This is a genomic window from Pseudomonas sp. 20P_3.2_Bac5, from assembly GCF_025466035.1.
GTDB lineage: Bacteria > Pseudomonadota > Gammaproteobacteria > Pseudomonadales > Pseudomonadaceae > Aquipseudomonas.
The window spans coordinates 55,966-245,151 of sequence record NZ_JANLOA010000130.1 but is presented as its reverse complement, the minus strand read 5'-3'; the positions used below and the strand labels follow the sequence as shown (position 1 = coordinate 245,151).

Genomic DNA, 189,186 nt, shown 5'->3' with positions numbered 1-189,186 from the left:
ATCATCCTGATGGTTGGGCGTATCGAATCCAAGAGCCGGCATTACGATCGGCACTTCATCAGGATGAGGTAGATCTTCTTGCCACCCGGAGCAGGGAGGAACGAGTTGCGGTCGGTTCATACGACTCACCACTTTGCTCCCCCAGAAATCTTGTCTTCCTTCACGATCAGCCGGGCTACGCCGGACTCATCGTGTCTGTCCAGCCAATAAGGCACTTCGAACTTGATAGTTTGAGTATCGAGAGCCTCGAGTTCCATCGACCTATCGATCATGGCGCCGTCCTCGATTCCCGGTCCATATCCGTGGGCCACTTGACCTTGGGCGCCAATAGCAGCGCGATGTTGAAGCCCACATCGTTGTGGTCTTTCGGTGGGCCAGGTGGCGGGAGTGCGTCGGGGCCTTGCTGCATGTAGGTGCAGATGTAAGCCCAGGCGTGGGCGTCGGCGCCCATGGTGGTGAGAGGGAAGCGGTCGATGACCTCGTTGGTACCCGGCCTGACGATGGAGAGCACCACGCCACCCTTGATGACGACCCCATGCGAAGTCGCGCCGCGCTTTAGCCAGCGCTCGGCGCGGACCTGTGACCAGTCGTAGGCCACCGGCTCGACCCGCCAGCGTTCGAAGGGGTTCCACCAGCGGTAGTTGAAGTTGTAGGCGTAGAGGCGTTGTCGGGCGCGGTTGAAGCGCAGGGGCTGATCCCTGGGTGGGGCCAATTCAAATTTCATGCAGAACAGGAACGACCAAACGCCAACGAAACCACTAGAGAGGAACATGAACCACTCTTCGAATCCCGGCGTGCGATCAGTTGATAAATGGCTCCAAAACGAGTCTATCGTCAGAAAGCCTTGAGCCATTCCGAGCCAGATTAGCCATCCTCTTACTAGCGCCGACGCACGCGGCAGCTCAAGAAAGACATCATTCCGATGGTTGGGTGTATCGAATCCAAGAGCCGGCATTACGATCGGCACTTCATCAGGATGAGGCAGATCTTCTTGCCACCCGGAGCAGGGAGGAACGAGTTGCGGCCTGTTCATAAGACTCACTTCTTCGCTCCCCCAGAAATCTCATCTTCCTTCACGATTAGCCGGGCTACGCCGGACTCATCGGGCCTGTCCGGCCAATAAGGCACTTCGAACTTGATAGTTTGAGTATCGAGAACCTCGAGTTCCATCGACCTATCGATCATGGCGCCGTCCTCGATTCCCGATCCATATCCGTGGGCCACTTGACCTTGGGCGCCAACAGCAGCGCGATGTTGAAGTCCACATCGTTGTGGTCTCTCGGCAGGCCTGGGGGTGGCAGTGCGTCGGGGCCTTGCTGCATGTAGGTGCAGATGTAAGCCCAGGCATGGGCGTCGGCGCCCATGGTGGTGAGGGGAAAACGGTCGATGACCTCGTTGGTACCCGGCCTGACGATGGAGAGCACCACACCGCCCTTGATGACGACCCCATGCGGGGTTGCACCGCGCTTCAGCCAGCGCTCGGCCCGGACCTGTGACCAGTCATAGGCCACCGGCTCAACCCGACAGTGTTCGAAGGGGTTCCACCAGCGATAGTTGAAGTTGTAGGCGTAGAGGCGTTGGCGGACGCGGTTGAAGCGAAGGGGCTGATCTCTAGGAGGTGCCACATCGAACTTCCAGAAGATAAAGGTAGACCAGACTCCAATGAACAAAGTGGAAAGAAATATTATCCACTCCTCAAAACTCAGCGCTTGCCAGTCTGATAAAAAAAGCCAAAACAAAATTCCCAGGCCCACAGTGCAAACAGCGACGAACCAGATCATCAAACCTCTGATCAACGCAGATGCACGCGGTAGTTCCAGAAAGACATCATCTTGATGATTGGGTGTGTCGAACCCAAGCCCCGGAACTACGAGCGATGGCTCGTCAGGGGCTGGTAAATCCTCTTGCCAACCAGAACAGGGTGGAACGAGCTTAGGACTTTTCATACGAATCCTCACCACCGCCATCCAGCAATCTTGTCTTCCTTCACGATCAGCCGGGCTATACCCGATTCATCGCTCTTGTCGGGCCAGTAGGACACCTCAAGCGCCAAGGCGTGAAAATCAAGAACGCCCCGAAAGGCAATAGAGCCCATGATCTCGAGCATTTTTGACTCTGCATCGTAATTAATGGCTGGAGCCGTGGTATCGGGCTCGTAACCCGGCTGTTTCCAGAAAGCGGGAGCCGGCAAAGGATCATTCGTCCCTCCGGTGCGCCCGCCAGCGATCATTCCTCCTGATGTTTCCCCTGGCCGGTATGCCCACAACGCCCATTCGTAAGACGATGCGTCAGGGTCATACCCTGGCAAGGCGAACTTGTACTCAATGGCTCCAGCGGTCCCTACTACCTTGCTGCCCTGGCTGTCGGCGCGGTGAGTCACGTCAAGGTCTGCAGCCAGGCCCAGCAGTGCAGCGTTCAAGGCGCCAATCGACGTATCCATGTCATGCGAATTCTTCCAGCGACGGTGCTCTCTCGGCACCCCCCAAAGGCAATATCTCGCCCACAATTCCAGCGGCTTTGATTCTTGCCCTTTCGCCCATACCGCAAATCCATACGCAACAAAACCTAGTAGTACAGCGATCGCGAGCGGAACGAGCAGTACGCTTGCAGCCCCAATCGAACCCACGCCCCCAGCGATTGCTGAACTTATCGAGGCGACAGCTGCTATTGCATAAGCCTTTGTCGCCGCTTTATCGCCAACCGCATGCGTCCGCCCCGCCGCCAACGCGTACTGCAACCCCTCCATCACACTCGCCACCGACACAATCGCCCCGCCGAACTGCAGAATCCGCGATCCCAATCCAACCGGCTGCACCCTCCCCGCGGAGGTAACCAAGACCTCCAAATCAGGCCGCAATAGCTGGAGGATTCCACCGACAATTTCGACACTCGCCCCCATCACCCCAACCGACGCCGACATGACCGCAGCCACCGCCTCGTCATGCTCGTCGCCTATCGTCTTGAGCATGTTCTGGTAGCTTCTGCGCAGGGCATCCTGCTGGAAATACAGGCTGCCCAGGGCAAGCCCCAGATTGACGCCCCCGGTCCCGTCGAGTGTCACGGTGTTGCGCATGTTGCGCATGGCGTCTCCGGCCAGCAGGCGGGCAGCCTCGGCATTGACGCTCAGGTGGCGGGCGAAGTCCTGCATGCCGCCCTTCAGGGCGGAGCTATCGATGCTGACGCTACGCAGGGCATTGTCAACGCCATCGCCGAGACCCACCCGCAGCTTCTCCAGCCGGGCCTTGAGGTCCTCCGTGTTTTCCTTCGTCCATACGACGATATCGATCAGCTTGGCGTGATTGCTGGCCAGTGCCGGTGCAAAGTAGTTGCTCAGCAGCATGGCGCGCACCTTGCGCTCGGCCGGTTTGCGAAATTGCTTGTCGAGCTGCGCGATATAGCGCTCGGTGCCTTCGTAAAGCGCCTCGTTGAGCAGCGTCAGGTACTCGCCCACCTTGAGGGACACGGTGATCCGGGTAAGTTCGACACCGTGGTAGTGCAGCCAGGCTTCCTGGTGCAGATGAGTCAACAGCGCCCTGGCCTGCCCTGATAACTGCTCCCCCAGGGCATTGCTGGCAGTGGCGGCAGCCCCGAGCAGTAGGCTGACAGCGGCCTTCGTCGACACGCCCAAGGCCTTGTCGCCTTCCATGGCGCCAATCAAGGTCTTGCCACCATGGAAGACCCGGGTCTGCTCGTCCCCGGCCAGGTCGTGGGCGAATTGTTGCAAAGGTTTCCTGTCTTCGGTCAGCAGGGCCCTGTAAAGCAAGCTGCCTGGATTCTCCAGTTGTTGCTTCCACAGGCTCTGGGTGGCCCCTGACACTCCGTCAGCAATGCGCTCGGTGGGACCGCCGGCCTGACACATCGCCAACATGCGGATAAAGGCCTCGGTCGAGTCACTGCTCGTGATGCTGTAGTCGTGACGGGCCGCCAACTGGAACGCCGCACCGCCGTGCTGGCTCGCATAGGGTTCGGCGACGTCGTCGACGATTCTTTGCCAGGCCGCCAGTGTCTTGTTGTAGCGGTCCTCGAAGTCCTGGCGGGCTTTTTCGTCGTAGCGTTCGGCGAGCCGTTCGCGGGCATCGGTCATTGCTTCGGCGGTCCTGCGCGCTTTCTCCTTCTCCAGATCAAGAACCGGCAGCGGCGCCATGTAGAACTGGGGCCGGGAGTGATAGGCGAGGTTCTCCTCAACGGCCTCCCTGGCTTCCTTGATCGCCCTGGCCTCGGCCCTGCTGACGTTCAACTGGCGGATGCCGAGCAGGGCCAGGGAGGTGAAGTGCTCGAAACGCCGCTGCGATTCGGAGCACCATTCCTGCATGGCCTGGTAGCGGAACAGGCGCTGGGCGTTGAGTTCCTGCACCACGCCAACAGGGTCGGGCAGGACCAGGGCCAGCACCCCCTTGGCCAACTTGTATTCCTGAGTAACCGTGCGGACATGGCCTGCCAGGGCACGCAGTCGGTTATTGCGTGGGTAGAAACCGTGCACGCTGTGAAAATCACCCGCCATGGGCTGGGCGTATTCGAGCACCTGATGCATCTGCAGGTCGGCTTCGGTCATGGCGATCCCGACGCTGGCGGGGTCGTTGCGGGCGGTCTTGAGGTCAAGCTTGTAGAAGCGGTCCTCCAGCGCCATCCCATCGACCACGCCGCCGCGCAGGTAGCCATTCAGCACACTCTCGGGCCAGGGATCGTTGGCAATGGCGAGCCAGGCAGTGGAGTACTTGTTGGTGTCGATATTGAGGAAGGACCCCGGAATATCATGGTCCGCCGTGATGCAGGACTCGGGCAGGGGCCGAGGCTCTTCGCGGGGCATCTGGTACGGCGGGAACTGGCGCAACATGCCTTCGGGCGTGATCTTGTAGGCCTGCCACTCCCTGCCGTCGAGCATCACGTAGAGAAAGCCCTGGCGCAGAATGCGCGGCTGCTCCAGCCGCATGCGCACGGCCTTGACCTCAGAACCGCGGTTCAGCGGCAGCGCCTGGGTGTACCAGGGCTCCGGAGCATAGGCAGCGCGCAGGGGCAAGATCGGCAGGCCGCTGCGCTGGCAGACCCGGCAGATGCCAGGGTCCAGCGGGTTGGCTTCGTTGCAGGCAATGTCGATGCAGAGGCCGAAATCAAAACGGTTATCGGAATTCATGAGTAGTCCTTCGCGCGGGGCAAATCGGCAACGATGCGTCTCCAATGGGCTTCGCTGTAGCTGCTTGAAAAATGACTTTGCAAATCAAGCTTGCCGGCGCTCGCCTGGGCGATGAGGTGCTTGATATCCGGGTGCTGCGGCAGATGGGGATGCATGAGCACGCGGTACAGGCTGAGGGCGATCAGGTCGCGACTGTTGCGAAGCCCAAGCCTGTGGGCATCACGAATCAGCTGGAAAGCGTGCGCGGCGGCATAGGTCGGCAGGCCGGAAGAGCCCGTCCAGCGCCACGGGGCGAAGCGAGGAGGTTGTCGCAGGGCCTGGCGCCAAACGGCCAGGAACCGGTTGATCACAGGCGCCAGTTGCTGGCTTTCCCGGGCATCCTGGGGAAGCTCGGGAGCGCCAGGACTGTTGGTGCTGCGCACGATGGTATAGCCCTCCCAACTGAGCGGAAGAAGCCATAACCGGACCGGGCCCAGCAATTGGCCTGCCTGCACGCGCATCGTGGCAAACAACAGCTCCAGCCTCAGCGGCTCGAACCAGGGCGAGATTTGCCCGTCCTTGGCGGAGGCGGTACTGCATCGGGCCGCGATGTGGGTGGCGATGACATCAAGCGGCTGCGGGCTGAACAACCAGCCACAGATATATCGCTCGTTGTAGGCAAGATCCCGTGCGGCATAGTCGGCACTGAGCGTCAGATAGAGTTCTGGCACCGCCTCGCCCGGCATCGCCAGTTGAATCAGCGCGGGGCATCGATCCGGAGCATGGGCCAGGTCCGGCCGCAGCACGCGTGTAACGGCAGCGTCGCCCAGCGACTGGATCAGGGACGGCACGCTGAGCGGATGATCAAAGGCGCATTCGGCCAGCCCGTTCACCAGCAGATAGACATGGTCGTTCGGTGCGCGGTGCTGCTCGATAACCCCCATGACGGTTTCGCCTGTCATCAGCTTTGCTCCTCGCACTGCGTGCCCCGTGTTTGCGCGACCTCGCTTGCCAGCGTCAGGCTGTTACCGCCCCCTCCGCCTGTCTTGGTCGCCGGCCCGTTGAGCGTGAGCGCGATGCCATCCAGCGTGATACCCGCGCCATCGATACGCAGCGTGCCGCCGGGGCCCTTGATGACAAACGCGTCGGCAGCGTGGATTTCATACACCTTGGTGTGGTGCGTAATGCTCTGGCCGGCCTTCACCGTGACATCCCCTTGCACCTGCTGGTCCAGATGCCCGCCAATCTCCACCCGCTGATTCGCCGCGGTCTTGTCCAGGCGGTTATTGCCGACCTGTTCGGTACGGTCCTGGGCCGTGGTGATGGTGTGATGGCGGCCGATGCTCAGCTCGTCGTCCTGGCCGATCTGATGCCGCCGGTTCACGCCGATGACCACCTGTTCGTGATTGCCCACCGTGTCCTTGCGGTCGTGGGCGATGGTCAGGGTTTCGTCGTTTTCCACCTGCTCGCTGCGGTCATGCCCGACAAAAGTGGTTTCGTCGTTCTTGACGATGTTGTTCTGGTCCTTCTGCGCATGGATGAATACCTCTTCCTGCCCCGCCTCATCCTCGAAACGCAGCTCGTTGAAACCGTCGCCCTTGTGGGTCTGGCTCTTGAGGGTCATGCGCGTTTTGTGTGCCGGCAATTCGTAGGGCGGACGCTGCAGGGCATTGAAGCCCCGGCCGGTGATAACCGGTTGGTCCGGGTCACCGTCGAAGTTGCTGACGATCACTTCCTGGCCAATACGCGGTATCGCCATATGGCCCCAAAGCGCGCCGGCGATGTTCTGCGATACGCGGATCCAGCAGGAGCTGTGCTCGTCCTCGTTACCCTCGCGGTCCCACGGGAACTGCACCTTCACCCGGCCGAATTCGTCGCAGTAGATTTCCTCGCCCGGTGGACCGACTACTTTCGCCGGCTGCGGGCCGTCAATACGTGGTTTGGGCAATGCCTCTGCACGCCATTCCGCATCGTCCGGCACCAGGGTGGCGGTGCAGGTGTAATGGGTGCCCTCGGCAGCATCAGCGCTGTCTTCACCCTGGCTGACGTACTGCTTGCCGCGATGCTCCAGGCGTATCGGGCGCCAGCCGCGATTGAGGTCTTCGCGCGGGTGGCCAACGAGGTCGAAGTAGATGCCCGGCACCAGCCGCGCATCGTCGCCCTCGGCGATGACCTGGCAGGCATCGCCACGCAATCCACGCAGACGGTCGCGGGTGAAGGCTTCGCCCGATTCTCCCTTGTAACGGCCGGGATAGTCGTAACGCTCGTAGCTTTTGGCCTGGTGCGCCAGGTCGGTGGCTTCGCGCCGGGTTTGCTGGTTGTACAACGGGTTCTTGAAGCTGTAGTCGCGCTGGGTCTGGCGGGCGCTGCGCACGTTTTCAGTGTAGGTAAAGTTGTGCAGCGCCGGGCCCGGCCGGTCGCCGCCGGGTTTGGGGTTGTATTCGACCGGCGGGCCGGGCTGTTTGCCGAAGATCCACAGGCGGTCGCAATGGACCAGGCGGTGGCCTTCGGCGCTGTGCAGGAAACCGTAGAAAAAGCCTTCCTCGCGCATGATGCGTTCGACGAAGTGGTAGTCGGTGTCGCCGGCCTGCACGCAGTATTCCCGCGTTTCATGAGCGTTGGTGATGCGCTGTTCGTAGTCCAGATTGAGGGCGTGTTTCTTGAGCATCGCGGTGGCGATGTCGGGCACGGTGAGGGTCTGGAAAATGCGCCAGTCCGAGGCCAGTCGCAGGCGGGCCAGACGCGGCTCAACGATGGCGCGATAGCGGGTGCGGCGAAAGCCTGTCGCGCCTTGCTGGAACGAACTGACCGAGCCGTGCACATAGCGCACGGGCTGGCCGCCTTGCCAGAGGGTGAGCAGGGCCGGACGGTCGAGGACCTGGCCGAAGTCGACGGCGGGGTTGGCGCAGCTCAGGTCGACTTCGAGGCGGAAGGTTTCGGAGAGGCCTTCAGTGAGGTGGAATTCGACGACCTCGAAGTCGTCGGGGCCGGTGGTGAAGGTGAAGCGCAGGTCGGATTGGGCGGGCATGCAGTGCTCCCTGTAACTACGCGCCCAACGCCAGATTCAGCGCCGGATCACATGTGGACAGGTTCCACCATGAGCAGGACCACACAGGTGGTGGCCGCTGGGCATGGGATCCTTGAGGAAGAAATTCCGCGAGGATCCTGAATGCTGGTCAGCGGCGGGTATATAGGAAAATTCCCGATTGAATGGATGAAATGGCTGCGCTTTGGAAAAGCGAGCTGTGTTGCGGGTCAGTCGGGGATGGCTGCCGGCTCGAACGCATTGGGGCGACGCGCCAACAGCACCAGGCCCAACGCGCCGATGGCCATGAACCACGGCAACGCATGACCGCTGACCCACTGGCTGCCCGCCCCCGCGGCCAGCGGCCCGATCAGGCAACCGATGCCCCAGAGTTGCGCCACATGGGCGTTGGCGCGCACCAGCGCGTCGTCGCGGAAGCGCTCTCCGATCAGGATCAGCGACAGGGTGAACAAGCCGCCGGCGCTGGCGCCGAACAACACCCACACCGGCCAGATCAGCGGCGTCTGCAACAGCAGCGGAATGGCGATGCTGGACAACGCCAGGGTCAACGCGCAGCCACTGAACAGGGTGCGCCGGGAGATGCGGTCGGCCAGCGCGCCGATCGGCAGTTGCAGCACGGCGTCGCCCACCACCACGGTGCTGACCATGAACAGCGCGACCTCGGCGGTGAAACCCTGTTGCAGGCAGTACACCGGCAACAGCGTCAGAATCATCGCCTCGAACGCGGCGAACAGGGCGATGGCCCAGGCGATCACCGGCAGGTTGCGGCAGAAGCCGAACAGGTCGCGGAACGTTACCGCGCCGGCCTCGGTACTCGGCGCGCCACTACGCCCGAACAGCAACAGCGGCGACACCAGCAGCAGGCCGACGCCGATCCAGAAGCCCAGGTCATTCTCAGAGCCGACCACGCCAAGCAGCAGCGGCCCGGCGAGCTGGCTCAAGGCATAACTGCTGCCGTACAGCGCCACCAGGCGCCCGCGCCATTGCTCCACCACCAACTGGTTGATCCAGCTTTCGCCGAGAATGAACACGATGGTCAGCACCACGCCGATCAGCAGGCGCAGCACCAGCCACACCGGATAGCTGGGCAACAGCCCCAGCGCACCGATCGACAGCGCGCCGGCCCACAGGCACAAGCGCATCAGCCCCGGCGTGCCGAAGTAGGCCGCCAACCGGCTGGACAGGCTGGCACCCAGCAGCACACCAATGGCCGGCATCGCCGCCATCACGCCGATGGCGAAGCTGCCGTAGCCCCAGCTTTCCAGGCGCAAGGACACCAGCGGCATGCTGACGCCCAGCGCCAGGCCGACGCTGAGCACCGCCGCCAACACGGCGAAGTAAGTCCCCCAACGCATTTCACCCTCCTCGTAGATTTTCAGACGGCACAGACGACACAGCCGGGCCTGCTTTGCGGCAGGCCCGGCTGTGCGACCGGATCGGACGGGCGCGGCTCAAGGCCGCGCCTGTGCTGTTACAGCTTGATCCAGGTGGCTTTCAGCTCGGTGTACTTTTCCAGCGCGTGCAGCGACTTGTCGCGGCCGTTGCCCGACTGCTTGAAGCCACCGAACGGCGCGGTCATGTCGCCACCGTCGTACTGGTTGACCCAGACGCTGCCGGCGCGCAGCGCCTTGGCGGTCTGGTGGGCCTTGGTGATGTTCGCGGTCCACACACCGGCGGCAAGGCCGTACTGGGTGTCGTTGGCGATGGCGATGGCTTCCTCGACGGTGTCGAAGGTGATGACCGACAGCACTGGGCCGAAGATCTCTTCCTTGGCGATACGCATGGCGTTGTTCACGCCATCGAAGATGGTCGGCTCGACATAAGTGCCGCCGGTTTCTTCAAGGATGCGCTTGCCGCCCGCCACCAGCTTGGCGCCGTCGGCGTGGGCCGATTCGATGTAGCCGAGCACGGTGTTCATCTGCTGGGTGTCCACCAGCGCGCCGACGGTAGTCGCCGGGTCCAGTGGGTTGCCCGGTTTCCAGGCCTTCAGCGCTTCCAGCACCATCGGCAGGAACTGGTCCTTGATCGAACGCTCCACCAGCAGGCGCGAGCCGGCGGTGCAGACTTCGCCCTGGTTGAATGCGATGGCGCTGGCGGCAGCTTCAGCAGCAGCTTTCAGGTCCGGGGCGTCAGCGAAGACGATGTTCGGGCTCTTGCCGCCGGCTTCCATCCAGACGCGCTTCATGTTCGATTCGCCAGCGTAAATCATCAGTTGCTTGGCGATCTTGGTCGAACCGGTGAACACCAGGGTATCGACGTCCATGTGCAGGGCCAGGGCCTTGCCGACGGTGTGACCGAAGCCTGGCAGCACGTTCAGCACGCCAGCCGGGATACCGGCATCTACCGCCAGTTGTGCGATGCGGATGGCAGTCAGCGGGGATTTTTCGGACGGCTTGAGGATCACCGAGTTACCGGTGGCCAGGGCCGGGCCGAGTTTCCAGCAGGCCATCAGCAGCGGGAAGTTCCACGGCACGATGGCGGCGACAACGCCCACGGGCTCACGGGTCACCAGGCCAAGCTGGTCATGCGCGGTCGGCGCGACTTCGTCGTATACCTTGTCGATGGCTTCGCCGTTCCAGGCCAGCGCGTTGGCGGCGGCCGGGATGTCGATGGTCGACGAATCGCCGATCGGCTTGCCCATGTCCAGGGTTTCCAGCAGCGCCAGCTCTTCCACGTTCTGCTTGAGCAGGTTGGCGAAGCGGATCAGGGTGGCCTTGCGCTTGGCCGGCGCCATGCGCGACCAGGCACCGGAGTTGAAGGTGGCGCGGGCGTTTTCCACGGCGCGCTGGGCATCGGCTTCATCGCAGCTGGCGATGTGCGCCAGGAGGCGTCCGTCGACCGGGCTGGAGCACTCGAACGTCGCGTTCGAGACAGCGGCGGTGTATTCACCATTGATGAAAGCACGGCCTTCGATCTTCAGTTGCTGGGCACGTTGTTCCCAGTCCGCACGCGTCAGGGTGGTCATACCAAACTCCTCCTGTTGTAGAGATGCAGCGCGGCACGTGAGGTCGGCGACGCTGTCAGAAAATTCTGCTGGAGCGGTCATCGCTCTACAGCATTCGACACCCTAAACTACTGACACACGAATTATCAATATATTTGACACTTTGCCGATAAATGCTTAGTGATGTTCAATTTATTTAACAATAAGGCGAGCCGCTTCATGAATATCCAGCAGATTGTCGATTTTTCCCACGCACTGACCGAAGTCGAACGCTACCGCCCCGCCGCCGAAAAGGTGCTCAAGGGCGATCCCGAGCAGGCGGTCTACAACCATTACGCCAGCCCGTGTGGCCAATTTGCTGCTGGCGTGTGGGAAGGTGCGGAGGGGCAATGGACCGTCAACTACACCGAACACGAATACTGCGAAATCGTTTATGGCGTCTCGGTCCTGCGCGACGAACAGGGCCAGGCCAAGACGCTGCGGGCCGGTGATCGCTTCGTGATTCCCGCCGGCTTCAAAGGCACCTGGGAAGTGCTCGAGCCGTGCCGCAAGATCTACGTGATGTTCGAGCAGAAATAGATAACTACCGCCGGGCGCAACCGGGACGGGAGGAGCATGGCGCGGTCCATTTCGGACATTGACCCTACAAGGAAGACGCGCCATGACCAATGAAGAAGTGCTGGTAGTGCTCAACGATCTGATCGGCACCGCCTACGCCAAGAGCACCAAGGCACAGATCGGCGAACTGACCGGCCGCACTCGCATCGTTGCCCCGGGAGAAGCGACCACCCTGGACTACGATCTCGGCCGTATCCATATCATCACCGGTGGCAACGGCCTGATCGAAGGTTTCAATTTCGGTTGAGCGCCCTGAAATGAAAAACGCCCGGCACTGCGCCGGGCGTTTTTTTGCTGACCATAAAAAAAGCCCGTATCCGGGGATACGGGCTTTTTCTGAAAACCAGACCAATTACTTGATCTTGGCTTCCTTGTACGTCACGTGCTTACGGACGACCGGATCGTATTTCTTGATCTCGATCTTGTCCGGAGTAGTGCGTTTGTTCTTGTCGGTGGTGTAGAAGTGGCCAGTACCAGCGCTCGACACCAAACGGATCAATTCACGCATGACTTTCTCCCTTAAACCTTGATGCCGTTACGGCGAATTTCGACCAGAACGACGTCAATGCCGCGCTTGTCGATGATACGCATGCCCTTGGCGGAAACGCGCAGACGCACGAAACGCTTCTCGGACTCGACCCAGAAGCGATGATGCTGCAGGTTCGGCAGGAAACGACGACGGGTTTTGTTGTTTGCGTGGGAAATATTGTTCCCGGTTACTGGACCCTTACCAGTAACTTGACAGACTCTCGACATGCCTCAGCCCTCTAAAACCACATGCCCAACCCGGCATGGGTTGGCCGCTTAATCTCTCAGTCTTTGGCGCCAGGCGCCGTGATTCTTCGGGGTCTTACCGGCTACACCCGAGGATGCTACACACCGGGCCCCTAGAAAAGAGCGCTGCTTTATACCAGAAACACCAGAGCACAACAACACAAGATGTGAATTGCCCTCCCCGCTCCCGGGCCCGTCCTGCAAGGTACAGGGCCTGCGGGGCAGACAACCGCTCGTCGCGAAACTGCTGAAAAATCAGTTGGCGTTTGTAATCCAGCGCACTAGGGTAGGACTTTTCCAAACTGCACAGGCAGATGGGCCATCGTTCAGCCTGAGGAATTCCTATGCGTCCCGCCGTTCTACCCCTGTTGTTCGCCGCCCTGCTCGGCCCCGCCGCGGCACAGGCCGCCGCCCTCAGCGTGTGCACCGAGGCCAGTCCGGAAGGATTCGATGTGGTCCAGTACAACGCGCTGACCACCACCAACGCCTCCGCCGACGTGCTGATGAACCGCCTGGTGGAGTTCGATGCGGCCGCCGGCAAGGTCGTGCCGAGCCTGGCCGAAAGCTGGACCGTCTCCCCCGATGGCCTGGTCTACGAGTTCAAGCTGCGCCCGGAAGTGAAATTCCACACCACCGCGTACTTCAAGCCCAGCCGCAGCCTGAACGCCGACGACGTGCTGTTCAGCTTCCAGCGCATGCTCTACCCCGCGCACTCGTGGCACAAGATCGCCCAGAGTGGTTTTCCTCACGCCCAGTCCCTGCAACTGCCTGACCTGATCAAGCAGGTCGAGGCACCGGACCCGCTGAGCGTGCGCTTCACCCTGAGCCACCCGGACGCGACCTTCCTCGCCACCCTGAGCATGGGCTTCGCCTCGATCTACCCGGCCGAATACGCCGATCAGCTGCTCAAGGCCGGTACCCCGGAGAAGCTCAACAGCCAGCCGATCGGCACCGGGCCCTTCGTCTTCACCCGTTTCCAGAAAGACGCCAGCATCCGCTACAAGGCCAACCCGGACTATTTCGCCGGCAAGCCCACCGTCGACCCGCTGATCTTCGCTATCACCCCGGACGCCAACGTGCGCCTGCAAAAACTGCGGCGCAACGAATGCCAGATCGCCCTCTCGCCCAAGCCGCTGGACATCGCCGCGGCGGCTGGCGATGCGACCCTGAAGGTCGAAAAAACCGAAGCCTTCATGACCGCCTTCGTCGCCATCAACAGCCAGCATCCGCCGCTGGACAAGCCCGAAGTACGCCAGGCAATCAACCTCGCCTTCGACAAGGACAGCTACCTCAAGGCCGTGTTCGAAGGCACCGCCGTGGCCGCCAACGGGCCCTTCCCGCCCAATACCTGGAGCTACGATAAAACGCTGCCCGGCTACCCGACGGACCTCGCCAAAGCCCAGGAGCTGTTGAAGAAAGCCGGCCTGCCCGACGGCTTCAGCACCACCATCTGGACCCGCCCGTCGGGCAGCCTGCTCAACCCCAACCCGAGCCTGGGCGCGCAATTGCTGCAGGCGGACCTGGCGAAGATCGGCATCAAGGCCGAGATCCGCGTGATCGAGTGGGGCGAGCTGATTCGGCGGGCCAAGGCCGGCGAACATGATTTGCTGTTCATGGGCTGGGCCGGTGACAACGGCGACCCGGACAACTTCCTCAGCCCGCAATTCTCCTGCGCGGCAGTCACGTCCGGGACCAACTTTGCCCGCTATTGCGACCCGCGCCTGGATCAGTTGATCAGTGCCGGCAAGACCACCAGCGACCAGAGCGTGCGCAGCCGGCTTTACCAGCAGGCCCAGGCGCAGATCCAGCAACAGGCGCTGTGGCTGCCGCTGGCGCACCCCACCGCCGCGGTGCTGATGCGCAGCGGCGTGGAAGGCTACAAGGTCAGCCCGTTCGGTCGTCAGGACTTTTCCGGGGTCAAGGTGGATCGTTGAAGAAGCAGCCGTGCTCGCGCATCGACAACGGCTCGCCGTCGCCGATGATGAAGTGGTCGAGCACGCGCACATCGATCATTTCCAGCGCTTCCTTGAGCCGATGGGTCAGGCGAATGTCGGCCTGACTCGGCTCGGGGTTCCCGGAAGGATGGTTGTGACACAGGATCAATGCCGCCGCATTGCGCGCCAAAGCCCGCTTGAGCACCTGCCGCGGATAGACGTTGGCGCTGTCGATCGAGCCTTGAAACAGTGCCTCGAAACCCAGCGGACGGTGCTTGGTATCGAGAAAAAGGCAGCCGAACACCTCATGCTGCTCGTGCCTCAATTGCGCCTGGAGATAGGCCCGAACCCCCGCCGGGTTTTCCAGTGCCGAACTGCGACTGAGGTGCTCGCCCAGATGACGCCGCGCCATTTCCATCACCGCCTGTAACTGGGCGTACTTGGCCGGCCCCAGCCCCAGTTGCTTGTTGAAGCACGGTTGGTCCGCCTCCAGCAAACCCCGCAGCCCGCCGAAGCGGTTCAACAGGTCCCGGGCCAGGTCCACCGCACTGCGTCCCCGCACTCCCGTCCGCAGAAAAATAGCCAGCAACTCCGCATCGGAGAGGCTAGCCGCGCCTTGTCCCAACAGCTTTTCCCGTGGTCGTTCCAACACGGGCCAGTCCCTGATACTCATGACAATTTCCCTCTGTCTGCCCGTTACTGCTCCCGGCGCTCTTGCAGGGAGCAGCCCTGTGCTATCTTAGCGGCCACTTTTTGCGCAGCGATCCGGCCTGGGGAGGCGTTGGCGTTGCGCGCAAACCCTCATCGGAAAAAGGCAGGCCTATGCAGCGGCTGTATCGGAAACGCATCGTTCTCGGCGTCGGCGGCGGCATCGCCGCCTACAAGAGCGCCGAGCTGGTTCGCCGACTTCTGGAACACGGCGCCCAGGTGCGCGTGGTCATGACCCGTGGCGGTGCTGAATTCATCACCCCCCTGACCATGCAAGCCCTCTCCGGGCACCCCGTGCACATGGACCTATTGGATCCCGCTGCCGAAGCGGCGATGGGCCACATCGAACTGGCCAAGTGGGCCGATCTGGTGCTGATTGCACCAGCCACCGCCGATCTCATCGCTCGCCTGGCCCAAGGCGTGGCCGACGATCTGCTGACCACCCTGGTGCTGGCCACCGACGCCACGGTCGCCGTGGCCCCGGCCATGAACCAGGCCATGTGGCGCGACCCGGCCACCCAGGCCAACCTCGAAACCCTGCAAAGCCGCTCGATCCAGGTCTTCGGCCCGGCCTCGGGCAGCCAGGCCTGCGGCGACGTCGGCCTGGGCCGCATGCTCGAGGCCAGCGACCTGGCCTGGTCCGCCGCCGAGTGCTTCCAGCGCCAGTCGCTGACCGGCAAGCACGTGCTGATCACCGCCGGCCCGACCCAGGAAAACATCGACCCGGTGCGCTACATCACCAACCACAGCTCCGGCAAGATGGGCTTCGCCCTCGCCGAGGCCGCGGCGGAAGCCGGCGCGCGGGTCACCCTGGTCACCGGCCCGGTGCACCTGCCGACGCCAGACCGGGTCACCCGGATCGATGTGGTCAGCGCCCGCGACATGCTCGCGGCCTGCGAAGCGGCGATCCCGTGCGACCTGTTCATCGCTTCGGCGGCGGTCGCCGACTACCGTCCGGAAGTCGTCGCCCCGCAAAAACTCAAGAAAGACCCTACGACCGGTGACGGCCTGCTGCTGCAGATGGTGCGCAACCCGGACATCCTGGCCACTATCGCCACCCGTCCGGACCGTCCGTTCAGCGTTGGCTTCGCCGCCGAGACCGAACACCTGCTCGATTACGCCGCACGCAAGCTCAAGGACAAGAACCTCGACCTGATCGTCGCCAATGACGTGGCCAACCCCAGCATTGGCTTCAACAGCGAGGAAAACGCCTGCAGCGTGATCGACCGGCAGCTCCATGAAACCCTGTTCGCGCAGACCAGCAAGGGCAAGATCGCCCGCCAACTGGTCGCCTTCATCGCCGAACGCCTCAACCAGGTTTGACCCAAATGCACGCTCTGCAAGCCAAGATTCTCGATCCACGCATCGGCGGCGAATTCCCGCTGCCGCAGTACGCCACCCCAGGCTCGGCCGGTCTCGACCTGCGCGCCATGCTCAAGGAAGACACCGTCCTGGAGCCGGGCCAGACCCTGCTGATTCCCACCGGCCTGTCGATTTACATCGGCGACCCGGGCCTGGCGGCGCTGATCCTGCCGCGCTCGGGCCTCGGCCACAAACACGGCATCGTGCTGGGGAACCTGGTCGGGCTGATCGATTCCGACTACCAGGGCGAGCTGATGGTCTCCTGCTGGAACCGCGGCCAGAACGCCTTCACCATCACCGTCGGCGAGCGCATCGCGCAACTGGTCCTGGTGCCGGTGGTACAGGCTCATTTCGACATCGTCGAGGCCTTCGACGAGAGCCAACGCGGTGCTGGCGGCTTCGGTCACTCCGGTAGCCAATGATCCCCTGATCGCCCCCGGATCCATGCCGGGGGCGAACTCTCCGGCAAAATGGCCGTCCAAGCGTTCCACACGCCCGAAAGCCATCGAGACTGGAGTTCCGTGATGAACGATATGGCCCAACTGATCCCCGCACTGCCTGACAGCATTTTCCGCGCCTACGATATCCGTGGTGTCGTGGGAGATACCCTGCACGCCGAAACGGCTTATTGGATTGGACGCGCCATCGGTGCACAGAGCCTGGCCCAGGGCGAACCGAACGTGTCGGTTGGTCGCGACGGCCGCCTGTCCGGACCGATGCTGGTGGAACGGCTGATCCAGGGGCTGGTCGACGCCGGTTGCCAGGTCAGCGATGTCGGCCTGGTGCCGACACCCGCGCTGTACTACGCCGCCAACGTGCTCGCCGGCAAATCCGGCGTGATGCTCACCGGCAGCCACAACCCGCCGAACTACAACGGTTTCAAGATCGTCATCGCCGGCGACACCCTGGCCAACGAACAGATCCAGGCGCTGCTGACCCGGCTGAAAACCAACGACCTGAGCCGCGGTGAAGGCAAGGTCGAGAAAGTCGACATTCTCCCGCGCTACCACCAGCAGATCGTCGGCGACATCAAGCTCGCCAAGCGCCTGAAAGTGGTGGTGGACTGCGGTAACGGCGCCGCTGGCGTCAACGCCCCGCAACTGATCGAAGCACTTGGCTGCGACGTCATCCCGCTGTTCTGCGAGGTCGACGGCAATTTCCCCAACCATCACCCGGACCCGGGCAAGCCGGAAAACCTGGTAGACCTGATTGCCAAGGTCAAGGAAACCGGCGCCGACCTCGGCCTGGCCTTCGATGGCGACGGCGACCGCGTCGGCGTGGTGACCAATACCGGCAGCATCGTCTACCCGGACCGCCTGCTGATGCTCTTCGCCCAGGACGTGCTGGCCCGCAACCCCGGCGCCGAAATCATCTTCGACGTCAAATGCACCCGCCGCCTGACCCCGCTGATCGCCGAATACGGCGGCCGCTCGCGGATGTGGAAGACCGGCCACTCGCTGATCAAGAAGAAAATGAAGGAAACCGGCGCACTGCTCGCCGGTGAGATGAGCGGACACATCTTCATCAAGGAACGCTGGTTCGGTTTCGACGACGGCATCTACAGTGCCGCGCGTTTGCTGGAGATCCTCAGCAAGTCCGCACTGGACGCCGAAACCCTGTTCGCCGGCTTCCCGAATGATATTTCCACACCGGAAATCAACATTGATGTGACCGACGAGAGTAAATTCGCCATCATTGATGCACTGCAACGCGACGCCGACTGGGGCAAAGCCGACCTGACCACCATCGACGGTGTGCGAGTCGATTATCCCCACGGCTGGGGCCTGGTCCGCGCGTCCAATACCACACCGGTACTGGTGCTGCGTTTCGAGGCCGACAACGAAGCCGAACTGCAGCGAATCAAGGCTGTTTTCCACGCGCAACTCAAGCGCGTTGCCCCTGACCTGCAACTACCGTTCTGACCGAACCACTTGTTCCAATTGGAGCCCTGCATGACCCTCGATCGCGATGCCGCTACCCATGTCGCCCAGGTACTGTCCGAAGCGCTGCCTTACATCCGACGCTTTGTCGGCAAGACCCTGGTGATCAAGTACGGCGGCAACGCGATGGAAAGCGAGGAGCTGAAAACCGGCTTCGCGCGCGACGTGGTCCTGATGAAGGCCGTCGGCATCAACCCGGTGGTCGTCCACGGTGGTGGCCCGCAGATCGGTGACCTGCTCAAGCGCCTGTCGATCGAAAGCCGTTTCGTCGATGGCATGCGCGTCACCGACGCCCAGACCATGGACGTGGTGGAGATGGTTCTCGGCGGCCAGGTGAACAAGGACATCGTCAACCTGATCAACCGTCACGGCGGCAGTGCCATCGGCCTGACCGGCAAGGACGCTGAGCTGATCCGTGCGAAAAAGCTCACCGTCACCCGTCAGACCCCGGAGATGACCACGCCGGAAATCATCGACATCGGCCACGTCGGCGAAGTCGTTGGCGTCAACACCGACCTGCTGAACATGCTGGTCAAGGGTGACTTCATCCCGGTCATCGCGCCCATCGGCGTAGGCCCGAACGGCGAGTCCTACAACATCAACGCCGACCTGGTTGCCGGCAAGGTCGCCGAGGCTCTGAAAGCCGAGAAGCTGATGCTGCTGACCAACATCGCCGGCCTGATGGACAAGCAAGGCACCGTGTTGACCGGCCTGAGCACCGAGCAGGTCGATAGCCTGATCGCCGACGGCACCATCTACGGCGGCATGCTGCCGAAGATCCGTTGCGCACTGGAAGCGGTCCAGGGCGGCGTGCACAGCTCGCACATCATCGACGGCCGCGTACCGAACGCCGTTCTGCTGGAAATCTTCACCGACAGCGGCGTGGGCACCCTGATCACCAACCGCAAGCCGCGTCAGTAATACCTTTCAATGAGAAGCCCGCTACCAGGCGGGCTTTTTCATGATCGCTTGAACCGTTTTCTGTGTTTATTTGGGAGAAACAGCGTGAAATATGCTTCACATGGACTCGTGCTGGCAGCCGCCATCGCTTTCGGGTCGTTGGCAGGTTGTGCAACAGAAACATCCAGAGCGGTCGCCGTGCAGCAGGTCGAAAGCGTCAGCCGCCCCTACAGCGGTGTGCGTGCGCCTATCGCGGTCGGCAAGTTCGACAACCGCTCCAGCTACATGCGCGGCATCTTCTCCGACGGCATCGACCGTCTCGGCGGTCAGGCGAAGACCATCCTCATCACCCACCTGCAGCAGACCAATCGCTTCAACGTGCTGGACCGCGACAACATGGGCGAAATCCAGCAAGAAGCGGCCATCAAGGGCCAGGCCCAGCGTCTGAAAGGTGCGGATTACGTGGTGACCGGTGATGTGACCGAATTCGGTCGCAAGGAAGTCGGCGACCATCAGCTCTTCGGCATCCTCGGTCGCGGCAAGACCCAGATCGCCTACGCCAAGGTTGCGCTGAACATCGTCAACATCAGCACCTCCGAAGTGGTCTATTCCAGCCAGGGCGCGGGCGAGTACGCCCTGTCCAACCGCGAAATCATCGGTTTCGGCGGTACTGCCAGCTACGACTCGACCCTCAATGGCAAGGTGCTCGACCTGGCCATGCGCGAAGCCGTGAACAAGCTGGTCGACGCCGTGGAAAGCGGCGCCTGGAAACCTGTCACCCCTTAAAGACTCTACGCACAAGGACGAACCGTAATGAGTACGGCAACCCTGAGCTGGCGCGCAGTCGCCGGCGTTCTGCTGGGCAGCATCCTGCTGTCCGGCTGCACCGGGCCAAAAACCCTGTACCAGTGGGAAAGCTACCAACCGCAGGTCTATCAGTACTTCAAGGGCGAATCGAAAGAAGCCCAGGTCGAAGCACTGGAAGGTGATCTGCAGAAAATCCGCGCCAAGAACGGCGCCGTTCCTCCGGGCTACCACGCCCAGCTTGGCCTGCTGTATTCGAGCCTCGGCAAGGATGATCAGATGGTCCAGCAGTTCCAGACGGAGAAAGCGCTGTTCCCTGAATCGGCGGCCTACATGGACTTTCTGCTGAAAAACGCACGCCAGGGAGTGGCCAAACAATGATCCAGCATCTGTTCAAACTGGCGGCGAGCGCCTGCATCCTCGCGCTGTTCGCCGGCTGCGCTCACCAGCAAAAGAGCGTCGATTACTCGGAATACAAGCAGGCCAACCCGCGCTCGATTCTCATCCTGCCGCCGCTGAACGAGTCGCCGGATGTGAAGGCGACCTACAGCATGCTGTCGAACGTGACCTATCCGCTGGCCGAAGCCGGGTATTACGTGCTGCCGGTGGCGCTGGTCGATGAAACCTTCCGCCAGAACGGCATGACCACGCCCAGCGACATCCACCAGTTGCCCACCAACAAGCTGCACGACATCTTCGGTGCGGACGCGGCGCTGTATGTCACCGTGAGCGACTATGGCACGCGTTACATGGTCATCAGCAGCGCAACCATCGTGACGGCCAAGGCCAGCCTGGTCGACCTGCGCAGCGGCAAGACCCTGTGGACCGGTGCGGCCACGGCGTCCAGCCAGGAGAATCAGAACAACAGCGGAGGCGGGATTATCGGCCTGCTGATCACCGCTGCGGTCAATCAGATCATCAGCAGCGTGCAGGACGATGCCGGCTACCCGATTGCCGGGATCACCGGTGCACGTCTGCTGACCCCGTACAAGAACGGCGGCATCCTCTACGGACCCCGCTCGCCGAACTACGGAAAAGACTGAGCCAAATGAAAACGGGCCGCTTGAAGCGGCCCGTTTTCATTTCAGACGCCGAATTGGGCGCGGTAGGCTTCCACCGCCGGCAGGTGCTGCTTGAGCGCCGGATCGTCGGCGAGGAACTCAAGGACCTGGGTCAGGGAAACGATGCTGACCACCGGAATGCCGAAGTCGCGCTCCACTTCCTGGATCGCCGACAGCTCGCCGTTGCCGCGCTCCTGGCGGTTCAACGCGATCAACACGCCAGCGGCCTTGGCCTGCTGGCCCTGGATGATCTGCATGACTTCGCGGATCGCGGTGCCGGCGGTGATCACATCGTCGATGATCAGCACCTCGCCGGTCAGCGCCGCGCCCACCAGGCTACCGCCTTCGCCGTGGTCCTTGGCTTCCTTGCGGTTGAAGCACCATGGCACGTCAAGCTGGTGCTGCTCGGCCAGGGCCACTGCGGTCGCCGCGGCAAGGGGAATACCCTTGTAGGCCGGGCCGAACAGGACATCGAACGGAATCTTGCTGTCGACGATCGCCGCCGCATAGAAACGTCCGAGCTGGGCCAGGGCCGAGCCACTGTTGAACAAGCCGGCATTGAAGAAATACGGGCTGGTACGACCCGACTTGAGAGTGAACTCACCGAAGCGCAGAACCCCGCGATCGATGGCAAAACGAATGAAGTCGCGCTGATACGGCTGCATGAAGAGTCCCGGATTACCACGGATTTAGCTAATTGAGTAGAGCTCGGGTATCATACACGCACGTGATTTTTGGGGCCATTTATGCGGATCATCAGTGTGAACGTTAATGGCATTCAGGCTGCGGTCGAGCGTGGTTTGCTCAGCTGGCTGCAAGCTCAGAATGCCGACGTCATCTGCCTTCAGGATACCCGCGCCTCGGCCTTTGAACTCGACGACCCGGCTTTTCAGCTAGATGGCTACTTCCTTTATGCCTGCGACGCAGAAGTACCCGCCCAAGGCGGCGTGGCACTTTATTCGCGGTTGCAGCCCAAGGCAGTCATCAGCGGCCTGGGCTTCGAGACAGCCGACCGCTACGGACGTTACCTGCAGGCCGATTTCGACAAAGTCAGTATTGCAACCCTGTTGCTGCCTTCCGGGCAGAACGGCGATGAAGACCTGAACCAGAAGTTCAAGTTGATGGACGACTTCGCCAAGTACCTGGACAAGCAACGTCGTAAACGCCGCGAATACATCTATTGCGGCTCGCTGTACGTGGCGCAGCAGAAGCTCGACATCAAGAACTGGCGCGACAGTCAGCAGTCGCCAGGCTTCCTCGCCCCGGAACGCGCGTGGATGGACGAGATCGTCGGCAACATGGGCTATGTCGATGCCCTGCGCGAAGTCAGCCGCGAAGGCGACCAGTACAGCTGGTGGCCAGATAACGAACAAGCCGAGATGCTCAACCTGGGCTATCGCTTCGACTACCAGTTGCTGACCCCCGGCCTGCGCCGCTTCGTACGAAGCGCACGCCTGCCGCGCCAGCCGCGCTTCTCGCAACACGCGCCGCTGATCGTGGACTACGACTGGACGCTGACGATCTGATCGTCAGCCACAAAAAAGCCGACCCTTGGGTCGGCTTTTTTATTGAGCGATGGCTCAGTCAGCCAGCGACACCTTTTGCAGCTCGAACAGATCGGCCATGCCTTTCTGCGCCAGCTCCAGCATGGCGTTGAGTTCCTGCGGCTGGAACGGCGCGCCTTCGGCGGTGCCCTGGACTTCGATGAAGCCGCCAGCGCTGGTCATGACCACGTTCAGGTCGGTTTCGGCAGCGGAGTCTTCGAGGTAATCCAGATCCAGCACCGGCTCGCCCTGGTACATGCCCACCGAAACGGCAGCGATCATGTGCTTGAGCGGGTCGCCGCCTTTCAGGCCGCCACGTTTCTTGACCACACGCAGCGCATCGACCAGGGCAACCATGGCGCCGGTGATGGACGCGGTGCGGGTGCCGCCGTCGGCCTGGATCACGTCGCAGTCGACGTACAGGGTGATGTCGCCCAGTTTGCTCATGTCCAGCGCGGCGCGCAGCGAGCGACCGATCAGGCGCTGGATTTCGAGGGTGCGGCCACCCTGTTTGCCACGGCTGGCTTCGCGCTGGTTACGCTCACCGGTGGAGCGCGGCAGCATGCCGTACTCGGCGGTCAGCCAGCCTTGCCCCTGGCCTTTCAGGAAGCGTGGAACACCATTTTCGACGCTGACCGTGCAGACGACTTTGGTGTCGCCAAACTCAACCAGTACCGACCCTTCGGCGTGCTTGGTGTAGTTGCGGGTGATGCGGATCGAGCGGAGCTGATCGGCAGCGCGACCACTTGGACGTTTCATAGGGGATACCTGTACTGGGTTCGAATCTGCCGAGCATTATAGAGCGCCAGGCCGCGACTGGACATGCCTGAGCGCGAAAGGCCCGCCCGCCGCCCGTCGCACGGCTCAAACCCCGCGCACATCGGGCTTCGACAGGTTTTTGTCGGCGTTCAGCGCAGTGTTTGTCACATCCGTTTATGGGAGCCGGCAGCGCACTGCGTTACAATCCTGCGCCTTTGCAGCCTGTCGGCTTTCCCTTCATCTATCTGCGAGGTACTTCCCATGGTGCACAGCATGACCGCCTTTGCTCGTGTCGAACGAGCCGGGACCCAAGGCACCCTGATATGGGAACTGCGCTCGGTCAACCATCGCTACCTTGAGCCGCACCTGCGCCTGCCGGAAGCCTTCCGCGATCTTGAAGGCGCCGTACGCGAGTCGCTGCGCCAGGGGATTTCCCGCGGCAAGGTCGAGTGCACCCTGCGCTTCAACGAAGAAAACGCCGGCAAGCCGTTGCAGGTGGACCGTGAGCGCGCCGCACAACTGGTGGCCGCCGCCGAGACCGTGGCCAGCCTGATCAAGCAGCCGGCACCGCTCAATCCCCTGGAAGTGCTGGCCTGGCCCGGCGTGCTGGTCGCCGATGCCAACGACCCGCAAGCCTTGAACGTCGAAGCCATCGAGCTGTTCGACGCGGCGCTCCAGGAGCTGAAAAATGGCCGTAACCGCGAAGGCGCGGAACTGGCCCGGCTGATCAACGAGCGCCTGGACAACATGAGCCAGGAAGTCACCACCCTGCGCGCGCTGGTGCCGCAGATGCTCGCCGCCCAGCGGCAGAAGATCCTCGACCGCTTCAGCGACATGCAGGCCGAACTCGACCCGCAACGCCTGGAGCAGGAAATGGTCTTGCTGGCACAGAAAAGCGATGTTGCCGAAGAACTCGACCGCCTCAGCACGCACGTCACCGAAGTGCGTCGGGTGCTCAAGTCCGGCGGTGCAGCGGGCCGGCGCCTGGACTTCCTGATGCAGGAGCTCAATCGCGAAGCCAACACCTTGGGCTCCAAAGCCTTCGACCCACGCAGCACCCAATCGGCGGTCAACCTCAAGGTTCTGATCGAGCAGATGCGTGAACAAGTACAGAACATCGAGTAAGGCCACCCCCATCATGAAACACAGCAGCGGCACCCTGTACATCATTTCGGCCCCGTCCGGCGCGGGCAAGACCAGCCTGGTCAAGGCCCTGACCGACGACCTGAACCACATCCGCGTGTCGGTTTCCCACACCACGCGGGCCATGCGTCCGGGCGAGCACAACGGGGTGAACTACCACTTCGTCGACCGCGCCGAGTTCGACCGCCTGAACGCTCAGGGCGACTTCCTCGAGCAGGCCGAAGTCTTCGGCAACTGCTACGGCACCTCGCGCAGCGCGCTGCAGCAGACCCTCGATGAAGGCCATGACCTGATTCTGGAAATCGATTGGCAAGGTGCGCAACAGGTGCGCGACCAGATGCCGGGCACTCGCTCGATTTTCATCCTGCCGCCGAGCCAGCAGGCGCTGCGCCAGCGCCTGACAAACCGTGGCCAGGACAGTGACGAAATCATCGAAGGTCGGATGCGCGAAGCGGTCAGCGAGATGAAGCACTACGACGAATACGAGTACGTCATCATCAATGACGACTTCGCCACGGCGCTGGAAGACTTGAAAGCGGTGTTCCGCGCCAATCGCCTGCAGCGCGAAAGCCAGCAACAACGCCACGGCGAGCTGCTCAAGCAACTGCTGGCTTGAGCCCTCGCCGTCCCGGCCGCCTCAGCGGCGGCTCGGGATGGTTGCGTGACGGCGCAGCGTCATGCCAAGGAAGAACGCCGGCGCGCGCAGACGCGAGAGCAGCATCAGGACGATGCCCAGCAGCAGGATGATCATCGCGATCACGAACACCAGCCCCAACCCGCCCACATGCGAACCGCTGCCGAACGACGGCGAGGCGCTGTCGATTGCGGTCTGAACGAAGATCACCGAAAGAATCCCGCCGCCCAGCAACGGGCACACGCCTCTCATCATGAAGTGCCGCGCGCTGTCCATCAGGCTGTGGCGGAAGTACCAGACACAGGCGAACGCCGTCAGCGAATAGTAGAAGCAGATCATCATGCCCAAGGCTGTGATGGTGTCCGCCAGCACGTTTTCGCTCAAGGTGCGCATGGTCACGTAGAACACACCGGCGGCGATGCCGGCGCAGATGGTGGCATAACGCGGAGTCTGCGAGCGCGGGCAGATGCGCGCGAAGCGCTCTGGCACGGCGCCGTAGTAGCCCATGGCGAGCAGAGTGCGGGCCGGGGAGACGAAGGTCGATTGCAGCGACGCGGCGGTACTCGCCAGCACGGCGATGGACATCAGGATTGCCAGCGGGCCCATGACTGGACCTGCGAGGTGAGCGAAGACGTTTTCCTGGATCCGTGGATTGCCCAGGCCCAGCCCTACTTCGCTGATACCGGCGAATTGCAGCGTGGCGATAGCGGTGACCAGGTACAGGCCAAGGATCAGCAGTACGGTCAGGGTCGCGGCGCGGCCAGGCACTTCATCGCTGCCCACCGACTCTTCGCTCATGGTCAGGCACACGTCCCAACCCCAGAAGATGAAGATCGACAGCGACAGGCCGGCGGTAAAGGCCGAGAAGGACTCGACGCCGAACGGGTTGAACCAGTCCATCTGGAAGTTCATCGGCGGTTGCTCGGGGGTCGAGCCGCCGAACGCCGCGATGGCGAAACCTATCAGCACCAACAATTGCAGCGCCACCAGGCCGTACTGCACCGCCATGGTCGTGCCGATGCCGCGACAGCAGATCCACACCGCCATGGCGATGAACACGCAACAGGTGATGACGTTGATCAGCAGGTTGTCGCTGAGCGCAGCCACCTCGTGGCTGCCAGTGAGTTGCCCGAGGAAGAGATAGAAGAAGTCCACCGCCACACCGGCCAGGTTGGACAGCACGATGGTCGTCGCCGTGACCAGGCCCCAGCCGCCGATCCAGCCGATCATCGGGCCAAAGGCGCGAGCCGACCAGGTAAAGGAGGTGCCGCTGTCCGGTTCGGCCGCGTTCAGCTCGCGATAGCCGAGGGCTACCAGCAGCATCGGCAGGAAGCCGACGATGAACACCGCCGGCAAGTGCGCGCCGACTTCGCGGACCGTTGGACCCAGCGCGCCGGTGAGGGTGTACACCGGGGCGATGGTGGAAATGCCGAGCACGATACTGGCGAGCAGTCCGAGCCGGCCCTTGGCCAGCCCCTTGGATGCTCCGGATGTGCCGGCGCTTGCGCGAGCCTGCCCCGCCGTACTCGGGGTCAGGCTTGCCTGGAAATCGCTCATGAGTAGTTGCCGTCGCTATTGGTATTGTTTTTCAGGGCATCAATTGATGCCCGCACTCAATGAATCTGCCGGATCGGCCTGGGCGCAAACGTCGCTCCCGAGGCGTTACAGGCTCGCCTCGCGGTAGCGCTGACCACCGGCGTAGGCATTACAGGCTGCACGGAACGCCTGAAAAAGACGCAACGAAACCGGGTTTTCGGCATAACGCCATTCCGGATGCCACTGCACTCCGACCACAAAGCCGGGCGCATCCTCCATGGAAACTGCTTCGATCAACCCGTCCGGGGCCAATGCCTCGACACGCAAGCCCTCAGCCAGGCGGTCGATGCCCTGGCTGTGGAGCGAGTTGACCATGAACTGCTGCGGTAACCCCAGTCGCTCGAATTTCCCATCGGGTTCGACCGTCACCAGGTGACGCGGGCTGTACTGTTCTTCGAGCGGGGCGTCCTGCGGCTCGCGGTGGTCCAGATAGCCGGGCAGCTCCTGGACACGCTGGTGCAAGCTTCCGCCCAGGGCCACATTGAGCTCCTGGAAACCACGGCAAATGCAGAACACCGGCACGCCGGCGGCAATCGCCGCCTGCAGCAACGGCAGGGTCAGCCGGTCACGAAACACGTCGTGCCGGGTGCCTTCGACGCTGGGGGCGCCATTGTAATGATGCGGCTCGACATTTGAAGGCGAGCCGGTAAAAAGAATGCCGTCGAGGCGTTCCAGCAGGCGCTGCGGGTCCAGCGCCTCGGTGAGCGCCGGCAGGATCAGCGGCACGCCGGCAAACGCGGCGGCCTCGACGTATTTGTCGCCCACGGTGTGGGAGGCAGTGTTGCCCAGCATCTGACGGCATGCAGTGACGCCGATCAAAGGCGTCTTGCGCAAATCCTGCTTCATCGATCCAGCCTCCCTTAGAGCTTGATCCAGGTCGCCTTGAGTTCGGTGTATTTGTCGAACGCGTGCAGCGACTTGTCGCGGCCGTTGCCCGACTGCTTGAACCCGCCAAACGGCGCAGTCATGTCGCCGCCGTCGTACTGGTTGATCCAGACGCTGCCGGCGCGCAGGGCGCGAGCGCTGCGATGGGCCTTGGAAAGGTCCGAGGTCCACACCGCCGCGGCCAGGCCGAACGGCGAGTCGTTGGCGATGGCGATCGCTTCTTCGGCGCTGTCGAAGGTGATGACCGACAGCACTGGACCGAAGATTTCCTCGCGGGCGATGCGCATGGCGTTGTTCACGCCATCGAAGATCGCCGGCTCGACGTAGACGCCGCAGGTGTCTTCAAGCACACGGCGGCCACCGGTGACCAGGGTCGCGCCATCGGCCTTGCCGGCCTCGACGTAGCCCAGCACGGTGTCCAGCTGGGTGGCGTCGACCAGCGCACCGACGCGGGTTTCCGGCTCCAGCGCATGGCCTGGTTTCCAGGCCTTGAGCGCCTCCACCACCATCGGCAGGAACTGCTCCTTGATCGAGCGCTCCACCAGCAGGCGCGAACCGGCGATGCAGACCTCGCCCTGGTTGAACGCGATAGCGCTGGCGGCGGCTTCAGCCGCGGCCTGCAGGTCCGGCGCGTCGGCGAAGACGATGTTCGGGCTCTTGCCGCCGGCCTCCAGCCAGACGCGTTTCATGTTCGATTCGCCGGCATACACCATCAGTTGCTTGGCGATGCGGGTCGAACCGGTGAACACCAGAGTGTCGACGTCCATGTGCAAGGCCAGGGCCTTGCCGACGGTGTGGCCGAAACCTGGCAGCACATTGAGCACACCGGCCGGAAGGCCGGCTTCCACCGCCAGTTGGGCGATGCGGATGGCGGTCAGCGGAGATTTTTCCGACGGCTTGAGGATCACCGAGTTGCCGGTGGCCAGGGCCGGGCCGAGTTTCCAGCAGGCCATCATCAGCGGGAAGTTCCAGGGCACGATGGCGGCAACCACACCCACCGCCTCGCGGGTCACCAGGCCAAGCTGGTCAGGCGCGGTCGGCGCGACTTCGTCGTAGATCTTGTCGATCGCCTCGGCGTTCCAGCGGATGGCGTTGGCCGCCGCGGGAATGTCGATGCTCAGCGAGTCGGCGATCGGCTTGCCCATGTCCAGGGTTTCCAGCAACGCCAGCTCGCGGGCGTTGGCCAGCAGCAGGTCGGCGAAGGCGATCAGCACGCGCTTGCGCTGGGCCGGCGCCTGCTGCGCCCAGACGCCGCTGTCGAAACTGCGGCGCGCGGCAGCGACTGCCAGCTCGGCGTCGGCGGCATCGCAACTGGCGACGGCGGCCAGGGCACGGCCGTCCACCGGGCTGATGCAGTCGAAGGTCTCGCCAGAGGCGCTTTCGAGGTATTCACCGTCGATGAAGGCGCGCCCCTCGATGCGCAGTTGCTGGAAGAGGGTTTCCCATTGTTCGCGGGTCGGAATTGTCATTGTTCTGTTCTCCGGGCATCACACGGTATGCAGGTACCAGTTGTATTCGAGGTCGGAAATCGACACCTCGAACTCCGCCAGTTCGCTTTCCTTGCAGGCGACGAAAATATCGATGTAGTCGGGGCTGATGTACTGGTTCAGGACTTCGCTGTCGTCCAGTTCGCGCAGGGCATCGCGCAGGTTGTTCGGCAGGCTCTGTTCCAGTTGCTCGTAGGAATTGCCTTCGATGGGCGCGCCCGGTTCGATCTTGTTGGTCAGCCCGTGGTGAATACCGGCGAGGATCGCCGACATCATCAGGTAAGGGTTGGCGTCGGCGCCGGCCACGCGGTGCTCGATGCGTACGGCGTCGGCGCTGCCGGTCGGTACACGGACGGCCACGGTGCGGTTGTCCAGGCCCCAGCTCGGCGCGTTGGGCACATAGAACTGCGCGCCGAAGCGGCGGTAGGAGTTGATGTTCGGGCAGAGGAAGGCCATCGACGCCGGCATGGTTTCCAGCACGCCGCCGATGGCGTGGCGCAGGGCGTCGTTCTGCTCGGGGTCTTCGCTGGTGAAGATGTTCTTGCCGGTGGCCTTGTCCAGCAGCGAAATGTGCACGTGCAGGCCATTACCGGCCTGGCCCGGGTAGGGCTTGGCCATGAACGTGGAGTCCATTTCATGGTCGTAGGCGACGTTCTTGATCACCCGCTTGAGCAGCAGCGCGTAGTCACAAGCTTTCAGCGGATCGGCGACGTGATGCAGGTTCACTTCGAACTGCGCCGGGGCGCTTTCCTTGACGATCGCGTCGGCCGGGATGTCCTGTTCCTTGGCGGCTTCGAGAATGTCCTGCAGGCAATCGACGTATTCGTCGAGGTCGTCGATCAGGTAGACCTGGGTCGATTGCGGACGCTTGCCGGAAATCGGCGAACGCGGCGGTTGCGGGCGACCGTTCAGGTTGTCCTGGTCGATCAGGTAGAACTCCAGCTCGAACGCGGCGCAGATGGTCAGGCCCAGGGCGTCGAACTTCTCGATAACGCCACGCAGCACTTCGCGCGGGTCGGCGAAGAACGGCTTGCCGTCCATCTCGTGCATGGTCATCAGCAACTGCGCGGTAGGACGCTTCTGCCAGGGCTCGAAGCTCAGGGTGCCGGGGATCGGGTAGCAGATGCGGTCGGCGTCGCCGATATCCAGGCCCAGGCCGGTGCTTTCCACCGTTGAGCCATTGATGTCCAGGGCGAACAGCGACGCGGGCAGGTTGATACCCTTTTCGTAGACTTTGACCAGGCTCGCCCTCTCGACGCGCTTGCCGCGCACCACTCCGTTCATATCGGCGATCAGCAGATCGACGTACTGCACCTCAGGGTGGGCCTTTAGAAATTCGGCCATTTCGTCAACGGGGATGGCGCACGGAGAGACCGACGTCATGGCTAGGCATCCTTTAGAGTTTTTATTGGGGCAGCGATGTAGGGGGGTAATGCGGGTATTCGGGGCGGCGATGGCTGGCTTTTATTCTCGGGATTTCCATCGTGGGGAACGGCTGGCGCGTCATCTATCGGACGAGCGTTCCAGGTTCTGCGGCATCACGCCTTGCTAGACGGCCACCGTCGCACTATAGAATGGCCCCCACGCAACAGACATTGGCATTTTGGCAAGCAAAGAGTGCATCGATGCAATATCAGATCAGCCATGCCGACCTCTCCCTGGTTCTCGCCCTGGTCCGCGGACGCTCCCTGGCCAAGGCGGCAGAACTGCTCAAGGTCGACGTTTCCACGGTGTTCCGCTCGATCCGGCGGATGGAGGCCGCGCTCGGCACCGCGTTGTTCGTTAAAAGCCGCAAGGGCTACATCCCCACCGGCACCGCCCAGGCCCTGGCCGAACAGGCCGAGCGCGCCGAGCAGGCGCTGGACGCCGCACGCGTGGCGCTGGCCCATGGCGAACAGGTGGTCAGCGGCACTGTGCGCCTGACCTGCACCGACGCGGTATTGCACAGCCTGCTGCTGCCGGCGCTGGCCGAGTTCATGCCGGCGTACCCGGCACTGTCGCTGGAGCTGGCGACGTCCAACACCTTCGCCAACCTCAGCCGCCGCGACGCTGACCTGGCCTTGCGCCTGACCAACTCGCCGCCCGAGCATCTTGTAGGACGCTGCCTGGGTTCGGCTTCTTATGTAGTGTGCGGTCGCGAGGAATTTCGCAGCCGCTTGACCGAAGCGCCCGCCAGCGTGCCGTGGATCTCGCCGGACGATTCCATGCAGGATCACCCCACGGTGGTCTGGCGCAGCGAAAAACTGCCCGGCGTAATGCCGCGCTACCGCTGCAGCGGCATTTCGTCCATCGCCCAGTTGGTCAGCGCCGGCCTCGGTGTGGCCGCGCTGCCGGACTATATGGCGCACACCCTGCCGGGGGTCGAGCAACTGAGCGAAGCGCTGCCCGGTTGCGATACCCAATTGTGGCTGCTGACCCGCCCGGATTGCCGGGCATTGCGCTCGGTCCAGGCACTGTTCGACGAACTGACCCCGCGTTTGCGCAATGCGTTGATCTGACAGGTCGCGCAAGACAGTTGTAATAGACGCTTACAAGTAGGTATCGTCGGCATATCCGGGGCTCGAACCGAAATCAGCGCTTCCCTAACGGCTGGTGATTTTTTAAACTATCGAGTCCGCTCGCCCATTTGGGCAGAACACCGCATTCGCTATTTGAGGAACACCATGGCCCGCGTAACCGTTGAAGATTGTCTAGACCACGTGGATAACCGCTTTGAGCTGGTCATGCTGTCCACCAAGCGTGCCCGCCAACTGGCCACCGGCGGCAAAGAGCCGAAAGTGGCGTGGGAAAACGACAAGCCTACCGTCGTTGCCCTGCGCGAAATCGCCGAAGGCTTCATTACCAATGAGTTTCTCGCCGCAGAAGATATCGTCACTGAAGACCCGGTCTTCACTGCGTTCGACGAAGAGGCCAACGAGGCCGTCTAAGTCTATGCCTGGTCGACGTTGTGCGGCGCGGGTCCCTTATCCTCGGCAGGAGGTCGTATCTTGCCGAGCATAGATGCCCTCGCCGATCGTCTGTCGACCTACCTCGGGCCCGACCAGGTCAACCTGGTCCGCCGAGCCTATTTCTACGCTGAACAGGCCCACGACGGTCAACGCCGCCGCAGCGGCGAGGCGTACGTCACGCATCCGCTGGCCGTCGCCAGCATCCTCGCCGACATGCACATGGACCATCAGAGCCTGATGGCGGCCATGCTGCACGACGTGATCGAAGACACCGGCATCGCCAAGGAAGCCCTCAGTTCACAGTTTGGCGAAACCGTCGCGGAACTGGTCGATGGCGTCAGCAAGCTGACCCAGATGAACTTCGAGACCAAGGCCGAGGCCCAGGCGGAAAACTTCCAGAAGATGGCCATGGCCATGGCCCGGGATATCCGGGTGATTCTGGTCAAGCTGGCCGACCGCCTGCACAACATGCGCACCCTTGAAGTGCTGTCTGGCGAAAAACGCCGGCGCATCGCCAAGGAAACCCTGGAAATCTACGCCCCCATCGCCAACCGCCTCGGCATGCACAGCGTGCGCATCGAATTCGAGGACCTGGGTTTCAAGGCGATGTACCCGATGCGCTCGGCGCGCATCTACCAGGCTGTCAAACGCGCCCGCGGCAACCGCAAGGAAATCGTCAACAAGATCGAAGAGTCGCTCAGCCACGCCCTGGCGGTGGACGGCATGGAAGGCGAAGTCAGCGGTCGGCAAAAACACATCTATGGCATCTACAAGAAGATGCGCGGCAAGCGTCGCGCCTTCAACGAGATCATGGATGTCTACGCGTTTCGCATCATCGTCGACAAGGTCGACACCTGCTACCGCGTGCTCGGTGCTGTGCACAATCTGTACAAGCCCCTGCCCGGCCGCTTCAAGGACTACATCGCAATCCCCAAGGCCAACGGCTACCAGTCGCTGCATACCACGCTGTTCGGCATGCACGGGGTCCCCATCGAAATCCAGATCCGCACCCGCGAGATGGAAGAGATGGCCAACAACGGCATCGCCGCCCATTGGCTGTACAAGTCCAGCGACGACGAACAGCCCAAGGGCACCCACGCCCGCGCACGGCAGTGGGTCAAAGGCGTGCTGGAAATGCAGCAACGCGCCGGCAACTCCCTCGAATTCATCGAGAGCGTGAAGATCGACCTGTTCCCGGACGAGGTCTACGTCTTCACGCCCAAGGGCCGCATCATGGAGCTGCCGAAAGGCTCCACTGCGGTCGACTTCGCCTACGCGGTACACACCGACGTCGGCAACAGCTGCATCGCCTGCCGGATCAACCGCCGCCTCGCGCCGCTGTCCGAACCGCTGCAGAGCGGCTCGACGGTCGAAATCGTCAGCGCCCCGGGCGCACGACCGAATCCGGCGTGGCTGAACTTCGTGGTCACCGGCAAGGCCCGCACGCACATCCGCCACGCCCTCAAGCTACAGCGCCGTTCCGAGTCCATCAATCTGGGCGAACGCCTGCTGAACAAGGTGCTCAACGGCTTCGACAGCGCCCTGGACAAGATTCCGCCAGAGCGCGTCCAGGCCATGCTCGCCGAGTACCGCCTGGAACTGATCGAAGACCTGCTCGAAGACATCGGCCTGGGCAACCGCATGGCCTACGTCGTGGCCCGACGCCTGCTCTCCAGCGAAGGCGAGCAGCTGCCAAGCCCGGAAAGCCCGCTGGCCATCCGCGGTACCGAAGGTCTGGTGCTGAGCTACGCCAAATGCTGTACGCCGATTCCGGGCGACCCCATTGTCGGCCACCTCTCGGCCGGAAAAGGCATGGTGGTGCACCTCGAAGGCTGCCGCAATATCAGTGAAATCCGCCATAACCCGGAAAAATGCATCCAGCTTTCCTGGGCCAAGGACGTCACCGGCGAGTTCAACGTCGAACTGCGCGTCGAGCTGGAACACCAGCGCGGCCTGATCGCCCTGCTCGCCAGCAGCGTCAACGCTGCCGACGGCAACATCGAGAAAATCAGCATGGACGAGCGTGATGGCCGCATCAGCGTCGTCCAGCTTGTGGTCAGCGTGCACGACCGCGTACACCTGGCCCGCGTGATCAAGAAACTGCGCGCACTGGCGGGGGTCATCCGCATCACCCGCATGCGCGCGTAGCCCTTCCCGTGCAAGGAGTCACCATGAGCAAGACCGTCATCACCAGCGACAAGGCCCCGGCAGCCATTGGCACCTACTCCCAGGCGATCAAGGCCGGCAATACCGTCTACATGTCGGGCCAGATTCCGCTCGATCCGAAAACCATGGAACTGGTCGAAGGCTTCGAAGCCCAGACCGTCCAGGTGTTCGAAAACCTCAAGGCCGTGGCCGAGGCTGCTGGCGGTTCCTTCAAGGACATCGTCAAGCTGAACATCTTCCTGACCGACCTGAGCCACTTCGCCAAGGTCAACGAAGTCATGGGCCGCTACTTCGAGCAGCCGTACCCGGCTCGCGCGGCCATCGGCGTTGCCGCCCTGCCACGCGGCTCGCAGGTCGAGATGGACGCGATCCTGGTTCTCGAGTAATACCCTGCGGCGAGCCTGAGGGTTCGCCGCTTTTCCTCCCCTGAAGGACCCCGTAATGCGCAACGCGCTTGCCCTTTCGCTGCTTGCCGCACTGCTCGGCGGCTGCGCGAGCCACAAACCTGAAGACTACAACGGTGTCTGGATCAACCAGAACGCCATCGATGCTGCGTCCAAAGGCACTGGCCTGCGCTACGCACTCGAGCGCCACGGACCGAACTTCGAATGGAAGGTCAACGTCGCCGCCGGACAAGCCAGCTACAGCAACGGCTTCGAGCTGGTGGAAGGCCGCCTGAAGGCCATCGATGAAGACCACTGGCAAGTAGAACTCGACGGGGATCAGGTGGAAAACCTCGAACTGGATGGCAAGGAACTGGTGCAGGCCACCAGCGACTGGGCACCGGAACAGCGTTTCCAGCGCAGCAGCAACACCATCAACCCCGATATTCCCCCAGGCGCCGCCTTCGAGCAGGCCCTGTATGGCGCCTACCTGAAAGGCAACTGGAAAATCCTCGAAGGCCCTGGCCAGGGCGGCACCGTGCGCTTTCGCGACAACGGCGCCCTCGACGGCCTGCCCAATCTGGACCGCTACGCCCTTTGCCTGGCGGGTGATTGCGCCAGCATGACCGGCAAGTTCGACAGCCTGTGGCTCGAGCGCAACCAGCAGGGCAATCCGTGGATCTTCAAGCGCGACGGCAAGCAGATGGAAATCTTCCAGTCCATCAACGACTCCCAGCCCGACGAAATGCCATCGCTGCGCCCCGGCGCTCGCCGCTGGCTGCTGGAACAGAAATAACGGACGGGCGCGTCAGCCGCGCCCTTCAAGAATCGCCGCATAGCCTTCGCGATAACTCGCAAATGTGGGCGTCCAGCCAAGCGCCCGAGCCCGGGCGTTGCTGCAGCGCTTGCTACCGGTACGGCGCACGCGCTGCTCCTCGGACCACTCGGTAACCCCCATGTACTCGCGCAACCAGGCCACCACCTCGGCCAGCGGCGCGGGCGCATCGTCCACGCCGATGTAGCAATCCTCCAGCGCCCGCCCGTCCCGATCCGCCTGCAGCAGGAACGCCAGCAGGCCGGCGGCATCCTCGGCATGGATGCGGTTGCCGTACAGCGGCGGCTCCTCGGTAACCCGATACCCTTGGCGCACCTGGCTGAGCAGCCATTCGCGGCCCGGCCCGTAGATCCCGGTCAGGCGCACCACGCTGGCCGGCACGCCGCTCTCCAAGGCAAGGCGCTCCGCCTCCAGCATCACCCGCCCGGAATACTCGCGTGGCGCGGTTTCCGCGGTTTCATCGATCCACTCGCCGTCCTGCTGGGCGAAAACGCTGCTGCTGGAAACGAATAGCAGCCGACGCGGCTTCTGCCCCCGCTCGGCCAGCCAGCCCAACACATTGCGCAGCCCTTCGACATATGCCGAGCGATAGCCCGCTTCGTCATGCTGGCTAGCGGCCACGCTGTAGACCAGATAATCAGGCGCCACCACCGGCCAATCAGCCGGGCATTGACCTTGTTCGAGATCGGCTTTGATGCCCGTGACCCCCTCCGGCAAAGCGCCAGTATTCCTGCGCAAGCCGCTGACCGCCCAGCCAGAAGCCAGCAATTGCCTGGCCAGGCGCCCGCCCACATCGCCACAGCCGACGATCAGAACTGAAGGTAAAGACATGCCAAAACTCCCATAACCAAAGACCGAACTATTTCGCCAAAATCGATAGGCGGCTAGCCATCGCTGTAAAAAAAGCTACTTTATTACTTCTGCTAACAAGAATTACTTGCAATAATGGCCGCCCCTTTTTTCTGTTCTCGGCCTGTTTCGAGGCCTTGAAGACCATTCACGCATCCTCTTCATCAGGTCCGGCCAGCATGACACGCATCCAACCTTCCGCTTCGCCAACCACGTCGCGCGCCTTGCGCGCCATCGCAGCGCTGATGCTCAGCCTGACGCTGGCACCTGCCGCGATGGCAGAAGAACCTGCCGCAGCCACCGCCACTCCAGCAGCAGCGGTCGCACCTGCGACGCCAGCCGCAGAAGGCACCGCTGCCGCACACGGCGCAGAGCACGCAGCCGCTACTCCGGCAGACCCGGCCGCCGCGCCAGTCGAAGCGTCGGTGGAAGGTCCCCTGAATGCCGACGGCGAACCGCTCGCCGACGACCCAACCCTGGGCCTGGGCCACGACCTGTCGCCATGGGGCATGTACCAGAACGCTGACGTCATCGTCAAAACCGTCATGATCGGCCTGGCCATCGCCTCGATCATCACCTGGACCATCTGGATCGCCAAAGGCTTCGAGCTGCTGGGGGCCAAGCGCCGCCTGCGTCGCGAAATCGGCCTGCTGAAGAAATCGGTCAGCCTCAAGGACGCCAGCGACAATACCAATGTCCCCGGCACCCTGTCGCACACGCTGGTCCATGACGCGCTGGAAGAAATGCACCTGTCGGCCAACGCCCGCGAGAAAGAAGGCATCAAGGAACGCGTCAGCTTCCGCCTCGAACGCCTGGTTGCCGCCAGCGGCCGCAACATGAGCAGCGGCACCGGCGTACTGGCTACCATCGGTTCCACCGCACCGTTCGTCGGTCTGTTCGGTACCGTCTGGGGCATCATGAACAGCTTCATCGGCATCGCCAAAACCCAGACCACCAACCTCGCCGTCGTTGCCCCGGGTATCGCCGAAGCACTGCTGGCCACCGCGCTGGGTCTGGTTGCCGCGATCCCGGCGGTTGTCATCTACAACGTCTTCGCCCGCTCCATCGCCGGCTACAAGGCTCAGGTGTCCGACGCCTCCGCACAGGTACTGCTGCTGGTCAGCCGTGACCTGGACCACCAGCCTGGCGAGCGTTCCGCGCAGCCGCACATGGTGAAAGTGGGGTAAACCATGGGCCTGCATCTTAACGAGGGCGGCGACGATCTCGCCGAAAACCACGAAATCAACGTTACGCCGTTCATCGACGTAATGCTGGTTCTGCTGATCATCTTCATGGTGGCAGCGCCGCTGGCGACGGTCGACATCAAGGTCGACCTCCCAGCCTCGACCGCGAAGCCCGCGCCGAGACCGGAAAAGCCTGTGTTCCTGAGCGTCAAGGCTGACCAGAAGCTTTACCTCGGTGAAGACCTGGTCCAGCAACCGAGCCAGCTGGGGCCGATGCTGGATGCCAAGACCAAGGGTGACAAGGAAACCACGATCTTCTTCCAGGCCGACAAAGGCGTGGACTATGGCGATCTGATGGAAGTCATGAACACATTGCGCGCCGCCGGCTACCTCAAGGTCGGTCTGGTCGGGCTTGAGACGGCAGCCAAGAAATGATCGAGACCCGGTACAAGCTGGGGCGTTACGGGGGTAGCCTGTTACTCGTGCTGGCAGTGCATGCCATCGCAATCGTGTTGGCGCTGAACTGGTCGGCACCGCAGGCCATCGAACTGCCGCCCGCAGCAATGATGATCGAAATGGCTCCGATGCCAGAGCCGGCGCCGCCACCACCGCCCAAGGTCGTGACGCCGCCGCAACCGCCCGCACCGGTAGAAGAACCGCCGTTGCCGAAGCTGGTTGAAGCACCGAAGCCGAAAATCGCTATTCCGAAACCTGCCAAACCCAAGGCCAAGCCCCAGCCGCCAAAGCCGGAGCAAAAGCCTGATCCGCAGGAGAAACCGGTCGAGCAGGACGTCGTCGATACCCCGCCGAGCAATGCGCCGGCGCAAAAATCGGCGGCACCGGCACCGAGCATCGCCAGCAACAGCAACGCCTTGCCGACCTGGCAGAGCGACTTGCTGCGTCACCTGGGCAAGTTCAAACGCTACCCGGAAGACGCTCGCCGTCGCGGCCTGCAGGGCATCAACCGGTTGCGCTTCGTGGTCGATGGCGAGGGCCGGATCCTGTCCTACTCGCTGGCCGGAGGTTCGGGCAGTGCCGCGCTGGACCGCGCGACCCTGGAGATGATCCGCAAGGCACAGCCAGTGCCGGCGCCACCCAAGGAGCTGCTCAACAACGGCAGCATCGAAGTGGTTGCACCGTTCGTCTACTCGCTGGACAAGCGCTAAGGCTGGAAAAAAGACGGCGACCCTCGGGTCGCCGTCTTCCTTCATGAAGCCTGGATCATTGTTTCTGTCGCCCCGATGCAAGTCTGATAACGTGCTTCTATCGGTTGCAGCCGCTATGCTGGGGCCGCTACTTCATGGACGCATGTTATGACCCTCACAGAATTACGCTACATCGTCACTCTCGCTCAGGAACAGCATTTCGGCCACGCCGCCGAACGCTGCCACGTCAGCCAGCCGACCTTGTCGGTGGGCGTGAAAAAGCTTGAGGACGAGTTGGGCGTACTGATTTTCGAGCGCAGCAAAAGCGCGGTGCGCCTGACCCCGGTCGGCGAAAGCATCGTCGCCCAGGCGCAGAAAGTCCTCGAACAGGCCCAGGGCATCCGCGAACTGGCCCAGGCTGGCAAGAACCAGCTGACCGCGCCGCTCAAGGTCGGAGCCATCTACACCGTCGGCCCGTACCTGTTCCCCCACCTGATTCCACAACTGCACCGGGTCGCCCCGCAGATGCCGTTGTACATCGAAGAAAACTTCACCCACGTGCTGCGCGACAAACTGCGCAACGGCGAACTGGACGCGGTGATCATCGCCCTGCCGTTCAATGAAGCCGACGTGCTGACGCTGCCGCTCTATGACGAGCCGTTCTATGTGCTGATGCCCAGCGGCCACCCCTGGACCCAGCAAGAGACCATCGACGCCAACCTGCTCAACGACAAGAGCCTGCTGCTGCTGGGCGAAGGTCACTGCTTCCGCGACCAGGTGCTCGAGGCCTGCCCGACCCTGGCCAAGGGCAGTGACGGCGCCAAGCACACCACGGTGGAATCCAGCTCGCTGGAAACCATCCGTCACATGGTCGCCTCTGGCCTCGGTATCTCGATCCTGCCGTTGTCGGCGGTGCACAGCCATCACTACGCGCCTGGCGTGATCGAAGTCCGCCCGTTGAGCCCGCCCGTGCCGTTCCGCACCGTGGCCATCGCCTGGCGGGCCAGTTTCCCGCGGCCGAAGGCCATTGAGATCCTCGCTGATTCGATCCGTCTGTGCTCGGTGGCCAAGCCACCCGCGGACCAATAGGTTTTCGCCATGACCGAGTTGTCCCAGGTGTCGGTCACCGCATTGAAAGGCGTCGGCGAAGCCATGGCCGAGAAGCTCGCCAAGGTCGGCCTGGAAAACCTCCAGGACGTGCTGTTCCATCTGCCCCTGCGCTATCAGGACCGCACCCGCGTGGTGCCCATCGGTGCGCTGCGTCCTGGCCAGGATGCGGTCATCGAAGGCGTGGTCAGCGGCGCCGACGTGGTGATGGGCAAACGCCGCAGCCTGGTCGTGCGCCTCGGTGATGGCAGCGGCGTGCTGAGCCTGCGCTTCTATCACTTCAGCAACGCCCAGAAAGACGGCCTCAAGCGCGGCACCCACCTGCGCTGCTACGGCGAAGCCCGGCCCGGCGCCTCGGGGCTGGAAATCTACCACCCCGAGTACCGCGCCCTTACCGGCGACGAGCCGGCGCCGGTGGACCAGACCCTGACCCCGATATACCCGACCACCGAAGGCCTCACTCAACAGCGCCTGCGCCAGTTGAGCCAGCAGAGCCTGGCCATGCTCGGCCCGCGCAGCCTGCCGGACTGGCTGCCCGAGGAACTGGCCCGCGACTACCAGCTCGGCCCGCTGGACCAGGCCATTCGCTACCTGCACCAGCCGCCCGCCGATGCCGATGTCGATGAGCTCGCCGAAGGCCAGCATTGGGCCCAGCATCGCCTGGCCTTCGAAGAACTGCTCACCCACCAGCTTTCACAGCAACGCCTGCGGGAAAGCCTGCGGGCCCTGCGCGCGCCGGTGCTGCCCAAGGCCAAGCGGCTGCCGGCGCAGTTCCTCGCCAACCTGGGCTTCCCGCCGACCGGCGCGCAGCAGCGGGTCGGCAATGAAATCGCTTACGACCTGAGCCAGCCCGAGCCCATGTTGCGCCTGGTCCAGGGCGATGTTGGCGCGGGCAAGACCGTGGTCGCCGCCCTCGCCGCGCTACAGGCGCTGGAAGCCGGCTACCAGGTGGCGCTGATGGCACCCACCGAGATTCTCGCCGAACAGCACTACATCACCTTCAAACGCTGGCTCGAACCGCTGGGTATCGAAGTCGCGTGGCTGGCCGGCAAGCTCAAGGGTAAGGCCCGCACCGCGTCGCTGGAGCAGATCGCCAGCGGCACGCCCATGGTGGTTGGCACCCATGCGCTGTTCCAGGAAGAGGTGAAATTCCACAACCTCGCCCTGGCGATCATCGACGAACAGCACCGCTTCGGCGTCCAGCAGCGCCTGGCCTTGCGCCAGAAAGGCGTGGGCGGCCGTTTCTGCCCGCACCAGTTGATCATGACCGCGACCCCAATCCCGCGGACCCTCGCCATGAGCGCCTACGCCGACCTCGACACCTCGATCCTCGACGAACTGCCGCCCGGGCGTACCCCGGTCAACACCGTGCTGGTCACCGACAGCCGGCGCTTCGAAGTGGTCGAACGGGTGCGTGCCGCCTGCGCCGAAGGGCGCCAGGCGTACTGGGTGTGCACCTTGATTGAAGAATCCGAAGAGCTGACCTGCCAGGCCGCCGAAACCACCTTCGAGGAGCTTTCCAGCGCCTTGGGCGAGCTGCATGTGGGGCTGATTCACGGGCGCATGAAGCCTGCGGAAAAGGCCGCGATCATGGCCGAGTTCAAGGAAGGCCGCCTGCAACTGCTGGTGGCCACCACCGTAATCGAGGTCGGCGTGGATGTGCCGAACGCCAGCCTGATGATCATCGAAAACCCCGAGCGCCTGGGCCTGGCCCAGTTGCACCAATTGCGTGGCCGTGTCGGCCGCGGCAGCGCCGTGAGTCACTGCGTGCTGCTGTATCATCCGCCACTGTCGCAGATCGGCCGCGAACGCTTGGGGATCATGCGCGAAACCAACGACGGCTTCGTCATCGCCGAAAAGGACCTGGAACTGCGCGGCCCGGGCGAAATGCTCGGCACGCGCCAGACCGGCCTGCTGCAGTTCAAGGTCGCCGACCTGATGCGCGATGCCGACCTGCTGCCCGCCGTTCGCGACGCCGCCCAGGCGCTGTTGGCGCGCTGGCCCGATCACGTCAGCCCGCTGCTCGAACGCTGGCTGCGTCACGGCCAACAATATGGCCAGGTGTGACGTGATCCACGCAATTGGATCCAGCCACCCGGCCAAGCTGGGTATACTCTGCCTCTGTAAAAAATTTGGATACAGACCATGATTGAAGTTGCCCTCGATACAGCAACCCCACAGGTTCCGTCTGTTATCCGGCTGCTGCTCGACAAGCTCGGCGTCGCCTATCGCGAAGTGCCCGAACAACCGCAGTTGCCGCCCGAAGCCCGTGTTATGGCCGTCCTGCTGGACGACTCGGTCGGCGCGCTGATGGTGCTGTTCCCGCAGAGCCAGTTGCTCGACCTCAGCCGTCTCACCGAACTGACCGGGCGCAAGCTGGCCGCGGTGCCGCTGGAGCGTCTGCAACAGATGCTCGACAAGCACGGGCTGAAGATCCTGCCGGCCATACCCGCGCTGACCAGTTCGCCGTGCCTGTACGAAGAAAGCGTGCTGCAGCCGGAGCGTCTGTTGGTGCAGTCGGGTGAAGCAGGCCTGCTGCTGGAAATCGAGCGCGATGACTTCAAGAAGATGCTCAGCAAGGCCAGCGCCGGCAAGTTCGGCGAGCTGCTGAGCCAGATCCGTCCGAACCTCGACCGGCCCGCTGACGACAGCGAGGAAATCACCCAGGCCGTTCAGGTTTTCACCGCGCGTCGAATCCAGCAGCGCCTGGAAGCGACCATCGAAATCCCGCCGCTGGCCGAAACCGCGCAGAAAATCATCAAGCTGCGGGTAGACCCCAACGCCACCATTGATGACATCACCGGTGTGGTCGAAACCGACCCGGCGCTGGCGGCCCAGGTGGTCAGTTGGGCGGCCTCGCCCTACTACGCCTCACCCGGCAAGATCCGCTCGGTGGAAGACGCCATCGTCCGCGTGCTCGGCTTCGATCTGGTGATCAACCTGGCGCTGGGCCTGGCGCTGGGCAAGACCCTCAGCCTGCCGAAGGATCATCCGCAACAGACCACGCCGTACTGGCAGCAATCGATCTACACCGCTGCGGTGATCGAGGGTCTGACGCGCGCAATGCCGCGGGCTGAACGCCCGGAAGCGGGGCTGACCTATCTGGCGGGGCTGCTGCACAACTTCGGCTACCTGCTGCTGGCCCACGTGTTCCCGCCGCATTTCTCGCTGATCTGCCGACACCTGGAGGTCAACCCGCACCTGTGCCACAGCTATGTCGAGCAACATCTGCTGGGCATCAGCCGCGAGCAGATCGGCGCCTGGCTGATGCGTTTCTGGGACATGCCGGAAGAGCTCGCCACCGCCCTGCGCTTCCAGCACGACCCGCATTACGCCGGCGACTACTCGGCCTTCCCCAATCTGGTGTGCCTGTCGGTGCGCCTGCTGCGCGCTCGCGGTATCGGCTCCGGGCCAGACGAGCCTATTCCGGACGAGCTGCTGGAACGCCTGAGCATCACTCGCGAGAAGGCTGAAGACGTGGTCCACAAGGTGCTGGAAGCCGAAACCATGCTGCGCGAACTGGCCTCGCAGTTCAGCCAGCACTGAGTCCGGCTGTAGCGGCTGTCACGAAAAAGCCTGGCCCCTTGGGGTCAGGCTTTCTTTTTGGGCTTCAGGTACTTCATCAGGCCCTGGAACCACATCACCAGGGCCGGGTTGCCCTTGATCTGAATGGTCTTGTCCTGGATCCCCTGCATGAACGCCAGTTGCTTGTTCTTCGCCTGAAGGGTCTCGAAGCCGAACACGGCGTCCTTGAAGGCGATGGCGAAGGCCGGGGTCGGATGGGTGCCGCCGCTGCTGCTGATGCGATTGTCTTTGACGACGAAGTGGCGGGCGACCTTGCCGTCCAGCGTCTGTAGCTGGAACACCAGATCCTTGCCCTGCAACTGCTGCTGGAAAGCCGGATTCTTGCGGCTGGCCCGGGACATCAGCAGCCCCAAGGCCCAAAGGAGAAAGCGGAACTTCATGAATGCGCCTCGGCGAAAAAGTGACTGGCGCGCGCAGTTTATCCTTTTAGTGAACGAATGCTACTGGTCGACCTGCTTTTGCTGCAGCGATCACCCCAAGCAAAACGGGCATCCCTTGGGATGCCCGTTCTCACTGCATTCGATGAATCACGCTCTCAAGGATTGACGCTGTCCTTGAGGAACTTGCCTGGCTTGAACGCCACGGTATTGCTGGCCTTGATTTTCACCGGCTCGCCGGTTTGCGGGTTTTTGCCGGTGCGGGCACCGCGGTGACGCTTCTCGAACGTACCAAAGCCTACCAGGGTCACTCCGTCCCCTCCGTGCAGGGCGTTGGTGATTTCTTCGAGCACGGCATTCAGGACACGGTTGGCCTGCTCTTTGGTGAGATCGGCCTTTTCAGCGATGGCTGCGGCGAGTTCGGGTTTACGCATGGTGAAGCCCCTTTGACGGAATTTTTTGTTGTTATGCCGTGCCGCCCAACAGGCAGCGCCCAAGGCACCGCAGGCTCTAAACTGCGGCAGACGGGAGTGAGGATGGCACGCCACCAAGGGCCGCGCCAGTCTCTGCGCGGCCATTGTGGCGGCAATGGAGGGGTAAATCCGACAGAACGCCTGTTATTTACGCCATCAGGGGCGGAAGCTGGCGATTCAGTGCCAGCTTCTCCATCACCGCAGTACCCGTAAGGGCATAGCCGAGCAGTTGGCCCGCAGCATCGTGGCAGAGCACTTTCAGGTCGGCGCCCTGCCCTTCGACTGTCCACTGCCCCTCTTGCCCTAGCGGCGGCGGCGACGCCACCAGCGGGCAGGCCGGGGTTTTCACCGTGATCGGCATCGGTCCATAGCTGACCGCAGTCGGGTTGCCGGCCAGCGTCTGCGACAACGCCCGCGCCCCGCCCATCAACGGCATCACGTAGAGCAGGTTGATCCCGTCCACTTCGGCGCAATCGCCCAATGCGTAGATATTGGCATGGGACGTGCGCAGGTGGCGGTCAACGACCACCCCGCGATTGGTCCTCAAACCGGCTGCCGAGGCCAGGTCGGTGCGGGGTTTCAGGCCGACCGCAGAAACCACCAGATCGCAGGCGATCACGGAGCCGTCCGACAGATGCGCCTCAAGCCCGTCCGCCACCCGCTGCAAGCGGTTCAGCACCGGCCCGAGGTGGAAGCGCACGCCCAGCCCTTCAAGCCCGGCCTGGACCGCTGCCGCGGTGGCCGGATGCAACAGGGTCGGCATGACCTGCTCGCACGGCGCCACCAGCTCAACCTCGAAGCCGCCCAGGCTCATGTCATTGGCGAACTCGCAGCCGATCAGGCCAGCCCCGAGGATCAATACGCGGCGCTTGCCCGCCGCCGCCGCGCGGAAACGCGCGTAGTCCTCCAGGTCATTGATCGGGAACACCAGATCGGCAGCATCGCCCTCAAGCGGTACGCGCACGGTTTCTGCGCCCCAGGCCAGCACCAGGTCGCGGTAGCGCACCTGCTCTTCGCCGATCCACAGGCGCTTGTGACCGGGATCGATGCCGCTGATGCGGGTGTGGGTGCGGATCTCGGCCTTCAACTGCTCAGCCATGGCGCCCGGCTCGGCCATGCACAGGCCGTCGGCGTCCTTGTTCTTGGCAAAACCGGTCGAGAGCATCGGCTTCGAATAGGAGCGGCCATCGTCCGCGGTAATCAGCAATAACGGCGTCTCGCCGTCGAGCTTGCGAAATTCGCGGGCGAGGTTGTAACCCGCCAGTCCGGTGCCGATTATCACGACGGGATCGGTCATGCCTTGCGTGTCCTTCAAAAAGGGTGAAAAAAGATCAGCCGATGGCGATCATCTCGAAATCCATCTTGCCGACGCCGCAGTCCGGGCACAGCCAGTCTGCCGGAACGTCTTCCCAACGGGTGCCGGGCGCGATGCCGTCATCCGGCCAGCCCTCGGCCTCGTCGTAAATCAGGCCGCACACCACACATTGCCACTTCTTCATCGTTGATCTCCTTACATTCAGGCCAGGCGCGATCGTTATGCGTCGATCGTCAGCAGGGCTTTGTACTGAGGCTGGCCAGGCGATGCAAGTTGCCAGGGGCAAACATGCTAAGCTCGCCGCCTCTCTGGCCTGTAACCGCTGATCTACCGTGCCATACGAATCCTCGCAATTTCCGGCTGCGCAATGGACGCAGCACACACCGCAGCTCGCCGCGAAAACGCCTGCGCTGATCCTGGACTGGCTGTTCGACCAGGGCTCCCTGACCCGCCGTTTGACCCGCCTCTCTGCTGACCATTTCTCCGTGACGCCCCTTTATGAAGGCTGGCAGACCCTGCGCACCGACGAATGCCAGGCCCTTGGCCTGGCGCCGGGCAGCGAAGGCTGGGTACGCGAGGTTTACCTGCGCGGCCATGGCGAACCCTGGGTGTTCGCCCGCAGCGTTGCCGGCCGCGAGGCCTTGCTCAACGATGGCCTTGATCTGGAAGCGCTGGGCAGCCGGTCACTGGGCGAGTTGCTGTTCTGTGATCGCGGCTTCGCCCGTCAGGCGATCGAAGTCTGCCACTACCCGCCGGATTGGCTGCCGCCCGAGCAGAACAGCGAAGGTCTGTGGGGCCGCCGTTCGCGTTTCGACCGTGGCGCGCTGGGCCTGCTGGTGGCGGAGGTGTTTCTTCCCGCGCTGTGGCACGCCACCGAAGCTTTCCAGGAGGTCCGCTGATGTACCTGAGCCTGCTCAAGTCGCTCAATCGCCTGCATCCCCGTGCGTGGGATTTCATCCAACTGAGCCGTATGGACAAGCCGATCGGCATCTACCTGCTGCTCTGGCCGACCTTGTCGGCGGTCTGGATTGCCGGCAAAGGCTCGCCGACCCTGGCCAATGTGCTGATCTTCCTGTTCGGCGTGGTGCTGATGCGCGCCGCCGGCTGCGCCATCAACGACTTCGCCGACCGCAAGGTGGACGGGCACGTCAAACGCACCGCCGAGCGGCCACTGGCCAGCGGCAAGATCAGCGGCCGGGAAGCCCTGGCGTTGTTCGCGCTGTTGGTGGGCCTGAGTTTCCTGCTGGTGCTGTGCACCAATGCCACCACTGTGTACCTGTCGTTCGGCGCGGTGGCGCTGGCCGCCTGCTACCCGTTCATGAAGCGCTACACCTACTACCCGCAGGTGGTTCTGGGGGCGGCGTATTCGTGGGGTATTCCGATGGCCTTCACCGCGGCGAACGGCGAGCTGCCGGCGATCGCCTGGCTGCTGTACATCGCCAACCTGCTGTGGACGGTGGGGTATGACACCTACTACGCGATGGTCGATCGCGACGACGACCTGAGGATCGGGGTGAAATCCACCGCGATCCTGTTCGGCGAAGCCGACCGCATCATCATTCTGTCGCTGCAGGTCGGGTCGCTGCTGTGCCTGCTGCTGGCCGGCAACCAATTCGACCTGGGCGGCTGGTTCCATCTCGGCTTGCTGGGCGCGGCGGTGTGCTTCGCCTGGGAGTTCTGGTCAACCCGCAGCCTCGCGCGGGACGCCTGCTTCAAGGCGTTCCTGCACAACCATTGGGCGGGTTTGATCATCTTCGTCAGCATCGTGATCGACTACGCGACCCGCTGACTCGAACGCAGTGCTACCGGGTCGATCGCAATCGCCGGCAAGCCGGCTCCCACAGTGGCTGATTCAAGCCTCTGTGGGAGCTACGGTTCAGGGCTTGGCGACGTGCCAGACGTCCTTCATGCCATCACCGGTCATGTCTCCGCCCTTCTTGTCCTTGACGAAGGTGTACAGTGGTTTGCCGTCGTAGGCCCACTGCATGCTGCCGTCGGCACGCTTGATCTGCGTCCATTTGCCTTCGGCCTTCTCACCGGCCTTGGCCGCCAGGGGTGGCCAGTTCTTCGCGCATTCGTCGTTGCACATGGACTTGCCGCCAGCATCCTTGTCGAAGGTGTAGAGCGTCATGCCGTTGTGATCCACCAGCATGCCGTCCTTCTCCATGGCATGGTCGGCCAGAGCCATCCCCGGTAAGGCGAGAGCTGCGCAGAGCGTCATCCAGTTCAGCGTATGTCGTGTCATTGGATTCACCGTTAAATCTCGGGAGTGGGATTTACAGCCTAGCTCAGTAACGAAATGTTGCTGCAACGGCCCCCGACCTGTCACACGACTGCAATAATTCCGTTATCTAATGCGGGCCAAGACACCAGAAGCTGGGAGAGGTTTGAGCATGGTTGGCAGGAACATTCTGATCGTTGACGACGAAGCGCCAATTCGCGAAATGATCGCCGTTGCATTGGAAATGGCTGGCTATGACTGCCTCGAGGCCGAAAATTCGCAACAGGCCCACGCCATCATCGTGGACCGCAAGCCGGACCTGATCCTGCTGGACTGGATGCTGCCGGGCACCTCGGGCATCGAGCTGGCCCGCCGCCTCAAGCGCGACGAGCTGACCAGCGACGTACCGATCATCATGCTCACCGCCAAGGGTGAGGAAGACAACAAGATCCAGGGCCTGGAAGTCGGCGCCGACGACTACATCACCAAGCCGTTCTCGCCGCGCGAGCTGGTCGCCCGCCTCAAGGCCGTCCTGCGCCGTGCCGGCCCGAGCGATGGCGAAGCACCGATCGAAGTCGGCGGCCTGCTGCTCGACCCCATCAGCCACCGCGTGACCATCGACGGCAAACCCGCCGAGATGGGCCCCACCGAATACCGCCTGCTGCAATTCTTCATGACCCACCAGGAGCGTGCCTACACCCGCGGGCAACTGCTCGACCAGGTCTGGGGCGGCAACGTCTATGTCGAGGAACGTACCGTCGACGTGCACATCCGGCGCCTGCGCAAGGCGCTGGGTGAAGCCTACGAAAATCTGGTACAAACCGTTCGCGGCACCGGATACAGGTTTTCAACCAAGGGTTGAAAGCCGTTTCAAGCTTGCGCTTGATCCAGTCTCAAGAAGAGCAAAAAGCAAAACGCGATCCGCTTCACTCTTGCAGCGTGTAGCTGCAACGTGAGGCTGATCCCCAAGGATCCCGAATTGAACCAGAACTGGCACGGCACCCTCATTCGCCACATGCTGCTGCTGATTACCGTCTGCCTGCTTGTCGGGCTGATCAGCGGCCACTATGGCTGGAGCCTCGCGCTCGGCCTGGCTGTCTACCTGGGCTGGACCCTGAAACAGATGCTGCGGCTGCACCAGTGGCTGCAAGAGCACAGATCCGATGAAGCACCACCGGACGGCTACGGCCTGTGGGGCGAGATCTTCGACAGCATCTATCACCTGCAGCGCCGCGACCAACGGGTCCGCGGGCGCCTGCAAGCAGTGATCGACCGCGTCCAGGAGTCCACCGCCGCGCTGCGAGATGCGGTGATCATGCTCGACAGCGAAGGCAATCTGGAGTGGTGGAACCGCGCAGCCGAAACCCTGCTGGGCCTCAAGACCCCGCAAGACAGCGGCCAGCCGGTGACCAATCTGGTCCGCCATCCACGCTTCAAGGAGTATTTCGAGCAGGAAAACTACCTGGAGCCGCTGGAAATCCCGTCGCCGATCAGCGACCGCCTGCGCATTCAGTTGCACATCACCCGCTACGGCAACAACGAGCACCTGATGCTGGTGCGCGACGTCACCCGTATCCACCAGCTCGAACAGATGCGCAAGGATTTCGTCGCCAACGTATCCCACGAATTGCGCACACCGCTGACCGTGATTGCCGGCTACCTGGAAACCCTGCTGGACAACGTGGAAGACGTGAATCCACGCTGGACGCGGGCGCTGCAGCAAATGCAGCAACAGGGCGGACGCATGCAGACGCTGCTCAACGACCTGCTGCTGCTGGCCAAGCTGGAAGCCACCGATTATCCGTCGGACAACCTTCCGGTCGCAGTCGACACCCTGCTGCACTCCATCAAGGGCGACGCCCAGGCACTGTCTGGCCAGCGCAACCAGCGCATCACCCTGGAAGCCGAGCCCGGCCTGCGCCTGAAAGGCAGCGAGGCGGAACTGCGCAGCGCCTTCTCCAACCTGGTGTTCAACGCCGTGAAGTACACCCCGGACGAGGGCAATATCCGCATCCGCTGGTGGGGCGACGAACACGGCGCGCACCTGAGCGTGCAAGACTCGGGCATCGGTATCGACGCCAAGCACCTGCCGCGCCTCACCGAGCGTTTCTACCGGGTCGATTCCAGCCGCGCCTCCAATACCGGTGGCACCGGCCTGGGCCTGGCGATCGTCAAGCACGTGCTGCTGCGCCATCGCGGTCGCCTGGAAATCAGCAGCGTTCCGGGCCATGGCAGCACCTTTACCTGCCACTTCGCCGGCGTTCAGATCGCCGCCCGCAAGGTTCAGTGATCCAGCGCACTTTGCATTTGGGTTTTCAGCCGCTACATTGGCGGACGGGTGCCAGCATGAGCTGGCATCTTTTTTCCTCCTATTTCAAGAAGACGGACCCCGTAAAACTCCATCATGGACCCTTCCCCTAGTATCAGCCTCGCCTCACTCTTCGCCGATTTCGGCATGATTCTTTTCGCTCTCTTGCTGGTTCTGCTCAACGGCTTTTTCGTAGCCGCCGAGTTCGCCATGGTCAAACTGCGCTCGACCCGGGTCGAGGCAATCGCCGAACAGAATGGCTGGCGCGGACATATTCTGCGCACCGTACACAGCCAACTGGACGCCTACCTGTCCGCCTGCCAACTGGGTATCACCCTGGCATCGCTGGGCCTTGGCTGGGTCGGAGAACCGGCGTTCGCCCACCTGCTCGAACCGCTGCTGGCCGCCATCGGCGTGCAGTCGCCGGAGATCATCAAGGGCGTTTCGTTCTTCAGCGCCTTCTTCGTGATTTCCTACCTGCACATCGTGGTCGGTGAGCTGGCGCCCAAGTCCTGGGCGATCCGCAAGCCAGAGCTGCTGTCGCTGTGGACCGCCGTGCCGCTGTACCTATTCTACTGGGCCATGTACCCGGCCATTTACCTGCTCAACGCCAGCGCCAACGCCATCCTGCGTATCGCCGGCCAAGGCGAGCCCGGCCCGCACCACGAGCATCACTACAGCCGTGACGAACTGAAACTGATCCTGCACTCGAGCCGTGGCCAGGACCCCAGCGACCAAGGCATGCGCGTGCTGGCCTCGGCGGTGGAAATGGGCGAGCTGGAAGTGGTCGACTGGGCCAACTCCCGGGAAGACATGATCAGCCTCGACGTCAATGCGCCGCTGAAAGAGATCCTGGCGATGTTCCGCCGGCACAAGTTCAGCCGTTACCCGGTGTACGACGCCGAGCGCGGCGAGTTCGTCGGCCTGCTGCACATCAAGGACCTGCTGCTGGAACTGGCGGCGCTGGACCACGTTCCAGAATCCTTCGACCTGGCCGAACTGACCCGCCCGCTGGAACGCGTCTCCCGGCACATGCCGCTGTCGCAGTTGCTGGAGCAGTTCCGCAAAGGCGGCGCGCACTTCGCGCTGGTCGAGGAGGCCGACGGCAAAGTCATCGGCTACCTGACCATGGAAGACGTGCTGGAAGTGCTGGTCGGCGATATCCAGGACGAACACCGCAAGGCCGAACGCGGCATCCTCGCCTACCAGCCGGGCAAGTTGCTGGTGCGCGGTGACACGCCGCTGTTCAAGGTCGAGCGCCTGCTTGGCCTGGACCTCGACCACATTGAGGCGGAAACCCTCGCTGGCCTGGTCTACGAGACCCTCAAGCGCGTCCCCGAAGAGGAAGAAGTGCTGGAAGTCGAAGGCCTGCGCATCATCATCAAGAAGATGAAAGGGCCGAAGATCGTCCTGGCCAAGGTGCTCAAGCTCGATTGAGCACCGTCACGGGTTGCCGGCGGTGAAGTTCGGCAACCCACCCACGGGCTGGTTGAACTGGTAGGGAATCGACTCCACCGCCAGCCCGACATTGCGCTGCACCACGAAATGCAGGTGCGGCGCGGTGCTCCTGCCGGTATTCCCCGACCGCGCCAGCGGCGTGCCATACGCCACCTGCTGCCCTTCCCGCACCACCACCGAACCGCGCATCAGGTGCAGGTACACGCCCATGGTGCCGTCGCTGTGCAGAACCCTCACGAAATTGCCGGACGGCTGCGTCCCGCGACCGCTTTGCCGGTTCTCCACCTTGACCACCACGCCAGGACGCGCGGCGATGATCGGCGTGCCCTCGGGCATGGCGATGTCCATGGCGTAGCGGCCTTTGGGCCCGAAATGGCTGAAGCGGCCGTTAGGGCCCTGGGTCAGGCGAAACGGCCCGCCACGCCAGGGCAAGGGGTAGCGATAGGCCCGCGGCCGCTGCACGGGGTCGCCGAGGGCCGTACGAAATTTCTCGCGGTAAGTTACCGGTTTGCCCGGTTGCAAGGCACTGACGCTGGTCAGCGCTACCGTGGCCCGTGGCGGCACCACCCGCCGTACTACCCGCGGCCCGACGTCCCTCGCATTGCCCAGGCGCTCCAGGCGCAACTCGACTTCGACGGGCGCGAACAACTCGTTGTACACGGAGAAATGCACACCGCCGGCATGCGGCGTGGCTTGAAGGTGCACCTGACTGTCCAGTTGCTCGACCATCTGGTCCCGAAAGATGAAAGGCCGCGCACCAGGCTGGGGCCGATCAGAGTAGGAAACAACACCGTAAGGGTCGGTGCTTTTATAGATGGTCATGGCCAGAGCCGGCCCGGCAGATAGCAGCAAGGCGCAGAACAGCAGCAGGCGGGATGGCATGACTAATGGCCTTCTGACAGTTGTGCTTTGTCGAAGCCTAGCAGCCGGTTTTTGTCGCAGAAGGCGGGGACTGTTTCAGGAAGGTTCAAGCCGATCAGCGGTGGCAATTTGCCGCCAGACGGCGCGTCGGCGAGCCACTGGGCAGCTTCGCTCGACGCAGGTCGGGGTGAACGGTGATCAGGCGCTCGGAATGTATTGCTTCTGGGCCGTACCGCGGGCGATCAGGCGAGACAGGTAGTCGAGCTTCTGCGCATCCTGGTCGACGAAACGGAAGATCAGTTGCAACCAGTCGCTGTCGGGCTTGGGCTCAAGTGCCGCGACCGAATGCAGGTAGCCGTTGAGCCGGGCGATCTCCGAGGTTTCGCCTTGCTCCAGGTCCAGCACGGCGCCTTCCAGCACCTGCGGCAGGGCATCGCTGCGGCGTACCACCAGAGAAGCTTCCTTGAGGGTCAGTGCCTTGATGATGCAGGGCTGATTGCCGCTGGACAGGCGCAGCTGGCCTTGGCCACGTCCGGCCGGCACGGCAGGCTTGGCCGGCTCAGGCGCGGGAGCGCTGACCTGTGGCTGGGCGGCTGGCGCCGCGACCGGTGCACTGGCCTTGGCCTGCTCAGGCTTGCCGCTGGTCAGGGCCGACAGCGAGTCATTGGCAAAACCGCTGGAGGAGCGTGCATTACCGCCGGCCATGCTCGCCTCGAGCTTGCCAACCCTGGCCAGGGCCTTTTTTACTTTGGTCAGCAACTGCTCGTTGGTGAACGGCTTGCCGACATAGTCGGAAACGCCGGCCTGGATGGCCTGAACCACGTTTTCCTTGTCGCCGCGGCTGGTCACCATGATGAACGGCAGGGTCTTCATCGAGTCCTGCTGGCGGCACCAGGTCAGGAGTTCGAGGCCGGACATCTCCGGCATTTCCCAGTCGCACAGAATCAGGTCGAACACCTCCCGGGCCATCAGGGTCTGGGCTTTGCGCCCGTTGACCGCATCTTCAATGACCATGCCCGGAAAATAGTTGCGCAGGCATTTCTTCACCAGATCGCGGATAAACGGCGCGTCATCCACCACCAAAACACTGACTTTACTCATCGCCACTCCTTCCTGATCCCGACTAGCATAACGTTGACTGATGGCCATTGGCCAAAACTTCGGTCACGCCGGGACATAACGCATTCGTTCGCGGGTGCCTTCTATTGCGCTGCCGCAAACGAAAACGCCCGGCCGGAGCCAGGCGTTAGTTCTCGGGGCAGTCTTATTTATCGTCAGATTCGCCCGAAACATTAGCTTTTTCAGTGCCCTGAACTTCTTCCCTCATGCGCGCCAGGCCCAGGTGACGGACGTCGGTACCGCGCACCAGGTAAATCACCAGCTCAGAGATGTTGCGCGCGTGGTCGCCGATACGCTCCAGCGAACGCAGGGCCCAGATCACGCTCAGCACCCGCGAGATGGAACGCGGGTCTTCCATCATGTAGGTGACCAGTTCGCGCAGCGCGGTCTTGTATTCGCGGTCGATGGTCTTGTCGTATTGAGCAACCGACAGGGCCAGTTCGGCGTCGAAGCGGGCGAAGGCGTCCAGTGCATCGCGGACCATGTTGCGCACCTGGTCGCCGATATGGCGAACCTCGACGTAACCGCGCGGCGATTCGCCTTCCTCACAGAGCTGGATGGCGCGGCGAGCGATCTTGGTCGACTCGTCACCGATGCGCTCCAGGTCGATCACCGACTTGGAAATGCTGATGATCAGGCGCAGGTCCGACGCGGCCGGCTGGCGACGGGCAAGAATGCGCACGCATTCCTCGTCGATGTTGCGTTCCATCTGGTTGATTTGCTCGTCAACCTCGCGCACCTGCTGGGCCAGGCCGGAGTCGGCCTCGATCAGCGCGGTGACCGCGTCGTTGACCTGCTTCTCGACCAGGCCGCCCATGGCCAGAAGGTGGCTGCGCACCTCTTCGAGCTCGGCGTTGAACTGCTGGGAGATGTGATGGGTGAGGCTGTCTTTGTCGATCATGCTTTCGCTCCGCGAATAAGCTGCCAGCTTCAAGCCGCAAGCTTCAAGTCGTTCGTGTAATCCCTGAGTTCACCTTGTTGCCGCTCGTGGCTCGCAGCGTGAAGCTGTCGCGCCCCGCGCGACTAGCCGTAGCGACCGGTGATGTAGTCTTCGGTCTGCTTCTTCGCCGGGTTGGTGAACAGGGTATCGGTATCACCGAATTCGACCAGTTTGCCCATGTACATGAACGCGGTGTAGTCCGAAACCCGGGCCGCCTGCTGCATGTTGTGGGTCACGATGACGATGGTGTACTTGGACTTCAGCTCATAGATCAGCTCTTCGACCTTCAGGGTGGAGATCGGGTCCAGTGCCGAGCAAGGCTCGTCGAGCAGCAGGACTTCCGGTTCCACGGCGATGGTACGGGCGATCACCAGACGCTGCTGCTGACCACCGGACAGGCCGAGGGCCGAGTCGTGCAGGCGGTCTTTCACTTCTTCCCACAGCGCCGCGCCTTTCAGTGCCCATTCGACGGCTTCGTCGAGCACGCGCTTCTTGTTGATGCCCTGGATGCGCAGGCCGTAGACCACGTTTTCATAGATGGTCTTGGGGAACGGGTTCGGCTTCTGGAACACCATGCCGACGCGACGGCGCAGCTCGGCGACGTCTTCGCCCTTGCGGTAGATGTTGTTACCGTAGAGGTTGATCGCGCCCTCGACGCGGCAGCCGTCGACCAGATCGTTCATCCGGTTGAAGGTCCGCAGCAGGGTGGATTTACCGCAGCCGGACGGGCCAATGAAGGCGGTCACGCGCTGTTTGGGGATGTTCATGCTGACGTCGAACAGGGCTTGTTTCTCGCCGTAGAACAGGCTCAGGCCGGGCACTTCGATGGCCACGGTTTCTTCCGCCAGACGCAGGCTCTGTTTGTCGCGACCCAAGGCCGACATATCGATGCCGTGGGTGTGGGGTTCATGCTGCATGGTCAGACTCCATACGCTATCAATTTCGTTTCATCGAACCGCCCGGCACACGGCGCGGGCGGCACTTGCAAAAAGACGGTGACGATCAGTGATCCAGCGCTTTGTACTTCTCGCGCAGGTGGTTACGGATCCAGACCGCCGACAGGTTCAGCGTGGCGATGACCAGCACCAGCAGCAGCGCGGTGGCGTACACCAGCGGACGCGCGGCCTCGACGTTCGGGCTCTGGAAGCCGACGTCATAGATGTGGAAGCCCAGGTGCATGATCTTCTGGTCCAGGTGCAGGTACGGGTAGTTGCCGTCCACCGGCAGCGACGGCGCCAGTTTCACCACACCCACCAGCATCAGCGGCGCCACTTCACCGGCGGCACGGGCCACCGCGAGGATCATGCCGGTCATCATCGCCGGGCTGGCCATCGGCAGGACGATCTTCCACAGCGTCTCGGCCTTGGTTGCGCCGAGGGCCAGAGAGCCTTCACGCACGGTCCGCGGGATCCGCGCCAGACCTTCTTCGGTGGCAACGATCACCACCGGTACCGCCAGCAGTGCCAGGGTCAGCGAAGCCCAGAGCAGGCCCGGCGTACCGAGGGTTGGCGCCGGCAGCGATTCGGGGAAGAACAGCCGGTCAAGCGAGCCACCCAGCACGTAGACGAAGAAGCCCAGGCCGAACACGCCGTAGACGATCGCCGGAACACCGGCCAGGTTGTTCACCGCGATGCGGATCAGCCGGGTGATGGGTCCCTGACGAGCGTATTCACGCAGGTAGACCGCTGCCAGCACGCCGAATGGCGTCACGATCACGGCCATGATCAGAGTCATCATCACCGTACCGAAAATGGCCGGGAAGATACCGCCTTCAGTGTTGGCTTCACGCGGGTCGTCGCTGAGGAATTCCCAGACCTTGGCGAAGTACACGCCCAGCTTGGTGAACAGGCCCATGCCGTTCGGCTGGTAGGCGTGCACCACCTTGCTCAGGTTGATCTCGACTTCACGGCCGTTGCCGTCACGCGCTACCAGGCTGTCGCGAGCGAAATCCTGGTGCAGGGTGCCCAGACGCTCTTCGATGGCCTTGTAACGGTTGTTCAGCTCGGCACGCTCGGACTCGATGTCGGCCTGGGCGGCGGCGTCCAGCTTGCCTTCCAGCTCCAGCTTGCGGCCGTGAAGGCGCAGGCGCTCAAGGCCGTGGTTGATGGCACCGATGTCTTTCTTCTCAAGACTTTGCAGGTCGCGGGCCAGCTTCTCCGAGCGGGCCAGACGGTTCTGCAGTTCGGTCCAGGCAGCCTGGCCTTCGCCGACCACCTTGCCGTTTTCCTTGACGCTGACCAGGTAGCCGTAGAAGTTGCCCCACTCGCGGCGTTCCAGGGCGATCATCTCGGCGGGACGCTGTTCGTCGGTCAGCCATTCACCCACAACCCAGGTGAAGTCGCTGCCGTTGAGGTCACGGTTACCGACCTTGATCAGTTCGCGGGTCATGAATTCCGGGCCGACGTCAGGTACCGGCAAGCCGGCACCTTTCAGACGGGCACGTGGTACTTCTTCCTTTTGCACCACTTCGCCCACTACCACGTGCGCGGGCTGGCCCGGCACGGTGTAGTTGGCCTGGACCAGGTCGGCGGGCCAGAAATGGCCCAGACCACGTACAGCGATGACCGAGAGCAGACCGATGGTCATGATGACCGCGATGGCCACCGAGCCACCGCTTATCCAGACACCGGGGGCGCCGCTCTTGAACCAGCTTTTGAGGGAATCCTTTTTCACGGATCTCTACCTTCCTATCAAAGCGACGAGTATTTCTTGCGCAGACGCTGGCGAATCAGCTCGGCCAAGGTGTTCATCACGAACGTGAACATCAGCAGCACCAGCGCGGCAAGGAACAGGACGCGGTAGTGGCTGCCGCCGACTTCCGATTCGGGCATTTCCACGGCGACGTTGGCTGCCAGGGTGCGCATACCTTCGAACAGGTTCAGCTCCATGACCGGGGTGTTGCCGGTGGCCATCAGCACGATCATGGTTTCGCCTACCGCACGACCCATACCGATCATCAGTGCCGAGAAGATACCCGGGCTGGCGGTCAGGATGACTACGCGGGTCAGGGTCTGCCACGGCGTGGCGCCCAGCGCCAGCGAACCCAGGGTCAGGCTGCGCGGCACGCTGAATACGGCGTCCTCGGCGATCGAGTAGATGTTCGGGATAACCGCGAAGCCCATGGCGATACCCACTACCAGGGCGTTGCGCTGGTCGTAGGTGATGCCCAGGTCGTTGGTGATCCACAGGCGCATGTCACCGCCGAAGAACCAGGTCTCCAGGAACGGACTCATGTACAGGGCGAACCAGCCGGTGAAGAGGATTACCGGGATCAGGATGGCAGCTTCCCAACCGTCCGGTACTCGCAGGCGGATCGACTCGGGCAGGCGGCTCCAGGAGAAGCCGGCGACCAGGATACCCAGCGGCAGCAGCATCAGCAGACTGAACACGCCCGGCAAGTGGCCTTCAAGGTACGGCGCGAGGAACAGACCCGCGAAGAAGCCGAGAATCACCGTCGGCATCGCCTCCATCAACTCGATCACCGGCTTGACCTTGCGGCGCATGCCCGGTGCCATGAAGTAGGCGGTGTAGATCGCTGCGGCGATGGCCAGCGGTGCAGCCAGGATCATCGCGTAGAACGCGGCCTTGAGCGTACCGAAGGTCAGCGGCGAGAGGCTCAGCTTGGGTTCGAAGTCGGTGTTCGAGGCGGTCGACTGCCAGACATACTTCGGCTCGTCGTAGTTCTCGTACCAGACCTTGCTCCACAGCGCGCTCCAGGAAACTTCCGGGTGCGGGTTCTTCAAGGTCAGCGGCAGCAGCTTGCCACCTTCTTCGATGATCACGCGGTTGGCCCGCGGCGACAGTGCCAGCACGCCAGCGCCTTCAGCGGCCGGCTCGACCAGCAGGGTGCGGTGCGCGGTGCTGTGGAACACACCCAGCTTGCCGTTGGCGTCCAGGGCGATGAAGCCCTTGCGGCGCTCTTCGGCGTCGATCTGCACGATCGGCGCGTTGTCCATCTTGAAGTCGCGGATGCGTTTGAAACGCTGCTCGCCGTCTGGATCGCGCGCCATGAACCACTGGCTCAGACCGCCTTTGGAGTCTCCGAGAATCAGCGAGATACCACCGACCAACTGGGTGCTGGCGGTGATTTCGGCATTACCGTCTTCAAGCAGCTTGTAGCGACCGTTGAGGCTCTTCTCACGCAGGCTGAACACGTCGGCCTGAGCGCGACCATTAATGACGTAGAGCCACTGCTGGCGTGGATCGATGAAGATCGCCTTCACCGGCTCGGTCATCTGCGGCAGCTCGATACGGCTCTGCTCGCTGGTGACTTCGCCCGTCATCATGTTTTCTGTACGGCTGAGCGACAGCACCTGCAGGTGAGCGCCTGCGGAACCGGCCAGCAACAGCGTGTCGCCGTTGTGGTTCAGGCTCACGTGTTCAACGGCACGGCCCTGGTCGTCCAGCGCGACAGGCTCCTGGCCATACGGGAAGTCGACGGCAGGGGTGATGGTTTTCTTGTTGTCCGGGTAGGTGATCTTGTAGCTGTGGCTGAAGACCATCACCTGACCATTGGACAGGCCCAGCACGATCAGCGGGCTGCCCGGCTGGTCGGAACCGATCGAGGTCACCTGCACGCCTGCCGGCAGTGGCAGGTCGACGCGTTTGAGCTCGGCACCGGTCTTGGTGTCGAAGAACAGCGCCTGGCCCTTGTCGGAGACACGCATCCCCACCAGGTTCTGCTCTTCCAGGGCGATCATCAGCGGTTTGCCGGCGTCCTGTTGCAGCCAGGTCGGCTCCAGCGCTTTCTTGCTGGTCAGCGTCGCACCCTGGAACAGCGGCACGACCACGTAGGCCAGATAGAAGAAAATCAGGGTGATTGCCGCCAGCACGGCAAGCCCGCCCACCAGGACATACCAGCGGGTGAGGCGATCCTTGAAGGCGCGCAGGCGACGTTTGCGTTGCAACTCGGGCGTATTGAAATCAATCCGCACGGGGGGAGAATTTTGGGTCATGGTGGAGTTGGCCAGATCATTCATGCGCACACCCTAGCGGTCCCGTATGACAAAAACATTACAGTGCAGTGACGCAAAAAAGCCCGCCGCGCAGAGGTCCTGGCAGCGGACTGACAATTTGCGGCAGGGCTCGGCATCCTCCGAACCCTGCCTGAGTCACACTCAGTTCTTCGCGACGCCCGCGGTCTGGCTCAGACCGAGGTCAGCCAAGGCTTTCTCAGCCACTTTGGCTGGCAGCGGGATGTAGCCGTCTTTCACCACGACCTGCTGGCCTGCCTGGGACAGAACCAGCTTCACGAACTCGGCTTCCAGCGGGGCCAGAGGCTTGTTCGGGGCCTTGTTGACGTAGACGTACAGGAAGCGGGACAGCGGGTAGGTGCCGTTCAGGGCATTGGCTTCGTTGTCTTCAACGAACTCGCCGCCTTCTTTCTTGGCCAGGGCGACGGTCTTGACGCTAGCGGTCTTGTAGCCGATACCCGAGTAACCGATGCCGTTCAGCGAGGAGCTGATCGACTGAACGACCGAAGCGGAGCCTGGTTGTTCGTTGACGTTCGGCTTGAAGTCGCCTTTGCACAGGGCTTCTTCCTTGAAGTAGCCGTAGGTGCCGGATACCGAGTTACGGCCGAACAGCTGAACTGGCTTGTTGGCTAGGTCACCGGTCACGCCCAGGTCGCCCCAGGTTTTGACGTCGGCTTTGCCGCCGCACAGACGGGTCGACGAGAAGATCGCGTCAACCTGAGCCATGGTCAGGCCTTTGATCGGGTTGTCCTTGTGGACGAACACAGCCAGGGCGTCAACGGCGACCGGGATAGCGGTCGGCTTGTAGCCGTACTTCTGCTCGAAAGCCTGCAGCTCGACGTCCTTCATCTTGCGGCTCATCGGGCCCAGGTTAGCGGTGCCTTCGGTCAGCGCGGGTGGCGCGGTGGAGGAGCCGGCGGCCTGAATCTGAATGTTTACGTTCGGATATTCCTTCTTGTACGCCTCGGCCCACAGCGTCATCAGGTTGGCGAGGGTATCGGAACCAACGCTGGAGAGGTTGCCCGACACACCGGTGGTCTTGGTGTAGGTCGGAATAGCTGGGTCAACAGCGGCAACCGCATTGGCGGTGGCAACGCCAGCGGCGACAAAGGTCAGGGCCGCCATCAAACGCTTCAGTTTCATGCCTTGCTCCTAGCAGGAATTCGGGGGTGAGATGGATCGGGCCCAAGTATCTGCAGGCCGTGTGACTACTCTATGAATCGATTGTGACAATTAGATGAAAGGCCATCACCCCAATCGGGTGATGGCCTTTTCAGAATGTTGCGAAGGGCGAGCTAGAGGGGGTTCAGCGCTTGGTTGCCAACAAATAAAGCCCGACCAGCAGACCAATGGTGCAGATACCGGCGACATACAGCGCCGGGGCCATGGGGCTGAACTTGAGCAGCGCGGTCACGGCCATCGGGGTCAGGCCGCCGAAGATGGCGTAGGCGACGTTGTAGGAAAACGATAGGCCGCTGAAGCGCACCACCGGCGGGAAGGCGCGGACCATTACGAACGGCACCGCACCGACGATGCCTACGCACAAGCCGGTCAGGGCGTACATCGGGAACAGCAGGTCTTTGTGGTCGGCGAGGGTGTGGTAGAAGGTCCACGAGGTGATCAACAAGGCCAGGCTCCCCGCGACGAAGATGCGGCCCGCGCCGAAACGGTCGACCAGCTTGCCGGCGCCGATACAGCCGAGGGTCAGGAAGACGATCGCCAGGCTGTTGGCCTGCAAGGCCACGGTCGGGGTGAAGCCGTAGACGGTCTGCAGGATGGTTGGGGTCATAAGAATCACGACGATGATGCCGGCCGACAGCAGCCAGGTCAGCAGCATCGACAGCACGATGGCTCCGCGGTGGTCACGCAGCACCGCGCGCAGCGGCACTTCCTCGGCCAGCGCCTTGCGCTGCTGAAGTTCGGCGAACACCGGGGTTTCGTGCAGCCAACGGCGCAGGTACACCGAGAACAGGCCGAACACGCCGCCGAGCAGGAACGGGATCCGCCAAGCGTAATCGGCCACTTCCGTCGGGGTGTAGACGGTGTTGATGAGCGTGGCGACCAGCGAGCCAAGCAGGATGCCCGCCGTCAGGCCGGCCGTCAGGGTGCCGCAGGCGAAACCGGTATTGCGCGCCGGCACATGCTCGGAGACGAACACCCAGGCGCCGGGGACTTCACCACCAATCGCCGCGCCCTGAATCACCCGCATCAGCAACAGCAGAATGGGCGCCGCCATGCCGATCTGCGCGTAGGTTGGCAGCAGGCCCATGATCAGGGTCGGCACCGCCATCAGGAAGATGCTCAGGGTGAACATCTTCTTGCGCCCGAGCAGGTCGCCGAAGTGGGCCATGACGATGCCGCCCAGCGGCCGCGCCAGATAGCCCGCGGCGAAGATGCCGAAGGTCTGCATCAGGCGCAGCCATTCGGGCATGTCCGGTGGGAAGAACAACTTGCCGACCACCGTGGCGAAGAACACGAAGATGATGAAGTCGTAGAATTCCAGCGCACCGCCCAGGGCGGAAAGCGACAGGGTCTTGTAGTCACTGCGGGTCAGCGGCCGGGCGGGCTGCTCGATACTGGAGGGCACGGAGGTCATTGAGGCTTCTCTTATTGGCGGTTCAGACCTGATAGCACGGTTGTAACAGGCCTGAAATGAACTCAGCACGATAACAAATTGTCCGAAAGCGACACAGATCTACATATTCCCCGCAGATAATGGTGACCGCATGGTCGTCGGTGCTTGCGAGGCTCTATATACTGGCCCCTCGTAGAAACAGGTTGCGCCCAAGGTGGGATATTGTGCGAAAACGCTGCCAAGTATGCTTGGTCGGTTTCGCAGAGTTTCCCTTCGCCGCCCTTCGAAGCGTAAGCAGCGTGGTATGAGTCTGCTGAATCGTTTTTCGCGGCATCCGATACTGCGTCAACCAACGAAGCGACACGGGTCAGAGGCACCCCCGGCATGATTGAACTCGAACAAGAAGATCCCATCCCGCAAGGCGACCTGGCCTTGCAGATCACCGCACTCCCGCGGGAAACCAACGGTTTCGGCGATATTTTCGGCGGCTGGCTGGTAGCCCAGATGGACCTCGCCGGCACGGCCATGGCCAGCCGCGTCGCCGGCGGTCGCGTCGCTACCGTCGCCATCGACCGCATGGCATTCCTGGTGCCGGTTGCCGTTGGTGCGCAATTGTCCTTCTATACCCAGACCCTGGAAATCGGCCGCAGCTCGATCCAGATGATGGTCGAAGTGTGGAGCGATGATCCGCTGTCCAGCGAATGGCGCAAGGTCACCGAGGCGGTCTTCGTGTTCGTCGCCATCGACGGCAGCGGCCGCACCCGTTCGGTCCCACCTCGTCGCTGACCCGGGTGCGCGGTAAACTCGTCGATCTGTGAAAGGTCAAAGACCTTACGGCACCTCAACGAGATCAGCGCATGTCCACACCCAAGGTCGAATCGGAACAACACGGCGAACTCAATTGCTGGCGCATCACCAGCGACAGCGCCGAGCTGCTGGTGGCCCAGCAGGGCGCGCAGGTGCTGAGTTATCAGCGTCTGGGCGAACCGCCTCTGCTCTGGCTCAGCGATCAGGCCCTGTTCACGCGCGGCAAGTCGGTGCGCGCTGGCGTGCCGGTGTGCTGGCCGTGGTTCGGCAACCTGCAGCGCAATCCCGAAGCGGTCCGCAACCAGTTCAACGGCAGCGATGCGCCGGCCCACGGCCTGGCACGCGGGCGCGACTGGCAATTGCTTGGCATCGACAGCAGCGGCGACAGCGTGCAACTGGCGTTCACCCTGCCGGAAAGCCAGGGCGACCTGCCCGGCTGGCCCCATCAGGTCGAACTCACCCTGTCCATCGTGATGGATGAGCAACTGACGCTGAACCTTACCAGCACCAACCTGGGCAACGACCACGTCACCCTCAGCCAGGCGCTGCACAGTTATTTCGCCGTCAGCGATGTGCGTTCGGTCCGGGTGGAAGGTGTGAATGGTCTGAGCTACATCGAGACCCTGGCCGACTGGGAGCAACGCAGCCAACCTGCGGACCTGACCTTCAGCGGCGAGACAGACCGTATCTACCTCAACACCCCTTCCCTTCTGAGCATCGTCGATCCGGCGTGGAACCGGCGTATCCGCCTGAGCTGCTCCGGCTCGCGCTCGGCGGTGATCTGGAACCCGTGGACCGAGCGCGCCGCGCAGCTCGCGGACATGGCCGACGACGGCTGGCAGCGCATGCTCTGCATCGAGACCGCGAACGTCTGGGACGATCTGGTGGAACTGGCACCCGGCGCCAGCCATACCCTGGGTCTGAGCATCGCCAGCGAAACTCTCTGACAACCCGCGGACCCGTGTCTTACAGGTCCGCGTCCTCCACCACGCGTACCTTTCCGGCGTCCATGGCGTAGGCGGCGTCGGCCAGGTCATTGTTGACCTTTTCGACTTTCAAGGTGCCGCTGACCCACAGCGGGGTGTAGATGTCGTCCAGCTTCACGCCCTTGGGATAGCGCACCAGCACCAATTGATTCGGTGGCGGCGGCGGGACATGGATGCAGGCGCCCGGATAGGGGACGAGGAAGAACAGCGTGCTGTTGCCCTTGGCATCGGACTCCAGCGGCACCGGGTAACCGCCAATACGGATCGACTTGCCGTTCATCGCCGCGACGGTCTTCGTCGAGTACATCACCGCGGGCAGGCCCTTGCTCTGCTTCAAGCCACCTTTATCGGTGAAGGTGCCTTGAGCTTCAGGTGAGTCGTGGTCGATTTCTGGCATCTCTTCCAGCGCTTTCTGATCCGACTTCGGCATCAGTTCCAGCCAATCGGTTTCAGGCAGTTCGGCCCGGGCGAGAGTGCTGCACAGCAGCAGCGGAATGAGGAATAACGCACGCATGAAAAATGCTCGGCAACCGTCGGAGAAGTTGCCGAGCATTCTATCCCGCCATCAGCTTTTTTTGATGAATCCGTAGATCACCAGAAGAATGATCGCGCCCACCAGTGCCCCCAGGAAACCGGCCGCCTGGCCTGCCTGGTAAATCCCCAGCGCCTGGCCACCGTAGGTCGCGGCCAACGAGCCGGCGATACCGAGGAGGATGGTCATGATCCAGCCCATGCTGTCGTCGCCGGGCTTGAGAAAGCGCGCCAGCAAGCCAACGATGAGGCCGATGAAGATGGTTCCGATGATTCCCATGGCATTCCCTCTGATGTGAGTGCACTGCCAAAGCCTAGTCAGCGCTTTGGCGTCCTGCCATCAGAGGGGTGCCGAACGGAGAGGTTCAGTTCAACCCGCGATCAGCGCTTCGACCTGCTGGATCTTCTGCTCCAGGGTGGCCATGTCGGCGCAGCGCAGGGTGGCGTGGCCGACCTTGCGTCCGACCTTGAACGCCTTGCCGTAGTGGTGCAGGTGGCAGTCGTCAATGGCAACCACTTTATCCACAGACGGCACTTCGCCGATGAAGTTGAGCATGGCGCTTTCGCCGACCTTGCCGGTCGGGCCCAGCGGCAGGCCGGCAACGGCACGCAAGTGGTTCTCGAACTGGCTGCACTCGGCGCCTTCGATGGTCCAGTGCCCGGAGTTGTGGACCCGCGGCGCGATTTCGTTGGCTTTCAGGCCGCCATCGACTTCAAAGAATTCGAAGGCCAGAACGCCGACGTAATCGAGCTGCTCAAGCACGCGGCTCGCATAGTCTTCGGCCAGGGACTGCAGCGGGTGATCGCTGCTGGCCACCGACAGGCGCAGGATGCCGCTTTCGTGGGTGTTGTGGACCAGCGGGTAGAAGCGGGTTTCGCCATCCCGTGCACGCACGGCGACCAGCGAAACTTCACCGGTGAACGGTACGAAACCTTCCAGCAGGCACGGCACGCTGCCCAGCTCGGCGAACGTGCCGATCACGTCGGCTGGCGTGCGCAGCACTTTCTGGCCCTTGCCGTCGTAACCCAGGGTGCGGGTTTTCAATACGGCTGGCAGACCGATGCTGGCCACGGCGTTTTCCAGGTCGGCTTGCGACTGGATATCGGCGAAGGCCGGGGTCGGGATGCCCAGGTCCTTGAACATGCTCTTCTCGAACCAGCGGTCGCGAGCGATGCGCAGGGCTTCGGCGCTCGGGTAGACCGGCACGAATTGCGACAGGAACGCCACGGTCTCGGCCGGAACGCTTTCGAACTCGAAGGTCACCAGATCGACTTCATCGGCCAGTTGGCGCAGATGATCCTGGTCGCCGTAGTCGGCACGCAGGTGCTCGCCCAGTGGCGCGGCGCAGGCGTCTGGCGCCGGGTCGAGGAAGGCGAAGTTCATGCCCAGCGGAGTGCCCGCCAGAGCCAGCATGCGGCCGAGCTGGCCGCCACCGATTACACCGATTTTCATGCGTGTGACCTCAGGCCTGGCGTGGATCTGGGTTGTCCAGAACGCTGTCTGTCTGTTCTGCGCGGAACTGCTTGAGCACGGCGTGGAACTGCGGGTGCTTGGCCCCCAGGATGCTCGCCGAGAGCAGTGCTGCGTTGATCGCGCCAGCCTTGCCGATTGCCAGGGTCGCCACCGGAATGCCGGCGGGCATCTGAACGATCGACAGCAGCGAATCGACACCGGACAGCATCGACGACTGCACCGGTACGCCCAGCACGGGCAGGTGAGTCTTGGCGGCGCACATGCCTGGCAAGTGGGCAGCGCCACCCGCTCCGGCGATGATCACCTCGATGCCACGGCCTTCGGCCTCTTCAGCGTACTGGAACAGCAGGTCCGGAGTGCGGTGGGCGGAAACCACCTTCACTTCGTAGGGAATGCCGAGTTTTTCCAGCATATCGGCGGTGTGGCTAAGGGTGGACCAATCGGACTTGGAGCCCATGATCACGCCAACCAGTGCACTCATCGTCGAGCCTCTCCTGTAAGCGTCTTCCGACGCACCAAAAGCAACGAGCCACGCGGGAAGACCGGCGTGGCTCGTCATACGGATTCTGAATCGACCGACTGGTCGAAGGCGCGGGATTATAGCGCAATGAGGAGCAAAGCGCCCAGCCCTGTCGCGATGTCCGGCCATTGCCCCGCTGCTGGGCTTCCAGATGCTCTGGCCCCGGAGGCTGGCGGTACGGTGGGTCACCGCACATCAACGTCACGGATGACCTCATGCACAACTCGCTGTTTCCCGCCCTGCCACTGGCAATCACCCTGACGCTCAACGCGCCGCTCGCCAGTGCCGAAGCCACCCCAACGCTGACGATCTGGGTCTTTCCCCACGATGAGCTGTCTGAACTTTCAGACGAACAGCTACAAAAAGACTACTTCGAGGCCTGGATGGACGAGATACGCCTGATCGCTCGCCTCCCGGTCGCCCTGCGCTTCACGCGGCGTATTCCCGGCCTGACCGACATCACGTACCAAGGGCTGGACGCCTCCGCCACGCTGTCGGAATGGGCCGACGCTGCCTCGGTCTGGCGGCGCCAACAGCCCAGCCCGGAAGACGTCACCGACAACAAGTACCTGCTGCTGACCCGCAATGAACTGGAACGCCATGGCAACGACAGCATTTTTGGCATGGCCTACCAGACGGGCCATTCCGCGATTGCCTCGCTGGGCACCTACGCCACGGTGGGGCATGAACTGGGCCATACGCTGAGCGCCACCCACGAGCAGTCCTATGTCAGCTTCAATGGCTGGTTCTGCGAAACCTATATGTTCCCCAACCGATTTGGCCTTCGCTCGAACTGTTATCGCTACTCCGATGAGAACCGGGAGAACATCGCCAATTACCTGAAACGGCTGCGCTGATGACGGTTCAAGGCTGCTCTTGCGTGCCGGACTCAAGCTTGCGCCAGAGCAGCCGCACATTGGCCTTGCGCACCAGCGCGCAGCGATAAAGACGTATCTCCAGTGGCACATGCCACTGGGGCCCGCCACAGATCACCAGTTCGCCACGCTCCAGCTCCGCCCGCGCCGACAGGCTCGGCACCCAGGCGATGCCCAGGCCTTCCAGCGCCATGCCCTTGAGGCTGTCGGCCATCGCGGTTTCATAGATGGTGGTAAAGCGCAGGTTGCGCTGGCGCAACAGCAGGTTCACCGAGCGGCCGAGAAACGCCCCGGCGCTGTACGCCAGCAGCGGCACGCTGGCCTCGCCTTCGAGATCGAACAGCGGCTTGCCGTCCGGGCCCGCCGCACACACCGGCAGCATCTCGGTGTTGCCCAAGTGCAGCGAAGGGAAAATTTCCGCATCCATCTGCAAGGCCGCGTCGGGGTCGTAGAACGCCAGCATCAGGTCACAACCGCCCTCGCGCAGGGCATGGACAGCATCGCCGACGTTGGTGGCCACCAGGCGGGTCGCAATGTTCAGCCCGTCATTGCGCAACTGGGCGATCCAGCGCGGGAAAAATCCGAGCGCCAGGGAATGCGCCGCAGACACCTGGATCACCTCGCCCTGCCCGCCTTCAAGGTGGTGCAAATGGCGGAGAACTTCGCTCAACTGGTCCACAACAGTGCGGGCGGTGACGAGAAACAACTGCCCGGCAGCCGTCAGCTCGATCGGCGTGCGCGAGCGGTTGACCAACGTCAGACCCAGCGCCGCCTCCAGGCTGCGAATACGGCGGCTGAACGCCGGCTGCGTGACAAAGCGGCGCTCAGCGGCCTGGGAAAAACTGCGGGTGGCGGCCAGGGCACTGAAGTCTTCCAGCCACTTGCTTTCAACGTTCATCAAAACTCTCCAAACCGCGCACCAAAATGGCACACGCTCGAACCAGGAAGAACGTCACATCAGACGTTATGCCGTTTGTGCATAGGTTAGCGTGCAACAGCATTGGCCGCAAAACAGCTTCCGCTCCTACGATTAGCGCCATTCCGGCATGTGCCGGGTTAATTCGAGATGATATCCATCATGTCCGCTGCTGCATCGTTCCGCGTCGAGAAAGACCTGCTTGGTACCCTGGAAGTCCCTGCTGATGCCTACTACGGCATCCAGACCCTGCGCGCTGCCAACAACTTCCACCTCTCCGGTGTTCCGCTGTCGCACTATCCGAAGCTGGTCGTGGGCCTGGCCATGGTCAAGCAAGCCGCAGCCGACGCCAACCGTGAGCTGGGTCATCTGAGCGATGCCAAACATGCCGCCATCAGCGAGGCCTGCGCCCGCCTGATCCGTGGCGACTACCACGAGCAGTTCATCGTGGACATGATTCAAGGCGGTGCTGGTACTTCCACCAACATGAACGCCAACGAAGTCATCGCCAACATCGCGCTGGAGGCCATGGGCCACCAGAAAGGCGAGTACAAATACCTGCACCCGAACAACGACGTGAACATGGCGCAGTCGACCAACGACGCCTACCCGACCGCGATCCGCCTGGGTCTGCTGCTGGGCCACGACGCGCTGCTGGCCAGCCTCGACAGCCTGATCCAGGCGTTCGCTGCCAAGGGTCAAGAATTCAGCCACGTACTGAAGATGGGTCGTACCCAACTGCAGGACGCCGTACCGATGACCCTGGGTCAGGAATTCCGTGCCTTCGCCACCACCCTGACCGAAGACCTGAACCGCCTGCGCACCCTGGCACCAGAAGTGCTGACCGAAGTGAACCTGGGCGGTACCGCCATCGGTACCGGCATCAACGCCGACCCGGGCTACCAGGCCCTGGCCGTTCAGCGCCTGGCAACCATCAGCGGCCAGCCGCTGGTACCCGCCGCCGACCTGATCGAAGCCACTTCGGACATGGGCGCCTTCGTCCTGTTCTCCGGCATGCTCAAGCGTACCGCAGTCAAGCTGTCGAAGATCTGCAACGACCTGCGCCTGCTGTCCAGCGGCCCACGCACCGGCATCAACGAGATCAACCTGCCGGCTCGCCAGCCAGGCAGCTCGATCATGCCAGGCAAGGTCAACCCGGTTATCCCGGAAGCCGTCAACCAAGTCGCCTTCGCCATCATGGGCAACGACCTGGCCCTGACCATCGCTGCCGAAGGCGGTCAACTGCAACTGAACGTGATGGAACCGCTGATCGCCTACAAGATCTTCGACTCGATCCGCCTGCTGCAGCGCGCCATGGACATGCTGCGTGAGCACTGCATCGTCGGCATCACCGCCAACGAACAGCGCTGCCGTGAACTGGTCGAACACTCGATCGGCCTGGTCACCGCCCTGAACCCTTACATCGGCTACGAAAACGCCACCCGTATCGCCCGCATCGCCCTGGAAAGTGGCCGTGGCGTGCTGGAACTGGTGCGCGAAGAAGGCCTGCTGGACGAAGCGATGCTCAACGACATCCTGCGTCCGGAAAATATGATTGCTCCGCGTCTGGTTCCGCTGAAGGCGTAACCCGCGCAACAAACCGTCTCACCAGGTCGAGGGACTAGACACCTCTCACCTTTTGAGGGCCCAGGGCTAAACCCCGGGCCCTTTTTTTTATTCTGGCGAAAGCCCCCTCCCTTCAATCCGCCTGACAGCTCTCCACCGGATGTCGTACTGTTCCCCGCCACGAACAAGACCGACCATGGAGAATGGCGCATGACTTCGGCGTCCGCACGACCCGCCCGCAGCATCATGGTGCTGTATACCGGTGGCACCATCGGCATGCAGGCCGGTGCCCACGGCCTGACCCCCGCCTCCGGCTTCGAGCAGCGCATGCGCGCGCAACTGAGCGGATCGGGTCGCCTCGCACCCTGGCGTTTCCGCGAAATGACGCCGCTGATCGACAGCGCCAACATGACCCCGCAGTACTGGCTGCGCCTGCGCACGGCGATCATCGAAGCGATCGATTCTGGCTCCGATGCGGTGCTGGTCCTGCATGGCACCGATACCCTGGCCTACAGCGCTGCGGCGATGAGCTTTCAACTGCTCGGGCTGGACGCACCGGTACTGTTCACCGGCTCCATGCTGCCGGCGGGCGTAGACGACAGCGATGCCTGGGAAAACCTCACCGGCGCACTGCAAGCCCTGACCGACGGCCAGGCACCCGGCGTACAGCTCTATTTTCACGGCGAGCTGCTGGCGCCCAGCCGTACCGCCAAGGTCCGCAGTTTTGGCCGGCATCCCTTCGTCACCCTCAAACGCAATAGCACCGCGACCTCATCGCCCGCCGTGCCCGCCGCCCTGGATTACCGCCAGCCGAAACAAGTGGCGAATGTCGCCGTCTTGCCGCTGGTGCCGGGCTTTTCCGCGCACGTGCTGAGGGCGGTGATCAACACGGGTGCCCGCGGCGTGATCCTCGAATGTTTCGGCAGCGGCACCGGGCCGGGCGATAACCCGGACTTTCTCGCCGCCCTCGGCGAGGCCCACGCCAGCGGCGTGGTGGTGGTCGCGGTCAGCCAGTGCCATGAAGGCGGGGTGGAGCTGGATATCTACGAAGCCGGCAGCAAATTGCGCCAGGCTGGCGTGTTGTCGGGCGGCGGCATGACCCGCGAAGCGGCGTTCGGCAAGTTGCAGTTGCTGCTCGGTGCCGGGCTGCCGGTGGACGAAGTGCGCCGTCTGGTGGAAGTGGATCTGGCCGGTGAGCTGCGCTAAAGGCACACAATTTGCTCGCTCACCGATCAGCCCAATAGCCGGACACCCCGCATGCTGCACTCACACCTGACCACCCTGAACGCGGTTTCCCTGGTGCTCCAGGCCTTCCAGAGCCAGGGCCTGGACGACGATTCGTTGCTCAAGGGCAGCGGCATCAGCCCGGCGGACCTGGGGCGCGCCGACCCGCGCATCACCACCCGCCAGGAGATGCTGGTGTGCGCCAACGCGGTGGCCCGGCGCCGGGAAATCGGCCTGGAACTGGGCCGGCGCATGCACATTTCGTCCTACGGCATGCTCGGCTATGCCCTGCTCTCCAGTGCCACCTTAGGTGACGCGTTACGTCTGGCGCTGCGTTATCCCGCGCTTCTGGGAACACTTTTCCAGTTGCGCCTGATGGAGGACGGCGAGCGCATCTGGTTCAGCGCCAGCGGCTACCGCGAAGAACCGCAACTGGCCGCCTTCAACGCCGAGTTCTGCCTGACCTCGCTGAAAATCATCTGCGATGACCTGCTGGGCCAGCCGCTGCCCCTGCTCGGTGCACGCTTCGCCCACCCGACGCCCGATTACCATCCGCTCTACAGCAACCCCTTCACCTGCCCACTACGCTTCGAGGCCGACGACAACGCGTTCGCCTTCGACCGCCGTTGGCTGGAACATCCCCTGCCGCTGGCCGACCAGGTGACCCACCGGGCCATGAGCGAACGTTGCCGCCAGTTGAATCTGGAATTCACCGGTCGCCAGGCCTGGCTCGGGCGCATCCGTGAACTGCTGGCCCGGCAACTGGACGCCGCCCCCGGCCTGGAAGGACTGGCGCGGCAGATGAACTGCTCATCGCGAACCTTGCGCCGGCACTTGAGTGAAATGGGCAGCAGCTATCAACAATTGCTGGACGAACTACGCTTCGAGCGGGCCAAGCAATTGCTCGGCGAGGGGAACATACCGATCTACCGGATCGCCGAGGAACTGGGCTTCAGCGAGACCGCCAGCTTCCGCCACGCGTTCATGCGCTGGAGCGGCGTGGCCCCGAGCCATTTCAAGACCTGAGCTCATAGCGTCAAGGCGTGCACCATCCAGGGGCCAAATCCGGACACTCGTCGTGGCCATATCGATCCCCTTTTGGCCGTTTGCGCCGTTCTGCTTCACCGGGCCGCCATCAACAATGGACCGATACGCCAGTGACCGGAGAACAACAACATGCTGACGATCTATTCCGATGACCACCGCCTGCACCACGGCCGCTGCGAGCTGATCGACGGGCAACTGATGCCCTGCTTCGAAATGCCGTCGCGGGCCGACCACGTACTGGAGCGGGTCAAGACCCGTAACCTCGGGCCCATCAGCGGCCCGCGCGATTTTGGCCGTGAACCGTTGCTGCGGGTGCACGACGCCGGCTATCTGAACTTCTTCGAAGGGGCCTGGGCCCGCTGGGCCGAGCTGAACCGCGACGGCGACCTGCTGCCATTCACCTGGCCGGCGCGCACCTTGCGCCGGGTCAAACCGACCAGCCTGCTGGGCGAACTGGGCTACTACAGCTTCGACGCCGGCGCGCCGATCACCGCCGGCACCTGGCAAGCAGCCTACAGCGCCGCGCAAGTGGCGCTCACCGCCCAGGCCGCGGTGCAGGCCGGCGCCCACAGTGCCTTCGCTCTTTGCCGTCCGCCAGGACACCACGCCGCCAGCGACGTCATGGGCGGCTATTGCTACCTGAACAACGCGGCCATCGCCGCCCAGGCGTTCCTCGACCAAGGCCACGGCAAAGTGGCGATCCTCGATGTCGACTACCACCACGGCAACGGCACCCAGGAAATCTTCTACGACCGCAGCGACGTGTTCTTCGCCTCGATCCACGGCGACCCGCAGGCCGAATTCCCGTTCTTCCTCGGTTATGCCGACGAACACGGCGAAGGCGACGGCCTGGGCTACAACATCAACTACCCTCTGCCCGCCGGCAGCGACTGGGCCACCTGGAACAACGCGCTCGAGCAGGCCTGCCAACGCATCGACGCCTACGCGCCGGACGTGCTGGTGATTTCCCTCGGCGTGGACACCTTCAAGGACGACCCGATCTCCCAGTTCAAGCTCGACAGCCCTGATTACCTGCAAATGGGCGAGCGCATCGCCCGTCTTGGCAAGCCGACCCTGTTCGTCATGGAAGGCGGCTATGCGGTGGAAGAAATCGGCATCAACGCCGTGAACGTTCTCGAAGGTTTCGAACGCGCCCAACAGGAAGCCCAAGCATGACTCGATTAAAACGACTGCTCGCCCCCCTGCTCTGTACCACTTTGCTCGCCGGCAGCCTCCAGGCTGTCGCCGAACAACGCACCCTGCGGGTCTACAACTGGTTCGACTACATCACCCCGCAAACCCTGACGGACTTCCAGAAGGACGCCCAGGTCAAGCTGATCTACGACATCTTCGACACCAACGAGGCGCTGGAAGCCAAGTTGCTGACCGGCAACTCCGGCTATGACGTGGTGGTGCCCTCCAACGTGTTCCTGGCCAAGCAGATCGAGGCCGGCGTGTTCCAGCCGCTGGACCGCAGCAAGCTGCCAAACTGGCAGCACCTGGACCCGGCGCTGATGAAGCTGATCGAGGCCAATGACCCGGGCAACAAGTTCGCCGTGCCCTACATGTACGGCACCGTGCTGATCGGCTTCAACCCGGCCAAGGTCAAGGCGGCACTGGGCGAAAATGCGCCGGTGGACAGTTGGGACCTGATCTTCAAGGAAGAGAACCTCTCCAAACTCAAGCAGTGCGGCGTGGCCCTGCTCGATTCGCCGTCGGAAATCATGCCGCTGGCCCTGCAATACCTGGGCTTGCCGCCTAACAGCAGCAAACCGGCGGACTACAAGAAAGCCGAAGAATTGATGATGAAGATTCGTCCATCCATCACCTATTTCCACTCGTCCAAATACATGGCAGACATCGCCAACGGCGACATCTGCGTGGCGGTGGGCTACTCCGGCAGCTTCTCCCAGGCCGCCAACCGCGCCATCGAAGCGAAAAACGGCGTAGTGGTGGACATGCGCCTGCCGAAGGAAGGCGCGCCGATCTGGTTCGACATGCTGGCCATCCCCAAAGGCGCAGCCAACCCGGAAGATGCCCACACCTTCATCAACTACCTCCTGCAACCGAAGGTGATTGCGCCGATCAGCGACTTTGTCGGCTACCCGAATCCGAACAAGGACGCCACCGAGCTGGTCGCCCCGGCGATCCGCAACAACCCGAACCTGTACCCGACGGCGGAGGCGATGACCAAGCTGTACACCTTGCAGCCGCTGGGCCGTGACGCGGAGCGGGCACGGACGCGGGCCTGGACCAAGATCAAAGCGGGGACCTGAGTGTAATTATCCCGAGCAAGCTCGCCCCCTGTAGGAGCGAGCTTGCTCGCGATGCGCCCCAAAAAACGCTCACCCCTTCCAGACCCTCCTCAACACCCCCAACGCCTGCGCAATCCCCGCCTCCCCCACCGCCGCAAACCCCAACACCAGCCCGGCGCTCTTATCCACAGACGCGGGCGTCTCCGGTAGCCAGTAGTCACTCAGCGGATTGATCTCCACACCCGCCTCAAGCGCCCGCTCCACCAGCCACTGCTCCCGTTCGAAGTTATCCACATCCACTTTGACGTGCAGCCCCGCAACCATTTCCGGCAACCCGCCCACGCCCGGAATATCCACAGGCCAACCGGCCTGCAAGGCATTACGCCGGCTCAGCGCCGCCCGCCGCATGCGCCGGATGTGCCGCTGGAAATGCCCTTGGGCCATGAACTGCGCCATCACCGTCTGCGTGCCGACTTCCGAATGCCGCACCATCAACGCCCGACACCGGGAAAACGGCTCCACCAATTGCCGCGGCAGCACCAGATAGCCCAGACGCAGGGCCGGAAAAGCCACCTTGCTGAAGGTGCCGACGTACAACACCCGCCCGCTACGATCGAGCGCCGCCAGCGGTGCCAATGGCGCGCCGCTGTAGCGGTATTCGCCGTCGTAGTCGTCCTCGACAATCCAGCGCTCGTTGCGCTCGGCCCAGGCCAGCAGTTCCAGGCGTCGGGCCAGGCTCATCACCACGCCCGTGGGGTATTGGTGTGAAGGCGTGACGTAGGCCAGGCGGCAATCACTCAACGCCGCCAGCGCAGTGCAGTCGAGCCCTTCGTTATCCACAGCCACGCCGTGCATCGTCGCGCCGGTCAGGGCGAAGGCACAGGCGGCGGCGCGATAGCCCGGGTTTTCCACAGCGACCCCCGCCCCAGGCTCCAACAGCAACTGTGCACAAAGGCTGATGGCCTGCTGTGCGCCGGTGGTGATCACAATTTGTTCAGGCGTGCAGGAAAGTCCCCTCGATCGACGCAAATAAGCGGCTATCAGTTCGCGAAGCATCGGTTCACCTGCCGGATCACCGTAACCGAGACCGGCCGCATCGGGATTTCGCCAGAAACCCGCCTGCAACTTGGCCCAGACCTCGAACGGGAACAGGTCGAACGCTGGCACACCGACCCGGAAAGCCCGCGGCGGACCACTGCGCGGCGTGGGCAAATGATGATTTTCCAAGCGAAAAAGCGCATCCGTGTGGATAACTTTACTGGACGAATCACCAGTATTTTCCGGCGAAATTGTGGATAAGGCTGTTGATAAACCCCGGGATAACCTTGTGGATACTTTTGTGGACAACTTTGGCAGGTGGCTGACATAGGTTCCGTCACCCACCCGACTTTCAATGAAGCCCTCGGCGTATAGCTGGTCGTAGGCGCGCACCACGCTGTTTCGCGACAAACCAAGAATCGCTGCCATGTCGCGGCTGGCCGGTAGCCGGGCGCCGCTGCCCAGGCGTCCATCGAGCACGCGTGCGCGCAGTGCCTGGTAAAGCTGCCGGCTAAGGCCCTGGCGGCGGTCAAGAACGATCCCGGTGGGATCGAACGGCAAGGTAACGGAAGGCTCTACCATGTTATTGGACCCAGGAAATTAGCTTTAAATGGCTCTTACACTAGACCAATAGCCTGCATAGGATGAGTCCATTCGCCAAGGAAACTTTGCCATGTTCTCACCCAGCGCTTTCAAAGATGACGACTTGCAACGCCAGCTCCAGCACATTGAGAACACCCGCCTGGCGGTACTGATCACCCAGGGCGAGCAGGGCCTGCAAGCCAGCCATGTGCCGCTGCTGCTGAATCCCGATGAAGGCCCCAATGGCACGCTGTACGGGCACCTGGCCCGGGGCAACCGGCAATGGCAGGAACTGGAGCGCGGGGCCGAGGTGCTGGTGGTGTTTCCCGGCGCCGACGCCTATGTCAGCCCGGGCTTCTACCCGAGCAAGGCCGAGGACCCGCGGACCGTCCCGACCTGGAACTACACAGCGGTGCACGCCTGGGGCACGCCCCGCGTCTACCATGAAGCCGAACCGCTGCTGGATATCGTCCGGCGCCTGAGCGACCGCCATGAGCAGGGCCGCGAGCGTCCCTGGTCGGTGGACGACGCCCCGGCCGATTACCTGCAAGGCATGCTCAAGGCCATCGTCGGTTTCGCGGTGCCCATCGCGCGCCTGCAGAGCAACCGCAAGCTTAGCCAGAACCGTTCGACCCTCGACCACGACGGCGTGCGCGACGGCCTGGCCGCCAGCCCCGACCCACTGGACAACCAACTCGCTGCGCTGATGCAGCAACCTTGAAGGAACGCGCCACATGTCTACCGTTCAGATCCGTCCGGTTACCGCCGCCGATCACGCTGCCTGGCTGCCACTGTGGCAGGCATACCTGCATTTCTATGAAACCCGCCTGCCCGACGACGTCAGCCAAGTGACCTGGCAGCGCCTGCTCGACCCGGCCGAAACCACCAACTCGGCACTGGCCTGGGTCGATGGCAAGGCGGTGGGCATGGTCAACTTCATCTACCACCGCTCCAACTGGTCTGTGGAAAACTCCTGTTACCTGCAGGACCTCTACGTTGACGGCAGCCAGCGCGGCAAGGGCGTCGGCCGCGAGTTGATCGAGCACGTCTACGATGTCGCCCGCGAAGCCGGTTGCGCCAAGGTGCATTGGCTGACCCACGAAACCAACGCCACGGCCATTTCCCTGTACGAGCAGGTCGCCGAGCGTCCGGGCTTCATCCAGTTCCGCAAGCCGCTGTAAGACGGAGCCTTCCCATGAGTACGAATCTGAACTGGAAACCCGCCACGGAACCGCACCCGGAGCCATTGACCGGCCGCTTCATCCGCCTGGAGAAACTCGACCCGCGCCGGCACGGCGATGATCTCTGGCAAGTGCTCCAGGGGCCGGGTGCCGATGGCTTGCTGTGGGACTACCTGCCCTATGGCCCGTTCAGCGAGCGCGCGCCGTTCGACCGCTGGCTGGAAGACAACGCCAGCAGCCGCGACCCGCTGTTCTACAGCGTCGTCGATCTGGCCAGCGGCCAAGTGCAAGGCATTCTCAGCCTGATGTCCATCGTCCCGGCGCACGGCCGCATCGAGATCGGCCACATCGCCTTCGGCGCGGCAATGCAGCGCACGCCCAAGGGCACGGAAGCGGTCTATCTGCTGGGCAAGCTGTCCTTCGAACTGGGCAACCGCCGGCTGGAATGGAAGTGCAACAACGCCAACGCCCGTTCGCGACGGGCTGCGGAGCGCTTCGGGTTCAGCTTCGAGGGGGTGTTCCGTCAGCACATGGTGGTCAAGGACCAGAACCGCGACACGGCTTGGTATTCGATCCTGGATGACGAGTGGCCGGCGATTGCCGCCGGCTTCGAGCGCTGGCTGAGCGAAGACAACCAGCGTCCCGAGGGTCAACTCAGAACGCTGGAAGCCTGCCGCGCCACGTCGTAAGGCGTTACTTCAAACGCTGGGCCAACAGGGCGATATGCTCCGGGCCAATCCCGCAGCATCCGCCCAGCAGGCTGGCGCCACGTTGGCGCCAGTCCTGCGTCCAGTGCAGGTAACCGGGCGGATCGAGGTCTTCGCGCAATTCGTCCAGGCCATCGTTGGCGGTGGCGTCCTTTGGCTGCGGCGGGAAAGCATTGGCGTAGGCGCCGACGGCAATCTCCACGCCCAGGCGCTTGAAGGTCGCGATGGCGTCGTCGATGGCGGCGCCGATCACCTCGGGCTGGCTGCAGTTGAACAGCAGGGTCTGCACGCCCAAGGCCGCAACGGCCTCGGCCGCATCGACCACCGGCTCGCCGGAGCGCAAACGCGGCACCTCATCGACATCCTCGTCCTGCAACGTGAACGACACCCAGAACGGCTTGCCGTCTTGCGGAAGACCGGCACGGATCGCCTGCACTTCAGCGATGGCGCTCTGGGTCTCTGCCAGCCACAGATCAACATGGTCAGCCAGGCCTTCGACCAGCGGCGTCAGCACGTCGCCAACGCGTTCAGCCTGATACAGGTCAGGGCGATAAGAGCCGAACAACGGCGGCAGCGACCCGGCCACCCGTACGGCTTGCGGGCCGGCATCCGCCGCAGCGCGGGCAAGCTGCCCGGCGGTACTGGCCAGGGCGCGGCCTTCGGCCTTGAAACGCTCCTCGCCAATATGAAAAGGCACCACCGCATAACTGTTGCTGGTGATGACCTGAGCGCCCGCCTCGATATAGGCCCGATGCACCGCCACCACCGCTTCCGGCGCCTCGCTCAACGCGAGTGCCGACCACTCTGGTTGCCGGAACGGCGCACCGCGGCGCTGCAGCTCCCGGCCCATGCCGCCATCAAGAATGACCAACGCCTTTTCGCCCATATAACACCTGCTTCTAAAGATATAAATAAAACGTATTAGTACCGCTATTGTTATAACTATCTAATACCTCACAGGCTTTGTCTTACAACTTTTTCCGGTGATTCCTATGAAACTTTCTTCTCTGCTAGGCGCGGGCCTGCTGGCCTTGACTGCTACCCACGCCTTCGCCGGTGCCACCCTGGACCGTGTGGAATCCCGCAAAGAGCTGGTCAACGTGCTGATGGAAAGCTATCCGCCGTTCTCCTTCCTCAATGAACAGAACCAGCTGGACGGCTTCGACGTCGATGTGGCCAAGGCCGTGGCTGACAAGCTGGGTGTGAAATTGCGCCTGGAAACGCCGTCCTGGGATGTGATCGCCGCAGGACGCTGGAGCGGCCGCTACGACATCTGCATCTGCTCCATGACCCCGAGCAAGGCCCGAGCCGAAGTGTTCGCCTTCCCGGTCGAGTACTACGCCTCGCCGGCGGTGATCGTGGTCAACGCCAAGGACGAACGCATTCACTCGGCCAAGGACCTCGACGGCCTGAAGGTCGGCCTGACCAGCGCCTCCAGCTACGAGAGCTACCTGAACAAGAACCTGGTGATCGAAGGCGCCGAAGACACCAAGCTTGAGTACCCCTTCGAAGCGGTGCAGATCGCCCCGTACGACACCGATAACGTCGCCTTCCAGGACCTCGGCCTGGGTGCCGGCGTGCGCCTGGATGCCATCCTCACCAACCTGGTCACCGCCAAACCACGCCTGGATCAGGACAAGCGCTTCAAGCTGGCCGGCGCCGCGCTCTATGAGGAGCCGAACTCGGTGGCCATCGAAAAAGGCGACGCCGAATGGGATGCCAAGGTCCGCGATGTGTTCGCGCAACTGAAGCAGGACGGCACCCTGACGCGCATTTCGCAGAAATGGATCGGCGCTGACATCAGTAAATGAGTGCTCAACAACTGCCGCCAAAGCCCGCCGAAACCCGCGCGGGCTTGCCGCTGCCGGGCTTTCGCGCCCGGCTCTACCTGACCTGGCTGGTCCTGCTGCTGGTGTTCGTGGGCTTCTTCCTGAGTTTTGATCTGAAGTTTTCGATCATCCTTGAGAAGTTTCCCAATCTGGCCGGTTTCAAACTCGGCCCGAACGGCTTCCTGCAAGGCGCCGCGCTGACCCTGTTCCTCTGCCTGTGTTCGATGGTCTGCTCGGTGGTGCTGGGCTTCGCCGCCGCGTTGGCGCGGCTGTCGAACAGCGCGGTGTTGCTGGGCATTGCCAGCTTCTACACCTCGTTCTTCCGCGGCACACCGCTGCTGATCCAGATCATGCTGCTCTACCTGGGCCTGCCGCAGATTGGCCTGGTGCCGGGCGCGATCACTGCGGGGATCATCGCCCTGTCGCTGAACTACGGCGCCTACCTGAGCGAAATCTTCCGCGCCGGCATCCTCGGCGTCGCCCAGGGCCAGCGCCAGGCGGCACTGGCGTTGGGCATGCGGCCGGCGACCATCTTCTGGCACGTCACCCTGCCCCAAGCCATGCGCACCATCATCCCGCCGGGGGCTAACCAATTCATCTCGATGCTCAAGGATTCATCGCTGATTTCGGTGATGGGCGTGTGGGAAGTGATGTTCCTGGCGCAGTCCTACGGACGCTCCAGCTACCGGTATCTGGAAATGCTCACCACCGCGGCGCTGATTTACTGGCTGCTGTCGTTTGCACTGGAACTGGTGCAGGCGCGGTTGGAGCGGCATTACGGGAAGGGGTATCAGCGGTAATGAGGGTGTCCGGATCACCGAAGCCGGTTCGGTCGCCTCTGGACACCCATCTGCAAACCGAACGGCCTGAATACCGCGTTCAGGGAATTCAATGTCGGATTCCCTTCCCCCTGCTCGATCTGAATCAGGGTGCGCACGGAAATTTTGCACATCCGGGCAAACTGGGTCTGCTGCAGCTTCGCGACTTCGACCCGCAGCCGGCGCACCGCAGCGCCCAGCTCCAGTGACCCATCGGCAATACCTTCCAGCACGCCTTCGATCAGCAACCCACGAATTTCGATCGAAACCGTCATAGCAACTCCCAGCCCTTCATGCGTTGTTCAAGGTTTTTCAAAGCGATGTGCGGATGATCAATGACCGCCTTCGGCAAACCCGACTCCGCCAGCAGATCCGGCAGCGCCAGCAAACCACGAGCATCCTGGCGCAAGCGCTCGAACGCCTGTTGCGGATCCACCAACGGTTCCAGCAACTGACAAGCCGCTCGCCAGCCGACCTCTCCCATATGCTCCACAGGCGAAGCCCATTTGGTGGTTCGTGTGATGCTTTCGGCGTCCATCACCATGGGCGCGAGGTCATAGATCGGCGCCAGCCGCAGCGCATCCTCGCCACGAATGATCGCCGTGTTGCGCCCGTGGTTGTCGGAGTTGCCGAGAATCTTGTTGATCAGATCACGGCGCATATATTCCGCCACCAGATCAGGCACCTGATCCTTCTGCCCGGCATTTATCCACAGGGCGGCCAGCCCTTGGATAACTTCCAGATGATCCATCCGGCTGCCTGGCTCGGTCACTCCCGCCAGCGAATACACCGACTCGACCGCCAATCGCTCAACGCCGGAAGCACCGATCCGACGGTCAAAGCGCTTCATCCAGAGGCTAGGTTTATCAGCCTCTTTCAGGTCCAGCTCGGCAGTTGCTACCGTATCGATGCCAAGGCGTTGCAGCGCCTTGTAGTAGAGGAATTCGGCACGCAGGATCGTCTGATCGTTGTCTAGCGCCTGGTTACGAGCAAACTTCACAAACCAGTGGCAGGCGGCATGTTCGTCATTCAGCACCGCATCCGGATAGAGCTGCCCATTCCGTCCTTCTGTCAGCAGCAGCTTGGGCGCCCCGCCCCCCGCCCCCGTAGCCCCACCAATAGCCGCGCCCTGCTCGTAGGCATACTCAGAAAGCGCTGATCGCGACTGACGACATCCTCGAAACTGAACCCCATCGGGGCGCCGGTATCCAGCGTCTCGGCCGACTCCTTGATGCGCAGATTGCCAATCGGTGCCGGCGTGCTGCGCGTCAGCAAGAAGATGTCTTCAGCCAACGCCTCCGGCGGCCTCTGTCAGCGAATACTACTGATCTGCAATATAGTGCAAATCCCGAGACCTAACAGGTAATATTTCTGCATTTTAGTGCAGATATTTTTAGAGTTCTTGAGGTTTTCTGCATTTAAATGCATATAGCCAATCGAAAAAAAGGGGAGCAATTCGCTCCCCATGAGGTTAACCGTTTACTGCCGAGGGCTTGATCAGCCCTCGATCTCGATCAGGATTTCGCCCGGGTTGACCCGGTCGCCCTTGGCAACGTGGATGGCAGTGACCTTGCCGGCAATCGGCGATTGCACTTCGGTTTCCATCTTCATCGCTTCGGTGATGAGCACTGCCTGACCGGCCTTGACCGTATCGCCTTCCTTGACCAGGACATCGACGATGTTGCCCGGCATGGTGGTGCTGATATGGCCCGGCGCAGAGGCCTGTTTACGCTTGCTGCCGCCGCCACCGACGAATTCGTTGAGCGGTTCGAACACCACTTCTTCCGGCATGCCATCGATGGACAGGTAGAAGTGACGCTTGCCTTCGGCCTTGACGCCCACACCGGTGATGTCGACGCGGTAGGTCTCGCCGTGCACGTCGATGACGAACTCGGTCGGTACGCCTTCGCCGCTGGCCGAGGCCACGGCGCCGGCTTCCGGAATCGGCAGCAGCACTTCAGGGGTCAGGGTGCCGGCTTCGCGTTCTTCGAGGAATTTGCGCCCGATATCCGGGAACATGGCGAAGGTCAAAACGTCTTCTTCCGACTTGGCCAGGCCGCCGATATCAGCGCGCAGCTTGGTCATTTCCGGCTTCAGCAGGTCCGCCGGACGCACGTCGATCACCTCTTCGCTGCCGATGGCCTGGCGACGCAGTTGTTCGCTGACCACGCCCGGCGCTTTGCCATAGCCGCCTTGCAGGTAAAGCTTCACCTCGTTGGTGATGGTCTTGTAGCGCTCGCCGGCCAGTACGTTGAAGAACGCCTGCGTGCCAACGATCTGCGAAGTCGGGGTCACCAGCGGCGGGAAGCCGAGGTCTTCACGGACTCGCGGGATCTCCGCCAGCACTTCGTTCATGCGGTTCAGCGCGCCCTGCTCTTTGAGCTGGTTGGCCAGGTTGGAAATCATGCCGCCGGGCACCTGGTTGACCTGAACACGGGTGTCGACCGAGGTGAATTCGCTTTCGAACTGGTGGTATTTCTTACGCACGGCGTAGAAGTACAGGCCGATTTCCTGCAGCAGTTGCAGATCCAGGCCGGTGTCGAATTCGCTGCCCTTGAGCGCAGCGACCATCGATTCGGTACCCGGGTGGCTGGTGCCCCAGGCGAAGCTGGAGATGGCGGTGTCGATATGATCCGCGCCGTTCTCGATCGCCTTGAGCTGGCACATGGCGGCCAGGCCGGCGGTGTCATGCGAGTGGATGAACACTGGCAGCGATTGCTCGGCTTTCAGCGCCTTGACCAGTTCGCCGGTGGCGTATGGGGTCAGCAGGCCGGCCATGTCCTTGATCGCGATGGAGTCGCAACCCATGGCTTCCATTTGCTTGGCCTGGGCGACGAAGGCGTCGATGGTGTGAACCGGGCTGGTGGTGTAGGCGATGGTGCCCTGGGCATGCTTGCCAGCGGCCTTCACGGCTTCGATGGCGACGCGCAGGTTACGCACGTCGTTCATCGCGTCGAAGATGCGGAAGACGTCGATGCCGTTGACTGCGGCCTTGGCGACGAACGCCTTGACCACGTCATCGCTGTAGTGGCGGTAGCCCAGCAGGTTCTGGCCGCGCAGGAGCATTTGCAGGCGGGTGTTGGGCAACGCTGCGCGCAGTTTGCGCAGGCGCTCCCACGGGTCTTCCTTGAGGAAGCGCACGCAGGCGTCGAAGGTCGCGCCGCCCCAGACTTCCAGCGACCAGTAGCCGACCTTGTCGAGCTTGTCGCAGATCGGCAGCATGTCGTCGGTGCGCATGCGGGTGGCCAGCAGGGACTGGTGGGCGTCGCGCAGGATTGTGTCGGTTACGAAAATTTTCTTGGACATTATGGGTTCCTCACAGGCCTGCATGCGCGGCGATGGCGGCGGCGATGGCCAAAGCCAGCTCTTCGGGTTTGCGCTTGATCGAGTAGTTGGTCAGTTCCGGATGGCTTTCCACGAAGCTGGTGTTGAACTGGCCGCTGCGGAACTCCGGATTGCGCAGGATTTCCTGGTAGTACGCGGCGGTGGTCTTGACCCCCTGCAAACGCATGTCATCCAGGGCGCGCAGACCGCGGTCCATGGCTTCTTCCCAGGTCAGCGCCCAGACCACCAGTTTCAGACACATGGAGTCGTAGTACGGCGGAATGGTGTAGCCGGTGTAGATCGCCGTGTCGGTACGCACGCCGGGACCGCCGGGCGCGTAGTAACGGGTGATCTTGCCGAAGCTGGGCAGGAAGTTGTTCTTCGGGTCTTCAGCGTTGATCCGGAACTGCAGGGCGAATCCGCGGTGCTGGATGTCTTCCTGCTTGACCGACAGCGGCAGGCCCGAGGCAATGCGGATCTGCTCGCGAACGATGTCGATGCCGGTGATTTCCTCGGTGATGGTGTGTTCCACCTGCACCCGGGTGTTCATTTCCATGAAGTACACCTCGCCATCGGCGAGCAGGAACTCCACGGTACCGGCGTTTTCATAACCGACCGCCTTGGCCGCGCGCACCGACAGGTCACCGATATAGGCGCGCTGTTCCGGGGTGAGCTGCGGGCTCGGGGCGATCTCGATCAGCTTCTGGTTGCGGCGCTGGATCGAGCAGTCGCGCTCGAACAGATGCACCACATTGCCGAAGCTGTCGCCAAGAATCTGGGCTTCGATGTGTTTCGGGTTGACGATGCACTTTTCCAGGAAGACTTCCGCCGAACCGAAGGCTTTGGTCGCTTCGGAAATGACCCGGGGGAAGGCCTGCTCCAGCTCTTCGCGGCTGTTGCAGCGACGAATCCCGCGGCCACCGCCGCCGGACGTGGCCTTGAGCATCACCGGATAACCGATGCGTTCACCTTCCTGCAGGGCCTCATGGATGTCGGCAACGTTGCCTTCGGTACCGGGTGTAACCGGTACGCCGGCCTTGATCATGCTGCGGCGGGCTTCGGTCTTGTCGCCCATGCGGCGAATGACTTCGGCGGCCGGGCCGATGAACTTGATCCCACGTTCCGCGCAGATATCCGCCAGTTCGGCGTTTTCCGACAGAAAACCATAACCCGGGTGCAGTGCGTCGCAGCCAGTTTCCACAGCGAGGTTCACCAGCTTGCGCGGGTTCAGGTAACCGGCCAGTGGCTCGGCACCAATGCTGTGAGCCTCATCGGCACGCTTGACGTGCAAGGCGTGGCGGTCGGCGTCGGAATAGATCGCCACGGAGCGGATACCCATTTCGGCGCAAGCCCGCACGATCCGAACTGCGATTTCACCCCGGTTGGCGATCAGGATTTTTTTTATCACTGGATTCTTCCCAAAGCCGCTGGACAAACAACCGGGCTCTGCCGGTCGGCGCGTGACCAGAGCTAGCTGGCCAGTCGCACAAACACCCTAGCGCTGTAGGTGAATAAACAAAAATCAATATTTGTTAGAGGCTCCATTAGCAAAAGCTTATAGTGCTGTTACAAGGTTTTGCCAAGGGCTGGGGATAACATGCGTAAGTCATTGATGCGTATGACATTGCGTCAATTGCAGATCTTCAATGAAGTGTGCGATTTGCGCTCTTACAGCCGCGCTGCGGAGGAAATGGCGCTAACGCAACCCGCCGTTAGTCTACAGATCCGCCAGCTCGAAGAACTGGTCGGCCAGCCGTTGTTCGAGTACGTCGGCAAGAAACTCTACCTCACCGAAGCCGCCGAGGCCTTGCAGCGCGCCAGCCGGGACATCTTCGGCCGCCTGGAAAGCCTCGACATGCAGCTTTCCGACATGCAGGGCTCGTTGCAGGGCCAACTGAAGCTGGCAGTCGAATCGAGCGCCAAGTACTTCGTGCCGCACTTGTTCGCGGCGTTCAAGAAGCTCCATCCCGAGGTCAACCTGACGCTCACGGTGGTCAACCGCGCCCAGGCGATCCGGCGCCTTTCCGACAACCGTGACGACCTGATCATCATGTCCATGGTCCCTCAGGACATGGGCCTGGAGTTTCTGCCGTTCCTCAACAACCCGATCGTCGCCGTCGCCCCGCCCGACCACCCGCTGTGCAAGCTGGACAGCCTGCGCCTGCAGGATCTGGAGCCGCATACGCTGCTGGTGCGTGAGCAAGGCTCCGGCACCCGCAAGGCCTGCGAGGAGTACTTCAAGGAAAAGCGCGTGCACTTCACCCAGACGCTGGAAGTGGCCTCGGCCGACGCCCAACGCGAATGCGTGATTGCCGGGCTGGGCATCGCCCTGCTGACCCGTCATGCGTTGAATATGGAGCTGGCGACCGGCGTGCTGCGCGAGCTGCCGGTGGAAGAACTGCCGCTGTACCGAAGCTGGTGCGTGGTGCAATCCAAGGCCAAGCGGCAGTCGCCGGTGGCCTTGGCGTTTCTTGCGTTCATTCGCAGCGAACGTGTGCAGATCAGCGCGCTTGTTGAGCGTTTCTCTGGGGTTCTGCCGCCGATACCTGCCACAGATTGACGGCTTGCAGGTCGGGGTAGTCGGTGATGTCCTGGAGCAGGCGGCGCTGCTCGCAGTAGCTTTCGATCGCGCGGCGATACTCCATGCGGCGCAGGTCTTTTTCCTGTTGTTTACGGGATTTGGCGCTGGGCTGATACGAGCCATCGAGTTCACGAGCCATTGCATATCTCCCTGATCGAGTGCGGGAGTTTCAGCCTGACTGGCAAAGTTGACGGTTTGACGGCGAGCGGGTGACAGAGGCGTTAAACGCAGTGGCAAGCGACAAGCTGCAAGCCGCAAGAAAAGCAGGGGGAACGTGCTTTCCAGCCGCTTATGGCTTGAAGCTTGAAGCTCAATCTTCCACGTTTTTCAGCGACTTGGGCGACAACCGCAGGCTACGCAAGCTGCGCTTGACGCTCTTGAGGTGGTTGACCAGGCTCGGCCCGCGGGCCATGGCCACGCCCATGGCCAGCACGTCGATCACCACCAGGTGGGCGATACGCGAGGTCAGCGGGGTGTAGATTTCGGTGTCTTCATGGACATCGATGGCCAGGTTGACCGTCGACAACTCGGCCAGAGGCGTCTGGCTCGGGCACAAGGTGATGAGCGTGGCGCCGCTTTCACGCACGAGGTTCGCGGTGATCAGCAGGTCCTTGGAACGACCGGACTGGGAGATGCACACCGCCACGTCGCCGGGCTTGAGGGTTACCGCCGACATGGCTTGCATGTGCGGGTCGGAGTACGCCGCCGCGCTGAGCAGCAGGCGGAAGAACTTGTGCTGGGCATCGGCCGCCACCGCACCGGAAGCACCGAAACCGTAGAACTCGACGCGCTGGGCCTGGGCCATGGCGGTCACCGCACGCTGCAGGGCCTGCGGGTCGAGGTTCTCGCGCACTTCCATCAGGGTGTGCAGGGTGGTGTCGAAGATTTTCAGGCTGTAGTCGGCGACCGAGTCATCTTCATGGATGGCAAACTGACCGAAACTGGCACCGGCCGCGAGGCTCTGCGCCAGCTTGAGTTTCAGGTCCTGGAAGCCCGAGCAGCCAATCGCCCGGCAGAAGCGCACGATGGTCGGCTCGCTGATGCCAACGTTGTGCGCCAGGTCAGCCATGGAGCTGTGCATGACCGCCGCAGGGTCAAGCAATACGTGGTCGGCAACCTTGAGTTCCGATTTGCGTAGCAGGTGGCGCGACTGGGCGATGTGTTGCAACAGATTCAATGGCGGGACTCGGTTATGATCGGCTGACCGGTTGTAGCAATCTTGTAGTTATACTACATGACCAGCGAACCGCCCAGCTAAACGAATCAGGAGTGTGGTGGTATTGACTATTCCTTGTGACATTCTGGTCTTCGGCGGTACCGGCGACCTGGCCCTGCACAAACTGCTTCCAGCGCTCTATCACCTGTTTCGCGAGGCTCGCCTGCACCCTGCGGTGAGGATCGTCGCGCTGGCCCGAAGCCCCATGCCGCGCAATAGTTTTCAAAAACTTGCAGAGCGCCGTTGCCGCGCCCAGATCGCCCGCAACGACTTCGACGAAGACACCTGGCACCGCTTCTCCACCCGCCTCGACTACTTCTCCATGGACGCCTCGCAAAGCGCCGATTTCGGTCGCCTGGCGCATTTCCTCGGCGAACCCGGTGGCCTGGCCCGCATCTACTACCTCGCCACCGCGCCCAACCTGTTCGTGCCCATCGTCACCCACCTGCACATTGCCGGTTTGGTGGACAGCGAATCGCGCATCGTCCTGGAAAAACCCATCGGCCACTCGCTGGAATCGGCCACCGCCATCAACAGTGCGATTGGCGCAGTGTTCGACGAATCCCAGGTGTTTCGCATCGACCACTACCTGGGCAAGGAAACCGTGCAGAACCTCATGGCCCTGCGGTTCGCCAACGCGCTGCTGGAGCCGGTCTGGCGCGCCAACCAGATCGACCACGTGCAAATCAGCGTCTGCGAGACCCTCGGCGTGGAAAATCGCGGCGCCTACTACGACCGCGCCGGCGCCACCCGCGACATGCTGCAGAACCACCTGTTGCAACTGCTCTGCCTGGTGGCCATGGAGCCGCCGGCGCAGTTCGAGGCCGAGGCGGTACGCGACGAGAAAGTGAAGATCCTTCGCGCCCTCAAGCCAATCACCGACCAGGACGTCCAGGACAAGACCGTGCGCGGCCAGTACAGCGCCGGCAAGATCGGCGGCCAGGAAGTGCCGGCCTATTACTTCGAGAAGGATGTGGACAACGACAGCGACACCGAAACCTTCGTCGCCGTCGAAGCCCACATCAACAACTGGCGCTGGGCCGGCGTGCCGTTCTACCTGCGCACCGGCAAGCGGCTGGCCAAGCGCTCGTCGCAGATCGTCATCCAGTTCAAGCCCGTGCCACATCGGCTGTTCGAGGACGACCGCGCCAACCAGTTGCTGATCCAGCTACAGCCGGACGAGCGCATCAGCTTGCAGATGATGACCAAGACACCGGGCAAGGGCATGCGCCTGGAACCGGTTGAGCTGAACCTGAACCTGGCCCAGGTGTTCGGCCAGACACGGCGCTGGGAGGCATACGAGCGCCTGCTGCTGGATGTGCTGGATGGCGATTCGACACTGTTCATGCGTCGTGACGAGGTAGAGGCGGCCTGGGCCTGGATCGACCCGATCCTCAATGGCTGGCAGGAGCACTTCCAGACACCGCGCCCTTACCACGCCGGCACCAACGGCCCGGAGCAGGCCCACAGCCTGCTGGCCCGCCACGGACGGGCCTGGCACGGCTGATCCCTACCAGACCGTATCGTCCTGAAGCAGACGCGCCAGCGTGGCGGCTTCGACGGGGCGGCTGATCAGGTAGCCCTGGACCTCGTCGCAGCCCTGCTCGCGCAGGAACTTGAGTTGTTCAAGGGTTTCCACGCCCTCGGCGACCACCTGCAAGTCCAGGCTGTGGGCCATGACGATGATCGCGCGGGTGATCGCAGCGTCCTCGCTGCCTTCACTCAGGCCACGGATGAACGTCTGGTCGATCTTCACGTAGTCCACCGGGAAGCGCTTCAGGTAGCTGAGCGAGGAATAACCGGTGCCGAAATCGTCGATGGCCAGCTTCACGCCCAGCTCATGCAACTGGCGGAAGATCGCGATGATGTGTTCGACACTGTCCAGCAGTTGGCTCTCTGTCAGCTCCAGCTCAAGCAAATGCGGCTCAAGACCGGTTTCCTCAAGCACCTGCCGTACCAGGCTGACCAACTTGCCCTGGCGCAACTGGTAGACCGACAGGTTCACCGACACGCGGATCGGGTCCAACCCCTGACGCTGCCATTCACAGGCCTGCCAGCAGGCCTGGCGCAAGACGAATTCGCCCATGGGCGCAATCAGTCCGGTTTCTTCCGCAAGGCCGATGAAATCCCCCGGCGGCACCATCCCCATGGCCGGGTGATGCCAGCGCACCAGCGCCTCGGCGGCGTGCAGGTGACCGCTGGCAAGGCACACCTTGGGCTGGTAGTAGACCTCCAGTTGCCGCTCCTCGATGGCTTTGCGTAGCTGGTTTTCCAGTTGCAGGCGGTCGAGGGTGCTGGCCTGCAGGCTCTCGGTATAGAACTGGAAGTTGTCGCCGCCAAGGTGCTTGGCATGCTGCATGGCCATGTTTGCCTGGCTGACCAATTGATTGAGTTCGAGGGTCAGGTCCGACAGCAAGGCAATCCCCACCGAGGCGCTGATCACCAGCTCATGACCGTCGACCCGCACCGGTACCCGCAGCTTGTCCAGCAGCCGGGTGGCGACCCGGACCAGACTCGACAGATTGCTGTAGCCATCGAACAGGACCACGAATTCGTCACCGGACAGCCGGGCCACAGTATCGGCCTCGGGCATCGCGTTGCCGATGCGCATGGCCATCTGCTTGAGCAACTGGTCAGCGACTTCATGGCCAAGGCTGTCGTTGAGCAGCTTGAAGCGGTCCAGGTCGATATGCATCAACACCAGGCTTCGGCCGCTGGTACGCAGGCGCTGCCCCGCCTCGTGCAGGCGCAGGCGGAATAGCGCTCGGTTGGCCAGGCCGGTGAGTTCGTCGTAATGGGCGAGGTAGCGCAGACGCTCCTCGGATTCGCGCCGCTCGGAAAGATCGCTGAAGAAGCCGACAACGTTGCTGATATTGCCGCGATTGTCGCAAACACCGTTCAGTTGCAACCACTGCGGGTACAACGAGCCGTCTTTGCGCGCTTCGACCAGCTCGCCCTGCCAACGTCCTTGCTGCTCCAGCGCTTGATCGATCGCCCCGTAGTGCCGTCGCGCATCGAGGCTGCAGGGCAACTCCAGGGCGTTGCGGCCCAGCAGTTCTTCGCGGCTGTAACCGGTCATCCGGCAAAACGCCTGGTTGAGCGCCAGCAGTTGGTAATCCGGGCCGAGAATGGCGATCCCTTCACTGGCCGCTTCGAAGACCGTCGCCGCCAGCCGTTGCTGTTCTTCCTGCGCCTTGCGCGCGCTGATGTCGCGGCGGGTGCCGATCATCCTTATTACACGGCCACTGCTGTCGCGCTCCACGGCGCGACCGCGGTCTTCGATCCAGCACCAGTGGCCCAGGTTGTGGCGGAAGCGGTACTCGATGCGGTAATCGTCGGTGCGGCCCTTGAGGTGCTCCACCAGTGTCCGCTTCAGTGAAAGCACGTCATCAGGGTGCAGGCGCGGCTTGAGATGCACGAGCATCGCCTTGACGGCGTCGGGATTGAGGCCGAACAGCTCCATGAGCTGGGTGTGATGGACCTCGTCGGTTTGCAGGTTCCAGTCCCACAGGCCCAGCTCACTCGCCTCCAGGGCCTGGGCCAGACGCTGCTCGCTCTTGCTCAGGGCCTGGTTGGCGGCGTCCAGCTCGGCGCTGCGCTGGAACACGCGGTGCTCCAGCCCCGTCTGGGCTTCACGCAGTTGCTCCTCGACCCCACGGCGCTGCTCGACCTCCCCGGCCAGTGCCTGGTTGAGTTGCTCGCTGCGGGTGTGGGCGGCTTGCAGGTGCTCGATCAGCGCCTGGTTCTGGAAGCGCCGCAACAAGCTGTGCTCAATCAGCCGATTGACCTGCCAGGCCACCACCAGCAACGCACTCAACAGAATCAGGCCAAGCAGACCCCAACCCTGCTGTTGTTGGTCACCGGTCCAGAACAGGAAGGCGATTGGCGGCAACAGGCAGGGCAGCGAAAAGCTGAGGAAGGCCGGCAGGCTGACGGCGTAGGCCACGCTGGCCGAAAGGGTCGCGGCACCGAGCAGGCCGAATACCCAGGCCTGCTGCACGAAGTTATCCACAGGGACAAGCGCGATCGCCGCGCTGGCGAGCGTCAGGCCGCTGAAGGCCGAGCCCAACAGGAACATCCGGCGCCAGGTGGGTTTCGCCTGGCGATCGGGCATGGCGGCATCGAACGCGGCCACCTGGATTACCCGCAGGGCCACCAGCGCCATCAGCCACACCACCCAGATGCTCACCAGCAGGTAACGCTGCGGGCTCCACAACAGCCACGCGCAGACCAGACCGTTCAGCAGCATGAACAGCGTTGGCAACAGAGAACCTTGATACAACAGACGGGTACGCTCGACCGCCAGCTGCGTGGCGAACTGCTTGCGTATTCCTCGGCGCGCCTCGATTGGCACGCTCGCGGAGCCAGATGCGAGTGTCATGGGCAATGTTCTTGTAATGGTGAGCCACAAACGTGGACGGAGCATACACAAGCATCGGCCCACGCCAAACTGCTCTGTGTCATAAATTCGTACCCCCTTTTCCCATCCTTTTGTTCCGTGCCGAGCGCTCAAGCGCGCGGGCGAAGGCTTGCGTCCGATGACCGGCCGGTCGGCGGGCGTATCTTTTTCCCCGACGGGTTTGCCCATGCATCCGTTGCCCCCATAGAATGGGCGGATGCACGATGACCTCTCTCTCCTGTTGAACTCCCTCAACGATGCCCAGCGCCAGGCCGTAGCCGCGCAGGTCGGGCGTCAGTTGGTCCTGGCCGGTGCCGGCTCCGGCAAGACCCGTGTGCTGGTGCACCGTATCGCCTGGTTGATCCAGGTCGAACGGGCCTCGCCGCACTCGATCCTGTCGGTGACCTTCACCAACAAAGCCGCCGCCGAGATGCGCCACCGCATCGAGCAGTTGCTGGGCATCAGCCCGGCCGGCATGTGGGTCGGCACCTTCCACGGCCTGGCCCACCGCCTGCTGCGCGCGCACTGGCAGGAAGCCGGGCTGAACCAGAACTTCCAGATCCTCGACAGCGATGACCAGCAACGCCTGGTCAAGCGGGTGATCCGCGACCTCGGCCTGGACGAGCAACGTTGGCCGGCCCGTCAGGCGCAATGGTTCATCAACGGACAGAAAGACGAAGGCCTGCGGCCCCAGCACATCCAGGTCAATGGCGACCTGTTCCTGGGCACCATGCGCAGCATCTATGAAGCCTACGAAGCCGCCTGCCAACGCGCCGGCGTCATCGACTTCTCCGAATTGCTGCTACGCGCCCTGGACCTGTGGCGTGACAGCCCCGGCCTGTTGCAGCACTACCAGCGGCGCTTCCGTCACTTGCTGGTGGACGAGTTCCAGGACACCAACGCCGTGCAGTACGCCTGGTTGCGCCTGCTGGCCCAAGGTGGCGACAGCCTGATGGTGGTCGGCGACGACGACCAGTCCATTTATGGCTGGCGCGGCGCGCGGATCGAGAACATCCAGCAATTCTCTACAGACTTCCCCGATTCCGAAGTGATCCGCCTGGAGCAGAATTACCGCTCCACCGCCGGCATCCTCAAGGCCGCCAACGCCCTGATCGCCAACAACAGCGGGCGCCTGGGCAAGGAACTCTGGACCGATGGTGGCGATGGCGAGCCGCTGAGCCTGTACGCCGCCTTCAACGAGCACGACGAAGCCCGCTACGTGGTGGAAACCATCGAAAGCGCGCTGAAGACCGGCATGTCCCGTAGCGACATCGCCATCCTCTACCGCTCCAACGCCCAGTCGCGGGTCTTGGAAGAGGCGCTGCTGCGCGAACGTATTCCTTACCGCATCTACGGCGGCCAGCGCTTCTTCGAGCGCGCCGAGATCAAGAACGCCATGGCCTACCTGCGCCTGCTGGAGGGCCGTGGCAACGACGCCGCGCTGGAGCGGGTTATCAACGTACCGCCACGGGGCATCGGCGAAAAAACCGTCGAAGCCATCCGCGAACATGCCCGCCACGCCCAGCTTTCCATGTGGGAAGCGATGGCCCAGTTGCTCGCCAACAAAGCCCTCAAGGGTCGCGCCGCGAGTGCCTTGAGCGCGTTCATCGAACTGATCGAAAACCTCGCTGCCAAAGTCACGGACATGCCGCTGCACCTGATGACCCAGACCGTCATCGAGCAGTCCGGGCTGATCGTCTATCACCAGGAAGAAAAAGGTGAAAAGGGCCAGGCACGGGTAGAAAACCTTGAGGAACTGGTCAGCGCCGCACGCAACTTCGAGAGCGCCGAAGAAGATGCCGACCTGTCGCCGCTGTCGGCCTTCCTCGGCCACGCCTCGCTGGAAGCCGGCGATGCCCAGGCCGACGAGCACGAAGACAGCATCCAGTTGATGACCCTGCACAGCGCCAAGGGCCTGGAATTCCCTCATGTGTTCCTGGTGGGGATGGAAGAAGGCCTGTTCCCGCACAAGATGAGCCTGGAAGAACCTGGCCGTCTTGAAGAGGAACGGCGCCTGGCGTACGTGGGTATCACCCGCGCCATGCAGCAGTTGGTCATGACCTACGCGGAAACCCGACGTCTATATGGCAGCGAGACCTACAACAAGGTTTCTCGCTTCGTACGCGAGATCCCCGCAGGTCTGGTCCAGGAAGTGCGCCTGTCCAACAGTGTCAGCCGGCCCTTCTCCGGCGCGCAGAAACAGACCGTCAACAGCCTGTTCGCCAACGCCAACATCCCGCAGACCAGCTTCAACCTCGGTCAGCGCGTCCAGCACGCGGTATTCGGCGAAGGCGTCATCCTCAACTTCGAGGGTTCCGGTGCCCAGGCCCGGGTCCAGGTGAACTTCGCCGAAGGCAGCAAGTGGCTGATGCTCGGCTACGCCAAGCTCGAAGCTATCTAAAAGACAAATCCGACCATCGACATGGGCCTTTCCTTCTATAGAAGAAGGACAGGCCCATGGCCTGCTGTGTAGGCGGTCAGACTTTTCAGGCAAAAGATGGAAACATGTTGTCGCTGGTCATGTGTCAGGCAACCTGTGCACCATGGCGCGCGTGTAATCCACAAACGGGAATACCCTTCTATGCAACGTTTTCTCAGCATCGCCCTGGCGCTGTGCATCGGTCTCACCATGAGCCTCGACGCCAACGCCAAGCGCTTCGGCGGCGGCAAGAGCTCGGGCGCCGCACCGACGCACCAGGCCCGTCAGGCCACCCCTGCCAACCCTGCCGCCACCCCGAACGCGCCAGGCCGTGCTCCTGCCGCCGCCAGCGGCGCTTCGAAATGGCTCGGCCCGCTGGCCGGTATCGCCGCAGGTGGCCTGCTGGCCTCCATGCTGATGGGCGATGGTTTCGAAGGCATGCAGATCTTCGACATCCTGATCATGGCGCTGATTGCGTTCCTGGTCTTCCGCTTCATCGCCGCGCGCCGTCGCAAGCAGCAGCCACAAATGGCAGCCGCTGGCCACCCGCCGTATCAGCGTGAAGCCTACGAGCAGCCTGCCCAGCCGTCGATCTTCGGTGGCTCCGCACCTGCCGCGGCCGCCCGCCCGGTGATCAACGCCCCGGCCTGGTTCAATGAGCAAAACTTCCTGGCGGCTGCCCGCAGCCACTTCCAGTCGCTGCAACAGCACTGGGATGCCAACGAGATGGACAAGATCGCCGAGTTCGTGACCCCACAGATGCTGCAGTTCCTCAAGCAGGAGCGTGCCGATCTGGGTGACACCTTCCAGTCCACCTACATCGATGACCTGCAAGTGCAGCTCGAAGGTGTCGACGATCGTGCCGACAAGACCATCGCCACCCTGACCTTCAGTGGTGTGTCGAAGACGTCGCGTTTCGACAAGGGCGAAGTGTTCAGCGAAAGCTGGAACATGGAGCGTGCCCCAGGCGAGAACCAGCCTTGGCTGGTCGCAGGTATCCGCCAGAACGGCTGATCTTGAGGCGCCGCACAGAAAAAACCCCGGGCTTGCCCGGGGTTTTGCTTTTAGCGCACTGCCCTACTAGGGTATAACGCGCAACGCTTTGAAAAGGTCAGGACACAGAGGACAAGCACCGTGGAAGAAGTCATCGAACAGCTTCGTGAGGCCAACGAACCGGTACCGGTACCGCTTGAGCTACCCGACGAAGACCAACTGGTCGAAATCGAAGAAGAGTTGTTCATCAATATTCCGTTTGTCTTCAAGGAATTCCTGCTGACCGTCAGTGATGTGGTTTATGGCAGCCTGGAGCCGGTGACTGTCACCGATCCACAGTCCCATACCTACCTGCCGGAAGTTGCCGCCAACGCCTGGGACGCCGGCGTGCCGCGCGACCTGATTCCAATCTGCCAGGACGGCGACGATTACTACTGCGTCGAGGAAGACGGCACCGTGGTGCTGTGGTCCGGCGAAGAAGAGATCGTCACCGAAGAAAGCTGGGAGTCGGTGTGGCACTGGGTGCGGGATGTCTGGCTGGAAAGCTGAATCAATTCCCTTATACAAATTAATGGCTCTTGGCCATCAATGTTCGTAGAATCCGCCGCGTCTTCCTGTGCGTGGCGGGTCGCTACCGCTCCATCCCCTCGGACATACGTCCCGCACGCACAGGAAGCCCCCTCGCCGTTTACGGGTCTTCGATGTCGATTCATCCTCGCTGGTTGCTGTCATTTACGCTGATGCTGCTCGCAGGCTGTCAGGCGCCTCTGACGCAATTGCAGGAACTGAGCACCGAGCACGCCCACCGCGTCACCCTCGAGTCGTCCCGACCGTTTCCCCTCGCCATGAGCCTCCCGCTAGCGCGCCCCTCCGGCAGCCGATTGCGTGTCTATCTGGAAGGCGATGGCCATGCCTGGGCGACCGCAACCCAACCCAGCCTCGACCCCAGCCCGCGAACACTGCTGCTGGCCCGCCTGGCAATGAGCGATCCCCAACCGAGCGTGTACCTCGCGCGGCCTTGTCAGTTCGTCAGCAGCCCGGCGTGCAAACCCGTGGTCTGGACCGACCAGCGTTTCGGCCAGGCGGCACTCGACAGCCTCGACCAGGCCCTGGACCGTATTCGGCAGCACTATGGCAATCGGGATTTCGAGCTGATCGGTTACTCCGGCGGCGCGGCATTGGCGCTGTTGCTCGCCGCAAAACGCGACGACATCGCGGTGGTGCAGACCCTGGCCGGCAACCTCAGCCCGCGTCAGTGGACGCAAAGCCTGGGCTTGAGCCCTCTGCACGGTTCGCTGGAACCACTGGATCACTCGGGACGGCTAGCTCGGGTCGCGCAGCGACACTTTCTCGGCCTAGGCGACCGCACGGTGCCGTCAGCGCTCTATGAACACTACCGCAGTGCACTCGGCCCCGCCGCCTGCATCGAGAGTGTCCGCCTTCCGGGAGTGAATCATGCGGAAGGCTGGGCCGCAGCCTGGGCGCAGTGGCGCGACCGGCCACTGCGCTGCGCGCCTCAGTGATGGTGTTCTTTCTGGTTCTCGAGGGTTTCGAGCAAGGCGATCTGCATCCGTGTGTGCACCCGGATGAACCAGCGCCAGAGCAACGCGACCACACCCGCCGCCACCACGGCGATCAATAGCAGCAGCTCGTTGGTCGGCAGGATGCTCGCCGACAATGCCGAGAGCAGCAGGAAGATCACCAACAGCGACAGCAGCGGAATGACCTCGGCGATCACCCGGCGCACGCGCTGGGTATGACGGCCGGCCATTTCCGGCTTCACGCCCATTTCCGCCAGCAACATCGACAGCGCCTTGAGCTTGCGGTACGCGGCAATCAGGAACGGCAGCGACAGCAGCAAGGCCAGGCCCCAGATCAGCGCCTTCTGCTGACCGATATCCGGCAGCCAGTGAGTGAGATAGGTCCCGATCTGAACGGCGAAATAACCACCACTGAAGAAGATCGCCACTACCAGCGCCAGGTTCACGCCAACCTGCAACAGGATACGCCGGATCATCGACGCCAGCATCGCCCCCTCACCCTGCGGCTGAATGCTACGCAGCCATTCGCCATACAACGACAGCACCCGGGACAAACGGCTCGGGACCACCTTGGCCAGCTTGATCGACAGCGGATCGGCGGCACGGATCAGGTACGGTGTCAGCAGCGTGGTGATGGCGGACACCGCCACGGCCACCGGATACAGGAAGTCGCTGGTCACCTGCAGGGTCATGCCCAGCGCGGCGATGATGAAGGAAAACTCGCCAATCTGTGACAGGCCCATCCCGACACGCAGTGAGGTACGACCATCGTTGCCGGCGATAAAGGCCCCCATGCCGCAGGACAGCATCTTGCCCAGTACCACCGCGATGGTGATGACCACGATCGGCCAGATGTACTCCACCAGCACCGTCGGGTCGATCATCAGGCCAATGGCGACGAAGAAGATGGCGCTGAACATGTCACGCACCGGCTCGATCAGGCGCTCGATTTTCACCAGTTGCCGCGACTCGGCCATGATCGCGCCGATCAGGAAGGCGCCCAATACCATGCTGTATTCCAGCTTGACCACCAGCAGGCAGAAGCCGAAGCACAGGCCGAGCACGGTGATCAGCAGCATTTCATTGCTTTCGAAGCGCGCCACGTAGGCCAACAGCCGCGGAACCAGAAGGATGCCGATCACCAGCGCAACGATCATGAACAGCGACAGCTTGCCCACGGTGGAGAACACTTCGCCGGAGCTGACCGTGCCGCTGACAGCGATGCCGGAGAGCAGCGCGATGATGCCAATCCCAAGGATGTCCTCGACGATCAGCACGCCGAAGATCAGTTGGGCGAAGCGCTCGTTCTTCATCTTCAGGTCATTGAGCGCCTTGACGATGATGGTGGTGGAGGAAATCGCCAGGATCGCGCCGAGGAACAGCGAGTCCATGGTGCTCCAGCCAAACCAGCGGCCGATCTCGAAACCGATCCAGATCATCAGGACGATTTCCAGGAACGCGGCGATGAACGCCGTGGCGCCCACCTTGAAGAGCTTGCCGAGGCTGAATTCCAGGCCCAGGCAGAACATCAGGAAGATCACCCCGAGCTCGGCGAGCGTCTTGATGGTGTCTTCGTCGTGGATAAGGCCGAATGGCGGGGTGTGGGGGCCGATGATGAAGCCGGCGACGATGTAGCCCAGCACGACGGGCTGCTTGAGACGATGAAAGAGAATGGTGACTACACCGGCAACCAGCATGATCACCGCCAGATCCTGGATAAAGCTGATGGCATGCACGGCGTGACGCTCCTTACTTCTCATGCGAAGAACAAAGCGCGACCCAACCCCAGCTCGGATTGAGTTGCGGACGTTTCTGTTTTAAATGTAGGAAATAGACCTGTTACAAAGTCGTTTCTGGAGGTTATCACCGACGACTGCTGCAAAATGGTCGTGCAATATGCAGAAACAGATCGGCACTTCCATCACCGCAAATGGCATGAACCGCGTGACGAGAGGCGAGGTGTCAGCGTCCCGTTTTCAAGATGGCAATTCATAGGGGGAAAGAAGCATGGACAAACCGCGCCACCCCGCCTCAGCGCAACCTTACCGTGAGCAGATTATGGAACCCGGAAACGCCCAGCTATCGATGACCGTCCTGATGACCCCCGACATGGCCAACTTCTCCGGCAATGTCCACGGCGGCACCCTGCTCAAGTACCTCGACGAAGTGGCCTACGCCTGCGCCAGCCGCTATGCCGGTCGTTACGTCGTGACCCTGTCGGTGGATCAGGTGGTGTTCCGCGAGCCGGTGCATGTCGGTGAGCTGGTGACCTTCCTGGCCTCGGTCAACTACACCGGGAACACCTCGATGGAGGTCGGGATCAAGGTGGTGACCGAGAACATCCGCGAGCGCTCGGTACGCCACAGCAATAGCTGCTTTTTCACCATGGTCGCGGTGGACGATGACCGCAAGCCAGTGGCCGTGCCGCCACGCCAGCCACAAACCAGCGAAGAAAAACGACGCTTCCTGCAGGGCAAGCAGCGCCGTCTGATCCGTCAGGAACTGGAGAAGCGTTACCAGGAGCTCAAGGTCGATCTCGACTCGATCTAAACCGAAAGTCGCCGGGCCTCGAAACGCAACCGTGGGTGCACGATGCGGTCCTGGGCCCGCACCACTTCCAGCTCGTAGCTGCCGCAGGCCTGGGTTTCCAGCAGCACTTCGTGCACTGCCGCAGCGGTGAATTCAAAGGCCGTCACCCAGTTATCGCCCAACAACAGCCGAGCGATGAACAGGCCGGACGTCAGGTCACCCACACCGACCGGCTGGCGCGGGAACGCCAGCAGCGGGCGTTGCAGATGCCAGCTACCGTCTTCGGTTACCAGCAACATTTCGAAGTCATCCGCGAGCTTGCCGGGGTAGGACAGGTGCTTGACCAGCACCGCCTTCGGCCCGAGCGCCATCAGTGCGCGGGCCATGCCCACACAGTCTTCCAGCGATTCGGCGGATCGGCCGGCAAAGCTGTCCAGCTCGAGCTGATTAGGGCAGAGCACATCGGCGGCCGCCACGGCCTCGCGCAGGAGAAAATCACTGACTTCGGCCGGGACGATGCAGCCCTTCTCCGGATGGCCCATCACCGGGTCACAAAGGTACAGCGCACGCGGGTTGGCTTCCTTGATTCGCGCTACCGCGCTGAGGATCGCGCGGCCCTGCGCAGCACTGCCCAGATAGCCGGATAGAACTGCGTCGCAATTGCCCAACTCACCGATATTGCTAATCCCTTCCACCAACGCGGGAATTTGAGCTGGAGCAAGCACTTCTCCCGTCCACTGGCCATACTGAGTGTGATTGGAGAACTGCACCGTATTGAGCGGCCAGACATTGACCCCGACCCGCTGCATCGGGAAGACCGCGGCGCTGTTGCCGGCGTGGCCAAACACAACGTGAGACTGGATGGCGAGCAGGTGCGGCGTACGTTTCATGCAGGGCGTCCAAAACGGTTGAATGACGAACAAGGCGCGCAGTATGGCGCCAAATGCCACCTGTACGACAGACCGGGGCGGCAGTTAAGCTGGGCACACCTCGTTGGAGCATGTGTAGATGGTTACCCTCGAAAACATCCTGGTGCTGATGTTGCTGGCCACGGCGGGCGCGTGGCTGTGGCACAACCATGGATTGCGGGAAAAGGCGCTGGAGCGGGTCAAGCAGCACTGCGCAAAGCTTGACCTGGAACTGCTCGACGGGAACGTCGCGCTGAAGAAGATCGCCTTCGTACGCGACGCCAACGGCCGCAAGCGGCTGGCGCGTGTGTATAACTTCGAATTCACCGTCACCGGCGAACAGCGACATCCCGGAACGGTCACCCAGTTCGGCGCCCACAGCGTGCAGATCGAGCTGGCGCCCTATCCTTTCGAGATCAAACCGCCCGTGCATGGCGACAACGTCATCGAAATGAAGCAATGGCGCCAGGAACACAGCCGCTGGCGTCAGTGATCCACAGGCAGGCGGCAGGCGAGCATCTGCCGCGCTAGCGCCGCGGGTTCCTGTGCCTGATCGAAGATCAGTTCAATCCGCGAATCCCGCCGCCAGGCACTTTCCTGCCATTCCAGCGCCTGCCCCGCCACGGCGTTGGCTGAACACCAACCTTGCGCACCGTGCACCACCATCTTGGCCCGACGCCAGCCCAGCTTTTGCACAAACTGCTGCAATTGCGCCCTCTCAAGCTTTTGCTGTGGATGAAATCGCCAGCCGATGCTCCAGCCCTCTGGGAGCTGTTGATAAGTGCATTGCGGCTGGGAAATATCCGTCCACAGCGCGGTAACTGGAGGCGGGCCGCTGGGCAAAAGGTTATCCACAATCGAGTTATCCACTGCCGAGAGCGGGCCAGATGGCAGTTCATCGAGCGGCACCTGCCCGTGATCTGTCCAGAAAAGCGGCACTGAAGGCAGTTTCGAGGTTATCCACAGGCGGCTTTTGTCACCCACAACCGATGCTTTGTTCAGTACCAGCAAGCCAGCGTCGGCCAACGCCTGTACCTGCGCCTGCGGTAGCTCAGCGCCGGCGGCCAGCGCTTCGGCATCGAGCACCAGCACTGCCGGCTGCACCGCCAACACGCCCTGCCACGGCGGTAATCGAAGTTGCGCCATCAATTGCGCCGGATGCCCCAACCCGGAAGGTTCGATAAACAGGCGATCCGGCCGCGCCTTGCGCAGCAACCGGGCCAGGCCAACCTGAAACGGCGCACCGTTCACGCAGCAGAGACAGCCGCCAGCCACCTCGCCTATGCTCACGCCCGCGTCATCAGTGCTGAGCAGCGCCGCATCCAGGCCGATCTGACCAAACTCGTTGATCAGCACGGCCCAGCGTTCATCAGCCTGACGCTGGCTGAGCAGGTGACGAATCAGGCTGGTCTTCCCGGCCCCGAGCGGACCGGCGATTAGATGGGTGGGAATGTTCTTCAGCATGGAGAGCCGTTTCAGCGGGAAATTTCAGCACTATGCTCCGCGCTCATGCCAGCCAGTCAAGGGTCAGTATCAAACGTCGCTCGCCGTTGGCCAGCGCCGGAGAACGGTGGACCACGCCAGCGCCTTCGTTACCCAGCCATTTCTCGCCCTTGAACAGCGCCACATCACCACAGGCCAGCTGCCGGATATCGGCGCTGTCCACCTCGTCCTGTGCCAGCCGCCGCCGATCTACCGCGCCTTCCTCCAGCCACTCACTGGCCGGCCCGGCGTAGGTTGTGATCAAACGCAACGGCACATGATCGACATGAAACCGCGGGCACATGGCCCGCTCCAGCGCACGCAGACGAACACCGACGCTCTTGGCACCGAGCAGGCAGGCATAGGCATCGATCAGCCAGGCCAGATCGGCGATGAAGCCTTCATGACCGGCCAGATCTGTGTAAGCACTGGCCACGCCATCAAGCAGTGGCATCTGGCCGTCCTTGCCGACCGTCAAGGTGAAGGATTCAGCCAACGGCTCATTCAACGACAACAACAGCACGGCGAAGTCATTGATATGCGCCGGCAAGCGCCGCTGCCATACCGCAAGATTGACGCCGTCGAGCAGGGCCTCGGTCAGCGCCATCGGCGTCTCTCCAAATACCTGGCGCACGGACGCCAGTGCTTCGGCCACTTGCATCAGGCCACCTCCTCTTCATGCCAGGCGCCAAACGGATCCGGCAGCTGGCGCCAGCGACTTGCACCGAGGGCCATTTCAGCGTTGCTGAGCAGGCAGGCGTCGAGTTCGGCATGCAGGCGCGGCACATCGATGTGCTGACCGATGAACACCAGTTCCTGACGGCAGTCGCCGGATTCCGGGTCCCATTGCTGAAGAATCGCCGAAGTGCTCTCGGGGTCCTGTGGCCATTGGGCTTTCGGGACAAAACGCCACCAGCGCCCGGCAAAACCATGACGCATCATGCCGCCAGCCTGCGACCAGCTTCCCGCTTCCTGGTATTTGCTGGCCAGCCAGAAGAAGCCCTTGGAACGCAGCAGGCGGCCATTGCTCCAGGACCTGTGGATAAAGTCGAAAAACCGTTGCGGATGCAGCGGACGCCGGGCTTGCCAGACGCTGGCGGCGATACCGTATTCCTCGGTTTCCGGGACGTGTTCGCCACGCAGCTCCTGGAGCCAGCCCGGAGCGCTGGAAGCGCGGTCGAAGTCGAATAGGCCGGTGTCGAGGATCTCTTTCAGATCAACCTGCCCCATCAGCATCGGCACGATTCGCGCGTGAGCATTGAGGCGGCGCAGGATCGCGCTCAGTTCTTCACGCTCGTGGCTGCTGATCAGGTCAATCTTGCTCAGGAGAATCACGTCAGCGAACTCCACTTGGTCGATCAGCAGATCGCTGATGGAGCGCTCGTCGTCGTCACCCAAGGTTTCGCCGCGACTCGCCAAGCTCTCGGCCGCCTGATAGTCACGCAGGAAATTCAAACCGTCGACCACGGTGACCATGGTGTCGAGCCGCGCCATCTCGGCAAGGCTGCGGCCCTGGTCGTCGCGGAAGGTGAAAGTTTCCGCGACCGGCAGCGGTTCGGCGATCCCCGTGGACTCGATCAGCAGATAGTCGAAACGGCCTTCTGCGGCCAGGCGGCTGACTTCTTCCAGCAAGTCTTCGCGCAAGGTGCAGCAGATGCAGCCGTTGCTCATCTCCACCAGTTTCTCTTCGGTGCGGTTGAGGCTGACGTTGCGCTGCACTTCGGTGGCATCGATATTGATCACGCTCATGTCGTTTACGATCACCGCGACCCGCAGGTTGTCGCGGTTACGCAGCACATGGTTGAGCACCGTGCTCTTGCCGGCACCAAGAAAGCCGGAGAGCACGGTTACGGGAAGACGATCGGGCATGGCGCGGTTCCTCATCAGGGCGGCAGAGTGCATTCGAACGATGCATTGGTTTATTGTTACATTATAACAATGCACTTTCATCAACCACCTGTCCACGTCCAAAGCGAGAGGGTCTCATGACGTCACGGAAAAACCTGCTGTGGATAACCTTGCTCTGTATCGCCAGCAGCACCCAAGCCATGCCCCGCAGCGAACCGGCAACCTGCAACCGCAGCGCCAATCTGCTGGCCTGCGCTGATCGTCAGGGCGGTTACTACAGCGTGCAGACCCAAGGCGCGACAACCTACTTGCGCGGCTACGACGCTCTGAGCGAGCGCCGCTGGGCCCAGACCAACAGCCGCTATGGCCAATTGACCTTCTTTACCGGCATCGCCAGCGACGGCGAAGCCTGGGTCGGATACAGCCGACGAGTGGGCTGGACCACCCTCAACCGGGTTTCCAGTTCCAGCGGCCAGCGTTTCAACCTGCGTTGCAACCGACTCAGCGGTTGCCAGTGAGGCGAGTGAAAAAGTGCTGGCATTCGAATTGTTATAATGTAACTTATTGCAATCTCTTCACCAACGGCTCGCACTATGAACGCCCTGACCCTTCCTGATATTGCCGCACAAGCCAGCCAGCAATCCCTGCCGCTGGAATGGGTTGGCATGTGCGGCATCGCGCTTCCATTGCGTCTGGATCAGCAAATCCTTCAAGGGACCGCAGACGCGGGCGTGAACCTGAGCGATGGCACATCACGCGGCATCCACATGTCTCGGCTGTATCTAGCGCTCGCAGTGTTCAAGGATGAACCGCTGTCGGTCCCGCTGATCCGTCGCGTGCTCAGGCAATTTCTCGACAGCCATGAAGGCCTGTCCACGCGCGCACAACTCACCCTGCGCTTCGACGTACTGCTCGAGCGCGCGGCGTTGGTCAGCTCGGAATCCGGTTTCAAGCGCTATCCAATAGTCATTGATGCGTGGCTGGAAGATGAAATGTTCCACGTGGAACTAAATGCAGAGGTGATCTATTCCTCAACATGCCCCTGCTCGGCGGCGCTGGCCAGACAGTTGATTCAACAGCAGTTCCTCACTGACTTCGGCAACCGCAACCTGACCCATGAACAAGTATTGAGCTGGCTCGGCAGCGCCCAGGGCATCGTCGCGACGCCCCACAGCCAGCGCAGCACAGCCAAGTTGCGGGTACGGCTCAAAGAGAGCTGCGATGAGCTGCCAATTCTCGAAGTGGTTGATCAGGCGGAAGCTGCCTTGGGCACCGCGGTACAAACCGCCGTCAAACGAGCTGACGAACAAGCCTTCGCCTTGGCCAATGGTCAGAACCTGATGTTCTGCGAAGACGCTGCCCGCCGCCTGAACCTGGCCCTGAAGCAGGTGCCCTCAGTAGCCGGCTTCCAGTTGCGCGTGGAACATGCAGAGAGCCTACACGCCCACGACGCTGTCGCCCAAAGTCACTGGAACTGGTGAAACGAGCCTTAGCTACGCGGCTTGACCGTTCCGCAGTCGGCCCCCAGCCACACCGCGCGAGTATCCATGCTGCCCTGCTGCTGCGCGCCGGTTGCGTTGAAGGTGCCATGGACCTTGGTCAGGAACTCACGATCGCTGAGAAACTGCGCCTGCCCGGTGCCCTGCGCCTTGGGGCAACTGAACTCGAACTTCCAGACATTGCCATTGCGTTCGGTGATCCGCTGGGTGCAACCCGACTGCGGGTCCTGCAAGGGGATGTTGTCGGTCTTCACCTGTTCTGGCGTCAGACATGAACGCACACCCTTGCCCGCCACCGTGACGCCTTGCTTGGCCAGCACGCCTTCCATCATTGCCCGTTGCTCCGGCGGGAGGTTCTTCAATTGCCCAAGCATGAAGTCCATGTCAGGCAGCGCCTTGCCATCGACCTGCATGTTGCTGGTGGTCAGCTCCCACAAACCCGGTTGCAGCATCTGCGCCTGAACCAGAGGACTCGACAGGCCAACCAGCAGCGCCAGCATCGACATGCGAATGTTCATCTAATGACTCCCCGAAAACTCCGGCCCCGTGCCGGACTACGGATTAGACGACAAATTGCCCACCGGGTTGCAAGACACATCAGGAACATGCTCTGTTAGGACCCTGATTGCGGACGGCAGGACGTACATGGACTACCACAGCCCCCAGTTCTTCGGTTACCTCATTGGCGCAATTCATCTGCTGGGCATGATCGCCGCCGTGCATGCGGTGTTCACCGTGCGTACCGCTCAGGGGGCGATTGCCTGGGCGATGTCGCTGCTGTTCATCCCCTACCTGACACTGATTCCCTACCTGATCTTCGGCAGCCGCACCTTCGACGCCTACATCCAGGCCCGTCGCCAGGCCAACCAGGAAATGCACATCGCCATGGCCGACCTGAACTGGCGCCCCTGGGTCGAGGAAGCCTTGGCCGCCAGCAACTCGCCTGCCTATGCCGGCCTGCGCGCCTTGCCCCGACTCAGTCGCATGCCGTGCCTGGCAAACAATACGTTGAAACTGCTGATCGATGGCCAGGCCACCTTCAAAGCGATCTTCAATGCCATCGATCAGGCTCGCGACACAGTGCTGGTACAGTTCTTCATCATTCACGACGATGACCTGGGCCGTCAGCTTCAGGCACTGCTACTGAAGAAAGCAGCCGAGGGCGTGAAGATCTATGTGCTGTACGACAGCGTAGGCAGTCACGCCCTACCCACCCGTTACAGTCAGGTCCTGCGCGAAGGCGGCGTCGATATCAGGGCCTTTGCTACTCGTCGCGGCTGGTTCAACCGCTTCCAAGTGAACTTCCGCAATCACCGCAAGATCGTGGTGGTGGACGGTGTAACGGGCTTTGTCGGCGGACACAACGTCGGCGATGAATACCTCGGCGGCAACCCTCGGTTATCCCCCTGGCGCGACACTCATGTTCAGGTGGGTGGTCCGGTGCTGGCCTGTTTACAGGAGTCCTTCGCCGAAGACTGGTTCTGGGCCGCGCGCAAATTGCCGCCATTGATCCTGCCGGATACCTACCCGGAAAACGGCATGCTCTGTCAGGTCCTGGCCAGCGGTCCGGCTGATCCACAAGAAACCTGCTCACTGTTTTTCCTCGATGCCATCCACGCGGCACAAGAGCGGGTGTGGATAACCAGTCCCTATTTCATTCCTGATGAAGCGGTGTTCGCCGCGTTGCGCCTGGCGGTCCTGCGTGGAGTGGACGTGCGCATTCTGATCCCATCCCGCCCCGACCACCGCATCGTCTACGCCGCCTCCAGCCTGTTCGCCTTCGAAGCGGTGCGCGCGGGCGTGCGGATGTTCCGGTATGAGCCGGGGTTTCTGCATCAGAAAGTGGTGCTTGTGGATAACGACGTCGCCGCGATTGGCAGCGCCAACCTGGACAACCGGTCCTTCCGCCTGAATTTCGAAATCATGCTGGTGACGATCGACGCGGAGTTCGCTACCACGGTGGAGCAGATGCTGGTGAACGACTTCGACCAGGCCCGGGAAATCACCCCGGAAGACAGCCGCGATACGCACCGCCTGCAACAACTGGGGATGCGTATCGCGCGGCTGATATCTCCGATCCTTTAGCGAGTGGCGCTCAGCGGTAGAGATCAGCGCGGGTCAGCGGCAGGTCGTGACTGCCGTCCGCTCTGGGTTTGACCGCTAGGATCTGATGCAGATTGATCCAGCCGCGGGTAAACGCGTAGGAACAGCCCGCCAGATAAAGCCGCCAGATGCGCAAGGCTTTTTCCGGAACCATGGCGGACGCTTCATCGAGCCGGGCTTCAAGGTTGTCGCTCCAGAATTTCAGCGTGCGCGCGTAGTGCAACCGCAGGCTTTCCACGTCCACCACTTCCAGCCCGGCCTCACTGATGGAGCCGCTGATCATCGACACGTGCGGCAACTCCCCATGGGGAAACACGTAGCGCTCGATGAAGGTTCCGGCCCCGCGGCCCACCGGACGACCGTCCAGGTGCTTCGCGGTGATCCCGTGGTTCATCACCAACCCACCTTCACGCACCGCGCCGAAAAGGCGCTGGCAATACAGGTCCAGATTGGCATGGCCGACATGTTCGAACATGCCGACGCTGACCACCTTGTCGAAACGACCATCCTGGGGCAGGTCGCGATAGTCGAGGATCTGTAGCTCAACCTGCTTCTGCAACCCTTCGGCCTTGACCCGCTCGCGACCCAGCTTCAACTGCTCCTTGCTCAGGGTGATGCCAAACACCTTGGCACCGAACTCCCGCGCAGCGAAACGCGCCAGCCCGCCCCAGCCACATCCGACGTCCAGCAGGTAATCGCCCTGTGTAAGTCGCAGCTTGCGGCACAGGTGCTCGAACTTGTTCTGTTGAGCCTGTTCCAGGGTGTCGTCGGCGGTCTTGAAATAGGCGCAGGAGTAAGCCATGTCCGGGTCCAGCCAGAGCTGGTAGAAGGCATTGGACAGGTCGTAGTGGTAGGAGATGGCGGAAGCATCGGTCGCCTTGTCGTGCTCGACGCGTACGGGCACGTCGTCTTCTTCATCCTTGAGCAACGCCTCACTGAGTTCATCGCAGACCCGGATGACCTCACTGATGGTTCCTTCCAGTTCCAGCTTGCCTTCGACGAACGCCGTACCCAGTTCATCCAGGCCCGGATGGGTGAGCTGACTCATCAGCGTCGGATCCTTGACCAGAATGGTGACCTGCGGCTGAGGACCTAGATCGAACTCATGGCCATCCCAGAGCCGTAGACGAAGCGGCAAATGCAAGCTTTGCAGCGCTGGCGGAAGTTGCACGAGCATGAAGTGAACCCTCCCATGTTTTCGTAGGACGTCATGGGAAAAGGGTAGTTCATATGTAAGATCTTTCAGGCTATTAGGACCATAGTCTGACGCTATCGAAACTGTTCAGCGGAATTATCTTTGTGTAAAAACAAGCCATAAATTGTATACAACTTATCGTTCGAGCGACTAACCTTGGCGCCACTTTCGATACTTCATCCGGGAGCACAACAATGAAAAGCTACGACGTCCTCATCATCGGCGGCGGCCCCGGCGGTTACAACGCCGCCATTCGCGCCGGGCAACTGGGCCTGAGCGTCGCCTGTATCGAGGGCCGCTCGACGCTCGGCGGCACCTGCCTCAACGTCGGCTGCATGCCCTCCAAGGCACTGCTGCATGCATCGGAACTCTATGAAGCGGCCAGCGGCGCCGAGTTCGCTCACCTCGGTATCGAGGTCAAGCCGAGCCTGAACCTCGCGCAAATGATGAAGCAGAAGGAAGAGAGCGTGACCGGCCTGACCAAAGGCATCGAGTTTCTCTTTCGCAAGAACAAGGTGGACTGGATCAAGGGCTGGGGTCGCCTGGATGGCGCCGGCAAGGTAAAGGTCACCGATGATCAGGGGAACGTCAGCGACTACACCGCCAAGGACATCGTCATCGCCACCGGCTCCGAGCCCACTCCCCTGCCCGGCGTGACCATCGACAACCAGCGCATCATCGACTCCACCGGCGCCTTGTCGCTGCCGCAAGTGCCCAAGCACCTCGTGGTGATCGGTGCTGGCGTGATCGGCCTGGAACTGGGTTCGGTGTGGCGCCGGCTGGGCAGCGAAGTGACCGTGATCGAATACCTCGACCGGATCTGCCCCGGCATCGATGAAGAAACCGCCAAGACCCTGCAACGCTCCCTGGCCAAGCAAGGCATGGCCTTCAAGCTCGGTAGCAAAGTCACCCAGGCCACCCCGTCGGCCGATGGCGTCAGCCTGACCCTGGAGCCGGCCGCCGGCGGCGAAGCCCAGACCCTGCAAGCCGACTACGTGTTGGTGGCCATCGGTCGCCGTCCATACACCGAAGGCCTGGGCCTGGAAAGCGTCGGCTTGAACACCGACAAGCGCGGCATGCTGGAGAACCAGGGCCATCGCACCAGCGTGCCGGGCGTCTGGGTCATCGGCGACGTCACCTCCGGCCCGATGCTGGCGCACAAGGCCGAAGACGAAGCCATCGCCTGCATCGAGCGCATCCACGGCAAGCCGCACGAAGTGAACTACGGCCTGATCCCGGGCGTGATCTACACCAAGCCGGAGCTGGCCACTGTCGGTAAGACCGAAGAGCAGCTCAAGGCGGAAGGCCGTGCCTACAAAGTCGGAAAATTCCCGTTCATGGCCAACAGCCGGGCGAAGATCAACCACGAGACCGAAGGTTTCGCCAAGGTCATCGCCGACGCCGAGACCGATCAAGTCCTGGGCGTGCACCTGGTGGGTCCGAGCGTCAGCGAGATGATCGGCGAGTACTGCGTGGCCATGGAGTTCGCCGCCTCGGCGGAAGACATCGCACTGATTTGTCATCCGCATCCGACGCGTTCGGAAGCCCTGCGCCAGGCAGCTATGAACGTTGACGGCATGGCAATGCAAATCTGAACACGCTCATCGCTGGCAAGCGGGGACACCCGGCTTGCCAGCGATGAGGTCTCAGGTCCTGAACCGCGATACCAAACGCCCGCCCGGGCCGCCTCGATGGCTGCGTTGAGCGCCAGCAGGTTGGTCTGTTCGGCGATAGAGCGAATGATGCCGAGGATGGTGTTGATGTCCTGGCTCTCGCGTTCGAGTTCCTGCATCGCCTCGGTGGACTGCTGCAGGTTTTCGCTCAGGCGGGCAACGCTGCTGGTCGCCTGCTCGATCTGCTGCTGGCCGACGTTTACCTGACGCTGACCGGCATCGGCGGACGACGCGGCATTGCTACACGACCTCGCCACTTCGTTGGCCGTGGCCACCATCTCGTTGAACGCGGTCGACACCAGTTCGACCGCCTGACGCTGGCGCCCAGTGGCATCGCCCATGTTCGAAGCGACCCGGCTGTTGGTTTCCGAGGCCCTTTGCAGATCGGCGGACGCATTGCCGATGCGCTGCACCAGCGCGCGGATACGCTCGACAAACTGGTTGAACCAGCCAGCCAGCGCGGCGGTTTCGTCGTTGCCCTTCACCTGCAGCGAGCGCGTCAGATCGCCCTCACCCTGAGCGATGTCCTCAAGGCTGCCGGCCACGCCCTTGATCGGGTTGACGATCAGGTTGGCGAACGCAGCGCCTGTGTCCTCGATCAGCATCAGGTAGCCGCTTTCGCCGAGCTTGGATTTGCCAATGAACCCGGCCAGTTGTGCCAGCGACACGTCGGTTCCCATCACCCCGACCACTTCCCCGGAGGGGCCGTGAATCGTGCGTACAGTGCAAATCAACGCTTCATTACCCCACAGGTACGCGCCGGTGCGGGAAACCTTGCCAGGGTTGGCGAGCGCCTTTTGATACCAGGGGCGTTGACAATGGCTGAGGCGGGGAATTTACAGCGAGGAAAAAAGCGAAGGGAGCGTACGAAAGACGCTCCCTTGCCTGATTTTACGTGCGCTACCGCTTACTCAACCGTAACCGACTTGGCCAGGTTGCGCGGCTGGTCGACGTCGGTGCCCTTGAGCACGGCGACGTAGTACGACAGCAACTGCAGTGGGATGGTGTAGAGGATCGGCGCCAGCGCATCGGCGATGTGCGGCATGGCGATGACGTGGGTGCCTTCGCCATTGCTCATGCCGGCCTGCTCGTCAGCGAACACGACCAACTGACCACCACGGGCGCGCACTTCCTGCAGGTTGGACTTGAGCTTCTCCAACAGTTCGTTGTTAGGCGCCACGGTAACGACTGGCATGTCGTTATCCACAAGGGCCAACGGACCGTGCTTGAGCTCACCGGCCGGATAGGCTTCGGCGTGGATGTAGGAAATCTCCTTGAGCTTGAGCGCTCCTTCCATCGCCACCGGGAATTGCGCGCCACGACCGAGGAACAGGGTGTGGTGCTTGTCGGCGAACAGCTCGGAGATTTTCTCTACAGTGGCGTCCATCGCCAGGGCCTCGCCCAGGCGCACCGGCAGGCGACGCAATTGCTCGACCAGTTCGGCCTCTACACCCGCTGCCAGAGTGCCACGCACCTGGCCCAGGGACAGGGTCAGCAGCATCAGCGAAACCAGTTGGGTGGTGAACGCCTTGGTGGAAGCAACGCCAATTTCCGGGCCGGCCATGGTCAGCAGGGTCAGGTCCGACTCCCTCACCAGGGAACTGATGCCGACGTTGCAGATTGCCAGGCTGCCGAGGAAACCCAGCTCCTTGGCGTTCCGCAAGGCAGCCAGGGTGTCGGCAGTCTCGCCCGACTGGGAAATCGATACGAACAGGGTGTCCGGTTGCACCACGACCTTGCGGTAACGGAACTCGCTGGCCACTTCGACCTGACACGGAATCCCCGCCAGCTCTTCCAGCCAGTAACGGGCGACCATGCCGGCGTGATAGCTGGTGCCGCAGGCGACGATTTGCACGTTGCGCACCTTGGCGAACAACTCGGCGGCTTTCGGACCAAACGCCTGAACCAGCACATGGTCGCTACCCAGCCGGCCTTCCAGCGCGCGTTGGACTACGGCCGGCTGCTCATGGATTTCCTTGAGCATGAAGTGGCGGTACTCGCCCTTGTCCGCGGCTTCCGCACCTTCGTGGTATTGCACGGTTTCACGCTGCACTGGCGCGCCGCTGGCGTCCCAGATGCTTATTTGGTCGCGGCGGATTTCGGCGATATCGCCCTCTTCCAGGTACATGAAACGGTCGGTGACCTGACGCAGCGCCAGTTGGTCAGACGCCAGGAAGTTTTCGCCGAGGCCCAGGCCGATTACCAGCGGGCTGCCACTACGGGCGGCCAGCAGACGGTCCGGCTGTTTCGCGCTGATTACCGCCAGGCCATAGGCACCGTGCAACTGCTTGACCGTGGCCTTGAGCGCATCGGCCAGGTCGGGGATGGTTTTCAGGGTGTGGTGCAGCAGGTGCACGATCACTTCAGTGTCGGTTTCGGAACTGAATACGTAACCCAGCGCTTTGAGTTGCTCGCGCAGGGCTTCGTGGTTCTCGATGATGCCGTTGTGCACCACGGCCAGCTCATGCCCGGAGAAATGCGGGTGGGCGTTGTGCTCGGTCGGCGCACCATGGGTTGCCCAGCGGGTGTGGGCGATACCCAGTTGGCCAATCAGCGGCTCGGCGGCGACGGCCGCCTGCAATTCGCTGACCTTGCCGATACGGCGGCGGCGTTCCAGAGCCCCTTGCTGGGTGAAGACGGCAAGACCTGCGCTGTCATAGCCGCGGTACTCAAGACGTTTCAGGCCTTCAATCAGAATGGCGGTGATATTACGTTCGGCGACGGCGCCAACAATTCCACACATAAATTAATGCTCCTGGCTGATAGCGGCACAAATCACGTTTATGCCGCGGGCTTCAATCTGTTCGCGTGCCTCATCAGGCAGGCGCTCATCAGTAATAAGGGTGTTCACACCGCTCCACGGCAGCTCGAGGTTGGGAATCTTGCGCCCAACCTTGTCCGACTCGACCATCACGATCACTTCCCGGGCAACCTCGGCCATCACACGGCTCAGACCCAGCAACTCATTGAACGTGGTGGTGCCACGGACAAGATCGATGCCGTCGGCACCGATGAACAACTGGTCGAAATCGTAGGAGCGCAGCACCTGCTCGGCAACCTGGCCCTGAAAGGATTCGGAGTGCGGATCCCAGGTGCCGCCGGTCATTAGCAGCACCGGTTCATGCTCGAGTTCGCTCAGCGCACGGGCCACATTAAGGGAGTTGGTCATCACCACGAGGCCGGGCTGGAGACCCAGCTCGGGGATCATCGCCGCGGTCGTGCTGCCGCTGTCGATGATGATCCGCGCATGTTCACGGATCCGCGCTACCGCAGCACGGGCGATGGCCTGCTTATACAGGGAGACGGGTTGGGTCTGATCGGCAATCAGCTCTTGCGGCATGGTCACCGCGCCGCCGTAACGACGCAGCAGCAGACCGTTGCTTTCGAGCGCCGCCAAATCCTTGCGGATCGTGACTTCGGAAGTTTCGAAACGCTTGGCCAGCTCATCCACGCTCACCTCGCCCTTTTCATTGAGCAAAGCGAGGATGTTGTGTCGGCGTTGTGGCGTATTTCGTTTCGACATTTTGATGGTAAGTTTCGTTTCGAAAGTTAATGAGGCCAATCAAAACCTAACGGGCTCTTTTGGTCAAGACACATGTTGAAAAAAGTGATGTGGATAACATTGTTGGCCCCGACGGTTATCCACATAGCCAGCTTGAAAATGAAAAAGGCCGACTTATGCACACTGCAGGTCGGCCTTCTTCTTCACTTGTGTATAACTCAGTCCTTCTTGAGCTTCTCCGGCCGCTTCCAACCATCGATATTTTTCTGGCGAGCCCGACCCACCGCCAACTGCGAAGGCTCTACGTTCTGGGTGATGGTCGAACCGGCAGCAGTAGTCGCGCCGTCCTTGATATCCACAGGGGCAACCAGCGAGTTGTTCGAACCGATGAACACGTCCTCACCCAGCACGGTCTTGAACTTGTTGGCGCCGTCATAGTTACAGGTGATGGTGCCGGCGCCGATGTTGGTACGGGCACCAATTTCCGCGTCTCCCAGGTAAGTCAGGTGGCCGGCCTTGGCGCCTTCGCCCAGATGAGCGTTCTTCAACTCGACAAAGTTACCCACATGGGCACGGGCTTCCAGCACGGTGCCCGGACGCAGACGAGCGAACGGACCGGCATCGCTGCCCTCACCCAGCACGGCGCCTTCGATATGGCTGTTCGCCTTGATGACGACGCCCTTGCGCAGGGTGCTGTTCTTGATCACGCAATTCGGTCCGATCTGGACGTCATCTTCGATTACCACGCGGCCTTCCAGAACCACGTTGATATCGATGAGGACGTCGCGGCCGACACTGACCTCGCCGCGAATATCGAAACGCGCCGGATCTCGCAGGGTTACGCCGAGGGCCATCAGGCGGCGAGCCTCGCGGAGCTGGTAATGACGCTCCAGCTCGGCCAGTTGCCGACGATCATTGGCGCCCTGCACTTCCATCGGGTCCAGCGGCTGCTCGGTGGCGACGACCAGACCATCGGCTACAGCCATGGCGATCACATCGGTGAGGTAATACTCGCCCTGGGCATTGTCGTTGGACAGGCGGCCCAGCCACTCGGTCAGGCGCGCGCCCGGGACGGCGAGAATACCGGTGTTGCCTTCGCGAATGGCTTTCTGCGCTTCGCTGGCATCCTTGTGCTCGACAATCGCCGCGACCTTGCCCTCGGCGTCGCGCACGATGCGGCCATAGCCGGTGGGGTCTTGCAGGGTGACGGTCAGCAAGCCGAGTTGCTGCTCGTTGACCTTCGCCAGCAGGCGCTTGAGGGTTTCCACTTCGATCAACGGTACGTCGCCGTAGAGAATCAGCACGGTCTCAGCGCTCAGCGCTGGCAGCGCCTGAGCGACGGCATGGCCGGTGCCCAGTTGTTTGTCCTGGAGAACGAAATTCAGATCATCCGCGGCAAGGCGTTCACGGACCAGCTCTGCGCCATGGCCAATGACGACATGCACGCCCTGCGGCTGCAACTGGCGTGCGCTGTGGATAACGTGGCCAAGCATGGAGTCGCCGGCGACCGGGTGCAGCACCTTCGGCAATGCGGAACGCATGCGAGTGCCTTGGCCTGCGGCGAGAATAACGATATCGAGAGACATTGACTGGCTACCAATCCTGGGTGATCAGCGATGTGACCGGGGGAAGAATTCGGAAAAAGAAAAAGGGTAGCCGAGGCTACCCTTTAACTCAATTGCGTCAGAAGTGATCGGCAAGCGCCGTATTACTTCTTGCGCATTTGCTGGACGGTACGCAGCTGGGCTGCGGCCTCGGCCAGACGTGCAGCAGCGGCGCTGTAATCGAAATCCGCGCCTTTGCTGTTCAGGGCATTTTCGGCAGCCTTGAGGGCTTCCTGCGCCTGAGCTTCATCCAGGTCTGCAGCGCGTTGCACGGTGTCGGCGAGAACCTTGACCATGTTCGGCTGGACCTCAAGGAAGCCACCAGAGATGTAAAACACTTCCTGGGAGCCGCCCTGCTTGGTCAGCGTGATCGGACCCGGCTTGAGATTGGTGATCAGCGGCGCGTGGCCTGGAGCGATACCAAGATCACCCAGGTTACCGTGCGCAACCACCATCTCGACCAGACCGGAGAAGATTTCTCCTTCCGCGCTGACGATATCGCAATGGACTGTCATAGCCATTTGCTTGCCTCGACCTGATTAGCGCCCCTTTCGGGGCGCCGGGATTACAGTTTCTTGGCTTTCTCGACCGCTTCTTCGATGCTGCCGACCATGTAGAACGCTTGTTCTGGCAGGTGGTCGTAGTCACCTTTGAGGATGCCGCTGAAGCCAGCAATGGTGTCTTTCAGGGAAACGTATTTACCTGGGGAACCAGTGAAGACTTCTGCCACGAAGAACGGCTGGGACAGGAAGCGCTGGATCTTACGAGCACGGGATACCAGCTGCTTGTCGGTTTCGGACAGTTCGTCCATACCCAGGATCGCGATGATGTCTTTCAGCTCTTTGTAGCGCTGCAGCACGTACTGGACGCCGCGGGCGGTGTCGTAGTGCTCGTTGCCGATGACGTTCGGGTCCAGTTGGCGCGAAGTCGAGTCCAGTGGATCGACCGCTGGGTAGATACCCAGGGAAGCGATGTCACGGGACAGTACGACGGTGGCGTCCAAGTGGGCGAAGGTGGTCGCTGGCGACGGGTCGGTCAAGTCGTCCGCAGGTACGTATACCGCTTGGATCGAGGTGATCGAACCTTCCTTGGTCGAAGTGATACGTTCTTGCAGAACGCCCATCTCTTCAGCCAGGGTCGGCTGGTAACCTACTGCGGAAGGCATACGGCCCAGCAGTGCGGATACTTCAGTACCGGCCAGGGTGTAACGATAGATGTTGTCGACGAACAGCAGAACGTCGTTACCTTCGTCACGGAACTTCTCAGCCATGGTCAGGCCGGTCAGCGCTACGCGCAGACGGTTTCCTGGTGGCTCGTTCATCTGACCGTAGACCAAGGCTACTTTGTCGAGAACGTTGGAGTCCTTCATCTCGTGGTAGAAGTCGTTACCCTCACGAGTACGCTCACCCACACCGGCGAACACGGAATAACCGCTGTGCTCGATGGCGATGTTACGGATCAGTTCCATCATGTTTACGGTTTTGCCTACACCGGCACCACCGAACAGACCAACCTTACCACCCTTGGCGAACGGGCAAACCAGGTCGATAACCTTGATGCCAGTTTCCAGCAGGTCGTTGCCGCCTGCCTGGTCAGCGAAGGAAGGCGCAGGACGGTGAATGCCCCAACGCTCTTCTTCGCCGATCGGACCAGCTTCGTCGATCGGGTTGCCCAGGACGTCCATGATCCGGCCCAGGGTCGCTTTACCGACCGGTACGGAGATGGCTGCCTTGGTGTCGATAACGTCCAGACCGCGCTTCAAGCCTTCGGTCGAACCCATCGCAATGGTACGAACCACGCCGTCGCCCAGCTGCTGCTGAACTTCCAGGGTGGTTTCTGCGCCTTGTACTTTCAGTGCGTTATACACACTCGGAACGCTGTCACGTGGGAATTCCACGTCGATGACGGCGCCGATGATTTGAACGATACGTCCGCTACTCATAGCTGGATCCTCTGAATATTTGAACCGTTAAACCGCGGCAGCGCCGCCGACGATTTCCGAGATCTCTTGGGTGATCGCAGCCTGACGCGCCTTGTTGTAGATCAGCTGCAATTCGCTGATCAGGTCACCGGCGTTGTCGGTGGCGTTCTTCATCGCGATCATCCGGGCAGCTTGTTCAGCCGCGTTGTTCTCGACCACCGCCTGGTAGACCTGCGACTCCACGTAACGCACCATCAAGCCGTCCAGCAGCTCTTTGGCGTCAGGTTCGTAGAGGTAGTCCCAGTGGTGCTTGAGTTCTTGATCCGGGGTTGCCACCAACGGAATCAACTGCTCGACCGTTGGCTGTTGCGTCATGGTATTGATGAACTTGTTCGATACCACGGACAGACGATCGATACGGCCGTCCAGGTAAGCGTCCAGCATGACTTTGACGCTACCGATCAGATCGTTGATCGACGGCTCTTCGCCCAGGTGGCTGATCGCAGCAACAACGTTACCGCCGAAGCTACGGAAGAATGCTGCACCCTTGCTGCCGACCACGCACAGATCGATCTCGACGCCTTGTTCGCGGTTTACCGCCATGTCCTTGACCAGGGCCTTGAACAGGTTGGTGTTCAAGCCGCCGCACAGACCACGGTCACTGCTCACTACGACATAACCGGCGCGCTTTACAGGGCGATCGATCATGAACGGGTGGCGGTATTCCGGGTTGGCGTTGGCCAGATGACCAATCACCTGGCGGATGCGCTCCGCGTAAGGACGGCTAGCAGCCATGCGCATTTGAGCCTTGCGCATTTTGCTGACCGCCACTTTTTCCATGGCGCTGGTAATTTTTTGCGTGCTTTTGATGCTCGCAATCTTACTGCGAATCTCTTTTGCGCCTGCCATGTAACACCTATCAGGTTAGCAAGCGGGGGCTGCAAAGCCCCCGCTGCGGCTTACCAGGTTTGGGTGGCCTTGAACTTCTCGATACCGGCTTTGATGCCAGCGTCGATTTCGTCGTTGAAGTCACCCTTCACGTTGATCTTCGCCATCAGTTCGGCGTGATCACGGTTGAAGTAAGCGATCAGGGCTTGTTCGAAGCTACCGATCTTGGCGATTTCAACGTCGGTCAGGAACCCACGCTCAGCGGCATACAGCGACAGCGCCATGTCAGCAATGGACATAGGAGCGTATTGCTTCTGCTTCATCAGCTCGGTAACACGTTGACCGTGCTCGAGTTGCTTACGGGTAGCTTCGTCCAGGTCAGAGGCGAACTGGGCGAATGCCGCCAGTTCACGGTACTGAGCCAGAGCGGTACGGATGCCACCGGACAGCTTCTTGATGATCTTGGTCTGAGCGGCACCACCCACACGGGATACCGAAACACCGGCGTTAACTGCAGGGCGGATGCCCGAGTTGAACATGGCCGATTCCAGGAAGATCTGACCGTCGGTGATGGAAATCACGTTGGTCGGAACGAACGCGGAAACGTCGCCAGCCTGGGTTTCGATGATCGGCAGTGCGGTCAGGGAACCGGTCTTGCCAGTTACAGCGCCGTTGGTGAACTTCTCGACGTACTCTTCGGAAACGCGCGAAGCACGCTCCAGCAGACGGGAGTGGAGATAGAACACGTCACCTGGGTACGCTTCACGTCCTGGTGGACGGCGCAGCAGCAGGGAGATCTGACGGTAGGCAACGGCTTGCTTGGACAGGTCGTCGTAAACGATCAGTGCGTCTTCACCGCGGTCGCGGAAGAACTCGCCCATGGTGCAACCGGCGTATGGCGCCAGGAATTGCAGTGCGGCGGATTCCGAAGCACTGGCAACCACCACGATGGTGTTGGCCAGGGCGCCGTTTTCTTCCAGCTTGCGAACGATGTTGGCGACGGTGGAACGCTTTTGGCCAACGGCAACATAAACGCAGAAAATACCGGAGTCTTTCTGGTTGATGATGGCGTCGATCGCCATGGCGGTCTTACCGATCTGACGGTCACCGATGATCAGCTCGCGCTGGCCACGGCCGACAGGAATCATGGCGTCGACGGATTTGTAGCCAGTCTGTACAGGCTGGTCTACCGACTTACGCCAGATAACGCCCGGAGCAACTTTCTCGACCGCGTCGGTCTCGGTGTTGCCCAGCGGGCCTTTGCCGTCAATTGGGTTGCCCAGTGCGTCAACGACGCGACCCAGCAGTTCCTTACCAACAGGAACTTCCAGGATGCGGCCGGTGCACTTGGCGCTCATGCCTTCAGCGAGGGTGTCGTAAGCGCCCAGTACTACCGCACCAACGGAGTCTTGCTCCAGGTTGAGGGCCATACCGTAGACGCCGCCTGGAAACTCGATCATTTCGCCGTACATAACGTCGGCCAGACCGTGAATCCGCACGATGCCGTCAGAAACGCTGACGACAGTACCTTCGTTGCGGGCTTGGGAGGCTACATCGAGATTCTCGATGCGGCCCTTGATGATTTCACTAATTTCGGAAGGATTGAGTTGCTGCATTGCTCTGCTGCCCCTTCAAACTCAAGATTTCAATGCTTCGGCCAGTTTCGCGATTTTGCCGCGAACCGAGCCATCGATTACCAGGTCACCTGCGCGGATCACGACACCACCGATAAGGGAGGCATCCTCCGTCGCATGCAGGCGCACTTCCCGGCTGAGCCGTGCACTGAGAACCTTGGCGAGTTTGTCTTGCTGTTCTTGGTTCAACGCAAAAGCACTGGTGACTTCCACGTCCACGGATTTCTCTTGTTCGGCCTTGTACAGCTCGAACAACGACGAAATCTCCGGCAACAGCAGGAGACGATCGTTTTCCGCGGCAACATGAATGAAATTCTGTGCCTGTGCATCAAACTTGTCACCGCAGACATTAATGAATGCGGCGGCCTTTTCTGCGCTCGTCAGTCGCGGGGCCTTGAGCAGGCGCTGCATTGTGCCGTCTTCCGACACTGCAGCAGCCAGGCCGAGCATGGCTGACCAATTGGCCAGTTGCTGATGGGCCTGGGCGTGCTCAAAGGCAGCCTTAGCGTAAGGTCGGGCCAACGTGGTCAGTTCTGCCATGATCGCCCTCGCTTAAATTTCAGCGGCCAGTTTGTTAACCAGCTCCGCATGCGCGTTTTGATCGATTGTGGCGCCAAGGATCTTTTCAGCACCGTTAACGGCCAGGCTACCCACTTGGGCGCGCAGCGCGTCTTTGACGCTGTTAATTTCCTGTTCGATCTCGGCCTGAGCCTGAGCCTTCACACGGTCAGCTTCGACGCGGGCCTGATCACGGGCTTCCTCGACGATCTGAGCACCGCGCTTCTTGGCTTGCTCAATGATTTCGGCTGCCTGAGCTTTAGCTTCGCGCAGTTGCTGACCCGCTTTATCTTGGGCCAGCTCCAGGTCGCGAGCTGCTCGGTTGGCAGCGTCCAGTCCGTCCGCGATCTTCTTTTGACGTTCTTGCAGAGCTGCAATGACCGGAGGCCATACAAACTTCATGCAGAACACCACGAAAATCAAGAACGCAAGGGACTGACCAATCAGGGTTGCATTAATATTCACGCCAACACCTCGCTCGTTCTTCGTCTATCACACCAATCCACTCGAATGATCGAGTGATTAGCCTGCGATTTGACCAACGAAGGGGTTCGCGAAGGTGAAGAACAGTGCGATACCAACACCGATCATGGTTACGGCGTCGAGCAGACCGGCAACGATGAACATTTTAACTTGGAGCATTGGAACCATCTCTGGCTGGCGAGCAGCGCCTTCCAGGAACTTGCCGCCCAGCAGGCCGAAACCAATGGCGGTACCCAGAGCACCCAGGCCGATCAGCAGAGCAACAGCGATAGCGGTAAGACCAACTACAGTTTCCATCTTTCCTCCCGACTTTTACGTCGTATTGGTTAGGTTTTTTAGTTTGAAGCGGTAAAACAAAATCGTTTGGTACAACGGTGCCCTTGCGGACTTTTTCGACCCTCCCTCGTACCGACGGGAGGATCATCAGACACGCCAGGCGGTCTTAATGGTTATCTTCGTGCGCCATCGAAAGGTAGACGATGGTGAGCATCATGAAGATGAATGCTTGCAGCGTGATGATCAGGATGTGGAACACAGCCCACGCCCATTGCAGCACGATACCCAGACCGCTCAGCCACAGCAGGCCGGAGCCGAACATCACGGCAATCAGGATGAACACCAGCTCGCCGGCGTACATGTTGCCGAACAGACGCAGAGCCAGCGAGATCGGCTTGGCGATCAGGGTCACGAACTCGAGCAGGAAGTTGACCGGAATCAGCAGGATCTGCACGAAGATGTTCTTGCTACCGAACGGGTGCAGGGTCAGTTCACCGAGGAAGCCGCCCAGGCCCTTGACCTTGATGCTGTAGAAAATGATCAGCGCGAACACACAGATTGCCATGGCCAGCGTGGCGTTCGGGTCGGTGGTGGATACGGCACGGAACGGAATGTGCGGATCACCCGAGATCATGATCGCCAGCTGAGGAATCCAGTCGACCGGAATCAGGTCGACGGCGTTCATCATGAAGACCCAGACGAAGATGGTCAGTGCCAGCGGTGCGATGACCGGGCTGCGGCCGTGGAAGGAGTCCTTCACGCTGCCGTTGACGAACTCGACCAGCACTTCAACGAAGTTCTGCAGACCGCCGGGCAGGCCGGAGGTCGCTTTTTTCGCCGCGGCGCGGAAAAGAAGAATGAAGATCAGGCCCAGACCGAACGACCAACCCAGGGTGTCCGCATGGAACGCCCAGAAGCCCATTGCCTTGGCTTCTGCTGCGGAATGGGCAAAGCCCCAACCGCCATCTGGTAGTTGACCGAAGGTCAGGTTCTGCAAGTGGTGCTGGATATAGCCCGAAGCGGTTTCTGCTGCCATGTTTGCCTCAAACGCCCTAAGGTCTCGAAAGTCTTGTTTTCATCAGCAGGGGCGCGAACCAGCTGACCAGTTGGGTCAGCAAGAAGACGCCGAATACTGCTAATGGCGCCAATGGCTTCACTCCTGCGAACGTCAGTGCGAACAGCACCGCCGTCAAAATCAATTTGCCTGCCTCGCCTGCGTAAAACGACTTGACGATGGCTTGCGCTGCCCGGGCCCCGGTAAACCGGAAAGCCTTATAGGCGAAATACACATTCGGTAGCCAGGCGATCAGACCTCCACAGAGACCTGAATATCCGCTGACTGTCCCGCGCCACTGCCACAAAGCCAAAGCTGCCAACAGAAACACGACACATTGGGCCAGCAGTACCGGGAAAACCGCCCAGCGATGGAAAGGCAAGCGGTTTGGCGTGCGGGTTTCCATCAAAACTGCTCCCCTGAAGTCGGCCAACCAGTCAACTATGACTTGGCATAATTTGTGCCGACAAAATGCGCGCAGAGTATAGGGGCGGTTTAACCCCTATTCAACTGCCGGGTAGTGATTTCCGACTACGCGCTACAAAGGGAATTGTTTCAGCGGATGTGAGCAAGGACGCCCTGCAACTCATCCAGGGAGTTGTACTTAATAACTAATTGGCCCTTGCCTTTATTGCCATGACGTATCTGTACAGAAGACCCTAAACGCTCGGCCAGCCGTTGTTCCAGACGGGTTATATCCGGATCGGCCTTGGCTGGTTCCACAGGCTCAGGTTTGCCACTGAGCCACTGGCGAACCAGCGCTTCGGTCTGACGTACCGTCAGCCCGCGTGCGACAACGTGTCGCGCCCCTTCAACCTGCTGTTCTTCCGGTAATCCGAGCAGTGCACGTGCGTGCCCCATTTCCAGATCGCCATGGGACAACATGGTCTTGATGACTTCCGGCAAGGAGATCAGACGCAGCAGGTTGGCCACGGTGACCCGCGACTTGCCCACGGCATCGGCAACCTGTTGCTGAGTCAGCTGGAATTCGGTCTGCAGACGTTGCAGCGCATTCGCTTCCTCAACCGGATTGAGATCTTCACGCTGGATGTTCTCGATCAGCGCCATCGCAATGGCAGCTTCATCCGGCACATCGCGCACCATCGCCGGGATAGTGTCGAGCCCGGCCTGCTGGCTGGCACGCCAGCGCCGCTCACCGGCGATGATTTCGTAGCGATCACCCTCGATAGGGCGGACCACGATCGGCTGCATGACGCCCTGGCCTCTGATCGACTGGGCCAGTTCTTCAAGCGCCTGCGGGTCCATATCCCGACGTGGCTGGTACTTGCCGCGCTGGATCAGGTCCAACGGCAGGTGTTGCAGTTCTTTCTTGTCGACCTTTACAGCTTGCTCTTCGAGCGCGCTGACGGTCGGACCACTCAACAGTGCATCCAACCCACGTCCGAGACCTCGTTTCTTAACGGCCATGCGGATTCCTTAAGTTGTCTGTGCAGTGCGAGTTTGACGACGCTGGCGACGAACGAGTTCGCCCGCCAGGGCCAGGTAAGCCAGGGCGCCTCGGGATTGCTTGTCGTAGGCCAACGCCGGCATGCCAAAGCTCGGAGCCTCGGCCAGGCGAATGTTGCGAGGAATGACCGTGTCGTAGAGCTGCTCGCCGAAATGCTCCTTGAGCTGCACCGAAACATCGTTGTTCAGGCTCAGGCGCGGGTCGTACATCGTCCGCAGCAGGCCTTCGATCTTGAGCTCGGGATTCAGGCGGGCAGCAATGCGCTTGATGTTATCCACAAGGTCGCTGAGACCTTCCAGTGCATAGTATTCACACTGCATCGGAATGATCACGCCATCGGCGGCGACCAAGGCATTGAGGGTCAGCATCGACAGCGATGGCGGACAGTCGATGAGGATGTAGTCGTAGCTTTCCCGGATAGGCGCCAGCGCATTGCGCAAACGGCTTTCCTTCATCTGCATTTCCAGCAGCACCACCTCGGCGGCGGTCAGGTCACGGTTGGCCGGCAGCAGTTGATAACCACCGTGCTCGGAGATGTGCATGGCCTGGGCCAGGTCGCACTCGCCGATCAGCAGATCGTAGACCGAATGTTCCAGGACATGTTTATCCACACCGCTACCCATGGTGGCGTTGCCTTGTGGATCGAGGTCAATCAGCAGCACGCGACGCTTGGTTGCTACCAGCGAGGCCGCGAGATTGATACAGGTGGTGGTTTTACCCACGCCCCCTTTTTGGTTCGCAATCGCGAATACCTTAGCCATTCTTGCTTGTGTTCCCAGTCATGCCGTGCGGCGCAGTATCAGCAGATGGCGTTGGCCTTGGCAACCTGGAACGGTCAAGGCCTGCTCGCTCTCCACTTCGAAATCTGCCGGCAATGCTACCAGCTCATCGGCTGGATGCAGTCCTTTCATTGCCAGCCACTGTGTCTGGGAATCCCCCAGGTGCCGCGTCCAGTTAGTGAAATTTTCCATGCTGCTGAAAGCACGCGAGATGATCCCGGTGAATGGCTGCTCAGGTTGGAACTCTTCGGCCCGCTTGTGGATAACTGTCAGGTTGTCCAGCTTCAGCTCCAGTTTCACCTGGGTGAGGAAGCGGGTTTTCTTGCCATTGCTGTCCAGCACCGTGACCTGCTTCTCCGGATGCAGGATAGCCAACGGAATTCCCGGCATTCCCCCACCACTGCCAACGTCCAGCCAGCGGTCGCTGTGGATAAACGACATCACGCTGAGGCTGTCGAGCAGATGGCGAGACACCATCTCATCCGGATCGCGTACTGCGGTGAGGTTGTAAGCCTTGTTCCATTTGATCAACAAAGCCAGATAGGCCAGCAGTTGCTCCTGCTGCGCCTCGCTCAGCTCGAGCCCGAGTTGGCGGGCCCCTGTGGACAACTCATCGGCGTGTTTTGCGGTGACCATAGAACTCAAGCGCTTTGCTCCAGACCGCGGCCAGCGCCGCGTTTCTTCAGATGAATCAACAACAGGGAAATCGCCGCGGGGGTCACGCCCGGGATACGCGAAGCCTGGCCCAGGGTTTCCGGCCGCGACTGGCCGAGCTTGCCCTGGATCTCCTTGGATAGCCCGGAAATACCACTGTAGTCGATATCTTCCGGCAGGCGGGTGTCTTCGCTGGCACGCAGGCGAGCGATTTCTTCCTGTTGCCGGTCGATGTAACCGGCGTATTTGGTTTTGATCTCGATTTGCTCAGCAACCTGGTCATCCACATCGCTGCCACCGGTCACTTCCACGAGGCCGGCATAGTCGATTTCCGGGCGGCTCAACAGGTTGAGCAGGTTGTACTCGTGGCTCAGCGGGGTGCCGAATCGTTCGGCAACGGCGGTGCCCTGCTCGGTACCCGGGCGTATCCAGGTGGATTTCAGACGCTGTTCTTCACGCTCGATTCCTTCGCGCTTGGCAGTGAACGCCTCCCAGCGTGCGTCATCCACGAGCCCAAGTTCGCGGCCTTTTTCGGTAAGGCGCAGATCCGCGTTGTCTTCGCGCAGGATCAGGCGGTACTCGGCGCGAGACGTGAACATGCGGTACGGCTCCTGGGTACCCAGGGTAATCAGGTCGTCGACCAATACGCCGATGTAGGCTTCGTCGCGGCGCGGGCACCAGCTTTCCAGACCTTTCGCACGCAACGCGGCGTTGGCGCCCGCCAGCAATCCCTGGGCTCCGGCTTCTTCGTAGCCCGTGGTGCCATTGATCTGCCCGGCAAAGAACAGCCCGCCGATCACTTTGGTTTCCAGGCTGTATTTCAGGTCGCGCGGATCGAAGTAGTCGTACTCGATGGCGTAGCCCGGGCGAACGATGTGCGCGTTCTCCATACCGCGGATCGAACGCACGATCTGCAACTGCACATCGAACGGCAGGGATGTGGATATCCCGTTCGGATACAGCTCGTGGGTGTTGAGGCCTTCGGGTTCGATGAAGACCTGATGGCTCTGCTTGTCAGCGAACCGATGGATCTTGTCTTCGATCGATGGGCAGTAGCGCGGACCAATGCCCTCGATGACGCCGGAATACATCGGCGAGCGGTCGAGATTGGACGCGATGATTTCGTGGGTCCGCTCATTGGTGTGGGTAATCCAGCAACTGACCTGCCGCGGGTGCATTTCCTTCGAGCCCATGAACGACATCACCGGGATCGGGGTATCACCTGCCTGTTCGGTCATCACCGAGAAATCCACAGAACGTCCATCGATGCGCGGTGGAGTACCGGTTTTCAGGCGACCCACGCGTAACGGTAATTCACGTAAGCGATGGGCCAGGGCGATCGCTGGCGGATCACCGGCCCGACCACCGGAATAGTTCTGCAGACCGATGTGGATAAGTCCCGCGAGGAAGGTGCCGGTGGTCAATACCACAGAGTCGGCGAAGAACCGCAGACCCATCTGGGTCACAACGCCGCGCACCTGATCCTGCTCGACGATGAGGTCATCGCAGGACTGCTGGAATATCCACAGGTTGGGCTGGTTCTCGAGAATCTCCCGGACCACCGCCTTGTAGATCGCGCGGTCGGCTTGCGCACGGGTTGCCCTTACTGCCGGGCCCTTGCGGTTGTTCAGAACGCGGAACTGGATGCCGCTCTTGTCTGTGGCCAGTGCCATGGCACCACCGAGCGCATCGATTTCCTTGACCAGGTGGCTCTTGCCAATACCACCGATAGCCGGGTTGCAGCTCATGTGCCCGAGGGTTTCCACGTTGTGGGTCAGCAGCAGGGTTTTGACACCCATACGTGCTGACGCAAGCGCAGCCTCGGTACCGGCATGGCCGCCGCCGATGACGATCACTTCAAAACGGGAAGGGAAATCCACCACGCACCTCGTGCCTGTTTCGGGAATAAAAAAGGGATAGCTGGCAAGTATAGGGACTTACCCCCTCCTAAAGGAACCTTTTGCACAAAATTTAACCAGCCTGTGGATGAATGGCCGGCAATAGAAATAACGAAGAAAACTTTATAAAAGCTTTGTTTTTATGTTTATTCTTAGTGCAGCACCTATCTGTGGATAACGTTCTACAGCCCATATAGATCAATATGTACAGCGTTTCAAAACCCTGTTCATCACCACCCCTGGGGGCTATGGATAAGCGCCTTAAGCCTGTGGATTAAACTGCTATTTACCCACAGGCGAATTTATCTCCAGCCTTGAGGCCTAGTTATCAACGGAGCTGAAGGCGGGTTTTCCACAGGGCTTATTCCGGCATTTTGTGGACAAGCGGGCAGGCGAAAGCCCCAGGCAAGCCCGGAATCTTCGTCAGTGGATAAGTGAAAGGTGCAGAAAGACGCTACAGCCGGGCCGTCAGATGCGACCCGGTCTGTGGATAAGAACGCTTATTTGCCGATGCAGAAGCTGGAGAAGATTCGACCCAGGAGGTCGTCGGAGCTGAATGCCCCGGTAATTTCACCCAAAGACTGCTGGGCCTGACGCAAATCTTCCGCCAGCAGCTCCCCGGCGCCTGCCAGGGTCAATTGCGCGCGACCGTGTTCGAGACTCGCGCTGGCCTGACGCAACGCCTCCAGATGACGCCGGCGGGCGCTGAAGCCACTTTCGGCGGTCTGTTCATAACCCATGCAGGCTTTGAGGTGTTCGCGCAGCAGATCCAGGCCCATATCGGGCGCTTTGGCGCTGAGAGTGATCGTGACGTGGCCATCCGCACACTGTTCTATGCCAATCGACTCGCCCGTGAGGTCGGCCTTGTTGCGAATCAGGGTAACTTTGTCAGGCTGCGGCCGCTGATCGAGGAACTCCGGCCATAACGCAAACGGGTCGCAGGCCTCGGGAGCAGTGGCGTCCACGACCAACAGCACCCGATCGGCCTCTCCAATGGCCTTCAGCGCACGCTCCACACCGATTTTTTCCACATGGTCCTCGGTGTCACGCAGGCCTGCAGTATCCACAACGTGCAGCGGCATGCCGTCGATGTGGATATGTTCGCGCAGGATATCCCGGGTTGTACCGGCGATCTCGGTAACGATTGCCGCCTCGCGACCGGCAAGCATGTTCAGCAGACTGGACTTGCCCGCGTTGGGCCGGCCGGCAATCACAACCGTCATACCATCGCGCAACAAAGCGCCCTGCCCGGCTTCACGCATTACCAAGGCCAGATCTTCGCGGACCTGATCGAGCATGCCGAGGACATGGCCATCGGCGAGAAAGTCGATTTCTTCCTCGGGAAAATCGATGGCGGCTTCCACATAGATTCGCAGGCTGATCAGGCGCTCGGTGAGGTTATCCACACGGCGCGAGAATTCCCCCTGCAACGAACGCAATGCATTGCGAGCAGCCTGTGCAGAACTCGCCTCGATCAGGTCGGCGATGGCTTCCGCCTGCGCCAGGTCGAGCTTGTCGTTGAGAAAGGCGCGCTCACTGAATTCTCCGGGGCGCGCCAGCCGGCAACCCAGTTGTACACAGCGCTGCAGAAGCATATCCAGTACCACCGGACCGCCATGGCCCTGGAGCTCCAGCACGTCCTCGCCGGTGAACGAGTTCGGCCCGGGGAAGAACAAGGCGATGCCTTCGTCGAGAACCAGACCGTCTTCACTGCGAAACGGGCCGTAATGAGCATGCCGCGGGTTCAGTTGACGACCAGTGATCGCTTGGCCGGCCTGGCTGGCCAAAGGCCCGGAGATACGCACAATGCCCACCCCGCCGCGGCCTTGGGCGGTAGCGATGGCGGTGATGGTTTCACGACGGGAATTCATGGTCGGTGGCCTCGAAACAAAAACGTCAGATAGCAAAACGCCCCACGAGTGGGGCGTTTATCCACAGATTAGCTGGCTAACCTGTCAGGCAGCGGCCTTCTTGGTGGCTGCCTCGATTTTGCGGGTGATGTACCACTGCTGTGCGATCGACAGGCAGTTGTTCACAACCCAGTACAGCACCAGACCAGCCGGGAACCACAGGAAGAAGAAGGTGAAGATGATTGGCATCAGCTTCATCACCTTGGCCTGCATCGGATCCGGCGGAGTCGGGTTCAGCTGCTGCTGGATGAACATGGTTGCGCCCATGATGATCGGCAGGATGAAGAACGGATCCTTGATCGACAGGTCGGTGATCCAGAACATCCACGGTGCCTGACGCATCTCGACACTTTCCAGCAGTACCCAGTACAGCGAGAGGAAGACCGGCATCTGCACCAGGATCGGCAAGCAGCCGCCCAGCGGGTTGATCTTCTCTTTCTTGTACAGCTCCATCATGGCTTGCGACATTTTCTGCCGGTCGTCGCCATGCTGTTCTTTCAGGGCAGCCAGTTTAGGGGCCACGGCACGCATGCGCGCCATCGACTTGTAGCTGGCGGCCGAGAGCGGGAAGAACAGCAGCTTGATCAGCATGGTCAGGGCGATGATCGACCAGCCCCAGTTGCCGAGCAGGCTGTGGATATGTTGCAGCAGCCAGAAGATAGGCTGGGCGATGAACCACAGAATGCCGTAGTCGACAGTCAGTTCCAGACCTGGGGACAACGCTTTCAGCTTGTCCTGAATCTTCGGACCGGCGTACAGCATGGTGCTGGTTTCAGCCTGGGCACCCGTGGCCACGTTCAGCGCTGGGCCAGTGAAACCGATGATGTAGTTGCCTTGGCTGTCTTTGCGGGTTTGAACAATGTTGTTCTCACCGGACTTCGGAATCCATGCGGTCACGAAGTAGTGCTGCAGCCAGGCTACCCAGCCACCGGTCACATTTTCTTTCAAATTGCCCTTGTCGATGTCCTTCATGGACACCTTTTTGTAGGGCTCGGAACTTGTCCACAGGGCAGCGCCCAAGTAGGTGGCAGTGCCGGTAGCGGTCGACGACGACGGATCGGAACTCGCATCACGCTTCAGTTGCGCGAACAGGTTACCGGTCCATGGCTGACCACTCTGGTTATCGATCAGGTAAGTGACGGTCAGGTCGTACTCACCGCGCTTGAAGGAGAAGCGCTTGATGTAGTTGACGCCGGCGTCGCTGAATTTCAGGTCGACGACCAGTTGGTCCTGGCCATCAGCCAGTTGATAACTTTTCTGTTCAGTGGCGTACAGCGGACGACCAGTCGAACGTGCATCCGGGCCATTGACGCCGGTCAGGCCACTTTGAGCCAGGTAAACACGCTCGTTGCCGTTGTCGAACAACTGGAACGGAATTTCAGGGTGGTCCTGACGGCGCGGGTATTTCGGCAACATCAGTTGCGCGATGTCACCACCGCTTGGGTCGATAGCCAGATCGAGAACATCGGTTTTGACCCGGATCAGGTCCTTGCTGACGACCACCGGAGCCAGTTCGGCTGGGCTGGATTCGCCGCTGGCGCTTGGAACATCAGCACTTGCGCTGTTGCCAGCATTCGGGGTGTCCGACAGAGACGGCGCGACAGTGTTGGCAGCAACATTCTGAGTCGGCAGGGCAGCCTGGCCGTAGTCCTGGTTCCACTTGAGGACCATGACATAGGACACGATTGCCAGGGCGGCGATCAGGATCGTGCGTTTAATATCCATGATTACTCGGCTATCGAAGAAGTACGGGAAGAAGGAACTGGCGGAACCGGGTCAAAGCCGCCGGCATTCCAGGGATGGCAGCGACCCAGCCGACGAACGGTCAGCCACCCGCCACGCAAGAGACCATGTTTTTCGATGGCTTCGTACGCATAGCAGGAGCAACTTGGGTAGAAACGGCAATGACTGGCCATCAATGGGCTGATGGCGTAACGGTAAAACTGGATCGGAACGAGTGCCAGTTTACGCATCTGGACGGTCCACCCCTACAGATTCGGTCTTGACCACTGGAGAGGGCCGACTACGAGCGAGTCGCTTCCAGAGCTTGCCAAAATGCTGGTGCAATTCCGGGTTTTCTATATCGCCAAGGCCTTTGCGCGCGACGATGACAATGTCCCAGCCGACCAGGATCTCCTGGTGAAGGCGAAACGAATCGCGCATCAAACGCTTCAAGCGGTTGCGTTGAACGGAAAGCTTGACGCTCTTCTTGCCGATCACCAAACCCAGGCGGGGGTGATCAAGGCCGTTCTCGCGGGCAAGGAGCAAGAGACTCTTGCCTGGCACCTTGCCTGATGGAGAGTCAAAGACCGCTTTGAAGTGTCGAGGGGTCAGCAGACGCTTTTCCCGACTGAAGTCCTGACTCACCACCGATGCCGAAAAATCAAACTGCCAGGCGCTTACGGCCTTTGGCACGACGGCGGGACAGTACGGCACGGCCGTTCTTGGTGGCCATACGAGCACGGAAACCGTGAGTGCGAGCGCGCTTGATGGTGCTTGGTTGGAAAGTACGTTTCATGGCGTGTTACCTGGTTCGTGACAACGGGCCGGAATGGCCCCCGTTTTAAGAGACCGGCGATTCTAGAGAAAGCAAGCTCGTAGGTCAATTTCCAACCAGCGTTTCCTTATAGGTAAAAAAACGGCGCGTTCCTTTCCCGTGAGATCACCTCACTCAGGGACATCGCGATTAAACATAGAAAAAAAGAGAAGAGGTATTTAAAGCTTTTCTGTAGAACTTATAAATCTTATACAGAGAATTTCTGTGGATAAAGCTCTACAGGCCTTTATTCACGTACTGTACAGAGATCTGAAACCCTGTCGGGAAACGGTGCTCTGGCTGTGCCGGACCCTCGGAAAAGCGGTGGATAAAACAGGGAGTTATCAACAGGCAAGTTATCAACAGGGTTCAGCCCCGACTTGTGCATAGTCCTCAGGTGCGGTTATCCACAGAGCTTATTCACACCGGGTAGATTGGATTTTGGTCAGTAAATGACTGATTTATCGCCTCTCTTGGGCCAGTCCCGTGTGGATAAGTGTGCGGTCGCCCGGTACAATGGCCGCTTGTTTTTGCCTCACTGGCCCTCACCGGCTTTCAAATTCAGGGGATATCCGTGTCAGTGGAACTTTGGCAGCAGTGCGTGGAGCTTCTGCGCGACGAACTGCCTACCCAGCAATTCAACACTTGGATCCGTCCACTACAAGTCGAAGCCGAAGGCGACGAGTTGCGCGTTTACGCGCCTAACCGTTTCGTACTCGACTGGGTCAATGAGAAGTACCTGAGCCGCCTGCTCGAGCTGCTGGGTGAGCACGGCAACGGCGCCGCTCCTTCGCTCTCCTTATTAATAGGCAGCCGTCGCAGCTCTGCTCCGCGTGCGGCGCCCAACGCGCCCTTGGCTGCGTCAGTCGCCGCGTCACAGGCGCAAGCTGCGGCCCAGGCCCGGCCAGCAGTGGCCAGCGAGCCAGTGAACAGCGCTCCAGCCGCTGCTCCTGTCGCGCCTGCTGTTGAGGACAGTCCTTCGCGGGATAGTTTCGATGCCATGGTCGAGGTGCCCGTCAGCGCACCGGCTGCCGGCAACGGACGTTCTGAACAGCGCACGGTGCAAGTCGAGGGTGCGCTGAAGCACACCAGCTACCTCAACCGTACGTTCACGTTCGAGAACTTCGTCGAGGGCAAGTCCAACCAGCTGGCGCGCGCTGCCGCGTGGCAGGTAGCGGACAATCCCAAACACGGTTACAACCCGCTCTTCCTTTATGGGGGCGTTGGCCTTGGTAAGACTCACTTGATGCACGCTGTGGGTAACCACCTGCTCAAGAAGAACCCCAATGCCAAAGTTGTGTACCTGCACTCCGAGCGCTTCGTCGCTGACATGGTCAAGGCGCTGCAGCTCAACGCGATCAACGAGTTCAAGCGGTTCTACCGCTCCGTGGACGCACTGCTGATCGATGACATTCAGTTCTTCGCTCGCAAGGAGCGTTCGCAGGAAGAGTTTTTCCACACCTTCAACGCCCTGCTCGAAGGCGGTCAGCAGGTGATTCTCACCAGCGACCGTTATCCGAAGGAAATCGAAGGCCTGGAAGAGCGTCTGAAATCGCGCTTCGGCTGGGGCCTGACCGTAGCGGTCGAACCTCCAGAGTTGGAAACCCGTGTAGCGATCCTGATGAAGAAGGCTGACCAGGCAAAGGTCGACCTCCCGCACGACGCGGCATTCTTCATTGCCCAGCGCATCCGCTCCAACGTCCGGGAACTCGAAGGTGCGCTCAAGCGTGTCATCGCTCACTCGCACTTCATGGGGCGCGATATCACCATCGAGCTGATTCGCGAATCGCTCAAGGACCTGCTGGCGCTGCAGGACAAGCTGGTGAGTGTGGATAACATTCAACGCACCGTCGCCGAGTACTACAAGATCAAGATTTCCGATCTGCTCTCCAAGCGACGCTCGCGTTCGGTGGCCAGGCCTCGACAAGTGGCAATGGCCCTGTCTAAGGAACTGACCAACCACAGCCTGCCGGAAATCGGCGACGTTTTTGGCGGACGCGATCACACCACGGTGTTGCACGCCTGCCGCAAGATCAACGAACTCAAGGAATCCGACGCGGATATCCGCGAGGACTACAAGAACCTGCTGCGGACTCTGACAACCTGATGTCGGCGCAGCTTTTCAAGGCAAGGGACTAGACCATGCATTTCACCATTCAACGCGAAGCCCTGTTGAAACCCCTGCAACTGGTCGCAGGTGTCGTAGAGCGCCGCCAGACCTTGCCAGTACTGTCCAACGTACTGCTGGTGGTCCAGGGTCAACAGTTGTCGCTGACCGGTACCGACCTGGAAGTGGAACTGGTTGGCCGCGTCCAACTGGAAGAACCTGCCGAGCCGGGCGAGATCACGGTTCCTGCGCGCAAGCTGATGGATATCTGCAAGAGCTTGCCCAACGACGCTCTGATCGACATCAAGGTCGACGAGCAGAAACTCCTGGTGAAGGCCGGCCGTAGCCGCTTCACCCTGTCGACCTTGCCGGCCAATGATTTCCCGACTGTGGAAGAAGGCCCAGGCTCGTTGACCTGCACCCTGGAACAGAGCCGTCTGCGTCGACTGATCGAACGCACCAGCTTTGCCATGGCGCAGCAGGACGTCCGTTACTACCTCAACGGTATGCTGCTGGAAGTATCCACAGGCACCCTGCGCGCCGTAGCCACCGACGGTCACCGTCTGGCCATGTGCTCGATGAGCGCTGACATCGGTCAGGCTGATCGCCATCAGGTCATCGTGCCTCGCAAAGGTATTCTTGAGCTGGCGCGCCTGCTGACCGAACCAGACGGCACTGTCAGCATCGTGCTGGGCCAGCACCATATCCGCGCAACTACTGGCGAATTCACCTTCACCTCGAAGCTGGTCGACGGCAAGTTCCCGGACTACGAGCGCGTTCTGCCAAAAGGCGGTGACAAGCTGGTGCTGGGTGATCGTCAGGCGCTGCGCGAAGCGTTCAGCCGCACCGCGATTCTTTCCAACGAGAAGTACCGCGGGATCCGTCTGCAACTGGCCGCTGGCCAATTGAAGATCCAGGCGAACAACCCGGAGCAGGAAGAGGCTGAGGAAGAAATCAGCGTCGACTACAACGGCGGCTCGCTCGAGATTGGTTTCAACGTCAGCTATCTGCTGGACGTACTGGGCGTCATGACGACCGAACAGGTTCGTCTGATCCTTTCCGACTCCAACAGCAGTGCGCTGCTGCAGGAAGCGGGCAACGACGACTCTTCTTATGTCGTTATGCCGATGCGCCTGTAATTGCCCAGACCTGTCTAGATGTCCCTCAGTCGTGTCTCTGTCACCGCGGTGCGCAACCTGCACCCGGTGACCTTCTCACCCTCCCCGCGAATCAACATTCTGTACGGCGATAACGGCAGCGGCAAAACCAGCGTGCTGGAAGCCATTTATCTGCTGGGGCTCGCTCGTTCATTCCGTAGCACTCGTCTGAACCCCGTCATTCAGTATGAACAGCCCACGTGTACGGTCTTCGGCCAAGTGGCGTTGGAGAATGGCGCCTCAAGCAATCTGGGTGTTTCGCGGGAGCGGCAGGGTGACTTCACCATCCGTATCGACGGGCAGAACGCTCGCGGTACCGCCCAGTTGGCGGAAATCCTGCCGTTGCAATTGATCAATCCAGACAGTTTTCGCCTGCTTGAAGGTGCGCCGAAAATCCGCCGACAGTTCCTCGATTGGGGAGTGTTCCACGTGGAACCTCGTTTTATGGGGACTTGGCAGCGCTTGCAGAAGGCACTTCGGCAGCGAAACTCGTGGTTGCGGCATGGTACACTTGACGCTATTTCCCAAGCGGCTTGGGACCGGGAATTGTGCCTGGCCAGTGCGGAAATCGACGAATATCGCCGTAATTACATCAAAGCGTTGAAGCCTGTTTTCGAGCAAATCCTCAGCGAACTTTTGGAACTCGAAGGGCTTACCCTGAGTTACTACCGCGGATGGGATAAAGACCGAGAGCTAAGTGACGTTCTCGCGGCCTCCGTCCAGCGCGATCAGCAGATGGGACATACCCAGGCGGGTCCACAGCGTGCAGATTTGCGCCTCAGATTGGGCGCCAACAATGCCGCGGATATTTTGTCCCGCGGCCAGCAAAAGCTGGTGGTCTGCGCATTGCGTATCGCCCAGGGACACCTGGTCAGCCAGGCACGTCGCGGCCAATGTATTTACCTGGTGGATGACCTGCCGTCCGAACTGGACGAGCAGCACCGTCGTGCACTTTGCCGCTTGTTGGAAGACTTACGCTGCCAGGTTTTTATCACCTGTGTAGATCACGAATTACTGAGGGAAGGCTGGCAGATGGATACGCCGGTTGCTTTGTTCCACGTGGAACAGGGCCGTATCACCCAGACCCACGACCATCGGGAGTGAAGGCATGAGCGAAAATCAAACGTACGATTCCTCCAGCATTAAAGTGCTGAAAGGGCTGGATGCCGTGCGCAAGCGCCCCGGTATGTACATTGGCGACACTGATGACGGCAGCGGCCTGCACCACATGGTGTTCGAGGTGGTCGACAACTCGATCGACGAAGCCCTCGCCGGCCACTGTGACGACATTACTGTAATCATCCACACGGATGAATCCATCACCGTACGCGACAACGGTCGCGGCATTCCGGTTGATGTGCATAAAGAAGAACGTGTTTCCGCCGCAGAGGTCATCATGACCGTACTGCACGCCGGCGGTAAGTTCGACGACAACTCCTATAAAGTTTCCGGTGGTCTGCACGGTGTAGGCGTTTCAGTAGTAAACGCCCTGTCCGAAGTGCTGACCCTGACTGTTCGTCGTAGCGGCAAAATCTGGGAGCAGATCTACGTCCACGGTGTTCCACAAGCTCCGATGAAAATCGTTGGCGACAGTGAAACCACCGGCACCCAGATTCACTTCAAGCCTTCGGCTGAAACTTTCAAGAACATTCATTTCAGCTGGGACATCCTGGCCAAGCGGATTCGTGAACTGTCGTTCCTGAACTCTGGCGTTGGCATCCTGCTGAAAGACGAGCGCTCGGGTAAAGAAGAAGCCTTCAAATACGAAGGCGGCCTGCGTGCATTCGTTGAGTACCTGAACACCAACAAGACTCCGGTGAACCAGGTGTTCCACTTCAACGTCCAGCGTGAAGATGGCGTGGGCGTCGAGATCGCCCTGCAGTGGAACGACAGCTTCAACGAAAACCTGCTTTGCTTCACCAACAACATTCCTCAGCGCGATGGCGGTACTCACCTGGTGGGCTTCCGTTCTGCGCTGACGCGTAACCTGAACAACTACATCGAGCAGGAAGGTCTGGCCAAGAAGAACAAGGTCTCGACCACCGGTGACGATGCCCGTGAAGGTCTGACCGCGATCATTTCGGTCAAGGTGCCGGATCCGAAGTTCAGCTCGCAGACCAAAGACAAGCTGGTCTCCTCCGAAGTGAAGACGGCTGTCGAGCAGGAGATGGGCAAGTACTTCTCTGACTTCCTCTTGGAAAACCCGAACGAAGCCAAGGCTGTGGTCGGCAAGATGATCGACGCTGCGCGCGCTCGTGAAGCTGCCCGTAAAGCGCGGGAAATGACTCGCCGTAAAGGCGCGTTGGATATCGCCGGTCTGCCGGGCAAGTTGGCGGACTGCCAGGAGAAAGACCCTGCCCTTTCCGAACTGTACCTGGTGGAGGGTGACTCCGCGGGTGGCTCGGCCAAGCAAGGTCGTAACCGCAAGACCCAGGCGATCCTGCCGCTGAAGGGCAAGATCCTCAACGTCGAGAAAGCACGCTTCGACAAGATGATCTCGTCCCAGGAAGTGGGCACCCTGATCACCGCATTGGGCTGTGGTATCGGCCGCGATGAGTACAACATCGACAAGCTGCGCTATCACAACATCATCATCATGACCGATGCTGACGTCGACGGTTCGCACATCCGTACCTTGCTGTTGACCTTCTTCTTCCGTCAGTTGCCGGAGCTGGTCGAGCGCGGCTACATCTACATCGCCCAGCCGCCGCTGTACAAGGTGAAGAAAGGCAAGCAGGAGCAGTACATCAAGGACGACGAGGCCATGGAAGAGTACATGACCCAGTCGGCCCTGGAAGACGCAGCTCTGTACTTGAACGAGTCTGCTCCAGCGATCTCCGGCCCTGCGCTGGAAAGCCTGGTCAATGAGTTCCGTTCGGTAATGAAGACGCTCAAGCGTCTGTCGCGTCTGTACCCGCTGGAACTGACCGAGCACTTCCTGTACCTGCCGGCCGTTTCGCTGGAAGATCTTTCTGACCACGCGAAGATGACCGGGTGGCTGGACAAGTTCAAAGAGCGCCTGAGCACCAGCGAGAAGTCGGGCCTGCTGTACAAGGCCAGTCTGCGTGAAGACCGCGAGCGCAACGTGTGGCTGCCGGAAGTGGAAATCACCTCCCACGGCCTGGCGAGCTACGTCACCTTCAACCGTGACTTCTTCGGCAGCAACGACTATCGCACCGTCACCGCACTGGGTGCACAGCTCAGCACGCTGCTGGACGATGGCGCCTACGTTCAACGGGGTGAGCGCAAGAAAGCCATCAGCGAGTTCAAGGAAGCACTTGAATGGCTGATGAATGAAAGCACTAAGCGCCACACCATCCAGCGCTACAAAGGTCTGGGTGAGATGAACCCGGATCAGTTGTGGGAAACCACCATGGACCCAAGCGTGCGTCGCATGCTCAAGGTGACCATCGAAGACGCAATCGCGGCTGACCAGATCTTCAACACCCTGATGGGTGATGCGGTCGAGCCACGCCGTGAGTTCATCGAGAGCAACGCGTTGTCGGTGTCCAACCTCGACTTCTGATTGTTCCACGTGAAACAAAAAGCCCGGCGAAAGCCGGGTTTCTTGTTTCTGGGGTTTATCAATTCAAAGCCAAAGTTCGCGCAAACGCCGAGGTAAGATGCGTTCACTCACCCTGTTCATCGGTGGTCGGCCTAGTGACCTTTCTGGAGAATGGATAATGATCATCGCCGGCAATCTCTATGTGGAAGCGCTGTTCGACAGCACGACCTGGACCATCAGCTATCTGGTCATGGACACCGAAACCAGGCACTGCGCATTGATCGACAGCGTGCTCGACTATGACCCGAAGTCCGGGCGCACCGACACTCACAACGCTGATCGTCTGATTGACCGTGTAAAAGCGCTGGGCGCTAGCGTGCAGTGGATTCTGGAAACTCACGTCCACGCCGATCATCTTTCCGCGGCGGCGTACCTGAAAAAGGTCCTCGGCGGACAACTGGCAATCGGCAGCCGGATCACCCAGGTGCAGAAGACCTTCGGCACGCTGTTCAACGCCGGTCCCGGCTTTGCTCGCGATGGCAGCCAGTTCGATGTGCTGTTCGACGACGAGGCCACTTTTACCATTGGCGGTTTGCAGGCCCGTGCCTTGCACACCCCGGGGCATACGCCGGCCTGTATGACCTTCCTGGTGGAAGCCGCCGGCGAGACCGTGGCCTTCGTTGGCGACACCCTGTTCATGCCTGACTATGGCACCGCCCGCTGCGACTTTCCCGGCGCCGACGCACGCGTGCTGTACCGCTCGATCATGCGCATCCTCGCCCTGCCCGACGACACCCGACTGTTCATGTGCCACGACTACTTACCCGGTGGTCGCGAGTTGCGCTACATGACCACGGTTGCGGAGCAGCGTGCCAGCAACATCCATATTCACCAAGGCATCAGCGAGGACGAATTCGTCGCCATGCGCCAGGCCCGTGACGCAACCCTGGAGATGCCGGTGCTGATGCTGCCGTCTGTGCAGATCAACATGCGCAGCGGCCAGTTCCCCGAGCCTGAGGACAACGGCGTGAGCTACCTGAAGATTCCCCTGGCCGGTGAGCCGTAGTCATGATGGAACATGAGTTGCTCGGTGCCGGACTGGGCGCGGTCATTGGCTTGATCCTGGCGCTGACGGGTGCCGGTGGAGGAATCCTTGCCGTGCCGCTACTGGTCTTCGGACTTGGTCTGTCGATGGTCGAAGCAGCGCCGATCGGCTTGCTCGCGGTGGGACTGGCCGCCGGCGTTGGCGCGATATTGGGCTGGCGCCAAGGGTTGGTGCGTTACCGGGCGGCGTTCTTTATCGCCGGGCTCGGCTGGTTGGCAGCGCCCTTCGGTTTCTGGCTGGCGCATCAACTGCCCAACGCGCCGCTGGCGTTGGGATTCTCGGCGGTGCTGGTGTATGCCTGTGGACGGATGCTTCTAAGGGCCCGACGCGAGCTAGGCGGCGAGTCGCCCTGCGCTAATCGACAGATACAACCTTGCGTCCTCAACCCGCAGCAGGGGCGGTTGCGCTGGACCCTGCCCTGCGCCCGGGCACTCGCCTTTACCGGATTGCTCGCTGGATTGCTGTCCGGGTTGTTAGGCGTGGGCGGCGGATTCGTCATCATTCCCGCCTTGGGTCGCTACACCAACCTCGACATGAAAAGTATGGTGGCCACCTCGCTGGCGGTGATCGCCCTGGTCTCCAGCGGCAGCGTGCTGACGGCCAGCTTCAGTGGTGTGATGCCTTGGGCGATCGGCGCGCCGTTTGCCGCGGGCGCGCTGGCCGGTCTGCTCGCTGGACGCCAGATCGCCCACCACCTGGCCGGGCCGCGCCTGCAACAGGCGTTCGCGCTGGTCGGGATCGGGGCTGCGGTGTTGCTGGCGTTCAACACCTTGCTGCACTGAGCTAGTCGGCCAACAGTTCGCCCTGCTCTTGCGCGCACAGCGCCAGCAAGTAGTCCCAGACTACCCGCAGGCGCACCGACTTGTGCAACTCGCGGCGTGTGCTGATCCAGTAGCTGCGCTGGATGGTTTCGCTGGGCAGGATACGCACCAGCCCTGTGTCGTGCCGCGCCATGTAGTTGGGCAGCACGGCGATGCCCAGCCCGGCGCGCGCCGCATGCTGCTGGGCGATCACGCTGGTGCTGCGGAACACCACGTTCGGCGCCCGGCAGAAGCTGTGCAGAAACAGCAGCTCCTGGCTGAACAACAGGTCGTCGACGTAGCCGATCCAGGTGTGCCGAGCCAGGTCTTCGCGGCTGTTCAGCGCGGGGGCGCGGGCGAGGTAGTCGGGGCTGGCGTAGAGCGCCAGGCGGTAGTCGGTGAGCTTGCGGGTGATCAACAGGTCGGCGTTGGGTCGCTCCAGGTGGATGCTGATTTCCGCCTCGCGGTTGATGATGCTGACAAAGCGCGGCACCGCCACCAGCTCCACTTCCAGCCCCGGATACCGGTCGAACAGGCTGCCCATGCGCGGCGTGAAAAACATGATGCCGATGCCTTCGGTGACCCCCAGGCGGATCTTGCCCAGCGGGGTGATGGCCTGGGTGATTTCTTCCTGGGCCAGCAGCGCGACGTTCTCCATCGCCTCGGCATGCTTGAGCAGGGCCTGGCCGGACGGCGTCAGTTCATAGCCCTGGGCATGCTGGACGAACAGCGCGGTGCCCAGGCTCTGCTCGATATTTTCGATGTGCCGGGCCACGGTGCTGTGGGTAGTATTGAGGCGCTTGGCGGCGGTGAGCAAGCGGCCGCTGCGCTGTAATTCGAGAAAAAACCGCAGATCATTCCAGTCGAACATTGGCTGTCCCTGTTAACCGCAGGCTTGCTGGCGTTGTGTTTAAACGCACAGCGGTTGAGTGAAAACGAACGTTTTCATCTCGAAAATAATCAATAACACTGAGCCAAGACAAGAATAAAAATCAGGCGCGAGGTCTTCATGCCATCAGCCGATCATTCCTACGACTACGTCATCGTCGGTGCCGGTCCCGCGGGTTGCCTGCTGGCGAACCGGTTGTCCGCCGATCCTTCCTGTCGCGTTGCCCTGCTCGAAGCCGGTGGCCGCGACAACTACCCCTGGATTCATATCCCGGTCGGTTATCTCTACTGCATTGGCAATCCCCGCACCGACTGGTGCTTCAAGACTGAATCCCAAGCCGGCCTCAACGGACGCAGCCTGGGTTATCCACGGGGCAAGGTGCTCGGCGGTTGTTCCTCGATCAACGGCATGATCTACATGCGCGGCCAGTCCGGCGACTATGACCGCTGGGCCGACGAGGGCAATCCCGGCTGGGCGTGGAAGGATGTGCTGCCGCTGTTCAAGGCGAGCGAGCGTCACTACGCCGGCGCCAGCGAGGCGCACGGTGCTGAGGGTGAATGGCGGGTCGAGCAGCAGCGTTATTCCTGGGCGATCCTCGACGCGTTTCGCGAGGCGGCCGCGCAACAGGGGATCGCCAGCGTCGATGACTTCAACGGCGGCGATAACCAGGGCTGTGGATATTTTCAGGTCAACCAGAAAGCCGGCGTGCGCTGGAATGCCTCCAAGGCGTTTCTCCGGCCGATTGCCCACCGCACCAACCTGAGCGTACTGACGGGTGTCGACGTGGACCGTGTGCTGCTGGAGAACGGCCGTGCCTCTGCGGTGCGCGCACGGTGGCAGGGGCAATGGCAGAACTTCGACGCGCGCCGTGAAGTGATCCTGTGCGCCGGCTCCATCGGTTCGCCGGGAATCCTCCAGCGTTCCGGCATCGGCCCTCGGCCGCTGCTGGAGCGTTTGGGCATCGGCGTGAACCACGAACTTCCGGGCGTCGGTGGCAACCTGCAGGACCATCTGCAATTGCGGCTGATCTACCAGGTCGACAACGTCCGCACCCTCAATCAGGTGGCCAACACGCTCTTCGGCAAGATGGGCATGGGCCTGCGTTATCTCTATGACCGCAGTGGCCCGCTGGCCATGGCGCCGAGCCAATTGGGCGCGTTCGTGCGTTCGGGGCCGGAGCAGGCTTCGCCAAATCTCCAGTACCACGTTCAGCCGCTGTCGCTGGACCGCTTTGGCGAGCCGTTGCACCGCTTCGCCGCCTTCACGGCGTCGGTGTGTAACTTGCGCCCGCTCAGCCGCGGACGTGTGGATATCCGCTCGGCGGACCCTGCCGACGCGCCATTGATCGACCCCAATTACCTCAGCGCGCCGGAAGACCTGCAGGTCGCCGCCCAGGCCATCCGCCTGACCCGCAACATCGTCCAGTCCCCTGCCCTCGCGCCCTTCTCGCCGCGCGAGTACCTGCCGGGACCGACGTTGCAGAGTGACGAAGACCTGTACGCCGCTGCCGGCCAGATCGGCACCACCATCTTCCATCCGGTGGGTACCTGCCGCATGGGCAACGGGCCGCTGGATGTGGTGGACGCGCAGTTGCGGGTTCACGGTATCGCCGGCCTGCGCGTCGCCGATGCGTCGATCATGCCGAACATCGTTTCGGGCAATACCTGCTCACCCACCTTGATGATCGCGGAAAAGGCCGCGCAACTGATCCGCCAGGGCCATGAGGCCGTCAGCACCCGCAGTGACCGCACGAAGATAGCGACGCCCTGAGCCTTGCGCGGGGCGGCGTGGCAACAGTGACACCGGCAGCGGTCGACCGGTGTCGACAGTGGACAACAACAATAATCACTGTGCCCCAACGTGGGCCGAGGACAGCACGATGTCGGACACCCTTCAGCAACAGAGCGCAACCACGACGGCCAGCAGCCGCCGCGAAGAGCGCAAGATCATTTTCGCGTCATCCCTCGGGACGGTTTTCGAGTGGTATGACTTTTTTCTCTACGGGGCGTTGGCCGCGGTCATCAGCAAACAGTTCTTCGCCGGGGTCAACGACACCACGGCGTTCATCTTTGCGCTGATGGCATTTGCCGCCGGGTTCCTGGTCAGGCCTTTCGGTGCCCTGGTGTTCGGGCGGCTGGGAGACATGATCGGCCGCAAGTACACCTTCCTGGTGACCATCGTGCTGATGGGCCTGTCGACCTTCGCCGTGGGCTTGCTGCCGACCTACGCCAGCATCGGCATCGCCGCACCGATCATCCTGGTAGTGCTGCGCATGCTCCAGGGCCTGGCGCTGGGCGGTGAGTACGGCGGCGCGGCGACCTACGTTGCCGAACACGCCCCGCACGGCAAACGTGGTTTCCACACAGGCTTTATCCAGTCCACCGCGACCCTCGGCCTGCTGCTGTCGCTGCTGGTGGTGCTGGGCAGCCGCTACATCAGTGGCGACCAGTTCGAAACCTGGGGCTGGCGCCTGCCGTTCCTGCTGTCCATCGTGCTGCTGGCGATCTCCACCTGGATCCGCATGAGCATGCATGAGTCGCCGGCCTTCGTGAAAATGAAGGCCCAAGGCAAGATCAGCAAGTCGCCGATCCGCGAGTCCTTCACCTCCTGGCCGAACCTCAAGGTCGTTCTGACGGCGCTGTTCAGCATCAACGCCGGGCAGGCGGTAACCTTCTACACCGCGCAGTTCTACGTGCTGTTCTTCATGACCCAGATGCTCAAGATGGACCCGGCCCAAGCCAACACCCTGCTGATCATCAGCGTGGTGATCGGCGCGCCGTTCTTCGTCTTCTTTGGCTGGTTGTCGGACCGCATCGGGCGCAAGCCGATCCTGATGACGGGCCTGTTGCTCGCCACCCTACTCTACTTCCCGCTATTCAAAGCGCTGAGCCACTACGCCAACCCGCAGATCGACACCGCCAGCCGTCAGTCGCCCATCGTGGTGATGGCTGATCCTGCCGGCTGCACCTTCCAGTTCGACCCGGTGGGCAAGGCGCGTTTCGACAGCCCGTGCGACAAGGTCAAGACGTTCCTGGTCAAACAGGGTCTGCCGTACAGCTCGCAATCGGTACCTGCCGGCAGCAGCGTGGCAGTGATGGTGGGTGAGCAGCGCATCGAGGGCTTCGACGAGGCCGCAATGCGCGCCGCCATCGAGAAGGCAGGCTATCCGTCCAAAGCGGACGCCAGCAGCGTCAACCAGCCGATGGTGGTGCTGTTGATCGTGGTGATGATCCTGATCGCCACCATGACCTACGGACCGCTGGCCGCGGTGATGGTCGAGTTGTTCCCGACCCGCATCCGCTACACCTCGATGTCCCTGCCCTACCACATCGGCAACGGCTGGTTCGGCGGTTTCCTGCCCACCGTATCGTTCGCCCTGGTGGTGTACACCGGCGATATTTTCTACGGGCTCTGGTACCCGGTTCTGATCACCGGCGTCAGTCTGGTGGTGGGGCTGTTCTGCCTGAAAGAGACCCGCGACGTAGACATCGACAAGGTGTGAATAACAGGCACAAAAAAACCGGCGTAAAAGCCGGTTTTTTTATTCCGCGAAAAAACTTATGCACGATTTACACGAAACAGTCATACATAGAAATATGTAAGTAGATTAATGAGTTAGCGCGTTTTTTCGTAAGCAATCCAAATATTGTCAACAAGTTATCCACAGAACGGGTCAAGCGACCGACTGGGTTTCGCTGACCGCCTGCAGAGGTGGCAGCGAACCCAGTTCGCGCTGGGTCTTTTCGTTCCAAGCCGCAGCGCGGTCGTTCAGTTCGGCGATTGCCCGCGGACCACTACCTTCGGCCCACATCGGCTCGCCGATGACCACTTCGATGGTGCCGGCGCGTTTGCCCCAGCCTTCCTTGGGCCAGTACTTGCCAGCGTTGTGGGCAATGGGCAGTACTGGCAGGTCGGCGTTCACCGCCAGGGCGGCGCCACTGCGCGAGAACTTGCCGATCTGGCCGAATGGCACGCGGGTGCCTTCCGGGAAGATCAGCACCCAGACACGTTCCTTGAGCAGCTTGTCGCCTTTGGCGGCAACCTGTTTCAGGGCGGCTTTGGGGTTATCGCGGTCGATGGCGATCGGCCGCAGCATGGCCATGGCCCATCCGAAGAACGGCACGTACAGCAACTCGCGCTTGAGCACTTGGCTCAGAGGCTGGAAGTACGCGGAGAGGAAGAAGGTTTCCCAGGTGCTCTGGTGATTGGAGAGGATCACGCAGGGGCGCTCGGGGATGTTTTCGGCGCCGGTCACCTTGACCCGGATATTCAGGAACACCCGCACCAGCACCAGCGCGAAGCGGCACCAGTAGACGTTGATCCAGCGATAGCGATAACGGAACGGCAGGAATGGCGCGATAAAGAAGCTGAGTGAACACCAGATCAGCGCGCTGGCGCCCAACAACAGATAAAAGGGAACGATTCTGATCGCCTGCAGGATCGACATAGCGGCTTGTACCGTTGCGGGAGGGCCCGCCTAGTAAGAGTGCGCCCGCAAGGGGCAGGCGCGCTATTTGTGGATAAGTGCTCTGGCGACGGCAGCCAGGTCATCGAAAATCAGTGTATCCGGCGCAACGCCCTTGGCCAGGGTCTTCTCACCCTTGCCGGTGCGTACCAGAACCGGTTGAGCATCGACGGTTGCCGCAGCTTCCAGGTCACCGCTGCTGTCGCCGACGAACCACACGCCAGCGAGGCTGGCGTCATAGTGTTGGGCAATCTGCCGCAGCATTCCGGGCTTTGGCTTGCGGCAATCGCAGCCATCGTCCGGCCCGTGCGGGCAGTGGACGATCAGCCCGACTTCGCCACCCAGCGCGGCCACCAGCTCACGCAGGCGGGCGTGCATGGCGTCGAGGGTCGACAGCGGGTAGTAGCCGCGAGCGATGCCGGACTGGTTGGTGGCGACGGCCACCGTCCAGCCGGCCTGGCTCAACTGCGCGATGGCCTCGATCGAGCCGGGGATCGGAATCCATTCCTCCAGCGACTTGATGTAGGCGTCGGAGTCCTGGTTGATCACCCCGTCACGATCGAGAATCAGCAGTTTCAAGGCTTACCCCAGCAGCGAGATGTCGGCCACGCCCAGGAACAGACCGCGCAGGCGGCTGAGCAGGGCATAACGGTTGGCCCGCACGTTGGCGTCCTCGGCATTGACCATCACCGCTTCGAAGAACGCATCCACCGGCTCACGCAGGGCAGCCAGACGCGCCAGCGACTCGCGGTACTGACGCGCTGCTGCCAGCGGTTGCACGGCGTGGTCGGCCTGCTGGATCGCCGAGTACAGCGAGAACTCGTTGGCGTTGTCGAAGTACTTCGGCTCGACGGTGGTGGCCACGGTGCCTTCGGCTTTGCTCAGCAGGTTCGACACGCGCTTGTTCACCGCGGCCAGGGCGGCGGCTTCCGGCAGTTGGCGGAAGGCCTGTACGGCCTGCACGCGCTGGTCGAAGTCCAGCGCCGAACCCGGCTTCAGGGCACGGACCGACAGGTAGGTGGCAACATCGATGCCTTCATCTTCGTAGCGCGCACGCAGGCGGTCGAAGATGAACTCCAGCACCAGCTCGGCCAGGCCGGCCGGCTTGACCTTGGCACCGAATTGCTTGACCGCGAAGTCGACTGCTTCGGTCAGGTCCAGGTCCAGTTGCTTCTCGATCAGGATGCGCAGTACGCCCAGGGCCGCACGACGCAGTGCATACGGGTCTTTGCTGCCGGTTGGCAGCATGCCGATACCGAAGATGCCGACCAGGGTGTCGAGCTTGTCGGCGATGGCCACGGCCGCGCCGGTCAGGGTCGATGGCAGTTCAGCGCCAGCACCGCGCGGCATGTACTGCTCGTTCAGGGCCAGAGCGACATCTTCCGGCTCGCCGTCGTTGAGCGCGTAGTAGTAACCGGCAACGCCCTGCATTTCAGGGAATTCGCCGACCATCTCGGAGGCCAGGTCGCACTTGGACAGCAGACCCGCGCGGGCAGCACGCTGGGCGTCGCCGCCGATCTTGCCGGCGATGAACGCGGCCAGATTCGAAACGCGCTCGGCCTTGTCGAAAACGCTGCCCAACTGGGCCTGGAAGACCACGTTCTGCAGGCGGTCGTTGAAGCTTGCCAGTGGCTGCTTCTTGTCCTGCTTGAAGAAGAACTCGGCGTCGGTCAGGCGTGGGCGCACGACCTTCTCGTTGCCTTCGACGATCTGCTTCGGATCGCGGCTCTCGACGTTGGCCACGGTGATGAAGCGCGGCAGCAGCTTGCCGTCGACGTCCAGCAGGCAGAAGTACTTCTGGTTGTCCTGCATGGTGGTGATCAGGGCTTCTTGCGGCACTTCGAGGAAACGTTCCTCGAACGAGCAGACCAGCGGCACCGGCCACTCGACCAGCGCTGTCACTTCGTCCAGCAGCGCTGGCGGCACGATCGCAGTGCCTTCCTGCTGCATCGCCAGTTCAGCGGTGCGCTTGCTGATCAGCTCGCGACGCTCGGCGAAGTCGGCCAGGACGTAGGCCTTGCGCAGGTCTTCCTGGTAGTTGGCCGGAGCGCTGATGCGTACGTTTTCCGGATGGTGGAAGCGGTGGCCACGGGATTCGCGACCGGCAGCCTGGGCGAGGATGGTGCAATCGACCACCTCGTCACCCAGCAGCATTACCAGCCATTGGGTCGGGCGCACGAACTCTTCGCGGCGAGCACCCCAGCGCATGCGCTTGGGAATCGGCAGGTCGTTCAGCGAATCTTCGACGATGGTCGGCAGCAGGCTGGCGGTCGCCTTGCCCGGGATGTGCTGGGAGAAACGCAGCTTGGCGCCGCTCTGGTCGATTTCCGACAGTTCAACGCCACACTTCTTGGCGAAGCCGAGGGCGGCCTGGGTCGGGTTGCCTTCAGCGTCGAATGCGGCCTGGCGGGGCGGGCCGTCGACGTTGATGCTGCGGTCTGGCTGCTGGGTGTCGAGTTGACGGATCAGCACGGCCAGGCGGCGCGGTGCGGCGTACACCTGTTTGCCGGTGTAGTTCAGGCCGGCGGCCTGCAGGCCTTTTTCGATGCCGGCGAGAAACGCATCGCCGAGGCTGGCCAGGGCCTTGGGTGGCAGCTCTTCGGTGCCCAGTTCAACCAGGAAATCTTGAGCACTCATTCTGCAGCCTCCAGCTTGGCCAACACTTCATCACGCAATTCAGGGGTCGCCATCGGGAAGCCCAGCTTGGCGCGGGCGTTCAGGTAGCTCTGCGCCACGGCGCGGGCCAGGGTGCGCACGCGCAGGATGTAACGCTGGCGCTCGGTGACCGAGATGGCGCGGCGGGCATCCAGCAGGTTGAAGGTGTGGGACGCCTTGAGGACCATTTCGTAGGTCGGCAGCGGCAGTTCCAGCTCGATCAGGCGGTTGGCTTCGCTTTCGTAGAAGTCGAACAGCTCGAACAGTTTCTCGACGTTGGCGTGTTCGAAGTTGTAGGTCGACTGCTCCACTTCGTTCTGGTGGAACACGTCGCCGTAGGTCACCTTGCCGAACGGACCGTCGGTCCAGACCAGGTCGTAGACCGAGTCGACGCCCTGCAGGTACATGGCCAGACGTTCCAGGCCATAGGTGATTTCACCGGTGACCGGCAGGCATTCGATGCCGCCAACTTGCTGGAAGTAGGTGAACTGGGTGACTTCCATGCCGTTGAGCCAGATTTCCCAACCCAGACCCCAGGCGCCGAGGGTCGGCGATTCCCAGTTGTCTTCGACGAAACGGATGTCGTGAACCAGCGGATCCAGGCCGATGGCTTTCAGCGAGCCGAGGTACAGCTCCTGGAAGTTGGCCGGGTTCGGCTTGAGCACCACCTGGAACTGGTAGTAGTGCTGCAGGCGGTTGGGGTTTTCACCGTAACGGCCATCGGCCGGGCGACGGCTTGGCTGTACGTAAGCGGCGTTCCAGGTTTCCGGGCCTACGGCGCGCAGAAACGTGGCGGTATGAAAGGTGCCGGCGCCCACTTCCATATCGTAGGGCTGAAGCACCACACAACCTTGCTCGGCCCAGTACTGCTGGAGCGCGAGGATCAAGTCTTGGAAGGTACGCACGGCTGGCGTAGGCTGGCTCACGAAATTCACCTGTTTCTAGGGCTGCGAATATAAAGAGCGGGAGTATAACCCGATTCGCCCCGGCCTCTACCCATGGTGCTTTATGCCACGTTGCTTTTGGTGTACCGACGATCCGCTGTACCAGACTTATCACGATCAGGAATGGGGCACGCCGCAGCGCGATGCGCAGCAGCTCTTCGAAATGCTGCTTCTGGAAGGATTCCAGGCCGGTCTGTCGTGGATCACCGTGCTGAAAAAGCGCGAGCGTTATCGGCAAGTGCTGTTCGGTTTCGATCCCCACCGGCTGGCGCAGATGACCGATGAAGAAATCGAAGAGCGCATGCTCGACCCCGGCATCATCCGCAACCGCCTGAAGCTCAACGCCGCCCGGCGCAATGCGCGCGCCTGGCTGGAGCTGCAAGACCCGGCGCAGTGGCTCTGGTCCTTCGTTGGCGGCCAGCCGAAGATCAACCATTTTGTCGAGCGCAGCGACGTGCCGGCGGTGACCGACGAGGCCAAGGCCATGAGCAAGGCGCTGCAAAAGGCCGGGTTCACCTTCGTCGGACCGACCATCTGCTATGCCTTCATGCAGGCCACCGGCATGGTCATGGATCACACCACCGATTGCGATCGATACGCCGCCCTGCTGCGCTGACGGTTACAATGCCCGGCTTGCTTACGGAGGAACCTGCCTGTGGAAAAGTTCAAGGGCGCCTTGATGGTCGGGGCGTTGCGGTTGTTTGCCAAGCTGCCTTGGGGCGCGGTGCAACGGGTCGGCGCGGCCATCGGCTGGATCATGTGGAAGGTGCCGAACAGCTCCCGTGAAGTGGTGCGGATCAACCTCGCCAAATGCTTCCCCGAGATGGACCCGGTCGAGCGCGAGAAGTTGGTGGGACGCTCGCTGATGGACATCGGCAAGTCTTTCACCGAAAGCGCCTGCGCCTGGATCTGGCCGGCGCAGCGTTCCATCGACCTGGTGCGTGAAGTCGAAGGCCTGGAGGTGTTGAAAGACGCGCTGGCCTCGGGCAAAGGCGTGGTTGGCATCACCAGCCACCTCGGCAACTGGGAAGTGCTCAACCACTTCTATTGCAGCCAGTGCAAACCGATCATTTTCTACCGCCCGCCCAAGCTCAAGGCGGTCGATGACCTGCTGCGCGAGCAGCGCGTGCAACTGGGCAACCGCGTTGCGCCTTCGACCAAGGAAGGCATCCTGAGCATCATCAAGGAAGTGCGTCGTGGCGGTCAGGTGGGGATTCCGGCTGACCCGGAGCCGGCGGAATCGGCGGGGATCTTCGTGCCGTTCCTGGGGACCAAAGCGCTGACCAGCAAGTTCGTGCCGAACATGCTGGCGGGCGGCAAGGCGGTCGGGGTGTTCCTGCATGCCTTGCGGCTGCCGGACGGTTCAGGCTTCAAGGTGATCCTCGAAGCGGCGCCGGAGGCGATGTACAGCACCGACACCGAGACCTCGGCGGCGGCGATGAGCCAGGTGGTGGAAAAGTATGTGCGGGCCTATCCGAGTCAGTACATGTGGAGCATGAAACGGTTCAAGAAGCGGCCGGCTGGGGAAGCTCGTTGGTATTGAGGGCCTCATCGCGACGGTTCGGCGCCCCGACGAGCTCGCTCCTACAGGGATGACGCAATCCCCTGTAGGAGCGAGCTTGCTCGCGAAGCCCTCGAAACCAGACGCCTCAATTCCCCGCTTTATCCAGCTTCTTCAAGAACACCGCCATTTCCTTCTCGGCCTGCTTGTCCCCATGAGCCTGCGCCGCCGCAATCCCCTGCTGCCAGGCCGCCCGCGCCGCAGCGTTATCCCCAGCCGCCACCCACGCCTTGCCGAGCAACTTCCACGCCGCCGAATACTTCGGATCCAGCTCCACACACCGCGCCAGGTGTACCGCCGCTTCGGCGCCGTTGCCTTCGTCCAGCCAGGACTTGCCCAGCCCGAAGCGCAGCAATGGGTTATCCACACCCTTGGCGAGCATCTTTTCCAGCGATTCGCGCATTGCCTTCCCTTCCTTCGGTAACGGTCAGAAGAACGTCAGACCGACGTGGAACAGCTTCTCCACATCGCGAATGTACTTTTTATCCACAACGAACAGGATCACGTGGTCGCCGCTCTTGATCACCGTGTCGTCGTGGGCGATCAGCACTTCGTCGTCGCGGATGATCGCGCCGATGGTGGTGCCCGGCGGCAGGTTGATGTCTTCGATGGCCTTGCCCACCACCTTGCTCGACTTCGAGTCGCCATGGGCGATCGCTTCGATGGCTTCCGCCGCGCCACGGCGCAGGGAGTGAACGCTGACGATATCGCCGCGGCGCACGTGGGCCAGCAAGGTGCCGATGGTCGCCAGTTGCGGGCTGATGGCGATATCGATTTCGCCGCCCTGCACCAGGTCGACGTAGGCCGGGTTGTTGATGATGGTCATCACTTTGCGCGCGCCGAGGCGCTTGGCCAGCAGCGAGGACATGATATTGGCCTCGTCGTCGTTGGTCAGGGCCAGGAAGATGTCGGCGTCGGCGATGTTCTCTTCCAGCAGCAGGTCGCGGTCCGAGGCACTGCCCTGGAGCACCACGGTGCTGTCGAGGTTGTCGGAGAGGTAGCGGCAGCGGGCCGCGTTCATCTCGATGATTTTCACCTGATAGCGGCTTTCGATGGCCTCGGCCAGGCGTTCGCCGATCTGCCCGCCACCGGCGATCACCACGCGCTTGTTGGTTTCATCGAGGCGGCGCAGCTCGCCCATCACCGCGCGGATGTGCGCCTTGGCGGCGATGAAGAACACCTCGTCGTCGGCTTCGATCACCGTGTCGCCTTGCGGCAGGATCGGCCGGTCGCGACGGAAGATCGCCGCCACGCGGGTGTCGACATTGGGCATGTGCGCGCGGATCTGGCGCAGTTGCTGGCCCACCAGCGGCCCGCCGTAGTAAGCCTTCACCGCCACCAGTTGCGCCTTGCCTTCGGCGAAGTCGATCACCTGCAGCGCGCCGGGGTGTTCGATCAGGCGCTTGATGTAGTGGGTCACGACCTGTTCCGGGCTGATCAGCACGTCCACCGGAATGGCTTCGTTGTCGAACAGTTCGTTGCGGGTCAGGTAGGCGGACTCGCGGACCCGGGCGATCTTGGTCGGGGTGTGGAACAGCGTGTAGGCGACCTGGCAGGCGACCATGTTGGTCTCGTCGCTGTTGGTCACCGCCACCAGCATGTCGGCGTCGTCGGCGCCGGCCTGGCGCAGGATGGTCGGCAGCGAGCCGCGACCCTGGACGGTGCGGATATCGAGGCGATCGCCGAGATCGCGCAGGCGTTCGCCATCGGTGTCGACCACGGTGATGTCGTTGGCTTCGCTGGCCAGGTGTTCGGCCAGCGTCCCGCCGACCTGCCCCGCGCCAAGGATGATGATCTTCATCCGCTGTCCCTTCCCTTGTTGTTATAGGCCGCGCGCGGCGGCGATTTTTATCAGCTTGGCGTAGTAGAAACCGTCGTGCCCGCCTTCCTGGGCGAGCAGTTGGCGACCGTGCGGCTGGCGAATGCCGGCGTCGGTGGCCAGGTCCAGCTCACGGGCGCCAGGGGTGCGGGCGAGGAACGCCTCTATCACCTCGGTGTTTTCCGTGGGCAAGGTGGAGCAGGTGGCGTAGAGCAGCATGCCGCCGACCTCGAGGGTCGGCCAGAGCGCGTCGAGCAATTCGCCTTGCAGGGCGGCCAGCGCGGCGATGTCGTCGGGCTGGCGGGTCAGCTTGATGTCCGGGTGGCGGCGGATCACGCCGGTGGCCGAGCACGGTGCGTCCAGCAGGATGCGCTGGAAGCCCTGGCCGTCCCACCACTCGCCGGTGTCGCGGGCATCGCAGGCGATCAGTTCGGCGTCGAGGCCGAGGCGGTCGAGGTTCTCGCGGACCCGCACCAGGCGCTTGGCTTCCAGGTCGATGGCGACCACGCCGGCCAGCTTCGGCTCGGCTTCGAGCAGGTGGCAGGTCTTGCCGCCGGGGGCGCAGCAGGCGTCCAGCACCCGTTGCCCCGGCGCCAGCTGCAGCAGGTCGGCGGCCAGTTGCGCGGCTTCGTCCTGGACGCTGATCCAGCCTTCGGCGAAGCCGGGCAGGTCACGCACATCGCTGGCGGCGGCGAGGAGGATACCGTCGGCGCTGTACTGGCACGGCGCGGCGTCGATGCCAGCCTGGCGCAGCAGTTCAAGGTAGGCGTCGCGGCTGTGATGGCGGCGGTTGACCCGCAGGATCATCGGCGGATGAGCGTTGTTGGCGGCGCAGATGGCTTCCCACTGCTCCGGCCAGAACGCCTTCAGCGACTTTTGCAGCCAGCGCGGGTGGGCGGTGCGCACCACCGGATCGCGCTCCAGCTCGGCGAGGATGTCGTTGCCTTCACGTTGGGCACGGCGCAGCACGGCGTTGAGCAGGCCCTTGGCCCACGGCTTTTTCAGCTTGTCGGCGCAGCCCACGGTTTCGCCGATTGCGGCGTGCTCCGGGACGCGGGTGTAGAACAACTGATACAGGCCCACCAGCAGCAGCGCCTGCACATCGGCGTCGGCGCTCTTGAAAGGTTTTTGCAGCAGGCGCTCGGCCAGCGCCGAGAGCCGTGGCTGCCAGCGCGCGGTGCCGAAGGCGAGGTCTTGGGTCAGACCGCGGTCACGGGCCTCGACCTTGTCCAGTTGCGCCGGCAGCGAACTGTTCAGCGAGGCTTTGCCGCTGAGCACGGCGGCCAGGGCGCGGGCGGCGGCCAGACGCGGGTTCATTGGCCGAGTACCGTGCCGGGGGTGAATTTCTCGCGGCGGCTGTTGAACAGGTCGCTGAAGTTCAGCGCCTTGCCGCCGGGCAGTTGCAGGCGGGTCAGGCTCAGTGCCTGCTCGCCGCAGGCGACGACCAGGCCGTCCTTGCTCGCCGAAAGGATTTCACCCGGCGCGCCCTGGCCTTCGGCCAGGTTGGCGGCCAGCACTTTCAGCGCTTCGCCCGCCAGGGTGCTGTGGCAGATCGGCCACGGGTTGAAGGCGCGCACCTGACGCTCCAGCTCGACGGCCGGGCGGCTCCAGTCCAGGCGTGCTTCGTCCTTGTTCAGCTTGTGTGCATACGTGGCCAGGGCATCGTCCTGCACTTCGCCTTGCAGGGTGCCAGCGTCGAGGCCGGCGATGGCTTCCAGCACGGCGGGCGGGCCGAGTTCGGCCAGGCGGTCATGCAGGGTGCCGCCGGTGTCCGTGGCGCTGATCGGCGTGCTGACTTTCAGCAGCATCGGGCCCGTGTCCAGGCCGGCCTCCATACGCATTACGGTCACGCCGCTCTCGGCATCGCCGGCTTCCACGGCGCGCTGGATCGGCGCGGCACCGCGCCAGCGCGGCAGCAGCGAAGCGTGGCTGTTGATGCAGCCGAGCCTGGGAATATCCAGCACCACTTGCGGCAGGATCAGGCCGTAGGCCACCACCACCATCAGGTCTGGCGCGAGCGCGGCCAGTTCGGCCTGGGCGTCGGGGTTGCGCAAGGTCGGCGGTTGCAGCACCGGAATGTTGTTATCCACAGCCAGTTGCTTCACCGGGCTGGGCATCAGCTTTTGCCCACGGCCGGCCGGACGGTCCGGCTGGGTGTAGACGGCGATGATTTCGTGGTGGCTGGCCAGCAGGGCCTTGAGGTGTTCGGCGGCAAACTCGGGGGTGCCCGCGAAGACGATGCGCATGGAGTTCTCGCTTAAAAGAAAAAGGCTTGCCGGAGCAAGCCTTCTGGAGTGAGGAGGATCAAGCTTGCTGGCGGTGCTGCTTTTCCAGCTTCTTCTTGATGCGGTCGCGTTTGAGCGTCGACAGGTAATCGACGAACAGCTTGCCGTTGAGGTGGTCGCATTCGTGCTGGATGCACACGGCCAGCAGGCCTTCGGCGATCAGCTCGTAGGGTTTGCCGTCGCGGTCCAGGGCCTTGACCCGGACTTTCAGCGGACGGTCGACGTTCTCGTAGAACCCCGGCACCGACAGGCAGCCTTCCTGGTACTGGCCCATGTCGTCGGTCAGTTCTTCCAGCTCGGGGTTGATGAACACCCGCGGCTCGCTGCGATCTTCGCTCAGGTCCATGACCACGACGCGCTTGTGCACGTTGACCTGAGTCGCGGCCAGGCCGATGCCTGGGGCTTCGTACATGGTTTCAAACATGTCATCCACCAACTGGCGGATGGCGTCGTCGACTTCCGTCACCGGTTTGGCGATGGTGCGAAGGCGCGGGTCCGGGAATTCGAGGATGTTCAGAATGGCCATAAGCGTATGAGCTGCACTGTGCGATGTGTGACAAACATGAGCGCACATAATAAAGGGATTCTGCGCGTTCGGCACCTGCGAAAAGGTCGTCTAGGGTTGAAATGCCGGCTGTCGGACTGCGTTCGTCAGGCAGTTGTCAAAGCATTATCAACAGAGTTATCCACAGGTTGTGAGATGTGGGTAATCCCGAAAAGATCAAGGATGGTCTTATGCCCTGCCCCGATTTTCCCGCTTGCCCGCCTGCCGAACTGGAGGCGCGTTTGCGTCTGCAGCGTCTGCCCGAGGTCGGCCCGCAACGCTTTATGAAACTGATCCACGCGTTTGGTAGTGCCTCGGCGGCGCTCAGCGCACCGGCTTCCGCCTGGCGGACGCTGGGTCTGCCGCCAGCGGCGAGCGAGGCCCGACGCAGCGCCGAAGTGCGCGATGGCGCGGCGGCGGCAATGGCCTGGCTAGAGCGTTCGGGCCAGCATTTGCTGATGTGGGACGACCCCGCCTACCCTGCGCTGCTCGCGGAAATCCCCAATCCGCCACCGCTGCTATTTGTCGCCGGCGACCCTGCGCTTGTGGATAAACCGCAGTTGGCCATCGTCGGCAGCCGCCGTGCTTCGCCGCCGGCGTTGGGCACTGCGGCAGCGTTTTCCCGCAGCCTGGCCCGGGCCGGTTTTGTCGTGACCAGCGGCCTGGCCCTGGGCATCGACGGTGCCGCGCACCAGGCCGCGATCGAGGTGGGCGGGGCGACGATCGGTGTGCTCGGCACCGGCCTGCAAAAACTTTATCCACAGCGCCACCGCCACCTGGCACGTCACATGCTGGAACAAGGCAGCGCGCTGGTTTCCGAGTTTCCCCTGGATGCCGGGCCGCTGCCCGCCAACTTCCCACGGCGCAACCGCATCATCAGCGGGCTTTCCCTGGGCGTGCTGGTGGTGGAGGCGAGCCTCGCCAGTGGCTCGTTGATCACCGCGCGGCTGGCGGCGGAACAGGGTCGCGAGGTGTTCGCCATTCCCGGTTCGATCCACCACCCCGGCGCCAAGGGCTGCCACCAGTTGATCCGCGACGGCGCGCTGCTGGTGGAAAGCATCGAGCAGATCCTTGAAAGCCTGCGCGGCTGGCAGAACCTTTCGCCGGCGCCTGTGGATAAACCTGCTCATCCGTTGGTTGCCCTGCTGCTGGCCGCGCCACTGACCAGCGAAGGCCTGGCCCACGCCAGTGGCCTGCCGCTGAACCGCGTGCTGGCGGCGTTGACCGACCTGGAACTGGATGGCCGCGTGTGCAATGAAGCCGGGCGTTGGTTTGCCCGCCCTGGCTAAGTAAACTGCCCACCAGCCTTCAAGCGGAGTAACAGAAATGGTCAACAGTTGGCGTGCGCAACAAGCCGCGCGGGAAATCCGGGCCGGAGCGGTGATCGCCTATCCGACCGAAGCGGTCTGGGGCCTGGGCTGTGACCCATGGAACGAAGAAGCGGTGGACCGGCTGCTGGCGCTCAAGTCGCGCTCGGTGAACAAGGGCCTGATCCTGATCGCCGACAACATCCGCCAGTTCGACTTCCTCTTCGAAGACTTCCCCGAACTCTGGCTCGACCGCATGGCCAGCACCTGGCCCGGCCCGAACACCTGGCTGGTGCCGCACCAGGGCATGCTGCCGGAGTGGATCACCGGCGTGCACGACACCGTGGCGCTGCGGGTCAGCGACCATCCGCTGGTGCGGGATTTGTGCTCGCTGGTCGGCCCGCTGGTATCGACCTCGGCCAACCCGGCCGGACGTCCGGCCGCCAAGTCGCGGTTGCGGGTGGAGCAGTATTTCCACAACCAGCTTGATCTGGTGCTGGGTGGGGCGTTGGGTGGGCGGAAGAATCCGAGTGTGATTCGGGATCTGGCCAGTGGTGAGGTGGTTCGGGCGGGCTAACTAACGGCTCACTCGCCCCCCTGTAGGAGCGAGCTTGCTCGCGATGAAGCCATCTTGCGGGGCTATCGCGAGCAAGTTCGCTCCTACAGGGGGGGAACACGCGCAGTCCGGAAAATCAGGGAATCAGGACAGTCGACCCCACCGTCCGCCGCGCCGACAACGCCTCCTGCGCTTTCGCCGCCTCAGCCAGCGAATAGCGCTGCTGGATATCCACCTTCAGCTTGCCGCTGGCGATCATCGCGAACAGTTCGTTGGCCATGGCCTGGGTGTTTTCCGCGCTGTTGGCGTAGCTCGCCAGGGTCGGGCGGGTGACGTACAGCGAGCCCTTCTGCGCCAGGATGCCGAGGTTGACTCCGCTCACCGCGCCCGACGCATTACCGAAACTCACCATCAAACCACGCGGCGCCAGGCAGTCCAGCGACGTCAGCCAGGTGTCCTGGCCCACGCCGTCATACACCACCGGGCATTTCTTGCCGTCGGTCAGTTCCAGCACCCGCTGCGCCACGTCTTCACGGCTGTAGTCGATGGTCGCCCAGGCGCCCAGGGCTTTGGCGCGCTCGGCTTTTTCCGCCGAGCTGACGGTGCCGATCAGCTTCGCGCCCAACGCCTTGGCCCATTGGCAGGCCAGCGATCCAACCCCGCCCGCCGCCGCATGGAACAGGATGATCTGGCCCGGCTGCACGTCGAAGGTCTGGCGCAGCAGGTATTGCACGGTCAGGCCCTTGAGCATCACCGCGGCGGCGTCTTCGAAGCTGACGCTTTGCGGCAGTTCCACCAGGTTGTTCGCCGGCAGTTCGTGCAGTTCGCTGTAGGCGCCCAGCGGGCCGCCACCGTAGGCCACGCGGTCGCCAACCTTGAAGCGGCTCACGCCATCGCCCACCGCCTCGACCACGCCGGCGCCCTCGGTGCCGAGGCCGGACGGCAGGGCGGGCGGCGCGTAGAGGCCGCTACGGAAATAGGTGTCGATGAAATTCAGACCGATGGCGTGGTTGCGCACGAGAACATTGCCCGGCGCCGGTGCCGTGGGTTCGAAATCGACCAGGGTCAGTACCTCGGGGCCGCCATGCTGGCTGAACTGAATACGCTTGGCCATCTGCACTCTCCTGAGACATCGGGGAAAGGGCCTATCGGACGCTTTTGCTTGATCGCCGTCAACTACGGAGGGCACATGCACGGTGGTATGCTGTGCGCCGAATTTTTCCGCCGGTGCCGCCTGGGCCGGCCCATGCCCGCTTCAAGGTGACCCGATGACTAGCCGCACCGAGGCCGTGAAAGCCTACCTGCTGGACCTGCAAGACCGGATTTGCGCCGCGCTGGAAACCGAAGACGGCGGCGCCCGCTTCGTCGAGGATGCCTGGACCCGTGAGGCCGGCGGTGGCGGACGCACCCGGGTGATCGGCGACGGCAAGGTCATCGAGAAAGGCGGCGTCAACTTCTCCCACGTCTTCGGCAGCGGCCTGCCGCCGTCGGCCAGCGCCCACCGCCCTGAACTGGCGGGCCGTGGCTTCGAAGCCCTCGGCGTGTCGCTGGTGATCCACCCGCACAGCCCGCATGTGCCGACCTCCCACGCCAACGTGCGCTTCTTCATCGCCGAGAAAGAAGGCGAAGAAGCGGTCTGGTGGTTCGGCGGCGGTTTCGACCTGACCCCGTACTACGGCAACGAAGAAGACTGCATCCACTGGCACCGCGTGGCCGAGCAGGCCTGCGCGCCGTTCGGGGCTGACGTCTACCCGCGCTACAAAGCCTGGTGCGACCGCTACTTCCACCTCAAGCACCGTGGCGAGCCGCGTGGCATCGGCGGCCTGTTCTTCGACGACCTGAACGAATGGGACTTCGACACCAGCTTCGCCTTCATCCGCGCCATCGGCGATGCCTACGTCGAGGCGTACCTGCCGATCGTCCAGCGCCGCAAGGCCGAGCCGTACACCGCCGAGCAGCGTGAATTCCAGGAATTCCGCCGTGGCCGCTATGTCGAATTCAACCTGGTCTACGACCGCGGCACCCTGTTCGGCTTGCAGTCGGGCGGGCGTACCGAGTCGATCCTCATGTCGCTGCCGCCGCAAGTGCGTTGGGGCTACGACTGGAAGCCCGAGCCGGGCAGCGCCGAAGCTCGCCTGACCGAGTACTTCCTGCAGGATCGCGACTGGCTGAATCTGGACAAGGCCGGGCACTGAGCCCATTGTGCACAACCGTTGCCCGGTCGTCGGGCCTGACTGAGGAAGCGCGTGAATGGACCAGTACGTTGTATTCGGCAATCCGATCGGCCACAGCAAGTCGCCGTTGATCCACCGGCTGTTTGCCGACCAGACTGGCCAGGCGTTGGAATACGACACCCTGCTGGCGCCGCTGGATGATTTCACCGCGTGCGCGCTGGGCTTCTTCAAGCAGGGCCTCGGCGCCAACGTCACCGTGCCGTTCAAGGAAGAAGCCTTCCGCCTGGTCGACCGCCTCACCCCCCGCGCCCAGCGCGCCGGGGCGGTGAACACCCTGAGCAAGCTGGATGACGGCACCCTGTTGGGCGACAACACCGACGGCGCCGGGCTGGTGCGTGACCTCACCGTCAACGCGGGCGTGGAACTGGCCGGCAAGCGCATCCTGCTGCTCGGTGCTGGCGGCGCGGTGCGCGGTGTGTTGGAGCCGCTGCTGGCGCACAACCCGGCGTCGCTGGTGATCGCCAACCGCACCGTGGAAAAGGCCGAGCAACTGGCCCGCGAATTCGCCGACCTCGGTCCGGTGGCGGCCAGCGGCTTCAGCTGGCTCAAGGAGCCGGTGGATCTCATCATCAACGCCACCTCGGCGAGCCTCGCCGGCGAAATGCCGCCCATCGACCCGAGCCTGATCCAGCCGGGCCTGACCGTGTGCTACGACATGATGTACGGCAAAGAGCCGACCCCGTTCTGCCAATGGGCCACCGAACACGGCGCGGCCAAGGTGCTGGACGGTCTGGGCATGCTGGCCGAGCAGGCGGCGGAGGCGTTCTTCATCTGGCGTGGTGTACGGCCGGATAGTGCGCCGGTGCTGGCGGAGCTGCGTCGGCAGTTGGCGCGGGGATAGTCCCGGGGCGAAGATCGAAAAAACCGGCCGTTGAGTGAATTCAACGGCCGGTTTTTTTATGGCGCTTGGGGCGGGGTTATATCGGCATGTTCACCGTCGATTTCGCCATCGCGACATTCAGGAATGCCTTGGTGACCCTGAGGTGGACCTGCGTGCTGCTCAGCGCTTCTTGATGGCGAGGCTTGGCTTGCTCGGGCAACTGGCTGACGGCTTCGAGCGCGTGGTCCAGGTACTCGGCGGCCTTGCTGATTGCATCGGCGTGCGTGAGGCCGGGTTTGATACTGAAGTTCGTAGCTATATGCGACACCAACAGGAACCGTTTTCACAGCCCCATCGCGAGCAAGCTCGCTCCTACAGAGGTTTGGGCAAGCCATTGTAGGAGCGAGCTTGCTCGCGATGCGAAGGGCACTGAGAACCATCGACATGCATATGGCAGCCACCCGAGCAGGCTTCAGTCTTCAAACCGAATCGGACACCGCTCTACCCCTTCCAGCTTCTGCAACTCCTCCACCACCTGCGGCCTCGCTCGGCGCAAGGTCAGGCTGCGGTCCTGTCGCCGCAAGCGCCGCGCTTCCTGATGCAGCATCTCGACCCCGGAATAGTCGATGAAGTTGATCTGCCGCGCATCGATCACCACCTCGGCCGCCTGGCAGCGTTGCAGCCGCACCTGCAGGTAATGGCTGGCGCCAAAGAAGATCGAACCACCCACCCGCAACACATCCGCCTCGCCTTCCCGGCTCTGCTGCACCCGCGGCTGCGAGGTGCGCTTGAGGTAGAAGAAAAGCGACGCCAGCACCCCGGCGTAGATCGCCGTCTGCAATTCCAGCAGCAAGGTGGCGACGAAGGTCAGGATCATCACCAGAAACTCCGGCCGGCTGACCCGGTACAGCGCGCGGATCGCGCGGTGATCCACCAGCCCCCAGCAGATCAGCAGGATGCTCCCGGCCATCGCCGGAATCGGGATATGCGCGATCAGTTGCGCACCGGCCACGGCGAATAATCCCACCCACAGCGCGGAAAATATCCCGGCCAGCGGCGAGCGGGCACCGGCATCGTAGTTCAGCCCGGAGCGGGTGAACGAGCCGGACGAGAGGTAGCCCGAGCACCACGCGCCGATCATGTTGGACAGGCCCTGGGCGCGGATTTCCTGGTTGGCGTCGATCAACTGTTCCGAGCGAATCGACAGCGAGCGGGCGATGGACAGGCTGGTGACCAGGCCAAGCATGCCCACCGCCACGGCGCTGGGCAGCAGGCGCAGGATCAGTTCCAGGTCCAGCAACGGCAGCGGGCTCAGCGGCGGCAGTTGGCCGATAAACGCCGGCACCCGGACGACATGCCCGAACATTGCCGGCCACAGCACCGCCAGCAGGCTCGCCCCGACCAGACTTATCAACAGGCTGGGCCAGCGCGGCCGGGTCAGTTTGATCAGCATGCCGATCAGCAACGTGCCCAATCCCAGCAGCAGCGACGGCACGTCGATCTCGCCGACGTGCTCCAGCAGACTTTCCAGGGTTCTCAGTGCGGTGGTCTGGCTGTCCAGGTCGAGCCCCATCAGGCTCGGCAACTGGCCGAGGGCGATGACCACGGCGGCGCCGAGGGTGAAGCCGATCACCACCGAATGGGAAACGAAGTTCACCAGCGCGCCGAAGCGCAGCATGCCCATAAGCCACTGGAACACGCCGGCGAGGAAGGTCAGCAACAGGATCAGGGTGATGTAGTCCGCGCTGCCGACCACCGCCATGGGGCTGACGCTGGCGTAGAGGACGATGGAGATGGCGGCGGTCGGCCCGCAGATCAGGTGCCACGACGAGCCCCACAGGCAGGCGATCAGCACCGGCACGATGGCGGCATAGAGTCCGTATTCGGCGGGAAGGCCGGCGATCAGGGCGTAGGCGATGGATTGCGGCAGGGCCAGGATCGCTCCGCTCAGGCCCACCAGCAGGTCGCGGCGCACGCTGGCGCGGTTCTGCTGCGGCAGCCAGCGCAGAAAGGGCAGGAGTCTGTGGCGATCGGGCCAGGCCATGGGGTCGCTCTATACCGGTGAAGGCCGTTCAGGGTGCGGTGTCCGGCGCGCCGGTGCAAGCGGGCGATGCCGGCGCTGACCGAGGCCTGTGTACTGCTGTACGAGCAGGTACACGTGAGGTTTCGGTGCTGGACGATGGAGTGGCCGTTGTTTCGCGGTTTTGGTGGCTGCCGCTCTTGAGCCGGGCCTGCTTTGCCGGCCGCTTGGAGGATCAATTCGTTCTGCTTTTGGATGGTACGTAGTACGTCCTTGGTGTAACCCGCTCGGTACGCGGGCGGAACGATTCGTCGAATGGTTGGGTGAAGAGCAATCCCGGCAGTCGGTATAGTGCCGGGCAGACCAGTTTTCCAAGGAGTCAGTGTGCAAAGGATCAAGGGGTATCACGCCCACGTGTATTACGACGCCAGCACGTTCGAGCAGGCGCGTTTGTTATGCGAAGAGGCGTCGGCGCTGTTTCCGGTGACCATGGGGCGCATGCACCGCAAATTGGTGGGGCCGCATCCGGATTGGAGCTGCCAGTTGGCCTTCGGGCCGGAGGTGGTCGGGGTGGTGTTGCCGTGGCTGGCGCTGTATCGCCAGGGGCTGGTGGTGTTTCTGCATCCGCTGACCGGGGATGAGCTGGCGGACCACCGGGATCATGCGATCTGGATGGGGGCGGTCAGGCCGCTGGATCTTTCGATTTTTGAGTGATGCCTGGGGCCGCAACGCGGCCTATCGCGAGCAAGCTCGCTCCTACGCTGGACTGCAGGAGCGAGCGTGTCGGGACGCTGAACCGTCCCCATTGCGGATCACGCCTTGCGCGCGGCCCGCACACCTTCGGCCAGTGCCGAGCACAGCGCCAGCACGTTATCCACAGCCTGCTCCGGGCTGGCGGCGGTGGCGATTTTATCCACAAGCGCCGAACCCACGACCACACCGTCTGCCAGCCGCGCAATCGCCGTGGCCTGCTCCGGCGTGCGGATACCAAAGCCAACGCTGATCGGCAACGGGGTATGCCGACGCAGGCGGGCAATGGCTTCGGTGACGTGTTCAGTAGTCGCCGAGCCCGCACCGGTCACACCCGCCACCGAGACGTAGTAGACGAAGCCCGAACTGCGCTCCAGCACGCGCGGCAGGCGCGCGTCATCGGTGGTCGGGGTGGTCAGGCGGATGAAGTCGATGCCCGCGGCCTGGGCCGGGGCCGCCAGTTCGGCGTCGTGCTCAGGCGGCAGGTCGACGATGATCAGGCCGTCGACGCCCGCTTCGTTGGCCTGGGCGACGAACGCCTCGACGCCAAAGCGGTGGATCGGGTTGTAGTAACCCATCAGCACGATCGGGGTGGTCTGGTCGTCAACGCGGAATTCACGAACCATTTGCAGGGTCTTGGCCAGGGTCTGGCCAGCGTCCAGGGCGCGCAGGGTCGCCAGCTGGATGGCGACGCCGTCGGCCATCGGGTCGGTGAACGGCATGCCCAGTTCGATCACGTCCGCACCCGCCGCCGGCAGGCCCTTGAGGATCGCCAGCGAAGCGTCGTAACCCGGGTCGCCAGCGGTGACGAAGGTCACCAGGGCGGCGCGGCCTTCTTGCTTCAGCTCGGAAAAACGTTGTTCAAGACGGCTCATGCCTGCTTCTCCTGCGCTTGGGTCGCGGTCATATGGCTCATTACGGTTTGCATGTCTTTGTCGCCGCGCCCGGACAGGCACACCACCATCAGGTGATCCTTGGGCAGGGTCGGCGCGCGCTTGATGGCTTCGGCCAGCGCGTGGGAGGTTTCCAGCGCCGGGATGATGCCTTCCAGGCGGCAGGTGGTGTGGAACGCGGCCAGGGCTTCGTCGTCGGTGATGCTGACGTATTCGACGCGCTTGATCTCATGCAACCAGGCGTGTTCCGGGCCGATGCCGGGGTAATCGAGGCCGGCGGAAATCGAGTGGGCGTCGGTGATCTGGCCGTCTTCGTCCTGCAGCAGGTAGGTGCGGTTGCCGTGCAGTACGCCCGGGACGCCACCGTTGAGGCTGGCGGCGTGCTTGTCGGTGTCGACGCCGTGACCGCCAGCTTCGACGCCGATGATCTGCACGCTGCTGTCATCGAGGAAGTCGTGGAACAGGCCCATGGCGTTGGAGCCGCCGCCGACGCAGGCGACCAGGCTGTCGGGCAGGCGACCTTCCTTCTCTTGCAACTGGGCGCGGGTTTCCTTGCCGATGATCGACTGGAAGTCGCGGACCATCGCCGGGTACGGGTGCGGGCCGGCCACGGTGCCGATCAGGTAGAAGGTGTCGTCGACGTTGGTGACCCAGTCACGCAGCGCCTCGTTCATGGCGTCTTTCAGGGTGCCGGTGCCGGCGGTGACCGGGACGATTTCGGCGCCCAGCAGCTTCATGCGGAACACGTTGGCTTGCTGGCGCTCGATGTCGGTGGCGCCCATGTAGATCACGCAAGGCAGGCCGAAGCGCGCGGCGACGGTGGCGGTGGCCACGCCGTGCATGCCGGCGCCGGTTTCGGCGATCAGGCGTTTTTTGCCCATGCGCTTGGCCAGCAGCACTTGGCCGATGCAGTTGTTCACCTTGTGCGCGCCGGTGTGGTTGAGCTCTTCACGCTTGAAGAAGATCTTCGCGCCGCCGCAGTGTTCGGTCAGGCGTTCGGCGAAGTACAGCGGGTTCGGACGGCCGATGTAGTCGCGCTGGAAGTACGCCAGTTGTTCGAGGAATTCCGGGTCGGCCTTGGCCGCTTCGTATTCGCGGGCCAGGTCGAGCACCAGCGGCATCAGGGTTTCAGCGACGTAGCGGCCGCCAAAGGCGCCGAACAGGCCGTTGGCGTCGGGGCCGCTGCGAAGGTTGCTCTGGGTCATGGGGTCGCTCCAGGAAGAAGGGTGGGCTGACAATGGGCCTACTCTAACCACGACACGCCTCGCTGAAAACCGATAAGATCGCCGCAACCTGTCAGGAAAACTCACACGTCATGTCCAGGGAACTGCCGCCGCTCAATGCCCTTCGGGCCTTCGAAGTTACCGCTCGCCTGGGCAGCGTCAGCCAGGCCGCCGAGCAACTGCACGTGACCCACGGTGCGGTCAGCCGGCAGTTGAAGACGTTGGAAAGCCATCTCGGCGTGAGCCTGTTCGTCAAGGATGGGCGCGGCATCAAACTCACAGATGCCGGGCTGCGCCTGCGCGAGGTCAGCGGCGAGGCGTTCGAGCGGCTGCGTTCGGTCTGCGCCGAGGTGAGCCAGAGCGGTGCCGATGCGCCCTTCGTCCTCGGCTGCTCGGGCAGCCTGCTGGCGCGGTGGTTCATCCCGCGGCTGGGGCGTCTGAAGGCCGACCTGCCGGACCTGCGCCTGCACCTCTCGGCCGGCGAAGGCGATCTCGATCCGCGCCGGCCCGGCCTGGATGCCCTGCTGGTCTTCGCCGAGCCGCCGTGGCCGGCGGACATGCAGGTTCATGTGCTTGCCCGGGAATGCATCGGCCCGGTGCTCAGCCCGCATTTCGCCGGTTTCGAACGGTTGCGCCATGCACCGGCCAGCGCGCTGCTCGACGAAGCCGTATTGCAGACCAACTCCCGGCCTCAGGCCTGGCCGGACTGGGCGCGGCAACAGGGCATCGACCCGCGCGCGCTGCGTTATGGGCAGGATTTCGAGCATTTGTATTATTTGCTGGAGGCGGCGGTGGCCGGACTTGGCGTGGCGATTGCGCCGAAACCGCTGGTGGCCGACGATTTGCGCGCCGGACGCCTGGCCGCGCCGTGGGGCTTCAGCCAGACCGAGGCGTCACTGGCACTGTGGGTCCCTCGACGCGCCGCGGACGGGCGCGCCGAGCAACTGGCGGGATGGTTGCGCGCGGAACTGGCGCGGCAGGTTTAGTCGCGTTTGCTGCACAGCAGGTAAGCCGCCAGCAGACCCAGCGCGCCAACGGCAACGCCGGCGGTGGTCCAGGGGTGTTGCTGTGCGTAGTCGCGCGTGGCGAGGCCGGTTTCGCGGGTCTTGGTTTTCACCTCTTCATAGGCATCACCAAGCAGGTTGCGCGAGTGGCGCAGGGCGTTCTCGGCGTTGCTTCTCAGCGCCTTCACGGTTTTGCGCGATTCGTCCGAGGCATCGTCTTTCAGGCTTTCCAGCGATTTCAGCAGGCTTTCGATTTCCGCTTCCATGCTTTGCAGCGCGGCTTTGCGTAGCGAACTTGTTGCCATGGTGACTCTCCTTCAGCGTTGAGTAAGGTGTTGTAGGTTCCGACTACGACGTGTCTGGAAAGTGCGATCGAACGTTTCGGTCCAAACGCCCCTCAGAGGAAAAACGCCCTGGCGCTGCTAGGCTCAACCGGCACACCTTCAAGGAGAACAGCGATGTCCGATCATCACACCTACAAGAAGATCGAGCTTGTCGGCTCGTCCCCCACCAGCATCGAAGACGCGATCAACAGTGCCCTGGCCGAGGCCGGCAAGAGCATCAAGCACCTGGAATGGTTTGAAGTGGTGGATACCCGCGGGCATATCCGCGACAACAAGGCGGCGCATTTTCAGGTCACCCTGAAAGTCGGGTTCCGCATCGCCAACAGTTGAAACGATTACCCGGTTAGATACCCAGGGCTCCGGAATGACACCGGGGCCTTTCTCGTTTTTGATCCACCAAGGAGAGCGATCAATGAAGCAACTGATTCTGGCAGTAGCACTGATGGGCCTGGCCGGCACCACGCTGGCGGCGGGCAAGCCGTGTGAAGAATTGAAGAGCGAGATTGCGGCGAAGCTGGATGCCAAGGGCGTTCAGCACTATTCGCTGGAAGTTGTAGGCAAGGGCGCGGCTGCTAGCGGGAAGGTGGTCGGGACCTGCGAGGGCGGGACCAAGGAGATTGTCTACAAGCGTGGGTGAGTGGCCAATCGCGAGCAAGCTCGCTCCTCTGTAGGAGCGAGCTTGCTCGCGATCACAACCTCAGTTGCCGAGCACCGTCTGCGCCATCAGCTCATACGACCGCACGCGGTCCGCATGCTCATACAGGTCACAGGTGAAGATCAGCTCATCCGCCTGGGTCTGCTCCAGCAACACCTCAAGCTTGGCTTTGACCTTCTGCGGGCTGCCGACCATCGCCAGGCCGAGGAAATCCCCCACCGCCTCGCGTTCATGAGGCAACCACAGCCCGTTCATGCTTTCCACCGGCGGCTTTTGCACCAGGCTCTGGCCGCGCATCAGCGCGAGGATGCGCTGGTACACCGAGGTCGCCAGGTACTCGGCGTGTTCGTCGGTATCGGCCACCACCATGGGCACGCCCAGCATCACATACGGCTTGTCGAGCACCGCCGACGGTTGGAAGTGATTGCGGTACACGCGAATCGCCTCGTGCATGAAGCGCGGCGCGAAGTGCGAGGCGAAGGCGTACGGCAGACCGCGCTGGCCCGCCAGTTGCGCGCTGAACAGGCTGGAACCGAGCAGCCAGATCGGCACTTCGGTGCCGTAGCCGGGTACGGCGATCACTTTTTGATCAGGTGTGCGCGGGCCGAGGTAGCGCACCAGTTCGGCCACGTCTTCGGGGAAGTCGTCGGCGCTGCCGGAGCGTTCGCGGCGCAGGGCGCGGGCGGTCATCTGGTCGGAGCCGGGAGCGCGGCCGAGGCCGAGGTCGATGCGGCCGGGATAGAGGCTGGCCAGGGTGCCGAACTGTTCGGCAATCACCAGCGGCGCATGGTTGGGCAACATCACCCCGCCGGAACCGACGCGGATGGTCGAGGTGCCGCCGGCCAGGTACGCCAGCAGCACCGACGTGGCCGAGCTGGCGATGCCGTCCATGTTGTGGTGCTCGGCCACCCAGAAGCGGTGGTAACCGAAACGCTCGACGTGCTGCGCCAGGTCCAGCGAATTGCGCAGCGATTGCGCCGGGCCGCTGTCCTGGCGCACGGGCACGAGGTCGAGGGTGGAAATCTTGATGTCCGCGAGTTGCGTCATGGGGTCTCCTGAGCAAACGGAAGCCGCCGAAAAATGGCAGCCTTTGTTGCTCTGTGGGGGCGGTTGCCCGAGGAATCAATACCGGATGTGGCAAACGGGCTGAACTTGCCCGCGAGCGGGGCCTCTGAATTCAGGTAACGGCGCAACCCGCGTCGGCAACCCGAGGAGGCACCATGAAAAAGACTGCATCGGCCGTTTGGCAAGGCGGCCTGAAGGATGGCAAGGGCCAGATATCCACGGAAAGCGGCGCGCTGAAACAGGTTCCCTACGGTTTCAACACCCGTTTCGAAGGGACGCCGGGCACCAACCCGGAAGAACTGATCGGCGCCGCCCACTCCGGGTGTTTCTCCATGGCGCTGTCGATGATCCTCGGTGAAGCGGGGCTGACCGCAGAACGTATCGACACCACTGCCGAAGTCACCCTCGACAAACAGCCCGACGGCTTCGCCATCACCGCCGTTCACCTGATCCTCAAGGCCAAGGTGCCCGGCGCCAGCGAGCAGCAGTTCCTGGAACTGGCGAACAAGGCCAAGGCCGGCTGCCCGGTCTCGAAAGTGTTGAACGCGAAGATCAGCCTGGACGCCACGCTCGTGCAGTGAGCTTGCCTGGTAGCAGAACCATGGCATGCTCCTTCGGTCCAACCTGATGTTGGCTCAAGGTCTTTTGCCACGAGGAACTGCTCATGATCCGTATCGCAATCGCCGTGCTGGCTTCGCTGTTGGCCTTCAATGCTTCCGCCGCGATCAAGTCGTGCGAGGAATTGAAGGCCGAGATCGAAGCCAAGATCCAGGCCCGAGGCGTAACGTCCTACACCCTGGAAATCGTGCCCAACAGCGAAGTCCACGACCAGAACATGGTCGTGGGCAGTTGCGACGGCGGCACCAAGAAGATCATCTACCAGCGCAACGGCCAGTAAGCCTCAAGGGATGCAGTGGGTCAGCCGTTCCTGCGCCACCACCTTGCGCTCGGCGTCGTACAGCCAGGCGTTGGGTTGCAGGGCGATGGCCCGGGCTTCCAGCCGGTAACGCTGGCCGGCTTCGAAACCGTCGTATTCCAGCGTCAGGTAGCAGGTGCGCTCGGTCGGGTCGGTGGTGAAGAGGCCGGTGCTGATCTCATAGTCGAAGCGCACCACCAACTCGTGCTTGCCCGGCGACACCTGGAAGTAACGGCCGTCGTTGAGACGTTTGCCGTCGAGACGCTCGGCCATCAGCACTTTGCCCGGGGTGATGGTGTAAAGGTCGACCCACGCCTGTTTCTGATCGACCGGAGGCATCGGACTGGTGCAGGCGCCCAGCGTGGTGAAAGCGAGGAACATCGCGGGTTGGCGCATGTTCAGCTCTCCAGAAAGGTAACAGAACGTAAGCATAGCGCCATCAGCGGCCCTCAGGTGCGCTGGCAGCCAGCCGGCACGCCGCTTCCCACCACTTTTTGCTGTTCGTCATAGAGTTTTGCCCAGGGCCGGAAACCGATGCTGCCCGCTTGCAGGCGGTATTTTTGACCGGCGTTGAAGTCCTTGAACTTGAGGTTGAGCTGGCAATCGCGCCACAGCGGCTCGCTGGTGGGGCCGATATTGCTCGGGTCCACGGCGAACAGATAGCGCACGGTGAGCTGGTGATTGCCGGGGCTGACCTGGAAATAGCGGGTGTCGTCCCAGGCCCGCTCGTCCACTTCGACGGCGTGCAGGGTGTCGTCCTGGCCGGGGGCGAGGTCGACCCAGGCTTGGGTCGGATCCTGCGCGGGCAGGCCGGCGCAGCCGGTGAGCGCCAGTAAGGCGCTGGCAGCGAGCATCGTTCGCATGGCAAAACTCCGGGCGGGCAGGATAGTCTTGGATCGATCTGGACTTGAGCGGGACCACCCCACGCATGATTCGAATTCTTCTTTTGTTGCGCTCAAGTCCCGGGGCACTCGACCGCGTTTTTCGCCTGTTTGTTCCCGTGTTGCTGATCAGCCTGCTGAACGGTTGCGCGAGCGTGGGTTACTACGGCCAGCTCGCCAACGGCCAGTGGCAACTGTTGCGCGCCCGCACCCCGGTGCCGCAATTGCTGGCCGATCCCGCCACCGAACCGAAACTGCGCCAGCACCTGGAACAGTCCCAGCGCGCCCGCGCTTTCGCCAGCCAGCACCTGAAACTGCCGGACAACCGCAGCTACCGGGTCTACGCCGATATCGGCCGGCCGTTCGTGGTGTGGAACGTGTTCGCCACCCCGGAGTTTTCGCTGGAGCCGCAAACCCATTGCTTCCCCATCGCCGGCTGCGTCGCCTACCGCGGCTACTACAGCCAGGGTGGCGCGCGCGGGGCCGCGGCGGTGCAGAAGCTGCAAGGGCTGGATGTGTATATCGGCGGGGTCGAGGCCTATTCGACGCTGGGCTGGTTTGACGATCCGATCCTCAACTCCATGCTCGGCTGGGGCGACGAGCGCCTGGCGACGGTGATCTTCCACGAGCTGGCGCACCAGCGGGTGTACGTGAAGGACGACACCGCCTTCAATGAGTCCTTCGCTACCTTTGTCGAGCAGGAAGGCACGCGGCAATGGCGTGCGGCGCGGGGATTGGCGGCGCAGGTGCAGGAGGGTGGCAAGCAGCGTGACCAGTTTGTCGGATTGGTGCTGGCGAGCCGGGAACGGCTCAAGGCGCTGTACACCCAGCCGCTGGCGCCGGATGCGATGCGTGCGGCCAAGCAGGCGGAGTTCGAGCGGCTACGCCGGGAGTACCGGCAGTTGCGAGACAGCGAGTGGGGCGGGGTCGGACGTTTCGATGCCTGGATCAATGCACCGATGAACAACGCCAAGCTGTTGCCGTTCGGGCTGTATGACCAGTGGGTGCCGGCGTTTGCGGCGGTGTTTGCCCAGGTGGGCGGGGATTGGCAGCGGTTTTATGGGCGGGTGGAAGAGATTGGGCGGTTGCCGGTTGGGGAGCGGCAGTTGGTTTTGAAGGGGCTTTAAGGGCCTCATCGCCGGCGATGAGGCCCTCAGTAACCCCATCAACTCAGGGTTTCATGAACGCCCGATGCATCTCTGCCAACGTCGCAAAGTGATACGCCGGTGCTTCCGCCGCCAGCTCCTCATGACTCCCAAACCCATACCCCACCGCCACCGCTTCCAGCCCGTTGCTGCGCGCACCAATCAGGTCGTGCTTGCGGTCGCCGATCATCAGGGTCTGCGCCGGGTCCAGGCCTTCCTCGGCCAACAGGTGACCGATCAGCTCGACCTTGTTGGTCCGCGTGCCGTCCAGCTCACTGCCGTAGATCACTTTGAAATGCCGGGCAAAATCGAAGTGCCGGGCAATCTCGCGGGCGAATACCCACGGCTTGGACGTCGCTACATACAGCGTGCGCCCCTGCCCTTGCAGCTCGCTGAGCAATTCGCCGACGCCGTCGAACACGCGGTTTTCGTACAGCCCGGTGACCTTGAAGCGTTCACGGTAGAAATTCACCGCCTCCCACGCCTTGGCCTCGTCGAAGTCGTAGAACTGCATGAACGCTTGCAGCAGCGGCGGGCCGATGAAGTGTTCCAGGCGGGTCAGGTCCGGTTCGTCGATGCCGAGCTTGGCCAGGGCGTACTGGATAGAGCGGGTGATGCCTTCGCGCGGGTCGGTCAGGGTGCCGTCGAGGTCGAAGAGGATGTTCTGCTGGTGCATGGCGGTCTCGAAAAAGGGGCTGTGGATACGTTCACTCGGGCTGGTCGTAGCCTTCAGCCAGGTGCTGGTCCTTGAGTCGGACGTAGTTGGCGGCGCTGTAGGGGAAGAACGCGCGCTCCTTGTCGGTCAGCGGGCGGGCCTGCTTCACCGGGCTGCCGACATAGAGGAAACCGCTTTCCAGGCGTTTGCCTGGCGGCACCAGGCTACCGGCGCCGATGATCACTTCGTCCTCGACGATGGCGCCGTCCATGATAGTGCTGCCCATGCCCACCAGGATGCGGTTGCCGAGGGTGCAGCCGTGGAGCATGACCTTGTGGCCGATGGTCACGTCGTCGCCGATCAGCAGCGGGAAGCCGTCGGGGTTGAAGGGCCCGGCGTGAGTGATGTGCAACACGCTGGCGTCCTGCACGCTGGTGCGCGCACCGATGCGGATGCGGTGCATGTCGCCGCGGATCACCGTCAGCGGCCAGACCGAGCTGTCATCGCCGATCTCGACGTCGCCGATAACCACCGCGCTGCGGTCGACGAAGGCGCGTTCGCCCAGGCGGGGCGTGTGCTGCTGGAAGGTGCGAATGGCCATGAATAGCGTCTCTCTCTGAGGCTTATTAGCTGCGGTCGGCGCCGATTGTAATTAAGATGGGCCGGTGTTTCTTCTGCCAAGGTGTCCAACCGTGAGTGCGACCAACCCGCTTCTGCAGTCCTACGACCTGCCGCCCTTCTCGGCGATCCGCGCCGAGCACGTGCTGCCGGCGATTGAACAGATCCTGGCCGACAACCGCAACGCCATTGCCGCCCTGCTCAAGACCCAGGGCCAGAACCCGAGCTGGGCCGGACTGGTCCTGGCCATGGACGAACTCAACGACCGCCTCGGCGCGGCGTGGAGTCCCGTCAGCCACCTCAACGCCGTGTGCAACAGCGCCGAACTGCGCGAAGCCTACGAGGCCTGCCTGCCCGCCCTGAGCGCCTACTCCACCGAGCTGGGCCAGAACCGCGAACTGTTCCAGGCCTGGGAAGCGCTGGCCGCCAGCCCCGAAGCCGCCGGCTTCGACGTGGCGCAAAAAACCATCATCGAACACGCCCTGCGCGACTTCCGCCTGTCGGGCATCGACCTGCCCGCCGACCAGCAGCAGCGCTATGCCGAAGTGCAGAGCAAGCTGTCCGAGCTGGGCAGCCGTTTCTCCAACCAGTTGCTCGACGCCACCCAGGCCTGGACCAAGCACGTCACTGACGAAGCCGCCCTCGCTGGCCTGACCGACTCGGCCAAGGCGCAGATGGCCGCCGCCGCCCAGGCCAAGGGCCTCGACGGCTGGCTGATCAGCCTGGAATTCCCCAGCTACTACGCGGTGATGACCTACGCCACCGACCGCGCCCTGCGTGAAGAAATCTACGCCGCCTACTGCACCCGCGCCTCCGACCAGGGCCCGAATGCCGGCCATTTCGACAACGGCCCGGTGATGCGCGAGATCCTCGACCTGCGCCAGGAACTGGCCGAGCTGCTGGGCTTCGCCAATTTCGCCGAGCTGAGCCTGGCGACCAAGATGGCCGAGTCCAGCGACCAGGTGCTGGGTTTCCTGCGGGACCTGGCCAAGCGCAGCAAGCCGTTCGCCGCCCAGGACCTGGCCCAGCTCAAGGCCTACGCCGCCGAACAGGGCTGCCCGGACCTCAGCAGTTGGGACAGCGGTTTCTACGGCGAGAAGCTGCGCGAGCAGCGCTACAGCGTTTCCCAGGAAACCCTGCGCGCCTACTTCCCGATCGACAAGGTGCTGACCGGCCTGTTCGCCATCGTCCAGCGCCTGTACGGCATCGAGATCGCCGAACTGAAGGGCTTCGACACCTGGCACCCGGACGTGCGCCTGTTCGAAATCAAGGAGAACGGCCAGCATGTCGGCCGCTTCTTCTTCGACCTCTACGCCCGCGCCAACAAGCGCGGCGGTGCCTGGATGGACGGCGCCCGCGACCGTCGCCGCACGGCTGATGGCAAGCTGCAGAGCCCGGTGGCCAACCTGGTGTGCAACTTCACCCCGGCCGCTCCGGGCAAGCCGGCGCTGTTGACCCACGATGAAGTCACCACCCTGTTCCATGAATTCGGCCATGGCCTGCACCACCTGCTGACCCGCATCGAGCATGCCGGTGTGTCCGGTATCAACGGCGTGGCCTGGGACGCGGTGGAACTGCCGAGCCAATTCATGGAGAACTGGTGCTGGGAGCCGGAAGGCCTGGCGCTGATTTCCGGTCATTACGAAAGCGGCGAGCAGCTGCCACAGGACCTGCTGGAGAAAATGCTGGCGGCGAAGAACTTCCAGTCCGGGCTGATGATGGTCCGCCAACTGGAGTTCTCGCTGTTCGACTTCGAACTGCACGCCAGCCACGGCGACGGCCGCAGCGTGCTGGAAGTCCTCGAGGGCGTGCGCGACGAGGTCTCGGTCATGCGGCCACCGGCCTACAACCGCTTCCCCAACAGCTTCGCGCACATCTTCGCTGGCGGTTACGCCGCGGGTTACTACAGCTACAAGTGGGCTGAAGTGCTGTCCGCCGATGCCTTCTCGCGCTTCGAGGAAGACGGAGTGCTCAACGCCGAGACCGGCCGTGCTTTCCGTGAGGCGATCCTGGCCCGCGGCGGTTCCCAGGAGCCGATGCTGCTGTTCGTCGACTTCCGCGGTCGCGAGCCGTCCATCGACGCGCTGCTGCGCCACAGCGGCCTGAGCGAGGACCTGGCGGCATGAGCACGACCAAGAAACGCTTCATCGCCGGGGCGGTCTGCCCGGCGTGCAGCGAGCCGGACAAGCTGATGATGTGGAACGTCGACGGTACGCCGCACCGCGAGTGCGTGGCCTGTGGTTTCTCCGACACCCTCAACGAGCAGGGCCTGTCGGTGCCGAAGGAGCTGGGCACGCGGGTCAACCAGAATGAGGCGAAAGCGCCGAAACCGGCGGTGCAGACGGTGCAGTTCTTTCCCAATCCGAAGCTGAAGAAGCCGTCGGAATGAACGAAGGCCGTTCGGTTACCCCGAACGGCCTTTTCATTTGGCATAAAGCGGATGTTTGGCGTGTTACATCTGAAGCGTGAATGCCTGGGTGCATTTCTGCCATTCGCGGGTGGCTATCGTTCCCACTGGGACGGCCCTTTGCATGAGATCACCTGCTCTGATGTAAGCGTCCGCACTGTTTTATCCATAGAGACGGCGCTATGGGCTCACTTCGAGTGTGTGACGGGGCATGGCAAGCGACAACTGACAGAAATATCAGGTGTGGCGGTAAGAAAAATGCTTTTATACTGTATGAATAAACAGTATCGAGGTGGGCGCCATGGCTGCTCCAACGCCGGTGCGCGGTCGCGGGACCGCGCACAATCCGCACAACCGCTTTGCCCCCAACCGCTCGGTGGTCGAGGACGACGGCTGGTACCAGGAAGTGCCGTTGACCCAAGGCACCGAAGTCCGCATCGAAACCGCGAAAACCATCATCACCCGCAACAACTCCCCGGACCTGCCCTTCGACCGTTCGATCAATCCGTATCGCGGGTGTGAGCACGGCTGCATTTATTGCTACGCGAGGCCCAGCCACGCTTACTGGGACCTGTCTCCCGGCCTGGATTTCGAAACGAAACTGATCGCCAAGACCAACGCCGCCGCCGTGCTCGAGCAGCAATTGTCGAAGCCGGGGTATGTCTGTGCGCCGATCAACCTGGGCTCTAACACTGACCCGTACCAGCCAATCGAGCGCGAGCAGCAACTGACCCGGCGCCTGCTGGAGGTGCTGCTGCGCTACCGGCATCCGGTGACCATCGTCACCAAGGGGTCGCTGATCCTGCGCGACCTCGACCTGCTTAGCGAGCTGGCGAAGCAGCGGCTGGTGTCGGTGATGATCAGCCTCACCACCCTCGATGACGAACTCAAACGCACCCTCGAACCACGCGCAGCCGCGCCCAAGGCCCGGCTGCGGGCGATCCGGGTGATGCGCGAGGCGGGAATTCCGGTGGGGGTGTTGTGCTCGCCGATGATCCCGATGATCAACGACAGCGAACTGGAGCGTCTGCTGGAGGCCGCCAGCGAAGCCGGCGCGCTGAGCGCCGCGTACATGCTGCTGCGCTTGCCGCTGGAAGTGGCGCCGTTGTTCGAGCAGTGGTTGCAGGACCATTACCCGCAACGGGCCGCCCATGTCCTCAGCCTGGTGCGGCAGAGCCGGGGCGGTGAGCTGTACGACAGCCGTTTCGGCGCTCGCATGCGCGGTGAAGGGGTGTTCGCCGACCTGCTGGCGCAGCGCTTCGATAAAGCGCTGCGGCGCTATGGACTGAACCGTCGCGGCGGCTATTCGCTGGATTGCACGGCCTTCTGTCCGCCGGGCGGTCAGTTGTCATTGTTGTAAAAACAATAATGGCCAGTGGCAATTGATGGTTTTTTGATACCATCGAGGCGCCTTAAAAATCCCCTGTAACCCTTGTTCTAGAGCCATCCGAATTCAGTTTCAGTTAAGTTTCGACAAGTAGCGTAGGAATTCAGGCGAACGAATATGTGATTTGTTGACTACATCTGTAATCCAAGTGACGTAAGCCTGTCTGAATCTCAACCCGGTAAACTGGACTTACCTACGAACCTGTCAAAGAGGATGAATCATGTCGAACAAGGAACCCTCTCCGACCGGCCCGGCTACTCCGGAAGCCGAGACTGCCGATGGCGCCCTGAAACACATCGTTGATGGCTTTTTGCGATTCCATCACGAAGTGTTCCCTGAACAGGAAGAGCTCTTCAAAAAGCTCGCCACCGCCCAAAAACCCCGAGCGATGTTCATTACTTGCGCCGACTCGCGGATCGTTCCCGAACTGATTACCCAAAGCTCGCCCGGCGACCTGTTCGTTACCCGTAACGTCGGTAACGTCGTGCCGCCTTATGGCCAGATGAACGGTGGTGTGTCGACCGCCATCGAATATGCGGTGCTGGCGCTGGGCGTCCACCACATCATCATCTGCGGCCACTCCGACTGTGGCGCCATGCGCGCGGTGTTGAACCCGCAGTCGCTGGAAAAGATGCCGACCGTCAAAGCCTGGCTGCGCCATGCTGAAGTCGCCCGCACCGTGGTCGAGGACAACTGCCAGTGCGGTACCGAGCACGAGAACATGCAGGTGCTGACCAAGGAAAACGTCATCGCCCAACTGCACCACTTGCGCACGCACCCGTCGGTGGCTTCGCGCCTGGCGGCCGGTCAGTTGTATATCCACGGCTGGATCTACGACATCGAGACCAGCGAGATCTCCGCCTATGACGCTGCCAGCGATGCCTTCCTGCCGCTCAAGCGCGGCGAGCCGATACCAAGCGCTACTCCAAAAGGCCGCTTCTAAGCCTTCTCGCTTCACCCAATTCTGCTGACTGACCCACCACAGGCCGCCACGCGCGGCCCGTGGATGGGCGTCGGCTGTCTTTGAAAACGCTTTGATGCCTTGCCGCAGCGCCGGCGGCCTTCGGCTGCCCGTGATTTGGCGCTGCGCATGAATATGGCCAGAGGAACGGCCTGAAAAAGGAGAACAGGATGAACATGACGCAATTCAAAGCGGCCTTGCCGCGGGACCTGTTGGCATCGGTGGTGGTGTTTCTGGTGGCGCTGCCGCTGTGCATGGGGATCGCCATCGCGTCCGGCATGCCGCCGGCCAAGGGCCTGATTACCGGCATCGTCGGCGGGCTGTTGGTGGGTTGGCTGGCCGGCTCGCCGTTGCAGGTCAGCGGGCCGGCCGCGGGCCTGGCGGTGCTGGTGTTCGAACTGGTGCGCCAGCACGGCATGGCCATGCTCGGGCCGATCCTGCTGCTGGCGGGTGTGCTGCAACTGCTCGCCGGACGTTTCCGTCTTGGCTGCTGGTTCCGGGTCACGGCGCCGGCGGTGGTCTACGGCATGCTCGCCGGTATCGGCGTGCTGATCGTGCTGTCGCAGGTGCATGTGATGTTCGACCGCTCGCCGCTGCCCTCCGGGCTGGACAACCTGCTGGGCTTTCCCGCGGTCGTCGGCGATGCGCTGCCGCTGGAGCACGCGGGCAACGGCTGGCAGGCCGCGGCCCTGGGCCTGGGCACCATCGCGGTGATGTGGGCCTGGGAACGCTGGAAACCGAACACGCTGCGCTTCGTGCCGGGCGCGCTGCTCGGGGTGAGCTTGATGACGTTGCTGAGCATCGCCCTGGCCCTGCCGGTCAACCGCGTGCAGGTGCCGGACGACCTGAGCCAGGCGATCGACTGGCTGCGCCCCGCCGACCTGCTGGCGCTGGCCGACCCGACGCTGCTGGTCGCGGCCTTCGCCCTGGCCTTTATCGCCAGCGCCGAAACCCTGCTGTCGGCGGCGGCGGTGGACCGCATGCACAGCGGCCAGCGCTCGGACTTCGACCGTGAACTTTCCGCCCAGGGCGTCGGCAACATGATCTGCGGCGTGCTGGGTGCGCTGCCGATGACCGGGGTGATCGTGCGCAGTTCGGCCAATGTTCAGGCGGGCGCGCGGACGCGGCTGTCGGCGGTGTTCCATGGCGTCTGGCTGCTGGCGTTCGTCGTGCTGCTGGGCAGTGTGCTGCAGCAGATTCCGGTGGCGAGCCTGGCCGGGGTGCTGGTGTTCACCGGGGTGAAACTGGTGGACCTCAAGGCCTTTCGCGGGCTGGGTCGTTATGGCCGGATGCCGATGTTCACCTACGCGGCGACCGCCCTGGCGATCGTCTTCACCGACCTGCTGACCGGCGTGCTGCTGGGCTTCGCCCTGACCTTGCTGAAACTGGCGCTCAAGGCGGCGCGGCTGAAGATCAGTGTCAGCAGCCTGGCGCAGCCCGGGCATATGGAACTGCGCTTGAGCGGCGCCGCGACCTTCCTCAAGGTGCCGGCGCTGACCCAGACGCTGGACGCAATTCCGCCGGGCACCACCTTGCACGTGCCGCTGGCCAACCTCAGTTACATCGACCATTCCTGCCTGGAACTGCTGGAGGACTGGGGGCGGGCGAACGCGGCTAACGGTTCGACGCTGGTGATCGAGTCGCGACGGTTGAAGCGGCGCGTCGAAGGGCGGGTACGAACCACGGCGGGCCTGGGCACGTAGGCGAACCCTGAAAAGACCCGGCACCTGCGAATGTAAGCGCACGTTGCAGCAGGTGCCGTCACTGCCATACTATTAAGAATCAATACCATTTGCGTCACCCGCGCGCGGATCTCCCATGCCTTCCCCTGCCCAGACCCTCTACGTTCGACACTCACCCTGGCTGCTGCTGTTCCTGCGCCGTCGCCTGGGCAATGGCTGGGATGCCGCCGACCTGTTGCATGACACGTTCCTGCGCGTATTGCGCCGACCTGTCGAGTTCGACAGCCAGGTCGGCGAACGCTCGTACCTCGCCACCATCGCCAAGGGCCTGTGCATCGATCATTGGCGCCACGCCCAGATCGAGCGCGCCTGGCGCGAAACCCTGGCGGCGCAGCCCGAGGCGACGGTGCCTTCCGCTGAACACACGGCGTTGGTGATCGAAACCCTGTTCGAGGTCGACGCGATGCTGTCGCGCCTGCCGGCCAAGGTGCGCGAAGCGTTTCTCATGGCGCAGGTCGAAGGCGTGACCTACGCGGTGATCGCCGAGCGCCTGGAGGTCAGCGAGCGCATGGTCAAGAAGTACATGGCGCAGGCATTCCTGCATTGCGCCGTGCTTGAAGCCGAACTCGACGGCTTGCTGGTGGAGTGACGCGATGAGAGCCGCCCAGGAAAAACTCAGCCACGCGACCCTCGAACACGCCGCCCAGTGGTACGTGCGGCTGCAGGAAGAAGGCGACCAGAGCAGCGTTCGCGAGCAGTGGCAATGCTGGTTCGACCAGCATGCCGAGCATCAGGCCGCCTGGCGCTACATGGAACGGGTGGGCGAACGCTTCGCCCCGTTGCGGGCGGAAGGCGAGCGCGCCGGCCGCCTGCTGCGCGAGCGCGGGCCGGCACGCCTGGGGCGGCGCCAGACGGTGAAGTCGCTGCTGGTGCTGGCGATCGGTTCGATGGCGGGCCTCGGCGGCTGGCAGGCGGCGTCGCGCAATGGTTGGACCGCCGATTTGCACACCGGCACCGGCGAGAACCGCGAGGTGGCGCTGGCCGATGGCAGCACCTTGTGGCTGGGCGCGCAGACCGCCGTCGATACCCGTTTCGACGCGCGACAGCGCCTGCTCGACCTGCGCTTCGGCGAAGTCCTGTTGCAATCCTCGGTGCGGGATCGCCGGCCTTTGCTGCTGGAAACCGGGGCCGGCATGTTGCAGATGGTGTCGACGCCGATTCGCCTGGCGCTTCGCTATGCCGAGGGCAATGCCCGGCTCAACGTCTATCAGGGTGAGGTGGAAATCTTCACGCGCACCGGCACCCGCGCGCTGATCGAGGCCGGCCAGCGCGTCGATTTCAGCGCCCTTGCCGTCTCGCCCCCGGCACCGGCGCAGAGGGCGGGCGAATCCTGGCTGCAAGATCGGCTGACCGCCGAGGCCATGCCCCTCGAAGAGCTGATCGATGCGCTGGGCCGCTACCGTCCCGGCCATCTCGGCCTCCACCCGGACCTCGCCCGCCTGGCGGTGATGGGCACGTTCCCCCTCGACGACACGGATCACGCCCTGCGCCTGCTCGAGGCGGCACTGCCGGTGCGGATCAAGCGAATGACCGACTGGTGGGTGACGGTCGAACCGGCCTGAATATTTTTTCAGCGGCCGGTTCCCCTTTGCGTTCGTCGCCCGGTTCAACAGCAGAACCCTCCCATTTACCGCATGAACACCACAGGGACTGCCATGTCGTCGCCCCGCTCCTGCGTGTTGGCACTCGTGCCGATGACCATCCTCAGCTTCGCCCCGCTCGCCCTTCTGCCCGCCGCTGTCCAGGCCGCGCAGGCCAGCGCCCGGCTCCAGACCTTCCACGTTGCGGCGGGTAGCCTGAGCACGGTGCTCAATGACTTCAGCAGCCAGGCCGGCATTTACCTGGCCGGCAGCGACAGCCTTGCGACCGGCAAGCGCAGCGCCGGGCTGGACGGGGAATACAGCGTTGAACAGGCTCTGCAGGTGTTGCTGGCCGGCAGCGGCCTGGTTGCCGTGCCGCAGGGTGCCAGCGGTTATGTGCTGCAACCCGCCGCCGAGACCGGCGCGGTGCAACTGGACGCGACATCGATCAACGGTCAGGGCCTGGCCAGCCGCTACGGCCAGGAAGACAAAGGCTATCGCGCCACCCATTCGGCGACGGCGAGCAAGACCAGCACCGCGCTGGCCGACACCCCGCGCTCGGTCTCGGTGGTTACCCGCCAGCGCATGGACGACCAGCAATCGCAGAGCCTGACCGAAGTGCTGGGCTACGTTCCCGGCATCTTCGCCCCGCCCTTCGCGGCCGGTGATGGTCAGGCGGGCGACCTGTTCTTCATTCGCGGTTTCAACGCTACCGACTACGGCTACGGGCTGCTGCGCGACGGCCTGCGGGTGCAGGGCAACCGCTACGACACCAGCAGCGAGCCTTATGGCGTGGAGCGGGTGGAAGTGTTCCGTGGCCCGACCTCGATCCTGTATGGCGAAAACGCCCCCGGCGGCGTGGTCAATCTGGTGAGCAAGCGCCCGACCGCCCAGCCGCGCGGCGAAATCCAGCTCAGCTATGGATCCAACGAGCGCCGCCAACTGGGCATCGACGTGTCCGGCCCGCTGGCGGACAACCCCAACGTGCTCGGGCGGTTGGTGGTGCTGGGGCGCAAGTCCGGCACCCAGGTCGATCATCAGCCGGACGACCGCCTGTATGTCGCGCCGTCGCTCACGCTGAACTTCGACGAACAGAATGACCTGACGCTGCTGGCGTCCTACCAGCGCGACCGCACCCTGATGGAGCTGGGTTACCCGGCGGCCGGCACCCTGCTGAACAACCCCAACGGCAAGATCAGCAAGCACGCGCTGCTGGGCAATGCGGGCTGGGACAATTTCGAGCGGGAAACCTGGACCCTCGGCTACGAATTCCATCACCAGTTCAACGACGACTGGCAGTACCGGCAGAACTCCCGTTACATGCAGTCGCGCATCGACCGCCAGGAGATCTGGCCGGGCAACCTGAACAACGGCGGCTTCGGCACCACGGTGACCAACACCGCCTACGACCGCTACAACAAGTCGATCGCCTATTCGCTGGATAACCAGGTCGAAGGCCGCTTCAACCTTGGCGAGGTGGAAAACACCCTGCTGGTCGGCGCCAGCCTCGACCGCACCTCGTTCAATCAGGACTGGAACGCTGGTTTCGGCGGTAGCGTCAACGTGTTCAACCCGGTCTACAACGGCGACCCGGTGACCTCGACGCGGGTGCAGGACGCCCTGCTCGAACAGACCATGTATGGCGTCTACAGCCAGATCCAGTCCCGGCTCGACAACTGGGTGCTGTTGCTGGGCGGGCGCTATGACCGGGTCAACAGCGAGTACCGCAATCGCCGCGGCACCCTCAACGCGCCGGCCGACCTCGACTACTGGGATGGCCAGTTCACCTGGCAGACCGGGTTGATGTACCAGTTCGACAACGGGGTCTCGCCGTACCTGAGCTATTCCACCGCGTACAACCCGATCCAGCAGGTATCGAGCGCCTCGGGGCCGCTGGACCCGACGCTGAGCGAGCAATACGAAGCCGGTGTGAAATACGAGCCCAAGGGTTGGAATACGCTGATCAGCGCGTCGGTCTATGACCTGCGCAAGAAGGATGACTCGCTGTACGACAGCGCCAGCGGCGACTACCGCAACATTGGTCGCAGCCGCGCCAAGGGCGTGGAACTGGAGCTGAACAGCGACATCAGCGAAAACATCAACGTGACGGCGGCCTACACCTACACCGACTCGCGGATCACCAAGGACGTGGCCGGCTCGCTGCTCGAAGGCCACCAAGTCACCGGCGTTCCGCGCAACCAGGCGTCGCTGTGGAGCACCTATCGCTTCCTCGACGGCCAGCTCAAGGGCCTGCGTGTTGGCGCTGGTGTCCGTCATTTCGACAGCACCTTCGCGTACACCAGCCCGTCGCTGTACGGCAAGCTGGATACGGGTGACGTGACGCTTGTGGATGCCACCATCGGCTATCAGGTGAATGCGCACTGGTCGGCCGAGGTCAACGCGCGCAACCTGTTCGACCAGGAATATGTGGCGGGCTGCAACAACGCCGGGCGTTGCTACTGGGGTGAGGAGCGGACGGTGTTGGGGACGGTGAGTTACAACTGGTAAATCGGCTGTTGGTGCTGGCCTCATCGCTGACAAGCCAGCTTGCCAGCGATAGGGCCATCAAAGTGGCAATAAATATCAGCCCGTCTGCTGCTGACCCAACTCCAGCCCAACCCCGAGCTGCCGCGACAGGCACGGCCAGCGTTTCCACGCTGCGCCCGTCTCCGGGCTGCTCAGCGTCTCGCGATACGCTTCCACCGACTCCAGCGCGAAGCTTTCGTCGTTGAGCATGTTGTCCAGCGAGTGATGCGCCACTTCATCGAGCTGGTTGGCGAATTCTTCGCCGATCAACTGGTGGGCGATCAGGTTGGCCACGGTGGTATCCAGCGGAATCAACGGCTGCTGGAAATGCTTGATGTACAGGTCGTTGACCTCTTCCACCAGGCGATGCGCCAGATACGCTTCGTCCAGCAGGCAATCCAGGCCGACCTGGCCATTCACGATCTGCGGCGGGGTGATGAAATATTCCTCGGCGATTTTCAGCACCGGTTTGATCTGCGATTCGATACCCGCTTCGCGGGCGACATCGTTAGCGGCTTCCAGCAGCTCCGGGACCTGATCGATATAGGCAGCAACGAAACGGTTCAACGCACCTTGCGCGTCCTGCTCGGGTAACTGAATCAAGGGATGCAGATGGGGTAACTGGCGCTCAAGCCGTTCCTTCAACTGGCCGGTTTCGGCTTCGTGACGGTGGGCTTGGGCGATCTGCTCGCGCAAAGCGGCAATCTTCATGACAACTCCAAGGACAAGCGGTGACGTACGGAAGACACTAAATTAGTCCTATTTTTGTATCGGCTAAGATCCATTTCTCATAACGCCCACGCCCTTTTTTGGTGTGGGGTTATATCAAGGTGCCATCATTCATATAAGCCAATGTCCTACAAGGATTTTCGGCAATGACTGAGCGGTCGAAAGCGCTTTTCCGCCGCGTCATTGCGCGGTCGGGACCCCTGTCTATACTCCGCTGTGAAAGTGATTTGGCTGATGAGGCCCGCCTGTTGTGCAGCGGGGGGCCGTCGTCAAAGTCCGCAGTCTTGACGCCGTGCCCCCTGCCGTAGGTCCCGCCTCCGGGATAACAAGAACGATAAGGGGAACCCGCAATGATGCGACATCCACATGTCTGGATGGGCCTCCTGCTGTGGTCGCTACTCACGCCAGCGCATGCCGCCTGGACCGTGAACATGGCGCCGGGGGCGACCGAAGTCAGCAATGCCGTGTTCGACCTGCACATGACCATCTTCTGGATCTGCGTGGTGATCGGCCTCGTGGTATTCGGCGCGATGTTCTGGTCGATGATCGTCCACCGCCGCTCCACCGGCCAGCAGCCGGCGCATTTCCACGAACACACCTGGGTCGAAATTCTCTGGACCGTGGTGCCCTTCCTGATCCTGGTGGTCATGGCCATTCCGGCGACCAAGACCCTGATCGACATCTACGACGCCAGTGAATCGGACGTGGATATCCAGGTCACCGGCTACCAGTGGAAATGGCACTACAAATACCTGGGCCAGGACGTCGAGTTCTTCAGCAACCTGGCGACCCCGGCGGACCAGATCCACAACAAGGCGCCGAAGGACGAACACTACCTTCTTGAAGTCGACCAGCCGCTGGTGCTGCCGGTGGGCGCGAAAGTGCGCTTCCTGGTCACCGCCGCCGACGTTATCCACTCCTGGTGGGTGCCGGCCTTCGCGGTCAAGCGCGACGCCATCCCAGGCTTCGTCAACGAAGCCTGGACCCGCGTCGAGAAGCCCGGCATCTACCGCGGCCAGTGCACCGAGCTGTGCGGCAAGGACCACGGTTTCATGCCGGTGGTGGTCGAGGTCAAGTCGAAAGAGGACTACGACACCTGGCTCGGCGAACGCAAGGCCGAGGCGGCCAAGCTCAAGGAACTGACCAGCAAGGAATGGACGCTGCAAGAGCTGGTCGAGCGCGGCGACAAGGTCTACCACACCACCTGTGTGGCCTGTCACCAGGCCGAAGGCCAGGGCCTGCCGCCGATGTTCCCGGCGCTCAAAGGCTCGAAGATCGCCACCGGACCGAAGGAAGACCACCTCAACCTGGTGTTCCACGGCAAGCCCGGCACCGCGATGGCGGCGTTCGGCAAGCAACTCTCGGAAGTCGATCTGGCCGCCGTCGTCACCTACGAACGCAACGCCTGGGGCAACAACAAGGGCGACATGGTCACGCCGAAAGACGTGCTGGCGATCAAACAGGCGGAAAGCAAATGAGCCGGTTTTCAGGAGACAGGACATGAGCACAGTGATCGACGACCACGGTCATGCCGGGCATGACCACGCCCACGGCCCGGCCAAGGGCCTGATGCGCTGGGTGCTGACGACCAACCATAAAGACATCGGCTCGATGTACCTGTGGTTCGCTTTCTGCGCCTTTCTGCTGGGCGGCTCGTTCGCCATGGTGATCCGCGCCGAGCTGTTCCAGCCCGGCCTGCAGATCGTCCAGCCGGAATTCTTCAACCAGATGACCACCATGCACGGCCTGGTGATGGTCTTCGGCGCGGTGATGCCGGCCTTCGTCGGCCTGGCCAACTGGATGATCCCGCTGATGATCGGCGCGCCGGACATGGCCCTGCCGCGGATGAACAACTTCAGCTTCTGGCTGTTGCCGGCGGCGTTCCTGCTGCTGGTGTCCACGCTGTTCATGCCCGGTGGCGGGCCGAACTTCGGCTGGACCTTCTACGCGCCGCTCTCGACCACCTACGCGCCGGAAAGCGTGACCTTCTTTATCTTCGCCATTCACCTCATGGGCATTAGCTCGATCATGGGCGCGATCAACGTCATCGCCACCATCCTCAACCTGCGTGCCCCCGGCATGACCCTGATGAAGATGCCGCTGTTCGTCTGGACCTGGCTGATCACCGCCTTCCTGCTGATCGCGGTAATGCCGGTGCTGGCAGGCGTGGTGACCATGATGCTGATGGACATCCACTTCGGCACCAGCTTCTTCAGCGCCGCCGGCGGTGGCGACCCGGTGCTGTTCCAGCACGTGTTCTGGTTCTTCGGCCACCCCGAGGTGTACATCATGATCCTGCCGGCGTTCGGCGCGGTCAGCTCGATCATCCCGGCGTTCTCGCGCAAGCCGCTGTTCGGCTACACCTCGATGGTCTACGCCACCGGCGCGATCGCCTTCCTGTCCTTTATTGTCTGGGCGCACCACATGTTCGTGGTGGGCATTCCGGTGGTGGGCGAGCTGTTCTTCATGTACGCGACCATGCTGATCGCCGTGCCCACCGGGGTGAAGGTGTTCAACTGGGTCAGCACGATGTGGGAAGGCTCGCTGACCTTCGAGACACCGATGCTGTTCGCCATCGCCTTCGTCATCCTGTTCACCATCGGCGGGTTCTCCGGGTTGATGCTGGCCATCGCCCCGGCGGACTTCCAGTACCACGACACCTATTTCGTGGTGGCGCACTTCCACTACGTGCTGGTGCCGGGCGCGATCTTCGGGATCTTCGCCTCGGCCTACTACTGGCTGCCGAAGTGGACCGGGCACATGTACGACGAAACCCTCGGCAAGTTGCATTTCTGGCTGTCGTTCGTCGGCATGAACCTGGCGTTCTTCCCGATGCACTTCGTTGGCCTGGCCGGCATGCCGCGGCGGATCCCGGACTACAACCTGCAGTTCGCCGACTTCAACATGATCTCGTCGATCGGCGCCTTCACCTTCGGCGCCACGCAGATCTTCTTCCTGTTCATCGTCATCAAGTGCATCCGCGGCGGTGAGCCGGCGCCGGCCAAGCCGTGGGATGGCGCCGAAGGACTGGAATGGACGATTCCGTCGCCGGCGCCGTACCACACCTTCCAGACGCCACCGGAAGTGAAGTGAAAGGAGCATCGCGGTCATGAACGAGGGCATCTCGATCAAGCGCCTGGTCACTCGCCTGCTGATGCTGGCGGTGCTCATGTTCGCCTTCGGCTTCGCCCTGGTGCCGATCTACGACGTGATGTGCCGCGCGTTCGGCATCAACGGCAAGACCGGCGGCCAGTACGAAGGCAGCCAGGTGGTGGACCCGGCGCGCTCGGTGAAGGTGCAGTTCCTCTCGACCAACGCCATCGACATGGTCTGGGACTTCTACTCCACCGCCGACCAGATCGACGTCAACCCGGGGGCGGTGAACCAGATGATCTTCGTGGCCCACAACCCGACCGACAAACCCATGACCGCCCAGGCCATCCCGAGCATTTCACCGGCCGAGGCGGCGGCGTATTTCCACAAGACCGAATGCTTCTGCTTCAGCCAGCAGGTGCTGCAGCCGGGTGAGCGCATCGAAATGCCGGTGCGTTTCATCGTCGACCGCGACCTACCCAAGGATGTGAAACACCTGACGCTCGCCTACACGCTGTTCGACATCACCGCTCGCCAGCCGCCGGTCGCCCATGTGGCCAGCCAGAACCCGCAGAGCGCCCGATAAGGAGAACAATTCATGGCCTCTCACGAGCATTACTACGTACCGGCGCAAAGCAAATGGCCGATCATCGCCACCGTTGGCATGTTCATCACGGTGTTCGGCCTCGGCACCTGGTTCAACGACCTCAAGGCGGGGCGCGACTCTCACGGTCCGCTGATCTTCTTCGTCGGTGCGCTATGCCTGGCCTACATGCTGTTCGGCTGGTTCGGCGCGGTGATCAAGGAAAGTCGCGCCGGACTTTACAGCCCGCAGATGGACCGCTCGTTCCGCTGGGGCATGTCGTGGTTCATCTTTTCCGAGGTGATGTTCTTCATCGCCTTCTTCGGTGCGCTGTTTTACGTGCGCCACCTGGCCGGGCCGTGGCTCGGCGGTGAAGGCGCCAAGGGCGTGGCGCACATGTTGTGGCCGAACTTCGAGTTCACCTGGCCGCTGCTGCACACGCCGGACCCGAAACTGTTCCCGCCGCCCAAGGAAGTCATCGACCCGTGGCACCTGCCGCTGATCAACACCATCCTGCTGGTCAGCTCCAGCGTGACCATCACCATCGCCCACCACGCCCTGCGCAAGGACCATCGCGGCCCGCTGAAATTCTGGCTGGCGCTGACCGTCGCGCTCGGGGTCGCCTTCCTCATTCTCCAGGCCTACGAGTACCACGAGGCTTACACCAAGCTGGGGCTGACCCTGGGTTCGGGCATCTACGGCGCGACCTTCTTCATGCTCACCGGCTTCCACGGCGCCCACGTGACCATGGGCACCCTGATTCTCTTCGTGATGCTGATGCGGGTGTTGAAAGGGCATTTCAACGCCGACAAACACTTCGGTTTCGAAGCGGCCAGTTGGTACTGGCACTTCGTCGATGTGGTCTGGGTCGGGCTGTTTATCTTCGTTTACGTGCTGTGACGGGAGGCCTTACCAAGGGGCGTGGGAAACCAGTTGGCCGCTGTAGAAACCCCAGGTGATCAGGCCGAGGGTGAGGGCGGCCAGACTGACCCGTACGGTCAGGGCCTTGAGCAGACGGGTCGAGTTTCCGTCGTCCTTGACCAGAAACACCAGGCCGCTGAACAGGCTGACGACAGTCGCCAGCAACAACACAACGATCGCGGCTTTGAGCATGGCGAAAACTCCGGGGGGATGTGATGACTTTGAGTATAGCGGGGCCCCGATGAGGCCCTTTCGCCCTGGCGTGGTGCCGACCCTGGTGGTGCTGATGCTGCTGCCGGTGCTGATCGGCCTGGGCGTCTGGCAGCTCGGTCGCGCCGAGGAAAAGCGGGCGCTGCTGGAGGTCTATGCCGAGCGCGAAATTGCCCAGCCGGTGGCCGGCGAACGCCTGCTCGATGAAGTCGATCCCGCCTATCGCCGCGTGCACCTTCGCGGTCAATTCGATGCCCAGCACAGCCTGCTGCTGGACAGCCGCATGCGCGATGGCCACGCCGGCGTCGAACTGCTGCAACCGTTCTTCGATGAGCCGAGCCAGCGCTGGTGGCTGGTCAATCGCGGCTGGCTGCCCTGGCCCGACCGGCGCGTGCCGGTGGCCTTCGACACGCCGCAGCACACCCTGAACCTCACCGCCTGGGTCTATATCGCGCCGGGCGCCAGCTTCCTGCTGCGCGCCGATGCGCCGAACGGCGACTGGCCGCGGCTGCTCAACAGCATCGACGCCAGCCACCTCTGGACTCAACTCGCCCGCGACGGCTACGCCCATGAACTGCGCCTGGAACCGGGGCCCGGCAGTTTCCGGGTGGACTGGCCGGTGGTCGCCCTCGGGCCGGAAAAACACCTGGGTTACGCCGTGCAGTGGTTCGCCCTGGCGCTGGCCCTGATCGTTCTCTTCCTCTATTTCGGTTGGCATCAAAACAATAAAAAGGAGCAACAGCATGGGAGTCGCCACGGGTCCACTCGACATGTCTGAAGGCAAGGCGCCACGCGGCCGGGCCTGGGGGCGTTTGCAGCTCAT

Annotated in this window: 182 protein-coding genes and 3 pseudogenes (1 of these 185 only partly in view); 89 read left to right on the top strand and 96 right to left on the bottom strand. The window is 62.3% G+C overall.

Annotation, left to right across the window (positions count from 1 at the left end; all coding sequences use genetic code 11):
• Positions 1-268: 268 nt before the first annotated feature.
• From NTD88_RS25955 to NTD88_RS25925, 7 genes are all read right to left on the bottom strand, one after another.
• Positions 269-772: a DUF6708 domain-containing protein gene (locus NTD88_RS25955; protein WP_315975174.1), complete on the bottom strand. Its 504-nt coding sequence runs from the start codon at positions 770-772 to the stop codon at positions 269-271.
• Between the two features lie 409 nt (positions 773-1,181).
• On the bottom strand, positions 1,182-1,781 hold the full coding sequence (locus tag NTD88_RS25950) for a DUF6708 domain-containing protein (RefSeq protein ID WP_410017312.1): 600 nt from the start codon (positions 1,779-1,781) through the stop codon (positions 1,182-1,184).
• Positions 1,782-1,954: 173 nt separating this feature from the next.
• A complete protein-coding gene (locus tag NTD88_RS25945) occupies positions 1,955-5,131 on the bottom strand; it encodes a T6SS effector BTH_I2691 family protein (protein ID WP_262156524.1) in 3,177 nt (1,058 codons plus the stop codon).
• A complete protein-coding gene (locus NTD88_RS25940) occupies positions 5,128-6,072 on the bottom strand; it encodes a hypothetical protein (RefSeq protein WP_262156523.1) in 945 nt (314 codons plus the stop codon). The genes NTD88_RS25945 and NTD88_RS25940 overlap by 4 nt, the downstream gene beginning before the upstream one ends.
• The gene (locus NTD88_RS25935) at positions 6,072-8,138 is read right to left on the bottom strand and encodes a type VI secretion system Vgr family protein (protein ID WP_262191771.1); all 2,067 of its coding nucleotides are present in this window, start codon (positions 8,136-8,138) and stop codon (positions 6,072-6,074) included. Before NTD88_RS25935 ends, NTD88_RS25940 begins: the two co-directional genes overlap by 1 nt.
• Positions 8,139-8,365: 227 nt before the next feature.
• A complete protein-coding gene (locus tag NTD88_RS25930) occupies positions 8,366-9,511 on the bottom strand; it encodes an MFS transporter (RefSeq protein ID WP_262156521.1) in 1,146 nt (381 codons plus the stop codon).
• A gap of 116 nt (positions 9,512-9,627) precedes the next feature.
• The gene (locus NTD88_RS25925; RefSeq protein ID WP_262130665.1) at positions 9,628-11,121 is read right to left on the bottom strand and encodes an aldehyde dehydrogenase; all 1,494 of its coding nucleotides are present in this window, start codon (positions 11,119-11,121) and stop codon (positions 9,628-9,630) included.
• A gap of 198 nt (positions 11,122-11,319) precedes the next feature.
• Here NTD88_RS25925 and NTD88_RS25920 point away from each other — a divergent pair, with 198 nt between their 5' ends.
• The gene (locus tag NTD88_RS25920; RefSeq protein WP_095158972.1) at positions 11,320-11,679 is read left to right on the top strand and encodes a cupin domain-containing protein; all 360 of its coding nucleotides are present in this window, start codon (positions 11,320-11,322) and stop codon (positions 11,677-11,679) included.
• An 82-nt stretch (positions 11,680-11,761) separates the two neighbouring features.
• Positions 11,762-11,965: an I78 family peptidase inhibitor gene (locus NTD88_RS25915; RefSeq protein WP_262156520.1), complete on the top strand. Its 204-nt coding sequence runs from the start codon at positions 11,762-11,764 to the stop codon at positions 11,963-11,965.
• 105 nt (positions 11,966-12,070) lie between these two features.
• Here the strand turns inward: NTD88_RS25915 and rpmG are convergent, their stop codons facing one another.
• Both rpmG and rpmB read right to left on the bottom strand, forming a co-directional pair.
• The gene (gene rpmG / locus NTD88_RS25910) at positions 12,071-12,226 is read right to left on the bottom strand and encodes a 50S ribosomal protein L33 (protein WP_021702025.1); all 156 of its coding nucleotides are present in this window, start codon (positions 12,224-12,226) and stop codon (positions 12,071-12,073) included.
• Positions 12,227-12,237: 11 nt separating this feature from the next.
• Positions 12,238-12,474, bottom strand: a complete 237-nt coding sequence (gene rpmB / locus NTD88_RS25905) for a 50S ribosomal protein L28 (protein WP_095158970.1) — start codon at positions 12,472-12,474, stop codon at positions 12,238-12,240.
• A gap of 362 nt (positions 12,475-12,836) precedes the next feature.
• Here rpmB and NTD88_RS25900 point away from each other — a divergent pair, with 362 nt between their 5' ends.
• Positions 12,837-14,426, top strand: coding sequence for an ABC transporter substrate-binding protein (locus NTD88_RS25900; RefSeq protein WP_095158969.1), 1,590 nt, complete (start codon positions 12,837-12,839; stop codon positions 14,424-14,426).
• On the opposite strand, the gene radC is transcribed toward NTD88_RS25900, so the two are convergent.
• Positions 14,410-15,099: a RadC family protein gene (gene radC / locus NTD88_RS25895; protein ID WP_095158968.1), complete on the bottom strand. Its 690-nt coding sequence runs from the start codon at positions 15,097-15,099 to the stop codon at positions 14,410-14,412. The genes NTD88_RS25900 and radC overlap by 17 nt on opposite strands.
• Before the next feature lie 149 nt (positions 15,100-15,248).
• On the opposite strand from radC, the gene coaBC reads away from it, so the two are divergent.
• From coaBC to NTD88_RS25860, 7 genes and pseudogenes are all read left to right on the top strand, one after another.
• On the top strand, positions 15,249-16,457 hold the full coding sequence (coaBC, locus tag NTD88_RS25890) for a bifunctional phosphopantothenoylcysteine decarboxylase/phosphopantothenate--cysteine ligase CoaBC (RefSeq protein ID WP_095158967.1): 1,209 nt from the start codon (positions 15,249-15,251) through the stop codon (positions 16,455-16,457).
• A gap of 5 nt (positions 16,458-16,462) precedes the next feature.
• Entirely contained in the window at positions 16,463-16,918 is a 456-nt protein-coding gene (gene dut / locus NTD88_RS25885) for a dUTP diphosphatase (RefSeq protein WP_095158966.1), read from the top strand.
• Positions 16,919-17,044: 126 nt separating this feature from the next.
• Positions 17,045-18,418: pseudogene (locus tag NTD88_RS25880) on the top strand (phosphomannomutase/phosphoglucomutase); the annotation flags it as partial.
• Between the two features lie 30 nt (positions 18,419-18,448).
• On the top strand, positions 18,449-19,357 hold the full coding sequence (gene argB / locus NTD88_RS25875; RefSeq protein ID WP_095158964.1) for an acetylglutamate kinase: 909 nt from the start codon (positions 18,449-18,451) through the stop codon (positions 19,355-19,357).
• Between the two features lie 84 nt (positions 19,358-19,441).
• The gene (locus tag NTD88_RS25870) at positions 19,442-20,122 is read left to right on the top strand and encodes a CsgG/HfaB family protein (protein WP_110969771.1); all 681 of its coding nucleotides are present in this window, start codon (positions 19,442-19,444) and stop codon (positions 20,120-20,122) included.
• A gap of 27 nt (positions 20,123-20,149) precedes the next feature.
• A complete protein-coding gene (locus NTD88_RS25865; RefSeq protein WP_262156519.1) occupies positions 20,150-20,521 on the top strand; it encodes a DUF4810 domain-containing protein in 372 nt (123 codons plus the stop codon).
• Positions 20,518-21,183 carry a DUF799 domain-containing protein gene (locus NTD88_RS25860; RefSeq protein WP_262156518.1) on the top strand — a complete coding sequence of 222 codons (666 nt, stop codon included), beginning with the start codon at positions 20,518-20,520 and terminating at the stop codon, positions 21,181-21,183. The genes NTD88_RS25865 and NTD88_RS25860 overlap by 4 nt, the downstream gene beginning before the upstream one ends.
• A 41-nt stretch (positions 21,184-21,224) precedes the next feature.
• Here NTD88_RS25860 and pyrE read toward each other — a convergent pair whose 3' ends face one another.
• Positions 21,225-21,866 carry an orotate phosphoribosyltransferase gene (gene pyrE / locus NTD88_RS25855; protein WP_095158960.1) on the bottom strand — a complete coding sequence of 214 codons (642 nt, stop codon included), beginning with the start codon at positions 21,864-21,866 and terminating at the stop codon, positions 21,225-21,227.
• A gap of 81 nt (positions 21,867-21,947) precedes the next feature.
• Between pyrE and NTD88_RS25850 the strand changes: the two genes are divergently transcribed.
• Positions 21,948-22,727: an exodeoxyribonuclease III gene (locus NTD88_RS25850; protein WP_095158959.1), complete on the top strand. Its 780-nt coding sequence runs from the start codon at positions 21,948-21,950 to the stop codon at positions 22,725-22,727.
• A gap of 54 nt (positions 22,728-22,781) precedes the next feature.
• On the opposite strand, the gene rph is transcribed toward NTD88_RS25850, so the two are convergent.
• Positions 22,782-23,504: a ribonuclease PH gene (gene rph, locus NTD88_RS25845; protein ID WP_262130700.1), complete on the bottom strand. Its 723-nt coding sequence runs from the start codon at positions 23,502-23,504 to the stop codon at positions 22,782-22,784.
• A 261-nt stretch (positions 23,505-23,765) separates the two neighbouring features.
• Here rph and NTD88_RS25840 point away from each other — a divergent pair, with 261 nt between their 5' ends.
• Both NTD88_RS25840 and gmk read left to right on the top strand, forming a co-directional pair.
• Positions 23,766-24,629, top strand: coding sequence for a YicC/YloC family endoribonuclease (locus tag NTD88_RS25840; protein WP_110969776.1), 864 nt, complete (start codon positions 23,766-23,768; stop codon positions 24,627-24,629).
• A gap of 13 nt (positions 24,630-24,642) precedes the next feature.
• Entirely contained in the window at positions 24,643-25,263 is a 621-nt protein-coding gene (gene gmk / locus NTD88_RS25835) for a guanylate kinase (RefSeq protein WP_262130702.1), read from the top strand.
• Positions 25,264-25,284: 21 nt separating this feature from the next.
• Here the strand turns inward: gmk and NTD88_RS25830 are convergent, their stop codons facing one another.
• The 4 genes from NTD88_RS25830 to NTD88_RS25815 form a co-directional block, all read right to left on the bottom strand.
• Positions 25,285-26,838 (bottom strand): APC family permease, encoded by a 1,554-nt coding sequence (locus tag NTD88_RS25830; protein WP_095158955.1) that lies wholly within the window; start codon positions 26,836-26,838, stop codon positions 25,285-25,287.
• Between the two features lie 105 nt (positions 26,839-26,943).
• Positions 26,944-27,723, bottom strand: coding sequence for a gamma-glutamyl-gamma-aminobutyrate hydrolase family protein (locus NTD88_RS25825; protein ID WP_095158954.1), 780 nt, complete (start codon positions 27,721-27,723; stop codon positions 26,944-26,946).
• 14 nt (positions 27,724-27,737) lie between these two features.
• Positions 27,738-29,231 carry an aldehyde dehydrogenase gene (locus tag NTD88_RS25820; protein WP_262156517.1) on the bottom strand — a complete coding sequence of 498 codons (1,494 nt, stop codon included), beginning with the start codon at positions 29,229-29,231 and terminating at the stop codon, positions 27,738-27,740.
• Between the two features lie 18 nt (positions 29,232-29,249).
• A complete protein-coding gene (locus tag NTD88_RS25815) occupies positions 29,250-30,632 on the bottom strand; it encodes a glutamine synthetase family protein (protein ID WP_095158952.1) in 1,383 nt (460 codons plus the stop codon).
• Positions 30,633-30,874: 242 nt separating this feature from the next.
• Here NTD88_RS25815 and NTD88_RS25810 point away from each other — a divergent pair, with 242 nt between their 5' ends.
• The 5 genes from NTD88_RS25810 to NTD88_RS25790 all read left to right on the top strand — a co-directional run bounded on the left by NTD88_RS25810 (position 30,875) and on the right by NTD88_RS25790 (position 35,542).
• A complete protein-coding gene (locus NTD88_RS25810) occupies positions 30,875-31,747 on the top strand; it encodes a LysR family transcriptional regulator (RefSeq protein WP_095158951.1) in 873 nt (290 codons plus the stop codon).
• A gap of 165 nt (positions 31,748-31,912) precedes the next feature.
• A complete protein-coding gene (gene rpoZ, locus NTD88_RS25805; RefSeq protein ID WP_095158950.1) occupies positions 31,913-32,176 on the top strand; it encodes a DNA-directed RNA polymerase subunit omega in 264 nt (87 codons plus the stop codon).
• Positions 32,177-32,236: 60 nt separating this feature from the next.
• Positions 32,237-34,345: a bifunctional GTP diphosphokinase/guanosine-3',5'-bis pyrophosphate 3'-pyrophosphohydrolase gene (gene spoT / locus NTD88_RS25800; RefSeq protein ID WP_095158949.1), complete on the top strand. Its 2,109-nt coding sequence runs from the start codon at positions 32,237-32,239 to the stop codon at positions 34,343-34,345.
• A gap of 23 nt (positions 34,346-34,368) precedes the next feature.
• Positions 34,369-34,749 (top strand): RidA family protein, encoded by a 381-nt coding sequence (locus tag NTD88_RS25795; RefSeq protein WP_095158948.1) that lies wholly within the window; start codon positions 34,369-34,371, stop codon positions 34,747-34,749.
• A gap of 55 nt (positions 34,750-34,804) precedes the next feature.
• Positions 34,805-35,542, top strand: coding sequence for a hypothetical protein (locus tag NTD88_RS25790; protein WP_262156516.1), 738 nt, complete (start codon positions 34,805-34,807; stop codon positions 35,540-35,542).
• 12 nt (positions 35,543-35,554) lie between these two features.
• Here the strand turns inward: NTD88_RS25790 and NTD88_RS25785 are convergent, their stop codons facing one another.
• Positions 35,555-36,412 (bottom strand): SDR family oxidoreductase, encoded by an 858-nt coding sequence (locus tag NTD88_RS25785; RefSeq protein WP_262156515.1) that lies wholly within the window; start codon positions 36,410-36,412, stop codon positions 35,555-35,557.
• A 197-nt stretch (positions 36,413-36,609) separates the two neighbouring features.
• On the opposite strand from NTD88_RS25785, the gene exbB reads away from it, so the two are divergent.
• The 6 genes from exbB (at position 36,610) to NTD88_RS25755 (ending at position 43,412) form a co-directional block, all read left to right on the top strand.
• Positions 36,610-37,617, top strand: a complete 1,008-nt coding sequence (gene exbB, locus NTD88_RS25780) for a tonB-system energizer ExbB (RefSeq protein ID WP_095158945.1) — start codon at positions 36,610-36,612, stop codon at positions 37,615-37,617.
• A gap of 3 nt (positions 37,618-37,620) precedes the next feature.
• Entirely contained in the window at positions 37,621-38,049 is a 429-nt protein-coding gene (exbD, locus tag NTD88_RS25775; RefSeq protein ID WP_095158944.1) for a TonB system transport protein ExbD, read from the top strand.
• A complete protein-coding gene (locus tag NTD88_RS25770) occupies positions 38,046-38,780 on the top strand; it encodes an energy transducer TonB (protein WP_262130707.1) in 735 nt (244 codons plus the stop codon). Before exbD ends, NTD88_RS25770 begins: the two co-directional genes overlap by 4 nt.
• A 147-nt stretch (positions 38,781-38,927) precedes the next feature.
• The gene (locus NTD88_RS25765; RefSeq protein ID WP_262156514.1) at positions 38,928-39,848 is read left to right on the top strand and encodes a hydrogen peroxide-inducible genes activator; all 921 of its coding nucleotides are present in this window, start codon (positions 38,928-38,930) and stop codon (positions 39,846-39,848) included.
• 9 nt (positions 39,849-39,857) lie between these two features.
• Positions 39,858-41,933, top strand: coding sequence for an ATP-dependent DNA helicase RecG (gene recG, locus NTD88_RS25760; RefSeq protein ID WP_095158941.1), 2,076 nt, complete (start codon positions 39,858-39,860; stop codon positions 41,931-41,933).
• A gap of 78 nt (positions 41,934-42,011) precedes the next feature.
• The gene (locus NTD88_RS25755) at positions 42,012-43,412 is read left to right on the top strand and encodes an aminoacyl-tRNA deacylase and HDOD domain-containing protein (protein ID WP_095158940.1); all 1,401 of its coding nucleotides are present in this window, start codon (positions 42,012-42,014) and stop codon (positions 43,410-43,412) included.
• Between the two features lie 44 nt (positions 43,413-43,456).
• Here the strand turns inward: NTD88_RS25755 and NTD88_RS25750 are convergent, their stop codons facing one another.
• The 4 genes from NTD88_RS25750 to NTD88_RS25735 form a co-directional block, all read right to left on the bottom strand.
• Complete coding sequence (locus tag NTD88_RS25750; RefSeq protein WP_262156513.1) at positions 43,457-43,831, bottom strand: SCP2 sterol-binding domain-containing protein; 375 nt, start codon at positions 43,829-43,831, stop codon at positions 43,457-43,459.
• Between the two features lie 155 nt (positions 43,832-43,986).
• Complete coding sequence (locus NTD88_RS25745) at positions 43,987-44,262, bottom strand: HU family DNA-binding protein (RefSeq protein WP_095158938.1); 276 nt, start codon at positions 44,260-44,262, stop codon at positions 43,987-43,989.
• A gap of 187 nt (positions 44,263-44,449) precedes the next feature.
• Positions 44,450-45,598: an NAD(P)/FAD-dependent oxidoreductase gene (locus NTD88_RS25740; RefSeq protein ID WP_262156512.1), complete on the bottom strand. Its 1,149-nt coding sequence runs from the start codon at positions 45,596-45,598 to the stop codon at positions 44,450-44,452.
• Positions 45,599-45,632: 34 nt separating this feature from the next.
• Entirely contained in the window at positions 45,633-45,800 is a 168-nt protein-coding gene (locus NTD88_RS25735) for a rubredoxin (protein ID WP_095158936.1), read from the bottom strand.
• A gap of 148 nt (positions 45,801-45,948) precedes the next feature.
• Here NTD88_RS25735 and NTD88_RS25730 point away from each other — a divergent pair, with 148 nt between their 5' ends.
• Positions 45,949-46,515 carry a chorismate--pyruvate lyase family protein gene (locus NTD88_RS25730; RefSeq protein ID WP_095158935.1) on the top strand — a complete coding sequence of 189 codons (567 nt, stop codon included), beginning with the start codon at positions 45,949-45,951 and terminating at the stop codon, positions 46,513-46,515.
• The gene (gene ubiA, locus NTD88_RS25725; RefSeq protein WP_095158934.1) at positions 46,515-47,405 is read left to right on the top strand and encodes a 4-hydroxybenzoate octaprenyltransferase; all 891 of its coding nucleotides are present in this window, start codon (positions 46,515-46,517) and stop codon (positions 47,403-47,405) included. The genes NTD88_RS25730 and ubiA overlap by 1 nt, the downstream gene beginning before the upstream one ends.
• A gap of 87 nt (positions 47,406-47,492) precedes the next feature.
• Here the strand turns inward: ubiA and NTD88_RS25720 are convergent, their stop codons facing one another.
• Positions 47,493-47,861: a hypothetical protein gene (locus NTD88_RS25720; RefSeq protein ID WP_095158933.1), complete on the bottom strand. Its 369-nt coding sequence runs from the start codon at positions 47,859-47,861 to the stop codon at positions 47,493-47,495.
• A 148-nt stretch (positions 47,862-48,009) separates the two neighbouring features.
• Here NTD88_RS25720 and phoB point away from each other — a divergent pair, with 148 nt between their 5' ends.
• The 3 genes from phoB to NTD88_RS25705 all read left to right on the top strand — a co-directional run bounded on the left by phoB (position 48,010) and on the right by NTD88_RS25705 (position 51,582).
• On the top strand, positions 48,010-48,699 hold the full coding sequence (gene phoB, locus NTD88_RS25715) for a phosphate regulon transcriptional regulator PhoB (protein ID WP_095158932.1): 690 nt from the start codon (positions 48,010-48,012) through the stop codon (positions 48,697-48,699).
• Between the two features lie 153 nt (positions 48,700-48,852).
• Positions 48,853-50,127: a phosphate regulon sensor histidine kinase PhoR gene (phoR, locus tag NTD88_RS25710; RefSeq protein WP_256587860.1), complete on the top strand. Its 1,275-nt coding sequence runs from the start codon at positions 48,853-48,855 to the stop codon at positions 50,125-50,127.
• A 114-nt stretch (positions 50,128-50,241) separates the two neighbouring features.
• Positions 50,242-51,582 (top strand): hemolysin family protein, encoded by a 1,341-nt coding sequence (locus tag NTD88_RS25705; RefSeq protein ID WP_095158930.1) that lies wholly within the window; start codon positions 50,242-50,244, stop codon positions 51,580-51,582.
• Positions 51,583-51,588: 6 nt separating this feature from the next.
• Here NTD88_RS25705 and NTD88_RS25700 read toward each other — a convergent pair whose 3' ends face one another.
• From NTD88_RS25700 to NTD88_RS25665, 8 genes are all read right to left on the bottom strand, one after another.
• A complete protein-coding gene (locus NTD88_RS25700) occupies positions 51,589-52,485 on the bottom strand; it encodes a peptidoglycan DD-metalloendopeptidase family protein (protein ID WP_262156511.1) in 897 nt (298 codons plus the stop codon).
• A 177-nt stretch (positions 52,486-52,662) separates the two neighbouring features.
• Entirely contained in the window at positions 52,663-53,565 is a 903-nt protein-coding gene (locus NTD88_RS25695; RefSeq protein ID WP_095158928.1) for a response regulator, read from the bottom strand.
• Positions 53,566-53,728: 163 nt separating this feature from the next.
• Positions 53,729-54,484, bottom strand: coding sequence for a phosphate signaling complex protein PhoU (gene phoU / locus NTD88_RS25690; RefSeq protein WP_095158927.1), 756 nt, complete (start codon positions 54,482-54,484; stop codon positions 53,729-53,731).
• A 122-nt stretch (positions 54,485-54,606) separates the two neighbouring features.
• On the bottom strand, positions 54,607-55,440 hold the full coding sequence (gene pstB / locus NTD88_RS25685; RefSeq protein WP_095158926.1) for a phosphate ABC transporter ATP-binding protein PstB: 834 nt from the start codon (positions 55,438-55,440) through the stop codon (positions 54,607-54,609).
• 85 nt (positions 55,441-55,525) lie between these two features.
• Positions 55,526-57,196: a phosphate ABC transporter permease PstA gene (pstA, locus tag NTD88_RS25680; protein WP_095158925.1), complete on the bottom strand. Its 1,671-nt coding sequence runs from the start codon at positions 57,194-57,196 to the stop codon at positions 55,526-55,528.
• 17 nt (positions 57,197-57,213) lie between these two features.
• Positions 57,214-59,502: an ABC transporter permease subunit gene (locus tag NTD88_RS25675; RefSeq protein ID WP_095158924.1), complete on the bottom strand. Its 2,289-nt coding sequence runs from the start codon at positions 59,500-59,502 to the stop codon at positions 57,214-57,216.
• 138 nt (positions 59,503-59,640) lie between these two features.
• Positions 59,641-60,639, bottom strand: coding sequence for a phosphate ABC transporter substrate-binding protein PstS (locus NTD88_RS25670; protein WP_095158923.1), 999 nt, complete (start codon positions 60,637-60,639; stop codon positions 59,641-59,643).
• A gap of 163 nt (positions 60,640-60,802) precedes the next feature.
• On the bottom strand, positions 60,803-62,092 hold the full coding sequence (locus NTD88_RS25665) for an MFS transporter (protein ID WP_095158922.1): 1,290 nt from the start codon (positions 62,090-62,092) through the stop codon (positions 60,803-60,805).
• Positions 62,093-62,455: 363 nt separating this feature from the next.
• Here NTD88_RS25665 and NTD88_RS25660 point away from each other — a divergent pair, with 363 nt between their 5' ends.
• Both NTD88_RS25660 and NTD88_RS25655 read left to right on the top strand, forming a co-directional pair.
• Positions 62,456-62,857: an acyl-CoA thioesterase gene (locus NTD88_RS25660; RefSeq protein WP_009402429.1), complete on the top strand. Its 402-nt coding sequence runs from the start codon at positions 62,456-62,458 to the stop codon at positions 62,855-62,857.
• 71 nt (positions 62,858-62,928) lie between these two features.
• The gene (locus NTD88_RS25655) at positions 62,929-63,825 is read left to right on the top strand and encodes a D-hexose-6-phosphate mutarotase (protein WP_262156510.1); all 897 of its coding nucleotides are present in this window, start codon (positions 62,929-62,931) and stop codon (positions 63,823-63,825) included.
• Between the two features lie 19 nt (positions 63,826-63,844).
• On the opposite strand, the gene NTD88_RS25650 is transcribed toward NTD88_RS25655, so the two are convergent.
• From NTD88_RS25650 to purE, 4 genes are all read right to left on the bottom strand, one after another.
• Positions 63,845-64,378, bottom strand: coding sequence for a DUF3299 domain-containing protein (locus NTD88_RS25650; RefSeq protein ID WP_256587854.1), 534 nt, complete (start codon positions 64,376-64,378; stop codon positions 63,845-63,847).
• Positions 64,379-64,429: 51 nt separating this feature from the next.
• Positions 64,430-64,675, bottom strand: a complete 246-nt coding sequence (locus tag NTD88_RS25645; RefSeq protein ID WP_095158919.1) for a GlsB/YeaQ/YmgE family stress response membrane protein — start codon at positions 64,673-64,675, stop codon at positions 64,430-64,432.
• Between the two features lie 90 nt (positions 64,676-64,765).
• A complete protein-coding gene (locus NTD88_RS25640) occupies positions 64,766-65,848 on the bottom strand; it encodes a 5-(carboxyamino)imidazole ribonucleotide synthase (protein WP_095158918.1) in 1,083 nt (360 codons plus the stop codon).
• Positions 65,849-65,858: 10 nt separating this feature from the next.
• The gene (purE, locus tag NTD88_RS25635) at positions 65,859-66,350 is read right to left on the bottom strand and encodes a 5-(carboxyamino)imidazole ribonucleotide mutase (protein ID WP_065758113.1); all 492 of its coding nucleotides are present in this window, start codon (positions 66,348-66,350) and stop codon (positions 65,859-65,861) included.
• Between the two features lie 254 nt (positions 66,351-66,604).
• Between purE and NTD88_RS25630 the strand changes: the two genes are divergently transcribed.
• Positions 66,605-67,246: a hypothetical protein gene (locus NTD88_RS25630; RefSeq protein WP_262156509.1), complete on the top strand. Its 642-nt coding sequence runs from the start codon at positions 66,605-66,607 to the stop codon at positions 67,244-67,246.
• A 7-nt stretch (positions 67,247-67,253) separates the two neighbouring features.
• Here the strand turns inward: NTD88_RS25630 and NTD88_RS25625 are convergent, their stop codons facing one another.
• Positions 67,254-68,162: a LysR substrate-binding domain-containing protein gene (locus NTD88_RS25625; protein WP_110969808.1), complete on the bottom strand. Its 909-nt coding sequence runs from the start codon at positions 68,160-68,162 to the stop codon at positions 67,254-67,256.
• 180 nt (positions 68,163-68,342) lie between these two features.
• Between NTD88_RS25625 and aspA the strand changes: the two genes are divergently transcribed.
• The 5 genes from aspA (at position 68,343) to NTD88_RS25600 (ending at position 74,293) form a co-directional block, all read left to right on the top strand.
• Positions 68,343-69,767, top strand: coding sequence for an aspartate ammonia-lyase (gene aspA, locus NTD88_RS25620; protein WP_095158915.1), 1,425 nt, complete (start codon positions 68,343-68,345; stop codon positions 69,765-69,767).
• A gap of 189 nt (positions 69,768-69,956) precedes the next feature.
• Positions 69,957-70,952 carry an asparaginase gene (locus NTD88_RS25615; RefSeq protein ID WP_095158914.1) on the top strand — a complete coding sequence of 332 codons (996 nt, stop codon included), beginning with the start codon at positions 69,957-69,959 and terminating at the stop codon, positions 70,950-70,952.
• Positions 70,953-71,003: 51 nt separating this feature from the next.
• Positions 71,004-71,996, top strand: a complete 993-nt coding sequence (locus tag NTD88_RS25610; protein WP_262156508.1) for an AraC family transcriptional regulator — start codon at positions 71,004-71,006, stop codon at positions 71,994-71,996.
• Positions 71,997-72,146: 150 nt separating this feature from the next.
• Positions 72,147-73,193: a histone deacetylase family protein gene (locus NTD88_RS25605; RefSeq protein ID WP_262156507.1), complete on the top strand. Its 1,047-nt coding sequence runs from the start codon at positions 72,147-72,149 to the stop codon at positions 73,191-73,193.
• A complete protein-coding gene (locus NTD88_RS25600; RefSeq protein WP_262130720.1) occupies positions 73,190-74,293 on the top strand; it encodes a polyamine ABC transporter substrate-binding protein in 1,104 nt (367 codons plus the stop codon). The genes NTD88_RS25605 and NTD88_RS25600 overlap by 4 nt, the downstream gene beginning before the upstream one ends.
• A 69-nt stretch (positions 74,294-74,362) precedes the next feature.
• Here NTD88_RS25600 and NTD88_RS25595 read toward each other — a convergent pair whose 3' ends face one another.
• Positions 74,363-75,892, bottom strand: a complete 1,530-nt coding sequence (locus NTD88_RS25595) for a PLP-dependent aminotransferase family protein (RefSeq protein ID WP_262156506.1) — start codon at positions 75,890-75,892, stop codon at positions 74,363-74,365.
• 91 nt (positions 75,893-75,983) lie between these two features.
• Between NTD88_RS25595 and NTD88_RS25590 the strand changes: the two genes are divergently transcribed.
• Genes NTD88_RS25590 through NTD88_RS25580 form a run of 3 tightly spaced genes read left to right on the top strand, consistent with a single transcriptional unit; the run spans position 75,984 to position 77,762 of the window.
• Positions 75,984-76,613, top strand: a complete 630-nt coding sequence (locus NTD88_RS25590) for an FMN-binding negative transcriptional regulator (protein WP_095158909.1) — start codon at positions 75,984-75,986, stop codon at positions 76,611-76,613.
• A gap of 13 nt (positions 76,614-76,626) precedes the next feature.
• Positions 76,627-77,073, top strand: a complete 447-nt coding sequence (locus tag NTD88_RS25585; RefSeq protein ID WP_262156505.1) for a GNAT family N-acetyltransferase — start codon at positions 76,627-76,629, stop codon at positions 77,071-77,073.
• Positions 77,074-77,087: 14 nt separating this feature from the next.
• Entirely contained in the window at positions 77,088-77,762 is a 675-nt protein-coding gene (locus tag NTD88_RS25580) for a GNAT family N-acetyltransferase (RefSeq protein WP_262156504.1), read from the top strand.
• A gap of 4 nt (positions 77,763-77,766) precedes the next feature.
• Here the strand turns inward: NTD88_RS25580 and NTD88_RS25575 are convergent, their stop codons facing one another.
• Positions 77,767-78,666, bottom strand: coding sequence for a homocysteine S-methyltransferase family protein (locus NTD88_RS25575; protein WP_095158906.1), 900 nt, complete (start codon positions 78,664-78,666; stop codon positions 77,767-77,769).
• A gap of 106 nt (positions 78,667-78,772) precedes the next feature.
• On the opposite strand from NTD88_RS25575, the gene NTD88_RS25570 reads away from it, so the two are divergent.
• On the top strand, positions 78,773-79,591 hold the full coding sequence (locus NTD88_RS25570) for an ABC transporter substrate-binding protein (protein ID WP_262130725.1): 819 nt from the start codon (positions 78,773-78,775) through the stop codon (positions 79,589-79,591).
• Positions 79,588-80,409, top strand: a complete 822-nt coding sequence (locus NTD88_RS25565) for an amino acid ABC transporter permease (protein ID WP_262130726.1) — start codon at positions 79,588-79,590, stop codon at positions 80,407-80,409. Before NTD88_RS25570 ends, NTD88_RS25565 begins: the two co-directional genes overlap by 4 nt.
• Positions 80,410-80,423: 14 nt before the next feature.
• On the opposite strand, the gene NTD88_RS25560 is transcribed toward NTD88_RS25565, so the two are convergent.
• The 4 genes and pseudogenes from NTD88_RS25560 to NTD88_RS25545 form a co-directional block, all read right to left on the bottom strand.
• Positions 80,424-80,702: a helix-turn-helix domain-containing protein gene (locus NTD88_RS25560; protein ID WP_262156503.1), complete on the bottom strand. Its 279-nt coding sequence runs from the start codon at positions 80,700-80,702 to the stop codon at positions 80,424-80,426.
• Positions 80,699-81,729: pseudogene (locus NTD88_RS25555) on the bottom strand (HipA domain-containing protein); the annotation flags it as partial. The gene NTD88_RS25560 and the pseudogene NTD88_RS25555, both read right to left, overlap by 4 nt.
• A gap of 195 nt (positions 81,730-81,924) precedes the next feature.
• On the bottom strand, positions 81,925-83,733 hold the full coding sequence (gene oadA / locus NTD88_RS25550; RefSeq protein ID WP_095158902.1) for a sodium-extruding oxaloacetate decarboxylase subunit alpha: 1,809 nt from the start codon (positions 83,731-83,733) through the stop codon (positions 81,925-81,927).
• Between the two features lie 10 nt (positions 83,734-83,743).
• Positions 83,744-85,159 carry an acetyl-CoA carboxylase biotin carboxylase subunit gene (locus NTD88_RS25545; protein ID WP_095158901.1) on the bottom strand — a complete coding sequence of 472 codons (1,416 nt, stop codon included), beginning with the start codon at positions 85,157-85,159 and terminating at the stop codon, positions 83,744-83,746.
• 204 nt (positions 85,160-85,363) lie between these two features.
• Here NTD88_RS25545 and NTD88_RS25540 point away from each other — a divergent pair, with 204 nt between their 5' ends.
• The gene (locus NTD88_RS25540; protein WP_175653128.1) at positions 85,364-86,311 is read left to right on the top strand and encodes a LysR family transcriptional regulator; all 948 of its coding nucleotides are present in this window, start codon (positions 85,364-85,366) and stop codon (positions 86,309-86,311) included.
• On the opposite strand, the gene NTD88_RS25535 is transcribed toward NTD88_RS25540, so the two are convergent.
• The gene (locus tag NTD88_RS25535) at positions 86,253-86,471 is read right to left on the bottom strand and encodes a PA3496 family putative envelope integrity protein (protein WP_095158899.1); all 219 of its coding nucleotides are present in this window, start codon (positions 86,469-86,471) and stop codon (positions 86,253-86,255) included. The genes NTD88_RS25540 and NTD88_RS25535 overlap by 59 nt on opposite strands.
• Before the next feature lie 171 nt (positions 86,472-86,642).
• Complete coding sequence (gene hexR / locus NTD88_RS25530; RefSeq protein WP_262156502.1) at positions 86,643-87,509, bottom strand: transcriptional regulator HexR; 867 nt, start codon at positions 87,507-87,509, stop codon at positions 86,643-86,645.
• Between the two features lie 103 nt (positions 87,510-87,612).
• Between hexR and zwf the strand changes: the two genes are divergently transcribed.
• Positions 87,613-89,055 (top strand): glucose-6-phosphate dehydrogenase, encoded by a 1,443-nt coding sequence (gene zwf, locus NTD88_RS25525; protein ID WP_095158897.1) that lies wholly within the window; start codon positions 87,613-87,615, stop codon positions 89,053-89,055.
• A 3-nt stretch (positions 89,056-89,058) separates the two neighbouring features.
• Here the strand turns inward: zwf and NTD88_RS25520 are convergent, their stop codons facing one another.
• Complete coding sequence (locus NTD88_RS25520) at positions 89,059-91,929, bottom strand: putative bifunctional diguanylate cyclase/phosphodiesterase (RefSeq protein ID WP_262156501.1); 2,871 nt, start codon at positions 91,927-91,929, stop codon at positions 89,059-89,061.
• Positions 91,930-92,164: 235 nt separating this feature from the next.
• Here NTD88_RS25520 and uvrD point away from each other — a divergent pair, with 235 nt between their 5' ends.
• The 4 genes from uvrD (at position 92,165) to NTD88_RS25500 (ending at position 96,882) form a co-directional block, all read left to right on the top strand.
• Positions 92,165-94,348 carry a DNA helicase II gene (gene uvrD, locus NTD88_RS25515; protein ID WP_262156500.1) on the top strand — a complete coding sequence of 728 codons (2,184 nt, stop codon included), beginning with the start codon at positions 92,165-92,167 and terminating at the stop codon, positions 94,346-94,348.
• A gap of 180 nt (positions 94,349-94,528) precedes the next feature.
• Positions 94,529-95,380 carry a Tim44 domain-containing protein gene (locus NTD88_RS25510; protein ID WP_095158894.1) on the top strand — a complete coding sequence of 284 codons (852 nt, stop codon included), beginning with the start codon at positions 94,529-94,531 and terminating at the stop codon, positions 95,378-95,380.
• Between the two features lie 120 nt (positions 95,381-95,500).
• Positions 95,501-95,908 (top strand): SMI1/KNR4 family protein, encoded by a 408-nt coding sequence (locus tag NTD88_RS25505; protein ID WP_095158893.1) that lies wholly within the window; start codon positions 95,501-95,503, stop codon positions 95,906-95,908.
• 152 nt (positions 95,909-96,060) lie between these two features.
• Positions 96,061-96,882, top strand: coding sequence for an alpha/beta hydrolase (locus NTD88_RS25500; RefSeq protein ID WP_262130730.1), 822 nt, complete (start codon positions 96,061-96,063; stop codon positions 96,880-96,882).
• Here the strand turns inward: NTD88_RS25500 and NTD88_RS25495 are convergent.
• Positions 96,876-98,636, bottom strand: a complete 1,761-nt coding sequence (locus NTD88_RS25495; RefSeq protein WP_095158892.1) for a cation:proton antiporter — start codon at positions 98,634-98,636, stop codon at positions 96,876-96,878. The two genes, NTD88_RS25500 and NTD88_RS25495, sit on opposite strands and share 7 nt — an antisense overlap.
• Before the next feature lie 322 nt (positions 98,637-98,958).
• Between NTD88_RS25495 and NTD88_RS25490 the strand changes: the two genes are divergently transcribed.
• A complete protein-coding gene (locus NTD88_RS25490) occupies positions 98,959-99,450 on the top strand; it encodes an acyl-CoA thioesterase (RefSeq protein ID WP_095158891.1) in 492 nt (163 codons plus the stop codon).
• On the opposite strand, the gene pdxY is transcribed toward NTD88_RS25490, so the two are convergent.
• A complete protein-coding gene (pdxY, locus tag NTD88_RS25485) occupies positions 99,447-100,319 on the bottom strand; it encodes a pyridoxal kinase PdxY (protein ID WP_095158890.1) in 873 nt (290 codons plus the stop codon). The genes NTD88_RS25490 and pdxY overlap by 4 nt on opposite strands.
• Before the next feature lie 118 nt (positions 100,320-100,437).
• On the opposite strand from pdxY, the gene NTD88_RS25480 reads away from it, so the two are divergent.
• On the top strand, positions 100,438-100,830 hold the full coding sequence (locus NTD88_RS25480) for a DUF3301 domain-containing protein (protein ID WP_262156499.1): 393 nt from the start codon (positions 100,438-100,440) through the stop codon (positions 100,828-100,830).
• On the opposite strand, the gene NTD88_RS25475 is transcribed toward NTD88_RS25480, so the two are convergent.
• From NTD88_RS25475 to zigA, 3 genes are read right to left on the bottom strand one after another with little or no spacing between them, the layout of a single operon-like run.
• Positions 100,824-101,801, bottom strand: a complete 978-nt coding sequence (locus NTD88_RS25475; protein ID WP_262156498.1) for a CobW family GTP-binding protein — start codon at positions 101,799-101,801, stop codon at positions 100,824-100,826. The two genes, NTD88_RS25480 and NTD88_RS25475, sit on opposite strands and share 7 nt — an antisense overlap.
• Positions 101,802-101,844: 43 nt before the next feature.
• Positions 101,845-102,480, bottom strand: a complete 636-nt coding sequence (locus NTD88_RS25470; protein ID WP_262156497.1) for a DUF1826 domain-containing protein — start codon at positions 102,478-102,480, stop codon at positions 101,845-101,847.
• Positions 102,480-103,688 (bottom strand): zinc metallochaperone GTPase ZigA, encoded by a 1,209-nt coding sequence (gene zigA, locus NTD88_RS25465; protein ID WP_262156496.1) that lies wholly within the window; start codon positions 103,686-103,688, stop codon positions 102,480-102,482. Before zigA ends, NTD88_RS25470 begins: the two co-directional genes overlap by 1 nt.
• Before the next feature lie 116 nt (positions 103,689-103,804).
• Between zigA and NTD88_RS25460 the strand changes: the two genes are divergently transcribed.
• Positions 103,805-104,185 carry a glutamine synthetase gene (locus NTD88_RS25460; protein WP_262156495.1) on the top strand — a complete coding sequence of 127 codons (381 nt, stop codon included), beginning with the start codon at positions 103,805-103,807 and terminating at the stop codon, positions 104,183-104,185.
• Positions 104,186-104,260: 75 nt separating this feature from the next.
• Positions 104,261-105,148 carry a GTP cyclohydrolase FolE2 gene (gene folE2, locus NTD88_RS25455; protein WP_262156494.1) on the top strand — a complete coding sequence of 296 codons (888 nt, stop codon included), beginning with the start codon at positions 104,261-104,263 and terminating at the stop codon, positions 105,146-105,148.
• Between the two features lie 8 nt (positions 105,149-105,156).
• Here folE2 and NTD88_RS25450 read toward each other — a convergent pair whose 3' ends face one another.
• Positions 105,157-105,684 (bottom strand): DUF3617 domain-containing protein, encoded by a 528-nt coding sequence (locus NTD88_RS25450; RefSeq protein WP_095158883.1) that lies wholly within the window; start codon positions 105,682-105,684, stop codon positions 105,157-105,159.
• 127 nt (positions 105,685-105,811) lie between these two features.
• Between NTD88_RS25450 and cls the strand changes: the two genes are divergently transcribed.
• The gene (gene cls, locus NTD88_RS25445) at positions 105,812-107,251 is read left to right on the top strand and encodes a cardiolipin synthase (RefSeq protein WP_262156493.1); all 1,440 of its coding nucleotides are present in this window, start codon (positions 105,812-105,814) and stop codon (positions 107,249-107,251) included.
• A 10-nt stretch (positions 107,252-107,261) separates the two neighbouring features.
• Here the strand turns inward: cls and cfaB are convergent, their stop codons facing one another.
• Positions 107,262-108,446, bottom strand: a complete 1,185-nt coding sequence (cfaB, locus tag NTD88_RS25440; RefSeq protein ID WP_262156492.1) for a C17 cyclopropane fatty acid synthase CfaB — start codon at positions 108,444-108,446, stop codon at positions 107,262-107,264.
• 212 nt (positions 108,447-108,658) lie between these two features.
• Here cfaB and lpdA point away from each other — a divergent pair, with 212 nt between their 5' ends.
• The gene (lpdA, locus tag NTD88_RS25435; protein WP_262156491.1) at positions 108,659-110,059 is read left to right on the top strand and encodes a dihydrolipoyl dehydrogenase; all 1,401 of its coding nucleotides are present in this window, start codon (positions 108,659-108,661) and stop codon (positions 110,057-110,059) included.
• A 62-nt stretch (positions 110,060-110,121) separates the two neighbouring features.
• On the opposite strand, the pseudogene NTD88_RS25430 reads toward lpdA, so the two are convergent.
• From NTD88_RS25430 to rpmH, 22 genes and pseudogenes are all read right to left on the bottom strand, one after another.
• Positions 110,122-110,949, bottom strand: a pseudogene (locus NTD88_RS25430) (methyl-accepting chemotaxis protein); the annotation flags it as partial.
• Positions 110,950-111,044: 95 nt separating this feature from the next.
• Positions 111,045-112,880, bottom strand: a complete 1,836-nt coding sequence (glmS, locus tag NTD88_RS25425) for a glutamine--fructose-6-phosphate transaminase (isomerizing) (protein ID WP_262156490.1) — start codon at positions 112,878-112,880, stop codon at positions 111,045-111,047.
• Between the two features lie 3 nt (positions 112,881-112,883).
• The gene (locus tag NTD88_RS25420; RefSeq protein WP_095159132.1) at positions 112,884-113,660 is read right to left on the bottom strand and encodes a DeoR/GlpR family DNA-binding transcription regulator; all 777 of its coding nucleotides are present in this window, start codon (positions 113,658-113,660) and stop codon (positions 112,884-112,886) included.
• Positions 113,661-113,857: 197 nt separating this feature from the next.
• Complete coding sequence (gene glmU / locus NTD88_RS25415) at positions 113,858-115,225, bottom strand: bifunctional UDP-N-acetylglucosamine diphosphorylase/glucosamine-1-phosphate N-acetyltransferase GlmU (protein ID WP_262156489.1); 1,368 nt, start codon at positions 115,223-115,225, stop codon at positions 113,858-113,860.
• A gap of 122 nt (positions 115,226-115,347) precedes the next feature.
• Entirely contained in the window at positions 115,348-115,764 is a 417-nt protein-coding gene (locus NTD88_RS25410) for a F0F1 ATP synthase subunit epsilon (protein ID WP_095159130.1), read from the bottom strand.
• Between the two features lie 44 nt (positions 115,765-115,808).
• Complete coding sequence (gene atpD, locus NTD88_RS25405) at positions 115,809-117,185, bottom strand: F0F1 ATP synthase subunit beta (protein ID WP_095159129.1); 1,377 nt, start codon at positions 117,183-117,185, stop codon at positions 115,809-115,811.
• 27 nt (positions 117,186-117,212) lie between these two features.
• Entirely contained in the window at positions 117,213-118,073 is an 861-nt protein-coding gene (gene atpG, locus NTD88_RS25400) for a F0F1 ATP synthase subunit gamma (RefSeq protein ID WP_095159128.1), read from the bottom strand.
• 50 nt (positions 118,074-118,123) lie between these two features.
• Positions 118,124-119,668, bottom strand: coding sequence for a F0F1 ATP synthase subunit alpha (gene atpA / locus NTD88_RS25395; RefSeq protein WP_095159127.1), 1,545 nt, complete (start codon positions 119,666-119,668; stop codon positions 118,124-118,126).
• Positions 119,669-119,689: 21 nt separating this feature from the next.
• Entirely contained in the window at positions 119,690-120,226 is a 537-nt protein-coding gene (locus tag NTD88_RS25390) for a F0F1 ATP synthase subunit delta (RefSeq protein ID WP_095159126.1), read from the bottom strand.
• Between the two features lie 12 nt (positions 120,227-120,238).
• A complete protein-coding gene (locus tag NTD88_RS25385; RefSeq protein WP_095159125.1) occupies positions 120,239-120,709 on the bottom strand; it encodes a F0F1 ATP synthase subunit B in 471 nt (156 codons plus the stop codon).
• A 57-nt stretch (positions 120,710-120,766) separates the two neighbouring features.
• Entirely contained in the window at positions 120,767-121,024 is a 258-nt protein-coding gene (gene atpE, locus NTD88_RS25380) for a F0F1 ATP synthase subunit C (protein ID WP_003097235.1), read from the bottom strand.
• A gap of 145 nt (positions 121,025-121,169) precedes the next feature.
• Positions 121,170-122,039, bottom strand: a complete 870-nt coding sequence (atpB, locus tag NTD88_RS25375; protein ID WP_095159124.1) for a F0F1 ATP synthase subunit A — start codon at positions 122,037-122,039, stop codon at positions 121,170-121,172.
• Positions 122,040-122,055: 16 nt separating this feature from the next.
• Positions 122,056-122,463 (bottom strand): F0F1 ATP synthase subunit I, encoded by a 408-nt coding sequence (locus NTD88_RS25370; RefSeq protein WP_095159123.1) that lies wholly within the window; start codon positions 122,461-122,463, stop codon positions 122,056-122,058.
• 149 nt (positions 122,464-122,612) lie between these two features.
• On the bottom strand, positions 122,613-123,485 hold the full coding sequence (locus NTD88_RS25365) for a ParB/RepB/Spo0J family partition protein (protein ID WP_095159122.1): 873 nt from the start codon (positions 123,483-123,485) through the stop codon (positions 122,613-122,615).
• 9 nt (positions 123,486-123,494) lie between these two features.
• A complete protein-coding gene (locus NTD88_RS25360; RefSeq protein ID WP_095159121.1) occupies positions 123,495-124,286 on the bottom strand; it encodes a ParA family protein in 792 nt (263 codons plus the stop codon).
• 18 nt (positions 124,287-124,304) lie between these two features.
• A complete protein-coding gene (gene rsmG, locus NTD88_RS25355; RefSeq protein WP_095159120.1) occupies positions 124,305-124,949 on the bottom strand; it encodes a 16S rRNA (guanine(527)-N(7))-methyltransferase RsmG in 645 nt (214 codons plus the stop codon).
• Entirely contained in the window at positions 124,946-126,838 is a 1,893-nt protein-coding gene (mnmG, locus tag NTD88_RS25350; protein WP_262156488.1) for a tRNA uridine-5-carboxymethylaminomethyl(34) synthesis enzyme MnmG, read from the bottom strand. Before mnmG ends, rsmG begins: the two co-directional genes overlap by 4 nt.
• Before the next feature lie 518 nt (positions 126,839-127,356).
• Entirely contained in the window at positions 127,357-128,727 is a 1,371-nt protein-coding gene (mnmE, locus tag NTD88_RS25345) for a tRNA uridine-5-carboxymethylaminomethyl(34) synthesis GTPase MnmE (protein WP_095159118.1), read from the bottom strand.
• 84 nt (positions 128,728-128,811) lie between these two features.
• Positions 128,812-130,491 (bottom strand): membrane protein insertase YidC, encoded by a 1,680-nt coding sequence (yidC, locus tag NTD88_RS25340; protein ID WP_095159117.1) that lies wholly within the window; start codon positions 130,489-130,491, stop codon positions 128,812-128,814.
• Between the two features lie 2 nt (positions 130,492-130,493).
• Positions 130,494-130,739 carry a membrane protein insertion efficiency factor YidD gene (yidD, locus tag NTD88_RS25335; protein ID WP_095159116.1) on the bottom strand — a complete coding sequence of 82 codons (246 nt, stop codon included), beginning with the start codon at positions 130,737-130,739 and terminating at the stop codon, positions 130,494-130,496.
• Positions 130,732-131,136, bottom strand: a complete 405-nt coding sequence (gene rnpA / locus NTD88_RS25330) for a ribonuclease P protein component (RefSeq protein WP_218241378.1) — start codon at positions 131,134-131,136, stop codon at positions 130,732-130,734. The genes yidD and rnpA overlap by 8 nt, the downstream gene beginning before the upstream one ends.
• A gap of 13 nt (positions 131,137-131,149) precedes the next feature.
• Positions 131,150-131,284: a 50S ribosomal protein L34 gene (gene rpmH / locus NTD88_RS25325; RefSeq protein ID WP_002551315.1), complete on the bottom strand. Its 135-nt coding sequence runs from the start codon at positions 131,282-131,284 to the stop codon at positions 131,150-131,152.
• A gap of 592 nt (positions 131,285-131,876) precedes the next feature.
• Between rpmH and dnaA the strand changes: the two genes are divergently transcribed.
• The 6 genes from dnaA to NTD88_RS25295 all read left to right on the top strand — a co-directional run bounded on the left by dnaA (position 131,877) and on the right by NTD88_RS25295 (position 139,958).
• A complete protein-coding gene (gene dnaA / locus NTD88_RS25320) occupies positions 131,877-133,409 on the top strand; it encodes a chromosomal replication initiator protein DnaA (RefSeq protein ID WP_095159115.1) in 1,533 nt (510 codons plus the stop codon).
• 35 nt (positions 133,410-133,444) lie between these two features.
• Positions 133,445-134,548, top strand: coding sequence for a DNA polymerase III subunit beta (gene dnaN, locus NTD88_RS25315; protein WP_042121660.1), 1,104 nt, complete (start codon positions 133,445-133,447; stop codon positions 134,546-134,548).
• 18 nt (positions 134,549-134,566) lie between these two features.
• On the top strand, positions 134,567-135,670 hold the full coding sequence (recF, locus tag NTD88_RS25310) for a DNA replication/repair protein RecF (RefSeq protein WP_095159114.1): 1,104 nt from the start codon (positions 134,567-134,569) through the stop codon (positions 135,668-135,670).
• 4 nt (positions 135,671-135,674) lie between these two features.
• The gene (gene gyrB, locus NTD88_RS25305; protein WP_262156487.1) at positions 135,675-138,092 is read left to right on the top strand and encodes a DNA topoisomerase (ATP-hydrolyzing) subunit B; all 2,418 of its coding nucleotides are present in this window, start codon (positions 135,675-135,677) and stop codon (positions 138,090-138,092) included.
• A gap of 157 nt (positions 138,093-138,249) precedes the next feature.
• Positions 138,250-139,137, top strand: a complete 888-nt coding sequence (locus NTD88_RS25300) for an MBL fold metallo-hydrolase (protein ID WP_262156529.1) — start codon at positions 138,250-138,252, stop codon at positions 139,135-139,137.
• A gap of 2 nt (positions 139,138-139,139) precedes the next feature.
• The gene (locus NTD88_RS25295) at positions 139,140-139,958 is read left to right on the top strand and encodes a sulfite exporter TauE/SafE family protein (protein WP_262156486.1); all 819 of its coding nucleotides are present in this window, start codon (positions 139,140-139,142) and stop codon (positions 139,956-139,958) included.
• Position 139,959: 1 nt separating this feature from the next.
• Here NTD88_RS25295 and NTD88_RS25290 read toward each other — a convergent pair whose 3' ends face one another.
• Positions 139,960-140,847, bottom strand: a complete 888-nt coding sequence (locus NTD88_RS25290) for a LysR family transcriptional regulator (protein ID WP_095159110.1) — start codon at positions 140,845-140,847, stop codon at positions 139,960-139,962.
• Positions 140,848-140,985: 138 nt separating this feature from the next.
• Between NTD88_RS25290 and NTD88_RS25285 the strand changes: the two genes are divergently transcribed.
• Positions 140,986-142,635 (top strand): GMC family oxidoreductase, encoded by a 1,650-nt coding sequence (locus NTD88_RS25285; protein ID WP_262156485.1) that lies wholly within the window; start codon positions 140,986-140,988, stop codon positions 142,633-142,635.
• Between the two features lie 109 nt (positions 142,636-142,744).
• The gene (locus NTD88_RS25280; protein ID WP_262156484.1) at positions 142,745-144,367 is read left to right on the top strand and encodes an MFS transporter; all 1,623 of its coding nucleotides are present in this window, start codon (positions 142,745-142,747) and stop codon (positions 144,365-144,367) included.
• Between the two features lie 171 nt (positions 144,368-144,538).
• Here NTD88_RS25280 and NTD88_RS25275 read toward each other — a convergent pair whose 3' ends face one another.
• The 4 genes from NTD88_RS25275 to glyQ all read right to left on the bottom strand — a co-directional run bounded on the left by NTD88_RS25275 (position 144,539) and on the right by glyQ (position 148,911).
• On the bottom strand, positions 144,539-145,312 hold the full coding sequence (locus NTD88_RS25275; RefSeq protein WP_095159107.1) for a lysophospholipid acyltransferase family protein: 774 nt from the start codon (positions 145,310-145,312) through the stop codon (positions 144,539-144,541).
• Between the two features lie 63 nt (positions 145,313-145,375).
• A complete protein-coding gene (gene gmhB, locus NTD88_RS25270) occupies positions 145,376-145,909 on the bottom strand; it encodes a D-glycero-beta-D-manno-heptose 1,7-bisphosphate 7-phosphatase (RefSeq protein WP_095159106.1) in 534 nt (177 codons plus the stop codon).
• 3 nt (positions 145,910-145,912) lie between these two features.
• Entirely contained in the window at positions 145,913-147,967 is a 2,055-nt protein-coding gene (gene glyS, locus NTD88_RS25265) for a glycine--tRNA ligase subunit beta (protein WP_262156483.1), read from the bottom strand.
• Complete coding sequence (glyQ, locus tag NTD88_RS25260; RefSeq protein ID WP_110969864.1) at positions 147,964-148,911, bottom strand: glycine--tRNA ligase subunit alpha; 948 nt, start codon at positions 148,909-148,911, stop codon at positions 147,964-147,966. Before glyQ ends, glyS begins: the two co-directional genes overlap by 4 nt.
• Positions 148,912-148,993: 82 nt before the next feature.
• Here glyQ and NTD88_RS25255 point away from each other — a divergent pair, with 82 nt between their 5' ends.
• Positions 148,994-149,545, top strand: coding sequence for a DNA-3-methyladenine glycosylase I (locus NTD88_RS25255; protein WP_262156482.1), 552 nt, complete (start codon positions 148,994-148,996; stop codon positions 149,543-149,545).
• Positions 149,546-149,584: 39 nt separating this feature from the next.
• Positions 149,585-150,472 carry a lysophospholipid acyltransferase gene (locus NTD88_RS25250; RefSeq protein WP_095159103.1) on the top strand — a complete coding sequence of 296 codons (888 nt, stop codon included), beginning with the start codon at positions 149,585-149,587 and terminating at the stop codon, positions 150,470-150,472.
• Between the two features lie 106 nt (positions 150,473-150,578).
• Here NTD88_RS25250 and NTD88_RS25245 read toward each other — a convergent pair whose 3' ends face one another.
• From NTD88_RS25245 to def, 5 genes are read right to left on the bottom strand one after another with little or no spacing between them, the layout of a single operon-like run.
• Entirely contained in the window at positions 150,579-150,893 is a 315-nt protein-coding gene (locus tag NTD88_RS25245; protein WP_262130751.1) for a tetratricopeptide repeat protein, read from the bottom strand.
• Between the two features lie 24 nt (positions 150,894-150,917).
• A complete protein-coding gene (gene trkA, locus NTD88_RS25240; RefSeq protein WP_262156481.1) occupies positions 150,918-152,291 on the bottom strand; it encodes a Trk system potassium transporter TrkA in 1,374 nt (457 codons plus the stop codon).
• Positions 152,292-152,312: 21 nt separating this feature from the next.
• Entirely contained in the window at positions 152,313-153,626 is a 1,314-nt protein-coding gene (gene rsmB, locus NTD88_RS25235; RefSeq protein WP_262156480.1) for a 16S rRNA (cytosine(967)-C(5))-methyltransferase RsmB, read from the bottom strand.
• On the bottom strand, positions 153,623-154,555 hold the full coding sequence (fmt, locus tag NTD88_RS25230) for a methionyl-tRNA formyltransferase (protein WP_262156479.1): 933 nt from the start codon (positions 154,553-154,555) through the stop codon (positions 153,623-153,625). Before fmt ends, rsmB begins: the two co-directional genes overlap by 4 nt.
• A gap of 58 nt (positions 154,556-154,613) precedes the next feature.
• Positions 154,614-155,120 (bottom strand): peptide deformylase, encoded by a 507-nt coding sequence (gene def / locus NTD88_RS25225; RefSeq protein WP_095159098.1) that lies wholly within the window; start codon positions 155,118-155,120, stop codon positions 154,614-154,616.
• 209 nt (positions 155,121-155,329) lie between these two features.
• On the opposite strand from def, the gene dprA reads away from it, so the two are divergent.
• On the top strand, positions 155,330-156,427 hold the full coding sequence (gene dprA, locus NTD88_RS25220) for a DNA-processing protein DprA (protein WP_262156478.1): 1,098 nt from the start codon (positions 155,330-155,332) through the stop codon (positions 156,425-156,427).
• A 37-nt stretch (positions 156,428-156,464) separates the two neighbouring features.
• Complete coding sequence (locus tag NTD88_RS25215) at positions 156,465-157,022, top strand: L-threonylcarbamoyladenylate synthase (protein WP_095159096.1); 558 nt, start codon at positions 156,465-156,467, stop codon at positions 157,020-157,022.
• A gap of 115 nt (positions 157,023-157,137) precedes the next feature.
• On the opposite strand, the gene NTD88_RS25210 is transcribed toward NTD88_RS25215, so the two are convergent.
• The gene (locus NTD88_RS25210; protein ID WP_262156477.1) at positions 157,138-158,115 is read right to left on the bottom strand and encodes an NADPH:quinone reductase; all 978 of its coding nucleotides are present in this window, start codon (positions 158,113-158,115) and stop codon (positions 157,138-157,140) included.
• A gap of 154 nt (positions 158,116-158,269) precedes the next feature.
• Between NTD88_RS25210 and hemF the strand changes: the two genes are divergently transcribed.
• Positions 158,270-159,196, top strand: coding sequence for an oxygen-dependent coproporphyrinogen oxidase (gene hemF, locus NTD88_RS25205; RefSeq protein ID WP_262156476.1), 927 nt, complete (start codon positions 158,270-158,272; stop codon positions 159,194-159,196).
• A 55-nt stretch (positions 159,197-159,251) separates the two neighbouring features.
• Positions 159,252-160,076, top strand: coding sequence for a shikimate dehydrogenase (aroE, locus tag NTD88_RS25200; RefSeq protein ID WP_262156475.1), 825 nt, complete (start codon positions 159,252-159,254; stop codon positions 160,074-160,076).
• Positions 160,077-160,152: 76 nt separating this feature from the next.
• On the opposite strand, the gene NTD88_RS25195 is transcribed toward aroE, so the two are convergent.
• Both NTD88_RS25195 and NTD88_RS25190 read right to left on the bottom strand, forming a co-directional pair.
• Complete coding sequence (locus NTD88_RS25195; protein ID WP_262156474.1) at positions 160,153-160,383, bottom strand: hypothetical protein; 231 nt, start codon at positions 160,381-160,383, stop codon at positions 160,153-160,155.
• A gap of 144 nt (positions 160,384-160,527) precedes the next feature.
• Entirely contained in the window at positions 160,528-162,099 is a 1,572-nt protein-coding gene (locus tag NTD88_RS25190) for a SulP family inorganic anion transporter (RefSeq protein WP_262156473.1), read from the bottom strand.
• Between the two features lie 360 nt (positions 162,100-162,459).
• Between NTD88_RS25190 and NTD88_RS25185 the strand changes: the two genes are divergently transcribed.
• Positions 162,460-162,789 (top strand): DOPA 4,5-dioxygenase family protein, encoded by a 330-nt coding sequence (locus NTD88_RS25185; protein WP_095159090.1) that lies wholly within the window; start codon positions 162,460-162,462, stop codon positions 162,787-162,789.
• Between the two features lie 98 nt (positions 162,790-162,887).
• On the opposite strand, the gene trpA is transcribed toward NTD88_RS25185, so the two are convergent.
• On the bottom strand, positions 162,888-163,700 hold the full coding sequence (gene trpA / locus NTD88_RS25180; protein WP_262156472.1) for a tryptophan synthase subunit alpha: 813 nt from the start codon (positions 163,698-163,700) through the stop codon (positions 162,888-162,890).
• A complete protein-coding gene (trpB, locus tag NTD88_RS25175) occupies positions 163,697-164,923 on the bottom strand; it encodes a tryptophan synthase subunit beta (protein ID WP_262156471.1) in 1,227 nt (408 codons plus the stop codon). The genes trpA and trpB overlap by 4 nt, the downstream gene beginning before the upstream one ends.
• 110 nt (positions 164,924-165,033) lie before the next feature.
• Here trpB and NTD88_RS25170 point away from each other — a divergent pair, with 110 nt between their 5' ends.
• Positions 165,034-165,927, top strand: a complete 894-nt coding sequence (locus NTD88_RS25170; RefSeq protein ID WP_262156470.1) for a LysR family transcriptional regulator — start codon at positions 165,034-165,036, stop codon at positions 165,925-165,927.
• Here NTD88_RS25170 and NTD88_RS25165 read toward each other — a convergent pair.
• Positions 165,924-166,250 carry a YqjD family protein gene (locus NTD88_RS25165; protein ID WP_262130761.1) on the bottom strand — a complete coding sequence of 109 codons (327 nt, stop codon included), beginning with the start codon at positions 166,248-166,250 and terminating at the stop codon, positions 165,924-165,926. The two genes, NTD88_RS25170 and NTD88_RS25165, sit on opposite strands and share 4 nt — an antisense overlap.
• A gap of 153 nt (positions 166,251-166,403) precedes the next feature.
• Here NTD88_RS25165 and NTD88_RS25160 point away from each other — a divergent pair, with 153 nt between their 5' ends.
• Positions 166,404-166,619 carry a dodecin gene (locus NTD88_RS25160; protein WP_095159085.1) on the top strand — a complete coding sequence of 72 codons (216 nt, stop codon included), beginning with the start codon at positions 166,404-166,406 and terminating at the stop codon, positions 166,617-166,619.
• Positions 166,620-166,701: 82 nt separating this feature from the next.
• Positions 166,702-166,926 carry a DUF1161 domain-containing protein gene (locus NTD88_RS25155; RefSeq protein WP_262156469.1) on the top strand — a complete coding sequence of 75 codons (225 nt, stop codon included), beginning with the start codon at positions 166,702-166,704 and terminating at the stop codon, positions 166,924-166,926.
• A 60-nt stretch (positions 166,927-166,986) separates the two neighbouring features.
• Here NTD88_RS25155 and NTD88_RS25150 read toward each other — a convergent pair whose 3' ends face one another.
• The gene (locus tag NTD88_RS25150; RefSeq protein WP_262130762.1) at positions 166,987-167,991 is read right to left on the bottom strand and encodes an LLM class flavin-dependent oxidoreductase; all 1,005 of its coding nucleotides are present in this window, start codon (positions 167,989-167,991) and stop codon (positions 166,987-166,989) included.
• A 173-nt stretch (positions 167,992-168,164) separates the two neighbouring features.
• On the opposite strand from NTD88_RS25150, the gene NTD88_RS25145 reads away from it, so the two are divergent.
• Together NTD88_RS25145 and NTD88_RS25140 are read left to right on the top strand one after the other, a co-directional pair.
• Complete coding sequence (locus tag NTD88_RS25145) at positions 168,165-168,590, top strand: OsmC family protein (RefSeq protein WP_095159082.1); 426 nt, start codon at positions 168,165-168,167, stop codon at positions 168,588-168,590.
• A gap of 83 nt (positions 168,591-168,673) precedes the next feature.
• Positions 168,674-168,907, top strand: a complete 234-nt coding sequence (locus NTD88_RS25140) for a DUF1161 domain-containing protein (protein ID WP_095159081.1) — start codon at positions 168,674-168,676, stop codon at positions 168,905-168,907.
• 3 nt (positions 168,908-168,910) lie between these two features.
• Here the strand turns inward: NTD88_RS25140 and NTD88_RS25135 are convergent, their stop codons facing one another.
• On the bottom strand, positions 168,911-169,321 hold the full coding sequence (locus tag NTD88_RS25135; protein ID WP_095159080.1) for a hypothetical protein: 411 nt from the start codon (positions 169,319-169,321) through the stop codon (positions 168,911-168,913).
• A 53-nt stretch (positions 169,322-169,374) separates the two neighbouring features.
• Entirely contained in the window at positions 169,375-169,788 is a 414-nt protein-coding gene (locus NTD88_RS25130) for a hypothetical protein (protein ID WP_262156468.1), read from the bottom strand.
• 83 nt (positions 169,789-169,871) lie between these two features.
• Here NTD88_RS25130 and NTD88_RS25125 point away from each other — a divergent pair, with 83 nt between their 5' ends.
• Positions 169,872-170,933, top strand: coding sequence for an aminopeptidase (locus tag NTD88_RS25125; protein WP_262156528.1), 1,062 nt, complete (start codon positions 169,872-169,874; stop codon positions 170,931-170,933).
• 43 nt (positions 170,934-170,976) lie between these two features.
• On the opposite strand, the gene NTD88_RS25120 is transcribed toward NTD88_RS25125, so the two are convergent.
• Complete coding sequence (locus NTD88_RS25120; RefSeq protein WP_095159077.1) at positions 170,977-171,627, bottom strand: HAD family hydrolase; 651 nt, start codon at positions 171,625-171,627, stop codon at positions 170,977-170,979.
• Between the two features lie 31 nt (positions 171,628-171,658).
• Positions 171,659-172,207, bottom strand: a complete 549-nt coding sequence (locus tag NTD88_RS25115; protein ID WP_095159076.1) for a gamma carbonic anhydrase family protein — start codon at positions 172,205-172,207, stop codon at positions 171,659-171,661.
• A 91-nt stretch (positions 172,208-172,298) separates the two neighbouring features.
• Between NTD88_RS25115 and prlC the strand changes: the two genes are divergently transcribed.
• The 8 genes from prlC (at position 172,299) to NTD88_RS25075 (ending at position 182,809) form a co-directional block, all read left to right on the top strand.
• Entirely contained in the window at positions 172,299-174,350 is a 2,052-nt protein-coding gene (gene prlC, locus NTD88_RS25110) for an oligopeptidase A (RefSeq protein WP_262156467.1), read from the top strand.
• Positions 174,347-174,613: a YheV family putative zinc ribbon protein gene (locus NTD88_RS25105; RefSeq protein WP_095159074.1), complete on the top strand. Its 267-nt coding sequence runs from the start codon at positions 174,347-174,349 to the stop codon at positions 174,611-174,613. Before prlC ends, NTD88_RS25105 begins: the two co-directional genes overlap by 4 nt.
• Positions 174,614-174,932: 319 nt before the next feature.
• A complete protein-coding gene (locus tag NTD88_RS25100) occupies positions 174,933-175,991 on the top strand; it encodes a PA0069 family radical SAM protein (protein WP_262156466.1) in 1,059 nt (352 codons plus the stop codon).
• Between the two features lie 247 nt (positions 175,992-176,238).
• Positions 176,239-176,961: a carbonic anhydrase gene (locus NTD88_RS25095; protein ID WP_095159072.1), complete on the top strand. Its 723-nt coding sequence runs from the start codon at positions 176,239-176,241 to the stop codon at positions 176,959-176,961.
• Between the two features lie 188 nt (positions 176,962-177,149).
• The gene (locus NTD88_RS25090) at positions 177,150-178,682 is read left to right on the top strand and encodes a SulP family inorganic anion transporter (RefSeq protein ID WP_262156465.1); all 1,533 of its coding nucleotides are present in this window, start codon (positions 177,150-177,152) and stop codon (positions 178,680-178,682) included.
• A gap of 115 nt (positions 178,683-178,797) precedes the next feature.
• Positions 178,798-179,310, top strand: a complete 513-nt coding sequence (locus NTD88_RS25085; RefSeq protein ID WP_095159070.1) for a sigma-70 family RNA polymerase sigma factor — start codon at positions 178,798-178,800, stop codon at positions 179,308-179,310.
• Positions 179,311-179,314: 4 nt separating this feature from the next.
• Entirely contained in the window at positions 179,315-180,283 is a 969-nt protein-coding gene (locus NTD88_RS25080; RefSeq protein ID WP_262156464.1) for a FecR domain-containing protein, read from the top strand.
• A 132-nt stretch (positions 180,284-180,415) separates the two neighbouring features.
• Complete coding sequence (locus NTD88_RS25075) at positions 180,416-182,809, top strand: TonB-dependent siderophore receptor (RefSeq protein WP_262156527.1); 2,394 nt, start codon at positions 180,416-180,418, stop codon at positions 182,807-182,809.
• A 75-nt stretch (positions 182,810-182,884) separates the two neighbouring features.
• Here NTD88_RS25075 and NTD88_RS25070 read toward each other — a convergent pair whose 3' ends face one another.
• A complete protein-coding gene (locus tag NTD88_RS25070; protein ID WP_095159068.1) occupies positions 182,885-183,538 on the bottom strand; it encodes a hypothetical protein in 654 nt (217 codons plus the stop codon).
• Positions 183,539-183,906: 368 nt separating this feature from the next.
• Here NTD88_RS25070 and coxB point away from each other — a divergent pair, with 368 nt between their 5' ends.
• From coxB to NTD88_RS25050, 4 genes are read left to right on the top strand one after another with little or no spacing between them, the layout of a single operon-like run.
• The gene (gene coxB / locus NTD88_RS25065; protein WP_095159067.1) at positions 183,907-185,034 is read left to right on the top strand and encodes a cytochrome c oxidase subunit II; all 1,128 of its coding nucleotides are present in this window, start codon (positions 183,907-183,909) and stop codon (positions 185,032-185,034) included.
• Between the two features lie 22 nt (positions 185,035-185,056).
• Positions 185,057-186,649, top strand: coding sequence for a cytochrome c oxidase subunit I (ctaD, locus tag NTD88_RS25060; protein ID WP_262156463.1), 1,593 nt, complete (start codon positions 185,057-185,059; stop codon positions 186,647-186,649).
• Positions 186,650-186,665: 16 nt separating this feature from the next.
• Positions 186,666-187,235, top strand: coding sequence for a cytochrome c oxidase assembly protein (locus tag NTD88_RS25055; protein WP_110969899.1), 570 nt, complete (start codon positions 186,666-186,668; stop codon positions 187,233-187,235).
• Between the two features lie 12 nt (positions 187,236-187,247).
• Positions 187,248-188,132: a cytochrome c oxidase subunit 3 gene (locus NTD88_RS25050; protein ID WP_095159064.1), complete on the top strand. Its 885-nt coding sequence runs from the start codon at positions 187,248-187,250 to the stop codon at positions 188,130-188,132.
• 9 nt (positions 188,133-188,141) lie between these two features.
• On the opposite strand, the gene NTD88_RS25045 is transcribed toward NTD88_RS25050, so the two are convergent.
• A complete protein-coding gene (locus NTD88_RS25045; RefSeq protein ID WP_095159063.1) occupies positions 188,142-188,345 on the bottom strand; it encodes a twin transmembrane helix small protein in 204 nt (67 codons plus the stop codon).
• 49 nt (positions 188,346-188,394) lie between these two features.
• On the opposite strand from NTD88_RS25045, the gene NTD88_RS25040 reads away from it, so the two are divergent.
• Both NTD88_RS25040 and NTD88_RS25035 read left to right on the top strand, forming a co-directional pair.
• A complete protein-coding gene (locus NTD88_RS25040) occupies positions 188,395-189,141 on the top strand; it encodes an SURF1 family protein (protein ID WP_262156462.1) in 747 nt (248 codons plus the stop codon).
• Positions 189,107-189,186, top strand: the 5' portion of a protein-coding gene (locus NTD88_RS25035; protein ID WP_410017090.1) for a hypothetical protein. It continues 514 nt past the right edge of the window; 80 of the gene's 594 nt are visible here — the first part of the coding sequence; its start codon is at positions 189,107-189,109; its stop codon lies beyond the right edge, outside the window. The genes NTD88_RS25040 and NTD88_RS25035 overlap by 35 nt, the downstream gene beginning before the upstream one ends.

What these genes read in the sequence shown, in the direction of transcription:
- glmU (WP_262156489.1), bottom strand. Translation starts at nt 115,225, where the DNA reads ATGTCTCTCGATATCGTTATTCTCGCCGCAGGCCAAGGCACTCGCATG.
- NTD88_RS25590 (WP_095158909.1), top strand. Translation starts at nt 75,984, where the DNA reads ATGTTCTCACCCAGCGCTTTCAAAGATGACGACTTGCAACGCCAGCTC.
- NTD88_RS25475 (WP_262156498.1), bottom strand. Translation starts at nt 101,801, where the DNA reads ATGCTGAAGAACATTCCCACCCATCTAATCGCCGGTCCGCTCGGGGCC.
- NTD88_RS25735 (WP_095158936.1), bottom strand. Translation starts at nt 45,800, where the DNA reads ATGAAGAAGTGGCAATGTGTGGTGTGCGGCCTGATTTACGACGAGGCC.
- NTD88_RS25105 (WP_095159074.1), top strand. Translation starts at nt 174,347, where the DNA reads ATGAGCACGACCAAGAAACGCTTCATCGCCGGGGCGGTCTGCCCGGCG.
- NTD88_RS25630 (WP_262156509.1), top strand. Translation starts at nt 66,605, where the DNA reads ATGCACAACTCGCTGTTTCCCGCCCTGCCACTGGCAATCACCCTGACG.
- NTD88_RS25595 (WP_262156506.1), bottom strand. Translation starts at nt 75,892, where the DNA reads ATGGTAGAGCCTTCCGTTACCTTGCCGTTCGATCCCACCGGGATCGTT.
- NTD88_RS25055 (WP_110969899.1), top strand. Translation starts at nt 186,666, where the DNA reads ATGAACGAGGGCATCTCGATCAAGCGCCTGGTCACTCGCCTGCTGATG.
- gyrB (WP_262156487.1), top strand. Translation starts at nt 135,675, where the DNA reads ATGAGCGAAAATCAAACGTACGATTCCTCCAGCATTAAAGTGCTGAAA.
- NTD88_RS25085 (WP_095159070.1), top strand. Translation starts at nt 178,798, where the DNA reads ATGCCTTCCCCTGCCCAGACCCTCTACGTTCGACACTCACCCTGGCTG.
- NTD88_RS25040 (WP_262156462.1), top strand. Translation starts at nt 188,395, where the DNA reads ATGAGGCCCTTTCGCCCTGGCGTGGTGCCGACCCTGGTGGTGCTGATG.
- NTD88_RS25655 (WP_262156510.1), top strand. Translation starts at nt 62,929, where the DNA reads ATGTCCACACCCAAGGTCGAATCGGAACAACACGGCGAACTCAATTGC.
- NTD88_RS25510 (WP_095158894.1), top strand. Translation starts at nt 94,529, where the DNA reads ATGCAACGTTTTCTCAGCATCGCCCTGGCGCTGTGCATCGGTCTCACC.
- NTD88_RS25255 (WP_262156482.1), top strand. Translation starts at nt 148,994, where the DNA reads ATGCCACGTTGCTTTTGGTGTACCGACGATCCGCTGTACCAGACTTAT.
- trkA (WP_262156481.1), bottom strand. Translation starts at nt 152,291, where the DNA reads ATGAAGATCATCATCCTTGGCGCGGGGCAGGTCGGCGGGACGCTGGCC.
- rpmB (WP_095158970.1), bottom strand. Translation starts at nt 12,474, where the DNA reads ATGTCGAGAGTCTGTCAAGTTACTGGTAAGGGTCCAGTAACCGGGAAC.
- NTD88_RS25410 (WP_095159130.1), bottom strand. Translation starts at nt 115,764, where the DNA reads ATGGCTATGACAGTCCATTGCGATATCGTCAGCGCGGAAGGAGAAATC.
- pdxY (WP_095158890.1), bottom strand. Translation starts at nt 100,319, where the DNA reads ATGAAACGTACGCCGCACCTGCTCGCCATCCAGTCTCACGTTGTGTTT.
- NTD88_RS25540 (WP_175653128.1), top strand. Translation starts at nt 85,364, where the DNA reads ATGCGTATGACATTGCGTCAATTGCAGATCTTCAATGAAGTGTGCGAT.
- NTD88_RS25360 (WP_095159121.1), bottom strand. Translation starts at nt 124,286, where the DNA reads ATGGCTAAGGTATTCGCGATTGCGAACCAAAAAGGGGGCGTGGGTAAA.
- def (WP_095159098.1), bottom strand. Translation starts at nt 155,120, where the DNA reads ATGGCCATTCTGAACATCCTCGAATTCCCGGACCCGCGCCTTCGCACC.
- glyS (WP_262156483.1), bottom strand. Translation starts at nt 147,967, where the DNA reads ATGAGTGCTCAAGATTTCCTGGTTGAACTGGGCACCGAAGAGCTGCCA.
- NTD88_RS25170 (WP_262156470.1), top strand. Translation starts at nt 165,034, where the DNA reads ATGTCCAGGGAACTGCCGCCGCTCAATGCCCTTCGGGCCTTCGAAGTT.
- recF (WP_095159114.1), top strand. Translation starts at nt 134,567, where the DNA reads ATGTCCCTCAGTCGTGTCTCTGTCACCGCGGTGCGCAACCTGCACCCG.
- NTD88_RS25720 (WP_095158933.1), bottom strand. Translation starts at nt 47,861, where the DNA reads ATGACACGACATACGCTGAACTGGATGACGCTCTGCGCAGCTCTCGCC.
- argB (WP_095158964.1), top strand. Translation starts at nt 18,449, where the DNA reads ATGACCCTCGATCGCGATGCCGCTACCCATGTCGCCCAGGTACTGTCC.
- NTD88_RS25770 (WP_262130707.1), top strand. Translation starts at nt 38,046, where the DNA reads ATGATCGAGACCCGGTACAAGCTGGGGCGTTACGGGGGTAGCCTGTTA.
- NTD88_RS25945 (WP_262156524.1), bottom strand. Translation starts at nt 5,131, where the DNA reads ATGAATTCCGATAACCGTTTTGATTTCGGCCTCTGCATCGACATTGCC.
- folE2 (WP_262156494.1), top strand. Translation starts at nt 104,261, where the DNA reads ATGAACGCCCTGACCCTTCCTGATATTGCCGCACAAGCCAGCCAGCAA.
- dprA (WP_262156478.1), top strand. Translation starts at nt 155,330, where the DNA reads ATGCCCTGCCCCGATTTTCCCGCTTGCCCGCCTGCCGAACTGGAGGCG.
- NTD88_RS25675 (WP_095158924.1), bottom strand. Translation starts at nt 59,502, where the DNA reads ATGAATGATCTGGCCAACTCCACCATGACCCAAAATTCTCCCCCCGTG.
- NTD88_RS25155 (WP_262156469.1), top strand. Translation starts at nt 166,702, where the DNA reads ATGAAGCAACTGATTCTGGCAGTAGCACTGATGGGCCTGGCCGGCACC.
- rsmB (WP_262156480.1), bottom strand. Translation starts at nt 153,626, where the DNA reads ATGAACCCGCGTCTGGCCGCCGCCCGCGCCCTGGCCGCCGTGCTCAGC.
- phoB (WP_095158932.1), top strand. Translation starts at nt 48,010, where the DNA reads ATGGTTGGCAGGAACATTCTGATCGTTGACGACGAAGCGCCAATTCGC.
- NTD88_RS25765 (WP_262156514.1), top strand. Translation starts at nt 38,928, where the DNA reads ATGACCCTCACAGAATTACGCTACATCGTCACTCTCGCTCAGGAACAG.
- NTD88_RS25275 (WP_095159107.1), bottom strand. Translation starts at nt 145,312, where the DNA reads ATGTCGATCCTGCAGGCGATCAGAATCGTTCCCTTTTATCTGTTGTTG.
- NTD88_RS25160 (WP_095159085.1), top strand. Translation starts at nt 166,404, where the DNA reads ATGTCCGATCATCACACCTACAAGAAGATCGAGCTTGTCGGCTCGTCC.
- NTD88_RS25850 (WP_095158959.1), top strand. Translation starts at nt 21,948, where the DNA reads ATGCGGATCATCAGTGTGAACGTTAATGGCATTCAGGCTGCGGTCGAG.
- NTD88_RS25830 (WP_095158955.1), bottom strand. Translation starts at nt 26,838, where the DNA reads ATGAGCGATTTCCAGGCAAGCCTGACCCCGAGTACGGCGGGGCAGGCT.
- trpA (WP_262156472.1), bottom strand. Translation starts at nt 163,700, where the DNA reads ATGAGCCGTCTTGAACAACGTTTTTCCGAGCTGAAGCAAGAAGGCCGC.
- lpdA (WP_262156491.1), top strand. Translation starts at nt 108,659, where the DNA reads ATGAAAAGCTACGACGTCCTCATCATCGGCGGCGGCCCCGGCGGTTAC.
- pstB (WP_095158926.1), bottom strand. Translation starts at nt 55,440, where the DNA reads ATGCAGCATGAACCCCACACCCACGGCATCGATATGTCGGCCTTGGGT.
- NTD88_RS25745 (WP_095158938.1), bottom strand. Translation starts at nt 44,262, where the DNA reads ATGCGTAAACCCGAACTCGCCGCAGCCATCGCTGAAAAGGCCGATCTC.
- gmk (WP_262130702.1), top strand. Translation starts at nt 24,643, where the DNA reads ATGAAACACAGCAGCGGCACCCTGTACATCATTTCGGCCCCGTCCGGC.
- uvrD (WP_262156500.1), top strand. Translation starts at nt 92,165, where the DNA reads ATGCACGATGACCTCTCTCTCCTGTTGAACTCCCTCAACGATGCCCAG.
- NTD88_RS25045 (WP_095159063.1), bottom strand. Translation starts at nt 188,345, where the DNA reads ATGCTCAAAGCCGCGATCGTTGTGTTGTTGCTGGCGACTGTCGTCAGC.
- oadA (WP_095158902.1), bottom strand. Translation starts at nt 83,733, where the DNA reads ATGTCCAAGAAAATTTTCGTAACCGACACAATCCTGCGCGACGCCCAC.
- mnmE (WP_095159118.1), bottom strand. Translation starts at nt 128,727, where the DNA reads ATGAATTCCCGTCGTGAAACCATCACCGCCATCGCTACCGCCCAAGGC.
- ubiA (WP_095158934.1), top strand. Translation starts at nt 46,515, where the DNA reads ATGTACCTGAGCCTGCTCAAGTCGCTCAATCGCCTGCATCCCCGTGCG.
- trpB (WP_262156471.1), bottom strand. Translation starts at nt 164,923, where the DNA reads ATGACCCAGAGCAACCTTCGCAGCGGCCCCGACGCCAACGGCCTGTTC.
- exbB (WP_095158945.1), top strand. Translation starts at nt 36,610, where the DNA reads ATGACACGCATCCAACCTTCCGCTTCGCCAACCACGTCGCGCGCCTTG.
- NTD88_RS25115 (WP_095159076.1), bottom strand. Translation starts at nt 172,207, where the DNA reads ATGGCCATTCGCACCTTCCAGCAGCACACGCCCCGCCTGGGCGAACGC.
- phoU (WP_095158927.1), bottom strand. Translation starts at nt 54,484, where the DNA reads ATGATCGACAAAGACAGCCTCACCCATCACATCTCCCAGCAGTTCAAC.
- NTD88_RS25480 (WP_262156499.1), top strand. Translation starts at nt 100,438, where the DNA reads ATGGTTACCCTCGAAAACATCCTGGTGCTGATGTTGCTGGCCACGGCG.
- NTD88_RS25825 (WP_095158954.1), bottom strand. Translation starts at nt 27,723, where the DNA reads ATGAAGCAGGATTTGCGCAAGACGCCTTTGATCGGCGTCACTGCATGC.
- NTD88_RS25165 (WP_262130761.1), bottom strand. Translation starts at nt 166,250, where the DNA reads ATGGCAACAAGTTCGCTACGCAAAGCCGCGCTGCAAAGCATGGAAGCG.
- NTD88_RS25625 (WP_110969808.1), bottom strand. Translation starts at nt 68,162, where the DNA reads ATGAACGTTGAAAGCAAGTGGCTGGAAGACTTCAGTGCCCTGGCCGCC.
- NTD88_RS25365 (WP_095159122.1), bottom strand. Translation starts at nt 123,485, where the DNA reads ATGGCCGTTAAGAAACGAGGTCTCGGACGTGGGTTGGATGCACTGTTG.
- NTD88_RS25570 (WP_262130725.1), top strand. Translation starts at nt 78,773, where the DNA reads ATGAAACTTTCTTCTCTGCTAGGCGCGGGCCTGCTGGCCTTGACTGCT.
- recG (WP_095158941.1), top strand. Translation starts at nt 39,858, where the DNA reads ATGACCGAGTTGTCCCAGGTGTCGGTCACCGCATTGAAAGGCGTCGGC.
- coxB (WP_095159067.1), top strand. Translation starts at nt 183,907, where the DNA reads ATGATGCGACATCCACATGTCTGGATGGGCCTCCTGCTGTGGTCGCTA.
- NTD88_RS25955 (WP_315975174.1), bottom strand. Translation starts at nt 772, where the DNA reads ATGTTCCTCTCTAGTGGTTTCGTTGGCGTTTGGTCGTTCCTGTTCTGC.
- NTD88_RS25120 (WP_095159077.1), bottom strand. Translation starts at nt 171,627, where the DNA reads ATGCACCAGCAGAACATCCTCTTCGACCTCGACGGCACCCTGACCGAC.
- NTD88_RS25450 (WP_095158883.1), bottom strand. Translation starts at nt 105,684, where the DNA reads ATGAACATTCGCATGTCGATGCTGGCGCTGCTGGTTGGCCTGTCGAGT.
- NTD88_RS25900 (WP_095158969.1), top strand. Translation starts at nt 12,837, where the DNA reads ATGCGTCCCGCCGTTCTACCCCTGTTGTTCGCCGCCCTGCTCGGCCCC.
- NTD88_RS25660 (WP_009402429.1), top strand. Translation starts at nt 62,456, where the DNA reads ATGATTGAACTCGAACAAGAAGATCCCATCCCGCAAGGCGACCTGGCC.
- NTD88_RS25520 (WP_262156501.1), bottom strand. Translation starts at nt 91,929, where the DNA reads ATGACACTCGCATCTGGCTCCGCGAGCGTGCCAATCGAGGCGCGCCGA.
- NTD88_RS25615 (WP_095158914.1), top strand. Translation starts at nt 69,957, where the DNA reads ATGACTTCGGCGTCCGCACGACCCGCCCGCAGCATCATGGTGCTGTAT.
- NTD88_RS25605 (WP_262156507.1), top strand. Translation starts at nt 72,147, where the DNA reads ATGCTGACGATCTATTCCGATGACCACCGCCTGCACCACGGCCGCTGC.
- phoR (WP_256587860.1), top strand. Translation starts at nt 48,853, where the DNA reads ATGCTGCTGCTGATTACCGTCTGCCTGCTTGTCGGGCTGATCAGCGGC.
- NTD88_RS25420 (WP_095159132.1), bottom strand. Translation starts at nt 113,660, where the DNA reads ATGTCGAAACGAAATACGCCACAACGCCGACACAACATCCTCGCTTTG.
- NTD88_RS25470 (WP_262156497.1), bottom strand. Translation starts at nt 102,480, where the DNA reads ATGCAAGTGGCCGAAGCACTGGCGTCCGTGCGCCAGGTATTTGGAGAG.
- NTD88_RS25950 (WP_410017312.1), bottom strand. Translation starts at nt 1,781, where the DNA reads ATGATCTGGTTCGTCGCTGTTTGCACTGTGGGCCTGGGAATTTTGTTT.
- NTD88_RS25390 (WP_095159126.1), bottom strand. Translation starts at nt 120,226, where the DNA reads ATGGCAGAACTGACCACGTTGGCCCGACCTTACGCTAAGGCTGCCTTT.
- NTD88_RS25140 (WP_095159081.1), top strand. Translation starts at nt 168,674, where the DNA reads ATGATCCGTATCGCAATCGCCGTGCTGGCTTCGCTGTTGGCCTTCAAT.
- fmt (WP_262156479.1), bottom strand. Translation starts at nt 154,555, where the DNA reads ATGCGCATCGTCTTCGCGGGCACCCCCGAGTTTGCCGCCGAACACCTC.
- NTD88_RS25915 (WP_262156520.1), top strand. Translation starts at nt 11,762, where the DNA reads ATGACCAATGAAGAAGTGCTGGTAGTGCTCAACGATCTGATCGGCACC.
- coaBC (WP_095158967.1), top strand. Translation starts at nt 15,249, where the DNA reads ATGCAGCGGCTGTATCGGAAACGCATCGTTCTCGGCGTCGGCGGCGGC.
- NTD88_RS25810 (WP_095158951.1), top strand. Translation starts at nt 30,875, where the DNA reads ATGCAATATCAGATCAGCCATGCCGACCTCTCCCTGGTTCTCGCCCTG.
- aroE (WP_262156475.1), top strand. Translation starts at nt 159,252, where the DNA reads ATGGACCAGTACGTTGTATTCGGCAATCCGATCGGCCACAGCAAGTCG.
- NTD88_RS25815 (WP_095158952.1), bottom strand. Translation starts at nt 30,632, where the DNA reads ATGACGTCGGTCTCTCCGTGCGCCATCCCCGTTGACGAAATGGCCGAA.
- NTD88_RS25130 (WP_262156468.1), bottom strand. Translation starts at nt 169,788, where the DNA reads ATGCGAACGATGCTCGCTGCCAGCGCCTTACTGGCGCTCACCGGCTGC.
- rph (WP_262130700.1), bottom strand. Translation starts at nt 23,504, where the DNA reads ATGAAACGTCCAAGTGGTCGCGCTGCCGATCAGCTCCGCTCGATCCGC.
- cls (WP_262156493.1), top strand. Translation starts at nt 105,812, where the DNA reads ATGGACTACCACAGCCCCCAGTTCTTCGGTTACCTCATTGGCGCAATT.
- NTD88_RS25700 (WP_262156511.1), bottom strand. Translation starts at nt 52,485, where the DNA reads ATGCCATCCCGCCTGCTGCTGTTCTGCGCCTTGCTGCTATCTGCCGGG.
- atpA (WP_095159127.1), bottom strand. Translation starts at nt 119,668, where the DNA reads ATGCAGCAACTCAATCCTTCCGAAATTAGTGAAATCATCAAGGGCCGC.
- NTD88_RS25565 (WP_262130726.1), top strand. Translation starts at nt 79,588, where the DNA reads ATGAGTGCTCAACAACTGCCGCCAAAGCCCGCCGAAACCCGCGCGGGC.
- pyrE (WP_095158960.1), bottom strand. Translation starts at nt 21,866, where the DNA reads ATGCAGCCGTATCAGCGCGACTTCATTCGTTTTGCCATCGATCGCGGG.
- atpB (WP_095159124.1), bottom strand. Translation starts at nt 122,039, where the DNA reads ATGGCAGCAGAAACCGCTTCGGGCTATATCCAGCACCACTTGCAGAAC.
- NTD88_RS25560 (WP_262156503.1), bottom strand. Translation starts at nt 80,702, where the DNA reads ATGACGGTTTCGATCGAAATTCGTGGGTTGCTGATCGAAGGCGTGCTG.
- rpmH (WP_002551315.1), bottom strand. Translation starts at nt 131,284, where the DNA reads ATGAAACGTACTTTCCAACCAAGCACCATCAAGCGCGCTCGCACTCAC.
- NTD88_RS25190 (WP_262156473.1), bottom strand. Translation starts at nt 162,099, where the DNA reads ATGGCCTGGCCCGATCGCCACAGACTCCTGCCCTTTCTGCGCTGGCTG.
- ctaD (WP_262156463.1), top strand. Translation starts at nt 185,057, where the DNA reads ATGAGCACAGTGATCGACGACCACGGTCATGCCGGGCATGACCACGCC.
- NTD88_RS25925 (WP_262130665.1), bottom strand. Translation starts at nt 11,121, where the DNA reads ATGACCACCCTGACGCGTGCGGACTGGGAACAACGTGCCCAGCAACTG.
- NTD88_RS25070 (WP_095159068.1), bottom strand. Translation starts at nt 183,538, where the DNA reads ATGAAGATTGCCGCTTTGCGCGAGCAGATCGCCCAAGCCCACCGTCAC.
- NTD88_RS25535 (WP_095158899.1), bottom strand. Translation starts at nt 86,471, where the DNA reads ATGGCTCGTGAACTCGATGGCTCGTATCAGCCCAGCGCCAAATCCCGT.
- NTD88_RS25750 (WP_262156513.1), bottom strand. Translation starts at nt 43,831, where the DNA reads ATGAAGTTCCGCTTTCTCCTTTGGGCCTTGGGGCTGCTGATGTCCCGG.
- NTD88_RS25145 (WP_095159082.1), top strand. Translation starts at nt 168,165, where the DNA reads ATGAAAAAGACTGCATCGGCCGTTTGGCAAGGCGGCCTGAAGGATGGC.
- zigA (WP_262156496.1), bottom strand. Translation starts at nt 103,688, where the DNA reads ATGCCCGATCGTCTTCCCGTAACCGTGCTCTCCGGCTTTCTTGGTGCC.
- NTD88_RS25940 (WP_262156523.1), bottom strand. Translation starts at nt 6,072, where the DNA reads ATGACAGGCGAAACCGTCATGGGGGTTATCGAGCAGCACCGCGCACCG.
- NTD88_RS25090 (WP_262156465.1), top strand. Translation starts at nt 177,150, where the DNA reads ATGAACATGACGCAATTCAAAGCGGCCTTGCCGCGGGACCTGTTGGCA.
- NTD88_RS25150 (WP_262130762.1), bottom strand. Translation starts at nt 167,991, where the DNA reads ATGACGCAACTCGCGGACATCAAGATTTCCACCCTCGACCTCGTGCCC.
- NTD88_RS25075 (WP_262156527.1), top strand. Translation starts at nt 180,416, where the DNA reads ATGACCATCCTCAGCTTCGCCCCGCTCGCCCTTCTGCCCGCCGCTGTC.
- NTD88_RS25670 (WP_095158923.1), bottom strand. Translation starts at nt 60,639, where the DNA reads ATGAAACTGAAGCGTTTGATGGCGGCCCTGACCTTTGTCGCCGCTGGC.
- NTD88_RS25755 (WP_095158940.1), top strand. Translation starts at nt 42,012, where the DNA reads ATGATTGAAGTTGCCCTCGATACAGCAACCCCACAGGTTCCGTCTGTT.
- NTD88_RS25095 (WP_095159072.1), top strand. Translation starts at nt 176,239, where the DNA reads ATGTCGAACAAGGAACCCTCTCCGACCGGCCCGGCTACTCCGGAAGCC.
- yidC (WP_095159117.1), bottom strand. Translation starts at nt 130,491, where the DNA reads ATGGATATTAAACGCACGATCCTGATCGCCGCCCTGGCAATCGTGTCC.
- NTD88_RS25215 (WP_095159096.1), top strand. Translation starts at nt 156,465, where the DNA reads ATGGTCAACAGTTGGCGTGCGCAACAAGCCGCGCGGGAAATCCGGGCC.
- NTD88_RS25585 (WP_262156505.1), top strand. Translation starts at nt 76,627, where the DNA reads ATGTCTACCGTTCAGATCCGTCCGGTTACCGCCGCCGATCACGCTGCC.
- NTD88_RS25665 (WP_095158922.1), bottom strand. Translation starts at nt 62,092, where the DNA reads ATGACCTCCGTGCCCTCCAGTATCGAGCAGCCCGCCCGGCCGCTGACC.
- rpmG (WP_021702025.1), bottom strand. Translation starts at nt 12,226, where the DNA reads ATGCGTGAATTGATCCGTTTGGTGTCGAGCGCTGGTACTGGCCACTTC.
- NTD88_RS25790 (WP_262156516.1), top strand. Translation starts at nt 34,805, where the DNA reads ATGCGCAACGCGCTTGCCCTTTCGCTGCTTGCCGCACTGCTCGGCGGC.
- NTD88_RS25100 (WP_262156466.1), top strand. Translation starts at nt 174,933, where the DNA reads ATGGCTGCTCCAACGCCGGTGCGCGGTCGCGGGACCGCGCACAATCCG.
- atpE (WP_003097235.1), bottom strand. Translation starts at nt 121,024, where the DNA reads ATGGAAACTGTAGTTGGTCTTACCGCTATCGCTGTTGCTCTGCTGATC.
- NTD88_RS25640 (WP_095158918.1), bottom strand. Translation starts at nt 65,848, where the DNA reads ATGAAAATCGGTGTAATCGGTGGCGGCCAGCTCGGCCGCATGCTGGCT.
- aspA (WP_095158915.1), top strand. Translation starts at nt 68,343, where the DNA reads ATGTCCGCTGCTGCATCGTTCCGCGTCGAGAAAGACCTGCTTGGTACC.
- NTD88_RS25210 (WP_262156477.1), bottom strand. Translation starts at nt 158,115, where the DNA reads ATGGCCAAGCGTATTCAGTTCAGCCAGCATGGCGGCCCCGAGGTACTG.
- NTD88_RS25645 (WP_095158919.1), bottom strand. Translation starts at nt 64,675, where the DNA reads ATGGGAATCATCGGAACCATCTTCATCGGCCTCATCGTTGGCTTGCTG.
- NTD88_RS25705 (WP_095158930.1), top strand. Translation starts at nt 50,242, where the DNA reads ATGGACCCTTCCCCTAGTATCAGCCTCGCCTCACTCTTCGCCGATTTC.
- NTD88_RS25785 (WP_262156515.1), bottom strand. Translation starts at nt 36,412, where the DNA reads ATGTCTTTACCTTCAGTTCTGATCGTCGGCTGTGGCGATGTGGGCGGG.
- NTD88_RS25285 (WP_262156485.1), top strand. Translation starts at nt 140,986, where the DNA reads ATGCCATCAGCCGATCATTCCTACGACTACGTCATCGTCGGTGCCGGT.
- NTD88_RS25370 (WP_095159123.1), bottom strand. Translation starts at nt 122,463, where the DNA reads ATGGAAACCCGCACGCCAAACCGCTTGCCTTTCCATCGCTGGGCGGTT.
- yidD (WP_095159116.1), bottom strand. Translation starts at nt 130,739, where the DNA reads ATGCGTAAACTGGCACTCGTTCCGATCCAGTTTTACCGTTACGCCATC.
- NTD88_RS25820 (WP_262156517.1), bottom strand. Translation starts at nt 29,231, where the DNA reads ATGACAATTCCGACCCGCGAACAATGGGAAACCCTCTTCCAGCAACTG.
- rpoZ (WP_095158950.1), top strand. Translation starts at nt 31,913, where the DNA reads ATGGCCCGCGTAACCGTTGAAGATTGTCTAGACCACGTGGATAACCGC.
- cfaB (WP_262156492.1), bottom strand. Translation starts at nt 108,446, where the DNA reads ATGCTCGTGCAACTTCCGCCAGCGCTGCAAAGCTTGCATTTGCCGCTT.
- dut (WP_095158966.1), top strand. Translation starts at nt 16,463, where the DNA reads ATGCACGCTCTGCAAGCCAAGATTCTCGATCCACGCATCGGCGGCGAA.
- exbD (WP_095158944.1), top strand. Translation starts at nt 37,621, where the DNA reads ATGGGCCTGCATCTTAACGAGGGCGGCGACGATCTCGCCGAAAACCAC.
- NTD88_RS25740 (WP_262156512.1), bottom strand. Translation starts at nt 45,598, where the DNA reads ATGACCGATCCCGTCGTGATAATCGGCACCGGACTGGCGGGTTACAAC.
- NTD88_RS25050 (WP_095159064.1), top strand. Translation starts at nt 187,248, where the DNA reads ATGGCCTCTCACGAGCATTACTACGTACCGGCGCAAAGCAAATGGCCG.
- NTD88_RS25080 (WP_262156464.1), top strand. Translation starts at nt 179,315, where the DNA reads ATGAGAGCCGCCCAGGAAAAACTCAGCCACGCGACCCTCGAACACGCC.
- NTD88_RS25840 (WP_110969776.1), top strand. Translation starts at nt 23,766, where the DNA reads ATGGTGCACAGCATGACCGCCTTTGCTCGTGTCGAACGAGCCGGGACC.
- NTD88_RS25795 (WP_095158948.1), top strand. Translation starts at nt 34,369, where the DNA reads ATGAGCAAGACCGTCATCACCAGCGACAAGGCCCCGGCAGCCATTGGC.
- NTD88_RS25500 (WP_262130730.1), top strand. Translation starts at nt 96,061, where the DNA reads ATGTCGATTCATCCTCGCTGGTTGCTGTCATTTACGCTGATGCTGCTC.
- atpD (WP_095159129.1), bottom strand. Translation starts at nt 117,185, where the DNA reads ATGAGTAGCGGACGTATCGTTCAAATCATCGGCGCCGTCATCGACGTG.
- NTD88_RS25490 (WP_095158891.1), top strand. Translation starts at nt 98,959, where the DNA reads ATGGAACCCGGAAACGCCCAGCTATCGATGACCGTCCTGATGACCCCC.
- atpG (WP_095159128.1), bottom strand. Translation starts at nt 118,073, where the DNA reads ATGGCAGGCGCAAAAGAGATTCGCAGTAAGATTGCGAGCATCAAAAGC.
- purE (WP_065758113.1), bottom strand. Translation starts at nt 66,350, where the DNA reads ATGAGTGCACTGGTTGGCGTGATCATGGGCTCCAAGTCCGATTGGTCC.
- hemF (WP_262156476.1), top strand. Translation starts at nt 158,270, where the DNA reads ATGACTAGCCGCACCGAGGCCGTGAAAGCCTACCTGCTGGACCTGCAA.
- NTD88_RS25695 (WP_095158928.1), bottom strand. Translation starts at nt 53,565, where the DNA reads ATGAGTAAAGTCAGTGTTTTGGTGGTGGATGACGCGCCGTTTATCCGC.
- NTD88_RS25650 (WP_256587854.1), bottom strand. Translation starts at nt 64,378, where the DNA reads ATGCGTGCGTTATTCCTCATTCCGCTGCTGCTGTGCAGCACTCTCGCC.
- NTD88_RS25920 (WP_095158972.1), top strand. Translation starts at nt 11,320, where the DNA reads ATGAATATCCAGCAGATTGTCGATTTTTCCCACGCACTGACCGAAGTC.
- NTD88_RS25280 (WP_262156484.1), top strand. Translation starts at nt 142,745, where the DNA reads ATGTCGGACACCCTTCAGCAACAGAGCGCAACCACGACGGCCAGCAGC.
- NTD88_RS25575 (WP_095158906.1), bottom strand. Translation starts at nt 78,666, where the DNA reads ATGGGCGAAAAGGCGTTGGTCATTCTTGATGGCGGCATGGGCCGGGAG.
- NTD88_RS25860 (WP_262156518.1), top strand. Translation starts at nt 20,518, where the DNA reads ATGATCCAGCATCTGTTCAAACTGGCGGCGAGCGCCTGCATCCTCGCG.
- NTD88_RS25245 (WP_262130751.1), bottom strand. Translation starts at nt 150,893, where the DNA reads ATGCGCGAATCGCTGGAAAAGATGCTCGCCAAGGGTGTGGATAACCCA.
- NTD88_RS25295 (WP_262156486.1), top strand. Translation starts at nt 139,140, where the DNA reads ATGATGGAACATGAGTTGCTCGGTGCCGGACTGGGCGCGGTCATTGGC.
- NTD88_RS25865 (WP_262156519.1), top strand. Translation starts at nt 20,150, where the DNA reads ATGAGTACGGCAACCCTGAGCTGGCGCGCAGTCGCCGGCGTTCTGCTG.
- NTD88_RS25610 (WP_262156508.1), top strand. Translation starts at nt 71,004, where the DNA reads ATGCTGCACTCACACCTGACCACCCTGAACGCGGTTTCCCTGGTGCTC.
- NTD88_RS25600 (WP_262130720.1), top strand. Translation starts at nt 73,190, where the DNA reads ATGACTCGATTAAAACGACTGCTCGCCCCCCTGCTCTGTACCACTTTG.
- NTD88_RS25580 (WP_262156504.1), top strand. Translation starts at nt 77,088, where the DNA reads ATGAGTACGAATCTGAACTGGAAACCCGCCACGGAACCGCACCCGGAG.
- NTD88_RS25460 (WP_262156495.1), top strand. Translation starts at nt 103,805, where the DNA reads ATGACGTCACGGAAAAACCTGCTGTGGATAACCTTGCTCTGTATCGCC.
- NTD88_RS25935 (WP_262191771.1), bottom strand. Translation starts at nt 8,138, where the DNA reads ATGCCCGCCCAATCCGACCTGCGCTTCACCTTCACCACCGGCCCCGAC.
- glmS (WP_262156490.1), bottom strand. Translation starts at nt 112,880, where the DNA reads ATGTGTGGAATTGTTGGCGCCGTCGCCGAACGTAATATCACCGCCATT.
- NTD88_RS25135 (WP_095159080.1), bottom strand. Translation starts at nt 169,321, where the DNA reads ATGCGCCAACCCGCGATGTTCCTCGCTTTCACCACGCTGGGCGCCTGC.
- NTD88_RS25930 (WP_262156521.1), bottom strand. Translation starts at nt 9,511, where the DNA reads ATGCGTTGGGGGACTTACTTCGCCGTGTTGGCGGCGGTGCTCAGCGTC.
- radC (WP_095158968.1), bottom strand. Translation starts at nt 15,099, where the DNA reads ATGAGTATCAGGGACTGGCCCGTGTTGGAACGACCACGGGAAAAGCTG.
- NTD88_RS25290 (WP_095159110.1), bottom strand. Translation starts at nt 140,847, where the DNA reads ATGTTCGACTGGAATGATCTGCGGTTTTTTCTCGAATTACAGCGCAGC.
- NTD88_RS25300 (WP_262156529.1), top strand. Translation starts at nt 138,250, where the DNA reads ATGATCATCGCCGGCAATCTCTATGTGGAAGCGCTGTTCGACAGCACG.
- dnaN (WP_042121660.1), top strand. Translation starts at nt 133,445, where the DNA reads ATGCATTTCACCATTCAACGCGAAGCCCTGTTGAAACCCCTGCAACTG.